The sequence below is a fragment of the Brevibacillus sp. DP1.3A genome (assembly GCF_013284245.2).
Classification (GTDB): domain Bacteria; phylum Bacillota; class Bacilli; order Brevibacillales; family Brevibacillaceae; genus Brevibacillus.
Genome location: NZ_CP085876.1, coordinates 3,133,416 through 3,364,101, shown reverse-complemented (window position 1 = coordinate 3,364,101; position 230,686 = coordinate 3,133,416). Strand labels below are relative to the sequence as shown.

At 46.3% G+C, this 230,686-nt stretch carries 197 protein-coding genes, 1 tRNA gene, 3 pseudogenes and 4 riboswitches (2 of these 205 only partly in view); of the genes and pseudogenes, 53 read left to right on the top strand and 148 right to left on the bottom strand.

Features of this window, described 5'->3' with window-relative positions; translation table 11 throughout:
- The 14 genes from HP399_RS15620 to HP399_RS15555 form a co-directional block, all read left to right on the top strand.
- Window positions 1-11,574: the 3' portion of a non-ribosomal peptide synthetase gene (locus HP399_RS15620; protein ID WP_173619321.1), read on the top strand. Its footprint begins 588 nt before the window's first position; the window shows 11,574 of its 12,162 coding nt (coding positions 589-12,162); its start codon lies beyond the left edge, outside the window; the stop codon is at window positions 11,572-11,574.
- On the top strand, window positions 11,571-16,058 hold the full coding sequence (locus HP399_RS15615) for a type I polyketide synthase (RefSeq protein ID WP_173619322.1): 4,488 nt from the start codon (window positions 11,571-11,573) through the stop codon (window positions 16,056-16,058). The genes HP399_RS15620 and HP399_RS15615 overlap by 4 nt, the downstream gene beginning before the upstream one ends.
- Window positions 16,051-21,951, top strand: a complete 5,901-nt coding sequence (locus HP399_RS15610; protein WP_173619323.1) for a type I polyketide synthase — start codon at window positions 16,051-16,053, stop codon at window positions 21,949-21,951. Before HP399_RS15615 ends, HP399_RS15610 begins: the two co-directional genes overlap by 8 nt.
- A gap of 14 nt (window positions 21,952-21,965) precedes the next feature.
- Window positions 21,966-25,625 (top strand): non-ribosomal peptide synthetase, encoded by a 3,660-nt coding sequence (locus tag HP399_RS15605; RefSeq protein ID WP_173619324.1) that lies wholly within the window; start codon window positions 21,966-21,968, stop codon window positions 25,623-25,625.
- Entirely contained in the window at window positions 25,618-31,536 is a 5,919-nt protein-coding gene (locus HP399_RS15600) for a type I polyketide synthase (RefSeq protein WP_173619325.1), read from the top strand. The genes HP399_RS15605 and HP399_RS15600 overlap by 8 nt, the downstream gene beginning before the upstream one ends.
- Before the next feature lie 30 nt (window positions 31,537-31,566).
- Entirely contained in the window at window positions 31,567-33,333 is a 1,767-nt protein-coding gene (locus HP399_RS15595; protein ID WP_173619326.1) for an ABC transporter ATP-binding protein, read from the top strand.
- A 1-nt stretch (window position 33,334) separates the two neighbouring features.
- Complete coding sequence (locus HP399_RS15590) at window positions 33,335-35,080, top strand: ABC transporter ATP-binding protein (RefSeq protein WP_173619327.1); 1,746 nt, start codon at window positions 33,335-33,337, stop codon at window positions 35,078-35,080.
- 27 nt (window positions 35,081-35,107) lie between these two features.
- Window positions 35,108-39,583 carry a non-ribosomal peptide synthetase gene (locus HP399_RS15585; protein WP_173619328.1) on the top strand — a complete coding sequence of 1,492 codons (4,476 nt, stop codon included), beginning with the start codon at window positions 35,108-35,110 and terminating at the stop codon, window positions 39,581-39,583.
- A 117-nt stretch (window positions 39,584-39,700) separates the two neighbouring features.
- Entirely contained in the window at window positions 39,701-39,955 is a 255-nt protein-coding gene (locus tag HP399_RS15580; protein WP_173619329.1) for a phosphopantetheine-binding protein, read from the top strand.
- 27 nt (window positions 39,956-39,982) lie between these two features.
- Window positions 39,983-40,948: a methyltransferase domain-containing protein gene (locus HP399_RS15575; protein WP_173619330.1), complete on the top strand. Its 966-nt coding sequence runs from the start codon at window positions 39,983-39,985 to the stop codon at window positions 40,946-40,948.
- A 60-nt stretch (window positions 40,949-41,008) separates the two neighbouring features.
- A complete protein-coding gene (gene abc-f, locus HP399_RS15570) occupies window positions 41,009-42,781 on the top strand; it encodes a ribosomal protection-like ABC-F family protein (RefSeq protein ID WP_228088265.1) in 1,773 nt (590 codons plus the stop codon).
- Entirely contained in the window at window positions 42,778-43,797 is a 1,020-nt protein-coding gene (locus tag HP399_RS15565) for a serine hydrolase domain-containing protein (protein ID WP_173619332.1), read from the top strand. The genes abc-f and HP399_RS15565 overlap by 4 nt, the downstream gene beginning before the upstream one ends.
- A gap of 37 nt (window positions 43,798-43,834) precedes the next feature.
- Window positions 43,835-44,557 carry a 4'-phosphopantetheinyl transferase family protein gene (locus tag HP399_RS15560; protein WP_173619333.1) on the top strand — a complete coding sequence of 241 codons (723 nt, stop codon included), beginning with the start codon at window positions 43,835-43,837 and terminating at the stop codon, window positions 44,555-44,557.
- 557 nt (window positions 44,558-45,114) lie between these two features.
- Window positions 45,115-45,366 carry a hypothetical protein gene (locus HP399_RS15555; protein ID WP_228088264.1) on the top strand — a complete coding sequence of 84 codons (252 nt, stop codon included), beginning with the start codon at window positions 45,115-45,117 and terminating at the stop codon, window positions 45,364-45,366.
- A gap of 125 nt (window positions 45,367-45,491) precedes the next feature.
- On the opposite strand, the gene HP399_RS15550 is transcribed toward HP399_RS15555, so the two are convergent.
- The 4 genes from HP399_RS15550 to HP399_RS15535 form a co-directional block, all read right to left on the bottom strand.
- Entirely contained in the window at window positions 45,492-46,466 is a 975-nt protein-coding gene (locus tag HP399_RS15550) for a tyrosine-type recombinase/integrase (protein ID WP_173619335.1), read from the bottom strand.
- A complete protein-coding gene (locus HP399_RS15545) occupies window positions 46,426-47,550 on the bottom strand; it encodes a tyrosine-type recombinase/integrase (RefSeq protein WP_173619336.1) in 1,125 nt (374 codons plus the stop codon). Before HP399_RS15545 ends, HP399_RS15550 begins: the two co-directional genes overlap by 41 nt.
- Window positions 47,550-48,878, bottom strand: coding sequence for a tyrosine-type recombinase/integrase (locus HP399_RS15540; protein WP_173619337.1), 1,329 nt, complete (start codon window positions 48,876-48,878; stop codon window positions 47,550-47,552). Before HP399_RS15540 ends, HP399_RS15545 begins: the two co-directional genes overlap by 1 nt.
- A 75-nt stretch (window positions 48,879-48,953) precedes the next feature.
- Window positions 48,954-49,232 carry a hypothetical protein gene (locus HP399_RS15535; protein ID WP_173619338.1) on the bottom strand — a complete coding sequence of 93 codons (279 nt, stop codon included), beginning with the start codon at window positions 49,230-49,232 and terminating at the stop codon, window positions 48,954-48,956.
- Window positions 49,233-49,415: 183 nt separating this feature from the next.
- On the opposite strand from HP399_RS15535, the gene HP399_RS15530 reads away from it, so the two are divergent.
- The gene (locus HP399_RS15530; RefSeq protein ID WP_173619339.1) at window positions 49,416-50,324 is read left to right on the top strand and encodes a hypothetical protein; all 909 of its coding nucleotides are present in this window, start codon (window positions 49,416-49,418) and stop codon (window positions 50,322-50,324) included.
- A 382-nt stretch (window positions 50,325-50,706) separates the two neighbouring features.
- Window positions 50,707-51,843 (top strand): tyrosine-type recombinase/integrase, encoded by a 1,137-nt coding sequence (locus HP399_RS15525; protein WP_173619340.1) that lies wholly within the window; start codon window positions 50,707-50,709, stop codon window positions 51,841-51,843.
- 420 nt (window positions 51,844-52,263) lie between these two features.
- On the opposite strand, the gene HP399_RS15520 is transcribed toward HP399_RS15525, so the two are convergent.
- From HP399_RS15520 to HP399_RS15475, 10 genes are all read right to left on the bottom strand, one after another.
- On the bottom strand, window positions 52,264-53,172 hold the full coding sequence (locus HP399_RS15520) for a tyrosine-type recombinase/integrase (RefSeq protein ID WP_304502546.1): 909 nt from the start codon (window positions 53,170-53,172) through the stop codon (window positions 52,264-52,266).
- Between the two features lie 827 nt (window positions 53,173-53,999).
- Entirely contained in the window at window positions 54,000-54,689 is a 690-nt protein-coding gene (locus HP399_RS15515; RefSeq protein ID WP_173619342.1) for a DUF4241 domain-containing protein, read from the bottom strand.
- Between the two features lie 80 nt (window positions 54,690-54,769).
- A complete protein-coding gene (gene deoD / locus HP399_RS15510) occupies window positions 54,770-55,477 on the bottom strand; it encodes a purine-nucleoside phosphorylase (RefSeq protein ID WP_173619343.1) in 708 nt (235 codons plus the stop codon).
- Between the two features lie 183 nt (window positions 55,478-55,660).
- Window positions 55,661-56,413: a glycosyltransferase family A protein gene (locus tag HP399_RS15505; RefSeq protein ID WP_173619594.1), complete on the bottom strand. Its 753-nt coding sequence runs from the start codon at window positions 56,411-56,413 to the stop codon at window positions 55,661-55,663.
- On the bottom strand, window positions 56,373-57,248 hold the full coding sequence (locus HP399_RS15500; protein ID WP_173619344.1) for a glycosyltransferase family A protein: 876 nt from the start codon (window positions 57,246-57,248) through the stop codon (window positions 56,373-56,375). The genes HP399_RS15505 and HP399_RS15500 overlap by 41 nt, the downstream gene beginning before the upstream one ends.
- Before the next feature lie 187 nt (window positions 57,249-57,435).
- Window positions 57,436-58,656: a D-alanyl-D-alanine carboxypeptidase family protein gene (locus tag HP399_RS15495; RefSeq protein WP_173619345.1), complete on the bottom strand. Its 1,221-nt coding sequence runs from the start codon at window positions 58,654-58,656 to the stop codon at window positions 57,436-57,438.
- Window positions 58,657-58,727: 71 nt separating this feature from the next.
- Entirely contained in the window at window positions 58,728-59,543 is an 816-nt protein-coding gene (locus tag HP399_RS15490; RefSeq protein ID WP_173619346.1) for a GTP pyrophosphokinase, read from the bottom strand.
- A gap of 14 nt (window positions 59,544-59,557) precedes the next feature.
- Complete coding sequence (locus HP399_RS15485; protein WP_173619347.1) at window positions 59,558-60,433, bottom strand: M23 family metallopeptidase; 876 nt, start codon at window positions 60,431-60,433, stop codon at window positions 59,558-59,560.
- Between the two features lie 104 nt (window positions 60,434-60,537).
- A complete protein-coding gene (locus HP399_RS15480; RefSeq protein ID WP_173619348.1) occupies window positions 60,538-60,795 on the bottom strand; it encodes a hypothetical protein in 258 nt (85 codons plus the stop codon).
- Between the two features lie 186 nt (window positions 60,796-60,981).
- Window positions 60,982-61,188 (bottom strand): alpha/beta-type small acid-soluble spore protein, encoded by a 207-nt coding sequence (locus HP399_RS15475; RefSeq protein ID WP_007729231.1) that lies wholly within the window; start codon window positions 61,186-61,188, stop codon window positions 60,982-60,984.
- Between the two features lie 248 nt (window positions 61,189-61,436).
- On the opposite strand from HP399_RS15475, the gene HP399_RS15470 reads away from it, so the two are divergent.
- Window positions 61,437-62,315, top strand: coding sequence for a 5'-3' exonuclease (locus tag HP399_RS15470; protein WP_173619349.1), 879 nt, complete (start codon window positions 61,437-61,439; stop codon window positions 62,313-62,315).
- 60 nt (window positions 62,316-62,375) lie between these two features.
- On the opposite strand, the gene HP399_RS15465 is transcribed toward HP399_RS15470, so the two are convergent.
- The 3 genes from HP399_RS15465 to HP399_RS15455 all read right to left on the bottom strand — a co-directional run bounded on the left by HP399_RS15465 (window position 62,376) and on the right by HP399_RS15455 (window position 65,865).
- Entirely contained in the window at window positions 62,376-62,675 is a 300-nt protein-coding gene (locus HP399_RS15465) for a MarR family transcriptional regulator (protein WP_173619350.1), read from the bottom strand.
- A gap of 157 nt (window positions 62,676-62,832) precedes the next feature.
- Window positions 62,833-64,551, bottom strand: coding sequence for a hypothetical protein (locus HP399_RS15460; protein ID WP_173619351.1), 1,719 nt, complete (start codon window positions 64,549-64,551; stop codon window positions 62,833-62,835).
- A gap of 12 nt (window positions 64,552-64,563) precedes the next feature.
- The gene (locus tag HP399_RS15455) at window positions 64,564-65,865 is read right to left on the bottom strand and encodes an AAA family ATPase (protein WP_173619352.1); all 1,302 of its coding nucleotides are present in this window, start codon (window positions 65,863-65,865) and stop codon (window positions 64,564-64,566) included.
- A gap of 235 nt (window positions 65,866-66,100) precedes the next feature.
- On the opposite strand from HP399_RS15455, the gene HP399_RS15450 reads away from it, so the two are divergent.
- The 3 genes from HP399_RS15450 (at window position 66,101) to HP399_RS15440 (ending at window position 70,397) form a co-directional block, all read left to right on the top strand.
- Entirely contained in the window at window positions 66,101-67,495 is a 1,395-nt protein-coding gene (locus tag HP399_RS15450; protein ID WP_173619353.1) for a hypothetical protein, read from the top strand.
- A 156-nt stretch (window positions 67,496-67,651) separates the two neighbouring features.
- Window positions 67,652-68,683, top strand: coding sequence for a YkvI family membrane protein (locus tag HP399_RS15445; protein WP_173619354.1), 1,032 nt, complete (start codon window positions 67,652-67,654; stop codon window positions 68,681-68,683).
- A 481-nt stretch (window positions 68,684-69,164) separates the two neighbouring features.
- Window positions 69,165-70,397 (top strand): hypothetical protein, encoded by a 1,233-nt coding sequence (locus HP399_RS15440; RefSeq protein WP_173619355.1) that lies wholly within the window; start codon window positions 69,165-69,167, stop codon window positions 70,395-70,397.
- Between the two features lie 134 nt (window positions 70,398-70,531).
- Here HP399_RS15440 and HP399_RS15435 read toward each other — a convergent pair whose 3' ends face one another.
- The 6 genes from HP399_RS15435 to HP399_RS15410 all read right to left on the bottom strand — a co-directional run bounded on the left by HP399_RS15435 (window position 70,532) and on the right by HP399_RS15410 (window position 76,563).
- Window positions 70,532-71,467, bottom strand: coding sequence for a DUF4261 domain-containing protein (locus HP399_RS15435; protein WP_173619356.1), 936 nt, complete (start codon window positions 71,465-71,467; stop codon window positions 70,532-70,534).
- A 44-nt stretch (window positions 71,468-71,511) separates the two neighbouring features.
- Window positions 71,512-72,153, bottom strand: a complete 642-nt coding sequence (locus HP399_RS15430) for a hypothetical protein (RefSeq protein WP_173619357.1) — start codon at window positions 72,151-72,153, stop codon at window positions 71,512-71,514.
- 511 nt (window positions 72,154-72,664) lie between these two features.
- Window positions 72,665-73,123, bottom strand: coding sequence for a DUF2628 domain-containing protein (locus HP399_RS15425; protein WP_173619358.1), 459 nt, complete (start codon window positions 73,121-73,123; stop codon window positions 72,665-72,667).
- A 355-nt stretch (window positions 73,124-73,478) separates the two neighbouring features.
- Entirely contained in the window at window positions 73,479-73,676 is a 198-nt protein-coding gene (locus tag HP399_RS15420; RefSeq protein ID WP_173619359.1) for a hypothetical protein, read from the bottom strand.
- A 28-nt stretch (window positions 73,677-73,704) separates the two neighbouring features.
- Window positions 73,705-76,020: a peptidase G2 autoproteolytic cleavage domain-containing protein gene (locus HP399_RS15415; RefSeq protein WP_173619360.1), complete on the bottom strand. Its 2,316-nt coding sequence runs from the start codon at window positions 76,018-76,020 to the stop codon at window positions 73,705-73,707.
- Between the two features lie 378 nt (window positions 76,021-76,398).
- Window positions 76,399-76,563 carry a hypothetical protein gene (locus HP399_RS15410; protein WP_173619361.1) on the bottom strand — a complete coding sequence of 55 codons (165 nt, stop codon included), beginning with the start codon at window positions 76,561-76,563 and terminating at the stop codon, window positions 76,399-76,401.
- A 259-nt stretch (window positions 76,564-76,822) separates the two neighbouring features.
- On the opposite strand from HP399_RS15410, the gene HP399_RS15405 reads away from it, so the two are divergent.
- Window positions 76,823-77,581, top strand: coding sequence for an SDR family oxidoreductase (locus HP399_RS15405; RefSeq protein WP_173619362.1), 759 nt, complete (start codon window positions 76,823-76,825; stop codon window positions 77,579-77,581).
- 47 nt (window positions 77,582-77,628) lie between these two features.
- Here HP399_RS15405 and HP399_RS15400 read toward each other — a convergent pair whose 3' ends face one another.
- From HP399_RS15400 to HP399_RS15360, 9 genes are all read right to left on the bottom strand, one after another.
- On the bottom strand, window positions 77,629-77,994 hold the full coding sequence (locus tag HP399_RS15400) for a MerR family transcriptional regulator (protein ID WP_173619363.1): 366 nt from the start codon (window positions 77,992-77,994) through the stop codon (window positions 77,629-77,631).
- 77 nt (window positions 77,995-78,071) lie between these two features.
- The gene (locus tag HP399_RS15395) at window positions 78,072-79,271 is read right to left on the bottom strand and encodes an MFS transporter (RefSeq protein WP_173619364.1); all 1,200 of its coding nucleotides are present in this window, start codon (window positions 79,269-79,271) and stop codon (window positions 78,072-78,074) included.
- Between the two features lie 172 nt (window positions 79,272-79,443).
- On the bottom strand, window positions 79,444-81,957 hold the full coding sequence (locus HP399_RS15390) for a hypothetical protein (RefSeq protein WP_173619365.1): 2,514 nt from the start codon (window positions 81,955-81,957) through the stop codon (window positions 79,444-79,446).
- 759 nt (window positions 81,958-82,716) lie between these two features.
- A complete protein-coding gene (locus tag HP399_RS15385; RefSeq protein ID WP_173619366.1) occupies window positions 82,717-83,478 on the bottom strand; it encodes a CsxC family protein in 762 nt (253 codons plus the stop codon).
- A 99-nt stretch (window positions 83,479-83,577) separates the two neighbouring features.
- A complete protein-coding gene (locus HP399_RS15380; protein WP_173619367.1) occupies window positions 83,578-84,453 on the bottom strand; it encodes a hypothetical protein in 876 nt (291 codons plus the stop codon).
- Between the two features lie 136 nt (window positions 84,454-84,589).
- Window positions 84,590-84,814, bottom strand: coding sequence for a Ger(x)C family spore germination C-terminal domain-containing protein (locus tag HP399_RS15375; protein WP_173619368.1), 225 nt, complete (start codon window positions 84,812-84,814; stop codon window positions 84,590-84,592).
- A gap of 72 nt (window positions 84,815-84,886) precedes the next feature.
- Window positions 84,887-85,180, bottom strand: coding sequence for a GerAB/ArcD/ProY family transporter (locus HP399_RS15370; protein WP_173619369.1), 294 nt, complete (start codon window positions 85,178-85,180; stop codon window positions 84,887-84,889).
- A complete protein-coding gene (locus HP399_RS15365; RefSeq protein WP_173619370.1) occupies window positions 85,180-85,839 on the bottom strand; it encodes a helix-turn-helix transcriptional regulator in 660 nt (219 codons plus the stop codon). Before HP399_RS15365 ends, HP399_RS15370 begins: the two co-directional genes overlap by 1 nt.
- A 13-nt stretch (window positions 85,840-85,852) precedes the next feature.
- On the bottom strand, window positions 85,853-86,467 hold the full coding sequence (locus tag HP399_RS15360) for a superoxide dismutase (protein ID WP_173619371.1): 615 nt from the start codon (window positions 86,465-86,467) through the stop codon (window positions 85,853-85,855).
- A 224-nt stretch (window positions 86,468-86,691) separates the two neighbouring features.
- Here HP399_RS15360 and HP399_RS15355 point away from each other — a divergent pair, with 224 nt between their 5' ends.
- Window positions 86,692-87,414, top strand: coding sequence for an EAL domain-containing protein (locus tag HP399_RS15355; protein WP_173619372.1), 723 nt, complete (start codon window positions 86,692-86,694; stop codon window positions 87,412-87,414).
- Between the two features lie 28 nt (window positions 87,415-87,442).
- On the opposite strand, the gene HP399_RS15350 is transcribed toward HP399_RS15355, so the two are convergent.
- The 5 genes from HP399_RS15350 to HP399_RS15330 all read right to left on the bottom strand — a co-directional run bounded on the left by HP399_RS15350 (window position 87,443) and on the right by HP399_RS15330 (window position 90,671).
- On the bottom strand, window positions 87,443-87,985 hold the full coding sequence (locus HP399_RS15350) for an NAD(P)H-dependent oxidoreductase (protein ID WP_173619373.1): 543 nt from the start codon (window positions 87,983-87,985) through the stop codon (window positions 87,443-87,445).
- A 90-nt stretch (window positions 87,986-88,075) separates the two neighbouring features.
- Window positions 88,076-88,513 carry a MarR family winged helix-turn-helix transcriptional regulator gene (locus tag HP399_RS15345; protein WP_173619374.1) on the bottom strand — a complete coding sequence of 146 codons (438 nt, stop codon included), beginning with the start codon at window positions 88,511-88,513 and terminating at the stop codon, window positions 88,076-88,078.
- A gap of 118 nt (window positions 88,514-88,631) precedes the next feature.
- The gene (locus HP399_RS15340; protein WP_007729278.1) at window positions 88,632-88,820 is read right to left on the bottom strand and encodes an alpha/beta-type small acid-soluble spore protein; all 189 of its coding nucleotides are present in this window, start codon (window positions 88,818-88,820) and stop codon (window positions 88,632-88,634) included.
- Between the two features lie 65 nt (window positions 88,821-88,885).
- The gene (locus HP399_RS15335; protein WP_173619375.1) at window positions 88,886-90,193 is read right to left on the bottom strand and encodes a DNA primase; all 1,308 of its coding nucleotides are present in this window, start codon (window positions 90,191-90,193) and stop codon (window positions 88,886-88,888) included.
- A 7-nt stretch (window positions 90,194-90,200) separates the two neighbouring features.
- Entirely contained in the window at window positions 90,201-90,671 is a 471-nt protein-coding gene (locus HP399_RS15330; RefSeq protein WP_173619376.1) for a MarR family transcriptional regulator, read from the bottom strand.
- A 170-nt stretch (window positions 90,672-90,841) separates the two neighbouring features.
- On the opposite strand from HP399_RS15330, the pseudogene HP399_RS15325 reads away from it, so the two are divergent.
- Window positions 90,842-90,955 (top strand): annotated as a pseudogene (locus tag HP399_RS15325) (VOC family protein); the annotation flags it as partial.
- On the opposite strand, the gene HP399_RS15320 reads toward HP399_RS15325, so the two are convergent.
- The 7 genes from HP399_RS15320 to HP399_RS15290 form a co-directional block, all read right to left on the bottom strand.
- On the bottom strand, window positions 90,939-91,163 hold the full coding sequence (locus tag HP399_RS15320; protein ID WP_173619377.1) for a hypothetical protein: 225 nt from the start codon (window positions 91,161-91,163) through the stop codon (window positions 90,939-90,941). The pseudogene HP399_RS15325 and the gene HP399_RS15320 overlap by 17 nt on opposite strands.
- A gap of 116 nt (window positions 91,164-91,279) precedes the next feature.
- Complete coding sequence (locus tag HP399_RS15315; protein ID WP_228088533.1) at window positions 91,280-91,738, bottom strand: GreA/GreB family elongation factor; 459 nt, start codon at window positions 91,736-91,738, stop codon at window positions 91,280-91,282.
- 330 nt (window positions 91,739-92,068) lie between these two features.
- Window positions 92,069-93,187 carry a diguanylate cyclase domain-containing protein gene (locus HP399_RS15310; RefSeq protein WP_228088532.1) on the bottom strand — a complete coding sequence of 373 codons (1,119 nt, stop codon included), beginning with the start codon at window positions 93,185-93,187 and terminating at the stop codon, window positions 92,069-92,071.
- A 493-nt stretch (window positions 93,188-93,680) separates the two neighbouring features.
- Window positions 93,681-95,798 (bottom strand): RCC1 domain-containing protein, encoded by a 2,118-nt coding sequence (locus HP399_RS15305; protein WP_228088531.1) that lies wholly within the window; start codon window positions 95,796-95,798, stop codon window positions 93,681-93,683.
- A 74-nt stretch (window positions 95,799-95,872) separates the two neighbouring features.
- Entirely contained in the window at window positions 95,873-96,256 is a 384-nt protein-coding gene (locus tag HP399_RS15300) for a hypothetical protein (protein ID WP_173619379.1), read from the bottom strand.
- Window positions 96,256-97,845 (bottom strand): catalase, encoded by a 1,590-nt coding sequence (locus HP399_RS15295; protein WP_173619380.1) that lies wholly within the window; start codon window positions 97,843-97,845, stop codon window positions 96,256-96,258. Before HP399_RS15295 ends, HP399_RS15300 begins: the two co-directional genes overlap by 1 nt.
- A gap of 80 nt (window positions 97,846-97,925) precedes the next feature.
- Complete coding sequence (locus HP399_RS15290) at window positions 97,926-98,666, bottom strand: 2-phosphosulfolactate phosphatase (protein WP_228088561.1); 741 nt, start codon at window positions 98,664-98,666, stop codon at window positions 97,926-97,928.
- Window positions 98,667-98,780: 114 nt separating this feature from the next.
- Between HP399_RS15290 and HP399_RS15285 the strand changes: the two genes are divergently transcribed.
- Entirely contained in the window at window positions 98,781-99,227 is a 447-nt protein-coding gene (locus tag HP399_RS15285; protein WP_173619382.1) for a hypothetical protein, read from the top strand.
- A 166-nt stretch (window positions 99,228-99,393) separates the two neighbouring features.
- On the opposite strand, the gene HP399_RS15280 is transcribed toward HP399_RS15285, so the two are convergent.
- Window positions 99,394-99,597: a cold-shock protein gene (locus HP399_RS15280; RefSeq protein WP_007729289.1), complete on the bottom strand. Its 204-nt coding sequence runs from the start codon at window positions 99,595-99,597 to the stop codon at window positions 99,394-99,396.
- Between the two features lie 425 nt (window positions 99,598-100,022).
- On the opposite strand from HP399_RS15280, the gene HP399_RS15275 reads away from it, so the two are divergent.
- Both HP399_RS15275 and HP399_RS15270 read left to right on the top strand, forming a co-directional pair.
- Window positions 100,023-100,367: a rhodanese-like domain-containing protein gene (locus HP399_RS15275; protein ID WP_228088530.1), complete on the top strand. Its 345-nt coding sequence runs from the start codon at window positions 100,023-100,025 to the stop codon at window positions 100,365-100,367.
- A gap of 84 nt (window positions 100,368-100,451) precedes the next feature.
- Window positions 100,452-100,608: riboswitch (cyclic di-AMP (ydaO/yuaA leader) on the top strand.
- Window positions 100,609-100,615: 7 nt separating this feature from the next.
- A complete protein-coding gene (locus HP399_RS15270) occupies window positions 100,616-101,332 on the top strand; it encodes a CAP domain-containing protein (RefSeq protein WP_173619384.1) in 717 nt (238 codons plus the stop codon).
- 64 nt (window positions 101,333-101,396) lie between these two features.
- Here the strand turns inward: HP399_RS15270 and HP399_RS15265 are convergent, their stop codons facing one another.
- The 3 genes from HP399_RS15265 to def form a co-directional block, all read right to left on the bottom strand.
- Window positions 101,397-101,552 (bottom strand): hypothetical protein, encoded by a 156-nt coding sequence (locus HP399_RS15265; RefSeq protein WP_017248920.1) that lies wholly within the window; start codon window positions 101,550-101,552, stop codon window positions 101,397-101,399.
- 101 nt (window positions 101,553-101,653) lie between these two features.
- A complete protein-coding gene (locus HP399_RS15260; protein ID WP_173619385.1) occupies window positions 101,654-102,664 on the bottom strand; it encodes a homoserine dehydrogenase in 1,011 nt (336 codons plus the stop codon).
- 30 nt (window positions 102,665-102,694) lie between these two features.
- Window positions 102,695-103,222, bottom strand: a complete 528-nt coding sequence (def, locus tag HP399_RS15255; RefSeq protein ID WP_173619386.1) for a peptide deformylase — start codon at window positions 103,220-103,222, stop codon at window positions 102,695-102,697.
- A 178-nt stretch (window positions 103,223-103,400) separates the two neighbouring features.
- Here def and HP399_RS15250 point away from each other — a divergent pair, with 178 nt between their 5' ends.
- Window positions 103,401-104,708, top strand: coding sequence for an aminotransferase class I/II-fold pyridoxal phosphate-dependent enzyme (locus HP399_RS15250; protein WP_173619387.1), 1,308 nt, complete (start codon window positions 103,401-103,403; stop codon window positions 104,706-104,708).
- 134 nt (window positions 104,709-104,842) lie between these two features.
- Here HP399_RS15250 and HP399_RS15245 read toward each other — a convergent pair whose 3' ends face one another.
- The 10 genes from HP399_RS15245 to dacB form a co-directional block, all read right to left on the bottom strand.
- Window positions 104,843-105,742 (bottom strand): DMT family transporter, encoded by a 900-nt coding sequence (locus HP399_RS15245; RefSeq protein WP_173619388.1) that lies wholly within the window; start codon window positions 105,740-105,742, stop codon window positions 104,843-104,845.
- A gap of 61 nt (window positions 105,743-105,803) precedes the next feature.
- Window positions 105,804-106,979, bottom strand: coding sequence for an acyltransferase (locus HP399_RS15240; RefSeq protein ID WP_173619596.1), 1,176 nt, complete (start codon window positions 106,977-106,979; stop codon window positions 105,804-105,806).
- Window positions 106,980-107,107: 128 nt separating this feature from the next.
- Window positions 107,108-107,818 (bottom strand): YqjF family protein, encoded by a 711-nt coding sequence (locus HP399_RS15235; protein ID WP_228088529.1) that lies wholly within the window; start codon window positions 107,816-107,818, stop codon window positions 107,108-107,110.
- 89 nt (window positions 107,819-107,907) lie between these two features.
- A complete protein-coding gene (locus tag HP399_RS15230; RefSeq protein WP_173619390.1) occupies window positions 107,908-109,320 on the bottom strand; it encodes an FMN-binding glutamate synthase family protein in 1,413 nt (470 codons plus the stop codon).
- A 227-nt stretch (window positions 109,321-109,547) separates the two neighbouring features.
- Window positions 109,548-110,753 carry a DUF418 domain-containing protein gene (locus tag HP399_RS15225; RefSeq protein ID WP_173619391.1) on the bottom strand — a complete coding sequence of 402 codons (1,206 nt, stop codon included), beginning with the start codon at window positions 110,751-110,753 and terminating at the stop codon, window positions 109,548-109,550.
- Window positions 110,754-110,884: 131 nt separating this feature from the next.
- Window positions 110,885-112,222 carry a branched-chain amino acid transport system II carrier protein gene (brnQ, locus tag HP399_RS15220; RefSeq protein ID WP_173619392.1) on the bottom strand — a complete coding sequence of 446 codons (1,338 nt, stop codon included), beginning with the start codon at window positions 112,220-112,222 and terminating at the stop codon, window positions 110,885-110,887.
- Window positions 112,223-112,410: 188 nt separating this feature from the next.
- Window positions 112,411-113,103 (bottom strand): YheC/YheD family protein, encoded by a 693-nt coding sequence (locus HP399_RS15215; RefSeq protein WP_173619393.1) that lies wholly within the window; start codon window positions 113,101-113,103, stop codon window positions 112,411-112,413.
- 38 nt (window positions 113,104-113,141) lie between these two features.
- Complete coding sequence (gene panD, locus HP399_RS15210; protein ID WP_173619394.1) at window positions 113,142-113,534, bottom strand: aspartate 1-decarboxylase; 393 nt, start codon at window positions 113,532-113,534, stop codon at window positions 113,142-113,144.
- 83 nt (window positions 113,535-113,617) lie between these two features.
- Window positions 113,618-114,682: an Ldh family oxidoreductase gene (locus tag HP399_RS15205; protein WP_173619395.1), complete on the bottom strand. Its 1,065-nt coding sequence runs from the start codon at window positions 114,680-114,682 to the stop codon at window positions 113,618-113,620.
- 168 nt (window positions 114,683-114,850) lie between these two features.
- Window positions 114,851-117,745, bottom strand: a complete 2,895-nt coding sequence (gene dacB, locus HP399_RS15200) for a D-alanyl-D-alanine carboxypeptidase/D-alanyl-D-alanine endopeptidase (RefSeq protein WP_173619396.1) — start codon at window positions 117,743-117,745, stop codon at window positions 114,851-114,853.
- Between the two features lie 179 nt (window positions 117,746-117,924).
- On the opposite strand from dacB, the gene HP399_RS15195 reads away from it, so the two are divergent.
- Window positions 117,925-118,467 carry a hypothetical protein gene (locus HP399_RS15195; protein WP_173619397.1) on the top strand — a complete coding sequence of 181 codons (543 nt, stop codon included), beginning with the start codon at window positions 117,925-117,927 and terminating at the stop codon, window positions 118,465-118,467.
- A gap of 262 nt (window positions 118,468-118,729) precedes the next feature.
- On the opposite strand, the gene HP399_RS15190 is transcribed toward HP399_RS15195, so the two are convergent.
- From HP399_RS15190 to HP399_RS15180, 3 genes are read right to left on the bottom strand one after another with little or no spacing between them, the layout of a single operon-like run.
- On the bottom strand, window positions 118,730-119,461 hold the full coding sequence (locus tag HP399_RS15190; protein ID WP_173619398.1) for an ABC transporter permease: 732 nt from the start codon (window positions 119,459-119,461) through the stop codon (window positions 118,730-118,732).
- 12 nt (window positions 119,462-119,473) lie between these two features.
- Window positions 119,474-120,223: an ABC transporter permease gene (locus HP399_RS15185; protein WP_173619399.1), complete on the bottom strand. Its 750-nt coding sequence runs from the start codon at window positions 120,221-120,223 to the stop codon at window positions 119,474-119,476.
- On the bottom strand, window positions 120,223-121,134 hold the full coding sequence (locus HP399_RS15180) for an ABC transporter ATP-binding protein (RefSeq protein WP_173619400.1): 912 nt from the start codon (window positions 121,132-121,134) through the stop codon (window positions 120,223-120,225). Before HP399_RS15180 ends, HP399_RS15185 begins: the two co-directional genes overlap by 1 nt.
- Window positions 121,135-121,286: 152 nt before the next feature.
- Here HP399_RS15180 and HP399_RS15175 point away from each other — a divergent pair, with 152 nt between their 5' ends.
- Window positions 121,287-122,000, top strand: coding sequence for a response regulator transcription factor (locus HP399_RS15175; RefSeq protein ID WP_173619401.1), 714 nt, complete (start codon window positions 121,287-121,289; stop codon window positions 121,998-122,000).
- Window positions 122,001-123,383, top strand: a complete 1,383-nt coding sequence (locus tag HP399_RS15170; RefSeq protein WP_173619402.1) for a sensor histidine kinase — start codon at window positions 122,001-122,003, stop codon at window positions 123,381-123,383.
- Window positions 123,384-123,472: 89 nt separating this feature from the next.
- Here HP399_RS15170 and HP399_RS15165 read toward each other — a convergent pair whose 3' ends face one another.
- The 14 genes from HP399_RS15165 to HP399_RS15100 form a co-directional block, all read right to left on the bottom strand.
- Window positions 123,473-124,504, bottom strand: coding sequence for an ABC transporter substrate-binding protein (locus HP399_RS15165; protein ID WP_173619403.1), 1,032 nt, complete (start codon window positions 124,502-124,504; stop codon window positions 123,473-123,475).
- Entirely contained in the window at window positions 124,501-125,259 is a 759-nt protein-coding gene (locus HP399_RS15160; protein WP_173619597.1) for an ABC transporter permease, read from the bottom strand. The genes HP399_RS15165 and HP399_RS15160 overlap by 4 nt, the downstream gene beginning before the upstream one ends.
- Window positions 125,259-126,041, bottom strand: a complete 783-nt coding sequence (locus tag HP399_RS15155; RefSeq protein ID WP_173619404.1) for an ABC transporter ATP-binding protein — start codon at window positions 126,039-126,041, stop codon at window positions 125,259-125,261. The genes HP399_RS15160 and HP399_RS15155 overlap by 1 nt, the downstream gene beginning before the upstream one ends.
- Complete coding sequence (tenA, locus tag HP399_RS15150; protein WP_173619405.1) at window positions 126,026-126,706, bottom strand: thiaminase II; 681 nt, start codon at window positions 126,704-126,706, stop codon at window positions 126,026-126,028. The genes HP399_RS15155 and tenA overlap by 16 nt, the downstream gene beginning before the upstream one ends.
- A 7-nt stretch (window positions 126,707-126,713) precedes the next feature.
- Window positions 126,714-128,009, bottom strand: a complete 1,296-nt coding sequence (locus tag HP399_RS15145) for an acetylornithine deacetylase (protein WP_173619406.1) — start codon at window positions 128,007-128,009, stop codon at window positions 126,714-126,716.
- On the bottom strand, window positions 128,002-128,775 hold the full coding sequence (locus tag HP399_RS15140; protein WP_173619598.1) for a thiazole synthase: 774 nt from the start codon (window positions 128,773-128,775) through the stop codon (window positions 128,002-128,004). The genes HP399_RS15145 and HP399_RS15140 overlap by 8 nt, the downstream gene beginning before the upstream one ends.
- 5 nt (window positions 128,776-128,780) lie before the next feature.
- On the bottom strand, window positions 128,781-128,984 hold the full coding sequence (thiS, locus tag HP399_RS15135; protein WP_007729348.1) for a sulfur carrier protein ThiS: 204 nt from the start codon (window positions 128,982-128,984) through the stop codon (window positions 128,781-128,783).
- 199 nt (window positions 128,985-129,183) lie between these two features.
- A riboswitch (TPP riboswitch) is annotated at window positions 129,184-129,294 on the bottom strand.
- Between the two features lie 41 nt (window positions 129,295-129,335).
- Window positions 129,336-129,719 (bottom strand): kinase-associated lipoprotein KapB, encoded by a 384-nt coding sequence (locus tag HP399_RS15130; protein WP_173619407.1) that lies wholly within the window; start codon window positions 129,717-129,719, stop codon window positions 129,336-129,338.
- 33 nt (window positions 129,720-129,752) lie between these two features.
- Window positions 129,753-130,964, bottom strand: a complete 1,212-nt coding sequence (locus tag HP399_RS15125; RefSeq protein WP_173619408.1) for an alanyl-tRNA editing protein — start codon at window positions 130,962-130,964, stop codon at window positions 129,753-129,755.
- An 81-nt stretch (window positions 130,965-131,045) separates the two neighbouring features.
- Complete coding sequence (locus HP399_RS15120; RefSeq protein WP_041749457.1) at window positions 131,046-131,273, bottom strand: hypothetical protein; 228 nt, start codon at window positions 131,271-131,273, stop codon at window positions 131,046-131,048.
- A gap of 96 nt (window positions 131,274-131,369) precedes the next feature.
- Window positions 131,370-132,653: a glycoside hydrolase family 18 protein gene (locus HP399_RS15115; protein ID WP_173619410.1), complete on the bottom strand. Its 1,284-nt coding sequence runs from the start codon at window positions 132,651-132,653 to the stop codon at window positions 131,370-131,372.
- A 64-nt stretch (window positions 132,654-132,717) separates the two neighbouring features.
- Entirely contained in the window at window positions 132,718-133,026 is a 309-nt protein-coding gene (locus HP399_RS15110; RefSeq protein WP_173619411.1) for a thioredoxin family protein, read from the bottom strand.
- 230 nt (window positions 133,027-133,256) lie between these two features.
- Window positions 133,257-134,147: an NAD(P)-dependent oxidoreductase gene (locus tag HP399_RS15105; protein ID WP_173619412.1), complete on the bottom strand. Its 891-nt coding sequence runs from the start codon at window positions 134,145-134,147 to the stop codon at window positions 133,257-133,259.
- 26 nt (window positions 134,148-134,173) lie between these two features.
- Complete coding sequence (locus HP399_RS15100; RefSeq protein WP_173619413.1) at window positions 134,174-135,646, bottom strand: aldehyde dehydrogenase family protein; 1,473 nt, start codon at window positions 135,644-135,646, stop codon at window positions 134,174-134,176.
- A gap of 102 nt (window positions 135,647-135,748) precedes the next feature.
- Between HP399_RS15100 and HP399_RS15095 the strand changes: the two genes are divergently transcribed.
- Window positions 135,749-137,872: a helix-turn-helix domain-containing protein gene (locus HP399_RS15095; protein WP_173619414.1), complete on the top strand. Its 2,124-nt coding sequence runs from the start codon at window positions 135,749-135,751 to the stop codon at window positions 137,870-137,872.
- 361 nt (window positions 137,873-138,233) lie between these two features.
- On the top strand, window positions 138,234-139,391 hold the full coding sequence (locus tag HP399_RS15090; RefSeq protein ID WP_173619415.1) for a GNAT family N-acetyltransferase: 1,158 nt from the start codon (window positions 138,234-138,236) through the stop codon (window positions 139,389-139,391).
- A 55-nt stretch (window positions 139,392-139,446) separates the two neighbouring features.
- On the opposite strand, the gene HP399_RS15085 is transcribed toward HP399_RS15090, so the two are convergent.
- Window positions 139,447-140,451, bottom strand: coding sequence for a phosphotransferase enzyme family protein (locus tag HP399_RS15085; RefSeq protein WP_173619416.1), 1,005 nt, complete (start codon window positions 140,449-140,451; stop codon window positions 139,447-139,449).
- Between the two features lie 133 nt (window positions 140,452-140,584).
- On the opposite strand from HP399_RS15085, the gene HP399_RS15080 reads away from it, so the two are divergent.
- Window positions 140,585-141,322 carry a MerR family transcriptional regulator gene (locus HP399_RS15080; protein WP_173619417.1) on the top strand — a complete coding sequence of 246 codons (738 nt, stop codon included), beginning with the start codon at window positions 140,585-140,587 and terminating at the stop codon, window positions 141,320-141,322.
- An 82-nt stretch (window positions 141,323-141,404) separates the two neighbouring features.
- Here the strand turns inward: HP399_RS15080 and HP399_RS15075 are convergent, their stop codons facing one another.
- Both HP399_RS15075 and HP399_RS15070 read right to left on the bottom strand, forming a co-directional pair.
- A complete protein-coding gene (locus HP399_RS15075; protein ID WP_173619418.1) occupies window positions 141,405-142,424 on the bottom strand; it encodes a serine hydrolase domain-containing protein in 1,020 nt (339 codons plus the stop codon).
- A gap of 27 nt (window positions 142,425-142,451) precedes the next feature.
- On the bottom strand, window positions 142,452-143,276 hold the full coding sequence (locus tag HP399_RS15070) for a MerR family transcriptional regulator (RefSeq protein WP_173619419.1): 825 nt from the start codon (window positions 143,274-143,276) through the stop codon (window positions 142,452-142,454).
- A gap of 305 nt (window positions 143,277-143,581) precedes the next feature.
- Here HP399_RS15070 and HP399_RS15065 point away from each other — a divergent pair, with 305 nt between their 5' ends.
- Window positions 143,582-143,947: a winged helix-turn-helix transcriptional regulator gene (locus HP399_RS15065; RefSeq protein WP_173619420.1), complete on the top strand. Its 366-nt coding sequence runs from the start codon at window positions 143,582-143,584 to the stop codon at window positions 143,945-143,947.
- Window positions 143,948-144,014: 67 nt separating this feature from the next.
- Here the strand turns inward: HP399_RS15065 and HP399_RS15060 are convergent, their stop codons facing one another.
- The 11 genes and pseudogenes from HP399_RS15060 to HP399_RS15010 form a co-directional block, all read right to left on the bottom strand.
- Window positions 144,015-144,578: an NAD(P)H-dependent oxidoreductase gene (locus HP399_RS15060; RefSeq protein ID WP_173619421.1), complete on the bottom strand. Its 564-nt coding sequence runs from the start codon at window positions 144,576-144,578 to the stop codon at window positions 144,015-144,017.
- A 265-nt stretch (window positions 144,579-144,843) separates the two neighbouring features.
- A pseudogene (locus HP399_RS15055) lies at window positions 144,844-145,254 on the bottom strand (substrate-binding domain-containing protein); the annotation flags it as partial.
- A gap of 236 nt (window positions 145,255-145,490) precedes the next feature.
- Window positions 145,491-146,138: a beta/gamma crystallin family protein gene (locus HP399_RS15050; protein WP_173619422.1), complete on the bottom strand. Its 648-nt coding sequence runs from the start codon at window positions 146,136-146,138 to the stop codon at window positions 145,491-145,493.
- Between the two features lie 229 nt (window positions 146,139-146,367).
- Window positions 146,368-146,868, bottom strand: coding sequence for a hypothetical protein (locus HP399_RS15045; protein WP_173619423.1), 501 nt, complete (start codon window positions 146,866-146,868; stop codon window positions 146,368-146,370).
- 144 nt (window positions 146,869-147,012) lie between these two features.
- Window positions 147,013-147,642 (bottom strand): LysE family translocator, encoded by a 630-nt coding sequence (locus HP399_RS15040; RefSeq protein ID WP_173619424.1) that lies wholly within the window; start codon window positions 147,640-147,642, stop codon window positions 147,013-147,015.
- Window positions 147,643-147,777: 135 nt separating this feature from the next.
- Window positions 147,778-149,109, bottom strand: a complete 1,332-nt coding sequence (locus HP399_RS15035) for a hypothetical protein (protein ID WP_173619425.1) — start codon at window positions 149,107-149,109, stop codon at window positions 147,778-147,780.
- A 658-nt stretch (window positions 149,110-149,767) separates the two neighbouring features.
- A complete protein-coding gene (locus HP399_RS15030) occupies window positions 149,768-150,490 on the bottom strand; it encodes an anti-sigma factor domain-containing protein (RefSeq protein WP_173619426.1) in 723 nt (240 codons plus the stop codon).
- Entirely contained in the window at window positions 150,487-151,032 is a 546-nt protein-coding gene (locus HP399_RS15025) for an RNA polymerase sigma factor (protein ID WP_007729405.1), read from the bottom strand. Before HP399_RS15025 ends, HP399_RS15030 begins: the two co-directional genes overlap by 4 nt.
- 96 nt (window positions 151,033-151,128) lie before the next feature.
- Entirely contained in the window at window positions 151,129-151,617 is a 489-nt protein-coding gene (locus tag HP399_RS15020; protein WP_173619427.1) for a hypothetical protein, read from the bottom strand.
- 38 nt (window positions 151,618-151,655) lie between these two features.
- The gene (locus HP399_RS15015) at window positions 151,656-152,459 is read right to left on the bottom strand and encodes a substrate-binding domain-containing protein (protein ID WP_173619428.1); all 804 of its coding nucleotides are present in this window, start codon (window positions 152,457-152,459) and stop codon (window positions 151,656-151,658) included.
- A gap of 601 nt (window positions 152,460-153,060) precedes the next feature.
- A complete protein-coding gene (locus tag HP399_RS15010; RefSeq protein ID WP_173619429.1) occupies window positions 153,061-153,927 on the bottom strand; it encodes a LysR family transcriptional regulator in 867 nt (288 codons plus the stop codon).
- Window positions 153,928-154,042: 115 nt separating this feature from the next.
- Here HP399_RS15010 and HP399_RS15005 point away from each other — a divergent pair, with 115 nt between their 5' ends.
- On the top strand, window positions 154,043-154,993 hold the full coding sequence (locus tag HP399_RS15005) for a DMT family transporter (protein ID WP_370642729.1): 951 nt from the start codon (window positions 154,043-154,045) through the stop codon (window positions 154,991-154,993).
- A 104-nt stretch (window positions 154,994-155,097) separates the two neighbouring features.
- Here the strand turns inward: HP399_RS15005 and HP399_RS31160 are convergent, their stop codons facing one another.
- The 17 genes from HP399_RS31160 to nrdI form a co-directional block, all read right to left on the bottom strand.
- Window positions 155,098-155,604, bottom strand: coding sequence for a tyrosine-type recombinase/integrase (locus HP399_RS31160; RefSeq protein WP_370642728.1), 507 nt, complete (start codon window positions 155,602-155,604; stop codon window positions 155,098-155,100).
- Window positions 155,605-155,811: 207 nt separating this feature from the next.
- Complete coding sequence (locus HP399_RS15000) at window positions 155,812-156,249, bottom strand: N-acetyltransferase (protein ID WP_173619432.1); 438 nt, start codon at window positions 156,247-156,249, stop codon at window positions 155,812-155,814.
- A gap of 625 nt (window positions 156,250-156,874) precedes the next feature.
- Complete coding sequence (locus HP399_RS14995; protein ID WP_173619433.1) at window positions 156,875-157,327, bottom strand: VOC family protein; 453 nt, start codon at window positions 157,325-157,327, stop codon at window positions 156,875-156,877.
- Between the two features lie 425 nt (window positions 157,328-157,752).
- Window positions 157,753-159,261 carry a fatty acid--CoA ligase family protein gene (locus HP399_RS14990; protein ID WP_173619599.1) on the bottom strand — a complete coding sequence of 503 codons (1,509 nt, stop codon included), beginning with the start codon at window positions 159,259-159,261 and terminating at the stop codon, window positions 157,753-157,755.
- A 63-nt stretch (window positions 159,262-159,324) separates the two neighbouring features.
- A complete protein-coding gene (locus HP399_RS14985; protein ID WP_173619434.1) occupies window positions 159,325-160,584 on the bottom strand; it encodes an MFS transporter in 1,260 nt (419 codons plus the stop codon).
- 46 nt (window positions 160,585-160,630) lie between these two features.
- Window positions 160,631-161,932, bottom strand: a complete 1,302-nt coding sequence (locus tag HP399_RS14980; protein WP_173619435.1) for a CapA family protein — start codon at window positions 161,930-161,932, stop codon at window positions 160,631-160,633.
- 40 nt (window positions 161,933-161,972) lie between these two features.
- On the bottom strand, window positions 161,973-162,860 hold the full coding sequence (locus tag HP399_RS14975) for a MurR/RpiR family transcriptional regulator (RefSeq protein WP_173619436.1): 888 nt from the start codon (window positions 162,858-162,860) through the stop codon (window positions 161,973-161,975).
- Window positions 162,861-163,213: 353 nt separating this feature from the next.
- Entirely contained in the window at window positions 163,214-163,768 is a 555-nt protein-coding gene (locus HP399_RS14970; protein WP_173619437.1) for a GNAT family N-acetyltransferase, read from the bottom strand.
- A gap of 189 nt (window positions 163,769-163,957) precedes the next feature.
- A complete protein-coding gene (locus HP399_RS14965; RefSeq protein WP_173619438.1) occupies window positions 163,958-164,428 on the bottom strand; it encodes a DinB family protein in 471 nt (156 codons plus the stop codon).
- 260 nt (window positions 164,429-164,688) lie between these two features.
- The gene (locus tag HP399_RS14960; RefSeq protein WP_173619439.1) at window positions 164,689-165,306 is read right to left on the bottom strand and encodes a nitroreductase family protein; all 618 of its coding nucleotides are present in this window, start codon (window positions 165,304-165,306) and stop codon (window positions 164,689-164,691) included.
- A gap of 46 nt (window positions 165,307-165,352) precedes the next feature.
- Complete coding sequence (locus tag HP399_RS14955; protein ID WP_228088526.1) at window positions 165,353-165,802, bottom strand: YybH family protein; 450 nt, start codon at window positions 165,800-165,802, stop codon at window positions 165,353-165,355.
- A gap of 102 nt (window positions 165,803-165,904) precedes the next feature.
- The gene (locus HP399_RS14950) at window positions 165,905-166,327 is read right to left on the bottom strand and encodes a MarR family winged helix-turn-helix transcriptional regulator (RefSeq protein ID WP_173619440.1); all 423 of its coding nucleotides are present in this window, start codon (window positions 166,325-166,327) and stop codon (window positions 165,905-165,907) included.
- 87 nt (window positions 166,328-166,414) lie between these two features.
- Window positions 166,415-166,912 (bottom strand): acyl-CoA thioesterase, encoded by a 498-nt coding sequence (locus tag HP399_RS14945; protein ID WP_173619441.1) that lies wholly within the window; start codon window positions 166,910-166,912, stop codon window positions 166,415-166,417.
- A 14-nt stretch (window positions 166,913-166,926) separates the two neighbouring features.
- A complete protein-coding gene (metE, locus tag HP399_RS14940) occupies window positions 166,927-169,209 on the bottom strand; it encodes a 5-methyltetrahydropteroyltriglutamate--homocysteine S-methyltransferase (protein WP_173619442.1) in 2,283 nt (760 codons plus the stop codon).
- Between the two features lie 144 nt (window positions 169,210-169,353).
- Window positions 169,354-169,553: riboswitch (cobalamin riboswitch) on the bottom strand.
- Between the two features lie 86 nt (window positions 169,554-169,639).
- Window positions 169,640-170,590, bottom strand: a complete 951-nt coding sequence (gene nrdF / locus HP399_RS14935) for a class 1b ribonucleoside-diphosphate reductase subunit beta (protein WP_173619443.1) — start codon at window positions 170,588-170,590, stop codon at window positions 169,640-169,642.
- A gap of 55 nt (window positions 170,591-170,645) precedes the next feature.
- Window positions 170,646-172,730, bottom strand: a complete 2,085-nt coding sequence (nrdE, locus tag HP399_RS14930; RefSeq protein ID WP_173619444.1) for a class 1b ribonucleoside-diphosphate reductase subunit alpha — start codon at window positions 172,728-172,730, stop codon at window positions 170,646-170,648.
- The gene (nrdI, locus tag HP399_RS14925; protein ID WP_173619445.1) at window positions 172,717-173,076 is read right to left on the bottom strand and encodes a class Ib ribonucleoside-diphosphate reductase assembly flavoprotein NrdI; all 360 of its coding nucleotides are present in this window, start codon (window positions 173,074-173,076) and stop codon (window positions 172,717-172,719) included. The genes nrdE and nrdI overlap by 14 nt, the downstream gene beginning before the upstream one ends.
- A 160-nt stretch (window positions 173,077-173,236) precedes the next feature.
- Window positions 173,237-173,437, bottom strand: a riboswitch (cobalamin riboswitch).
- Between the two features lie 170 nt (window positions 173,438-173,607).
- Between nrdI and HP399_RS14920 the strand changes: the two genes are divergently transcribed.
- Window positions 173,608-174,429, top strand: coding sequence for an alpha/beta hydrolase (locus tag HP399_RS14920; RefSeq protein WP_173619446.1), 822 nt, complete (start codon window positions 173,608-173,610; stop codon window positions 174,427-174,429).
- Between the two features lie 31 nt (window positions 174,430-174,460).
- Here the strand turns inward: HP399_RS14920 and HP399_RS14915 are convergent, their stop codons facing one another.
- The 4 genes from HP399_RS14915 to tlp all read right to left on the bottom strand — a co-directional run bounded on the left by HP399_RS14915 (window position 174,461) and on the right by tlp (window position 176,835).
- Window positions 174,461-174,973, bottom strand: a complete 513-nt coding sequence (locus HP399_RS14915; protein WP_173619447.1) for an ACT domain-containing protein — start codon at window positions 174,971-174,973, stop codon at window positions 174,461-174,463.
- 39 nt (window positions 174,974-175,012) lie between these two features.
- Window positions 175,013-175,342 carry a hypothetical protein gene (locus tag HP399_RS14910; RefSeq protein WP_173619448.1) on the bottom strand — a complete coding sequence of 110 codons (330 nt, stop codon included), beginning with the start codon at window positions 175,340-175,342 and terminating at the stop codon, window positions 175,013-175,015.
- A gap of 21 nt (window positions 175,343-175,363) precedes the next feature.
- Window positions 175,364-176,476 (bottom strand): tRNA 2-thiouridine(34) synthase MnmA, encoded by a 1,113-nt coding sequence (mnmA, locus tag HP399_RS14905; RefSeq protein ID WP_173619449.1) that lies wholly within the window; start codon window positions 176,474-176,476, stop codon window positions 175,364-175,366.
- Between the two features lie 140 nt (window positions 176,477-176,616).
- A complete protein-coding gene (tlp, locus tag HP399_RS14900; RefSeq protein WP_007727168.1) occupies window positions 176,617-176,835 on the bottom strand; it encodes a small acid-soluble spore protein Tlp in 219 nt (72 codons plus the stop codon).
- Between the two features lie 124 nt (window positions 176,836-176,959).
- Between tlp and HP399_RS14895 the strand changes: the two genes are divergently transcribed.
- Window positions 176,960-177,175 (top strand): hypothetical protein, encoded by a 216-nt coding sequence (locus HP399_RS14895; RefSeq protein WP_007727165.1) that lies wholly within the window; start codon window positions 176,960-176,962, stop codon window positions 177,173-177,175.
- A gap of 3 nt (window positions 177,176-177,178) precedes the next feature.
- Here the strand turns inward: HP399_RS14895 and HP399_RS14890 are convergent, their stop codons facing one another.
- Both HP399_RS14890 and HP399_RS14885 read right to left on the bottom strand, forming a co-directional pair.
- Window positions 177,179-177,529, bottom strand: coding sequence for a DUF952 domain-containing protein (locus tag HP399_RS14890; RefSeq protein WP_173619450.1), 351 nt, complete (start codon window positions 177,527-177,529; stop codon window positions 177,179-177,181).
- Between the two features lie 19 nt (window positions 177,530-177,548).
- Complete coding sequence (locus tag HP399_RS14885; RefSeq protein ID WP_173619451.1) at window positions 177,549-177,794, bottom strand: hypothetical protein; 246 nt, start codon at window positions 177,792-177,794, stop codon at window positions 177,549-177,551.
- Window positions 177,795-177,959: 165 nt separating this feature from the next.
- On the opposite strand from HP399_RS14885, the gene HP399_RS14880 reads away from it, so the two are divergent.
- Together HP399_RS14880 and HP399_RS14875 are read left to right on the top strand one after the other, a co-directional pair.
- Window positions 177,960-178,967, top strand: a complete 1,008-nt coding sequence (locus HP399_RS14880) for a glycerophosphodiester phosphodiesterase family protein (protein WP_173619452.1) — start codon at window positions 177,960-177,962, stop codon at window positions 178,965-178,967.
- 72 nt (window positions 178,968-179,039) lie between these two features.
- Entirely contained in the window at window positions 179,040-179,225 is a 186-nt protein-coding gene (locus HP399_RS14875) for a hypothetical protein (protein ID WP_015891438.1), read from the top strand.
- Between the two features lie 224 nt (window positions 179,226-179,449).
- Here HP399_RS14875 and HP399_RS14870 read toward each other — a convergent pair whose 3' ends face one another.
- On the bottom strand, window positions 179,450-180,004 hold the full coding sequence (locus HP399_RS14870; RefSeq protein WP_173619601.1) for a GNAT family N-acetyltransferase: 555 nt from the start codon (window positions 180,002-180,004) through the stop codon (window positions 179,450-179,452).
- A gap of 175 nt (window positions 180,005-180,179) precedes the next feature.
- Here HP399_RS14870 and HP399_RS14865 point away from each other — a divergent pair, with 175 nt between their 5' ends.
- Window positions 180,180-180,413 carry a hypothetical protein gene (locus HP399_RS14865; RefSeq protein ID WP_173619453.1) on the top strand — a complete coding sequence of 78 codons (234 nt, stop codon included), beginning with the start codon at window positions 180,180-180,182 and terminating at the stop codon, window positions 180,411-180,413.
- Between the two features lie 218 nt (window positions 180,414-180,631).
- Here HP399_RS14865 and HP399_RS14860 read toward each other — a convergent pair whose 3' ends face one another.
- Window positions 180,632-180,880 (bottom strand): YolD-like family protein, encoded by a 249-nt coding sequence (locus HP399_RS14860; protein WP_228088525.1) that lies wholly within the window; start codon window positions 180,878-180,880, stop codon window positions 180,632-180,634.
- Between the two features lie 311 nt (window positions 180,881-181,191).
- Entirely contained in the window at window positions 181,192-182,166 is a 975-nt protein-coding gene (locus HP399_RS14855) for a bile acid:sodium symporter family protein (protein ID WP_173619455.1), read from the bottom strand.
- 178 nt (window positions 182,167-182,344) lie between these two features.
- Here HP399_RS14855 and HP399_RS14850 point away from each other — a divergent pair, with 178 nt between their 5' ends.
- Window positions 182,345-182,581, top strand: coding sequence for a hypothetical protein (locus HP399_RS14850; protein ID WP_007725921.1), 237 nt, complete (start codon window positions 182,345-182,347; stop codon window positions 182,579-182,581).
- Window positions 182,582-182,717: 136 nt separating this feature from the next.
- Here HP399_RS14850 and HP399_RS14845 read toward each other — a convergent pair whose 3' ends face one another.
- A complete protein-coding gene (locus HP399_RS14845) occupies window positions 182,718-183,170 on the bottom strand; it encodes a YhcN/YlaJ family sporulation lipoprotein (protein WP_173619456.1) in 453 nt (150 codons plus the stop codon).
- Between the two features lie 613 nt (window positions 183,171-183,783).
- On the opposite strand from HP399_RS14845, the gene HP399_RS14840 reads away from it, so the two are divergent.
- The 4 genes from HP399_RS14840 to HP399_RS14825 all read left to right on the top strand — a co-directional run bounded on the left by HP399_RS14840 (window position 183,784) and on the right by HP399_RS14825 (window position 186,552).
- A complete protein-coding gene (locus tag HP399_RS14840; RefSeq protein ID WP_173619457.1) occupies window positions 183,784-184,458 on the top strand; it encodes an O-methyltransferase in 675 nt (224 codons plus the stop codon).
- A gap of 173 nt (window positions 184,459-184,631) precedes the next feature.
- Window positions 184,632-185,123, top strand: coding sequence for a GNAT family N-acetyltransferase (locus HP399_RS14835; protein ID WP_173619458.1), 492 nt, complete (start codon window positions 184,632-184,634; stop codon window positions 185,121-185,123).
- Between the two features lie 247 nt (window positions 185,124-185,370).
- Window positions 185,371-185,715 carry a YkgJ family cysteine cluster protein gene (locus HP399_RS14830; RefSeq protein WP_173619459.1) on the top strand — a complete coding sequence of 115 codons (345 nt, stop codon included), beginning with the start codon at window positions 185,371-185,373 and terminating at the stop codon, window positions 185,713-185,715.
- A 150-nt stretch (window positions 185,716-185,865) separates the two neighbouring features.
- The gene (locus tag HP399_RS14825) at window positions 185,866-186,552 is read left to right on the top strand and encodes a DUF4386 domain-containing protein (RefSeq protein WP_173619460.1); all 687 of its coding nucleotides are present in this window, start codon (window positions 185,866-185,868) and stop codon (window positions 186,550-186,552) included.
- A gap of 71 nt (window positions 186,553-186,623) precedes the next feature.
- Here the strand turns inward: HP399_RS14825 and HP399_RS14820 are convergent, their stop codons facing one another.
- The 14 genes from HP399_RS14820 to HP399_RS14755 form a co-directional block, all read right to left on the bottom strand.
- Entirely contained in the window at window positions 186,624-186,881 is a 258-nt protein-coding gene (locus tag HP399_RS14820) for an HPr family phosphocarrier protein (protein ID WP_173619461.1), read from the bottom strand.
- A gap of 33 nt (window positions 186,882-186,914) precedes the next feature.
- Complete coding sequence (locus HP399_RS14815; RefSeq protein WP_173619462.1) at window positions 186,915-187,637, bottom strand: KDGP aldolase; 723 nt, start codon at window positions 187,635-187,637, stop codon at window positions 186,915-186,917.
- Between the two features lie 5 nt (window positions 187,638-187,642).
- Complete coding sequence (locus HP399_RS14810) at window positions 187,643-188,758, bottom strand: DgaE family pyridoxal phosphate-dependent ammonia lyase (RefSeq protein WP_173619463.1); 1,116 nt, start codon at window positions 188,756-188,758, stop codon at window positions 187,643-187,645.
- 40 nt (window positions 188,759-188,798) lie between these two features.
- The gene (locus tag HP399_RS14805) at window positions 188,799-189,449 is read right to left on the bottom strand and encodes a DUF4310 family protein (protein WP_007727318.1); all 651 of its coding nucleotides are present in this window, start codon (window positions 189,447-189,449) and stop codon (window positions 188,799-188,801) included.
- Window positions 189,449-190,237 (bottom strand): DUF4311 domain-containing protein, encoded by a 789-nt coding sequence (locus HP399_RS14800; protein WP_106833219.1) that lies wholly within the window; start codon window positions 190,235-190,237, stop codon window positions 189,449-189,451. Before HP399_RS14800 ends, HP399_RS14805 begins: the two co-directional genes overlap by 1 nt.
- A gap of 21 nt (window positions 190,238-190,258) precedes the next feature.
- Complete coding sequence (locus HP399_RS14795; protein WP_173619464.1) at window positions 190,259-190,597, bottom strand: DUF4312 family protein; 339 nt, start codon at window positions 190,595-190,597, stop codon at window positions 190,259-190,261.
- A gap of 3 nt (window positions 190,598-190,600) precedes the next feature.
- Window positions 190,601-190,963, bottom strand: a complete 363-nt coding sequence (locus HP399_RS14790; RefSeq protein WP_137028672.1) for an SFCGS family glycine-rich protein — start codon at window positions 190,961-190,963, stop codon at window positions 190,601-190,603.
- Window positions 190,964-190,995: 32 nt separating this feature from the next.
- Complete coding sequence (locus HP399_RS14785; protein WP_173619465.1) at window positions 190,996-191,367, bottom strand: hypothetical protein; 372 nt, start codon at window positions 191,365-191,367, stop codon at window positions 190,996-190,998.
- Window positions 191,358-192,503: an amidohydrolase/deacetylase family metallohydrolase gene (locus HP399_RS14780; RefSeq protein WP_173619466.1), complete on the bottom strand. Its 1,146-nt coding sequence runs from the start codon at window positions 192,501-192,503 to the stop codon at window positions 191,358-191,360. The genes HP399_RS14785 and HP399_RS14780 overlap by 10 nt, the downstream gene beginning before the upstream one ends.
- On the bottom strand, window positions 192,463-194,433 hold the full coding sequence (locus HP399_RS14775; protein ID WP_173619467.1) for a BglG family transcription antiterminator: 1,971 nt from the start codon (window positions 194,431-194,433) through the stop codon (window positions 192,463-192,465). Before HP399_RS14775 ends, HP399_RS14780 begins: the two co-directional genes overlap by 41 nt.
- 242 nt (window positions 194,434-194,675) lie before the next feature.
- Entirely contained in the window at window positions 194,676-196,505 is a 1,830-nt protein-coding gene (locus HP399_RS14770) for a UbiD family decarboxylase (protein WP_173619468.1), read from the bottom strand.
- Window positions 196,506-196,578: 73 nt separating this feature from the next.
- Window positions 196,579-197,280: a YjjG family noncanonical pyrimidine nucleotidase gene (locus HP399_RS14765; RefSeq protein ID WP_173619469.1), complete on the bottom strand. Its 702-nt coding sequence runs from the start codon at window positions 197,278-197,280 to the stop codon at window positions 196,579-196,581.
- A 130-nt stretch (window positions 197,281-197,410) separates the two neighbouring features.
- Window positions 197,411-197,770, bottom strand: coding sequence for a YmaF family protein (locus HP399_RS14760; protein WP_173619470.1), 360 nt, complete (start codon window positions 197,768-197,770; stop codon window positions 197,411-197,413).
- A 104-nt stretch (window positions 197,771-197,874) separates the two neighbouring features.
- Window positions 197,875-198,519, bottom strand: a complete 645-nt coding sequence (locus HP399_RS14755; protein WP_173619471.1) for a hypothetical protein — start codon at window positions 198,517-198,519, stop codon at window positions 197,875-197,877.
- 117 nt (window positions 198,520-198,636) lie between these two features.
- On the opposite strand from HP399_RS14755, the gene HP399_RS14750 reads away from it, so the two are divergent.
- Complete coding sequence (locus HP399_RS14750) at window positions 198,637-199,164, top strand: isochorismatase family protein (protein WP_173619472.1); 528 nt, start codon at window positions 198,637-198,639, stop codon at window positions 199,162-199,164.
- A 102-nt stretch (window positions 199,165-199,266) separates the two neighbouring features.
- Here HP399_RS14750 and HP399_RS14745 read toward each other — a convergent pair.
- The 5 genes and pseudogenes from HP399_RS14745 to HP399_RS14725 form a co-directional block, all read right to left on the bottom strand.
- Window positions 199,267-199,578: pseudogene (locus HP399_RS14745) on the bottom strand (winged helix-turn-helix transcriptional regulator); the annotation flags it as partial.
- A gap of 109 nt (window positions 199,579-199,687) precedes the next feature.
- Window positions 199,688-202,279: an ABC transporter permease gene (locus HP399_RS14740; RefSeq protein WP_173619473.1), complete on the bottom strand. Its 2,592-nt coding sequence runs from the start codon at window positions 202,277-202,279 to the stop codon at window positions 199,688-199,690.
- The gene (locus HP399_RS14735; RefSeq protein WP_173619602.1) at window positions 202,276-202,959 is read right to left on the bottom strand and encodes an ABC transporter ATP-binding protein; all 684 of its coding nucleotides are present in this window, start codon (window positions 202,957-202,959) and stop codon (window positions 202,276-202,278) included. Before HP399_RS14735 ends, HP399_RS14740 begins: the two co-directional genes overlap by 4 nt.
- A gap of 85 nt (window positions 202,960-203,044) precedes the next feature.
- A complete protein-coding gene (locus HP399_RS14730) occupies window positions 203,045-204,046 on the bottom strand; it encodes a sensor histidine kinase (protein ID WP_173619474.1) in 1,002 nt (333 codons plus the stop codon).
- On the bottom strand, window positions 204,039-204,725 hold the full coding sequence (locus HP399_RS14725) for a response regulator transcription factor (protein WP_173619475.1): 687 nt from the start codon (window positions 204,723-204,725) through the stop codon (window positions 204,039-204,041). The genes HP399_RS14730 and HP399_RS14725 overlap by 8 nt, the downstream gene beginning before the upstream one ends.
- Before the next feature lie 170 nt (window positions 204,726-204,895).
- Between HP399_RS14725 and HP399_RS14720 the strand changes: the two genes are divergently transcribed.
- Complete coding sequence (locus tag HP399_RS14720; RefSeq protein WP_173619476.1) at window positions 204,896-205,270, top strand: DoxX family protein; 375 nt, start codon at window positions 204,896-204,898, stop codon at window positions 205,268-205,270.
- A gap of 89 nt (window positions 205,271-205,359) precedes the next feature.
- Here HP399_RS14720 and HP399_RS31155 read toward each other — a convergent pair whose 3' ends face one another.
- Entirely contained in the window at window positions 205,360-205,473 is a 114-nt protein-coding gene (locus HP399_RS31155; RefSeq protein WP_370642723.1) for a hypothetical protein, read from the bottom strand.
- Between the two features lie 190 nt (window positions 205,474-205,663).
- On the opposite strand from HP399_RS31155, the gene HP399_RS14715 reads away from it, so the two are divergent.
- The 6 genes from HP399_RS14715 (at window position 205,664) to HP399_RS14690 (ending at window position 209,093) form a co-directional block, all read left to right on the top strand.
- Entirely contained in the window at window positions 205,664-205,873 is a 210-nt protein-coding gene (locus HP399_RS14715) for a CDGSH iron-sulfur domain-containing protein (RefSeq protein WP_173619477.1), read from the top strand.
- Between the two features lie 307 nt (window positions 205,874-206,180).
- Window positions 206,181-206,426, top strand: coding sequence for a hypothetical protein (locus tag HP399_RS14710; protein ID WP_173619478.1), 246 nt, complete (start codon window positions 206,181-206,183; stop codon window positions 206,424-206,426).
- 79 nt (window positions 206,427-206,505) lie between these two features.
- On the top strand, window positions 206,506-207,489 hold the full coding sequence (locus HP399_RS14705; protein WP_173619479.1) for a zinc-dependent alcohol dehydrogenase family protein: 984 nt from the start codon (window positions 206,506-206,508) through the stop codon (window positions 207,487-207,489).
- 179 nt (window positions 207,490-207,668) lie between these two features.
- Window positions 207,669-207,971, top strand: coding sequence for a GNAT family N-acetyltransferase (locus HP399_RS14700; protein WP_217367719.1), 303 nt, complete (start codon window positions 207,669-207,671; stop codon window positions 207,969-207,971).
- A 63-nt stretch (window positions 207,972-208,034) separates the two neighbouring features.
- On the top strand, window positions 208,035-208,427 hold the full coding sequence (locus tag HP399_RS14695; protein WP_173619480.1) for a YkvA family protein: 393 nt from the start codon (window positions 208,035-208,037) through the stop codon (window positions 208,425-208,427).
- Window positions 208,428-208,451: 24 nt separating this feature from the next.
- On the top strand, window positions 208,452-209,093 hold the full coding sequence (locus HP399_RS14690; protein WP_173619481.1) for a DUF3885 domain-containing protein: 642 nt from the start codon (window positions 208,452-208,454) through the stop codon (window positions 209,091-209,093).
- Between the two features lie 10 nt (window positions 209,094-209,103).
- Here HP399_RS14690 and HP399_RS14685 read toward each other — a convergent pair whose 3' ends face one another.
- The 12 genes from HP399_RS14685 to edeI form a co-directional block, all read right to left on the bottom strand.
- Window positions 209,104-210,021: an aldo/keto reductase gene (locus HP399_RS14685; protein ID WP_173619482.1), complete on the bottom strand. Its 918-nt coding sequence runs from the start codon at window positions 210,019-210,021 to the stop codon at window positions 209,104-209,106.
- A 355-nt stretch (window positions 210,022-210,376) separates the two neighbouring features.
- Window positions 210,377-210,724, bottom strand: coding sequence for a VOC family protein (locus tag HP399_RS14680; RefSeq protein WP_173619483.1), 348 nt, complete (start codon window positions 210,722-210,724; stop codon window positions 210,377-210,379).
- A gap of 223 nt (window positions 210,725-210,947) precedes the next feature.
- Window positions 210,948-211,021, bottom strand: a tRNA-Gly gene (locus tag HP399_RS14675).
- 152 nt (window positions 211,022-211,173) lie between these two features.
- Complete coding sequence (gene edeA, locus HP399_RS14670) at window positions 211,174-214,227, bottom strand: cyclic peptide edeine export ABC transporter EdeA (RefSeq protein ID WP_173619484.1); 3,054 nt, start codon at window positions 214,225-214,227, stop codon at window positions 211,174-211,176.
- 160 nt (window positions 214,228-214,387) lie between these two features.
- Window positions 214,388-215,149: a ParB N-terminal domain-containing protein gene (locus HP399_RS14665; RefSeq protein WP_228088559.1), complete on the bottom strand. Its 762-nt coding sequence runs from the start codon at window positions 215,147-215,149 to the stop codon at window positions 214,388-214,390.
- 24 nt (window positions 215,150-215,173) lie between these two features.
- Window positions 215,174-216,142 (bottom strand): 2,3-diaminopropionate biosynthesis protein SbnB, encoded by a 969-nt coding sequence (gene sbnB / locus HP399_RS14660; protein WP_173619486.1) that lies wholly within the window; start codon window positions 216,140-216,142, stop codon window positions 215,174-215,176.
- Between the two features lie 46 nt (window positions 216,143-216,188).
- Window positions 216,189-217,157 carry a 2,3-diaminopropionate biosynthesis protein SbnA gene (gene sbnA, locus HP399_RS14655; RefSeq protein ID WP_173619487.1) on the bottom strand — a complete coding sequence of 323 codons (969 nt, stop codon included), beginning with the start codon at window positions 217,155-217,157 and terminating at the stop codon, window positions 216,189-216,191.
- A gap of 66 nt (window positions 217,158-217,223) precedes the next feature.
- Window positions 217,224-217,460, bottom strand: a complete 237-nt coding sequence (locus tag HP399_RS14650) for a phosphopantetheine-binding protein (RefSeq protein ID WP_173619488.1) — start codon at window positions 217,458-217,460, stop codon at window positions 217,224-217,226.
- A 25-nt stretch (window positions 217,461-217,485) separates the two neighbouring features.
- The gene (locus HP399_RS14645; RefSeq protein WP_173619489.1) at window positions 217,486-218,529 is read right to left on the bottom strand and encodes a BtrH N-terminal domain-containing protein; all 1,044 of its coding nucleotides are present in this window, start codon (window positions 218,527-218,529) and stop codon (window positions 217,486-217,488) included.
- Between the two features lie 43 nt (window positions 218,530-218,572).
- Complete coding sequence (edeG, locus tag HP399_RS14640) at window positions 218,573-221,947, bottom strand: edeine polyketide synthase EdeG (protein ID WP_173619490.1); 3,375 nt, start codon at window positions 221,945-221,947, stop codon at window positions 218,573-218,575.
- 41 nt (window positions 221,948-221,988) lie between these two features.
- A complete protein-coding gene (fabD, locus tag HP399_RS14635; protein WP_173619491.1) occupies window positions 221,989-223,257 on the bottom strand; it encodes an ACP S-malonyltransferase in 1,269 nt (422 codons plus the stop codon).
- Between the two features lie 16 nt (window positions 223,258-223,273).
- Window positions 223,274-230,686, bottom strand: the 3' portion of a protein-coding gene (edeI, locus tag HP399_RS14630; protein ID WP_173619492.1) for an edeine biosynthesis hybrid PKS-NRPS EdeI. The gene runs 1,239 nt beyond the window's last position; 7,413 of the gene's 8,652 nt are visible here — the last part of the coding sequence; its start codon lies off the right edge, out of view; its stop codon occupies window positions 223,274-223,276.

The following is a 230,686-nucleotide window of genomic DNA, read 5'->3' as shown; positions in this document are numbered from 1 at the left end:
CGCTATTTCGAAGAGTTTCATGCACCATCGATCCTTAAGGTTACGAACGGCATTACTGCGGATGCAGGTATCAAAACGGTGGAATTGACTATGCCCGCTGAGCAATTTGCCAAGATGGAAGCGTTCTGTTTCGAGCAAAACATCACTTTGGCTTCCCTGCTTTACACAGCGTGGGGCCTACTGCTGCAACGCTATACCAACAGCCATGATGTCGTGTTCGGCACCACAGTATCTGGGCGTGAAGCGCGAGTGGACGGTATTGAAGAGATGGTCGGGTTGTTCATCAACACATTGCCATTGCGTTTGAAATCCACGGGAGCCACTTCGGTTCGGACGGTGCTCGGCCGAGTTGCACACGACCTTCAAGAGCGTGGGGAATTCATGTCCTCGTCTCTTACCGATATCAAATTGTACAGTGGTGCTAAACATCATGAGAACTTGTTCAACTCGATTGTTGTTCTGGAGAACTACCCCCTCGACAAGTTGTTGACCGAAGGGAAAGAGGGCCTACACGTTGAGTCGTATTCCATGTTTGAGCAGACGAATTTCGACCTGACCCTGAATCTCGTGGCTGATGAGTGTCTGTCCGCAGTTTTGTCTTTTGCAAGCGAGCTGTATACGGAAGAATTCGCGGGTACAATGCTTCAGCATTTGGCAGAACTACTCACCCAGATCGTAGATTCGGCTGGACAGGTGAACATCAAGGAATTGGTATTGGTTGGGGATGAAGAGTTACAAAGGCTGGCTTCCTTTAACGATACGAACACACCATATGATGTGGAGAAGACCTTGCCACAGGTGTTTGAGGAGACCGTGGCTCGATACGGAGATCTGGAAGCAGTCGTATCCGAAACTGGATATCTCACATTTGCCCAGTTGAATGCAAAAGCAAACCAACTGGCCCGTGTTCTGCGTACCAAAGGCGTAACACGTAACAGCATCGTAGGTCTGATGACAGAGCGTTCTATAGAAATGATCGTCGGAATCTGGGCGATCGTGAAGGCAGGCGGCGCTTATTTGCCACTGGAGCACAAATTCCCTGATGATCGTCTTCGTTACATGTTGGAGGACAGCAAATGCTGGTTGCTTCTTACGCAAGCACACTTGCTCGAACGACTTGCTTTTGACGGTGAAATTTTGAATCTCAATGAGGATGGGTTATATACAGGGGACGATTCGGACCTGGAAGTGATCAGCCAACCGAACGATCTAGCCTATGTCATCTATACTTCCGGTTCCACTGGCTTGCCAAAGGGTACGCTGATCGAACAACACTCGTTGATCAACCGCCTGCAGTGGATGCAGAGTCATGCAGCGATCGGGACAGGGGATACCCTTTTACAAAAAACGGCCTACACGTTTGACGTCTCGGTCTGGGAGTTGTTCTGGTGGGCATTCCAAGGTGCGCGCGTTGCGATGCTAGCGCCAGGTGCCGAGAAAAATCCAGCGGCGTTGTTGCAAGCGATCGAGACCTATGGTGTGACGACGATGCACTTTGTGCCGTCGATGTTGCAAGGGTTCCTTGACTATATCAGCAGCACGCAGCAAGGAAGTAAATTATCGAAATTACGTCAAGTTTACGCTTCTGGTGAGGCGCTCGGAATACATCAAGTCAAGCGTTGGTACGAAATAATGGCAAAACATGCGCAGGGTACTTCGACTCGTCTGATCAACTTGTACGGACCAACAGAGGCGACCATTGACGTTTCGTACTTCGATTGCACACCGGATCTAGATGGGGATCGAACGCCAATTGGTAAACCAGTACACAATACACAGTTGTTGGTTTTGAGCCATGACGGTCAGATGCAACCGGTTGGCGTCCCAGGTGAATTGTACATTGCTGGCGTGCAGTTGGCTCGTGGTTATCTCAATCGTCCAGAACTGACAGCAGATCGCTTTGTCGCTCATCCGTTTGTAGAAGGAGAGCGTGTATATCGCACGGGAGATTTAGCGCGTTGGTTGCCAGATGGAAATCTCGACTACTTGGGTCGGATCGACCATCAAGTCAAAGTGCGAGGATACCGCATCGAATTGGGTGAGATCGAAGCCGCATTGTCCGCTCATGAAGAGATTCGCGAGGCGGTGGCGTTGACGAAGCTGGAGGAAGACGGGTCACATCGCATCTACGCATACTACGTGGCAGACCGTGAGTTTAATAGCGCCGAGCTTCGTGCGTACCTCTCGTTGTGCCTCCCTGATTATATGCTGCCTTCTGCGTTTACTCGTGTTGATAACATACCGCTCACATCGAGTGGCAAAACCGATCGCAAGGCTTTGCTCATGTTGGAGACGTTCGTGGAGGAAGAGTTCTACGTTGAACCGCGCACAGAAATGGAAACGAATGTTGCCGCACAGTTTGCCCGAATCTTGAGTGTGGAAAAGATCGGCATCCGTGCCAACTTTTTTAACCACGGTGGCGATTCCTTGCGAGCGATCCGTCTGATCAGTGCACTGAACGGAAAACTCGGCGTGAACGTATCACTTCCAGAACTCTACGAGCATGATACGGTGGAAAAAATGGCTGCCAAACTCATGGCTCCTGAGGCCAGAGAATGTCCAGAGTTGCGTGCACAAGTTGCAGAAGAGTTGGATGATTTAAAAGGCAGACTGCTCCCAGACTTTTCCCCACAAGGGGTAGTCGAGGATATCTATCCACTGTCAGCGATTGAAAATGGCATGGTCTTATATTATTTGAAGGACACAGAGAAATCGGTTTACTACGAACAGTTCGTGTTTCGCATATGCTACCAGTCCTTCGCTCTCGATCGCTTGAATCGTGCTTGGGCTTTGTTAGTCGACAAGCATGATATTTTGCGTACCGTCTTTCTAATGGAATATTTCGAGCGTCCGATGGCAGTTGTTTATCGGGAACTTGAAAACGATCTGGAACACTTCGATCTCTCCGATTTGAATTTCGAGCAGCAATCGGCTCATGTTCGTGAATACATTGCCGAAGATCGCCGTTATCCGTTCGATTTATCGAAGCATCGTCCATTGTGGAAGTTGCGCACGTTCCAATTAGATGAAGGAAATGTGACGTTCCTCTTCATTTGCCACCACGCGCTGCTTGATGGCTGGAGTATTAACCAAATGGTCATTGAGTTGCACAAGATCTACAAGGAACTTGAGAATAATGAAACGTTCGTACCGAAGAAACTCGGGATCTCATACAGAGACAGCGTCATCGACGAGTTGGTGGAGACTCGAAACGAAGAGAACATCCGCTACTGGCAGGAAGAACTCGCGGGTTACCAGCGGCTGGACTTCTCGGTGAAAACAGGACCAGACAAGCCTGATCGTGTGGAACGGGTAACAAAAGTGTATCACCTCGATCGTGAACTGCTGGTGCAGTTGAAAAAGGTGGCAAAGGCGTACAACACCAGTGTGAAAAACGTCTGCTTTGCCGGATATCTCTATTTGCTGAACTTGATTTCCTACGAGAATGAACTGGTTGTGGGGTATCTCACCAACAATCGTCCTGTACACGAAGATGGTGACCGCTTGCTTGGCTGTTTCCTCAACACGGTGCCAGTGCGAATGGAAGTGCCACGCGGCAGACGTTGGAGTGAGTTCTTGAAACAGGTAGATGCAAAACTGTTGCAAGTTAAGCGTCATGAACGCATGCCACTCTTTGAGATTGCCAACATCATCGGTGAAAAGAGCGGTGATAAGAATCCGATCTTTGATACGCTGTTCAATTTCATGGATTTCCACATCCTGAACGATTTTTCCGAGGAGATTGTCAATGAATCTCTAGAAGTCGAGGGCCACCAAGATACGAATACACTTTTTGACTTCATGTTTGACACCACCATGGGTCAGATGAAACTGACCTTGCGTTACACTTCCACGGTGTTTGGTGAAGGTGTGGATGACAAGCTCTGCGCATACTTCGTTCGCTTCCTACAATGCGTGATTAAGAATCCAGAATCGAAAATGGATCGCAATTCTATTTTGTTGCCAGAAGAGCGTCAGCAATTGTTGTTTGGCTTCAACGATACACAAGTTCCATACGCTTCGGAAACCTTGATCCACCAATTGTTCGAACAGCGTGTGACCGAAACACCAGATGCGCTGGCTATCGATGATGGAAGAATCAAGTTGACGTACGGAGAACTGAACGCGTGGGCGAATCAGATGGCCTACGTGTTACGCGAACAAGGCACCGAACCGAACCAGTTCGTCGGGATTTATTTGACCCGCTGTGTGGAAATGATCGTAAGCGTCCTTGCCGTATTGAAGGCAGGCTGTGCCTATGTGCCGTTACAAATGACGTTGCCACAGGAGCGTTTGCTGCACATCATGCGCATGTTACAGATCAAATCATTGATTACCGATCAGTCAGTGGATGGATTGCAAGCGAAATTGCTCGATTTGAAACACGTGCTGGTCCCACAGAAGATGCAGCGTACGATACCGTCCGGCAATCTCACGCTTGTGAACAACTCAGACGATATCGCCTATACGATTTTCACGTCTGGTTCGACGGGTCTGCCAAAGGGTGTCGTCGTGAAACATCAGCCGGTGATCAACTTGATCGAGTGGGTGAATGGCAAGTTCCAAGTCGGTCAGGGCGACAAACTGCTGTTTGTCACCTCGCTGAGCTTTGACCTTTCCGTGTATGACATCTTTGGGATTCTCGCTGCTGGCGCGACAGTGCGCTTGTCAACCGAGGATGAGATCAATGAGCCAGAGCGATTGCTCGACATCATCCGTACGGAAGGTATTACGTTTTGGGATTCGGCGCCACAAGCATTGATGCAACTCGTACCGTTCTTTGAGGGTGTGGCAGCTGATTCGAAATTGCGACTCGTCTTCCTGTCGGGTGACTGGATTCCTGTGAACCTGCCAAGCCAACTTCAGGCACACTTCCCTAGGGTACAGGTGGTCGGGCTCGGTGGGGCAACAGAAGCGACGGTCTGGTCTAACTATTTCCCAGTGCAGAAAGTCGGCCCTAGTTGGACTTCGATTCCATATGGTAAGCCAATCCAAAACGCGAAGTACTACGTTCTGGATGCAGACCTCAAGCCATGCCCAATCGGCGTGCCTGGTGATCTCTACATCGGTGGGGAAGTGCTGGCTGCACGATACACAGACCCAGAATTGACGAATTATAAATTCCTGCCATCTCCGTTTACCATAGGTGAGTTCATTTATAAGACGGGTGACAGCGCGCGCTGGTTCGCAGACGGCAACTTGGAGTTCCTTGGCCGTCATGATGATCAAGTGAAGATCCGTGGTTTCCGAATCGAAATCGGGGAGATTGAGAACCGCCTCGTGAAGCACGATCTGATTACAGAAGCAGTTGTGATTGCACATGGGGAGCGTGGGGAAAAATACCTAGTCGGCTATGTGGTCGCTGATGAACAGCTTGATATGCAGGAAGTGCGTGCGTTCCTCGCCCAAGCACTCCCTTCTTATATGATCCCAGCTTCCCTTGTCCAACTCGAATGCATCCCTGTCAGCCCGAACGGCAAAGTGGATAAAAAAGCGTTGCTTGAAGTTGATGATTTTCTTTTGGGCACGCAGGATATCGTGGCCCCACGTAACGAGATGGAGGAAAAGCTCGCTGCAATTTGGCAGGATGTGCTTGCAATCCATGAACCGTTTGGCGTGCATTCCAACTACTTCGAGGTCGGCGGCAACTCACTCAACGCTGCGACGCTAGTTTCTAAGATACGAAAGGAGTTCCAAACAGAACTCTCGCTTCAGGAATTTTTCCGTTCGCCAACTATTGCAGAACTAGCACAGTTGCTTGTGGAAAGTGTGTTAGGAACGACTGCAGCTGACATATCGGTGCTGCTGCCACTGGTGCCTATTGCTGAATCGAGTTACTATCCGTTGTCATCGGCACAGACCCGAATTTACATCTTGAATCAGTTAGATCCAAAGAGCACGTACTATAACGCTACCATCGTCATGCAAATGGATGGTAATCCAGTTGATCCATTGCGCTGTGAATTGGTATTTCGTCAGTTGGTGGAACGACACGAATCGCTGCGTACCCGCTTTTTGTTCGTAAATGGACAGCCTGTACAACAGGTGATCCGCGCGAGTGAAGTTCCGGTACAAGTAGAAGTGATCGAAGCGCTCGGGGCGGATGATGTCCGCTTGAACGCAGAGATTGAGCAGTTCGTGCGTCCTTTTGACCTGACCCGAGTGCCTCTGTTCCGCATCGGGTTAATCCGCCGAGCAACAGATAGATATTTGTTCATGATCGATATGCATCATATCATCTCGGATGGAGTTTCGATGGCTGTACTCGTCCGCGAATTCCTCGCGGTGTACGAAAGACGTACACTGTCTGATCTGCGAGTACAGTACAAAGACTATGCTGATTGGCAGAACCGCTTGCTCGAAACGGACGAACTGAAACGCCAAGAGCAATACTGGCTTCAAAAGTTTGAGATGGGCGCTCCTGTCTTGAAATTGCCAACAGACGAGCCTCGTCCAAGCTTGAAAACGGTAGAGGGACGACGTCTCTCTTTCAAGGCAGAGGAAGAACTGACATCAGAACTCCAAGGACTAGTGAAACAGACGAACACTTCGCTATTCATAGTGTTGCTAGCGGCATACAATGTGTTTCTGCACAAGCTAACGGGTCAGGAAGAGATCGTCGTCGGCACAGCGATTGCCAACCGCAACCATGACAATCTGCAAGATCAGATCGGAGTATTTGTCAACACACTTGCTCTATATAACCGTCCACGTAGAGAGATGTCGTTCCTCGACTTCCTCGCGGAGACTTCGAAACATACATTTGAAGCGTTTGAAAATCAAGACTATCCATTTGACCTGCTTGTAGAGCGTTTGGAACTGGAACGCGACCCATCACGCAGCCCGCTATTCGACACGTTGTTCATCTTGCAAAACGCTTATAACACGGATCTTCAAACGGATGCTTTCACGTTTGCGCCTTATGAGTATCAGACCAAGACGGCGAAGTTTGACCTCTTCTTGGAAGCATGGGAACGAAAAGGGGACATTGAGTTCAATCTGGAATATGCGACTCGTCTCTTCAAGCCTGAGTCAGTCGAGAAGATGACCCAGCAATTCCTCTACTTATTAAAAGAAATCAGTCTTGCTCCAGAAAAAAAGCTGGTGGAATTATCGCTGGAAGCTAAACCTCCACGTCAGATCGTCTCGTTTACAGAGCATGACATACTGGCCTTTGCGAAGCTCTCCCACGATGTCAACCCGCTTCATGTGGACGCTGAGTATGCACGCAAGACGCCATATGGTGGTTGCCTTGTTCACGGTGTGTTCGGTACGCTGACCGTATTGGAACAACACTTGAATCCGGGTATGCAAGAATCATTGTACTTGCACTCCTTAAAAGTTCGTTTTAACAGACCGTTGAAAGTCGGGAACGTGTACGAATCGGAGCTATGTTCGACGAATGGTTCGCAGGCGAAACTCCGAATTTTTGAACAAGGAGAGACCTTGTTTGAAATTGACGTGCGTTACGAACGGGTGCCTCGGCAACGGTATAGTCACAACTACACAACGGCATCGGTTTCATTAAATATTTCCGAACTGGAAAAGGATGAAATAGCAACACTCTCGAACGCTGGGCAATACAGTCTGAACGCCTCTGCTTTGGTCGAGACGTTTCTGTTGCAATCCCAACTTACTTCGATCATCTGGACAAGCTATTGTGTTGGAATGTTGGCACCAGGGCGCCAAGCGTTGTTCACAGGTTTCGAATTGGATTTCCTGCCAAATGTGCCTGAAAAAGCACAGCAAGCAACGACGATCTCTTACATGGTCAACACAGATCAGTTCGATGAACAACTCGGTTCGCTGTCGGTAACGGGCTCGATTTTTGCAAGTGGTACCATGCTTGGCAATTGTCGACTGGAGAGCTTTGTACGCCCTCGCCCACGACAATACGGGCTGGAAAAGTTCGCGGCACATGGTCGTATCCCATCTGGACGAGCTTTTGATGGACAGGTTGTGGTGGTAACTGGTGCTAGCCGTGGCTTGGGTGCAAATCTGGCTAAGCTATTTGCAGTTCAAGGGGCAAAGGTCGTACTCAATTACCGAAGCAGCGTCATCGAAGCCCAAACCATTCAAGATGAATTGGTCGCGGCAGGTTCAGAAGTGATTATCGTCCAAGGCAATATAACTCATCAAGAAGACTGCCAATATCTGCTTAAGGAAACACTCCAACGCTTCGGACGTGTTGATCTCGTTGTCAACAACGCATTCGATTTCATCGTCAACCGCGGTTGGGATACGATTTCATTCGATGAATTCCAAGTGTCTGTCTCCAGTGCACTCCGAATGGTCTTCCTAATGGCAAAGACATTCTTGCCGGAATTGGAGCGAACAGCAGGTACGATGTTGACGATCTCTTCCAAATACGTAGATATACCAGAGGAAGGCTTTGTAGAGTATGTGACTGCGAAATCAGCTATTGAGGGAATGATGAAATCATTGTCTTGTGAGTTCCGTAATGTGAAACAGGCTGTGATTCGTCCACAAAAGTTCCTCTCGGATCAGACGATCACCAACGTCAGTGCACAATATCTCCCATCGCCACTAGATGTGGTAGCTGATGTTTATGACTTTGTGACAGCTATTCGAAAGGCACGAGGTTCGTATTTCCTGTACGAAAGTAGACAACAATCGAGCGCACAAGTGGAAACAATGGAGGGAACAGCTATAACTGATTCTCCATCCACGATTCTCGTCATCGCAGCTACGTTTACCACAGATACGATCCACCCGTATGTGGCATGGTGGGGAACGCAGTTCGGGCTTGATCTCGACGTGCAATCTGCGCCTTACAGTCAAGTCTTCCAAGAACTGCTTGATGATAAGAGTCTGCTCTCAACGAACAAGGGAGTGAACGTTCTCCTAATACGTTTTGAGGATTGGATTCGCAATGATGTATCCTCCGATGACGCGCGTTGCCGCAGCCTGGAGGCAAACTATGAGCAACTTACGGGAATTTTGAAGCAAAAGACGTTCCATGCCCCATTGCTCGTTGCTCTGTTCCCGGTGTCGACACACCTTGGGCTTAGCACGGAGATCATAGCCAAGTTAAATCAGTTGAACATGCGTTGGAAAACGTTCATTCAAGAACTCGCGTACGCAACCCTCATCGATTGCACAACATTGGCTGATGAGTACCGGATTCAGGAAATGTTCGATGCGAAAACTGACAGTGAAGGCCATGTGCCATTCACAAACGAATTTTCCGCGACGGTAGCCACAGCGATCTCACGTAAGGTCATCGCTTTGAAACAGCAAATTTTCAAAGTAATCGCAGTTGATTGTGACAACACTCTCTGGCGCGGTGTCTGCGGAGAAGCCGGAGCATTGGGTGTGCAGGTGGATGCACCATACCAGTACCTACAACAATTCCTGCTCGAGAAGTACAACGAGGGTATGATCCTGACGTTGGTTTCGAAAAACAACGAAACCGACGTAATGGAAGTCTTCGAGAATAATCCACAGATGATCCTTAAGAAGGAACACATCGCAGCATGGCGGATCAATTGGCAAGCAAAGTCGGAAAACGTGCGTGAACTGGCTCGCGAGTTGAACGTTGGCGTCGACAGCTTCGTATTCGTTGATGACAATGCGGTCGAAACTCATGAGATGATGCAGAATTTACCGGAAGTCCTTGCCCTGCAATTACCAGGGGACGCAGACAACATTCCAGCATTCCTCCGCTACGTCTGGGCTTTCGATCGAGCAAAAGTAACAAAGGAAGACCGTAAGCGTAGCGCTATGTACGTAACAGAGCGTAAACGCAAAGAATTACAAGCGAACGTTTTGTCGCTCGACCACTACTTGGAGAGCCTGCAGTTGAAAGTGAGATTTCTACCTATCGAAGCAAACCACATCCCGCGTGCGTCGCAATTGACTTTCCGTACGAATCAGTTCAACTTGAGCACCATCCGTCGCACTGAAGAAGAGTTGACTGAATGGTTGCAAGCATCTGATGCCAACGGATGGATCGTCGAGGTAGAGGATCGTTTTGGCGATTACGGGCTGGTCGGGGTAATCCTCGCTAAGGAAGTGGATGAGTCGCTGGAAATTGACACATTTCTGCTTAGTTGCCGCGTGCTAGGGCGCAAAGTCGAACAGGCAATCTTGGTGTATCTTCGCAAGTTCTGTTTGGAAAAAGGATTGCAGTCACTGAAAGCCGATTTCTATCCAACTGCGAAGAATCAACCATTCCTCGAATTCTTGCAAAAAGAATCCTGGAAAGAAATACATCGATCAGAATTGTGCACCACCTACCTGACACTCGTGTCGGATGTGAGCGAAACGCTTCCAGCGATTGAAATTTACCATGGAAAATTGCTTCCAGCAGAGGAAAAGCAGGAAGAGAGGCATCAGATGAGGCTCGCGTTCGATCACATCGGCGTCGCTGTGGAAGACATTGACGAAGCTATCACCAAGTACCAAGCACTTGGTTACCAATGCGGTCCCATCTTCGAGGAAGAAACGCAACGCTCGAAACTGGTGATGTGTAAGAGAGCAGACGCTGTCAACATCGAGTTGGTCGCGCCGATGGATGAAACCTCGCCGACGCTTGGTATCCTTGCGAAAAACGGCGACAACTCACCTTATCACCTTTGCTACCGTGTGCAGGATGCCAAGGCATGTCTGTCCAGTTGGCAGGTGGAGTACCAAGTGGTCAGCGACCTGTTACCTGTCAAAATATTCGGCGGAAAATCAGTCATGTTCGTATATGTCAAGGGTGTCGGCTTGATCGAATTGCTTGAAGATGCTGAGTTCACAACGGCACTAGAAGTGGCCAAAGTCGCTGTAATCAAGACAGTTACCCGAATGGCAGTGGCCGACTTGCATTCAACACAGGCTTTCTTCCAAGCACTTGGCTATAGCCGAGTGAATGATCTGCAAGCCGCAGATCAGAGGGTGCGCCTGAGCAAAAATGGCTCTGGCGTATTAGAACTGTTTGTTCCGACGACGGTTCCAGCAGAGCGCGAACACTTTAAAGTAAACGGTCCACATCTCTACGAAGTGCTTCAAGAAGAGCAGGAGACTGTTCGTGAACCCGTAACACAATGCAACCATGAATGGCGTGTTACGTTACTGAACGAAGACCGCTTGTTGCACCGTTCATACTGGTTGCCACTCCAATATGCAACGGGTCAGAAGCTGGCCTCGTTGCCGGTGTATCTCACGGCAACTTCTGAGAATACGGAGAAACCTACAACTGTCGCTTACGAGTCGCCGAAAAACGAGATGGAGAAGCGCTTGTTGGAACTCTGGGATAACACCTTGTACTTAAGTCAGAAGGGCATCACTGTGGGTACGAAAGACAACTTTTTCAAACTTGGCGGCAGTTCTCTCGCTCTGATCCAAGTGAACGGCAAGTTACAAGAAGAATTTGGGCTGGATATTCCAGTTGTTAAGATGTTCCAGTATCCGACAATTCAAGCCTTGGCAGCATTTCTGACCGAGCAGATGGACGGAAGCGCTCAAGTCGCTACTGCACAAGTAGAGGCAGAGCGCACGGAGACGATGGATAAAGGCAAAAAGACCATAAAACAAACCCTGCAAAAGCTCCACAGGAGGCCAAAATGACGGATACCTTAAACCACGCTGACAATGAAACGGATCGTACTGGATTTGAGATCGCCGTCATTGGAATGGCAGCGCGCTTCCCTGGAGCAGACAACGTAGCGATTTACTGGGAGAATCTGAAAAACGGTGTGGAGAGCATTACACACTTCACAAACGAGGAACTGGAACAGGCCGGGGTAGACCCCGACTTGTGCCGCTCCCCGCGGTATGTCAAAGCAAAAGGGTTCTTAGATAAGACCGAATGGTTTGACGCTTCGTTTTTCGGTTACACACCACGCGAGGCTGAATTGATGGAGCCACAAATTCGCCTTTATCATGAGGTCGCATATGAAGCTTTGGAAAACGCGGGCTATGCGAGTGAATCGTACAGCGGTTTGATCGGGAACTACGCAGGTGCTGCTGTCAACCATTTTTGGCACCGACTGCCTGTGCTCTCCGATGACGCTCAAGCCAACCACACAGCTTGGCTCTTGAACGATAAGGACTTTCTGGCTACACGTGTCTCGTTCAATCTGAATTTGACGGGACCGAGTTATACCGTCGACACGGCTTGCTCCACATCGCTCGTGTTGATCGATCTCGCTTGCAAAGGCTTGTTAACAGGCGGCTGTGATATCGCGCTCGCAGGAGGCATCTCGCTTTCCCTACCCAATAAAAAAGGGTATCTCTACACAGAAGGCATGATTAACTCACCAGATGGTCACTGCCGCCCGTTTGATGCCGACGCCCAAGGGACGTTGGAAGGGGATGGTGTTGGTATCGTCGTGTTAAAGCGTCTCGAAGACGCCATTGCCGATGGTGACACGATTCATGCTGTGATCAAGGGATCGGCTGCCAACAACGACGGTGCACGCAAAGTGGATTACACAGCTCCGTCCGTAGAAGGGCAAGCCGAAGTGATCAAAGCCGCCCATTATATGGCGGAAGTGGAGCCGGAAAGCATCGGCTACATCGAAGCGCATGGCACAGGTACAGCGATGGGCGACCCGATTGAAATTGAAGGATTGAAAGTTGCTTTCGACACGAAAAAAATAGGATTTTGTCGCATTGGTTCAGTCAAATCGAACCTGGGACATTTGAACACTGCGGCTGGTGTTGCCGGCTTCATCAAGGCGGTGCTGACCGTCCGTGAAGGTCTGATTCCGCCAACGCTGAACTATAAAGCGCCAAATCCGAAAATCGATTTCACCAACTCGCCATTCGTGGTAAACACCACACTCACTCCGTGGACAGGGTCGACACCGCGTCGAGCCGGGATCAGTTCCTTTGGCATTGGCGGTACAAATGCTCACGTGGTTCTGGAAGAAGCATCACGAGACAATTCTTTCTCGCCAACGGGAGGGGCTCAACTGTTTCTGCTCAGTGCGAAAACTGCGACTGCACTCGAAGCGATGAGCGCCGACCTCGCCGCGTATCTCCACGAGAATCCGACACTAAACCTTGCCAATGCTGCCTTTACATTGCAAGTGGGTCGCCGTACGTTTGCACATAAGCGAGCAGTGGTTGCGTCAAATGCTTTGGACATGGCAGCCGCGTTGACAGACCCATCGAAAGGGCAAACGTTCCACACCAAGGAATCGGGCGAATCGCCAGTGGTGTTCCTGTTCTCTGGGCAAGGGTCGCAGTATGTTAACATGGCGCGTGGACTCTACGAACAAGAACCTGTATTCCGTGACGCGCTGGACTCTTGCTTCAAACTCGTACGTCCCAATGTGGATTTTGATTTAAAAGAACGTTTATATCCGTCTGTCCTTTCTGAGCAAGATGCTCTGCACCTCAACCAAACGAAAGTAGCACAGGTTGCCGTTTTCTCAGTGGGATATGCACTTGCTCAATACCTGCTGAGCTTAGGAATCCGCCCGCAAGTAATGATCGGTCACAGCATCGGCGAATTCACAGCAGCCTGCCTCTCGGGGGTCATGTCGCTTGAAGATGCGTTGAAACTGGTGGCATGGCGTGGAAAACTCATGCAACGCATGGCACCGGGTGCAATGATGGCTGTTCAGCTTCCAGAAGAGTATATTCGTCCGCTGCTTAGCGATAACCTCGCACTGGCAGCCGTAAACGGTCCAAGCATGTGCGTAGTATCTGGTACCTTCGACGAGGTGGATGCACTCGAGCGTACTTTGCAAGAAGCTGGACATTCCTGCACACGGTTGCACACGTCGCACGCATTCCACTCTCCGATGATGGAACCGATGTTGGCGGAGTTTGAGCAAAAAGTTCGGGAAGTCACCTTCCGTGCGCCACAGATTCCATATTTCTCAAACGTGACCGGGGTAGAGATTACGGAAGCGGATGTGAAGGATAGCCGCTACTGGGTGCGCCATCTGCGCGAAACTGTGCGTTTTGGTGATGGGATAGGCCGTTTACTGAAGATGGAAAAAGCTGAGTTTATTGAAGTCGGTGCGGGCCATGCCCTCGCAACTCTGTTACGTAAACATCCAGCAAATCGTTCCGAGCACACTATTTTGAACATGATCCGTCATCCGCAAGACGTCGCATCCGACCGCGAACACTTGCTCTCGAAAATTGGAGTTCTGTATGCCGCGGGTCTTCATCTGGAGTGGGCGAACCTCTACGGGGAACAAAACCGCCGTCGTATCCCACTTCCAACGTATCCTTTCGAGCGACAATATTTCTGGAAACACGCGCAAGAACTAATCGATATCCAATACAATGGTCAGGCGATTCTGCTTCCTGGCAGCACGTCGAAGCGTAAAAAGCTGGCCGATTGGTTCTATCTCCCAGCTTGGCTACAAAAGCCGTTAGTCGAGGAGACATCGGTAGAACCGAAAAAGTGGTTACTCCTGCTCGACCACGGTGGATTGGCAGCACGTCTGGCAAATGAATTGAAGTCGAATGGACACGAAGTGTTCACCGCGTTTTCGCACGATGAATTCATAACTCATTTACAAACCGTAAAGCCACAAAAAATCGTACATGCGTGGACGCTTGACTCGTTGCTAAACGTAAAAGAGGCTCAAGAGCGCGGTTTCTACAGTCTCCTGCTCCTCGTGAAAGCCCTCGACTCCTCACCACTCGACATCTATGTGCTCTCTTCAGGATTGCACGATGTAGCGGGTGAAACGATGGTAGAACCAGGGAAAGCGACGTTGCTCGGCTTGCTCAAAGTCATTAGGCAAGAGTATCCATTCCTGAAAGTTCGATCTGTTGACGTGACTGTACCAACGGCAGGTGGATGGCAAGAACGTCAATTGCTCGACCATTTAATCACGGAGTTCACAACCAAAGCCTTCGATCCGGTCGTTTCGTATCGTGGCGGGCAACGTCTTGTGCAATCGTTCACCCCACGGAGACTGGACAATCAGCAGAACTTGCCTTTGCGAACAGAGGGTGTCTACCTTCTGATTGGCGGTTTCAGCGGAGTAGGTCTGGCTCTGGCTGAATACATCGTGAAGAGTGCAGGCAAAGGCGTGAAGATCGTCTTGCTCGGTCGCTCAATGCCAAGTAAGGATCAACTGGTGCATATCAAACAGTTGCAAGAATGCGGGGCTGAGGTGCTCTGTCTGCAAGCAGATGTCACAAACCGAGCGGAGTTCGCTGCAGCGATCGGTCAGATTGAGTCGAACTTTGGGGCATTGCACGGCGTGATTCACGCTGCAGGTATCACGAAGGGAGCTTCGATTACCGCCATCGATTCCATCACGGAAACAAAAGTGGAGACCCAATTCGCTCCGAAAATCTACGGCACGCTCGTGTTGGAAGAAGCGCTCCGAGGTCGTGAGTTGGATTTCGTCGTGCTGACTTCATCCTTGTCTTCGATCTTGGGAGGTCTCGGGTACGCTGGATATGCCGCTGCCAATGCATTTCTCGATACGTTTGCCAAGCAACAGTCGCAACTCACACCAACCCGTTGGATCAGCGTGGCGTGGGATGGATGGCGAATCGCAACCAAACCACAACGCGAAGTATTCACGAGTGACGATCAGATGATGATCGCTCCCGACGAGGGCGGTGACGCTCTAGGACGTATCTTGGTTCAACAGGGACTGACACAGGTGCTGGTTTCCACCGAAGAGTTGCAACCGCGCCTCAATCGTTGGGTTATCTTCAGCGATAAGGAAAAGAAGCAAGAAGCGGGCGTCGTGTTTGCCCGGCCAGAATTGACCACATCGTATCTTGCACCAGCCAATCAAATCGAGCAGCAACTCTGTGAGATCTGGCAAAACTTTCTTGGTTTGGGGCAGGTGGGTGTGCATGACAACTTCTTTGAACTCGGGGCGTCCTCAATCGACTTGGTACAGATTACAAAGCAACTGCCAGCCGTCTTGGGGCAAGAAGTCACAGTGCTGACATTGTTTACGTATCCTACGATCCGTGCGCTGGTCAATCATCTGGTCACACAAAATGGCATAGTGACCATATCCGAAGAACAGAACGATTGGCTGGACGAACAGAAAAAAGGTCGCGAGAACCGAAAACGAAGAAGACAGGCACGCGAGGTGGAAATCAGTGAGTGATGAGAGAACCGGTTTAGAAATTGCCGTCATCGGTATGTCTGGACGTTTCCCCAAAGCGAAGAATATTCAGGAGTTCTGGGAAAATCTGCGGGGGGGCGTGGACGCTCTCTCGACGTTTACCAATGAGGAGTTGCTGGAGTTTGGGGTTGACCCCGAACTCCTGAGTCACCCGGACTATGTGAAGAAAAAGGGCAGCCTCGTCGCTATCGAAGACTTTGACGCTTCCTTTTTTGGCTACACCCCAAAGGAAGCAAGTTACATGGACCCGCAGTTCAGACTCTTCCATGAGGTTAGCTACGAAGCGCTTGAAGACGCAGGCTATGCCAACGAGACATACAAAGGCAGAATCGGTATCTACGCTGGCAATACTCAAAATCTGTTCTGGATGGGGCATCTGCTTCCTCATATGCAGTCTCCGAACGATCAATTTGAGATCGTCAGCCTTAATGACAGCAACACGTTCAGTACACGTGTGGCGTACAAGTTGAACTTGAGAGGTCCAGCTTTGACTGTTCAGACCGCTTGTTCGACCTCCCTGGTGGCGATACACCTGGCCAGCCAAGCGCTGATCGCAGGCGAGTGCAACATAGCGATCGCAGGTGGCGCTTCTGTCGTGGTTCCACGTAAAAATGGCTACTTGTACGAAGAGGGAATGCTGTTGTCAAAGAGTGGGGCTTGCCGCGCATTTGATGAAGAGGCAGACGGACTTGTGTTTGGTGATGGGGCAGGGTGTGTCGTATTGAAAATGCTCGACAACGCGATTCGAGACGGTGACCACATCTATGCGGTTATCAAAGGGACTTCGATAAACAACGACGGAAGCCTCAAGGCTGGCTACACCGCGCCATCGCCAAAAGGACAGATGATTGCCATTCGTTCCGCCCATCATGTTGCCGAAGTTGATCCTGAAACGATCACTTACGTCGAGACACACGGAGCGGGTTCGACGCTCGGTGACCCGATTGAGTTTGAAGGTCTGAAACTTGCTTTCAACTCCGACAAAAAGGGATTTTGCGCTTTGGGATCAGCTAAGACCAACACTGGACATCTCAACCAAGCTGCAGGCGTCACCGGATTCATCAAAACGGTGCTCTCCTTATATCACAAAGAACTGGTACCGGCTCTTCATTTTAAGAAGGCGAATCCAAAAATCGACTTCGAGAATAGCCCATTTTACGTGAACACCGAACTCAAACGGTGGGAAAGAAAGGGGAACACGCCATTACGTGCAGGTGTGAGTGCGTTTGGGATCGGCGGAACAAATGCGCACGTCGTACTTGAAGAAGCCCCACTACGTCAGGTATCCGGACAAGGTCGAGAAGCCCATCTCCTAACCCTTTCTGCTCAATCGGATGCATCGCTTCAGACCATGACATCCGAGTTGGCCGATTTCTTGGAATTAAAAGCGGACGTAAATCTAGCGGACGTGGCGTATACACTTCAAACGGGACGTAACTTGTTCAACTATCGTCGTCATTTAGTGGTCACGAACGTGCAAGCAGCGGTAGAGGCTCTACGTTTAGAGACTTCAGACACACGTAAGGTACATACCCATTTTTCCCGCGAAAAGAATCGTCCAGTCGTCTTCCTGTTCCCTGGTCAAGGGTCGCAGTACGTCAACATGGGACGGGACTTGTATAAGCAAGAGTCGGTATTCCGCACTGAACTCGACCGCTGTTTCGGGATTCTGGATCATTTGGGATGTTCACACCTGCGAAATGTGTTGTACCCAACTGGAGATGTAGCGGCAGTAGAGGAAGAAATGAACAAGACGCAGAATGCTCAACCGCTGATTTTTGCATTTGAATACGCACTCGCCAAACTGTTGCTGAATATAGGTATTCAACCTCACGCAATGATTGGGTATAGCTTCGGTGAGTACGTGGCAGCCTGCCTCGCAGACGTGTTTACATTAGAAGATGCGTTAATGTTGATCGTTGCTCGTGGTAACTTAATGCAACGTGTTCCAGAGGGAGCGATGCTTTCAATCCCGCTGTCCGAATCAAAAGTACTGCCTTATCTGACCCCTGATGTATCGCTTGCAATCGACAACGGAACGTCCTGTATTGTTGCAGGGACCATCGACGCGATTGACGCATTGGAACGTCGTATGAAGGAAGCTCGCGTGCTCTGCATGCGTGTGAGAACGGCGCTCGCAGGTCACTCCCTTTTGATGGACGAAATTTTGGAACCTTTTGAACAGTTGGTGCGAAGCGTTAAGCTCCGCAAACCACAACGCCTGTATATCTCCGACATTACCGGAAGCTGGATCACCGAACAGGAAGCGACGGATCCTATGTACTGGGTTCGCCATATACGCGAGACGGTACGCTTCGCAGCGGGAGTAGAAGAACTGGCTAAGTCTTCAAATCTTGTCTTCCTGGAAGTAGGACCAGGCCGGGACTTGTCTAGTTTGATTTGGCGTTTCATGGATGAAAAGAAGGGTCATAACATAGTCGATCTCATTCGTAATGCACAACATCAAGTATCCGACAGCGAACATTTGCTGGCGAAGCTCGGTTGGCTGTGGGCATATGGGGTGACGGTGGATTGGAATGCATTTTACAAAGGTACAGTCCGACATCGACTCAACCTGCCAACGTATGCGTTTGACCGCAAACGCTATTGGATCGATGGCTCTGTTGCCCAAGCGGCAAAGGCATTGCGATCCAAAACCGTCACCAGCATAGGGAAACAAAAAGACACGACGAACTGGGGTTACATCCCGACGTGGAAACGCACGGCTGCCCCCCAAGAGGAAGAGAGTCATGATCGAGTAGGCTGGGTGTTTCTCACGAGCCAGACAAGCATAGGTCAAGACCTTACCGAGCGTTTCACTAAGCGGGGAGAATCGGTTGTGACTGTTGGGCCTGGAACGCAGTTTGCTGTGCACAACGATCAGAGAATCGTGCTGAACCCAGCGAATGCGCAAGACTACGACGCACTTCTGAAGCATCTGAACCAGTCTGAAAAGAGATTCTACAAAATTATCCATGCGTGGAGCTTGACGGAAGATACTCGAACCTTGAGTCCAAAAGTCGTACAGGATGCACAGATCCTCGGTTTTTACAGCCTGTTGTATCTGGCTCAAGCGATGGACCGTGTCCGTACAGAGCATGACTATGAAATTACCGTCATCACCGACGGCATCCATGTGGTCAACGGAGATGAGGTCGTGCAGGCGGAAAAAGCGACACTGCTCGGCGGCGTCACGGTCATTCCGCAGGAGTATCCAGCCATTCGTTGCCGCAGCGTAGACATCGACCATGTCAAGCGCACAGCATGGCAACAGAAAAAGCTCATTGATCAACTGGTTAAAGAGTTGTCTGTACCTGTACGCGATCTGTTGGTTACGTATCGCAGAGGTGCACGCTTGGTGCAGACGTTGGAACCTGTAACACTCCATTTTCCGCAAGATAACGCCTTGCAACTGCGCGAAGGAGGTGTCTATTTGGTCACCGGCGGGCTTGGTACGATCGGTCTCTTGTTTGCGGAGTACTTGGTCACCCGCTGGAACGCAAAAGTCGTAATCACGGGTCGTGCCTCCTTCCCTTCCGCTCAGGAGTGGGATGGCTATCTGGCGACTCATCCAACAGAGGATGCGACCTCTCAAAAAATTTGCCGTTTGCAAGCGTTGTTAGAGAACGGCGGAAACGTACTCGTAATGGAAGCGGATGTCGCTGATGAAGAGCGGATGCGAATGGTGGTACAGAAGGCAGAGGAACGCTTTGGGAAATTGAATGGTGTGATCCATGCGGCTGGTATCGTCGGGAAAAAGTCGTTCATCTCGATCCAAGAAACAACACCATACCATGTTGAGGAGCAATTCCAAGCAAAGGTGTACGGGATTCTTACGCTGGAGAACGTATTGCATGGTAAAGAGCTCGACTTCTGTATGTTGATGTCCTCTTTGACTTCCGTATTAGGTGGTCTGGGGCACATCGTCTACTCCGCTGCCAACCTGTTCGTTGATCATTACGTTCACCGTCATAATGCAGAAGGAGACGTTCGCTGGATCGGCGTGAACTGGGATTTCTGGCTGTTTGAAGAGGATGAAGCGAAGCAAGGCTCGTACTTTGGCAAAAGTGCAACAGAGTTTGCGATGACACCAGAGGAGGGTCTGACGGTTCTGGAAGCCCTGCTCAATGGTTGTGAAGAGAGCCAAGTTCTGATCTCGACAGCCGATCTGCAAGCACGACTCGATCAATGGATTCGGGTGGAATCCCGCGATGCTGAGATTGCTCGCATGTCACATACGACAGGCCATTCTCGTCCAGCCCTTTCGAATCCATATGTCGTAGCGCGTGACGAACTTGAACAACAGATTGCGTCGATTTGGGAAAGTGTCCTCGGCTTCCAGAAGATCGGGATCGAAGATGATTTCCTCGAGCTGGGAGGCGACTCTGTCAAGGTTGTGTCTGTCGTCACTGCGATCCATAAAAAGCTCAACGCCGATATCCCACTGCATGAGTTTTTTGAACGTTCGACGATTGAAAAGCTGGCAGATTTCATACGCCAGAATCGCAAGGCTAAGCAATACGAAGAGATCCAACCGATCGCAAAACAGAAGGTCTACCCGCTGTCTTCTGCTCAGCGTCGCCTGTTTATCCTGAACCAATTCGACAGCACCAGCACGAATTACAACACACCGCTGTCGATGCGTCTGGAAGGGAATCTCGACTATGCACGCATGGAGGCGGCCCTTGCAAAATTGATCCAACGTCATGAAGCACTCCGCACCTCGTTTAAGATTTTGGAGGGACAACCTTTTCAGCGCGTGTATGACGAAGTTGATTTTGAGACCGTGACAACCACAGCTGATGAGACGGATATAGATGACGTCATTGCTGCTTTCATCCGTCCATTTGATCTCGGAGTGGCTCCGCTGCTGCGGGTTCAATTGGTACAGACGGGGGCAGATGTACACTTCTTGCTGATCGACCTGCATCATCTATGCTCAGACGGCGTGACCATCGAAATCATCAAGCGTGAGATCGCTGAACTGTATCAAGGTCTCGAGTTGCCGCCATTGCGATTGCAATACCGTGATTTTGCGGCATGGCAAACGGCACAACTGCAAAGTGACGAGGTCAAGAGTCAGGAGCAGTATTGGTTGAAACGTTTCGCGGGAGACGTGCCGATGCTGAACCTGCCAACCGATTTCCCACGCCCGCCGATTCAAACCTATACGGGGGAACGTTTGAAATTTGAACTGGATGCCTCAACTGTACTTCGCCTGAAAGAGGCGGCACAACGTCAAGGTGCAACGCTGTATATGGCTCTGCTTGGCATTTATAACATCCTGCTCGCAAAATACTCCATGCAGGACGATGTGATCATCGGCTCGCCAATCGCGGGACGAACGCGCCTTGACCTGCATGGGATTGCCGGAAATTTTGTGAACATGCTCGCGATGCGTAACCATCCGACAGCCGATAAGACGTTTGCCGAACTGCTCGGAGAAGTGAAGAAACATGCAATTGATGCTTATGAAAACCAAGAGTATCAATTCGAAGACCTCGTGGCACGTTTGCAACTCGAGCGTTTGCCAAACCGCAACCCACTTTTCGAGACTGTGTTGGTTATGCAGAATATGGAAGAGGGCAAGGTCGAGTTCGAAGGTCTGCGTCTTACACCTTATGACATCTCCATGAAGACCTCCATCTTCGATCTCTACCTACATGCAGTGGAGGTTGGAGAGACCGTTACGCTTTGGCTTGATTTCAAAACCACGCTGTTCAAGCGGCAGACCGTTGAAAAAATGACACAACGCTTCGTCGAAATCACAACTCAAGTCGCAGAAAATCCAAATCGACGAATCGGAGACATCTCGTTTGCCCACGGTCTTGTGGAAGCAAAGAGTGCCGTTCCGTCGATCGAGTTTGATTTTTAAAGGAGGAAAACCACATGTCCGGCCAGGTTTTATCCGGTGAACTCGTGTTGGCTGCCAACCAACGCACTCGTGAAGAAGTGTATTGGCTCGAAAAAATGTCAGGGGAAGTTGCAACTGTGGCTTTCCCAACAGACCATAGCGCTTTCCGGAAGGGAGAGCGTACTACAGAAGGTCTGCCTTTTGAGCTGACCGGCACGCTGTACGAAAAGATCTCGGTGCTTTCCAAAGGTTCTGACCACACGTTGCACATCATTTTGACCGCTACCCTGAATTTGTTGCTAGCAAAGTACACCGGCGAGCGGGACTTTGTTGTCGGCACACCGATATACCGCCCTAAGACGGACGGTCAGTTCCTGAACACGGTCTTGCCGCTGCGAACACAAATCCAGGCGGGGAACTCATTCCGCGATCTGCTCCTGCAGGTACGCTCGACGATGCTCGAAGCCGTCGAGCATCAGGAATATCCGATAGAAGTCCTGCTCACAAAATTGAATCGCCCGCATTTGTATGAGGTCTCCCTGGTGATGGAAAACATCCAGTCGCCACAACATCTCGACCGTTTGCCGGCCGCGCTGAATTTCGTGTTTACGCATCGCAACGGTGTCGTAGAGGCGACGGTGGAGTATAACAACAGCCGCTATCATGAGGAAAGTGTCAAACGTATCGTCAGTCACTTCATCACATTGCTGGAAAAAGTCCTCAGCAATATCAACGCAGACCTCACCACTCTTTCGTTGTTGAGTCAATCGGAAGTAGAGGCTCTGGTGGTTACTTACAACGCGACAACAACCGAATATCCAGCAGATAAGACGGTTGCTCAACTCTTCGAGCAACAAGTGGAAAACAACTTTGCAAATCTTGCAGTGGCAGCGGGTGATGTATCGCTGACCTACCAAGAATTAAATGCCAAAGCCAACCGTCTTGCCCGCGTGTTGCAAAGCCACGGTGTCTGTGCTGACTCGCTTGTCGCACTGATCGTTGAAAACTCCGCTGACACCATCGTAGGCATGCTAGCTGTGTTAAAAGCAGGAGGTGCTTATGTGCCGATCGATCCAGACAACCCAGTAGAGCGCAAAAAGTTTTTACTCGAAGATAGCCAAGCGGTCGTCATCTTAACACAGAAGCATTTGTTGGCAACACAAGCAGTACTGTTTGAGGCAGTCGAGTCGGAGCGTTTGTTGCTGATCGATGACCTCGATATGTATGCTGACCAAGACGAGACCAATCTTGCACCAGTCGCGGGACCATCGAACCTCGCATACGTCATTTATACATCTGGAACGACGGGCAAACCAAAAGGGGTGTTGATCGAGAATCAGAACGCGGTCAATTACTTAATGTTTGCGGCGAAACATTACGTACAAGGGGAAAAGGTTGATTTTCCAATGTTCACTTCCATCGCCTTTGACCTAACCATAACTTCGATCTTCACACCACTCTTGACCGGCAATACTGTTATTGTCTACCAAGATGAACACAAAGAACGACTCTTGGAGCGAGTCTTGGAAGAAAATCGTGTCGGTGTTGTGAAGGCAACACCTTCTCATTTGAAGTTAATTAAACACCGTGATTGGTCGAACTCCTCCGTTAAGAGACTGGTTGTTGGCGGGGAAGACCTGAAAACTGAACTCGCACGTGAAGTGATCGCGGCCTTTGGCGGAAACGTGGAAATTTACAACGAATACGGTCCGACCGAGACGGTCGTCGGTTGTATGATTCACCACTATGACGAGTCTTCGGATAAACGTGATTCGGTGCCGATCGGGCTTCCGGCTGACAATACGGATATTTTTGTACTCGATGCGGACCGGAATCCTGTGCCAGTGGGTGTAGTTGGCGAGATATTCATCGGTGGTGATGGCGTTGCACGTGGCTACCGCAACCGTCATGAATTGACGGCGGAACGTTTTATCACCCTGCCTCAAGGTCGTGTCTACAGGTCGGGCGACCTCGCCAAGTTCTTGCCGTCTGGGCAACTCGAATATATGGGGCGTGCAGACAACCAAGTCAAAATCAACGGCTACCGTATTGAACTCGGTGAAATTGAGACTCAACTTCTGCATCTGCATGAAAAGTACACACCTAAAGACGCGGTGTTTCACGATATTACGCAACAGGCATACCCAGAAGGGGTGACCTATTGCACGCGTTGCGTGTTGCCTTCTAACTATCCAAAGATCACGTTTGACGAGCATGGTGTCTGCTCCGTTTGCCGCGCTTATGAAACGTATCAGCCATATACGGAAAAGTATTTCAAGACGATGGACGACTTTCGTAAACTCGTTGATGCAAACAAAGGCACCGATTATGATGTTCTGTTGCTCTTCTCAGGCGGCAAGGACTCTACGTATGTCCTGTACCGCTTGGTGAACATGGGGTATAAGGTGCTCACTTTCACGTTCGACAACGGCTTTATTTCCGAAGAGGCCTTTACCAACATTAAAAACATCACGAAGAAACTAGATGTTGATCACCGCGTCCTAACGGCGGATCAAATTAAATCGGTGTTCGTGAAGTCGTTAAAGACGTATAGCAACGTTTGTAACGGCTGTTGGAATGCCCTCAACGGACTTGGAGCTCAACTCGCAGAAGAAACTGGATGTAAAGTGATCATCTCTGGCTTGTCGCGTGGTCAAATTTTTGACATGCGTCTGTGGGGACTGTTCCAACTCGGCATCTTTGACGAACAGGAGATCGAAGAGAAACTGCTACTGTTCCGCAAGGGCTTCCATAGCCGAGACAACATCTTCTCCAAGACGCTCGACGTGGATTTGGATTGTGGTTTTGTGGAAACGTTGCACTTCGTGGACTTCTTCCGCTATGACAACACACCGACTCACCAGATTCGTGAGTATCTGTATGAACAAGGCTGGGTGCCACCGAAGGACACTGGATTCTGCTCGTCCAACTGCCGGATCAACGATATCGGCATCTATGTCCATCTGATGAATGAGGGCTACCACAACTATGCAGCCCCATCGTCTTGGGATATTCGATTCGGTATCATTTCCCGCGAAGAAGGCATGCAGGAAATCACATACAAAGCTGACGCCAACCATGTTGAGCGTGTACTGAAGTATATCGGGTATTTCCAAGCACCGAAGATCGACGATGTCGTTGTCGCGACAATACGTGACTCCAGCGGGCAGGAAAAACTCTGTGCGTACGTTGTAGCCAAAGATGAACTCGAAGCGGACTGGCTCCGCGAGGCGTTGGCAGTAGAGTTGCCATGGTACATGGTGCCAACCTACTTCGTGCAACTGCCAAGCCTGCCACTGACACCCAACGGCAAAGTGGACACCAAGGCACTGCCACTCCCGTTCGTGACAGCTGCAGCAAATGTCGAGTATGTTACTCCTTCCAACGATGTGGAAGTCCATATCCGGAAGATCTGGGCCTCCGTACTGAGCATTGATGAGGGGAAAATCGGAGTGAACGATCGCTTCTTCGATTTGGGCGGCAATTCATACAACATGGTGCAAGTGAACATCCGAGTCAATGAGACGTTCTCCAAATCGATTCCAGTCGTCAAGATGTACAATTACCCGACGATCCATTCGCTTGCGGAGTATCTGTGCTCGGAAGAAGGCATCGAGGTACAGGAACTGTCGGATGAACAGTTGGAAATCATGGACGATTCCTTGGGTTTGTTTGGGGAGGTACTCCATGACTAAAAAGGACGAACCCGCTCGCACAGGTCTTGAGATCGCTGTTGTCGGCATGGCTTGCCGTTTTCCAGGCGCTTCTGACTTGGCAGGGTTTTGGAACAACTTGAAAGACGGAGTTGAATCGATCACATTTTTCTCAGAAGAAGAACTGCACGCGGCGGGCATAGACGAGGCGTTGGTCAAACACCCCGATTACGTCCCAGCCAAGGGGGTTCTCGAACGCGCAGATTGGTTCGATAATCAATTTTTCGAATACTCGCCACGCGAAGCTGCCCTTTTAGATCCACAGATTCGCATTTTTCATGAAGTCGCTTGGCAAGCGATTGAACATGCTGGATATAATCCAGACTTGCAGGGATCGATCGGTCTCTACGCGGGGGCTTCCCCGAACATCTTCTGGCAGGTAACGGCTTCGCTGAACAGCATGGAGTCGGGCACTGAGCAATTTGCGGTCGGACAGTTGGCCAACCGCGACTATCTGAATACGCGGGTCTCCTACAAACTCAATTTGCAGGGGCCTAGCGTTTCGGTGAACACGGCTTGTTCGACATCGCTTGCGGCCATTCACATGGCATCTCGGGCGCTGCTTACAGGGGAGTGTCGTATCGCTTTGGCGGGCGGGGTTTCCATTAGCACGCCGCAGAAGGATGGATATCTGTACACGGAAGGTATGATTTTGTCTCCAGATGGACATTGCCGTCCGTTTGACGCAGCGGCTCAAGGGTCGGTCCCTGGTGAGGGCGCGGGTGTTGTCATGCTGAAGCCATTGAAGACAGCATTGGCTGACGGAGATACCATCTACGCGGTGATCAAAGGTTCGGCTTCGAACAATGATGGTGTTCGCAAGGTCGGGTATACGGCCCCAAGTATAGAGGGGCAGGCAGAAGTCATCCGCGCGTCCCACCGCATTGCTCGCGTTGAGCCGGAGACGATCTCCTATATTGAAGCCCACGGTACGGGGACTGTGATGGGCGATCCGATCGAACTGGAAGCGTTAAAGGCTGCATTCGGACCGAAAGCACGTTCTGGTATCAAAATTGGTTCGGTTAAGTCTAACTTTGGACACCTAGATGCGGCTGCTGGGGTAGCAGGGTTTATTAAAACGGTGCTGTCGCTGCAACATGGTCAACTGCCGCCGAGTCTGCATTTTAAAAAGCCGAATCCACGTACGGACCTCGCGAAAGGCACGTTTGTTGTAAACGCGCAGTTGAACGAGTGGAAAGTGGAGAGTGCACCGCTGCGGGCTGGGGTCAGTTCGTTTGGCATCGGCGGGACGAACGTGCATGTAGTCTTGGAAGAAGCACCACAAGTTGAGAGCGCCCCTGCTCAACGTTCCCAGCAGATCCTGATGTTGTCCGCGATGACACGGAGTGCGTTGGAGAAGCAAACGGAGAACCTGCTGAACTTTTTTAAACAGAACCCGCAGGTCTCGCTTGCGGATGTCGCCTACACGCTGAAAGTTGGACGTCGGGAGATGAAGCACCGTCGTAGCTTGGTCGTAACGTCTGTAGAAGAAGCCGTGCTTGAGTTAGAATTGCTGGTCAATCCGAGCGAACAACGCGCCCGCGCTCATTTGGCGGTTGCCCAAGATCAGCGTCCACTGTACTTCTTGTTCCCAGGTCAAGGATCGCAGTACGTACAGATGGGACGCAAACTGTACGAACGCGAACCGTTTTTCCGAGATCAACTCAATGAGTGTTTGAACAAGATGCAGGCGCTAACGGGTGAAAACTTCGCCCGCATTCTCTATCCAGGGGATGCGGAAGCGGAAGTTTCGAAAAGCCGGCTCAGCCAAACGCAGTATGCGCAACCGTTGATTTTCTCCTTCGAATACAGCCTCGCCAAGTTACTGATGCACTGGGGATTGCAGCCATCAGCGATGGTCGGATATAGCTTAGGCGAATACGCGGCAGCCTGCCTCGCAGGCGTCTTCTCCCTGGACGACGCGCTCAAACTGATCGTCGCGCGCGGGAAACTGATGCAATCTGTGCCAGCGGGTTCGATGTTGAGCGTGCCAATGACTGAGCAGGAATTGCAACCGTTGTTAACTCCGGATGTGTCGCTGGCGGTGGACAACGGAAATTCCTGTATTGTCGCAGGTTCGACACAGGCAATTGAGGCGTTTGAAACGGAGATGAAAAACCGCCGCTTGCTGTGTATGCGCGTCAATTCTCCGCTAGCTGGACATTCCCTGTTGATGGACGGCATTTTGGGAGAGTTCGAAAAAGTCGCGCGCAGCGTAACCTTCCACAAGCCGCAATTGCCTTATGTCTCAGACATCAGCGGCGGATGGATTACGGTTGGGGAAGCGACATCGGTCGAGTATTGGGTACGTCATATGCGCGACACGGTACGGTTTGCCGATGGCGTGGAGGAATTGTTGAAACAGCCGAACGCGCTGTTTATCGAGGTAGGTCCAGGTCGTGATCTGTCCGTGCTGACTCGCCGCTTCCTCAAGCCAGAATCGACGCAACAGGTTTTCGATCTCGTACGGATTCCAGCGAGAGATGTGTCGGACCACTACTACTTCCTGCACAAACTTGCGGGACTTTGGGCGCACGGCGTCAAGGTGAATTGGACGGCGTTCTACAATGGTGAAAAACGGATTCGCATCGCACTCCCAACCTACCCATTTGAGCAACGTCACTTCCCGGCAAACGTTCCTCACCCGATTCAAGTGTTCCAAGCGACACGCATGGGTCTGAGCGGAGAGGTTGCAGCGCCGGTGGAGACAGGCAAAAAGCCAGTCCGCTATCACATCCCATCTTGGAAACGTTCCCTGCAGGGCGCAGTTGATACGACGTCGGCTACGTGGTGGTTCTTCGAAGATGGACTGGGGGTGGGGGATCGCTTGATCACAGCCCTGAGAGCGGAAGGCCATCAAGTCGTGCGCATTCGTGCAGGAGAAACGTTCCAACGTGAAACGGATACGTTCACTGTCAATCCAGAGCAAAGTGACCAGTATGAGCAGTTGGTCTCGGACTTGCAAGTAGAAAGTCTGCTCCCGAACCGCATTGTGCACCTCTGGAACTATGGTCGATCAGTTGAGGTCGAACCGAGTGTCAGCCGAGCGGAAGGTCTGCTGGCACGGGGCTTCTACAGTTTGCTCTACTTGACACAATCGCTAGGCAAGCATCGCGTGGAAACGCCGATCACACTGTCGGTGATCAGCAGCTTTATGCAAGACGTGCAAGGCGATGATCTCTGCGATCCGGAAAAAGCAGCTTTGCTGGGTCCCGTTAAGGTAATTCCACTTGAATACCCGAATATAACCTGTACATCCATCGATCTCCGTGTGCCTGAAAGCAAAGGACAGGAAGCGAAGCAGATTCGTCAACTTCTCGACGAAGTGAGGTCTGAAGGCACGGACCCAATCGTTGCCTATCGCGGGGGACACCGTCTAGTACAGACTTTTGAAGAGGTACACGTGGAAAAAGGCACAACGTCTTTGCCGCCTGTGCGTGAAAATGGTGTTTACCTGATCACCGGTGGATTGGGTGACATGGGCTTAGCTTTTGCAGAGGAACTGGCGAGCGCCGCTCCTGTCAAGCTTGTCTTGATTGGGCGTACGGCTCCAAGCGTTGAGAAACAAGAATCACTGCGACAATTGGAGGCGAAGGGGAGCGAGGTACTCGTTCTGCAAGCTGACCTAACGGACAGGGCACAACTCCAAACTGCGATCGAGCAAGTTCGATCCCGCTTCACGACCCTGCATGGTGTCATTCACGCCGCCGGTCTTGCTGATGGTGCAATGATCCAACGGCGGACCGTTGAAAATACCGACAACATTCTGGCTCCGAAAATCCGAGGTACCCTGTTGCTGGATGAAGTGTTGCGTGGAATGGAACTGGACTTTTTTTTGCTCTGCTCCTCAATGGCTTCTGTCCAAGGTGGATTCGGTCAAGTAGCTTACAGTGGTGCTAACGCTTTCCTTGATGCCTTTGCGCATTACAAGACCGCTCGTGAGAATAGCGTGACACTCTCCGTAAACTGGGATCGTTGGCGTAACGTCGGGATTGCACGATATGTCGAAGAGTTGCATTACCAATTGACGGGTGAAGAACTCGAGGGAGGCATTACCCGCGCAGATGGTCAGGATGCGTTCGCGAAGCTGCTTGAAACCACGGTCGCTCAGATCGCTGTCACCATTGAAACGCCACAGCTTCAAATGCCGAAGGGAGGACTCTCGGACGATATCTTGCAAGAAGATGTGACGATAGCAGCAGATGTGCACGTCCGCCCAGATTTGAGCACAGAGTACGTGCCACCAGCTGATGAAGTTGAGCAACGATTGTCTCACCTTTGGCAGCAATTCTTCGGCTTGGATCGGATCGGGCGACTGGATGATTTTCTGGAACTTGGCGGCGATTCGCTGAAGGCGATCATTGTAATCTCGAAAATTCAAAAAGAGTTCGGTGTGCGACTCCCGATTGCAGGCTTCTTTGAATCTCCTTCTCTTGCTGGTGTCTCAGAGCGCATTAAGGAATCGAGTGACTATCAGCAACAGAGTCTTGCGATTGAAACGACCATGGAAGTCGAGTACGCGGAAAACGCGCTCGATACATCGCTGCTTACATTTGAGGAAAGCACTATTGAACGTTTAGTTAGTGGAGATACCAACATTCGGGGAATTTATCCGCTGTCTCCAATGCAACAAGTGATCTTGACGCACAACCTGTTCTCTGCAGACACTGGTTTGGATACTGGCGTGTTCGCGTGCCGCATATACGGAGCACTGCGCATCGACCAGTTCCGTGAGGCATGGCAATGGGTAATGAACCGTCATTCCATTTTGCGTACCACGTTCCGTTGGCGTCGTCTTGAGTACCCTGTTCAGTTGGTGTATGGACACGCGGAACTGCCGTGGACAGAACATGATTGGACGGATCGCACGCCAGAAGAACAAGCCTCGGCCTATGAGGAATTTGTGAACTCGGAATGTAAGAGAGGATTTAAAATCAGTAGTTTCCCACTTATGCGAATACATCTGATAAAGGTCGATAACGGTACTTATCGCTTCGTCTGGAGTTTCCAAAACTCACTTTTTGACGGGTGGGCTATTTCTTTAGTCATTAAAGAAGTGCTGAACTATTACCAATCAAAGGTGAAGGTTGATAGTAGAGAGGAACATCTCTACTTACCTCCTGCACCGCCTTTCTCCTCATACATCTGTTGGCTTCATGAACAAGATTCGGAGCTCGCGAGCGACTACTGGAAACGATCTTTCAGTGGATACACACCGACACCCGAGGAACTTGCTGCTGCAGAGCAGCAGATGCAGCAAACCGTCATTCCGGCACAGCGTGAACTCTTGCTCACAGAAGAGGAGACGCGTCAGCTGAACCTTCGAGCGAAAGAACTTGGTTTGACACTTAGCACGATCGTTATCGGAGCTTGGGCGCTCTGCCAAGCCGAGCAGTCCGGCACTGACGATGTGCTGATCAGTCTGATTACCTCAGGACGTACGGCCAATCTCGAAGGACTCGATGCGATGGTCGGATTGTTTACGAATTCCTTACCTGTGCGTATCCAACTTGGTAGCGGAGGCGACCCGACACAACAGTTCAAACGCCTGCAAGAACAACTGGTAGAGATGATCAAATACGAGCATGTCAGTCCACACCAGATCGCCAAATGGACAGGAGTGCCTTACAACCTGCTGCAACAAGCTGTCTATGAGCGAACACTTGTCTACCTGAACTATCCAGTAGACATCTCGCAGGAGTTATCGGGCGGAGATCTCACCTTTACGGATCTGCTGTCCATTGGTCATTTGAACGTCCCATTGCGAATGTATGCTCAGCCAGGTGAGCGTTTTATTCTGACACTCACGTACGACGAAGCAAGATACGAAGATCAACAGATTCAAAACTTGCTTGAATGGATGCGGTACTACCTAGTCACCACGATCGTCTAACACCTATTTTGAAAGGAGTCAGTCCGATTCATGACTCAAAATAGTAAGAGTTCTACCTTGCGAAAAACGATCAGTGGCATATATCGGTTCATCCGCCCCTATAAGGGGTGGGTGATCACGGCCTTGACCGCCTCTGTTATCGCTGCAATATGCGACCTTGCTGGCGTCTACCTGATCCAGCAAATGATTGACAATGCTCTGGCAAGTGAAACACAACGACTGGCGATTATCGTCGTTCTCGTTGTGATCATGGTCTTGGCAGGTTTTGTCGCCAATTATTTTCTCACGTATGCGTCAGGTCGATTTGGGACAAAAGCAGTGGGGGATATGCGTAACGCCCTCGCCGCACGATTGAGCGAACTTCCGGTGTCTGATGTCGAAAGCGAACGCTCGGGTGACCTCGTCTCGCGCATAACAAATGACGCGAGCGCCATTCAAACGTTTATCTCCCAACGTTTTACCAGCTTGATTTATGCGCCGATCATCGTTGTGTCAGCCCTCATATACTTGGGATGCTTGAACTGGAAATTGACCTTAGTGAGTTTTGCGGCAACACCAATCATGATGTATATTGCCAACCTGATTTCGAAGCCGATTCATGAGCAGTCTTCGAACTACTACGGGGCACTTGCAGAAGCGAACTCTGTCGCGCAAGAAGCCATTGCGGGCAATACCATCACCAAGGCATTCAATTTGCAAAAACCGATGTATGCAAAAGTGGAAAGGTTCTATTACAAATCGATGCACAATGGCTTCAAAATTGCCAAGCAGGAATCGCTGATGCGTCCGTCGGTCGTCATGATGTATGAATTACCAGTTGTGCTTTGTACGATCTACGGCGGTTATCTGGCTGTTAGTGGCTTGTTAGGAGCCGGGGCATTGGTAGCCTTCTTGCAAATGTTGCGAATGCTTGTCATCCAAACTATTAAGATTCCTGACCTGGTAGCCAACGCTCGTTCGGTCGCAGGAGCTGTTGGACGGATCTCCGAATTGCTGGAAGCACCGACTGAGCGTACGAATGGTCGTGCCTTTACCCCAGTAGAAAAAGATCTGGTACTGGTTGAGGATGTTACTTTCGGATATGAAATGGATAAGAACATCATCTCTGGCGTCTCTTTCACATTGACCAAAGGTAAAACAGTTGCCCTCGTCGGTTCGTCTGGCAGTGGTAAATCCACCATCTTGAACTTGTTGCTCAGTTTCCATGAGCCACCAAAAGGGGCGATTCGCGTTCATGGCCACGACTTAAAAGATTGGAACCTGAAAGCCTTGCGTGATCAGTTTGCTGTCGTTTCACAAGACACGTTCTTGTTCCCAGGCACGATTGAGGACAACATCCGTTTGGGTAACCCAGATGCGGACTTTAATCAAATTGTGGAGGCAACGAAAATCGCAGGAGCCTACTCCTTTATTCAGGACCTCCCAGAAGGGTTTCAAACTCAAGTCGGGGAGCGCGGTACGGTTCTCTCGGGTGGTCAGAAACAGCGTATTTCCATAGCGCGGGCTGCTTTGAAAAAAGCAACAATTCTCCTGCTCGACGAAGCGACTTCCGCACTTGATACCGAGTCCGAATCCCAAGTACAGCAAGCGCTTGAGGTATTTTCGAAGAATCATGCCACACTGGTCATCGCCCACCGGCTCTCCACAATTAAGATGGCAGACGAGATTCTCATGCTTGATCAAGGGCGTATCGCTGAACGTGGTACACACCAAGAATTGATGGAGCAAGACGGGCTCTACCGCCAATACTACCTGAGACAATCCAACGAGAATCTGGCGAAAGAGGAGGAATTGTAGAATGTTTAAAAACTGGAACTTCCCAGAATTCTTCCGTATGATGTCGCTGATGAAACGTCAACTTTGGAACTATTTGATCACTCTGTTTCTGATTGCGGGCATCTACTCAGCACACATGATTCTCTTGGCCTTCATTAATGAACGATTATTAAATGGGGCAATTAGCGGTGACAAAGAATTGCTCACCTCGGCTATTGTACTCACCAGTGTCGTCTTGGTGCTTGCTTGTATTACCAGTCCGATCGCCATGTACCTGTTTGACTTGGCCGTTCATCGTGCCCTAACTCAACTGAGACTTCGTCTGTTTAAAAAAATTCAAGAACTACCCGTTTCGTACTTGGAGAAGCGCCACAGCGGTGACCTCATCTCCACCATAACCAACGACGTAAACAGTGTAGAACAAGCTTATCGTTATCATTTGTATCTGCTTGTTGAAGCGTTCTTCTATGGGACGGGCTCGACAATCGCGATGTTCGTACTCGACTGGAGACTCTCGATGCTGATGGTTGTACTGGGTGTTGCCTCGGCGTATGTCACCACGAAATACGCAGGACCACTTCGTGAAATCGGCGACAAAGTGCAAGCATCGATGTCTGATATGACTGTGCAATGGGTGGACATGGTAGGTGGATTCCGTCTGCTGAAAGTGTTCAAGATCTCTGGTTTTGTTCTGGAGCGCTTTGGGCAAAAGAATGAAGCAATCGTAGCCCATAATATTGAGAAGATTCGATTGGACAGTCAACTCAAGGGTATCAACTACCTGCTCAGTATCTTCAGCTTGATCGGTGTCTTCGTCGTCGGGTCGTTCATGGCTGCGAGTGGACAGATTGACTTTGGTACGGTTATGGGTATCGTCACGTTGCAAAACGGAGTTGCGTTCCTTTTCTTGAACTTCGGTAACTTCTTCACCAATTTACAAGGTTCGCTGGCTGGTTCGAAGCGCATCTACGACATCCTCGATGCAGAATCAGAACCAGAACGCTACAACGTTCCCGGCACAGGTGACGGAGAAGAAACGATTGCGTTGCAAGGACTCGATTTCTCGTACGACGGACGTAAAAAAGTATTGCAAGGGCTCACGTTCGACATCCGTCCAGGACAAATGGCAGCGCTCGTCGGTCCATCCGGTAGCGGGAAATCGACGGTAATCAAGTTGTTGCTCGGGTTCTATGAACCAACAGGCGGAAACCTGTCAATCAACGGACGCCCACTCTCTGCATATACGTTGGAAGAGTTGCGCGACCAGATCGCGTACGTACAGCAGGAGGGATTCCTGTTTGAAGGCACCATCGAAGAAAATATTTCCCACGGGCGTCCAGACGCCACCCATGACGACATTGTGCGTGCGGCTAAACTTGCGAATGCTCATGAATTTATCTCGGACATGTCTGAGGGTTACGCAACGCGCGTTGGGGAGCGCGGCATTCGTCTCTCAGGCGGACAACGTCAGCGTATCGCCATCGCCCGCGCCATTTTGCGCGACGCACCGATCTTGTTGCTTGACGAGGCGACCTCCGCGCTTGATACCGCTTCGGAACAACTTGTCCAAGAAGCACTTCAGACCCTAATGAAGGGACGCACCACCATCGCAATAGCTCACCGTCTGAAGACGATTGAACACGCCGATGTCATCTTTGTCGTCGAGAATGGCAAGATCGTGGAAAAAGGCACCCATCTAGAATTGCTGAAGCAAGCAGGTGTCTACAACCGTTTACACAACATGCAGTTCGCTGAATCTTTGATGTAACGTTAACGAAGGGAGAGACATGCCCTTATGGTATGTGCCACACAGACTTATTACCCGTTGACTCATGCCCAGAAGCGCATTTGGTACATCGAGAACCTGTACCCGAACACTTCCCTGAACAATATCGGCGGACTGATTCGTATCTACGGAAAAGTCAATCTTGAATTGCTGGAGGAGGCTATTCAACGCTTCATTGAGAACCATGAAGGAATGAGACTCCAGATCCGTCAAGAGGGGAACGAAGCACAGCAGTACGTGCAACCTTATGCAAGAAAATCGTTGCAACACTTCGATTTTTCTGATGCATCCGACCCACACATCGCAGCAGATGCTTGGGTGCAGGGGGAGTTTCAAAAGCCGTTCCCCCTCTATGAACACCCGTTGTTCGATTTCGCGATGGTAACCGTTCGCGATGGTGAACACGCTTATTATTTGAAGTTTCATCATCTGATTGCTGATGGTTGGTCGATACGTTTGCTTAGCGAACAGGTCGCGAACGTCTATAGACGCCTTTCTACTGGTGAAACAGTAGGTGTAGAAGAGCAGCCTAGTTATCTCGACTACGTCGCCAAAGAACAGCAGTATTTGCAATCCAATCGTTTCGAGAAAGACCGCCTGTTCTGGCGAGAAATATTTACAGACCTCTCGGAATCTTCTTTGCAAAAAAATTCGTCCTTTGCAGCGGGGCACCGAAAACGATTTCACATGAGTGGGGAGATGGCTGAACGGGTACGGAACTGGATAGTAGAGCACAAATTTTCGCTGAATACGTTTTTTGTCTCCCTGTTGTTCCTCCATCTGTACAAGTGCACACAACAGGAAGATCTGATCATTGGAACGCCAGTCATGAATCGATCCGGAGTCAGAGAAAAGAAAATCTTTGGCATGTTTACGAGTACCATGCCGATCCGAATACAAGTCGATCCAGAAGAGAGGCTTGAGGCTTTGATGAAGCGAGTGGGGGCTGAACTCACCCGTTCATATTATCACCAACGTTATCCTTATGATGTGCTTGTTCAAGACTTGGAGTTGTCGAAACAGGGCTCTGGAGGGCTGTTTCGACTTTCAGTTAACTACTACAACACGCTTATGGATCATGAGTTTTCGGAAGGGGAACTCATGCATGATGAGTACTACAGCGGAAACCAGTACTATCCGATGCAAGTCGTAATCAAGGAATGGCTTGGGGAATTGGAATTGCAGTTTGACTACAAAACGGACGAGTATGCCGATGAGGACATCGAGGTGCTCTATGATCGCCTTTGTCATCTGATTGAAGTGGTCACGGAGAATAGCGACGCTCGAATTGGCAGTTTGCCTCTTCTCACGGATGCGGAGTACTCATCGGAAATAAATGAACGCAATGCTACGGAAGCTGATTATCCGAAACGTCCTGTGCACCTACTCATCGAAGAGCAAGCAGCCCGAACGCCAAACAAAAAGGCGGTTTCCTTTGATGATCAATCATTGACCTACGCGGAACTCAATGCGAAGGCGAATCGTCTCGCGCATCATTTGCGTAGACAAGGCGTGACTCGCAACAACCTGATTGGCGTCCATCTCGCGCATTCTCCTGAGATGTTGGTTGCACTGCTTGGGGTCCTCAAAGCGGGCGGAACCTATGTGCCGATCGACCCCAGCTATCCAGCCGACCGTATCCAGCATATTTTGGATGACAGCGGAGTGCATGTAGTTCTTACGGATCGTTCTTTTGCATCGGGAGTTTCCTACACGGGACAACTTCTTGAACTAAGCGCACCTCTTGCGAAGGAGACGACCAATCCGGAGTTGGTTAACGAACTTTCCGATGCTGCCTATGTCATCTATACCTCTGGATCAACCGGACTCCCTAAGGGAGCAGTGATCGAGCATCGAGGTCTTGTGAACTACGTCTGGTGGGCGCAAGCAACGTATCTACCAGACGAAGATGATGCGATCGCCATGTACTCGTCCCTGTCGTTTGACTTGACCGTAACGTCGATTTTTCCACCGCTTGTTACAGGCCGTGAAGTGGTGATTTATGCCGAAAAAGGCGGGGGTTTTATTCTTGATCGTATTTTGCAAGAGCGGCGGGCAACCGTGGTCAAAGCCACACCTGCGCATCTCGCTTTGCTTCGAGGGCGGGACTCTCTCGAAGGTTCGGTTCGCCGATGGATTATTGGTGGGGAAGACCTGAAAACGGAAGTGGCTCGTGAAATCGTCGAGAACTCTGGCGGAAACGTTACGGTCTTCAACGAATACGGTCCGACAGAAACGGTTGTCGGTTGCATGATTCATCGATACGACCCAACTCTGGATACAGGGGCTTCGGTGCCAATCGGCCTACCTATCTCCAACACGCAGATCTATTTGCTAGACAGGGATGGACAACCGGTTCCGACGGGAACGGCGGGAGAACTGTACATTTCGGGTGACGGTGTAGCACGCGGTTATCTGAACCGACCAGAACTGACAACGGAACGCTTCCTGCCAAATCCCTTTTTACCAGGCCGTCGTTTCTATAAGACAGGAGACCTCGCGATTCGTACGAAGTCTGGTCAGATCACCTATCTGGGGCGACTGGACAATCAAATTAAAATTCGCGGCTACCGCATCGAACTGGGTGAGATCGAGCACCGTTTGCTGCAACACAGAGCTGTTTCGGATGCCGTAGTTTTGGATTACACCGATGCAAACGGGACGAAGCAACTAGTCGCCTATTTGGTTGCGGGTGAGGGGGTTGTGAGTGCATTTGAGTTACGCCAGCATCTAGTAGAGGCTATGCCTGGTTATATGGTGCCGTCGTACTTCGTATTTCTCGAACATCTGCCTCTGACTGCGAACGGCAAGGTCGACCGATCTGCATTGCCTGATCCAATCGAAACGGCCATCAACGATGAACTGTCCGAACTACTGAATGAGACAGTCGAAGTGGTCGTAGTCAAAGCGATACGCGACGTCTTAGGGATTGAATCGGTGAAGGCGACCGATAACTTTTATCAATTGGGAGGTGATTCTGTAAAGGCAATTCAAATCGTCAATAAACTCCGCCAAGCCAAAATCCAGATACAAACGAAGGATGTACTTGCTTATCCGGTGATCCGTGAACTGGCGATTGTCGCTACAAACAGTTCACATACACTGTACCCGCAGACTCCTGCAAGCGGCACTCTGACCCCGACGCCGATTATGTCTTGGTTCTTCTCACAAAAATTCGCAAACCCACATCACTGGAACCAATCGGTCCTGTTGGAGCTAAAGCGCCATCAGACGCCAAAAAAACTCCGTGAGTCGATCAAACAATTGATCCAACTTCACGATTCGCTGCGTTTGTTCTATGACCAAGAGAAACAAGCGTTAACATATCTGGAATCGGAAGTGCCGGAGGAATTGCTTCTGGAAACCCACGATCTGTCCACTCTTAGGGCTCAGGAGCTTTACGACAATCTCCGTGAAGTTGCACAGGCATGTAAAACTTCGATCCGCTTGACGAAAGGCCCACTTCTGCGTGCCGCCTTGTTCGACCTTGGCTCTCAAGGGCAGCGCCTGCTACTTACGGCGCATCATCTTGTTGTGGATGCCGTCTCTTGGCAGATCTTGTTTGAAGACCTTGCCACTTTGTTAGATGAACATAACCGCCTGCCAATGAAAACACACTCGATGCAGCAATGGGCTGAAGCGTTGATGACATACAGTCAAACGGCCGCGCGAGAAGAAGAAGAGATGTGGACTGCCAAAGATGGAACGGAAACAGATGAATTCGATTTCACCCCAGAAATGGACGGTGGAAATTCGTTGGCCGATTGCGAGACGATTACCCGGACCTTTACTCCAGAGGAGACAGAGTTTTTGCAGGTTCGAGCTCATGAAGGATTCCAAACACAGACACAGGATTTGCTGGTCGCCGCACTTGTGCGAGCGATACACATACACAGCAATCGAGATCTTGTTCGACTCGAACTTGAAGGGCATGGCCGTGACCCAGTCGTCGAGAGGCTTGATGTAACTCGAACAGTCGGTTGGTTCACGACCATGTTCCCTGTCGCCATTCCTGTGCACCCAAGGGATTGGGAACGACAGATCCGTACCGTCAAAACCGAGCTGCGTAACGTTCGGCTGAAGGGAGCGGGATACGGCGCACTCGTCTACATGGCGAAACGACTGCCGGCTCGTTTGCAGCGAGGAGTACGCTTCAATTATTTGGGGGAGATCGACAATCAGCTGCGTGGTCTGCCGTTCACACTCGCAAGCGAAGAGCATGGAGCGGACATATGCCCTACCAATCATACGACTGCGTTACTGGACGTGCTTGCGTTTGTTCAAGACAAGAGTCTAACCATTACAGTTACGTACAGTCGTCAACGCTTCCATCAAGCGACGATAGAATTGTTCTTGGATCGCTTCGCCGATCAGTTGCGCGAGGTCATCCGCTTCTGCTGTGGACAAGAGAGAGCCACTTTTGATGCGAGCGACTTTGCTACGATTTCATTAAGTGACGATGAGCTCGATCATTTGTTTCATTAAGAGGAAGTTTTAATTTTTGACTTTTTATCCTCAAGCGCTTCGTGAGTCAAAGATGAAAACATGCGTGAAAGTTAGATAAACGGAGAAAACTTTAATTCTTTGAGGGAGGTATTCATTTTGACAAACACAATAGGTATCGCAACTCAACTTAAAGAAATTTTGAAACGTGAACTGGAGTTAGGTGAGCAAGTTGATCAACTTCAGCTCAAAGATTCCCTAACCAGTATTGGTCTTAGCTCCTTGAGCTTCATCAAGTTGATCGTCGCGATCGAAAATCAATTCAATTTCGAATTCGAAGATGAGGACTTGAACTATAAAGTCTTCCAAACGCTGCAAGATGTAGTGAATTACGTAGAAAAACGCATTGCATAAACGCGACTAAGAAAAGAGGGATGAACATTGCTAAAAACGAATCACTTCCACCTGTTGGCTTGTCCAAAATGCCAAACAAAGCTTACTACAGAAGGCGACAACCTGACATGTGAGCCATGCGGTATCAAATACATCGTACGTACCGAGGTACCGATTATGTTGATGGAAGAGTCTATCGACATGAGTGGTGTGACTATTCTCGACAACGTTCGTCATGTCGATAAGGAGGACATCAAAAAGCACTTCACAACGGTTGCAGAGTCTCTTGAAGTCAGCAACATGACCCGATTTGTTACATTTCTGAACTGGGGTTACAAAGTGACAGAGAATGAGCAATATGCTCAATTCGAAGTAGACGATTCCATGCTGAACAAAAACCCGCTGAAGCTTTTGTTTGAGATCGTGGGACAAGTCAATCTGAAGGACAAGAAAGTTCTTGACGTTGGTTGTGGACGCGGTGGCAACTTGGCTGGTATTAACAAATATTACAAAGCTCATACCTGCGTGGGACTCGATCTCACCGAAGCATCTGTACAGTTCGACCATGTTCGTCATAAAGGCGACAACATGTTCTTCCTCGTAGGCGATGCGGAAAACCTACCGTTCGAAAGCGAAACATTCGATGCGGTGTTCAACTGCGAATCTTCGCACGGTTATCCCAACATTCATAAGTTTTATGATGGTGTGTACCGCGTGTTGAAAACAGGAGGTCACTTCCTGTACGGTGATATGTTGCCAACTGATAAGTGGCCAGAATTTGAGCTATACCTGATCTCGCTGGGCTTTGAGATCTTGCGCAACCAAGACATCACAGAGAACATCCTCACGTCTTGCGATGAAGTTGCCGAAAATCACTACTCGGCGTACGGGAAAATGGACCAGGATTTCATGGAAGGCATGAAAGATTCGCTCTCCTTGCCAGGGTCTGGAATTTACAATGATATGCAGACTGGGATACAGCAGTTCCGCGTCATCAATGCAATAAAAAAGTAAGACGGTCGATTGGGTGTACGGAACTTTTCCATACCACCCTTTGCCACTTATAAGGAGAGGGTGGTACCATTGACAATACTTAGAGTTTGTAACCTTCATAAAAGTTTCGGAGAGCGCACGATTCTATCAGATGTATCCTTGGAGATCGGGGTACAAGAGCGCATCGGATTAGTTGGAGTTAACGGCACAGGTAAGACTACACTTGCCAATATCCTGTTCGGCAATCTTCAGTCAGACGAAGGAAGCATCATTCAGATGAAACAGGATCTCAAGATTGGCTACCTGCTACAATCTTGCTCCTATACGGTAAATAGTTTTCAGTCGATATTGCTCGATGGCAATAATGCTGAACAGGTAGATAAGTTCCTTGAAGTGACAAGCTTTATCGGTCTCAACAAAGTACAGGAGTGGCGGGAAGATCGTTTTGACGGTTTGAGTGGCGGAGAGCGTACCAAACTGGCTCTCGCTAACATATGGATTAGTCAGCCAGATTTCCTGATTCTAGACGAGCCGACCAACCATCTTGATTTTCAAGGGGTCGAGTGGCTGACGGAAGAGATGGGAAAGTTCTCGGGCACAATCTTGGTGATCTCCCACGACCGTTACTTCCTCGACAAAACTGTTAATCGGATTATCGAACTCGATGACGGTAAACTCAAGTCGTATGCAGGCAACTACTCGTTCTATCGCGAGGAGAAGGAGCGTCAGTACCAATCTCAACTGCACCTCTATCAGACACAAAAGAAACAAAGTGAAAAAGTCCAAGCAGAAATAGCCCAACTTAAGACTTGGACGGCGGCTGGACACAGGCAAGCGGGTAAACAAGGCTCCTTATCTGAGAATCGCCAAATCGGTTTGCGCGAACATGATCGTGCAAAGGTCAAGAAACTTGACAAACAGGTGAAGAACAAGCTCAAACGTCTGGAACGCATGATAACGGAGGGCGTAGAAAAACCAAAGCAAGAACAAAAAGTTTCATTCGATTTTGGCAGTGCTTCCAAGCGAGGCAAGCGTCTCGCTGAAGCGAAGGGGCTTGGGAAAAAGTACGGAGAACGCTGGTTGTTCCGGAATACGGAGTTTGCCATCCAGCGCGGAAATCGCATCGGATTGATCGGTCCGAATGGTTGTGGAAAAACCACCCTGATCCGGATGTTGCTTGACCAAGAACGCTGGACGGAAGGGGATCTGTGGATTAGCCCGACGGCTGAAGTTGTCTATCTCTCGCAGGATGTAACTGACTTACCAGAAGAATCGACGGGCCTGAATCTGATCTCCCATTTCCGAGGCGAGATTCAATCCAAGGCACGCATCCTCATGCACAACATGGGACTTGACGAGGCAAAGCTCTCGCGCGAGATCAAGAAGTGGAGTTTAGGGGAACGCACCCGCTTTAAGATTGGCCGTATGATCCTAATGGAACACAACTTCTTGATCCTCGACGAGCCGACCAACCACCTTGACCTGCAAAGCCGCGAGCAATTGGAGGATACACTCGCAGATTACAACGGTACGATGTTGATCGTTTCCCATGATCGCTATATGTTAGAGAAGTTGTGCGACCAGCTGTTGGTGTTTGAAAACGGAAAGTTCAAACAGGTGCTGGGGACCTTTAGCGAATACATGAATCGCCAATTGAGTGAAGGAAATGGCTCGAATGAGAAGGTTCCTTCGAAAAAAAGTCGGGTAGAGGAGGAACAGTTGCTTGTCATCGAAACTCGCTTGAGCTTGGTGCTCGGAGATCTCACCAAGCACGAGATTGGCTCCCCTGCCTATAACGAGCTCGACAATGAATTCAAAGATTTGATACGCCAAAAAAGGGAGCTCCTAAAATGAACATGTTATCTCACGCATGCTTGAATGCCCTTGAGGACTCTGGTACGCCAGGTGTCGCCATGGCTGTTCTAGAAACAGAAACGGATGTCGAACGGTACACTTTCGGCTTACTTGGTAAAAATGGCGATACACCGGTGCGTTCCACAACGCTTTTTCAAGCAGCTTCCTTGTCCAAGCCAGTGACAGCGTGGGGTGTGATGAAGCTCGTGGAAACAGGGCGTCTTTATCTCGAAGATACCGTGTACGAGGGTCTCACTGTCCGGCATCTGCTCTCACACACGGGGGGGCTGGCATCTGTCCGTGATCTCGGGATTCGTCCTCATGAAGAAGGCGGTGGCCTATTGACCGATGTTCGATCCGCACATCCTGTGGGCGAATTCTGGTATACCAATGCTGGTTACAGTCTCTTGCAAATACTGATCGAGAAAGTTTCGGGAAAATGCTTTGCTGACTACATGTGTGAAGAGATCCTCGAACCGCTCGGGATGAAACACAGCTCGTTCAACTTGGGTTCCGATCAATTAGTGGACGACGCTGCACGAGGGCACGACTATCTGGAGCAACAAGTGCCACTCCTCTGGCATGTGCAACAGGCAGCAGCAGGTTTGTACACGACGCTTGACGACCTGATCCGTTTCGCTCAGGCGAATCTGAACGGTGGCGGCGGTGTTTTGCAGCCAGATATGGTCGCTCTGATGCACAACCGTGTAGAACGTCCAATTCCCTACGGACTTGGATACCACATTCTGACTTTGCCAAAAAGCTCACGCCTCGTTTGGCATAGTGGGCACAATCGAGGGTATCGGACATGGATCGGTTTACTACCGAAGCTCCAAAAAGCACTGGTGGTGTTGACGAACAGCGATCACGGACAATCGGTGATCGCAGAAGTCGTCTGTAAATGGCTCTTACAGATAATCGGCGATGTGCCCGACGGTGCCAAGAAAACACTAGACCTGTTGCCTAGGACACGTTATCAACGATATAAGCATGACATGTTCAGCTTGCAACGGTAATGCCGTTCAATGTGGATCGTCGGATGTTGTTAGGGAGATGGTTACAGTAGGACCGAAGATTCTTATCCATTGGGTGAAAATACCAGAAAATCTGTCGTCGACAGAGATTCAAGATCGCTTGGACCTGTTGGATGCAGAGGAGTGTGCCACCTATTCTCGTTACAAAGTCGACTTAAAAAAGATTGAATTTTTGGTTGGGAGATGTCTCGCCAAAATGGCTTTGGGTCAGTTCTTACATGTGCAATCTGGTAATATCTCTTTCAGCAAAAACGAGTACGGGAAATTATTTCTGAAAAATTCACCAAAACCGTTATATTTCAATCTCTCACATACAGATGAGATGGTTGTATGTGCATTCTCCGCCAATGACGAGATAGGGATCGACGTAGAGAAGACTCTTGCTGACCGCTTCGAAGTTATGAAGCACGTTTATGTTCCGGAGGAAATCGAATGGGTGAATGCTCAACGAGACAAGAAGGCAAAGTTGCATGCTTTCTACAAGCTTTGGACTCGTAAGGAAGCTGTTATGAAGGCAGTCGGGAAAGGTTTCTCCCTGTCGCCACTCTCGTTCACAGTGCCGTTCGACGAAGAACAGGCGTATGACGACGAATTTTATTACTATACGTTTGTCCCTACGACGGGTTATATGATTACAGTCGCAACCAAGCTGCTTTCAGAACAATCTCCGACGTATGAAATGCGTGAAGTACAACTTGCAGAACTCTTGGCTGGACGTGTAGAATTCACCAGTCTTTTTTAAGAGCGATTGAACAAAAGAAGAAACCTCGTAGCGGATCATATCACATCCTTAGAAGCTACGAGGTTTCTTTCTTTTAGTGCTACGACACCGAGGAGATTGGAAATCAACTATTTAACGAACACGGCTCCAATGATCAACTTCAAGCGAGTCTCTAGAATTTTGAGGGATAGGCATCTGCATGTTGATTTTGACACATCAGTTTTTGGTTCCTTAACTTGAGAATATCAGTAATTGCGTTCCATAATCATTGTTATGTGTCCTCTTGTTCAATAGGTGAGTGGGTGGAATAAACCTCGCTCCATTTGTATTATAAATTCGAAGATGAACGTTTCGTAATAATCTCAATGATACGTAGTAGAGTGGTGTATTTGGACGACCACTTGAGAGCACATCGACTCCAATATGGACGTCCACGATTTTTTTTACTCACTGATGTCCGTATCACGAATCCATGGCAGCTTGTTGCAGGGACAGTAATGATGGCCGGGACGTCGAAGGTACCAAAGTACCGCAAATAACCGCCAGCGGCGCTGCTCTACGACTTGACCTTGCCTGCGATGAGAACACTTGGTTATGATCATTTATTCTGTCCAATTCCTGGTCTCGGCCAATCCCAAGGCTTGAATGAACGAAGAATTATCACCAACCACCATTTAAACGACCTTGCGCTGGTAACTGGCTGGCGTTCGGACGTTCATCTGGACGAGGATTGGCGCGAGGTAAGAAATTCAATAGACGAGGATGGCACGCATGTCATCAAGGAAAGATACGAGGATGCTCATAAACAGCTGATTACATTCTCTTTGTAACCATTATGGTTGATGCTGACCCTTACTTCCAGTAATGTGCAAGGCAACGAACTGGGTAGAGCCTAGGACTTGTACGGGAGCTTTGGACCGAACTGTTGGTATGCACCTTTAAAATTCATTCATCTTCATTTATCCGACTCCATCAAGAGGTCTTTTGCAATTCTATACACCGTTTGGTTCTCTTTTATCTCCACGCCGTAATTCCTAATATAATTGGGATGGACATATGTTTTAGTCGAACCTAAGGCACTATGACCTAACAATTGCTGAATCACCAATAACTCGCTTCCGCTTTCAAACATAAGTGTGGCAAATGAATGTCTCAAGCCATGCAAATTAATCGGCTCAAGACCGCTCATCATTAGAAAATTGTTTAGAAGAGTTTGTACCTCAACCCGAGTAAATTGCCTATTGCCTTGAGTGCTAAAAAGGTAATCATTATCGGATAAACGATTCACCCTTACATATTCATTAATGGCTAAACCAAACGAATCTCTTAACATAACCATTCGCTGTACCTTGGTTTTTGTTTTAGTAAGAAAAACCGCATCATCCGTACAGTTAACGTGACTTACCTTTAAATTTAACGCTTCGGAAATTCTCATGCCCGTAGAGAGTAAAAGCGAGAAGAGAAGCACATCTCTTTTTAAATCTTTGCTGTGCTTGATCAGGCTTTGAAGAAAAAGAAGGATCTCACGTCTACTAAGAATTCGTTGAGGTCTTTTTACAGTTCGATAATCTTTTGGATTAAAAGTCATCTTTTTAACCAGATTGGGAAAATCGTACCTTCTGTGAAGATAATTAAATAGACTGCTCATTGCGCTTTTTGATAAACGCAGCCAATTGTATCCTTTCTCAATGTGAGTAGTAAGGTACTTATCAAGCAAATAAGCATCTATAGGTTTGTAACATAGAAATGCTCCTGACTGACTATGGATTCTATAAATTCTCTCATAATGAAGATCTTCAAGGTTTGTGTTAGTTAAATAGGAAAGGTACTTTGTAAACTCGTCAAGATATTTGCAGTATCTCTGCTTAGTCGTATGAGACAGTTTGGCACTAATGATAAATCGGTCTATCTCCATCTGAATGTTGTCCATGTTCATACACTCCTGTACCGTAGATTTGATGCACTAGCTTTTCAAGCGGAAACGGGAATTTGTTCATAATCTCAGACTTAAGATCAATAGGCAGAAGTTGAATGTACGTGTAGGTTGTAGCGGGATTATCGTGACCGAGGATTTGACTCAAATACTCAATTTTCATACCTGCACGTAGACAGTTAACGGCAAATGTGTGACGGAAAGAATGAACATTGAAGCGACGATCAAACCCAAGCTTGGTTATGATATCATGGACCTGATATTGGACACTTCTGACAGATAACTTCCTCTCACGTTTAACCCCGTGATCTCGGGCAAATAGATATCCGGTCAGACCTTTGTTCCATTCTTTAACACCAGTTAAATACAAGTATTCTAGTACGATTTCTTTAATATGAGGATAAATGGGGATATAGCGCTCTTTTCTTCCTTTCCCAACTGTATAAAGGAGGTTTGTTTCGATATCAAAATCCTTTACCCGCACATTAATCAGTTCACTTACTCTACAACCAGTTCCTAGCAAGAACCACAAGATTGTACTCCAAAGATAAGCATGAGTTTTTCTCTTAGTCATTTCCAGCATCGCTTTAAGATGGCTATCTTGATAGTACCTAGGGAGCAATTTCGTGCTATGCCTCTCAAAACGATATCGTAAATCTTTGTCGAGATATCCCTCATAATGGGCAAAGGATAACAGTCGTCTCAAAATACCTATATATGTATTAATAGTACCTGGCGAAAGAACAGTTTCTTGTCGAGGTTGACAGGTCAAAAGAAAATCATCAAAGAGTGACTCATTCAGTGAATAGATACTCATCTCCGGATTTACCTTGTAGACGAACTGTTCGAATCTGTTTATAAAGTTTATGTAGTATCGAACTGTTTGCAACGACTTCCTTCCGTTTACTTGCTGTTGTTTAATTAGTTTTTTGAATTTTTCAGTTACATGTACAATCGTATATTCTGCTCTTTCAATCTGCTTTGGGATAGTTTTTTTCTCTATCAGGCAGAGTAAATCTTCTATATTAATTCCTAAGTCAACACATATCTCTTCGTAGTTATATTTGGAGAAAATATCCATTATAAATCACCTCTATTGATAAAAGTAGTAGGGTCGTAAGCAAGAGTATTATTAAGTAATCTCTTGTGTGAACGATGGAGGTAGTACATCGTAGATACCCAATACTTATGTCCCATTGTTTTAGATGTTTGATCAAAATTGTTATGATTATCGAGCGCATTGGTTGCATAGGTATGACGAAGCGCTTTTGCGGAATAAAGGGCCTTGCCGAATGCATTCTTATTTGCCTTTGCAAATACTTGATTAACTATTTTTACCGTTAATGGCTCTCCCGTATCCTTGAGAAAAAAGGAATCGTGATCGACACATTCTTTTTCTCTCTGTAAGATGTATAGTTTGAGGGCCTTCATCACTACTGGATCGACTTTCAGCTTGCGTTGACCAGATTTTTTACTGAAGAGAGACACAGTCATTTCTGATATATTGACATCGCTCAACTTTAAATTGGCAATTTCGATCGGTCTGCATCCGGTATCCAGTATAAGTAAGAAGATAGCCATGTTCCTACCATAATGCCTAGGTATTTTTTGTATCGATTGTAACAAGCGAATAATATCCTCCTTAGGAACATATTCGTTAGCACGCTTGCCCTGAGCTACTAAATGTTGTGGAATTACGTAGGTAAACATGATTATTTGTTTATCTGATAGAAATCCAAGAAAGAGTTTTAAACTAAGCAAATATTGGTATGCAGAAGCAGGAGTAAGCTGTTCATTTACGATTCTATTTTTAAGAAACTGTTCATATTCACTAATATGATTACGATTAATTTTCGTTAATACGCCATTAGGGTGGGACTGGTTGACAAACGAGACAAACCTCATAACGGAGGTTCTATGTTGAGCTAGACTGCTATAGTTTTTTTGAGTTAAATATTCAATGAACTCATCGACAATCGGTGGAATTGGATTAGAACTTCTCCTCTTTGAATTCTGAAGTCGTCGAAATTGAAAACTCAAAACTTGCTTTTTAAAAAGATAGTCAATGAATTCTTCTGTAGCAAGAAGGGGGAAACTTCTTGATCTTAATGCAAGCTTTCCCTTTTGCACTAACTCGTTTATATGTTTTTCATATTCTCTTACATGGCTCAATGTTATTAAAGGAAAATTGTCTTCCATTTCACTTTCTGAAATACCCATTTGCTCTGCGAGAAATAAGTATAACTTTCGTACATAACGTTCTCTATTACGAATTGTTACATGACTGAATCCATCAGATTCAAGCTGAAACAGATACTGTTGAAAATGGTGGGGGACAGCTTTAGAAAATCTTGTTTTTTTCGGGGGAGGACAGTATTTGGTCATTGTCACAACATGTGCTTTAAGCATTGAAATCACCTCTACTAATTGATCATATGTGAATTACTTATTGAAGAATGAATCGAATTCATGCTAAAATCATATTTAGATTTGTTCACTATTGGCGACCTTAGAGGTCTGCGGTTGAGTTAACAGGAAGTCCGTTTGTCGGACAATTAATATTACAGGATAGGTCTGTCCATTTTTTTGGAGAATAAAATTCTGCAAAAAGGTGGGCTTTTTTGTTCCTCTTTTGATCATTATGCCCAAAATACACCCATTTTTTCCCATATACTTACGTTTTGTTTTCTCAATACGCAGATGCACTTTACCCAAATAAAGTTCATCACCAAGGAGGAGAGGCTTTTCATCCCCTATATTCAAGTTCATATTGCTCTTGGTTGTCATTTTGTCTTTTTATAGACATGGAAAACCCGTGGATTAAAAATAGACCACAACAAGAAAAAGAGATAAGCAAAGTGGGTGTAAATAAGGGGTTTTGGTTTTTTTGGGGACCACGTTGGAAATTAAAGTCTAGTTTCTTTTATCCTAGCCTTGGTGATAACGATGCCGAGCAATCGAAGAAAGAAACGACAGAGTAATTTTTTAAATAAATATCTAGATCAAGCCTTTAACCTCGTCAAGGGTGAAAGAAAGGTTATTAAGAATGGTAAAGAAAAAATTGAGGATTACCCTTATAGCAAATATAAAGAAGATAGATCTGTGCACAAAGAGCAATATGCATCTGAGGCATTTTTGTTATCGACTAAAATATTCTATCTTGATTTTCTTATGAAAAATCCAAAAAAGAGAGCACTGTGTTATATAAAAGACTCATTAGGACTGACGAAGCGGGATATCTTATATAATCTCAATAATGCTAGTGGTCCATTTTATGCTAACTACTTTAACTACAACCCGAGAGAAGATGATTGGCCAAGGCAAGTTAATTTATATAATGAAGCCGAGCTAGCTATTATTCTCGATGTACCGCTCTATCAAATTACGGGGAACGACTTCCACGGAGTACAATTTATGGAGTATTTAATCAGTTTAGAGCTTAACGTCATGTCTAGGAGCAATTTAAAAGAAGTTATTCAGCAGATACGAACGACTCAGCTCACAAGCAATCATCGCTACGTAAAGAGAATTATTAAAGGGTTTAAAATTACTCGAGATAATGATTGGTTTCCATTTGACCGGAGTTTTTTACCAGTGAGAGTCGATTATCGAATTAATCAATTTGTAACGATTGAAATATATGTACCCTCAGATTCTGAATTATCCTATGCCGATTTAATCAAAATTAAATCAGCTTTCCCCAAAGAACTTCGTTACATTTATTCCTACAGCACTCCATTTGTAAACTTTCGCAAACTCTGTTTTCTCATTGCGGACAGTAAAGACCAACCATCAATTGTTGCACACTTAGAAGACGTTGAACAACTTTCCATGTTAAGAATGTATACATTGTAATCTGGTTTTTTTTAGAACCAAAAGTAAATCTATTTCAATCATGGATATCCTTCTAGTTATAACAAGATGGGAGGTAGTCCATGTGCGAACGAACAAAGTAGAATCAAAGCAAAAAGAATGTAGTTACCAAAAGAAACAAAGAGAAATCGCATTGCAAATTATCACAGAATGGATTGAAAAACTAGAAAACAAAAGCTAGTCATGAAAAAGGCCAACGTTATTACGTTTGGCCTCTTTGCGATTGCTTAGAGTGAAAGAAGATACCTTTAATACATTAACTTTAGCCTTAACAATGACTTGAAAAGTTATCTTAACTTCAATGACGTCAGTTTGGAAACTCGAAGCTTATTTATGAAAAAATCTTGTATCAGGAAGGTTAGATATGATGGAAAATATTAAAACCTCAATTGAAGAAAGGATTTTTTTAGGTTCCACAATTACTGAGGCATTGGAAGGGATGCGAGATTATAAAAATTGGTCAGAAACAACATTTATTTGTTATCAGAATGATGTAATACAGTTTGAAGAATTCTTATCCGACTGTAACCTCGACCCCAATTTAGAAAATTGTAAACTCCACCATATACAACGATGGATAAAGAGCCTGCGTGATAATGGAGTAGCGAGTAGCACTATTAAACGTAGAATTGCGAGCTTATCATCAATCTTCTCCTTCTATCGGAACCTTGGTATTGTCAATCAAAATTGTTTTAAAGCGGTTGACATTCCACTTGGGAAGACAGAACATCACTCCAGGATATTAGAATGGGAGGAACTTAGGAAAGTATATAGGTACGCAGATGAATTAAGAAATACACAGAGCTCTGAATCTCATGTTAGTACCACTATTCGAATGTTAATGTTTACCGGATTACGTAACGAAACACTTACCGATTTACGAGTCGAACATGTTGACTTCGAAAAATCATTATTACGTGTTACTCATAGTTTTAAAAAAATTAATACCAAACATAAAGTGCAGATCATACCATTACCACCCAAACTCCTAAAAGAGATTGAACAGCATGTCAGTAATCATCAACTACACCCTCGTGACAAGCTCTTATTTGGCTTAGCTGGTCAGGCATTAGGAGACAAAGCACTCAATCGTCTGACGAATCGCATATGTCATGATTTGGGTTGGAAGAATGATCAACGTGTGACGCCCCATGGTTTCAGAGCTACTATAAGCACAATTCTAAGCGAGCGGGGGTTAGAACTGGCAGCAATAAAATTTCTGTTAGGGCACTCTGAACAAGACAATTTACAGTTCTATATTCGACGTTATGGACGACATATACGACTACTTCAAAAGGAATTAACACGTATCGAAGATGAATTGTCCCATCAACCTGAGGAAGCTAATCAAGTTCAGAATCTAGACCGTAGTTTTGAAGCTGAACTCGGAAATACAGTGGATACGACTCATTTTCTTTCAAGGGACATGTTACTGAATTTGCTTAATACCGATCCTGAACTCGCAGTTATTTTGATTCAAAAAGGATTAGTTCAAGGTTAATCAAAGGAGCGGGGGAATAAGTCCTAAGCGCTTTTACCATTTAGGTTAAGTAGAGTGTTCGGACTAGAAGTAGGTCACCATAACAAAGAAACACAATTTCAATGTGTATATATAAATTTATCAATGACTTGACCTAAAAGATACGAAGGAGGACAGAAGAGTGATTGAAATAATTCAAAGTGTTGTTCAAAAGATGTAACGTACAATGTGTAGTGTGACGGTTGTGGATGGAATGTAAGATACCATTTTTCAACAATGATACTTGTAAAAAAAATAGGGAAATAATAAAAGTATTAAATTGTAATGTAAGATTTTTATTATCATTGAATATCGGTACATAAAATAGCAATTTCATGAACTGAAATGACAATATAGAAACCTCACTTCTATGTTCTTTAAACTAGAGGTGAGGTTATTTGGTTAACTTTCAAACTTTAGCGTCTCGATTGCTTTTTTCTTTTGCTCCAAGTCAACATGGGTATAAACTGACGTAGTCGCTAAACTTTCATGGCCAAGAAGCTCTTGTAGAGTACGAATATCTACCTTTGAAGGCCCGTCATTGGAACGCAAGAGCAGAGTCGCGAAGGTATGTCGCAAATGGTGCAGTGTAAACCGGTGAGGGGGTAAGCCTGCATTTTGGAGAACTTCCTTAAAGATCCGATGTAAGCCGCGAGGATCTATCCGTTGACCCATGTAATTCGTAAAAACTGGCTCGGAAGTATGCAATTGAAACGTTTCCAAGTGTTCCTGGTATTGCTTGATCAATGGAATCACCATCGGATGCAGCGGGAGTATACGTTCTTTATTACCTTTCCCATGAATCCGTATGGAATTCCATTCCAAATCAATTTGCCCCCAAGACAAATCAACTAATTCTTGGCGACGCATCCCGGTTGTCGCCAATAGCTTAAACATCAAATGATTCCGTAACGATAACTTACGCTGATCATTCTCTAAAAAACGAAATAGCATCTGTAATTCGATTAACTTCATGTAAACCGGTACTTTTTTGTCTGTTTTCGGTGCATGAATGCCAACCATAAAATCGTTCGATATCCAGTTTTCCTTTGCACAAAAACGACTGAAGGATTTTAAGCAGGAAATACGCCTTTGCAGCGTGCGCGGATGTGTCTGATGCTCAATGACCTGGTCTTGAATGAACCTCCGAACCGTCGAATTACGAATTTGTTCCAGTTCCGATGTTCCATGGACCCTCGTTAGAAAAGCGTCAAAGACATGTAAATCGTACGCATAACTACGTATCGTATTCACAGATACATTGCGTTCAACCTCCATATAAAACAAGAATTCATCCATCGCTTGTTTCACCTGCAAACTTAATCGTCCTCCTAATAAATCGATTATAAGGACGCAACCGATTTTTATGGACCATCCACGAAACTTATTGGAACGGCTCCGAAACTTATCCGGACGCAACTGATGATTATCCGGAACCTTTGCCAACCAGATTCCTGATAATGTAGATCATCGGAACCAAGAACCTTTAGTTACTGTCCCACTTGCTCTTTTTATGAGTTTACATAATATATATTATCGGACTCAATACGAAATGCATAATTTCTGAAAGGGGTACTCACCTGTTTTTACAAGCTACTTGTCACAAACTCATTCGTACATGGATCTAATTGAAAGATGATGCAAAATAAATAGCTTTTTTCCATCCATCCGTGCCAAATGACATACATGTAATGTATTACCGAAACTTGCTCTCATAAAAACCTAACTAGTAATAAGGAGCTTTCCAGTATGTTTATCAGCTTCACAATAAGACATTAACAACAGCAATCAAACTGCTGATCATCTAATAAGACCACTCAGTCATTTATCATCTATAATAAAAAAGTTCATTTAAATTAAAAAACTATTTACATTTATTGTAAATTCATTTATATTATAATTAAGATCACTATAACTAAAAATGCCCGGAGGTCCCCAAATGACCAAAGTAATCCCAAAGTCGAAAACGATCACCACTTCACCGAAAAAAAGATCGTACGAAAATACCTTGAATAACCTGGCGCAATACCTCGAACGAAATAAGAAAAAATAACCAATAAAAAGAGTGCCACCGGAGGCACTCTACTTTGGCGTCTATAAGCTTTTCTTCTCTCTTCCTTCCCCGTTTCCCCCAACTTCTATTCTTCAGCCGTTCCCATCCAATCCAACAAGTAAAAATCTGTTACCAAACGTGCGATTTGTCCCTCGGCATCATAACCAATATAGCTCGCGTAGCTGCCGTCTCCCCATCCTGTTGAAAACATGGCAACATTACAGCCTTCCGCTAAATCTATTAGACCCCAACTCCGTGTGTGTTTATACGTTTGATCCATTTTCTTCGTCAACGTCTCATAGAACATCTCGTCTTTCTCCATTTCTCGTACCAAAAGCGCGCAAGCTTCTGCATCCATGAACGAGCCTGTACCCGCATCCACACCGTAGCCAAAAAATTCACCTTCGCCAAGCTGTGACACATCTGACTCCGCCCAAACAGCCATTTTCCAAGACACAACAGGTTTCTCTGAGAAGACAATCCGTGCCAATGCTACCCGTTCATCTGGTTCCAGAGCGTCATCCGTTTGCTCATCCTTTGACAGGGATTGAACTTGCGCGATAGCGAGCTGTACGGAGAAGCTCCCCTTTGGGAAAACCTCTACAAACGGTTCCGTCTCAAACATGACAAACGGATCGTTCGCCACGATTTTTCCAGTTTTCACCTGAAGCTTGCCCATATCTTGGCGGAACAACCGATATAAATAGCCGTCCAGCTCTTGCGTATACCCTTCGTCAAATGCCGTTTCAAAAAAGGCAGGGCAATTATGTTTCATGATTCCATCCCCTTTTTCTATCCTCTACATAAAATCCCACTGACGATAGTTTGCCAGTGGGATTTCGTCTGCATGCTAATTTACTTGATCAGAGCTGCTTCCAGCGCCACTTCAATCATTTCATTGAAGGTGGTTTGGCGCTCGTCAGCGGAAGTTTCTTCACCGGTCAGGATGTGATCACTTACCGTGAGGATTGACAATGCGTTGCGCTTGTATTTTGCAGCCAAAGTGTACAGCGCGGAAGATTCCATTTCAACAGCAAGCACTTGATAGGATGCCAATTTTTTGTACAAATCTAAGTTCTCGCGATAGAAGCTGTCGCTCGTAAAGATATTGCCCACTTTAACAGACAGATTGCGCTCTGTCGCTGCTTGATACGCTTTGTGCAGCAAATCAAAGTTAGCAGTAGGAGCAAAATCAACCTGATTGAGCAGGAGACGATTTGTTTGGGAATCGGATGATGCAGCCATACCAATAATCACGTCACGAACTTTGATGTCTTCCTGGATCGCGCCGCAAGTGCCTACGCGGATCAGGTTTTGAACGCCATAAGATTGCATGAGCTCATTTGCGTAGATCGCGATAGAAGGAACTCCCATGCCCGTTCCTTGTACAGAAACGCGCTTACCTTTGTATGTACCTGTGAAGCCGAGCATGCCACGCACGTTGTTGTAGCACTCTGCTCCTTCGAGGAAAGTTTCAGCAATGTATTTGGCCCGTAGCGGATCGCCCGGCAGTAGGATGGTTTCAGCAATTTGACCTTGCTGTGCTCCAATATGAATACTCATAATCTGTTTGCTCCTTTATCAAGAAAAAATGACCTACTTGCCTATCGTACTACAAAAACCGAACAATGCAAAGTCAAGAGATCAAATGATTCCAGCAGCTTATGATTACACGTTTGCGCGAGACTTTTGAAAATAAGGAATAAGCGATACCGACAGATGGCATCGCCTCGACAACGGTTTCATTCATTTGAGGGACATCACGTAATCCATTGCTTCCAGGTGATCTCCCAGGATCGTCTGGTTAACGCTCGGTTTATTCTTTCTTTGTGTCCCTCTTTTTCTCGTAAGCTTTGCTGACGAAATGTAATGAGATGGCACGACTCGCAAATGATTGTGTAGAGCAATGGCGTGCGCAACGGCAGGTACGACCAAATGTTGAACGCCGATAATTGAAGCGGCTTGTCGCGTAATGGCAAAAGGTAAATCGTACATCGAGGAAGTTCCTAGTTCATGGTGCGAAACCAAGGTATTGAGAAATGTCTTCGCAAACCAAACCGTATCCGGTTCCATTGATGGTTGTCGAAGTGGCGTCATACTCTTTCTCAAGGCGATGTCTGCTCCCCGGTAACACGTTCTGACAAAGGACTGCATGTCATTTGCAGCCACCACGTGATCCGCATCGAGAAACAACCACACATCTCCTGTGGCCTCCTTGGCACCTATTGCTCTCCATACATCTTCCCCTAAAGGAAACGGGTACACAAACGCTGTGAGTGGACACGAGGAATAGGTGAGTATCTTTTTCACCGATCGATCCGGGCAGCCATCCACAACGAGTACGATTTCCATGGGCCTGAGCTTCTCAATTTGTTTGAGTACTTTTTTGATCGTCCGCTGGTGGTGAACAGAGAGGATGACACTTAATCGATTTAAGTTCTGGTATTTTTCTTTACCATTAATGTGCTCTTCTCTGCGTTTTTTTGTGGGATCTCGCATATTTCGCTTTGCGTTTGCCACCCCATCCACCGCCCTCCTTTACGCGCGATTCCAGATGAAAGACCGAGCGCAAATGCAGAACACCTGATGAATGCACCAAGTCGCGGTGTCGTTGTCCATCCTGATCTGCGTGTCGCAGCTTCGTTCCACCCGTTAGTAACTGGATTGCCTTCGCATGCTCCCGATAAATCGTACGGATGTCTTTTCGCACGATAGCATGAGTGGCTGTTGGGTGTTTTTCCGAGGCAAACGGGGCAATTGTTGTTATTTTGAGCCCCAAGACTGACGCTTGAACCAAGGCAACTGCCGGATTGCATAAAGTCCCGGAACCAATTGCCTCTAGAGCATTTCGGCTCAAGGCAAATGGAATATTTTCAAAGGAAGCGGAGCCCATTTTTTTTTGACCAAGAAGATGGTTCAACAAGCAATAGGCACTTCTTGGTGAACGCTTTCCTCTTCTGGATACCGAGTTGTCTGAGCATGTCGTGATAATGACATCTGATCCCTTTTTGACCAGCGTGACATATTTCTTCAAGTATAAAAGAGGCATGACGAGTCGTTCGTCGATAAAAAGGACAACGTCTCCCCTCGCGTGAGCACACCCGATCGCTCTTGCCTCATGGCTGTCTACATCCAAACCGGTTGAAATGACTTGTGCCCCCCAAAGATTGGGCAGCATAGCTTCTTGAGAGCTCACTCCATTGCACACGACGATTACTTCCGTGTGTGGATCTATTCTTTTGACAACAGAGAGCAGTTTTTTCATATTCCTGGCGTTGTCACTTATTGGGATGATGACGGACACGGCAGGGTGATCATAGATTCGGTTGTCCATCTCACTCCCCCTCACCAGATGATCAATGATTACTCTAATGTACGCTCGGTTTCCACGATTGGACACGGCATCTATCCCTCACAACTCAACAAGAGATGACCTGCTTGGAACACTCGGTTTCACAGACATTTCGCAAAAAAACAGGACGTGCATATTGCTACGTCCTGTTTTGATTCTCATTTTTGTATTAGTAGAACCGCCGTTGAAGACTGCGTTCGCGAATTCGTTTATTCCTCTGTGCACGGGAAAACGTATACACGATTAAGAAAAGGTTCATTCCTAACCAGACGATTAATACGCTATAGCGAGCCAGTGGATGACTGTTGCCACTTTCTGAATCCCCAAATACAGTAGAAGGAGCTGGAGTAGGCGGATCATGACGAAGCAACGGATACGAGACGGCTAGCTTGCCAGCCTGGACAGACAGGTTTCCATCTGCTTTTAGCTCTACCAAAGGCTCCACACCTTTGGGAACCGTCGCATACAAGTCCTCCTTGGCTGTAAAAGTCACGACCGAGTTGTTGCCAGGAACAGCTACTTCTGAAAAAGAATCCCCTTTTTTGGCGATTGGTTTGGTCTCAAATCCTTGAAAACCAAAGTCCAGTAGCTTTTTCACATCTTTGTATGCATTTGCACTCGTAGAGGCCTTCATCGTGACAGCGATGAGCTCCATTTCTCCACGCTTGGCGGAGCCTACCAGCGTATGCATCGCCTGATCAGTAAAACCGTTCTTGATTCCCGTCGCACCTTCGTAGTCGCGCAGGAGCTTGTTGTGATTCACCAATACCGTTTCCCACGTTTGTCCATGCCAAGGCAGCCGCTTCGTACCGACAATTTCCCTGAAAACGGGGTTTTTCATCGCGTACTGCGAAATTTTGGCCATGTCCGCAACAGTCGTGTAATGATTCGGATCATGTAGTCCGTGTGGATTGGTAAAATTCGTTTCGGTGACACCTACTTTTTCTTTCAAAAAGGCGTTCAAATCCACTGCAAAACGCTCTGTCGTCTGGCTCATATGCTCAGCAATCGCTGTACCAGCGTCGTTACCTGAATTCATGAGCAGTCCGTACAGCAAATTGCGTAGGGAAATCTGTTCTCCCTCTTCCAAATAAACACGTGTTCCTTCTTCACGGCGTGCTTTTTTTGAGACAGTGACAGTGTCATCCAGATTCCCTTTTTCTATCGCGTAAATACCTGTTGCGATTTTTGTAATACTAGCAGGGTACAACTTCTCATGAGGGTTCTTTTCAAACAAGACTTGTCCCGTTGTAGCATCAATCAGAATGGCTGATTGTCCAGTGAGAGTGCTAGGCTCCAGGCTTGATGACTCCTCGGCAAAAGCGGAAGGCATGCCAAGATTGAACAAAACCATCACCACAACGAGTAGGTTCGTTAGCAAAAAGCGCATGTTAGTCAATATCCTTTCCTACTTTGTCGCGTTTTTTCAGGTTACATTTGGTCTGTAGACAACAAAAGACGTTATTTCAACCGGATCCCCAACAAATCGTGAATCATTTTAAACTTAGGATTGTCCGCAAAAGCCTCTTCGAAACCACTGACATGTTCTCTGTACAAGGCTGCAGCAGAATCCAAATCCTGCTTGACGTACAGGGAAAATATTTCTTCTAATTTTTCTTCCAGTGTCGTATCAACTTCTGCCGGTGTGAGAATTTCTTGACGCAAATTGTTCATCAACACGTCGAGCTGATGCGTGATCACGGAAGCTTCATGAAGCTGCTCCAACACATCTGTCGGAATGTTGCCCGAATACTTGTAGCGCAGTTCGTGTTCATTCGTCGCCCAGAAGTTCATTCCTAATGTACGGATTTGGATCTCACAAAAGAGTGTTTTCTTCTCGCTGCCGTGGTAGACCGTATAAGAAACAATCATGTGAATACTTCTGTAGCCGGAATCCTTTGGAGCTGCGATGTAGTCTTTGACATCGTGTATGACGATATCCTCCCGCTCCTGCAACAACTGCAGCACCTCGCGCACGTCGTCTACATAGCGGCATACGACTCGAAGTCCCGCGATATCCTGGACTTCCTTGGCGACGTCACTTTGCCAATGATCTCCCAAAAAGTCGATTCCTTTTTCGTTCGCCTTTTTTACTAAACTGTCGACCTTTTTCACTCGTCCGACAACAAATTCAATAGGAGAATAACGGCCGCTTTTTAGAAAGCCGTATTTAATTCCTTTTAGTTTTAACTTTAGCTCTTCAACTGCCTGTTCATACGGCGCCAAGAAATGAACCATGTTGTTGAGCACTTTGCTTGGCACATTTGTGACTCTCATGAAGACACCTCCAATTACTTCCAGAGGAAAGGTGATGCATCAAAAAACGGCTGAGGATTTACATACGTATTACCCACTAGCATGCCGTAATGAAGGTGAGGACCTGTAGAAAAACCGGTGCTACCCATTTGTCCAATCACCTGTCCCTGTTTCACTTCTTGCCCTGTCTTGACATCTAGTTTGGACAAGTGTGCATATATGGAAAAAATATTTAACCCGTGATCGATGATGATGGTATTGCCTGTTAAGTATAAAGAGTCGGCCAGAACCACTTTCCCATGGTTACTCGCCCAAATTGGCGTTCCTGTTTTGTTCGCGATGTCAATCGCCGAATGCCTGTTGGCTGGTACACCGTTTACTACGCGTTGATAGCCGAATGGAGTCGTTAATTTTCCGACTGCTGGCTGTTTAAACGGCTCTGAGAAATACGGAATCGCTCTCGAGTTGGACCTGGCTGCGTTGATCTTTTTTTGATCTGCATTGATTCGATTCGTATCCTGTCGCATTTTGTTGAGTTGTTTACTTACCGTGAGCTTGTCTACTTCAAATTTTTTCGGTGCGATTGTCACAGATACGGAAAGTTTTTTGTCAGCAGATGTAACTTTATAGGTGCCCGCTTTCGTGTTAAAAGGAATCGGGATAAACCGGGCATACTCATCCTGTGTCTTTTGCAAACGATAGTTCTGAGAGAATAGCGATACGGTTTGTGGCTCTTTACTGCGTACTAAAATAACGTCCCCAGGATATGTTTTGGCTGGTGTTACGCTGATCGCTGGTTGTTGTTTCGTTGTTTGGGCGTAAACCCCTTCTGCTGTCTGGCTGAATATGCTTGTCCCAGAGACGAGCGTCAATGCTGTGACCAACATGAGACTAACCATTGATTTGAACATAGACATGCTCCCTCCCATTTTCTAGTATAACAAAACACACCCTGAAATGAAAAAGAAAAAGAAGGCTAATGAGCTAGCCTTCTCCAATCATACCAAATGTAATCTTATTGTTTCTTCGAATAATCCGACATCATTTCCATGATGGATTGCACGCCTGTCAGCATTTCGCTTGCACGTTTGGTTTTTTGCGAGATGCCGTCAAAATCAAGCATCCCTTTTTTTCGATCGTTCCATCTTTTAAACAATTCTTCCGCCATCTCGGGGTTGCTTTTGACCGCTCTAATCCGCATGGAATCTTCGAGAACCCACGCTTCAAATTCGGGATGCTTTTTTAAAAGCTGCTTCACTTCTTTTTTCTTCATAGCCGGACGTCGCTCCTTTCCACTGGACAAACGAGGATAGATAACTGTTCGTTACACCATATGACTAGTCCGCGATTGTGCTTGTGTGTTTGCACCACACAGGAAAGAAAAGGGCTTTTCATGGTAAATATAGAAAGGCCCCTAAAAAGGGACCTCTCTTCATCCAGCTATTTACTTGTCAGTTCGTTAGACTTGACGGCCTGCCATTTGTTGCTCAGCAAAGCTCACCAGACGTTTGGTAATTTCGCCACCAACAGAACCGTTTTGGCGAGAAGTAGTGTCTGGTCCGAGATTTACACCGAATTCAGATGCAATCTCATACTTCAGTTGATCCAAAGCTTGGTTCGCTTGAGGAACTACCAGATTGTTGGTGCCACCTTGGTTGTTAGCCATGATTGATTCCTCCCGACGCGTTTTTTCTCCCGGGACGGGTTTGAACCGTCAGCGTTTGCTTCTCGCCTTGAGACCGGAAGTTGATTTCAAGAGGTGGTTGTTGACCTCTTGTGGTACTATCATCCCACCGTAACAAAAGTACATGCACGTTTTCTTTCGATATTTCAGTTGTAAAATCTGACAAGGTTGTCCCGCTCCTTTATGCTATAATGGTGCGTATAGTTTGGTAGTGAGAGGGGCAAGGATTTGTGAGTAATTCAGGAAAAGTACTGCTCATCGATGGCATGAGCTTTTTATTTCGCGCCTTTTATGGTTCTGCTTGGGGTGGAGCCTATCGCCAGACTTCAACAGGTGTGTACACAAATGCGGTTTATGGATTTACCAAAATGATGCTTGATTACGTAGAGTTGACACGTCCTACTCATCTCGTGGTAGGCTGGGATGTCGCTTCACGCGAGTCTTTGGTGCGTAGTCAATGGTATGACGGCTATAAATCAAATCGTCAAGCGGCACCGGATGAGCTCATTCCACAATTCGATTTGGTGAAAGAAGTAACGGATGCGTTCTCGGTTCCGAACATAGGTTGCCCAGGCTTTGAAGGCGATGATGTATTGGGTACGCTCTCCACACGTCTTTCCGAAGAAGGACACGAGGTTATCATTGCGACAGGTGATTACGATAGCTTGCAGCTCGTATCTGAGCGAGTAAGTGTAAAAATCTTGAAAAATGGTGGCAAACACGAACACTATAATCCAGCGAGCCTCTTGGCATTGCGTGGAATTTCAGCTGAACAAGTCGTTGACGTCAAAGCTTTAATGGGAGATGCATCTGACTGTATTCCAGGCTGCCCAGGAATTGGCGAGAAAACAGCGACAAAACTGATTACCGAGCATGGTGATCTGGACAACCTATATGTAAATCTGGCAAGCTGTACGCCTAAAATGCGCAGCAAGCTGGAAGAAAATCGCGATCAGGTGTACTTGAGCAGAAAGCTGGCTACGATTATCAGGGATGTTCCGGTGGAGTATGTGCTGGAGGATGCCGTGTGGGAATACGATCGTCAAGTCGTTCAGAGCAAATTCGATGAGCTTGAATTCGGTCGTACGATGGCAGCAAGAGTGGGCTAATTGGGTCATGATCATCGGCTGAGAAGAAGCGGTCTATCCACTTTTTTTCAGCCGATTACTTTATGCACTGCATAATCGCTCTGTCAGTGAAACCCACACGATTCGGCGATCCGATCGGTCTCGGAATCTTCGTACCAAATTTTCCTCCTCCAGCCTACTAATTAAGCCTGAAGTTGTGCTGTTTGACAAATCAACAGCTTTGCTAATGTCCCCCATTGTTTTTGGCCCGTTTCCAAGAAATTCGAGAATCAATACTTGCTGCCAATTGAGTTCATTTGTCTCTAGCTCTTTTTGTGCAATATTTGAAAACAAGACATTGGCTCCCCGTATAAGCTTGGCCAGCTTGATCAGTTCCTTCATGGTGTCCTCCTTTTACCATTTTCCTTTTGTTAGCTACGTTCAGAATAGGCGAAACTATTAAAGAAAAAAGTGGGTAAGAGTTAAATTTTTTCTTAAGCTTCATTAAAAAATCCCGTCCCACGAGAGGAGACGAGATTTGGAAGTGAAGTCGAATCACTTATTTGGCTGTTTGAAATACATCCAGGAGCAGTCCTGTGTTTTCTTCCCCATCCGCTTCCCAGCTCGTAGCAAATTTGACACGGTGAGAAACGCCCAGCAAATCATACGCTTGTACGAGATGCTGCCTCGCAGAACCCACAATCAAGCTGTGCAAACGAACTTGTTTGTGCTGGCCCAAAGAGATGAGCTTTTCTTGAACATAAGGAGAAATGCCCCCTATTCCATCCGTTACCATGACAAAATCTGCTCCACGCCACGCTTGTTCCTTTTCAACCAGCTCGATGGCTCGCTTCATCGGGGCGTCAAAGTGAGTCCCACCACCAAACGCCATTTGTGCCAGGCCGTAAAAGGCAGGCCAATCTGGCTTTTTGTGATAAAGCGGTTGCTCTCTGATCTCGCCTTTTGCCCCGAACAAAAGGAGGATAAAATCACGTTTTTCCAGCATTGAGAGGGCCGCAAGCGTCATGATGAAAATTTGTGCAAGCCGCAGCTTACTTCCGCGCATCGAATGGGATGTGTCCAGCATGCAGATCACCGGACCTTTTGGCGGTTCTTCTACCCATCCCGAGGTATCGTAGGTCATGAGCTTTTGCTCCAGCCATTTGAGCATAAAGTAGTTCTCGAAGTCCGGATCAGCGAGAAGCACAGCTTCACCAGGCAGCATGTGTGCAATATCGCCTGATTGCCGCAAATCATAGTATTCCTCAGGAAAATGTCTGGAGCGAATTTCTTTGCGCTTCACACGAAAGCGATGGACTTGCCTGCCTACTTCGTTCAGAAAAGCGACCAGGTCAGGATGGCGCTTCAATTTCTCAATCCATTTCAAATACTGCTCAAAGCTTTGCCTGCGCAGCTTGCCTAGCTCATGACCCCAGCTTCGGTTGGCGAAACGCTGGCTAGCCGTAAATACCTCTTCAACAAAAAGCGTATCAAGTTCTTCAGTGGATAGCGTCGCCTTTAATGATCGCTCCAGCCATTGTCCCAGCTCTTTTTCAAAAGCGGCGATCGCTTCCTTCTCTTGCTTTTGAAGTCGATCCAGCTGCTTTTCGCGTTGGGCGAGCTCATCCTCCAATTTTTTCACCTTTTGCAGAAGCTTGGTCCGTTTCGTGAACTGTACTTTCATTTCTTCTTGCAGCTCAGTAATGCGATTTTGCAAAGACAATACCTCTGCCCGCACTAACGGCTTGGTGTCCATGGCCTCTTGCTTGTCTTCCACAATCCGCTTCCCCTGTTGAAGCGTATAACCAACTAGCTCGAGTTTGGCCTTTTGTTTTTCAGTCAGTAGCTCGGAAAGCTGTGCTTGTTGACTTCCTTCCTGGCCTTGCTTGTCTTTTAAGCCAGTTAAGAGCGGAGAAAGCCGTTGATCCTTCTCCCGCTGCTTCACTTCCTCAGAAAATGTCTCTGTCAGCCACAGCAAGGCCTTGATTGCGGTTTTGAACGACGCGCTTTCCTGCCCGACTGTACGAGGATGAATCATGCGTGTAAAATATTGCTTCATGAGCGTACGAATCATCCAATGTTGAAAAGGAGTAGATTCTTGCGTCAGATCGATCTCCGGCTTTTCCAAATAAAAGACGAGGAAAAAATCCGCCAAGAGCTCCAAATCAAACCATGCTGCTCGTGCCCGCGCCTCATGAACCCATTCCTGAGCGGTGCGCGAAGAGGCGAGGTACGTTTCAAATACATAGCGATCAACACCGCTAGCGCGAATGATCATACGAACTACCCCCTACAACGTAAAATCATAATCCGCCCCGGGGATTTCCTTGTCAAAAATCGTCCGATACGTGCGCTGTAGCTGCTGCAAAATCCGTTCGCCTTCAATTCGCAGGTATGAATATTTGACCGCGTATTTTTCTGCATGCGGAATCAAGCGGTTTTTTTCTAGGACATAGGCATGCAAATCGTGCTCCCGCTTCTCCCACTGAATGAGACGATTACGCAAGTCTCGCGCCGTCTCTTCCACCTCATCCCGACTCTCCTCCAACAACCGGACATTGCGTTCCATCGCCTCCTTGCCCAGCTTTGCGCCCACTTCTTTTTTAAACTGGAAGGCATGCAGCTCCGATTCTTTTTCCTTCCATTTATCTGCAATTTGTCCGAAGCGCTGGAGTGGCAATTCATTCTCCATATCATTCTTCAGCATTTCCGTAAATTGCTGTTCAAACGCTTCTTGCATGACCATCAAGTCCTCAGGAACATTCCACAACATATGCGGAGTAAAAACCGTGTCCCAGATTGTCACCTGCTCACGTCCGTGCAAGGCAGCAGAAGTACGCCATACATGCGCGATTTTGCTCCAACGACGGTCGGAGAGCACATACTCTTTTGCTTCCAGGTCTTGTTTTAGACGATATAAGAAATAAATAATGGTTTCTGGAATGACCACTTGCTTCGCTGCCGCTTGAATATCCTTCACGTCATACAGAGAGAACACAACAGGAAGTGGCGTCGTTGGCAATGAAAACATGCGCTCATAGCTTGCAGCATGCTTCAAATAGTGAACCTCATAGCGGAACAAGAAGCGGTCATAAAGAGCGGTCAATTGATCATCGTCATCGGGAAGTTCATTCGATGCAGCGATTAAGAACTGCAACGGAACCTCCTCTTTTTCTCTGCCATTAAAATAAATTCGTTCGTTCAATATAGAAAGCAACGCATTCAGAATCGCGCTGTTCGCTTTGAAAATTTCATCCAAAAACGCAAACTGAGCGTTGGGTAAATAGCCTGTTGTTTTTCGTACGTATTGATCTAGCTTCAATTGTTGAAGAGAGACTGGACCGAATATCTCATCGGGAGTCGTAAAACGGGTAAGCAAATACTCGAACCAATGTTCCGATCCGAAAAGCTGAGAAACAGATCGTGCTAGCTGAGACTTGGCTGTTCCCGGCGGACCGATTAACAAAGCATTTTCCCCGCTCATGATGCCAAGCATTAAAAGGCGAATCAATTCACTTCTTTCCAGGAAACGACGTTCCAAAAGCTCAATTGCCTGGTCCATTTTACGTTGGATGGGTGTAGTCGAATTCATCGTAGTTGGCTGCACGACGGACTGGTTAAGAACGTCGATGTGCCGATCCCCCTCTCTTGCTTGGAACCCAAATATTCGTCATTCATTAATAGTGGCATATCATGGACAAAAATGCCAGTTTTCCAGTTGATCCCACTCGTCCTCTCTAGGGTGTGCGTTCACCCATGGCCTATTTTTCGCATATGTTGTGACATCAAGGTACTTACATCGGAGTAACGAAAAAGGAGGGTGCGACATGGGAATCGAGCTTTTGTGGATACATGGTGTGTACGTTTTGTTCGTGATCGGCATTATTCTCGTGATGGTTTTGCGAAAAGATACGAGTTTGATCAGTATCGTGGGTATAGCAATCCTTGGTTTCGTCGCGACAGGGTCTGTGACAACTGCCGTCGGCGGAATATTCGGCAGCTTCATCTACGCGATCACAGAGCTATTGCCGACGATTTTAGTTATCTGTATCATCGTGGCCATGAGTCACGTTTTGACGGATACGGGCGTAAATGAAACGATGATTCGGCCGATGACCCATTTGGTTCGAAATCCTACATTGGCTTATTGGGTGATCGGGATCGTCATGATGGGCATTTCCTGGTTTTTCTGGCCTTCTCCAGCTGTCGCATTGATCGGTGCTGTCATGTTACCCGTGGCATTGCGCGCTGGCCTGCCGGCGATGGGTGTCGCCGTTTCGATGAACTTGTTTGGACACGGAATTGCACTGTCCGGCGATTATATTATTCAAGGGGCTCCCACTTTAACGGCCAAAGCCGCAGGAATTCCTGTCTCAGACGTGATTTCGGCCAGTGTCCCTCTCGTTATCATTATGGGCGTCGTGACAACCGCAATCGCATTTTGGTATTTGAAAAAGGACATGAAGCTCGGCGTGCTTGCGTCTCCCAAAGAGACAGTCATACCCGATGATGTTTTTACTTCCGCACGAGTCCCATTGTCAGATGGCGTGCGTCGTACGTTAGCTGGACTCGTACCGATATTATTTATCCTCGATGTCGTGGCCATGTTTGCTTTTGATTTGCGCGGAGGCGATGCAACGGCGCTTGTAGGCGGAACCGCCTTGCTCATTCTTATCATTGCAACGATGCTCGCGCACAAGCAAAGTGGTCTCGAACAAGTAACCACACATCTCATCCAAGGCTTTCAGTTCGGCTTTAAAGTATTTGGTCCGGTCATCCCGATTGCTGCTTTCTTTTATATGGGGGACAGTGGGTTTATCAAGGTGTTTGGGGAGGTCCTGCCGCAGGGTTCACACGGAATCGTGAACGACCTCGGCGTGGCGCTTGCACAGACGATACCCATTAACAAGGAAGTAGCTGCTCTTACTGTATCCGCAGTAGGGGTCATTACAGGACTGGATGGCTCAGGGTTCTCGGGTATTACACTGGCTGGCTCTTTGGCTCAACTATTCGCAACTGCTTTGGGTGCTGGTGCGGCTACGTTAACAGCGCTAGGACAAATTGCCGCCATCTGGGTCGGCGGTGGAACGATCATTCCTTGGGCATTGATTCCTGCTGCGGCAATTTGCGGGGTAGACCCATTTGAGCTGGCGAGACGAAATCTGTATCCCGTGGCGATCGGACTTTTGGTGACGACAATCGTGGCGATGTTTCTTCTATAAAATGTCGGTATCTATACGAAAAAGCGAATGGTCACCGTGCCATTCGCTTTTTTTCTAGGTTAGGTTAAGAGATAGACGAGTTTTCTCATTCTGTTTTTCTCCGAGACTCATACACTTGTACTAGCATCTATTTGGATGGGAAAGGAAAAAACCAGTATGAAGTTGTGGGGAAAAAGTATCCAGGTCGCAGCAACGTACATTGGAACAGTCGTAGGTGCCGGGTTTGCGAGTGGTCAAGAAATTCTCGCGTTTTTCACTGCCTACGGTCATGCCGGAACAATCGGCATCCTGCTCGCCACATCTCTTTTTGTTTGGCTGGGCTACAAGATGATGCTAATTGCTCATCATTTGCGCACACCCTCCTATGAATCCTTTAATCAAAAACTTTTTGGACCGATGATCGGTCGTGCGATGAATATTTTGGTCTTTCTCACCCTTTTTGGCGTAACGACTGTCATGCTGGCAGGAGCGGGTTCGGTCTTGGAGGAGCAGTTTGACATTCCGTATTTGGTCGGGACCACAGCCACCGTTTTGTTCGCTCTGTTGCTTCTGCGAAAAGGGTTGGAGCAACTACTCGTCGTGAATGCGATTGTCGTTCCGTCCATGTTATTGTTCGCTTTGCTCATTTTGTTGGATGGCACCGCAGAATCCCCCATGCCTCTTTCACCCCCAGCTGATTATTCCTTCTTATGGAAAACAGTCTTATACGTGTCCTTTAATCTGGCCATGGCCCAGTCCGTTCTCATCCCGATCGGCTATGCGATCCGCGACAAGGTCGTTTTGTTTCGGGCAGCCGTCATTGGCGGGGTCGTGCTTGGATTCATGCTCCTCGTCGTCCATACTGCCATGTTGGCCAACTGGGACGATGTCCGTCTCATGAATATCCCGATTCTTTTTGTAACGGACCAATGGAACGAGTGGCTCCAGCTGTTCTTTGTTTTCGTACTCTATTCCGAGATTTTTACCACACTGATTTCGAACGTGTTCGGGATTGGTCAGCAGCTGCGTGAATTATTGGACGTTCCGGAATCGCGGCTTTACTTGTATTTATTCTCGACTTCTTTCGTATTGTGCCTGATTGGGTATAGTCAGTTGCTCATGTTTTTGTATCCGTTGTTTGGGTATTTGGGGTTGTCAACGCTTTGTCGGATTTCGGTTCCAGGGACTATTCCTCGACATAGATTTTAAAAACGGACGACCACTCTTCAAAGCAAGATCAAGATCACATATTGTTCGTGTTTAGGAGAGATGTTTACGATAACAAAAAGTATTACCCCCGAGAATTTTTTAACAAAGTGAGATAAGGGCTCAATATTTACGAACGATTTCAAAATATTTTTCTATATAGTTCGGAATAAATCCCGAACGCGTTTCTCAACAGTCATTCACATATGTACCTATACTTATAAGCCGACTCTCCTCCGTGAAGCAGTCGGCTTTTTACTATCAAATGATCAATTGTTCACTACTCTAGCACTTGAGCGGGCGTAATCTTGTATGTGTGAATGATGATGTCGAACCAATCAGCGAGAGCACCTTCCATAAACATAGTACCCAACAATAAACCGCGGATTTTACTTTATTTTCAAACGAATGGTAACATTTGTCATGATTAAACCGTCATATTGTCAGACTAACCTCATCAACGTACTAGAAAGGAATTCCTATCATGAAATTTTCTACCCTGTTAAAAACCTTGCTCGCACTGTTCCTCACCTTCGTCTCTACCTCGCCAATCAAGGCCGAAGAGCAGGAAGACCCATTAAATCCACCGCAATTACCAGTGGTGTATCAAAACCTGCAAATCCCGTCTCATTTGACAGAGCCATTCTTTCTTTTCACGAAGCAACCACTTTATAAGCACGATTCACCTCCAAAGACTTACACCATGTCATTGGTTTCACCGTCTGGAAAAGTAATAAAAAGCAATTACCTCGCTTATAAAAGTGAAGTGTACCCGCTCCGAAATGGGTACGGTTATTTTTATAATGGCAGCTTTTTTAAGCATAGGGAATATTTGGTCTACGATAAGCAGGGCAAAGTTTCACCGATGGGTACCTGTTGCGATGTTGCTTTCAAGCAGATACATGGGGAATGGTTTACGGGCACGGATTATCCGGGAAACCTGCCGTATCTGTACAATGCCAAAACAGGGAAAATTACCAAGAAGTTTCCGGACGCGGATCATCCATTCTACTTAGCCGAACCGACTACGAAAACGTTTGATCCGTATTACTTGCCCTATGGTGAAATGGTAAAAGACGCAAAAGGGGACGAATACTACAAGATGGGCATGAGAAATATTCATGGAAAAATACTCAGCAAGCCATTTTTTGATGAATATTTCGGGTATGGTGAAGGCTGGCATCGTGTGAAAATAAATGGTCAGACGCATTTTATAAGCAATGAAGGCAAAATTATGCTGAAACCTTCCCGTAACTATAAAGTCGAATCGAATATGCACAGTGGAGCATTCGTTGTCTCAGGCAAGCTGGGGAACGAAGAATTTTATGTGCTGATGAATAAAAAGGGACTCATTGTTTCCAAAAAGTATGCGTTTATCCGCCCAACATCTGATGGTCACTTTCTGGCTGTGACGAAAACCAACAAGCAATATACCTTTACCAAAATTAATGCGGCAGATAAAGTCGTCACACCGCAACAATATGTGCTAAATAAGCCAGAACAAATAAAAGAGCTCAAGCAGACGGGACAGTTGTTCCATACCGATACCCAGATCATTGCGAACACGGCTAACAATCAAAGCTTCAATTTTCCACATCAATTGCTGATCACTCCTACGAATGAGACAGTCGCCATCGAGTACACCATCTCAGGGACTAAAAAGATCGGCGTGTATACGCATGACGGCAAACTGATCTATGAGGAGATTATCAAATAAGTAGGTACCAGTGAGCCTGGCTTCTCTAAAATACTCAATCTAACGAATAAAAGCACGACAATGCCCTGTTAAACAAGGGGTATGGTCGTGCTTTTCCTATCAAAGTTCCCTTGGTCTCCCAAGTGATAACGCAATTATTCCAATCCCGCAGGCTTTTCCCTTCCATCCAATGGATACCAGCGAAGCACATCACGCGGAGGGCTTGCCAACCCTTCCTCCAACAAGACACACTTCCAAATTTCTTCACCCGGACCATCGGTTGTATCTCCGTCATTAATAACAGGACCATTCTCGTATACATAGTTCGATATATTACGCAGGAAACTCGCGACCTCATTCGGATCGTAGGCATCCCCATTAAATACCGCCTCATGATCGATCACATCCAACTGCTGCATGCCGACGGTATCCATCAAGAGCCATCCTTCTGGAAGATTGAACAACCGGACATTGGACCACAGCTCCAATGGAAGGAGCTGTATTTGCTCATAGCGTAGACTCAGCTCTTGCATCAGCTCGCCAGACGCGAGGCACTCCCCATTCGGATTAAAAAAGCAAAGAGCTTCTGGCATTTTCAACAGCGACTCAGCAATGGCAGTGACAGTCGTCAACTCCGGGAGCGCTTCATAATCCTCAGGCAGTACAGGAGCCTGATCGTTTGACTCTCCCAACACGAAAGAAGAGCGAATACGGATAAACGCTCCGTGCTCGGATGCGGCTTGCCGCCCTTCGGGATATCCCCACGACTGCTGAGCTGCCCGCTCCAGGCTATTCGAGAATGTAAACGGTCCGAAAAAGCCCATCGACCAAGCGCCGAACAGCATCGTATCTTCTGCCGGGTCTCCCATACTATCCGGCCAAGGCTTATCCACGACATCGACCTGAATATATCCGTTTACTTCTGGACGGTATGGAATAAGCAAGCTAGGGCCGCTGAACACCCATTGATCGAACGTTTCCATGATGTTGGCAATTTCGAATTGATCCTTGAGCATATCTGCTATTTTGTGAATCGGAACCGCCGTTGACAGCAGGACGGCAACTCCTTGAGAATACATACCTTTTGGCATCTCGTCATCTTCTTTCCATTGTTTTTTATGAGTCATGGCGTACTTTACGTAACTGTAAATCCGATCTCTTGAAGCTCCTTCATCGCCATTTCCAGATCAACTTCCGGATTGAGCTCCATCATCATTTCTTTGGTAATGGAAGTATTTTCAAACGCGTAACCAACTACATCAAGCGGGACATTCACCTCGTAGTAGTCCTCTGCCCACTCAACATAGTCTTCTGAACTGTTATATATCATTCCAAGCAAAAAATCTGATCCATCATCTAGCCCTTGCGGATTATGTATGTCTCCCGTTTTCCACACGTGATCAGTAGATTCTCGCCATAAGCAAAATGTAACGTCCTCCCTGGTCAACGCTTCGTCATCCAGTCGATGAAGCAAAGCGGGAGGGACTTGCTCATAGATGCCAGGCCAAACCTCGTATTCTTCCCTGGCATGAGGACTCATTTCCGATTCATGATCAAACCCTTTTACAATAACGCCCTCGGGGGTGAACAGGATGTAAAGATCGTCGCCTGCTCCGTTGTTAATGCTCGCGAATGCTGTGTTTTCATCCCATTGTGGCTCGAACTGATATCTGCGTAGCCATTCCTCTTGACACAATACGATATCCAGAGCGCTCAGGATATGCAGACGCTGTTTTAATGCTTCAGGTTGTAGGAAAGTCTTTGGCCACCTTTTCATTTGCATCCACCTTTACGATTTAAATATCTGGTTCATCGCAGCAAATTGCTGCCCCAAACAAATCAAATGATTCTCCCCCTAATCCCAATCCAAAAAACCTTCCACGGACAACTTTTCCTCCCCGCATTCAGGACAAGTCGGCGAATACCCGTGATCCAGCTCCTTGTCAATCGGTATAGATGGCATTTTCTCTGAACATCGTGGACAATCATAGCTTTGTATATACGAATCAGTGTCCGACTGCAAGTGCAAATAGTGGGCATTTAGCAGGTATTTGCATTTTTCGCAAGCATATAGACCATGGAAGCAGTTATACTTTGTATGATCGTCCTTCATAAATTCTCGGATTCGCTCCTTGCCAGCTTGATCTTCGAACCATTCTTCGATTTCGTTCAAATAACTATATCTGAACCCAACGCCCACGTATACAATTAGCTTGTATGAGCAACATTCACAATGCAACTTATATGCTACTCCCATGATTTCCCCTCCCCAAATGAGGAACTTCTCTTCACGATGTGAGTAGTAAATCTAGCAGACTAAAGCCAATATTGACCAACACAACCACTACTACGCCGCGAACACTAACGCCACCAAGCTTTCTTGTATCTTCTAAATCAAGCATGGCATTTTTACTGTGAGCTTTTTTTATTTTACGAACAGCCGAAACATAGTATAAAAAATTGCAAATCAGTCCAAACAGCACGCGTTGAAATAATGCAAAGAGTAGGTACACTTCATTAAAAGTAGCATCATCGAGTGCCATGGCACCCAAGGCAAAACCCACAAAGAGGTTCACCAAATAAATAACGGTCGCCCATCCATACATCTTCCGATAGGCAAACCATGCTACGCCAAAAAGTGCTGCTCCCCAATTCCATGAGAGTCCTTTTGTCCGCCAAGCCTCCAAATAGTATTTATGATGGTGGACATAGGCGGACAAGAAATTCAAGGTAAGATGTGTCTCCAAGCTTTCTCCCCCAAAACTATTTATCTGTAACTAGTATCTATTTTTCTATTAGTTCCTTACCCTTTTTCGAGCTTTGCTGGGCGCGTACCTTCTCGTTCTTACTTTTTCAAGTAGTCGAATCCCCAAGCCCTAACCCTCTCTAATTATACCAAAAGTAACCAAGCCATTCGATATCGAACCATTCGTATTAGAGGTCAGCCAGTTTTACTAGTTGACCTCTTTTCATTAAGGAGTCGCACCATTTATATCTCGCATCACTGGTAATGTTATGGAACTACAAGCAGTAATTAGAGGTTACCGGCAAAATCTTTGGAGAGGAAGAGATGTATGAATCCAGTCATCAATCTGCTATCGTTCAATTTTTGGAATACCAACGATATTCTGTGTTGCGAATGTCATTCTCGATTATTTCGATACTGCTCTTTATCAAATCGATCGTCTTCATCTGTTGCTCCCTCAAAGGTTCAGAAATCACTCCCAGCCTTGCTTCCATTTTGGAGATCTTCTCTTTTTTCTTCTCAATCCGTTCTAAGCGTCTCTCTTGAGAACTCATTTTTCTATCCCCCTTTCAGAATATACTTCTATACTCTGTTCCCATTAAACAATATCAAGATTTGATTCTTTCCTGTTCGTTTCATTACCCGATAACCTGTACTCGATGCCGTCGCCATTCCTTCGTCGTTCGGCTTGCAATATCCCCCCGCCCGGCACGTTCCATCGTCGCGAAGAAGCAGTTTTCCGATAAGACCGATAGCCACCCAGTTGGGCAGTTCTTTCCGTGTTTTACACTTCCGGTTCGGATCCCAATACGGATTGATTTTGGGTCTCTGCTCTGTTCGTTCGGGTATGATGATATTACCTTCCTGATCGGTTACTGCCGGAATCACAACCTCGTGGTATTGGATCCGACTCCATTCATCGAGTACGAACTTGCTGCACCCCGGATCTTCCACATCCGCCAAAATTGCCGGATTGGAGCTGGTCACTCCTAGAATATAATCGTCGTTGGAAGTGGCTTTCCGGATTGTCTCACTTTCTTCTTCAAAGCTTACAAAATAACCTACATCAATCGGCTGGCCATCCGCCGTCTCAAACATCTCGGCAAAATCGCAAGCGCCTACGTTGAATGCCGAAGCCGTAACGGTCGAGTCGAAACACGCACTGCCGTTATTTAATATTTTGGCTACGACTCCTGCAGGGTCACACGGAGCTGCTCCATTAACGAGGTACCAGGAAAATGGCAAATCTCCCGCTGCAGGGTTGGGAGCACCGTTTACCCCCATCACATGCACTCCCCCAAGTGTGCCAGCGCATGTGCCCAAACCTTCTGTATGGGAGAAGTTTCCATCCGCAAGGGTGTTAACACCCTCCGCATGGGACGCAAATGCACTGGCCAGTGTATGAAAACCCTCCGTATGCGACACCTCTCCACTTGCCACTGTACCAGAACCCTCCGCGTGGGACGCAACTCCAGTGGCATCTGTCCCATCACCCTCTGCATGGGAAAAATTCCCGATGGCATCTGCGAAATTCCCCTCCGCATGGGACGCAAATCCAATGGCATTTGAATGAAAACCCTCCGCATGCGACAAATTTCCACTGGCCACTGTGCCAGAACCCTCTGCATGGGACGCAACTCCAGTGGCATCTGTCCCATCACCCTCTGCATGAGAAAAACTGCCGATGGCATCTGCAAAATTCCCCTCTGCATGGGCCGAAAATCCTGTGGCATTTGTAAAATTACCCTCCGCATGGGACGCAAATCCAGTGGCATTTGTAGAAACACCCTCCGCATGCGATGCAATTCCACTGGCATTTGTATGAAAACCCTCCGTATGGGAAAAATTTCCGCTCGCCACTGTACCAGAACCCTCAGCATGGGACGCATTTCCAATAGCATCTGTCCCATCACCTTCCGCATGAGAAAAAAAACCTATGGCATCTGCGAAATTCCCCTCTGCATGCGACGCAAATCCGCTAGCATTTGTAGAAACACCCTCGGCATGCGACGCAAATCCACTCGCCTCAGTAGTCACGCCCTCCGCATGGGATGCTATTCCACTGGCCTCTGTCACAGAGCCCTCTGCATGGGATGCAAATCCACTCGCCTCTGTACCAGAACCCTCCGCATGGGATCCTAATCCAATGGCCTCTGTATTAGAACCCTCTGCGTGAGAAAAATTTCCGCTCGCCACTGTAAAAAGCCCCTCGGCATGGGATGCAAATCCACTAGCAATTGCCCGAGCACCCTCCGAATGGGATGCATCTCCGCTGGCTTCTGTCTCACGACCCTCCGCATGGGAAAAATCCCCTAACGCCTGTGGGCCTGGCCTCGATAAGATACTTAAAGTTCCTCCTTCGGCATGAGACGCAAACCCACTTGCGATTGTTCCAACCCCTTCTGCATGAGCACTTTGACCACTTGCTAGGTTAGGAGCAGGATTACCCAATTGATCTACACCACCGCCCTCTACGTGGGAAGCGCTTCCACTAGCGGTGTTTCCTTCACCTTCTGCATGTGAAGCGCGTCCACTCGCCGCGGTGGATATCCCTTCCGCATGGGCAGCCAGTTGAGTTGCTGTTGTTAGGAGCCCCTCTGTATGAGAAATCAGTCCGCTTGCGATCGTCCCTTTCCCTTCCGCATGCGACTCATCTCCACTTGCTGTCGTGTTGAATCCTTCCGCATGAGCCGCTAGTCCGCTTGCCGTTCCTCCGATCCCTTCTGCATGAGCTGCGAAATTGCTTGCCGTAGTTTTGAATCCTTCCGCATGCGATCCTTTACCGCTGGCTGTGGTGTTGACTCCCTCGGCGTGGGAGCCTTCACCACTCGCGACTGTGCTTATTCCTTCCGCTTCGGAACACAGCCCGCTTGCGATTTCGTTGCAACCATTTGGCATACGATACCCTCCCCTCTACTAAACAGTTATGGTATCGTATGCCATGAGAAGAAGGGTGGACTGGTCGGCTTAACGATGGATAAGGGTGGAATTTTTCCGTAAGACGAACGAAACAACCCCTCCCGCTAACTCGATGCTGATACCATTGAGTCGAAGTGTTTGCATCGTCCGCGGTGGCGTCGTGATGAAGTTAAATACGCACGCCAAATCTCACTTTCTTCGTTGGACATTCTCCTAATCATCGTAGGAAAGTCGATAGCTCCTCTAGTCTTCCAAAATTGGAGACAACCGCATAACTCTAAGCTGGTCCTGGGACATTACACAAAATGGACGCAACAGATTGTTCGTTTAACTGATATATTTCTCGTCCATCTACGATTATTTTGGCTTCACCCATAAAGTCTCCATTGTCGGGAATGCCGAAATAGAAATAAAGCAAGACTTCTTTTTCGTTCCCAAGTATGCATTCGAGTCATCAATGCCAACGACTTCTGCAATCCGGTGTTCCTGGACAAGATGGTTCTCAGATACAAACTTTTTCAAAATATCCTCTTCTATCGGCCCTGCATGCATTTGCACAAAATGAGGAGCCTTTGAAGTCGTTAGCAGATGATTCAAAGAGCCGGTCAATGCAAACAACCTTAATGACTGACGGTAGGTCAAATTTAATGAAAGAGCTACTCCAGATAATGTCAATTACAGCCGACGAGTGAAACGCTCTTTTTTTCCTTGACCTTCACATTAGCGTGAACGTTTAGACTACATGCAGAAAGATAACTCATTCACTCAAGGAGGAACAAAAATGAACAACTATACAGGGAAAAAAGCAGTCGTAACTGGAGGTACACATGGTATGGGCTTGGCAGTGGCAAAAGCATTGCTGGCAGGCGGCGCCGAGGTTATCGTCTCTGGTCGCAATCTGAAAAATGCAGAAGAAGCAAAGCGTGAGCTGGGCGAACGGGCACATGTTGTGGTGTCTGATGTATCGAGCATGAAGGATGTGCAAGCATTCGGAGATTATGTTGAAAAGCATTTTGGCAAGATCGATTTTCTCCATGTGAATGCAGGTACTTCCATTCTGGAACCGTTTTTGGAAGTTACTGAGGAGACCTACGATCGGATTTTTGAGATAAATACGAAAGGGGCATTTTTCACCGTTCAGCGATTGGCGCCGCTCATTCATGAAGGAGGTTCGATCGTATTTACATCTTCCGTAGCAGATGAAGGCGGATACCCCGGCATGAGCGTATACAGTGCATCCAAAGCGGCATTGCGTTCCTTGGCCTCCGTGTTTGCGGTCGAGCTGCTAGACAAGGGTGTTCGCGTCAATGTCGTAAGTCCCGGTTTCATTGATACGCCTTCCATGGGAGTTGCCGGTTTCACGGATGCAGAACGCGCTACTTTCCAAGAGCTTGGCGATAAGGTTACACCAATGAAACGTCATGGTTCATCAGAAGAAGTGGCGAAAGCGGTGCTTTTCCTCGCCTTTGAGGCTACCTTTACGACTGGTGCGCGGCTAACTGTGGATGGTGGTATCGGTCAGAACTTGCATTCCTTGTAAAAAGACGGCCCCGGAGCAACTGATCGCTTCGGGGCCGTGACTATGAACTAGCTCGTAACCTTTTTACCACGTGTCATTGATATTTGCCTCTCTAGCGTTTTCTTCCACTCCTGAAGTGCCTCAATCTGTTCGTTTGCTCTGCTGAGCTTTTGTTCGTAAGTCGCCAGCATTTCCTCGCAATATTCGTAATCGTCGGGAGATGCAACTTCCCCTCTGAACAAGGTTCTGATTTCATCCGCCGTTAACCCCAGCTTCAAGTACAGTTGAATCATCTTGACGCGCTTGACTGCCGATTCATTGAAATGGCGGTAATCATTTTCCAGTCGTTCTGCCTGTAGCAAGCCCTTTTCTTCATAATGGCGGATCGACCGGGTACTGACATTGGTTAATTGGGATAATTCGCTTATTTTCACGCAGCAAAGGACCTCCCTGTATGAGAATGCTATCCCAATTATATGCCAGAATGTCAGGGTATCCATATCGTTTTTGATTACGAATCCATGATTGTATTTTCGTTGATTTTTGACCTGCTTTTGACGAAAAGCAATGTCGCCCCCATCAGCATCACAATTAATGCGACTACGGCAAAAGGCAGATACTTATTCAGCTGGTAAAGACTTGTGCTGAGAATCGGTGCGATTACAGCGGAAATTCCTTGGACCGATGCCACAAGTCCCGCAACGCCTCCTTGCTGTTCACGCGCAACGGCAAGGGAAGCCCCTGCCATAAACCCTGGCATCATGAGCCCAGCTCCAACACCAAACAAGAAAAATGCCACGTAATAGACGATCACATTGATGAAGAAAAGAAAGAGAGACAAACTGATTATTAAAAGCACCGCCCCAAAAAGAATGAGCGATCTTGGTTGCCATTTTGGATTTTTCATTTGCAGTCCTTGTGTGACAATCATCGCTACGCCAGAAATCATAAGTCCTACTGATAACATTCTGGCGGTTTCCTTTGTTGTCAAAGACAGCTGATCCTGAAAATAAAATCCTCCAACGACTTGTAATGTGATAATGCTGAGCATGGTTGCCAAACCGGCAAACAAATATAAGGGGAGACCTTTTTGAAAAGGATTCACCTTGGGAGGTTTTTCGTGAATAATGGGTTTTTGAGCCGGAATCAAGAAGCACACGATGCCTAATGCGACTAGCGGCAACAGTGCACCAATGTATAACGGCCAAATCAGACCGATCAGCGCAAAGGCTGCAGCAATCGCTGGACCCAGAACGAGACCCATCCCATTGGCTGCACCGATTAAGGCCATTCCTGCCGCTCTACCATTTTCGCTCGTTACATCCGCTATATACGCCTGCGCGGCAGATGGAACTGCCGGGATAAACATACCGATCAATCCGCGTGCCACAATAAGCAATACAATAAGAAGCCCACCGCTTATTCCCTGCGATAATCCTGCATACATGGTCGCTGTGAACAAGACATAACTCACAAACATACCGAGGAAACCAATGACAATGACGGCTTTCCTTCCTTTCAGATCGCTTAACCGCCCCCAGACAGGTGCCATCACAGCCATTGCAATAGAACCGAGTGAAATAATGATGCCAGAGTGAATTTCACTGAGTCCTAATTCACGGATAAGCGGCGGCATTACGGGGGCAATAATCATCAACCCCACCATCGCGACAAATACACTCAAAAATATACTGAAACGGATTCGAAACATCGCACATCCTTCTCCTTCCAAGCGCACGCTTTTTATAAAAATCGTAAAAGAAATGCGTGAACGCTACTACCTAAGAACGGAGAGTTTATGCCCCGAAACGGATTTTGTTTGTCGCTCCCGCTGGATCAATAAGGTAATTGAATAATAAACCGAGTGCCTTGATGGGAGAGGATTATATGTGAACTCCAGAATTTTTTACATGATACATAATATTTGATCGTTCTATAGAATCAATATCAATGGGAGGTAGTAAAATACTATCACCTAGAAGGGTTAACGAAGGTGTCTTTGCGTTAGCTGAATTGGTAGCATTTACATTAAGCGTACTTCCCCCGACATAAGGTCCATCAACTATTTCATCCATTAATTGGCTAGCTGTAAGGATAACTTTATCAGAAGTGACATTTCCTGTTGATTCAATATTTACATTTCCAGTTGATATAGAAATAGACTCACTTACATCTAAAATTTCATCCATTAATTCACCATCTGTTATGAGAACCTCGCTAAGTTGAGACCCCTTTTTGTCAAAATTTCCTGTATCATTTATCGAAATATTAACGCTACTTCGTATACCATTAGCTGCATCTACTATCTCATCAACTAATTCGCCACCAATAATTTCAAGTTTATTTCCAGAAACCTTAGCTGATGAGGTCATGGTAAGATCCATAACTGTATGGGTAAAATCATCCTCAATATCCACCGTTTCATCAATAAGTTCCCCTTCGATAATTTTTAATTCTTCACAATCTATATTACTAGTATTGTTCAGATTTATTTTTATTGTAGAAGCATTAGAAATTTCACTATCGATTACCTCGTCAACTAGTTCACCTTCTTCAATAAACAACTGTTTTCCATAAAAATTTGAAGAATCATTAAAATCTATTAGAATATTTGAAGTATAATATCCCTCACCATCTAAGGTTTCATCAATTAACTCACCTTCATAAACAGATAATATGGGACTAGTAACATTTGAAGTCCTTAACAAATTCACATTTATAGTTGAAGTGTAAATATTCTCCATATCAAGTAGTTCATCAATAAGTTCACCATCTTTTACTTCTACCTTAGTCAGTGCATTAACGTTTCCAGTATCAACAAATTTCACTTCAATTGCACTAGAGTTAATGTCTTCAGAGTCAATTAATTCATCGATTAATTCACCATCAATAATGGTAATTGATTTTGATGATACGTTACTAGATTTTTCAATATTGAGATTTATTTTACTATTCGAAATCACTCTTCCATCGATAATTTCATTAATGAATTGCCCTTTATATATTCTAACTATTCCCATATCTGTACCTGATTTTGATTTGATGTTAGCGCTATTCGAAATATTCACATTAATCTCTTCAGAGTTAATAGTTGTGGAACCTGAATCAGAAAGTACGTTTATAACACTTTCAATCAAACTTCCACCCCCAATATGTAATGTAGAGTCATTATTAGCTAAAGTAACATTTGCTGAATTATTGATATTTACGTTTACACTACTTTTAGAAGCAATCGTCCCAATTATTAAATCTTTAATAAAAGCTGGCTCTATAGAAGATGTATCTTCAATAATATTATCATTTTCATCGTAGTTTTTTTCTCCTACAATAAGAGTATTTAAAAGTTCTACATTGGCGCTATTATCAATATTTATAGTAACTGAGGCGCCTTCCCCTATATTTCTAATTAAACTAGGGATAAGTGAACTTGAGTCTGTATCAAAATGAAAATTATCAAATGTTGAATTTTTATAGTTTGAAATAGAAATTACTACGTTTGAATTCGGTTCTATATCAATTGGTGATGGTGAATGAAATGGCGTTTTTTCACCACCATCTTTTTGTATATAAATGCCCTCATACCTATTACTCATTGAACTAAGTCTAAGGGAGGGGGAAGAGATAGGTAGTTCTTTATCATAGGTTATGTTTCCAGATCCAGTTTCTTTAAGAATTAAGTCCCCAACTCTTTCTACATTTATATCACCGGATCCATCATCAATAATGACTTTTTGTTTCACATTATTAACATCTATATTACCAGCATCATTTGTAATCTCAACATTACCATGGACTCTGTTAACAAGAACATCGCCGGATCTATCTACTATTTTTATGGAACTATTAATATTTCTTAAGTCAATACTACCAGAGCCATCCTCTATATCTACTATTTGATTTGAGCTTGGAGCATCCAAGAGGTTACTATTATTGACTTTTATATTCCCTGATTTGTCTTTTATTGATAAATTACTTGTATTTTCAATATAAATGTCTTCTTCATTATCAGTAATAGATATTTCTCCAGAAAGATCATATAATTCCAGGATGCTTTTTTTATCAATAATTTCGATATGTAAGCTAGGCGGCAAAGTAACTAATAAATCTATTATTTCTTTTTTATCAACTTTTCGATTTATTGATAAATATGCGATATCCTTATCCTGAGTTAAGTTAAAGTCTATATTATCAAGATTATTTATAGTTGTTAAATTAGCATCTATAGAGCTAGCATTAGGAGTGCCTCGAATCGTAAGTTTGTTGATTGAAGAATGAATAACCAATTTTGTAATATTGTTTTGAGCTATAGGCAATTGTTTGGCATAGGTAAGATCTGGAGTTATAAAGATAGATGTGAAAAATATGATAATAAGAAGAAAAAATGAGAATTTTTTCATAAAACCCCTCCTGGTAACATTTGGTTTTTATGTAATTATATAATTAAATGTATAAGATGAAAGCTCATAAAATTGTTAATTTTCCAAATTTAGGCGTTATATCTATTCCCCCCTCGTATTGTCATGTTCATTTCTCCTTTCAAATTTTGCTACTTCCAAGTGAGCGACATCAGCACGAAGTTCTGAAAAAAAGATAGCCTTCACCTAACTTGCTTTTGCAAGGTGTAGGGCTATCTTTTATATGTTTTGAGCCCCGCATTCACTCTTGCCATATCGACTACTTTTCCATCCATCATCACCGCTGGCAATGCTTCAATCCCATATGCCTTCGTTTTCTCTTCAAATTCGCCTTCGACGCTCTGTTCCAGCTTGTTATGTATGACGACCTCGCATTTGGAACAGCATAACGCTTTATGGTCAACCCATCCATATTTTCCTCCTCAATCGTTATGATAAAGGCTGTAGTTACGTACAGAGTCAATCAGAAAAAAGGATTGTCTGTTTGACAACCCTTGTCGGAAGCCGAAACCTCTATTTCGTTCTTGGTTCCAAGAACGAAATAGAGGTTGAATAAAGCGCTGCCTGTTTTCTGACACCCATTGTGCAAAGGTTACGGTAAAAGCAATTTGTTCCAAAGATGTATTTTCTATCAGTCCCAAGCTGTATTGTGTAATCGCTTTCTTCAATTTGAATAAAAAAAGAGACAATCCAGTGCAGTTTCGCTTCTGGACAGTCTCATAGATTTTGTGTTGTTGTGTACTACCATTTTTTCTTAGGAGGACAAGGTGGCGGAAATGTCGGTTTTGGTGGTGGTGTTGTTGGAATCGGAACTTGTTGATCTTGCAAAACCTTCAGACCAATGCGCAGGACGATTTTTTCACGGACGGTCGAGAATGTTTTGGTTGTGTCTTTGCAACGCTTACTTTCCAAACCGATGTCTAATTCGGTGAATTCCGCGAATAACAGCTCACAAAACGGTCTCTCGTTGTAAACTTTTCGGTTGCCGAACAAACCTACGTTAATCTTTGCCGCATGACCCGATTTATTCAAATATTCGCCGTGTGACTCGAAATCTGGGGCCAGTTGCAAAGTCGGTCCTGTAGCCGGAAAGGTCAGATCCGTACAGAAATCGAATGGTATCAGCGCCGTTGTATGTCGTACATCACCGCATACAGCAGTTCCCGTTACTTGATCGACTGTGGTGTACTCGATATGTTTCCGAATAAAACCACTGACAAACAACTTTGCAGACAACGGGCTGAATGTGGGAACTAGCTCACATTGCTCTAGAATGACACTCTTTAATACCCGAATGATCTCCAGTGCAGGCCTCTCCAAATGGACATTAGCCTCCACACATACGACAGCAGCCGTTTCTGCCAACGTTACAGGTACTTTAATCGTTCTAGGAAAAGTGGTTTCGGTTGAAGCCATTCCGAACATACGTGCGTTTTCTACCGTGCAGCTATTTTTCGTAACTTGAGTTTGGCCACATTTACAGCCATCGCCATGTATACCCATTTTTACTCTCTCCTTTATCAGCCACCTAACTCTCTTTACATTATATGGACTAGATTCAATAACGACTTGGCTGATGCCAAGCGTTATCTGCCCTTTTTTCTAGAAAAGACTGTTTACCTTTTTCGTTATGTATGGAGGCGGAACGGGAACCAGCTGCTTCCGATACCACCATACACGACCGCTAATGGTTGCTAAGCCGCTGAACTCCTTCCATCCTGATTGCGAATGAGTAAGTGGATCTGCCGTGATGTTGATTTGCCAGTCCCCTGTCTCTACCCATCTATTCATCGGACAAGCTGGTGCTGTGAGGAGAATTGCGTTTGTTCCTACATTTGCTATCGGTAAGGATGGTCGTAATACTGTCGAGTTAAATGGAATACGAATCGTTTCATGCTCTAATTTTTCCGAATGGACAATGACTCCCAAACCCTTGATTTCCAACTCACCTGACAGCCAAACAATTTTTTTGCTATCATCGTGGCGAACGTGCTGAACATCGATCTTACTTTGGTATTCCACCTCTTTCCAATCAAGCTTCCAAGGCACACATAAGGAATGGACCCACTCTACTTCCCAAATTTCTTCTAGGAAAGCAACTTGCATGAACGATTGACCCGTACGTTCCACGTAGACTACTTTTGCTTGAATCAGTTCTTCTTGAGCACTGTTGTTTTCTTGCGTAATATCCTTGGCATCCATGGAGGTGGGAGCAACGGACTGCGGAGAGAGTTGTTCGGTAGCTGTCTGATTCACCGGAGCCTGAGGTGCCTGGTTTCGTTTCCGCTTTGGTTTCTTGGAGCGATACACTTTCTGCTTATCCACGGCAGCTTCCTGAAGTTGCTTCTGTTCCTTCGGTGCGACAAAGAGGAGCGGAAGTGATGCTCTCGACTTTTGCAAAGCGCCGCGCTGGTTAAGAATTGGTCTTCTATTCTTAGGATTTTTTTTGTCGTTCGGCATGTCCTCACTCCATTCCATTTAAATACTCCTCCCTTTATCCATACGTGATCGCCCGTCTGGTTGTATAGACACTTGCCCTTTCGCTTAACAATTCGTCTTCCCATGACAAAAAAGAACAACCCTCTCCCGAAAAAACCGCGAAAGCCGTTGTCCTTTACTTTTTTAACACTCCAACTCTTATAATCTTGACCTCAGGATGAATCGTTACCTTTGCTTTGGAAAATACCCTGCCCCAGTCATCCTCCACTTTCTTCCATTCGGCATAGGCATAGGCACGAGCATATTTGCCCAACCCAATCGGATCGACTTGTTTTTTCTGGAGCTTGGCAATGACGCCTTCCATATTTTGTTTCATCACCACAGCTATCGCCTTCTCCATTGCGATTTTGTCCTAAACACCCTGATGTTACCAGCATGATCGAGAGAAGAATCGAAACAACCTTTTATCAGGTTAATAGCATGCAAAAGTGGGGAGGACAGATGGGTTTGGTGGCTGCTTATCTTTTTCCGGTCTGTTTCTGGCTTTATGCAATGACGATCGGAAGGCTTCAAATGAGGATGGACCGATGAACAGAAGGTAAAACAAGTAAAAGACGGCAAATACGACCTCAATCCTCTCCACAAATGGGAATTCAATCGTTTCAAACAAGTCAAGTGTTGGCCAAATATACGTACTCACCTGATACGGGTTAAATTCAACAAACAACAAAAAGACATCCGCCTTTGTAACGGATGTCTTACTCACTACGATTCTTCATGGCTGAGCTTTTCTTTTATCAGGTAACAGCATTTCACTTGTCCTTCCGTCATACACGACGTACGCTCTACATGCGCGTCTACTAGCGACTCAAACAAGGAAAGCTCGCATTGACATGCTTGGCGATAGCGAATGGCTACTTGTAGGAGAGGACAATTTGCTTCTTCAAGCGTATACAAACCATCTCTGATTTTTTCCAAGTGAGGCATGTATCCTTCTTCATTTTGTATGCTCGCCAACGTTTTCACCCGCTGATCAAAACCTTGCCCTCTCATTGCCTCCCGATAGTTTTGTAACATCCGTGCCATCCGCTTCTCAAATAATTGATCAACGAAAGCTTCCCCGTATAAATCCTGAATGCCCGCCACCAGCTCTGTAGCCAAATCGCTGTAGTGACGCGGAAATAACTGTTCAGCAGTATTCGTTAGATGATACGCATAGGCTGGTCTGCCTGTTCGTTGACGAACGATTCGAGATTCGATATACCGTTCCCTATGCAAGACATCTAAATGCTTACGCACCGCGACTTTGGTTATGCCGAGATACTTTGACAGTTCCTGGACATCGAGCGAACGACGCTTCTTAAGCAACACCAAAATTTCTCGACGTTTTTCCTGTTCTTGAAAATAGACCGCGTGTCTGTTCATTGATGGACCTGCCTTAGAGGATTGCTTCGTTATACAAACGGTTGACTTCCTCCCAGTTGACCACATTCCACCACGACGAGACAAAATCAGGGCGTTTATTTTGGTACTGCAAGTAATACGCATGCTCCCACACATCTACGACCAATATGGGCGTTTTCTTCTCCATAAAAGGAGTATCCTGATTGGACGTGCTCGTCACTTCCAGCTTGTCTCCATTGACTACAAGCCATCCCCATCCTGATCCGAAACGACTGACAGCTGCTTTTGTCAATTCATCCTTCATTTCCTCAAAACTTCCGAAATACTTGTCGATTCCTTTCGCAATATCCCCAGTTGGTTTCCCGCCGCCAGTCGGACTCATGATCGACCAATACAAGCTGTGTCCATAATGCCCGCCCCCATGATTTCGAACTGCCATGCGAATGTCTTCCGGGATATCCTCTAAGTTACTGATTAGTTCTTCGACCGAAGCATTCCTGAACTGCGAGTCGTTTTCTAGGGCCTTGTTTAAGTTGGCCACATACGTTGCATGATGCTTTCCGTGATGAATTTTCATCGTTCTCGCATCCAGGTAAGGTTCCAGCTCATCATAGCGATATGGCAGTTCCGGTAACGTAAAGGCTTCCATTTCCTATCTCCTCCAATCTTGATTGACGGTTACAAGCCTAGTTTACAAGATGAAAAATATTTTGTACACACCCAAATTTGTTTCTCTAACGCAAAATTAAATCACGTAGGAAGCTTGCATTGCAAACAACACTGCTATGTTGTAAAATATCCACAACTTATTTTTCCTAAAGGAAAAAATTTTGCTTCAAGTCAAATCTTTGGTGCAGGAAGGAATATGATTCCATGAACGTCGCATTGGCAAAGGAACCACCATATCCTGTTTTTCAGCCCCTGGTGCATTTGACTACAGGACAATTTTTCGGGTACGAAGCACTTCTTCGCTCCTCTACACATTACTCACCAGAATTTCTTTTTCGAGAGGCTCGTGCAGAAGGACACTTGTATGAATTGGATACGTTGTCGATGAAAAAAGCTATTGAATCATACTTTACAAGTGTGCCTTTTCACGATCATGTTCCGCTCTTGTTCATCAATGTGTTTCCTTCTACGTTGTTGAACCCTGCTTTCCTATCGTTTATTACCGAGGGCTTGTTTGGATCGTGGAACAGTCGAATTGTCTTGGAAATCAACGAGGCCAATGAAGAAGACAAGATGTGGGAGATAAGATTGTTGGGGCAAAAAATACGTGAGTTGCGTCAGCATGGATTCCTGATCGCATTAGATGATGTCGGCTCGGGTGCCGCGTCATTAAAAAAGATCGTGGAGTATGAACCAGATATCGTTAAGCTCGACAGGTACTTCGGTAAGCAATTGTCCTCCCTGCCGAATAAGCAAAAGCTCGTCTCACTTTTCGTCCAATACTGCCAGGATCAAACGCAGCTTGTACTGGAAGGAATCGAGGAGCCGGAGGACTTATCTGTCGCTTTGGCACTTGGGGTACCTGTTGGTCAAGGATTTTTGCTGGGGCACCCAGAACCACTTCAAGCAACACAAAAAAGACGATGAAAACTTTCTCATCGTCTCTCGTGTCTGACTATTTTCCTACGGGCTCCATGGAAGCGTTCAGTGCATGAGCCACATATTCTTCTGCACTCTGCTGAATTTGCTCATCTGAAACGCCCAATACCCCTTGGAACAAGAATGGTTTCAAGAATTTCAATCCCGTTAAATTCGCCATCGCATGCAGCGGTTTGATCAGTTCGCTGATGGAATAGTAGTTGTATCCTTCACGCTGATAAGCTTCCTCAGGTCCGCCCGTAGAAATCGCGAGGAGAAGCTCTTTTCCATGCAGCTTGTTTCCTTCAGATCCGTAAGCCCAACCATACGTCAACACAGCATCCTGCCACTGTTTCAAAAGGGCTGGTGTGCTGTACCAGTAAAGCGGAAATTGAAAGACGATACGATCGTGCTCTTGCATCAGCTTTTGCTCTTGTTCAACATCGATCTGGAAATCGGGATAGGCAGCGTATAAATCGTGAACCGTTACGCTTTCTTCTTTTTGCATCCTTTCCTTCCATGCTTTATTGATACGAGATTGAGACATAGTAGGGTGTACTGCGATGACGAGAGTTTTCATGAATTTCCTCCAAATGTTATTTGTTTGTACATACAAATTAACAAAATGACAGAGCACTGTCAACCATCCCGCTCCTTACAAATGCTGGAATTAAGACTCCGACTCGTTCTTTTCCAGCATTTCGACTGTCTCGTGAATCATCTGTGTGACTGATTTTGCCTGAGCTTCTCCAATCAATGCCACATAGTTTTTGTACATATCTGTAATGGCTTCTTCTATGTTCACCTGAGCTTCTCGCCCTTTTTTCGTAGGTAAAACGAAGATGTTTTTCCCCTCTACTTCTCGCTCCAGAAATCCTTTTCCAACCAGCTTATCGACAAAACGCGTAATCGTTGATGGTGTCATATGAAGAATTTGCGCTAATTGGGTCGGGGTCACCTTCTCCTTTTCGTTTACAGCCAACATGAGATACGCATGAGTAGGAGAAAATCCATAACGCTGGAAGGATTCTTCCGCCATTTTCGTGATCACACGGGATAATCGATTGGAAGTGAAAAACAAACAGTTATGCAAATTGTCGCTATTCAAGCCAAGAATCCCCCTATTGCTGTTCTTCGTTCCTTGCGACTGTCTCGTCGCTCTCCCCTAACTATACGCCATATCTCGGTCAAATGTAAGCGAAAGAAAAATCCCTCACAAGAAGGGATTACAGGCGAAACATTTGCTGTTCCGCGTATTGTACCAAACGCTTCGTCATCTCTCCACCAACTGAGCCATTTTGGCGTGCCGACGTATCTGCACCCAACTCGACTCCAAATTCAGCAGCGATCTCGTACTTTAATTGGTCAAGTGCTGCACGAGCTTGTCCATACACCAAGGAATTCGAACGTGCCATTGCTGTTCACCTCTGGTTGTGATTGTTTTCGTGATTGGTAGTATGTGCAGATTATGGGAGTGTATTCAAACATGCTCCGACCGTAGTCTTTGTTCTTTGGAAACCAGGCCACTCACCATGTAAACTGGCGCGCCTTCCTCCGAGTACACTTTTCTCGCAATGCTCGTTTGCTCCCATTTTTCTAATAACGTTGCTGCTTCATCCATGGTGATCCTGGCATTGTAAGCCAACTCGTAAACTGCTAAAGCACCGCCCTTCTTCGTCGCTACTTGCAGTGCGATTCGCTCCATTCTCTCTAGCTCCGATTTTTGTGAGAGGGCAAAATGACCGTAGATCCCTCCTATGATGGTACAAGCGAGAATGAAGATAAGGCTGTTCCAATGTACTAGGGCATATCCGCCTACATAGCTGAAGACAAATGCTAAACAGCAAAACAGCAGAAATCTCGACCTTTTATCGATCCATGCAGGGATCGAATCATAATCATCGTCGTATTTGTACACTTCCGACTCATCCTTATAATTCGGAAAGAGATAGATGATTCCACCATCTTCTTGATGCGTAATCGAGCAGTAGTTGCTTTTGTGCCATTTATCGATCGTGGGCTCCATCGATTGATAACTTTCATTCGTATAATAAGGAATCTCTTTCGGATTGAGTTCCCCTTCATTATCTATGACATACGTCAGAACATCGTGTTCCGAATGCCGTTGATCCTCTTTTCGATGGGAGGACAATAGGTAACGTCCGATCAAAACGAGAAAGATAAGTGCAACAATTGCAGCAGAGAGATACTCTCTCATGTTTACTACGATCTGTTCTTCGGAGATCACAACCAATGTGCCGATGACTGTAATGAATACAGCACGGACGATTCTTTTTTTGCGTATGCGCTGCGTTCGTTCCAACTTTTGTGTTTCCTCATCATCAGCCTCCTCGTTGTCTCCACTTTCATAAGGCATATGTCCGTATACGTGATCATCCAACTGATACACGGTCATCTTGCCAGGCATGGAGGACGTGCTCAGAACCTTTCGTTGTTCCATTTCTCTCAGAATTTGTTCACACCGCGATAGCGGTAACTGCGATTCCAGAGCAAATGATGCAACAGAGACGACTCCATGATTACGATTGGCGACAGTCATTGCAAGTGCTTGCTGTGTTCGTTGCATTTGCTTTTTGGCCAGCCTCTTGCCTTCCAAGTAGAAGACCGCGTAACCAATAGAAATGAGACTCATGAAGATTGCTAAAAAGATTGTGTTGTCTAAGATTTGATAGATGCCATCAATGACAAAATAACCAGTAAGCAAAGCAAGTATGAGAAAAACGCCAATAACAAAAAGAATCACCAAGCTACCTAAAAATTTATTCATTCGTCGCTCATTCCTCACCTTCAGTAAAGCCCGCGAAATAATAGAGAATGTCACCCTTCTCGGTTACACTTAGGTCAGCGAAACCATCTTTTTGAAGCTTATTTAAAATATCTTGCGCTCTTTGTATGGTAAGAGCAGATTGGGACGCGATATCCGCTGCCGTCACATAACCCTGCTGATCACGCGCAAGGGAAAGAATAAACAGGATATTCTCGGACTCGAGGCTTTCAAGAAACTTGAGCTTCTTGAGCCCTTTTGATTTTGCCCTTTTGTATTTGATTTCAAGTGGCAGGCCAAGGATGAAACCAAGTGTCATGGCATTCACCACATAATGTAAGGCTGTCATTTCATAAGGAATGTACGCTTCATATCTGTCCCCATAAAAAAAGAGCAGAAAAGCCTCCACATAAGGTTGTAGGATCGGCTGCAACCAAAGTGATAACAACCAAATGCAAATCATCATCCCAAAAACAATCATGAAATCCCTTCTTCTCACTCTATTTTTCAGAAATATCGTTCGACTAAATTTTACCTGAATAAATAGAAAAAGACACCAACAAATCGCTAGCGTCTTTGGACTCATTTTTCCGTGACTCTTGAATTATTTTTACTCATCTATTTTCGTGTTGAGGACATTCGCTCGTTCTATTAAAAGAGGGCGGGACGGTCAGAATGGAACTGCAAGAGGCGTTATGGAGCAAATGCTATGGAAGTGTCGTCGATCGATTTGGTATCGAATGGCAGTTTAATTACGAGGAATAGCAATCGGATAAGCATTGATGATATTTGGTACATACGCTTCCGTCAATCGCATGCCTTCAAGAATCATTTCCTTTTCTTCCTCTGACACGTTGAACAACTGGTCGCCGCATTTTTCGCAAGCTATCACCCACCGCTCCTCCAGCTTCTGCAGGCGATTCATATCCCATTGTACGTCTTGCTCACATGTTGGGCAGGCAATTATTTTCATCGTCTTTCCTCCTGTACGCACGGCTTACTTTTCTTGCATTTTACTAGAATGGACAAAAAAAAGACACTAACATCATGCTAGTGTCTTCTCATATGATCGATGCGATGGGTAGATTTCTAAGGTGACGAGAATCCCCCCATATATGTAAAGCTTATCTCCCGAACCTGCACCTGTTGCCTGCCAACCGGACTTTCCAGCACAACAGAATCGTCTGGAGACGCTAGCAGCAGTTGCCTGCCTATGGGCGATAAGAATGAAATTCTGTTGTTATCCGGGTCAATGTCTGTGGGATAAACTACAGTAAATGACTCCTCAAATTGATCTTCTTCAAATAGCACTTTTACACTGCTACCTAATAAACTAATTGCTTTAAGCGATTGAAAGAGTGCAGTATCTTCTTTTGCCAAAAGGCTTTCTAGTGTTTGCTTGTAACGCTCGACAATCTCATCGATGGCTTGCTTTTCTTTTCCGTAGTTCCGTACATATTGATCGTAAAAGAGTGAATACTGCTCGTCAAAAAAGACAAGCTGGTTGATCAGATGATTTCTGGTGCCATTCAAAATACTAGGGTTCATAGTAGATTTCACCCCCCAGTTGCTTTTCATAGACATGTTTGATGAACGTAATGTTCTTCATCGGAAAAACCCTCCTTAAAAAAATAGCCCCCGAAGGGACTCTCATCATTGTATCAATAATTTCAAAATGATTCCATCGACTGTTTAGAAATGCTTTACAGAGGATGATCAAAACGTTCACGCACCGGCATGAAGATTGCTTCCTTCAATGTCCACGTGCCAATCTCAAAGATCAAGCCCGTTTCCTCCGCGATGGGGATGAACACACCAGGTGACAGGATTCCTTTTATCGGGTCGCTTTTCTCAAATCCCTCTCCAATTCCATTCGCATCAACACTTGGTCATCGAGCTCATTGGTAAAAAACGAAATCCGTTTTTCCCGTTTTTCTTCACTTCGTACATGGCAGCATCAGCATTTTTGAGCAAGTGCTCCTCACAGCATCCGTGATCGGGATACACGGCTACACCAATACTCGCCGAGACGTAATAATCTTTTCCTTGCACGAAATAGGGGATCTCCATTTCCTTAACCACCCGATCAGCCAATGTCGAAAACTCATGAACACCTTCAACATTTTGGCAGATCATTGTGAACTCATCACCACCCATACGGGCAATCGTGACATCGAATCCTTCCGCGCTTTTTTTGATCCGATCACCCACTTCTTGCAAAAAACGATCCCCGTACGTATGGCCCAGAGAGTCATTGATCATTTTAAAACAATCGATGTCCAGTACAAGCACCGCAAATCGCGTACCCCGTTCGCTATTGCTAACAATTGCCTCTTGCAAGGCTTGATGAAGCTTCCTTCTGTTCGGCAAGCCGGTTAAATCATCGTGAAACGCCTGGTATTCAATCATTGACTTGGTGCGCTGCTCCAACATACGTGTCTGGTCTTCATATGCCTCCAGAACCAATTGCTGCTCAAAGCTGAGCAGCTTTGTAATGGCTTGTGCCAGTTTTTTTGAGTCAGGATAAACTTCTTTCCGATCATCGATAATTCGCATAAGCGTGCCTAACAGGTTTTGAAAAGAACCTATGTACCACTTGGGAGGAAGCCCGATTTTTTGATGAACCATCGCAATCCTCATGCGTTTTTCAATGAAAGCAGGATCGATCCGTCCGTCAAACAATTCGATTAAATGATTCTGTATGATTTGACGTAAACGTTCCACGGTTGTATGCTCCATCACAATTTGTTTCAAAGAGTCCACATGGAGAATCGAATCATAAAAAGAAGAAGTAATCTGCTCAATTTCAGTCTCAATGACAGGGCGAAACGCTGCGATTAGCTGCAAATCCTCTTCCGTCAAGTTAATCATGTTCATTTGTGCGATAACTTCGGTGTTTCCTTCTATTAAAATCCGTGCAGAATCGTCTGCCGGCGAAATCGACGGTTGGCGGCATGTAACGCTGTTTTCCTTGGACGGATTTGATGACTTCTGCATTTACATAGATTCTCCCTTTCCATAGAACCAACGTACGTATAGGCTCAAGCTTATTCATAAATATTCATTCGACATAATTCTACATTGTCCTCCATGTTTATCCATGACAATGATGAATACTGCCCCTCAGGTAAAAGGAAAGAGTCTGCACGATTTATGTGCAGACTCTAAATGTTCCCGCTATTTTTTCAGATCAATCGCCTTTTCCTTTACCAGAGCAGCTACCAATTGCTGTTGCACCTCCGCTTTTCATTCTTTAAACGTCACTTTATGTCACTTCTGGCTCGATAGAGGAAGAGAGCTGCGGGGTGACCGATATCCCGTTACTTGCCAAGGAAATCCAGGTAAAGAGGCTAAATGAACTCTCCGGTAGCACGGGAATCATGAGACGTGCTAAAACGATGAACGATAACAAATGATGCATGCGCAAAAAACGGCAAAAAAGACGCACAGTGGAAATGAATGCTCCCACTGTGCCGTTTCTTCCAGTCTTTTATTGTCTCACCATATCTGGTTGTCGCTCACCTTTTCCGTATGGATTATCCCCAATCAATACGATCTTATCATTTTCGGTGACCAGCACATGGTAGTGCGAGCCTGGTCCTTCGATCGCATAGTCGTACGAAGAAGAAATTAGTTTAACAGGTGCAGCCACTTTTTGCTTTTTAAGCGGTTCCCATTCATGTTCGAAGATTTGCCCATCCTTGGTAATCCGCAAACGTCCGCTCATCATGGCAATGCCTTCTTCCGTTTTGGATTCCAGCTTCACTTTGATAGCTCCTGCGTCATTTCCTTCGCTCTCAGGGTAAGCCTGAATTTCCTGAACCTTGCCTGCTCCGTTGATCGCCCAAACTGGTGCGATATCCTTTGTATAACGGACAAAATACTCAGGTGCAAGCTCCCGAATTCCTTCCAAACCAGCTATTGGTGCAAATGAAGTGAACGGCTCATCATTCTTCCGTTCTGCGTACAATACATGACCATTTTTCGTCACAGCAAAAAACGTATAAAGATTGGCATAAAGCTTGGTCACATCCGCTGCCAATTTTGAATCTATCTTAAGAGTTTCCACTTTTTTTGGGCGCAAGTTCGTGATGACATAGACCCCTCCGCGTTCGGCGGAATCATGGCTGAATTCTACAGTCAGGAATTTGTCATCTTCCGTACGCAACAAGAGATGCTCCTCCCCACCAACGAAATCCTTGATCCGAGAAGGCAACGCCAATGTTTCGCAGCTGCTAAATCCACTGCTCCACAACTGGATTTGTCCGTTCTCATTCAAGGTAACCGGAGAATCCAGGATGCTATCCAATGTGTTTACTTTCGTAGGTCCTTTCACTTCATATGGCATTCGATCCGCGCCAAAACTCCAGACAGAACCATCCTTACGAACGAAGTACGGTCGATCCAGCTCAGTTACTACCTGTTTTACATCACGTAATTCGCCCAATTCTGTCCATTTGTCAAAGGCAACAGGGATTCGTCCCAGCTGTCCTGTCATATTGCTGCCAAATGAATAGACGTTTCCTTTTTTATCGAGAGCAATCACATGGTCGGTGCCCGCTTGTACGTCTGTAATATCGGCAAGACCTGCTATTTTGACAGGCTCCTCTAGCTCATTTTCCAGATTCACTCCGAGCATTCCATGTGTATTATGTCCCCAGCCCCAAACAGTTCCGTCCGCTTTTACGACCAAGTACAATCCTTCTCCGCCAACTGCCATCCGCGTGGCACCATCTGCATGAGCGGCACGTACTACTTTTTCGTTTTCTTTTGTATTGTAGCTATACACTTCGCCCTTTTCTGTTTGGATCAAGGCGCGATCCGTGTAATCGACGGCTACCTGTTTTACTTTCCCTGGGATATCCATTACCTGCAGATTTTCTGTGTTCAGCTCTCCGGTTTTGCCATCGAGATAAAGAAGCTTCCCTTGGTCATCTACTAGAAATAAGGAAAAGGCTGAGCTATACATGTCACGGATTTTCGATAGCTTCGTCACCTTCTCTGCTGCTTTCGCTCCTTCTTCCCATTTCAGTACCGTACCATCTTCTTTTAGTAAAAAGAGTACGCCTTCATGAAGGTCGAGCTGCTGAATGTTCTTGATTTTATCCAGACCGGCCAGTTTTTCTGGTGCTTTCTTCTCATCGATCTGCCAGACTTCACCGGTGCCCGTGAGGACATAATCCGTCATGACTTGTTTGGCATCTTTGATCCCTGCTAGCTTGTGCGGATCATACTTTTTGTCTGATTGATAGCCCCATTTCCACACTTGCCCATCCCCTGTAAAGGCATACGAAATGCCTGGCCTCCACCCATAGCCTGCTTCATCAAAAATTACGCCTGTTGCAATGGCAGTAATCCCTTCCAGTACCGGCCTATTCTCCAATGGTTTCCAGGACTTCATCGTCGTGTCCGAAACATCCGCTATCGCATCATCTTGACTGCAAGCCTGTAGCTTCACCTCGGTATTGCCCGTCTTACCAGTCGATACTTCTACTTTTTGGGAAACTGCCTTCGCGGGGGATGCAGCAACGATCCCACTTGTCGTCAATAGGGAGAGTACCGCGGTATAGCTCAATAATGCTACCCATTTCTCTCTTCGTACCATCATGAATCTCCTCGCCATCGTCTAATGTAACCAATTGTAAGACGCTGGAAAATCGAATTGCGTCACTGTTTTTTCGATTACTTTAGTACGCTTCTCACTGTTTCAGTCCAGATATCCCTCTGGTCTAGCTCATTCCCTCGCTCCAATAAGGAGGTAAAGCCCTGCAAAAAATCTTCTTGCATCAGCCGCAGCTTGTCACGGTACTTCTCTTTTTGACTGACAGATAGCAGAAATTGATTGAAGACACGTAAAAAGGTATAATCCTCTTCCTCGCTCGGCAATAGCTTCAACCCAGTTTCGATAAGGAGTTCCGCGAAATTGTCAGCTGTAAAATCCGTAACGGTGAAAAAATGGGAGAATGTGATTGTTAAGTCAAATGGCACCCGGATACAAAAAAGAGCTTTACCATGAATTCGGCAAAGCTCGTCTGTTCTTTCTGTCTTGTTGTTGACTCGGGTCATCAGTAAGGCTTAGACGGACGGGACTTCTGTTCGGCTTCCTTGACTGCCGCTCCGGGATTCGTTGCGCCCATCGGCCCGCCCATCTCTTTGCTGTTTCCGCCATTGCCTTGAGCGATTCCAGCTTTCAAACGCTGGCCGTACTCTTCGTCACATTGCGAGAAGTAGCCAAGCATTTTCTCTTGAATGCGACGATCACAGGAGAGGAGTGCATCCGTCAGATTGACTATGAGGTCTTCTCTTTCCCAGTCTTCCAAGAGGCGATAACGTTCTCCCGCCTGTTTGAAATCGTTGGTGCGATCAATCTTTTGACGTACGACCTTCCCTACCACTTCTGGCTGATGATCAGGAGCTGCTTGCTTGGCTTCCTGCAATCCGCCAATCGTCGATGGCTCATAGTTAATATGCCTCTGCGTCCGATCTACACGGTACAGCATTTGACCGCCTTCCTGGTTGGTAGCGACATGGTTTTTGGGAGCGTTGACCGGAAGCTGCAAATAGTTGGAGCCAACCCGATAACGTTGCGTGTCAGAGTAGGAGAAGGTCCTTCCTTGCAGTAGCTTGTCATCAGAAAAATCAAGTCCATCCACTAAAACACCTGTCCCAAAAGCTGCTTGCTCGACCTCTGCAAAATAGTTATCCGGGTTTTTATTCAATACCATTTTACCTACAGGAAGAAACGGGAATTGATCTTCGGGCCATATTTTCGTTGGATCAAGCGGATCAAAATCGAGCTCTGGGTGATCGTCATCACTCATAATCTGGACGCACATTTCCCACTCCGGATATTCTCCTCGCTCAATCGCTCCATACAAGTCTTGTGTGGCATGATTAAAGTTTTTCCCTTGGATCTCTTCCGCCTGTTTTTGTGTCAAATTTTTAATCCCTTGCGTTAATGGCTGCCAATGGTATTTGACCAGGACCGCTTTTCCTTCGTGGTTTACCCACTTGTACGTGTTTACGCCAGAGCCTTGCATTTGCCGATAGTTCGCTGGTATTCCCCACGGGGAGAACAAAAACGTGATCATATGCATGGCCTCAGGCGTGTTCGAGATAAAGTCAAAGATCCGTTCCACGTCTTGAATGTTTGTGACAGGATCAGGCTTGAACGCATGTACAAGATCAGGAAACTTCATGGCATCCCGAATGAAAAAAACTTTGAGGTTATTGCCAACCAGATCCCAGTTCCCGTCCTCTGTATAAAACTTCACCGCAAACCCACGGGGATCGCGCAATGTCTCGGGTGAATGTGTGCCATGAATAACCGTAGAAAACCGTACAAACACAGGCGTTTTTTGCCCCCGCTCCGAAAACAGCTTCGCCCTCGTATACGTAGAAATCGGCTCATCTCCTACGGTTCCATACGCTTCAAAATAGCCATGTGCTCCTGCACCTCGGCTATGCACGACACGCTCAGGTGTTTTCTCCCGATCAAAATGTGTGATTTTTTCCAGAAAGTCGTAATTCTCCAGGACGGTTGGCCCGCGATTTCCAACGGTCCGCAGGTTCTGGTTGTCTGTAATCGGATGGCCTTGGCGATTCGTCAGGATATTTTCTTCTGACTGGTAAATGGACTTGCTGTTGTCATCCATATGAATCCTCCCTGTCCAGTTTTTCTCATGTGTGGTTCATAACCATGGTTACCGAATGAGGGATTCTTTATGCGAAAAGACTAAATAGCTTCGTAAGCAAAATCATCGTTAAGCACGGGAACCGTGTAACTCTGATTCCATTCCGCTGCAAGTGCGACATCTTCCGGGTACCCCATGTTGATCAGTTCTTGGCCGGAAGCACATTTCTGCAAGTAAGCGGGAAGATGATCTTTGGCCGATCGGAAGGCTGCCACCGCCATTTCGGCCTCTGGTGACAATCGATATCCCTCCAATCCGTAAAGCAGCGCACCTGCCGCAATCATATCCTCAATAGCCGGCCGCAATGCTCCATTTCCCCACCGTTCGCCGCAAGCGATGACCGTTACGGTTCCTTTCTGCTGCTGTATGTATCTGGCGACGGATGGTGCATTTCGCAAGCACGCAGCGATTACCTTCGCATCAGTTTTCTTTGCCAACACGGTACAGGTCGATCCGTTTGGCGAGGGTAACACCATTCTACTTCCCATCGGAACCGTTTTCAGACAGACGGGTGAAAGTGAGATTGGTTCTCCGCGTTTTCCAGCGAGCAGCGCTGTTTTTTGTTTAGCGAATGCTACGGCTGACTCATCCTTTACCTGATAAGGATAGACGATGCCTCCACGTCCCGTTACGATATCGACACACGTGCTGAAGGAGAGCACATCGATAATGACGATTGTATCCGATGCTGCACCGACCTGTTCCACTCCTTCGTATCCCCAATCAAATCGTGCCGTATAGTCTAGTTGTTTGCATACAGGCGTTTCTCCCAAAACCTCCACCATCCTCTATCAAAAATAGTTACTCGTCCCCTTACGTTCGCCGTTACAAATCAAGGCAAGAAACAATATCGTATTATTGTCCCACTAGTTTACACAAGAATGGAGTGAACATGGATGTCTGAAATCGAATACGACGACGATCAAGGTGTTACGGAAAAAAGAAGTCACAGACGCCCAAAAAGAAATACTGTGAGAACGACTGGTATTTTGCAAAACAACCTCGCTGTTGCTCTCACTGCTCACCTCGACCTGGTAAATCTGAACACAGAAGAAGTTGAAGTACGTGTGCAAGTATTGAACTGGGGTAACGCAGTTACGCAAACGAATCCAGTTAGCACCTTGCTTGACATCACGCAATTTATCCCTGCGAATACTCGCACTGCTTTCAATGCGCTGGTCCCCGCTTCTTTCCACTATGAAGTTCGCCTTACCGTAGCAGAAAACAACAGAAATGTCCTTCTCACCACTTATGGCCGTACTTCCATCGGCGGCGGTCAAGTGGTCGGTCTTTCAGTTCTTGACAGTCAATTCCAAACTGTCGAAATCGAAACTTGTATTTAACTATTTTGTAGGAAGAAAATGAGGAATTATGGTGGGACGCCATAGTTCCTTTTTTAAACCATTCGCATGCAGGAAAAGGCGCTGGGGACTATCCCAACGCCTTTTTACTTTTATGACCACGACAAAAAAACTGCCCTCGAAAGGACAGTTTCTTTTAAAAGGAGACTTACAGTTTTACTACGTTCTCAGCTTGTGGGCCACGGTTGCCTTGAACGATGTTGAATTGAACTTTTTGACCTTCGTCCAAAGTTTTGAAACCGTCACCTTGGATTGCGCTGAAGTGTACGAATACATCGTCTCCGCCTTCTACTTGAATGAAACCGAAACCTTTTTCTGCGTTAAACCATTTTACTGTTCCGTTCGTTTGCATTTAAAAAAACCTCCAAAAATTCAATTTGAATATGCTAGTCATATTTACCGAAGCAAATAAAGCTCACATATCATGAAGAAATACCAAATCATGTGCAATGATACGCCTTCATGATATGTGAATTTTACCTACTCAGCAAATATGCGAATGTCATAGGACGGAACTGCAAAATAAAAAACAAAACCTTTTGAAAACCTAAAACAATGAAAGCCCTTCCTCTCTTCCATCCTTGCGGCTCCGATGACCGCGCCAGTGTGAATCGGGGATTCAAAAATGTTATCCATCAGCATACACCTCGATGAATTTTAGGTATCAATTTTTCAAGTAGCAACCTCATTCTACCATGGTTGTCCAATAAAAGCAACCGTTCACCCTTATACTGGAGATGGCGGTACTCTGTTACAATAGCATTGGGAGGGATTTCATTGCAAAATCATACTTTGACAACCATTCAATTATCCGAATTGCTTCAAAAGAAAGTGCCCGTACTTTTATTGGACGTACGCGACGCCGAAAAATTTATTTCTGGCAGCCTCGTTCATGAAAACGCATCGACACGTAACGCCCCCTATCTTCTAATGAAGGAACAGGACAAGCCATTCGATGAAGAAACCGAGAAACTTGCGCAAAATATGCAAATTGTTACTGTATGTACAACAGGTAACAAAGCGCAAAAAGCTGCCGCTCTTCTTCGTGAGCATGGTTTTCAAGCAAATGCATTGGAAGGCGGTTTAACCGCATGGAAGGAACAATCAAACGAATCGAAATGAGCCTTATTTAACAACGCTTCTAGCTATTTGCCATATATTACTCCTTTATTTCGATTGGGATTGTCTGATATCGTTGTTCATGCCAAACGAAATAAGCCGAGACTTCCTCTTGAAAAGGAAGTGCGGGGGACTTTTTTGTGGATGAGATATGCCACATTGGGGTGAATCGCCGAACTGGCGTAGGGTTGTTTCCTCAATCCGAATCCGACAACTAACCTCGTAGGCAAAAAAAAGGAGAGATTTGTTTAATGAAACGTTTTGGTTCTGTTACAATCGCGATGACTCTTGGTCTGGGCTTGGCTTTGACAGGGTTTGCTACTTCTGCTTCGGCTGCTTCTAATTGCCCTGTTCCTGGCGGACAATTCCAATATTATATGCCACAATTCCAAAAAGCTCCAAATTCCCAGCAATTTTGGAACTTCTTTCAACAAAAACAAGGCTTTGCCCCTGGACAACAAATGCCAGTACAACAGCCAATGACACCGATGCAACCTGCAAAGCCGGTGCAACAAACACCAGTTCAAGCTGCCCCAGCGCAGCCTAGCAAAAACGTCGCTCAGCCTGCCGCTCCAGCAACTCAAGTGGAACAAGGAAAAACGGGTGATTTTGCGAAACAAGTCGCGGATTTGGTGAACCAAGAACGTGCAAAAGCAGGTCTCAAGCCTGTTCAAATGGATGCAGCACTGTCCAAAGTAGCGTTGGCAAAAGCACAAGATATGTCTTCTAACAACTATTTTGACCACAACAGCCCAACGTACGGTTCCCCATTTGAAATGATGAAGCAGTATGGCATTCAGTACTCGACTGCAGGTGAGAATATCGCCATGGGTCAACAGAGTCCACAAGAAGTTATGCAACAATGGATGAACAGTGAAGGCCACCGCCAAAACATTATGAACCCTGCGTTCACAAAAATTGGTGTAGGCTTCACAAATGGCTACTGGGTACAAGAATTTATCGGATAAAAAGCATTGCACGAAACGAAAAGCCGGTGTCTCTTAATCGAGACCCGGCTTTTTCGTGTAGGCATTATTCCTGTTGTGCTTCGGATGCCTGCTTTTTGGGGGTGCAACAGCAGCTATCCTGCTCATTTACCAAAGCGACATTCTTTTGATTCATTTTTTGCTTGGTTGGGTAAGCAGATACTTGCTGCAGCTCGGCATTGACATCAGACGATTGGTTCATCCGTATGGCCCCCTTGCCGTTTTTTTGTGGTGCACCCCTAGTATGCTCGCGGTTGTAAACGACTCATTCCTAAGGAACACTGGAAGCACATGCAAATGAGCCTATCTGCTAATGATATGTTCAAGGTCTTTTAAGGCAGCCGCTGCTGCCGCAACAGGATCTGATTTTCCTCCAACGACGAATAAATCCCCCATGACATCTGTTTCAACCCGTATGGCTTTTGTCGTACCTGATACAGATGCAAATGGATGAGTATGATCCACTGCACAAAGCTCCACTGCTACCGAAAGTGTACCATTTGCTTCCTTTTGGATACTTCCGATCAGCTTGGGGATCTTCGTATGCTTTTTCCACGTCTCGATTTGTAACGAGGTTATTTCGCGAATACTTGCGCGTGTGACATCGGTCAGATTTACTTGCGCGCCAAAAGCGGCGTTTGCCAAGATCGTGAGCTTCGAAGCTGTATCCCAACCATCGATATCGTAAGAAGGGTCCGGTTCGGCAATCCCCATTTTCTGCGCGAGCTCGACTGCTTCCGCACAGGTGAGCCCCTCTTCCATCATTTTTGTGAGCACGAAGTTAGTCGTTCCCGTAAAAATGCCTTCGACTCGCTTCACTTCACAGCCTGCCAAGTTATATTGCAATAGATCGATCGTCGGTAGAGCAGCTGCTGTTGCCCCACTGACTTTCAACGCGACGCCATGTTTTTTGGCTAGAGCGGCTAAGCCAGCATAATCGACAACAAGCGCGCCTTTTGAAATCGCGATTGCATGGATAGCATTTTCCAATGCATATCGAATAAAAGTAAGTCCTGGCCCTCCCTCTTTTTCAGATGGACCAGCCTCGATGAGCACATCCGCTTGAACCGATTTGATAAATGCCAGCGCGTTCCATGATGGGTGCCTTGCTTGTTTTGTATGAGCATAGTCTTCCAATTTTCCTGAATCGATTCCGTTCTCATCGTAGAGACCGGAAGCCGAACGAACGACTCCCACGAGTCTGACATCCGCTTGATAAAGCTCGCGGTATCGGTCCCGTCGCTGCTCCAGCAGTCTGGCTACGTGCTGTCCTACTGTTCCAAAGCCTGTCAACATAATATTCCAACGCTTCATGAGTTAATCTCCTTGCTGTTTATGCTCTGTTTATTTCCCACGCTTTTTTCTACGTTTAGCATGTATCCGGTGTAAATCCTCGTAATTCAATTTCTTTCCCGTTTTTGCCGAATAAATCTCTTCCGTATGATCAATAAACAAAATTCCTTCCAAATGGTCCATCTCGTGCTGAATACACCGAGCGAGGAAATCTTCGGCTTCGATTGTCTTTGTTTCTCCTTGGCGGTTCAACGTCTGAACTTTGACATAATTCGCCCGACGAACGATTCCAAATACACCCGGTATCGAAAGACAAGCTTCTTGCCCTACCTGCTCACCTGATTTTTCCATCAACACCGGATTGATCAGTTCAATCAAGCCGCTGCCGCAATCCATCACAACTAAACGCTTCGGGATGCCAATCTGGATCGCAGACAAGCCTGCTCGACCTTTCGCAGCGTAAATCGTTTGGGCCATATCATCCAAAATCTTTTCAACCTGTGGAGTAATGGATGGTACTCTTTTTGAAGTTTCACGCAAGATAGGGTCTCCCAGGCGAACGATCATGCGTTCAGCCATTTCCTTCTCCCTCCCGCATTACTCAGTTTTCGATTTCAAAGTAGCAAATCAGGTCGCCGCTGTCAAAAGGAACCTTGCAAAATCTGAAATATCCCACTGGGCAAGGGTGACAAATGCATGTAGATACGCTATCTTTATTGGTAAAGATAGATGTTTGTATATGAAAAGGGAGGCTACCATGCATTCATTAGCATCAACGCTGAACGAAACTATCCAACGCGAAAACCCACACGTATATGAAATGCTGTCCAATATCGCCAAGCTGATTTATTTCCCAAAAGAGGGGATTCTCAGCCAGTCGGCAGAAGCGAAAGCAAAAGCGAAAAAGTACAACGCAACCATCGGGATTGCACTGGAAAACGGTCAACCGATGCATCTTAAGGTCATCCAGGATAATCTGTCTGCTTACCAGCCAAAAGATATTTACGAATATGCTCCCCCAGCAGGAAAGCCTGAGCTGCGTGCAGCATGGCGTAAAAAAATGATCGAGGAACAGCCTTCATTGGCTAACCATACCTTTAGTAACCCAATCGTTACAAACGCATTGACGCATGGCCTGAGCATCGTATCTGACTTGTTCGCTGACAGCGGCGACAGTGTCATCATCCCGGACAAAAACTGGGAAAACTACGAGCTTACCTTTTCGATCCGCCGTGGTGCAGAAATGGTCTACTACCCATTGTATAACGACGAGATGAAATTTAATGCTTCTGCTTTGCGTGATGCCATTCTCGCACAAAAAGACAAAGGCAAAGCCATCGTCGTACTCAACTTCCCGAATAACCCAACTGGCTATACACCTGGTCCAGAGGAAGGAAAACAAATCGTCGCTGCACTCAAAGAAGGCGCTGAAGCTGGAATCAATATTGTCGCGGTGACGGATGACGCGTACTTCGGCTTGTTCTTCGAGGACTCAATGCACGAATCTCTCTTCGCTAGCCTGTGCGACGTTCACCCGCGCATTCTGCCTGTAAAAGTAGATGGCGCTACCAAAGAAGATTACGTATGGGGCTTCCGTGTTGGCTTCATTACGTATGCATCTCCATCCAGCGACTTGCTCAGCGCTTTGGAGCAAAAGACAATGGGAATCATCCGCGCGACTCTTTCCAGCGGATCGCATCCTTCCCAAACGTTCGTACTGCACGCAATCACTGCTCCGGAGTACAAAGCACAGAAGCAGGAGAAATTCGATATCATGAAAGGCCGTGCCAACCGTGTCAAGGAAGTGCTCGACACCGGAAAATACAATGACGTGTGGACTTACTATCCATTCAACTCCGGCTACTTCATGTGCCTCAAGCTAAAGACTGTCGAAGCGGAAACATTGCGCCAGCACTTGCTGGAACAGTATGGCGTCGGTACGATCGCTCTCGGTCAAACCGATCTGCGCATTGCCTTCTCTTGCATTGAAGAAGAAAACATTGCTGACTTGTTCGAATTGGTCTACAGCGGTGTAAAAGATTTGGAAAATGCATTAACCAAATAAATGTAACTACCACTATTGCAAAAGCGTCTTGGCCTCGTGTCAGGGCGCTTTTCGTTTTCTTTCAAAAAAAGCCCCGGATACTCACAAAGTGTAAATGCGAGGGTTTCCGAGACCTTTCTATCATGCTATTTCTATTAGCTTTCCATTGACGAACGCATACGCCGCGGCTGCTGTGTACCGATAAAAATGGAGGCGAGCACAAGAATCATTCCCGCTCCATGCATCCAAGTAAATGCTTCGTTCAAGAAAAAGACAGCCACGAGAGCAGCACTTATCGGCATCATTCCGGTGAACAAGCCAGCTTTCGAAGCCTCCACCTTCTCCACTCCTTTGTACCAGAGAAAGAAGGATAAGATGCTTGCCGTAAACGCATAGTACACAAGAAGCCACCATACATTTGCAGGTACGGCGCTCCAATCAAACCGCAAGCTTTCCCAAATCTCAAACGGGAGAAACAAGACAAAGCTGATGACATTTATCGCGGCCGTCATTTGGAAAGGCGTAATTTTCCCAGAAAGTCTTTTGGCGAAAATCGTGAAGAGCGCTTCGCTGACGACCGCAAAAAATACGAGCAGATTGCCCAGCATGCTTATCCAGTTTTGTTCCACGCCGCCTCCAGTGAACGTAATGAAGCCGATGCCGCCCACTGAAAGACCGATCGCCACTAAGCTGTTGGCGTGTAATTTTTCCTTGAGAATCCAGAACGAAAACAAAGCGATGCAAGCAGGCACCGTACTCGTAATGATACCGGCTGCAGTAGCAGTCGTCCACTGAACACCGTACAGCATGCAAATACTAAACAGAAACACGCCGAAAAACGACTGCCAGAATAACACCTTGCCTTCCTCACGGCTCCAAGAAGCTTTCCATTCCCCACGCATAGCCAGCAGCGGCAATAGGATGACGATCGCGAGCAAAAAGCGCAGCTCCGAAAACAAAAACACTGGAACATGGGAAACAATTTCTTTACCGATGGAGATGTTGCTTCCGACCAAGGCCATAGCCAAGGCTAACTGAATGTAAGCTAACAGCATGACGACTCGCTTCTCCCTTCAACCTCCTACAATTCTCTACATCTGGCCAAACTGCTTGCGATTAACCTGCGTTTTGCCATTTTTTTTGAGATGACGGGATTTTCTTTGTCTTTTTCTCTGCTGCGCCCACCAGCCAGGAACCAAACGGTAGTCTTCCCAGCCCATATGATATGGCAAAAGAAAGAATGGAGCACAAGACGAATGTTACCAAACTTCCCCACACGCCCGTGTGAAAAAGTTGAAGCTCGCGCAAAAGCTTCATCAAGTACGTCAAGATCAGCGCATGAATCAAATAAGCTCCGTACGAATATTTTCCAAGGAGTCCTAGCCAATGTGTCCATTTGGACTGCTTTTTGCTCATCCATAGGCAGAGAGCGTACACAGCCAGTAAGCAAGCCATCGTATAGAGGAACATGGACGGTTTCAAGGATGTCGCTACGTTTAAATTGATCTGGCCTTGCCCTGAATTACGCAAAAGTTCATAGCCAATGACTGCGTACAGGACACCGACCGAAACAATGATCCATTGCCAGTGTTTTTTCAGAATTGCACGAAATGCAGGCAGCGTGAAAGCGACCAAGCCACCGAACAAAAAGTAATAGAAATAATAGAACGCATTTCGATCGCGGTATTTGATGAAATACGTATCAAGCCAATTCAGATCGAAGCGGAAACCGTGCGCCGGGATGTACCTCGCCGAGAACCACATGAGGCCCCCATAAACCAATCCGGAGACACCAAGAGCGACAACGAGACGTAAGCGGCTGGTCACGAATCTGCGGAAAAGTTCAAATACTCTTTGCCAAAACGGATACAAAAGATAGAACTGAAAAATCATCACGACGAACCACAGATGATACGAGGACGTCCCTGTCAGGAAATTTTTGCTTACATTCCAGGCGAACGCAGCTCCCTCACCCAAAGGCTTCTCCATCAAGTAAAGATAGACCACCGACCATATTCCATACGGAACCAAAATCTCCGTTATCCGTTTACGCGTGAAGGAAATATAGTTCACTTTTTCGGAGTAGTTGTAAAACAAAACAAGACCCGTGATGAAAATGAATGCTGGTACAGCGAATTTTAGCAAATGAAACAACATTCCGTAGACGATCAACACGTGCTCTGTCAGTCCCGGCTCACGGATATACACACCAATGACATGCTGATAAACCACAGCCAAAAATGCAAAGGCCCGGATCAGTTCCAACTCACCAATTCGTTCTTTTCGAGCCATTACCAAATACCAGATCCTTCCTGTTTTTACGAAAAAAAGTGCTACCTCCCATCTTACCGACCAAAAGTCAGTCTGGCAAGCCTCAAATCAAAAAGACTGATACCCTTTTGTACTGGTATCAGTCACTACTATCCACCTTGATTCGAAGATAGATCCGCTAGACTTCGAATCGGCCAAACAAGACTTTGTACCCCACGTGAATACAGTGCTAGATGCGGAGAATCCGTGAGTGGGATTGACAGGTTTTCGGTCATCGCGTTTTCACGAATATGAAAGGCTGCCTCCTGTAGCTGCCACGGCTCGTGCACCACATCCGCATACATCATTTGCTTCGTTCTGTTACACCTGCAAAAGAGTGTGTATCGCTCCGTCAGCCAATGCATCAGCGTTCCCTCTTTGGCGAAAAATCTGTCAGCGAGAGGCTGGTAGCTGCCTTCGAACGAGGGAGACTGAGGTAGATCAGATAGACGTCGAGAGGTAAAATCGATCCGATCCCCTTGGTGATGAAAAGCCATTTGGGCCCGATAATAAGGCAGTCGGTACCAAAATTTCGCAATCTTGATCACTAGCGGATTCGACGTATCCAGCGAAAGAAAATACACGCCCGTCTTCCCTTTCGCCTTCACATACGTTCGGACATTGATTTCAGGGAAAGTCGTCGTGAATGGTACGGATGGCATCCGATGCAAACGCACGCCACTCAGCAAAAACGGGATAATACTGATCCATGCCTTGCCATCGTAAGTATCGAGCTCAAGTCCTGCTGGAATGAGCGCTTTGATAGACGCTGGGGAAATCGCCCAATGTAAAAAAAGAAGATGCTCCCACGTCTGCGTCATGGTCCATCCGTGATACTGTGCGGCTGACTTAATTTGGATAATCCTCTGTTCGATACGAATCCCTCCCATTCGTACGTCGATCAAGCAATTTAACTGGAAGAGGATGAATGATAGGCAAGGGGTACTTTCGTCACTTTACTCGTCATCTCATCGAGAGAGACGAGATCCGCAGCGGTAACTTCATGAAGAGACGTTTTCCCCAGAGCGAGGATGGCAATTTCCATCTCATCCACAAACGAAAGAAAAAAATTAGCCAAGTATTTCGTGGCTGAATCGGGGTCAAATTTGTTTTTCAAGCTCCCTGGATAGGTGGTCAGCTCTGTCGGTGGTTCCCACGGTATTGCTTTTGTCACCTGATCATGAGTCATCGCCCACAAAACAGCCGTCCCCATAAATATGCCATCTGCTCCCAAAGCAATAGCTTTCAAGCACTCACCCGGAGTATTATATCCGCCCCCTGACAGTAAGGTAATTCGTTCTTTTACACCTTTTTTCTTCAAATAGCGCACCGCCCGGGTCAGCGCATAAATCGTCGGCAAACCGAAATCATCCTCCAGGATTGGAGGTCCACCTTTTGTCCCCGCTTGTCCGCCATCGATACTGATAAAATCTACACCGGCTTGGATTACAATCTCTAGGTCTTTTTCAAGAATGGCACTGGCGCAGATTTTGACGCCAATCGGAACGCCTTCTGTTATTGTGCGCAACTTGTCTACGAGCTTCTTAAGATCTTCCGGCTTCGATACTTCCGGATGCCGCGAAGGAATGATAATCATCTCTTCATCCTGGACCCCCATGATTTCAGCAGCTCTTCCCTGGATGTATTCAGCGGGGATAAAGCTCGCGGCAGCTGCAGTCGCCCCCTGCCCAAAATGGATTTCGATGGCGTCCGCCTGTCGCAAAATTTCCGGCTCCTTTGCCCACTTTCCCGAGTTGTATTGGAGAATAAGATGTTTGGCGAATTTCCTTTCTTCCGGCAGTAACGGACCTTCACCCGTATTCGTCAAAGTCCCCACTGCGGCCGTTCCCTTTGCAATCGCGATTTTCACATCGGCACTTACACCGATACCGTATCCCATTGCCCCTACCATGAGCGGAATGTCCAAGGTTAACGGCTTTTTTGCCATGGGTCCAATCGTGATTTGCATATCCACTTCGGTATCCTCACTGGAAGGCATCTTGGCCAGCTGTGCAGGAGAAAATATCAAGCTATCAAAGTTCAAGAACTTGCGCGGACTTCCGAAAGGACGCTCGATGGCTTGTCCAGTAGCTGCTCGCAAGCTGTTCTCCAGGACGTAGCGCGGACTGACTTTGGTCATTGCGGAGACCATCTCAAAAATATTTTCCGGATAGCGGTCTGACATGAGGCGCTTCATGAACTTGGCGAGCAGCCACTGGGTAAGAGGTCGAAAAAGACAGATCAAAAGCAGTCCCACCACGATGAGTGCAGCTATCGATCCTACAAAGGAGCCGATCAAAAACGAAATCCAGTTGCCAGCCATCCTCTTTCTCCTTCCTACTGTCAGAGCGCTGCTGCTTGTTACTAGGTATGTGAGATAGGAAAATTTTGCCCCAATCATGCCACTTTTATCCTACGCCTACTCCTTCCCTTGGCCTTTAAAGACAGAAAAAACGCCCAGATTAACTGGACGTTTTCGAGCGAAGCCTTTTCCACAAATAAAAATAACAGGATGTCAGCACAAGCACGACAGCAATTGTCATGGTAGTGTCAAATCGCATGAGATCCTCCTTTTCGTTTCATTGGTACAAATTTGCCGTATGTCAAACAGCGCCAAAGCCATTCTGCAGGACCAAACTGATAGTTGGCGAGCCACCAGCGACTAACGAAGATTTGCGCAGTGAAAATCACCAAGCTGAACACCAATCCGAGAGCCAGCCCAGGCGTTCCGTACAAATGTCCAACACGCACGACCAATACAGCGATGATGGTTTGGCTCAAGTAGTTGCTCAACGCCATTCTGCCGACCGGTTCCAAATGCTTCAGCATGCGCTTGCCGCTCTCTGTCCGATAAAGAAGTAGCAGTGACGTGATATAAAAAGCGCACAGGCTAAGACCGCTCCAGGTAACAAATGTCTGAACGGCGATCGAGGTCGAGGCTGGAAATTTTACGATGCCAAATTGAACAAGCGGAATCATCGGTACAAGCACAGCACTTAAGCCCAGCGCAATCCACCATACACGGCGAATGGCCGGAATAAATTCTTCCGTCCTCTCAAATACTCCCCGCTTGGCTGCCAGAAATCCGAATAAAAAGAGCGGCAGAACAGATAGGATAACGATGAACTCAAGGGAGAAAACGACTGGAATTTCGTAAGCAACGCGGAATTGCAACCACTCGATAATCGACCCATTGGTATAAGTATCGATAGCTTTTTGTATGAGCGGTGATTGATCTGGAATAGGAACGAGGTCCTCAGGAACGGTCAGCATCAGAGCAGACAAGGCCTGCATACCAATCAAGAGCGTCCACGCCCATCTTTTGATCGTCTTTTCTTGCCTGTGGTAAAACAGCAACAGAAGAAAACCAGCTAGGGCGTACGTATGAAGAATGTCTCCATACCAGAGGAAAACAAAATGTGCCATCCCCACCATCAGCAGCACTAACAATCTGCGAGTAAACAGGCTCTGATAAGGCAATTGTTTGCTCTCGGCGCGATGCATAAACAGAAAAAAGCCTACCCCAAACAAAAACGAGAAGATGGTGTAAAACTTCGTCTGTACAAACATGTTAAACAAAAGCCGTATCCAACCATCGATTTCCGTATGGGTATTGACCATCCCTGCATCTGGTAAGAACATGATGGGATACAAAAATGATGGCATATTCACTAGCACGATCCCCAAGAGAGCAAAGCCTCTAATCCCATCTAGCTGCCGAATTCGCTCACCTTCCGCAACAGGTGCTACTTTCACGTAATGAACCTCCTCAACTACGCTTTAGGCATTAACACTTTTAATACGAATGAACCCCGAATAAAGTAACAAAATGCTTCTTCCACAACAAGAGAGCTTCGCAAAAACGAAGCCCTCTCTTATGTGCTGCCTTATTTTGATGGGGAAGTCGTTGTTCCTGTGCGGTTTGTCCTTTTCCGAAAATCGAGCAGAACACCGACAAAACCAGCAAATAACGCTGGCATGATCCAACCCGCCCCTTCCTTATAAAAAGGAAGAACACCCAAGATGTCGTTCCAGCTCTGATTAAAAAATGTAAGATTCATCAAATCCACGACACCAAAAACCGTCACAACTGCAACAGTCGTCATATACACAGCGGAATGCGCAGGTATCCAGCGCTCTAGCAACGCCAACAAAATGAGCACGATAGCAATTGGGTAAATAGCGCCCAGGATCGGGACTGATACACTCAAAATCTCCGATAGTCCCAAGTTTGCGACTCCCATGCTCAGGACACAGAGAATCACTGCCCATCCTCTATAGGACAAACCTTTGAATCGTCCATGAAAGTATTGGCTGCAAGAAGTTACGAGTCCAATCGATACACAGAGGCAAGCGACGGTAAAGATGACACCAAGAATCAGCGTACCGCTTGTCCCAAATAGCTGCCTCATGATAGCTGTCAGGAGCAGCCCGCCATTCTCCGGTCTTCCTAAAGAGGCACCGGATGAACCGAGCAATCCCAAAATGACATAGATGAATGTCAGCAACATACCTGCTCCGAGACCTGCTTTGATCATATTCGCAGACAGTTGCTTTTTGTCCTCGATTCCCTTGCTCCGCAGCGTATTGGCGATCACGATACCAAATACGAGTGCAGCCAAAGCATCCATGGTTAAATACCCGTCCAGAAATCCTTGCACAACTGGATTGGCGGCATATTTTCCTGCTGGTACCCCTGTTGGACCCAGTGGTGTAAATAAGCTCTTGATGTAGATTAATGCAATCATGGTCAGCAGTGCAGGAGTCAGTATTTTCCCAAAGCGATCAATCAATTTGGAAGGACTCAGACTAAACCAAAAGACAATGCCAAAAAATACGATCGTATAGAGGAACAGACTCCAGGTGGAATCAGCGGCTTGTGCCGGCAAAAACGGCGCCATTCCCATCTCGTACGCGAGACTGCCTGCACGAGGGATAGCAAGTGCGGGTCCAATCGACACATAAATCAAAATAGGAAAAATAAGAGCAAAGCTTGGATGAACACGACTCGCCAATTGGTAAAAGCTCCCTGCTTTTGCGATGGCAATCACCCCAAGGATGGGAAGACCGACAGCCGATAAGACAAAGCCTGCAATCGACAGCCAAACATAGGAACCAGCCTCTTGACCCAGATAGGGTGGAAAAATAAGGTTCCCTGCACCAAAAAACATCGAAAACAGCATAAAACTGACCAGTAACATTTCTTTCTTAGACAAGGTTATCATCGACGTATATATTACCTCCCACCTTATTGAGAGGCATTCTATCAACTTTTGCGTCCATTAGCTAGTAGCAACGCCATAGTTGTAATTGCAAGATCATTATCATTTTTCCCACTTTACTTAGAAGTAGAAAAACGGAGGAAACCACCTGCCATATCTTACCGTTTGCACATCGACAAGTGGTTTTCCTCTTATCGTTTTCGCATGGAGACAATTCGTTTGTAAAAGGACTGATCCTCCAGCTTTTGAAAGAGAGAAAGAGCAGGTCGGAAGTTGGCTTCAATAATCCACGGTTTGCCATCCACATCAATCCCTAAGTCCAAACCGATCTCCCGGAGTGTCGGATAGGCTCTTCCCAATCGATTAGCTACCGCCGCAGCTACCATGCGGATATCACTCAAGAGATGCGGGCCTGCTTCTATATTCGACAGCTTGATTGCCGTCTGGACGGGCAAAACTTTTCCACGACTTCGAGCCACATTTGTCACGACATAGCCCGGTCCTGCAAGCTTTGCACACCAACCCGTTATGACCCAAGGCTCCTTGTTGCTCCTTCGCTGGATCATGACACGTACATCAAAAGGCTTGCCGTTGATTCTACCGAGTGGGATACGTGGCTGGAGCAGGTATGTTTTTGGGCGAAACAACGATTCCACGTATCGGATCGTGGCCTCTTTCCCATCCACGAGACGCCGGCGACTCCCACTATGAACCAAATACTGCTCTTCTCCTCGCTTCGTTACTTGAATAATTCCTACCCCACCGCCGCCTCCCGAAGGCTTCAGCATCACGTGTGTAAACGCTTCTGCATACTCCCATAGCTCTTCAGGAGAGTACACGCGGGTTTTGGGCAAATACTCCAGCAAGAGTTCGTCTTTGACCATGTGCTTATGCTTGCCCCATTTTCCTACGTTTGGCGGTTTTATGGCAGTGTCTCTCCATTCTTTATCAGATGATGCTCCTCTACTTTCGTGATACGATTCTGTTCGTCCACAAACACGACCTTGGGAACGAGCTGTTCGATCTCGGATTCATCGTACATGCCCATACTCAAAATGATGACTAGATCTCCTGGCGAAAATAGGTGGGCAGGTGGACCATTCAGACAGATGACTCCGCTACCCGTTGCTCCGGGTAACGCGTATGTTTTCCAGCGCGTGGCATTACGCAAACTGGTTATTTGCACGATTTCATATGGCTTGATATCTGCCGCATCCATGAGAGCAACGTCAATTGTGATACTCCCCACGTAATCCAGTTCGGCCTGCGTAACTGTCGCCCTGTGAATTTTGCCTTTGCACATGTGTCGTTGCAAAGCGGTTCACTCCTTTCCAAACCGATGACATTAGTCTATGTGCGATGTATTGTCCATGAAACCTCCTGCGATAGGAAATCTGATTAGGGGGTATAATACGCAGCCTGCAAATCGACTCCATAGGTGCGGCATAATTGGCTCAGTTCTTTCGTCAGATTCGGATCGAATGGAATACCGTTTTCCATGTGTTCTCGCTTTTTTCGGCCCTCGATCTCGCCAGGTATGAAAATTTCGGATACTCCTTCTTTCGTAGGTACACTTTTCACCTCACGAATGTATGCATCCATATTGGTGCAAAAATCCCGCAGTGGCATAAATCGTTCAATATCCACCGTCAAGAATAGATGTCCAACGTTTTGTGGATCGTTCCAATTGTCATACAAGCTTTTTACATGTGGTCCCGTTGCTGCACCCGTTAGCAGCCCACACAAGATATCGATGAACATCGCCAATCCATAACCCTTTGCTCCCCCGATCGGCAAAAGTGAGCCTAGCAAGGCTTGTGTGGGATCAGTCGTTTCCTTCCCATTGGGATCGATGGCCCAATCGGAAGGAATCGTTTCCCCTTTTTTAACGGCTAAGGCGATTTTTCCTCTGGCAGCGACACTCGTCGCCATATCTAACAAAAAGGATGGTTCTTCCCCTGCTGGTATTCCCACCGCAATTGGATTCGTTCCGAAAAAAGGGCGAATCCCTCCTGTAGGTGCTATTGCTTCGGGAGCATTGGATAGGACAAGAAGAATCCTTCCTTCTGCGATCGCTCGTTCTGCATAGTACGAACAAGAGCCAAAGTGGTTGGAATGACGAACACCAACTACCCCGATTCCCATCTGCTGTGACAACTTGATCGCTTCCTCCAGTGCCGCAACCCCGACTACCGCACCCAGCTGGTTTTTGCCGTCTACCAGTGCTGTTGCTCCCTCCTGTTTCCATACCACTGGCTCATCGTTCAATTCGATCAAGCCTGCTTCGATTCGTTGGATATAAATCGGCAGCCTCGCCAACCCATGGGACTCTATGCCGCGCAAATCAGCATGGACGAGAGATTCTGCAACTAGCCTTGCATGCTCGCGTCTTGCACCTGCCTGTACAAACACTTCTGTTACGACTTGCTCCAAACGCTTCCAATGAAAGAGTGCAGGGTGCATCTTCTGTTTTTCCCCTCCTTCATCGCTGTTCTGTACTTCGCCTGCTTCCTAATCTGAATATAGATATGTCACGCGCTGATTGACCGCTACAGGCATTGACCCAGTTCAGTCGACGATACCAACAGAAAAAGGAGCTCCCGACATTGGGGCTCCTTTTTTGCGTGATTCCTATTCATAACTGGCCAGTATCGTGATGATCTGGTCCTGCATCTTGGTAAACAGCTCTTCATCCTCGACATAACCATTAAACATAATCGAAACGATGAGCTTCTCCCCGCCTTTGGTCGTGAGATAGCCCGACAGTGTGTTCACACCCGTCATCGAACCTGTTTTCGCATGAAGATTATTAGCGGCAGGCGTTTCCTTCAAGCGGTTTTTCAGTGTGCCATCGATTCCCGCTATGGGTAAAGATTCATCATAAGTGGCAAATGTCGATTCCTTGGTCATTCCCTCCAGTACGGATGCGATCTGCCGAGCAGAAATAAGATTGTAGCGCGTCAATCCTGATCCATCGATCATGTCGAAGGTGGTATTCCCGCCGAGCGAAGATACAGTTTCCGTGACCACCTCTGCCCCAGCGGCTGCGCTTCCTTTCCCTTTCTTTGCGGCTCCGAGTGTCTTGAGAAGCATTTCGGCGTAGTAATTGTCACTGCGCTTGTTGAGGTACTGAACGATTTCCTTGAGCGGCAGTGACTCAAATTGTGTCCATTTCACTGCTGTTGAAGGAACTGGCTGGATCAACACTTCGCTTTTCGGAGCAAACGCAATTCCTTCTTGCTCCAACGTTTCCTTCAGCACGGTCCCCACGTACTTGGCTGGCTCTTCCACGGGTACGCGCTCGTAATCCCCTTCGTGATCAAGAGGGAGGTTTCCTGACAGTCTGATTGTATTTGTGCCACGGTCACGCAGGATAGCAAACGTATTTTCTTCCCCTTTTTGTACGGTCTTCGCTTCATTGATCACTTGCACATAAGCTGTTTTGGGAAGCACGTTGATTTCCACTGGTTCGCCAGCGTCGTTAGCGGGCTTGAATTCGATCATGACCGTTCCACGATTTAATGCTAGGGCCCCTATGGTCGGGTTGTAATAGTAGCTCTCGTCATCCCATGCCCAGCCGAGGCCAAGCCGTTGTTGGTCAAAGTAGCTGTCATCCATCACGAGATTCCCGTTGATACGCGTGATTCCTTGTTGCTTGAGCCACCCTGCTATTTTTTCAATCGACACACCTTCCTGCACTTGTAGCGCATTCTCTGTGTGCAAAGTAGGGTCACCGTATCCTTTCACATACAGATTGCCTTGTTGTACGCCCGTAGAGGTGATCGATGAGTCTCCATACACTTCCGTTTTGAATACGTAATCTGAACCAAGCTGGTTCAATGCTGTGGCAGTCGTCAGCAGCTTCAGATTCGAGGCTGGGGTAAGCAGTGTGTCCGCATCCCGTTCGTATAAAACAGGGTCACCTGATGAATCCAACGATTTGACCATGATTCCAGCCGTTACACCTGCTGCTTCTGGCGTATCGAGGATGGGATCGATCAAAGCAGAGAGTGGGTACGTCTTTTTCTCTGGAGGGCTGAAACCTTCCGGAGCTGCGATATCCGGATAAGTTGTTAACAAAATTCCGATTCGATCCTGTAGCTCCCTCGCATACTTCGATTTATAGATGCCGTTGATCAAAATCGAAAAGGCCAGCTTATGACCATTTTTTGCCGTTACATAACCCGACATGGTATTGACACCGCTTAACGAACCTGTCTTCGCAAACAAATTCTTTTCCGCACTTGTTCCTTTCATGCGGTTTTTCAAGGTGCCGTCCACTCCTGCGATTGGGAGTGATTTTTCCAGTTCTGTTCGATATTCTTGCTCCTGCAAAAAGATGAGGGTTTCAATCATCTGTTCTGGCGTGATCATATTAAATCTCGATAACCCCGAGCCATCTACCTGGCGAAAACCTGACGCAATGCCAGCGCGCTTCATCACGTCAGCTACAGCCTCACTGCCTGCCTCAAAGCTGCCCTCGCTTTTCTCGGTAATGCCAAGCGTCTTTACAAGCATCTCGGCATAGAAGTTGTCACTATCCTTATTGAGCTCCATCGTGATCTCAGCCAACGGTTTGGACAAGTGGGTATAGAGCGGTACTCCGCTTTGCAGCACTGTTTTTTTCACGTCTGTCTTTGGATGTAAGGCAATCCCTTGTTTCACCAACTGATCCTTCCATAGATCGCCCACATAAAAAGCTGGCTCTTCCATCGTGACATCTTCATCATAAGGAGCTGCTTGCATCCCGATCGTACCGGATACGATGATTTCATTTTTTCCGCGCAGGCGCTCGACGAGCACGTTGCTCTCCTTGCCCGCTGTCGTTTTCAACTGATTTGTGACTGTTATGTATGTGGTAGCCGGATTCATGGTCAGGACGGGGGCATCGTTCACCGTTTTTCCAGGGGTTGCGGTTAGCGTCGTAAAGTTTTTATTTACGGCTAATCCACTGACCTGAGCGCTGTACCCATACGGTTCGTCATCCCACATCCAGCTCATGCCCAATCTGGTCTCATCGAAATAGCTGTCATCGAGAAGCAGGTTTCCATTGATTCGTTGGATCCCCAAATCTTTGATGGCTTTTGCCATTTGCTGCAAATCCTCTGGCTTCAGGCTAGGGTCCCCATAGCCTTTTAAAATCAAATCTCCTTGCAAAATGCCACCGTTATTTACCTTTCCTGAAACAAACACCTCGGTCTTCCACTGATAATCCGGCCCCAGCTTATCCAGACCCGCAATTGTCGTGAACAGCTTCATGTTGGAAGCCGGGATAAAATTACGTTCGGCATTATGCTTATATACGTACTTTTTGTCGGTTAGATCGTAGACCGCGATTCCAGCGTACATCCCCTTGCTATTCTCATCGTTTTTCAAATCGGCGAGGAATTTTTCTATGCTGAGTGAAAGAGGACTAGAAGAAGTGACCTCTTCCTTGGCTAGCGCAGGCGAAGCTGCTACCTGCAACAAGAGAGCCAACACAAAAAACCACGTACCGACACGTCGAAAAGCAAACAAATGATTCATGATAACCTCCTTGTCATAGTCTGGGCGATTTCAACCAACAAATCACAGTACGCCATCATGATAGCGCGTATTCTATTTATTCTGAATATTACCATTATACTAAAACCCTACAGGCATGAACGATCCCCATTCCGTTCATACTACCTTCAAGACTTCTTTTGTTTGGAGGAAATGGTTTCATGTTCTATCGATTGCTGCTCAGTTTGTCACTTCTCTGCGCCTTTTCATTCCCCGTCCATGCCCAAACCGACATCGGGCGTGTACAAGTAGATCCCTCCCCCTATTCTTCCCTTGCGGAGCTCGTCAAAAAGTGTGACTTGATCGTCATCGCGTGGGTTGACAGTGCCCATCGGGCGTATCCAACGGGACGCACCATTCCCCAAGGCAAGATCGTGAACTATACACAAAGACTACAGGTAAAAAAGACCATAAAAGGCACAGCATCCAGACTATTAACAGTGATTAGCACTGGCGTAGAACCGCTTCCCGACGCCTCCAGTCCGCTCAACCTACAATATCCTGGGCCGCTGGCGGAAGGGAATTATTTGTTGTTTTTACGTAAAGTCAGCGGATCACAGCTATACAGTACAGCAGGCCTCTGGCAAGGCGTTTATCCCATCTATCAAGGAAAAACGATTGCGCTTTCCAACCTTGGCTTTACCGAACTGAACCAGCTGTCCCAAGAAGAAGCCATCCGAAAAATAACAGTGATATCCCGCTAACGCCACAGCAAAAAACCGCTCTCATAAACGAGCGGTTTTTTGACATTGCCATCATGTGCTGTCAGTTGCGCATCACGTAGATGAAAATCACCATAGACACAGCACAAGCGAGTACGCTGAGAATAAACCCCCAGATCACCCATTTGCTATTCGTCTTGTTTATGTGTTTGTCGCTCATGGAAACTTCTCCTCATTCAAGCATTCACCTTCTATTATAAGGTTGTTTGACAAGAAAGGGAAACCGTTTATGTGGCGAAAACTGTTAAATGCCCGCTCTCGTAAGACGGCGAATCCCAAGTACACAGCCACTCGTCACGAACAATACACACATGACCACAAACGTCCCCGACTCTCCTAGCGACAAACTCTCTTGACTGAGCACGCCCATGCCAATCGTTAAAAGCGACAGAGGAAAAAACATCCCCAGCCCAGACACATACAAGCCCAACCCTACAAAAACAGTGCAAATACTAATGCCGACTGGTACAGCAAAGCTCTGTATCCGCGTGGAAAGCCACAGTTGGAAGGCGATGATGGTGTGCGAAGCCAGCCAGCCTCGCATGATCCATCCGAACACTTCAGGAGGAAACGAAAACTGTGCGTGCAGTCCAGCGATGAAGCCCGCGCAAATATACAGCACGAAGAAGAAAAGCTGCACAACAAAAAGGAGAACGCCAACCACCACCAGCTTCGCGATAAAAATCGTTGGAGTCGATACAGGCGCTGTCAGTATCACGTTCCAGCTACGATTTGCATGCTCCAGTCTGCACACGAACGAACAGCAGATCGCGATGAGAATGGGTAAGAAAAATTCTCCGTAGAACAAGCTCACCTGCGTCCACAGGCTGTACCAGCCATTTTGCAGGATCGCTTGGTTCATCCAGTAGTTGGCGAAACCGATCAGCGTACTGAAAACAGGAAGGATTAGCAAAACGAGCCAAATACGAGAACGACGCAGTTTTACCCATTCTGCTCCCAAACATTTGATTAGCATACAAGGTCCTCCCTATAGGTCTTGCCGGGATACGTGAATGCTCCCAGCAAGGTAGAATGCGATGCCCATGAGTACGACGATGATCGGCAAATGAACGCCGACTTCGCGTGTAGTAAACAGCATGGTTTCGTTCACGTACTGATACGTAACGGGAGAAAAGTCTACATAGTATGACCAGATGAAAAGGCGTCCGACTTGTGGCGGAAACAAGGCCGCTGTCATGCCAATGAATCCCCCGATCATCCCGAGGCATAGGCTAAATGCCTGATTTTTGATAGCGAGAGAGAGCCATTGTTGCAGAGCAATCACCACGAGATTCGTCAGCGTAGTCCCTGCTACAAAGCGTAGTAATATGCCAATCGGGACTGGCTCCGCTAAACCATAACCAATGCCAAATGCAACGATCGCCAAAGCCTGTAGAATGACGGCCCCCCCCATCAAAACAGCAGCAGAAACGAATTTTGCCGCATACACCGCTTTTCGGCTGACAGAAGCAGCTATCAGAAGCTTCCATGTACGCCCTTTGTGTTCCATATCACAAATCCGTGAAACAATGACAGCCGAACCGATCGGCAAAAACAATCCGTTCATGGCTGTAATCGTGACCAGAATAGCGCTCCACTTTGCGGCATCCGGATTTTTTGTCATGGAGATGCTGACAGCCATAAACCCCCATGCTAGTTCGATGCTCAAAAGAATGACAAGCATGAGAAACAAACGCTTATGTCGAATTTTATAAAACTCTAGCCAGAGTGTCCTCATTACAAGCTCCCCTCCTTTCCTGTTAGGGAGAGGAAAATACTCTCCAAGCTTTTTTTGTGCTCTTCAATGCGATAAACATCAAGGCCCGCCATAATCAGCGCCCGGTTTGTCTGCGCTACCTCTCTATCCCCCATGCCTTCCATGACCAGGTAGCCATCTTGGAGACTGGTAGAAAGTTCCATCTCTTGAAGAACTCTTCTCGCTTTTTCATTGTCCTGCGTTTTCATCCAAACATGAGGCTGACTATTCCGTTGCAGTTGCTCCATACTCCCTTGGAACAGCAGTTTCCCCCCGTGAATAATACCGATAGACGTAGCCACTTGCTCGATTTCCGAGAGTAGATGACTGGAGAGCAAAACGGTCATTCCATACTGATGTGGCAACGATTGAATCAATTCCCGAATCTCACCGATTCCCGCTGGGTCCAGACCGTTTGTCGGTTCATCGAGGATGACGAGCTTTGGAAAATGCAGCAAAGCCATAGCAATTCCCAGTCGCTGCTTCATCCCGAGAGAATACTGATCTACCTTTTTGTTCTGTTGCTTTTCCAAACGGACGATTTGCAAGGCCTTCTCTACATGTTTGTCCGGGACATCTCGCAGCCACTGCATGACACGCATATTTTCCAGGCCGGTAAGATGACCGTAATAGGAAGGAGCCTCGATCAAGGAACCCGTCTGACTCAAAATCTCAAGTCGGTTCCTACTAAAATCCTTCCCGAATACGGACACACTCCCTTCAGTCGGCTTGACTAATCCTAGCAGCATTTTAAGAGTCGTCGATTTTCCTGCACCATTTGGACCGAGGAAGCCATAAACCTCGCCTTCTCCTACCGCAAGATTCACCCGCTGGACGGAATAGGCTCCTCCATAGCGTTTTGAAAGGTTTTCCGTTCGAATCACCGTATTCATCTTTTCTCGCTCCTATCTGTTGGTCTCTCCTACGAAATCATAGAGTTCCAACCCGTCGATAAGCTGACAAGAATCTTACAACAACCTTAAATCGACTCCGAGTGGGTAGAACACACAAATCGAGCGAGTATAATAAATACAGGTGATTCAATATGGAAGAGTGGAAACAGAAAAAAGTGCTCCTCGTGGAAGATGAGCTTGAAATCAGAAATATGATCGATGGATTTTTGCGTAAGGAAGGATTCTCTCGTATTTTTCATGCGGGTAGTTGTAAAGAGGCGTTAGTGATATGCACTTCGGACAAGCCAGATGTGGCGATTCTGGATGTCATGCTGCCTGATGGAGATGGATTTGGACTTTTGACTTCGATCCGTCGTTTCTCGCAAATCCCTGTCATTTTTCTGTCAGCGAGAGGCGAAGATGAGGATCGATTGCTCGGACTTGGCCTAGGCGCTGACGACTATATCGTGAAGCCATTTTTGCCGCGCGAACTCGTTCTTCGTCTCCTGGTCATTTTACGACGCGTTTACGCTCCTCCCCAAATTGATCGTCTGCCGGTTTTCCAGCTTGGTGACAGTACGATCGATTTGGAGGCGGCAATCGTGACGAGAGATCACTACGAATACGCTTTGACCGCCAAGGAACACGCGCTCTTGCGAAAACTCTATGAAAATCGGGGACGAATCGTCACGAGTGATGCCCTGTGCCAATCTGTATGGGGTGACGATTACTACGGGTATGAAAACACGCTGATGGTTCATATGCGTCGCATTCGCGAAAAGATCGAGCCATGTCCGTCCGCTCCTGAATATTTGCTGACGGTAAGAGGACTCGGATACAAATTACTTGTAAAGGAAGAGCTGTAGATGGATGGAGCCGCACGAATTTTACGTCGTTATACAGGTGCTTCTATCCTGATCGCCGTCTTTTTGCTCATCGTCAATTACATCATTCTCGGCACATTTGTTTTCAAAGGCATGAACGAAGGATCTCCTCCCATTCACGTCACACAAGCTGTGGCAGAAGGTCTCCACAAGAACAGTTCCCACTATACGTTGGAACCAAATGCACAAGAATGGTTGCAAAAAAGCCAGGCTTGGGCCATGCTGATTGCGAACGATGGGAAGGTGATCTGGGACTACGCCATACCGGACCAATTGCCCCGCACCTATTCTCTGGCAGAAGTCGCGCAGTTCTCGCGAAATTACTTACAGGACTATCCTGTTTTTGTTTGGGAGCATGAGTTGGGGCTAGTCGTCGTGGGCTACCCGAAGGACAGTCTCGCCAAGTACCAGTTTCATTTCCCGATCAGTTGGATAAGCGATTTGCCGTATCGATTACTGGCTTTGCTTTTCGGAAATATCCTACTCGCCGCTCTTCTCTCGCTATTCATCGGCTCTCGACTCATTCGGGCAATCCGCCCACTGATTAGCGGGATTCACGCCCTGTCAGAAGATCAGCATACACATCTCGAGGCAAAGGGAATGTTCAGCGGGATTGCTAGAAGCATTAATCATGCATCGTCGCTTCTGCAAGAGAAGAACGCTTTACTAAAAGCCAGAGACGAAGCACGCTCGAACTGGATCGCGGGAATCTCCCACGATATACGCACGCCATTATCGATGGTGCTCGGGTATGCCAGTGAATTAGAAGAGAGCGACGCGGTGCCTTTTGAACAGCAGCAAAAAGCAAGCATTATTCGAAAGCAAGGAGAAAAGCTCCGGTCTCTGGTCAGCGACTTGAATCTCGTTTCCATGCTGGAATACGAAATGCAGCCCATTCATACCAAACCGCTTCGGCTATCGACACTTGCGCGGCAAATTGTCACTGACTTTTTGAACAATGATTTGGCAGAGACGTTTACCATCGAGCTGGATGTCACGACTGAGCAGTGCCTCGTGATGGGCGATGAAAAACTTCTTGTCCGCGCCATCACGAATCTAGTCCAAAACAGCATCGCGCATAACCCATTAGGCTGTCACATCCACGTGCAAACGACCGTGTCACCCAACCAGCGCAATGCCCTCTTGATTATCACTGACAACGGAAAAGGCATTGAGCAAAGCATGCTGCCTGACTTGATGGAATTGCCTTATTCGTCAAAAAGAAAATCTCCTTTACACAATGGTCATGGTCTCGGGTTGCCCATGGTTGCACGGATTGCTTCCGCTCATCATGGACACCTGCTGTTAACAAGCGATTCAGGAAAAGGGATGACAGCAGAACTTTGTTTTCCCCTCTCCTCCTAAAAGGAAGACATCATAGAGAAAGCACCTCCTCTGTCTCGCCAATGGAGAGTAAACTCTCAAGAGCGTGCAAAGGGGGTGCTTTTTACTGATTACTTCACGAGATCGCGCATAATCTCTTCTGCTTTGACGTCAGTTGTTATCAGCTTCTCTTTTTTCATCCAATCAATCAGTGTTTGCCAAGATTCGGCCGTCTGGTATCCAAAAGGCTTTTCTCCCGCATCCATCAACGGAATGAGGATATCCAAGCTCTTGGTCTCAATGTCTTTTTCCAGCGGGAAATCCGTAGCCTGTTTGGTAAACAACAAATCGAGTGCCTTTTCCTTATTATTTTTCACATAGTCCTGTCCTTTGCCAATCGCACGCAGGAAACCTTCCACAGCTTTCTGCTTTTTACCCAAAGTCTCGTCACTTGTCGCCAATACGAGCTCATAGTAGTCTGGAACACCAAACTCAAAAGGCTTGAACACATTGACTGGAACGCCGTGCTTCTCCAATATTGGTTGCTCATGGTTGATATAGCCACCTACTACTGCATCGACTTTTTTGGCTGTCAACGCTGGGACGATGTCAAAGCCGATATCCGTGAAGGTCAGTCCGGAATCATCGCCACCACCATGCTTCACAACTTGACGTACGATAGATTCATCAAGTGGAAGTGATGGATAACCGATATTTTTTCCAGCCAACTTTTGCGGAGTATCGATTCCACTGTCTTGGCGCGTCATGATCACGTTTAACGGATGACGAACAAGTGCACCTACGGATACGACAGGAACTCCTTCTGCACGAGCTTGGATGAGCTGTGGTTGATAGCTGATTGCCAAATCTACTTTACCCGCAGCCGCCATCTTCAACGGATCATTGCTGTCTGAAGGCATTTGCATGGTCACCTTGAGGTTCTCGTCTTTGAAATAGCCCTGCTCCTCTGCGACATACAAGAAGGAATGTACAGCATTCGGATACCAATCGAGCGCAATCGTAAGCTCTGTCGGCTCCGCTCCTTTATCAGCAGGGGCTTGCGTCTGACCAGTATCGGTGCTCGCCTGATTGCCGCAAGCAGCAAGACCTGTTGCCAATGTAAGTGCCATGAATGTTTTCGTCCATTTGTTGAAAGGTTTCATTGTTGTTCTCCTTTAGTTTTCATATGCGGGGAAAAATGACGTTCGACTCGTCCAACCAGCCAAAACAGCAGCATGCCGAGAATCGAGAGCAACAGGACCGAGGCAAACAACGCAGGAGCCTGAAAATTGCCAGATGCCCGTCTGCCAAAGTACCCGAGACCCTCGCTCGCTCCCAACCATTCCCCAATCGTCGCCCCAGCCACGCTGTAAGTAGCTGCCACTTTGAGACCACTGAAGAAATGGGGTAAGCTCGACGGGAGTTGCAGCTTGGTGAAAATTTGTCCGTTCGTTGCCCCCATTGTTTTTAACAGCTGGAGCATTTCCTTGTCCGTTGAGCGAAGTCCATCATACGTGTTGACGACGATCGGAAAGAAAGTAAACAGAATCGTTACAGCAATTTTTCCAGATAAATCATACCCGAACCACAAAATAAATACGGGTGATAATGCTATAAGGGGGATCGTTTGGGAGATGACGATATACGGATAGACCAAGCGCTCCACAATCCGACTGCGAATCATCGCAAATGCAAGGGAGATTCCAAACACAATCGAGATCGATAGCCCCAGTAACACTTCCTTTAACGTCGCCCAAAGATGTATGCCTACTAAAGAGGTGCGTAAATCCCACAACGATACGACCACAGCGCTAGGCGGCGGTAAAATGAATGGCGGCACTCCGAGGAAGCGACAACCAGCTTCCCATGCCAGGAGAAAAATGGCGATGGAGATGCCAAACCAAATGCCTCTCCCCATCATGCTTCTCTCCTCAACGGCTTCATTGCTGCTTGGCGCTCCTGTCGAAGCAGTTCCCAAATTTGTTCACGCAATGCCAAAAATCCAGCTTGGTTGCGGCTGCTCGCCGTTCGCGGTCTGCTCACCGGAACGGTTAATTCGATCGGCTTGGTGATCGGACTACCTGAAAGCACGATAATACGATCTGCAAGTAAAATGGCTTCGTCGATGTCATGTGTAATCATCAGCATCGTACTGCCTGTTTCCTGCCACTTTTCCATCAGCCACTCTTGCATGTCCATTCTCGTAATTCCATCCAATGCACTAAACGGCTCATCCAATAGCATCATCTCTGCACCAGAAAACAACGCGCGCAAAAAGGAAACTCGCTGACGCATTCCACCAGAAAGCTGGGCTGGATAGCTGTCAGCCCAATCCTGAAGCCCGTACCTAGGCAATTGCTGTCTGACACGCTCATGCGCTTCTTTTTTCGTCATACCTTTGATTTCTAGCGGCAAAGCTGCATTTTCGACAATCGTACGCCATGGCATGAGCAGATCGCGTTGGGGCATATAGCCGACCTGCCCCAAACGATTTGCTACTGGTACACTTCCGAGCCTGATTTCGCCTTGTCCCGGCTCAAGAAGACCTGCGATGAGTTGAAACAAGGTGCTTTTCCCAATCCCGCTCGGACCGATCAAGCTAACGAACTCCCCTTTTTCCACACGCAGATCAAAATGATCTAGAATCTGCTTGTCGCCATACGAAAAGCTGACGTCGGCGAAAGCTAGTTGTTCTCCCACGGCCACATTTCCTCTCTGTAGGACATGTCCCAGAACATGTACTCCATTTTGGAGGTATTGACAAAATACTCTTCCAGTTTGGCCAGCTCTTGCTCGCTCTTTCCTTCCGACAATTGGTTCATGATATCAATCAGCCAGATCGCCAGCTGCCCAAACTCATCGGAGCTGTACATGCGTACCCATTCACCGTACAGTTCGTGATCCAGCGCCCCTTCTACTTGAGCCAAACGCTTGCCGATCTCCCAATAGCTCCACGTGCATGGGAGCAGGGCACTCACCAATTCTGCCAACGACCCTTGATGAGCGACACGCAGCATGTAGCTGGTGTACCCGAGCATCACAAACGAAGGCTCTGTCGCTTCCAGCTCCGCGCGAGAGATACCAAAGCGCTCGGCATACTGACGATGCAGCTCCATCTCGGTGTTCAGCGTCGATTCTTGCAAAGCAGCGAAGCGAGAGCTTGTTTCCAGATCGTACGCCTTCACGCTCGCAATCGCGAACATTTTCGCGTAATCAATCAGATAGATGTAGTCTTGTTTCATGTAATATTTGAATGCACCAACGGGCAGGCTGCCATCGCCGAGTCCGGTGACGAAAGGATGTTGATGAACACGCTCCCAGATTGGGGCTACACTTTTTCTCAAACGCTCTGTAAAGGTTGTCATGCGATACTCACTCCTTCGCTTCCTTTGGGGTATTGCACCAGGTGGCAATAAATCGGGCCATGATCTGGGCAAAATGAACGAGCTGGTCAGGATCAATCGATTCATCAACGGCATGTGCATGCGTTAACTCACCAGGTCCGAATAGTACAGCCGGAATGCCTCCATGCGCAAACCAGCCTGCATCGGTCACCGTAGGCGACATATTAACGATAGGCGCTTGATGCATGTGACTTTCATATGCGGTTTGCAGCGTTGCTAACCCCGGATGTTTCGTATCCAACTCCAGTGAAGGGAAGATTTCACCGCGCTCCTCAATCATCGAACGTCCACCCCACCGGAATGTTGGAGGATTGTCTCTCAGCCAAAGATCAGCTGCAGCTGCACGCCCGACGTGATCCTCGATTTCTCGAATAATCTCTTCGTGGGATTCGTTCGGATAAAAATGAACGGTAATCCATAGAGCGCAACGGTCTGCGATGAACGCAGCGTGACGACCTCCCTCGATGACTGCGGGATTGATCGTATTACTTCCTGCCGGGAAGCCGGGGTAGGACTTCATGACAGCCCAGTCCCGCTCCAGCTCCTGTAGAGCGGTGATGACCTTCGTCATTTTTTCAATGGCAGAAGCTCCCCGAACGCGTCCGCCTGCATGAATCGTCTGTGCGCGCATTCCGTCATGCAGCGTCGTCGGACTCTCAATCGTGATCCAGCCTGTAATGACCCCGCCCTGCCCTTGCATTTGGAGATTGCTCGTATCCACTACAACGGCGTAGTCAGCCTGATAGCCACGCTCAATAGCTACCAATGTACCCGCTTCACCTGCTTCTTCTCCGATGACGGATTGAAAGAGCAGATCACCTTGGAGCTCGATTCCGTGTTCGCGCAGTATTTGAATCGCAAACAAGCTCGCTGCGAGTCCACCTTTCATATCAGCAACACCACGGCCGTACAGGCGCCCATCCTTGCCATGTGTCAGAGCAAAAGGTGGATAGATCCACCCCGTGTCATCTCCGACTTCAGCCACATCGATATGCCCGTTGACAATCAAGCTGTTTGCCTGTGAAGAGGCACTCCCTGATAACCGACCGACGATATTGTCGTCTCCTGGATATACCGTCCAGCGATCGACCTCGAATCCCATCGCTTGCAGTCTGTTGGTAATTACTCCTTGTGCGGCATCGCTGTTTCGCGCGGGAGGACTCACAGTCGGATGAGAAACGAGCTCTGCCAATAAAGTGAATAGCTCTTCTTTGCGGCTGGCAATCGATTCTACCGCTTCTGTCAGTCGATCCACGCTACTCAATCATCCCTTCAGTCGGGCTGCTTGCAGACGCGTAACGTTTTTTCGCGATACGGCCTGCCAGGAAGCCTTTGCGACCTGCTTCTACCCCGAGCTTCATCGCTTCTGCCATCAGGACAGGATTGTCAGCGAGTGCGACTGCTGTATTCAACAAGACACCGTCAGCACCCAGCTCCATCGCTTTCGCGCAGTCCGCTGGCGAGCCAATTCCTGCATCCACGATTATCGGTACTTTGGCATCCTCGATAATAAAGCGGAGGTTGTTTTCGTTGACAATCCCTTGTCCGGAACCAATTGGTGACGCCCCTGGCATAACCGCATGTACGCCAACTTCTTGCAGACGTCGAGCAAGGATCGGGTCGTCATTGGTGTAGGTCAGTACGATAAAGCCTTCTTCTACCAAGATTTTCGAAGCCTCGAGCGTGCCAATCGGGTCAGGGAGAAGTGTTTTCGGGTCTCCAATGACTTCGACCTTGATCATGTCACACAGGCCGGATGCTTTAGCCAAACGGGCAATGCGCACTGCTTCTTCTGCTGTATAGGCACCTGCTGTATTTGGTAACAGGGTGAATTTTTTCAAATCGAGTTTTTCCAAAAAGTTCGGTTCTTGCGGATTTTCCAAATTCAAGCGACGAATCGCAAATGTCAAAATTTCTGCTTCCGACACCTCTACTGCTTTCCCTTGTGTATCCAAGTCAGCGAATTTACCTGTCCCGAGAAGCAAACGGGAGCGAAACTCGTAAGGTCCAATTTTTAATGTATCCATCATCATGATCATCCTCCTCCGACAAAATGAACGATTTCTATGCGATCTCCGTCTGCAATCGGTGTTTGTTCGTACGCTGAGCGGTCAATAATTTCACCATTTCGCTCTACGACGACAATCTTCTCTTGCAGGGAATAAGAAGCGAGCAAGGCCCGCACTGTCGTGATCTCTTCCGCCAACTCTACTTTTTTCCCATTCAGCTGAACAATCATTGATTACCTCCTTCTTCTGGAAAAAAAACGGCTTCTCCCGCCTGCCTGAGTCGATTCAGACAAACAGAAGAAGCCGTATACCCATCCCATCTCACGGGACGAATGGCATAAAAAAACCATCCGCCTCGGATGGTTGAGTGTGGTCTTATCATGCATGCACGCGAACAAGCATAGTTCCGCTCGGATGCGACACGTGATACTGATTCCAAATACCTCTTCCTCCGCTGGCATGACCCAGGTCAGGTTCAACGGTCAGTAACACACTCGTTACAATCTCAGCCAACGTTGCTTGGCTCCCGTTTGGTAGTAAAGCTATGCAATTGTCGTACATTCGAGTACTACAGTACCACTCTATTTCGTGTTTGTAAAGGCTTCCTTGTGCATCTTTTCCAGCTCAACGAGACAACGCTCTGCCCAAGCTGCCATTTTCGCAAGCTTTTCCATTTCTCTCTCCATCGCCTGGCGCACAGATTCCTTGTAGTCTGGAATCGCGCCATTATAGCGAATGACACCTTGGACAGGCGTCATGAATTTTTCCATGTAAGAGAGTGCTGGACGCTGGTGAAACAGCGGCACCTCTACTTCGTAGGAAGAATGCAAATCGCCTTGGGTCGGGTATTTGGTAACTGCCAACACTTTTACCAGCAGCTTCGAATCGTGGATTTCCAATACTTCTGTAATATATTCACCCGTTCGCTGCGTAACGCGAACGATATCTCCCGGATTCCAGTTCATCGCGGATTCCTCCTTTTATTAAATCGAGTTCATCTACATTAGTAAGGCTTCCAGCAGTTTGCGAGCATGCAGCAATACTTCTTCCGCATCCACTACTGACTGACCGCCACCCTGTGCCATGGCAGGATTTCCCCCACCTTTTCCGTTTATGACCGGCAAAGTTTCTTTCAACACTTGATTGATGGCTACGTTGACTTCTTGCCCACGAGCAAACACGACTTGCATTTTGTCCTCGGTAGTAGCAGCCAATAGGCAAATCGCATCTGGCGCCAGAGCAGTAGCCAGCTGTGCGAACTGTTGAAGCTGTTGAATGGTTTTGTCTGTGAAGGTACGCATAATGAGGCGAGAATGACCGAGTTGGCTAGCAGCAGATAGTTGTTGATTGACTTCCACTTCTACGAGCTGCTTATCCACTTCTGCCAATTTTGCCTTCAAGGCGTCGCGTTCTGCAAGGAGGCGTTCCGTCTGTGCGATCAGTTCCCCTTCATTGGTAGCGAGCAGTTTCGCCGTATCCCGAACGACAGCTTGCTTTTGGTTGTAGTCCCGCAAAGCTCGCCAGCCACAGATGAATTCCAGACGAATGTTTCCGCGATGTCGCTCCCAGCCCAAGATCTTGATCATCCCGACTTCGCCCGTACGCGCTGGATGAGTTCCTCCGCATGGGTTGTAATCAAAATCAGGTATCATCACGACGCGAATATTTTCAGTAACGGTCGGTTGTTTTTTCAAGGGCAGCGTTGCCAACTCCTCGTCATCAACGAACCGCGCAATGATGGGATGGTTTTCCAGAACAATCTGATTCGCTCGCTTTTCTACCTTCTCCCATACATCTGCTGTCAACTCATCCAGTCGTACATCAATGGTGACACGCTCTTTGCCCAAGTGAAAGGCAACGGTCTCCGCCTGCACGACTTCCAGGAAGGACGCAGATAAAATGTGTTGGCCAGCATGCTGCTGCATGTGATCGAAGCGGCGGTCCCAATCGATGTGACCCGTTACTTCCGCTATGCTTTCGGACAAGGGAGCTTCCAGTCGGTGACGAATTTCGCCATCTACCTCTTCCACATCTACCACACGAATTTCTTCCAATACGCCCAGATCGGAAGGCTGTCCGCCTCCAGTCGGGTAAAAGGCCGTATGGTTCAGTACCACGTAAGGTGTTCCATCTTGCTCGGCACCAGTCCTCGTCACCTGGGCCGAAAACGTTCTCGTATAAGCATCCTGATAATAGAGTCTGTCTTCCATCGTTACTCCTCGCTGCATGGAACCATGGTTCCAGCCTGATTCTCCCACTTGGGGGCAACACGAAAAATGTATGTATAAAGCTTAGCCAAACAAGTGATCCATTTGTTTTTCGCGCTCTTGGCGCTCCTCAGGGCTTGCCAGGTCATACTTTTTCAATAAGTGAAACAGCTCGTTTAGACGCTCTTGGCTGAGTTCGCCATTCAATTGATTTTTGAATTGACTCACACGCAACTCCGACAGATGTGGAGCTTGTTCTGCCAGTTTTTTGAGTACATCCTCATGGCTGTGATCCAATTTGCATTCTCCCATGATTTCTCCCCTTTTCCTTACTGTCTTCTTCATCATACCATGATTTTTCATTCGAAAAAAAGGCGTACAACCCGCGATGGAGTGTACGCCAGATGACTATGCACGCTTACGGACACGAAAGTTCTCCTCGATCAACAGCCAATTTTGCGGAAATGGCAAACCGAGTTTCCAGTAGCTGACGCCTCTCAAACCAAGCTGTTTAACCAGATTGAACTTGGCTTGGATAGACCGCGCATCCTCAAACCACACCTGATGTTGCTTGCCTTGATCATCGGTGTACGTAAAAAACGGAGCCTGCGCGCGATAGTCATACCGGATCACTGCATTATGCTGTGCAGCCAAAGCAATTGCCGCTTGTGGACTCAGAGCTTTCGCTGTCGTTCCTCGCTCGTACGGTAAGGTCCAGTCGTATCCGTACAGATTTTGGCCCATCAAAATTTTCTCGGCTGGTATTTCGGTAATGGCGTACTGCAAGACACGCCGCACCGGTCCGATCGGAGAAACCGCCATGGGAGGTCCACCACTATAGCCCCATTCATACGTCATGATCACGACAAAATCGGCAAGGGCTCCTATCGCCTTGTAATCATGGGCGGAATACCATTTGCCTGCTTGCTCGGCACTCGTCTTCGGTGCGAGCGCAACAGACATCATCAACCCTGCTGCATGTATACGGTCCCTTGCTTTTCGCAAAAAGTTCGCATACGCTTCTGCCCCTGTTGTGGGCAATGCTTCCAGATCAAAATGGATATCCCCCATACCCAGCTCACGGGCGGTCGCGAGAATATTATCCAACAACTTGTTCTGGAACTCTTGGTCATTCAGGATGAGTGCGCCCAATTCCGTACTGAACTGACCTTTTTCCAAATTCGTCACGACCATCAAAAGTAGGACTTGGTTTTCTTTTGCGATCGCCGGAAAATGGTTCAGGGTTGGTGGTTCGAGGGTTCCATCCCGTTTGATGCGAAAGCTGAACGGTGCCAAATACGTAAGATGAGGGGCAGCCGTTCGAACATCCGCTTCCATCGCTGGCGGGACAGTGCGGCGCGGTTCCACATACGCATTGAAATCAGCCGCTCGTCTAGGGCGAGGCGGGATATATAGCTTTTGCCCGACTTGTAGCGGTTTATAGGGAGAAATCCCATTGACGCGAGCAAGCTCTGCTGCGCTGATCTGATTTCGTTGACCGATGGTATACAACGTATCCCCTTGTTTGACCCAATAGTAGCTTCCTACAATCGGGATCACCATCGCCTGACCAGTTGCCAGCTTATTGGGATCTGGCAATTCGTTCGCCTTGTTGATCGCTTCCGGCGTCGTACCGTACGTCTCGGCGATGCTTGCTAAGGTTTGTCCTTCTTCCACCACGTGGATTTGCATACGCCTCCTCCTTCGCATTTCATCTCTCTTTGTCATATTCATGGCGAAGGAAATAGGTGTATGTCTAGGCAAGAGGTTTCAGTACATCGTATAAAAATCCAACGGACTGGATCGCATAATGGCGTTCTAACAATTCATTTCTGTGAAAAATGAGCAGGGCGGGTACGCTGGTCACTTGCCACTGTTCTGCCAATGCAGGCGCCGTATTAATGTTGATCTGATACAGAGGAACGGTTGGCAATGTTTCTTGCATGACGCCGAGCATACGTGCAGCGAGCTTGCAGGTCCCACACATCGGTGTATAGACAAAAAGAGCGACCGACTCTTTTTCGTGTAGGTATTGGTTCAATTGTGTTGCGGATAGTTCTTGCACGTCGTTCACTCCTTTCTCTCACATCGGATATGATGATTAATGCTAGACTCCCTGTCTGAGGCTGTCAACAGCACTACTGTATGCCAAGAACAATTAGAGTTGACTCTCGAAAAAGGAACCTTATAATAAGCTCGAGCTAATTGATAATGATAATCAGTACCCCTTTTCCACAGAAAAAAGTCGACAGAATTCCTTTATGAAAAGGAACTGTCGACTTTTTCATCAAACCTTTATCGCGCAATCGTTGTATGAGCTAGCTCCTCCGTCACGGTACAGACCGCACTCGAATCCCAGCTACCCTTGCCTTGTGCTTTCGCTGCCTCATACATTTGTGCAACCGTTCCTCCAACGAGAACAGGCACTTGCTGTTCACGTGCGGTTTGCGCATAGAGCTGCAAATCTTTGTGCATATGATCCAAAGAAAAGACCGTATTTTCATACGTACCGTATAAGATGTTAGGTCCAAAAACGGAGAGAACACGATTGTGGGCCGAGCCTTTGTCCATGACGGCTGCCAGCTTGTGTGGATCGACACCTGCTTTTGCCCCGACACTGAATGCCTCGCCCAACGCTGCTGTGATGACTGCAACGACAGAGTTGTGACAAAGCTTCGCCACCTGTGCGGAGCCGGATTCCCCCAGATAGAAAATTTCCTTTCCAATTGCCCTTAGATAGTCCATGATATCTGGAAGCTTGGCCTCATCACCGCCGACCATAATGGTCAACGTTCCTGCCGCAGAACCCGCAGGTCCTCCACTCACTGGACAATCGTAGTAGTAGATCCCTTTTTCTACGCCGTGCTGATTCAGACGTTTTGCTGTAGCAGGATCGATCGTACTTGTATCAAATACGAAACTGCCCGCCCCTAATGATAAGAAAAGTCCGTCCGCACCCAGCATGACTTCCTCAACAATCGCAGGACCTGGAAGCGAAGTGAAAACGACACGTGCTACGCTACCCACTGCCTGTGGAGACTCGACGACTATCGCTCCTTTTTCCTTCGCCCAGGCTTTTGCTGCCGGACTTGGATCATAGGCATACACATGGTAGCCTTTTTGCAATAGATTGCAGACCATCCCTTTACCCATTGCACCAATGCCGATAACACCAATCGCTTCCATCTTCGCTCCTCCTGCTTTCCCTATACTTATGGCCGAATATAAACCGTTTTTGTCTCCACGTAGAAATCGAGCGCTGACTCCCCTTGCTCTCTCGGACCCAATCCAGATATCTTTTTGCCACCAAACGGAAACTGTGATTCAAAATGAGTCGACGGCATATTGACATGTGTGACGCCAGACTGAATACCTTTGACAAATTGGAAGGCTTTTTGCAAATCGTTTGTAAAAATCGTGGAGGACAAGCCGAATTCCACCTGGTTAGCCACTTGCATAGCATGTTCGAAAGAATCCACATCGACCACGGCGATCACAGGGCCAAAAATTTCTTCGTTGGCAATCGTCATCTCCTGCGTAATCCCGGTAAACACCGTCGGTGCGACGAAGTAGCCCTGGGCGAGATCACCTTCTACCAGGCGCTTACCCCCGCATTCCAATACGCCACCTTCTTCGATCCCCTTTTGTACATAGTGAAGATACAAATTGAGCTGATGCTCGTCCACTACCGGACCGTTATGATTGTCTGGATCGAATCCATTCCCAATTTTCAAGCTCTTCGCTCGCTCGATCAGTTTTGCTTTTACTTGTTCGGCTACTTCGGGAACAACCAATACGCGACTGGTCCCCGTACAACGTTGGCCATTATCGAAGAATCCACTCAGTACGATGGAATCGATAGCGAGGTCAATATCGGTATCCGCGAGAATGATCGCTGGATTTTTCCCGCCCATCTCCGCCTGAATCTTGCCTCCTCTGGCTCCAACTGCTCTCCCCAAGGCGAGTCCCACTTCAGAAGAACCTGTAAATGAAATGCCCTTGACCAGTGGATGATTCGCCAATTCGTCACCGATTACCGCACCTGGTCCTGTTACCAAGTTCACTACGCCACTCGGAACGCCGCTCTCAATCAAGAGCTCTACCAGCTTTACGCTAATCAAGGAGGTGTTGCTCGCTGGCTTGAACACAACCGTATTGCCTGCGAGGATAGCCGGAACGATCTTCCACAAGCCAATCCCCAGCGGGAAATTCCATGGCGCAATAATCGCGAAAACCCCGATTGGCTCTCGCACCGTGTAACCAATTACCCGTTCATCAAAGGAAGGCACCGTTTGACCTGTCAAGCGAGTGGCTTCCCCAGTCAACTGCTTCATCGAGGTGATTGTCTTGGCAACCTCGCCTCTCGCTTCCCGCAATGTTTTTCCGACTTCACGGGTGATCGTTTCTGCGAGGTCTTCTTTGTTTTTTTCCAATAAGTGAATGAGGGAGAACAAGAATTCTCCACGTGTGGGAGCCGATTTTTGCGACCATGCACCAAAAGCATTGGCAGCAGCTTCAATGGCAGAACGCGCATCCAGCCCGTCCGATTTTTGAAAATAACCGAGAACCTCATTCGTATTGGCAGGGTTCGTACTTGGGAAAACCTGTCCAGTATGGCTCGTCACCCAAGCTCCAGCGATGTAGTTATTGTAGGTTGCTGTCAAATCGTCTCCCACCTTCCGCATCTTATAGGAGTATTGTATATAGTAAAAATTATGAATACAATGTATATACAGACACTTATTTCCAACTAGTAATGTGTATTTCTCTACATGGAGGACACGTGGATGAATTCATTTTCGCTCCTGCTTGAAAAGCTGCACGAATGGTTTGGCGAACAGCCTTTTTCGATCTGGTACCAATTTTCGCGAGATCGACATTTTCGGCTTATTTTCTCTTCTTTTCATGAAAACGCTACCACGGATATTCCCCCTATGACAGTACCTCGCTGTGACAACGATGCTAGCCACATGCGCTATACATATGCCCAACAGATGTACCGTTTTTTCTACGAAAAGGAAGGACAAGCTGTTATTTGCCTTGCACATAAAGCAAACCAACCGATCATCCTTACCACTGACCAATGGGAACTACTGTGGTTCGGGATTCGCCTGTTGTTGGCTGAAGAAAAAATGACTGCCAAAGCGGAGGAAAGCAAGAAGCTCTTTGAAGGGATTCGCTCGATATCTGCTACCCTCGACGTTCACCAAATCATCCGTGGCATCATTGGTAACGCTCTGGCTGTTATCCCGGCTGCAGACGCAGGTCTCTTGCACTTGTATGATCCCACTATCGACCGATTGATTCCGAAAGCGACCGTCGGTTTTCATGATACGGTGTTCAAGGATCTCAAAATGCGAATTGGCGAATCCATCGCGGGCAAAGTGTTTGAAGACGGAATCCCACGCATGTACAAAACCACCCAAGAAACTTCCCACGCGATGAAGGACATCTCCGCTGACAACTTTCATTCCCTGAACCACGCAAAAACATTGCGAGACTTGAATGGGTTGCTGTGCGTACCAATATCACGTGAAGAAAAGCGTATCGGCGTGCTAATCCTGCATCAGTTTCATCAAGAAAATGTGTTTACCGAGTATGACCTCGACCTCCTCCAAGGCTTCGCAGACCAAACTTCTATCGCCCTGCAAAATGCCGAGCTTTATGCTGAAGTCAAACAAGCATATGAACATATGGCTGCCATTAGCGCCCAACTGCAAGCCAAGCACGATGATTTGATACAACGCAACCATCTCCATGAATCCATCAAGCAGTTGTCCCTGCAAAATAAAGGGGCGGAAACTATCGTAAAAACCCTCAGCAAAATGACAGGTCATTCCATCTTTTTTGCCGATTGGCTTGAGCAGAAAATGTATCCTGAAAAGAGTGTTTTATTTTTTAGCTGGGATGAACTGTATACATTGCTGAACAAAAGAAGACAGCCTGTTTCCGTTAACCTGTTCTCTCCCGCTGCTGATGACGATCAATTGTTCTGTTTGTATCCACTAATCAATGGAAGCATCTTTCTCGGATGTCTCATGCTTCCCTTAGACGAACGCGGGCTATCTGATCTCGCACGTATGACGGTCGAGCAAGGGAGTGCTGTGCTCATACTCGATTTGGTGAAAAAACAATCGATCAGCTCCGTGCTGTACAAGCGAGCACACGATCTTTTTCAAGAGCTAATCGCAAGCAAAGGCAATGAATTGTTTGACCGCGCCCGTTCGATGGGGTTACAGCCGCAAGCAAAATACTACGTAGTATATGCCCATCTAACGCAATGCCACGATCTGGCTTTGCTAGAAGCAAACATTCACCGGCTCATTACCCGTTGGAAATGGGAGTTCAGTAAAACACAGATGTTTGTCTACGGATTCCATAACCATGTCACGCTTCTCATCCGGTCTCTCGGCTCCCGAGATGGCAAGGACATCCGGGAGAGGCTGCAACAAGCGTCTTATGAGTGGGAACTTGGCAAGGAAGCATCTTTATCCATTGGCGTGGGAAGTATGGCAAGCGGGATTGAGCAAATCAGCAAAAGCTATGAAGAAGCTAAGAAGGCCGCACACTATTTGACCAACCGCAACCGTTATGGTGTGGTGCACTATAAAGACCTGGGTGTCAATCGCCTCATGCTGAACCAGAGTCAGGCCGATATTGATGCATTCATTCAAGATGTCTTTGCCCCTTTCTGGCAAGACCCGGAAAAATATCAAGAATGGGAACAGACGATCATGACCTATATGAAATGCAGTCAATCCCCTCAACTCACGGCCAAAGAGCTGCACATTCACGTCAATACGTTGTATCAGCGATTGCGCAAAGTCGAGGAGCTTCTTCATATCGATTTGCGAAATCCGGAAGACTTGTTGAAATTACAGCTGGCTTGTCATTTGCGCCAGGAAGGATAATTCGAAAAAGGCAGGAGTAGCTTTGGACGTGAAAAAGTCCTAGACTACTGCTGCCTTTTTTGTATGCAAAGTCTTTGTACGAGTGTTTGATATTTTGTTTACCATAATTAAGTTATGTAAATCACTTCTTCATGTAAATCATGAAAAAAACAGATGTGTATTTTCAACTTGTAATATTTGGATAAACATCCATAATGAACATGGGGGCATCAGGCACCAAACACCCGAGAGATTCGCGCCCTACTACAGGTAAAGGAGTGATGATGTTTTGGATTCGCAAAAACAAATCGAAAAGCATATGAGAGGTTCCAAACAATAATTTCATCCCTTCTCTCATATGCTATGGGAGGAAATGAACGAAATGTTTGCTCAAAAGATGGTTCAAGGTACGGAACTCACAACCGATTGCTTCCATAACGCGACCAATCTGTTCGAAGCGTTGAAACATCATGTATCCATCAAAGGGGTCATTGCAGGTGTTATTCCTGGTAGAGTATTCCTGTCAAATGATGCAAGATCAGTCTTATTGACAGGCCCCCAAGGTTTTTTTCTAGGTGGCAGTGTTGATAATCCCCTCTTCTTTGAAGAAGTGAACGCATTGATCAAAGAGGAGCTATTACCGCAGCTTGCTGCTGATGAACAGCTTGACTACGTCCTGTTTTATCCTACGAATGAGAAGTGGAATGACATTCTCGATATCGTGATGAAAGATATATTACCTATGAGAAGCGGGCGAATGATCTTTACTCACCATTTACAAGATCTGTCCCCTCCTGCTGACGATCATATTGTCCCGATAGACAGCACCTTTTTGAAGCGTAAAGAATTAGTAGGTCTTGAGGATGTTATCGATGAAATAGCAGAGAACTGGCCATCCTTTGAAGCCTATGAAAACAAAGGCTTCGGTTGTGCGGCGATTCAAGATACCGATAAGGGGCCTACCATTATTAGTTGGTGCATGACGGATTGGGTAGTAGAGGACGAATGTGAATTGGGAATAGAAACCGATGAAGACTATCGGGGTAACGGATGGGCTCAGAAGACAGCATTGGGTACTCTCTCACTCGCCAAGCAGCGCGGAATCAAAAGAGTGGGATGGCAGTGCTGGTCAAATAATATAGGTTCGCAGCGAACAGCCTTATCTGTCGGTTTCGAGCTGCTCGCGGATTTCCCGGTTCTGTTCGGATGGAACCTTCCTTTAAACAATTTCCTTGTCAACGGCAACCACTATATGCGTGGCGATCTGGAATATGGCGTGGAAAAAGACTACGCCCGCGCAGCATGGAGTTATGCCCAAGCACTTGATAAAGGCTGGGATTGGAATGGCGATCCGGCCTTGTATTGGAATGCTGCTTGCTTGTTCTATCTGAGTGGTGAAGAGGACCGTGCAAAGCATTACTACAAAAAGGCTATCGAACATGGCTGGGTAAGCATTCACCACCCGCATTATCATGATTATGTGTACAGAGAACAGGACAGCGAGCAGATCGCTCGTATTCTTGCTGAATCAGTACGATAATGGAAACGGCCGCCGTTTTATCGGCGGCTTTTTGCTGAGCTCAACCATTTTTCCTCTACTTCTCTGCCTTTGAATGAAAAAGAAATGGCTTGCCGTTCAAGTAGTTTTTGATCATAGGTATTGCATAGGGCTGTTCTTCTTTTAGCCCCTCGGTTTCCCTGGGGTCAGGAGCATGATGACTATAATTTTCAATCATGACCATGACTGCGAAGCTCTCTAGTGTGGGGAGCCAATCCCCTTCTAGTTTCCGCAAACTCTCGTAGCCTTTTAAAACTAGCTCTCTTTGTGCAGGATATAAACCCAAAATGGTATGGGCGATATCATAAAGATAGTAACCAAACCCACATCTTCCAAAATCAATCGGACGAGGATCTCCGTTATGAAAAACGATGTTTCCTTGGTGCAGATCGCCGTGAATGATTCCATATTTGCTGCTATTCTTGTCCAATTTGGCAAGACAGGTGAGTATTTTATCCGCCGCCAATTCATATAGCCCGAACTCTTCGTCTGTCAGAAACCGTTGGTAATGCTCCGTCAAACGAGCCATGGACTCCTTGAAGCTATCCTCTCCCCAGATCGGACGCACAAATTCAGGGGTCAATTGGAAATCCTGCGATACTGTATGAAGCTTTGCTAACAAGACGCCCTCTTTGTAAACTTGGTCTTCCGTAAGTTCTTCATCTGCATGCTCCCCTTCGACCCAACGCATGACGGATACGAAGACACAGTCACCATTCGCAAGATCGATGCTCACTGTCTTGGAACCATTGCGGCACTCTATTCCCGTTGGAATCGCTACCTCTATTTTTTCATGCAAAGAGCTGAGCCAAGCAAGCTCGGAATCAATTTCGTTTCTGTTCTTGTTTCCGTGAATGCGGAGTAAATAGGTACCATCCTTCTCTGTTTCAATCACAAACGTGCCAGTGTCGGACAGTTGGTTGAAACGAATCTGCTCGCCATCCAAGTCGTATTCGTGCATCGCCTTTCGTGCGATTTGCTGCAACTGGTCCACTACCTTATCGATGTCATCTTCAGAATCCAACTGAAATAACTTCGTCATGCGAATCCCCCATCCAATATATGGTTCATATGCTTACATTCGTTTGATTTCCGCCTTACTCCTCTTTTCTTTTTTTTCGCTTGACTCCAACCCAAGGTCAGACTGCACACTCAATTTCAGGAGGTGAATCGCCATGTTGTACACCGTTAACGAGGTAGCCAAACTGTCTGGTACCACAATCAAGACACTGTACCATTATCAAAAGATTGGTTTGCTGATGCCCGAAATCGTTACAGAAAATGGATACAGATATTATGGTGAGAATGAACTCAAGCGGTTACAACAAATCTTGTTTTATCGTGAGCTTGATTTTTCGTTGGACAGCATTAAAGCTGCCCTTGATCACGAACCAGACAGACTTCGTTGTTTAAGTGAGCAGCAAGCAATGTTAAAGACACGCCAGCTTCGATTGGAGCGCATCTTACTTACTTTGGAAGAAACGATTCGACACGAAAGGAAGAGAGGAAATATGTCCACGGAGAAAATGTTTGATGGATTAAACGAAGAAGAATGGAAGCAGGCATTCACTCAACAAAATGAGCATTTGCAGGAAGCGTACGATTTTCAATTGGATACAGAGAATCTGGACGTGGCTTCCATGAATGAAAAAGCTGCCGAAGCGTCTGCTTTCATGACAACAATGGCAGAGGCGTTGAAAAACAACAAAAGTATCGACGATGAGACAGTTGTTTCTGCGATCAAAAACCACCTTGCTTTTTTACAAAAAGACCATCCGATTGATGCGAGAGCTTTTGCCGAGCAGTCAAGGTTTTTTCTATCAGATGAGTTTCACCGCGCTATGTTGGAAGAACAGCAAACGGGATTAAGCTACTACATTTGCATTGCTGCCGAAAATTACGCTTCCAAGTAAAGTGTAGTTAAACGAGCGTTTAACAGTTAAACCGGGTGAGCCGCAACTCCCCGGTTCCTTGTTTCCATTCGTGCTCGATACCTTAGATTACCGCCCCGATTATATACTCCTTGATTAGCGTCCATCGATCACGAGGATTCGGCATGAATTCCGATGCAATGGCTACGATGAGGTTTTTTTCTGGGATGCAACAGATAACATGACCGCCATCGCCCAGAGCAGCGTATGTAAAAACACCGTCCTCTTCACGCAACCACCATAGGTACCCGTATTGATTGGGATTCATCGCGGTTGATTCATCTATCCAAACCTCTGGAATGATCTGATGATTGTCCCAACAGCCACGATTCAGATAGAGCAAACCAATTCGTGCCATGTCACGGGGAGTTAACGTGAGACCCCACCCTCCTGTGGAGTTATTGTTTGGATCCTTCACCCATCCTCTCACCTCTTTCCCGAATAAATCTTCAAACGCAAACGCCTTCATTTCATAATCAGGGATTTCTTCCATGCCGATGGGTGTAAACAAGCGTTCGTTGGCGAATTCTCGGGCACTTTTGCCTGTGCTGCGTGTGAGGATGGATGAAAGCAGATGCGCCCCAGCGGTTGAATACTTAAACGCTCCAATCTCTCCCTTTTGACCAAGCATATCAAGGGTATATGTTACCCAATCGGACTGCTTACACATTTGGTCCAGTGGTTCGTGCCAGTCCTCAAAAGGATAGGGTGCTGTCATCGTGAGGAGATGGCGTATGGTGATTTCTTGTTTTTGTGTATCAGTATGGTCGGGTGCATAGTCTGGGAAAAATTCCAGCACCTTTTGGTCGACATTTTTGATAAACCGTTCCTCTATGGCAATACCAATGAGAGCGGATAAAATACTTTTCGTTACAGACGCTACATGGTGCCTATCATTCAGTCCATAGCCATGATAGTAGCTTTCATGGGCGATATAACCATTTCTCACAATAATGATCCCGTTTATGTTGCTGTACGCGGATTTTATGATAGGGTCTAGCTCTGCTAGTTTTTCAGCGTCTATGTTCAAGAGTGCCGGGTCTACTGCTTGCCATTCCGTCGTGGGCCAATCGCTTCTTTGCATGATAATTCCCCCCTCTACACGAGAATGTCATTTTTTTCTGACTGGAAAGTACACCTCTGTAACAAGCTCCTCAGGAACGCTGGCATGATTGGGTGCAGTTACATAGACTTCGTAAGGTGATCTCACCAATTCATAGCTTTCATTTTCTACCCACTCCCTCTGCCTGGCATATACCGCTGTCAATTCCGAGTAAGGACCCTTACATACAGACTTTGCACAAAGTCCCCCAGGTAGATCTCTTGTTCCCTGTACAGCCTCTGCGATGGGGAGGGCAAACTCGGTATCGTTTCCGGCAGGATTGAATTCAGGGCTATGATAAATCGTCATCGGCGTACCGAGCAAGGTGAGCTTTTCAGTCGCAATCCTTTCATACAGCATACTAAAATACTTTCCATATCCGGTTGCATAATCATCACTCGTCATCATCTGGCGTAAAGAAAGAATATGGATTGGCTGTGTCTCCACAAGCTGTACTTCTATGTTGTCAAGGTATGACATCATGGGGATACCCTGCTCCATTCTGGATAGATCATCGTTCAGTTGTTTTATGGTATAGTCCAAAGCGTTTCGTTTTTCATACATCTCCCTTTGCTTGCGAAGAAGCGCAGAAACAAGCTTCTCCTCCGCCTGATCTTCTTCCCATTCCAAAATGGCTTTTATTTCGTCCAGCGAAAAATGATACGATTTCAAACGGTTGATGAAGAGCATCTTTTTCAGTTGCTTGATAGAATAATACCGATAGCCATTTTCAGGATTAATCTCGTCTGGGTTCATCAGTCCTATTTCGGCATAATAACGAAGCGTTTTGGTAGACACTCCGCATATCTTTGAGAATTCTCCGATTGATAACATAGGCTCACCTCCACTATTCCGTATCGATATTCTACTTATACCCCTTCCCCTAAGGGCAAAGTCAACTGCAAGTATAAAAGCTAATAAAGAAGTACCAAAGCATATACATCGTGCGCATCGTTTTCCTGCCTTTTCGTTTTTTACGTTTCAAATTAAGGGAAGCAGCACACGTTACGCGTTCATAGGTGTCAACTCAGAAAGGCTCACTGTTTTCTTCCTTTACATCACATTCAAAAAAGTTGCATAATGTTGTATGGTGAAGTATGTGCATTCATTCCCTATACTTCCCAAAGGAGAGTGTACTTGTGCGTGAAACCTGTGTTCCGACTGGCGTGGAGCTGAAAGATACTGGCTTTGGTTATACGTTGTCTTTAATAGGCGGGAAATATAAAATGATCATTTTGTATTGGCTAGCTGAAAAAAAGGTGATGCGGCATAATGAGCTGAAGCGAAGTATCGGTACCATTTCCTTTAAAACACTGAGCTTGATGTTAAAGGAGCTGGAGGCAGATGACTTGATCATCCGCAAGGAATTCCCCCAAGTCCCTCCCAAAGTGGAATATTCCCTTTCAGAGCGTGGTCTATCTCTCATACCGTTGTTAAATATGATGTGCGACTGGGGAGAGACAAACAGCTTACCCCCTCAGAAGGCTGTAAAGCAGCAGGCATAATGATTGTTACTAACAGGAAAAGAAGTATCTCCTAAACGAGGAAATACTTCTTTTTTCATGGGGCTTCTTACAGACTATCAACGAATTTCACATAATCTTGCGCGTTCTTTTCCAACACGCTACCAATCGGCTCAAATTCTTGACCAGGTACATTTTCCCCTGACTCAGTCTCTGCACCATAATACGCAAAGAATGAACGATAATCCGCGTGGCAGTAGCGGAAGGTTGTTTCAAAAGGGGTCAATATTTGCTCAAGTGTATACCGATATCTTCCCTCTTCCTGATAATCTTCTTTCCTAATTCCGGCAGACACGGCTAATGCAGCTTTTCGATTCTTTAGTTTATCGCCTCCTTTTGAACCGTACGCCCACCCATATGCGAAAACATCGTCAAGCCATTTTTTCAGGAGAGGTGGACAATTAAACCAGTAAACCGGGAACTGTAAAACAAGATTCCCATGCGATTCAATCAATTGCTGTTCTTTTTCCACATCAATGTTTCCATCTGGATAAACCTTATGCAATTCGTGTACGGTATACTTTTCTGGATATTTTTTGAGTTCTTCTACCCATCGCTTATTGATGATGGATGTTTCGATGCTTGGATGTGTAACGATTACAAGAGTTTTCAATGTAGGGTCCTCCTTGAAGTTTGTTGTTTTATGAGTATAAAATGCTTGCTACAATTTTGTAAGTATGCACATTTTGTTCAGTTACTTACATAAAGGTGAGTGTAAAGAACAGAAAAAAGCCCCCCCTCGACCTAATGTTGTTAGGTTCGTATTGTTGGGAGGCCCCTTTGCAAATGTTTTTATGAGCGTTTTCTCCATATACAGCGTGCCTTCAAACGGATTGAAACGATAGGGCTCAATTGGATAAAGGCTTCACGTACAAAGGCTAAACAGATATATTCTCCTCCTCTATAGCTATAACCTCCCTTGCTGCTTCTATGAAAGATAATATGATTGGTGAAAGCCACTTGTCTTTATGCCATAACATCTGTGTATACACGTGCAAGTCCGGAAATTGCCATGGAAGAGCAACAAGTTCACCCCGTTCAACTTCCGCTTTCGTTGTCATTTCAGGAAGAAAGGCAATACCGATTCCCGTAATTGCACATTGTTTAATGGCTTCGGCATTTTGAAATTCTAAATACGTAATACTATCAATGCCCTTTTTCTCCAATTGCCGGTCAAACATGGTTCGATAGGGACAACCCTTTTCATTCGTCAGGAACACTTGTCCGTGAAAATCTTCCAGCTGCAGTACAGTTAGTTTCGTGAGTGGATGGTCTGGAGCGGCGAAAATCGAATTCATCAGCGAACTTTAGATAACCTAGATAGGATACTCGAACAACAAAACCTAAAGGTTGTAACATAAAAAGTGACCAAATGAATGGTCACTTTTTTCTATTAAATGGTTTTATTTATTTTCTCGTAGGCTAACGATGGATGAAAAGCCAATAGCTGATTATTGGTGTACCTGTTGTTTTATTAGTTGACAATGAAAAAAATGGAGTGCAAAGACATGAAGAACTGAATTTATTAGCGCCTTGTGATTAATATGCTTGATGTAGTGTCGTTAAATCCGTGAGGAACCAAATCGGGAATCGTGGTGCCCTCTGGATAAGCATTACCACTAAAACTCAAACTTCTTCCAGTAAAGTTTGCATGTTCGAATATCGTTATATCATATGGTCCGACGATACGAATGGATGAAATCTTGTCATTAAGTGGGATAGTGCTCGCGCTTGATGTTACCTTGATCCAATCACCGCTCATTCCGTAGTGATCGTACAAGTAAACTCCATTAAGGTCTTCTTGCTGTTCAGAAACATAAAGAGAAGAAGCTTCATCGTTCCCAATCTTTTCGTCACTCATGTCACGATCACTGAACAAATAAGTAGTGCTACGTCCAGTCCAATTTAAGTGTTCGAAAACAGTCACGTTGTATCGATGATCTAAAATCTTGATCGAGGAAGCTTTGTCATTGAAGAATCTATCATCAAGTTTATTAATTCTACTGCCCGCGTATAGACCTAAGCAGTAACCTTGATAGTCTGCATCTTCGCACAAATATGCTACTGGTGAACCTGGGCTTGTCCCATTCGCGGATACTGGACCTGTCCCTAATGCAATGAATGCCAACACGAACGTTGTTAAAGCGCTTATTAACTTGACTACACCTTTCATTTTAAATCCCTCCTATTAGCTAATGTTTCATACAACTATATGCTATTACAATTTACAAAATTTGACAATTCGGTGTTTGTAAATATTTTGTTTGTTTGTAAAATTTCCTTTTTATTGTAAAAGTCCCCTTTTTTAATAAAAGGGGACCTTCTCGTCAATATTTTGAAAACCAAATCAATTGGTTATAAGAAACTTTTCCTTACGAATAACGATGGAGCTTGAAAAAAAGTTATTTAGGGATCTTAATTGCAAGCCCATGGGAGTTAGCAAGATTGTTTAAATCGGTTAGGATTTCCTCCATTTGCTGTTTACCAGTCGAAATTTGTTCATTAGCTTTTGCGAGCTCGGATAAATTTTGTTTCTCGATCGATGATGCAAGTAACAATAAACCATCACGTTGTATTTCTGCTGCTTTTATATACTGTTCGTGAATGATTTGAACCTCTTTAGTTGCAGGTTTTATTTTTTTGATCTCTGATAGAAACTGTGCATAGACAGGAATGACATTGTTCGTTAGCTTCTTGAAAATAACGGCATCATCTTTTATCTTTGCACCTAATATTGAGTTATACTCATCAACTGCTCGATTTTCAAGAAAGGCCACTTTTGACATTTCACTATTTATGTATCTTGCTAAGTCATCTTTGACCGGATCACTATTCATTTCCTGAAACACAAAAAATGAAGAAAGAAAAGCTATGGCATAGATTAGTTTTTTTGATTTCAGCATTGGTACCACCTTTTAATTTGACTATCCTGGAAGTCCCCCATGACTGTAATAGGCATATCCCCCTAATTAGCCCATTTAGAGGGGGATATCTCTTTACACGGATTGAGATAACATTAGTTCTCGGCCGACAAAGTACATGTATGACTATCTGCGATCAAAAGCAAGACTCGCAGCAAGACCTGTCAAGACACTTGCCATTAGCCAACGCTGCACCCGTAGCCACGTTGGGCGTGTACCAAACCACTCAGCAACTCTGCTCGCTAAAAGAACAATAAGCAGGTTAATGGTAAAGCTGACAGCAATTTGTGTTAGACCCAAAATAGCACCTTGCAGGAGTATCGATCCCCGCGCAGGATCTACAAATTGAGGTAAGAGTGAAACATACAAAATAGCAATTTTGGGGTTCAGTAGATTTGTTATCAATCCCATCAAAAATAACTTTTTCGGCGGTTCAATAGAGAGAGTATCAGGCTTTAGAATGGAAGCAGCACCTGGTTTGATCGCGTTCCAAGCTAGCCAGAGCAGGTAGATAGCCCCGGCCCACTTGACTGATTCATAAACGAACGGAACCGTTATGAAAAGAGCCGAGAGCCCGAACATGGTTGCGATCATGTAAATCACGAATCCAAGAATAACACCAAGAAGCGAGATGACTCCAGCTGTGCGGCCTTGCGAAATCGTACGCGAAATAAGGTAAATCATGTTAGGGCCAGGAGAACAAACCATACCAAGCGAAACAAATACAAAGGCAATAAATGTACCAAAGCTCACCAATTTACATTACTCCTTTCCGTGGTTCATCAAAGTTAGAAACCATTATATATCCCAAATCCATTTTTAATAGCATTATTTTCAATGAGTATGCAAATTTATCTGTAGTTGATGCCCCCCGTTCCGCACCTTCTATTGCTACTTGAGCAACTTGTTCTTCAGCTCCTCCGCCGTATCCGGCTTCCAATAACTTATTTTTAATTTCTTCTCCTGAACCAATTGTCCAACCTGTTCAAAAAGAACTGCTCTCTTCTGGGCTGGCCAATGGGTAAAGGACTGCAAATCACTGGACACATTCCAAATAGAGGTTGCATTTTCCTTTTGGGACCATTTTTTCATAAGAATCGATTCAACGTCCTCATAACCTATCCGATACAAAATACCAACATATGTCGCGCCAATTCCATCATCCAGAATTGCTCTTTTCAGAAAATACGATTGCACCTTTTGGCAGCAAATTTCATTATTTAGCGGAAGCAGATCACCCAGCACGTCATCAAATTCTCCAGTTACTTTTCCTACATAATAGCTCGTTTTAATAAGACCGCTTAGCTTTTTCTCCTCCGGATCAGTTGCCAAAAGTTCTATCCAGCGCACATCCAAATCCTCAAACAGCAGCGGTGTAAGTGAAAAATATGTATCATCCCTAAGCATATGACCCCAGCCAAACATAAACGTATGCCGATTTTGCTTAGTATCAAACTTCACCGTACCTAGCACGTTCAAAATAAAACGCTGCGCTACCGGATCTTTGTAATAAGGTGAAAACTCCTCGAAAACATCGCCAGCAGGCTTGGTTAGAAGCGCAGAAGCGAAAACAGGAGACAGCCAGGCTCCCCCATATTGTTCATATAGCTTGCAAGCCAGCGCTTGCAGCCTACTATCTCCATCCATTAAAACAGAGCCAACCAAAATCATAGGAAAGGCTTGCTCTAAAGTCACCCCTTCCAAGGTATCACTTATATGAAAGATAGAAGTATCTCTGTAGGTTAACTTTAGCACCTCGCTGTCGCGCTTAAATGATGAAATCTTCTGGATATGCTCTGCTGCAAACTCATACACTTCGCACATCTTCTCACTTGCTTTGCCCGGCATCATGCCAAGTAAGGCAAGCAGTGTATCATGCTCTTCCCAGCTGATCTTGCTGCCAGGCTTCTTCTCCAGAAACGTCTGCAAAAAAGCTAGTAATCGATCAGCAAGCTGATCCGACACGGTATTCGAGAATGTTTGGTTTACTATTTTTTCGCATTTTTGAGGCGACTTTAATAGCTTTTTCCAATAAGCTGCAGCCGGTTCATAATCAATCTTAGCCAGTGCCCTCTGGGCAGCAAGCTTACTCTTCCCGCGCTCTGTACTTGCCAGATGCAATAGCTCAAGTGACTCGTTAGCTCCGAGCTCCGAGATAGCCTTCTCTCTGCTACTCCCTTTGGGCGGCAATGCATCGAAAACACGCTGATTATATTCTGTCATTACTGGTTTCCCCCTCATCCTGACTATTTCTATCTATAGTAGCACGCCAAATTTTGCGGATATATAGTTATGACTTCCTTTATAACAAACCCTACAGGCCCCGCCTTCCATTACGGAGAAAACTCATTGTTTTCAGTCTCACTAATAATGAATCCAGTACTACCGACCACCTACAGGAAAAAATGGAGCATCGAATCATAGATGACTATCGCGCCAAGCTCGCTTAATTATCTTTCTTCACTCGTTGGGGCAGGACTCACTCGTGCAAACAGCCTTTTCATGCAAAACCGCAACGAGAACGCCACTAAACGCCAATGTCTATGCGTTTAATTTGACGGACGAAAAGGCCTTGCCTGGGAGCTCTTCTCTCTCAGGTGAGGCCTTTTCTCTTAAAAAAGAATAGGAAGATGTCCTCCTTATTTTTTTCTGAGGAGTCTGCCTCATCGTTCCTACTACTTCCGTTCATTCTATATTGAGGTACTTAAAGGGTGTTTCCTTTTCGATCAACCACGAATCATGGCGGAATCCAGCCGAAGCCCTCTCATTGAGGCAACTTCAAAGAATCCATTTTGAAAAAAGATCGATCAAAATCGATTCTACCGTTTCGAATACAGATAGGAATTTTCACGAAAATGTACCTGTCCTTTTCTGTTACCATCTATGAACCGACTATTTTTTGTCCCCTTGGTTGTCTGCTGTTGGCGTCTGGTTCGACAGTGATGCCGATTTGATCAAAAGTCTGCCCTTCGGAAAGCTGGTAGGTCAGTATTCCGGATCCGTTTTCGTCCGGCTTGAATATGCCACCATTTTCTCTCGTGCTGTTTTTCAGCAGCCAAACCTGGTAAACCTGTGAACCTTCGACGCCGGGCAATTCGTGAACCTGAACCACCAAATTTTTCTTTGATCCCTGCTGGACAATATAGGCGATGCCGTTTGTTCCCGGGTGGCTTTGATTGGCTGCTTTTAAGGGAATCGCCGTTAAAATTTCAATGGGTATATTTTCGGCATGGCGATTTTCCACCTGTACATTCGCTATTCCAAGACCAATAAATGCGAGCAACAAGACGCACACGATACCGGTTGAAACTGGAGTGAACTGGCTTTTGAGCATCATAGTGAGCTTGCTCATCTTAGTCATGAATGTTTCCGTACCGCTTTTCCTTTTGTGCTCAAAAACAAACCCCAGCACCTCGCCTTTTAGCGATTCAGGCACCTCGATTTCGGTATAATCGAACGGCAAAGCATGCCAGGCCTGGGATAATTCCTGATATTCTTTCTTACACTCCGTACAATTCTTTAAATGTTCAGCAAAGGCCATGTGTTCGCTCTCCTTGAGCTCATTTGCTATATATGGAATTAAATGATCACAAACCCTTCTCATTTTAAATCCTCCAGTTCCAGATGCTTCCTCAATCCTTTAAGAGCCTGGTGAAGCCTGCTTTTAATCGTGCCGAGCGGCTCTTGTTCCAGCTTGGCGATCTCTGAAAGAGAATATCCTTTCCAATAAAGTAAATCGATTAATTTTCTTTGCGCCGTTGGCAATTTGTTTTTCGCCATCGCAATATCATTCGTATTTACTCGTTGCTCGACTGTATTAGCAGGGTCGGCGATCTCTTCAAGTTCCTCTTGATGGTGTTGCGTATGCCTCTTCTCTTTGCGGAGGTAGTCAATACAAATATTGCGGGTAATCGTGAGGAGCCAATTTACGAAGCTGCCTTGAGCAGGATCGTAATAGCTGTTTGTTGTCCATAGTCTTAAAAAGACCAATTGAATAATCTCTTTTGTCTTATCCTCATTCCCATTGCAAAACTTCATAACAAAGCCGTAAACAAGCTTTATATATCGATCATAGAGTTCCTCTAATGCGTGACCGTTTTTTTCGTTTACCAATCGCATTAATTCCGCATCGTAATTTTCTTTCATGTGGCACTCCCTGCTCTTGGATAAAAATATATTGCCATAACACTATTTTAAAAGTAAAGATGGGAACGACCGAGACTGATCGTTCCCTGGACAGGCTTATTCAAATGCTGTTTCGCTGTTTACGACAAACCATACATCTTTTACTCCTTGTCCGTTTACATCCCCTGCTTGTTGGTCTTTTGCAAAATAATAGAGAGGAAAGCCTTTGTACGTAACCTGCTTCTTCCCGTTGTCTTCTCTCGTGATCGTATCGAAATCCTTTTTGTCAAAACCTTCCGGGACAGCGAAATCCTCCTGGGTAAAGGCCGGCCAGTTCTCCAGGCAATCTCCGCTACAATTGCTTTTTCCTGCTTCGTCCTTTTTAAAGTAGTACAGGGCCCTTCCCTGTGGATCCGCCAAGTACTTTCCAGCTTTCTCATTCTCCAAAAGCTGGAGGCTGTCAGCCGGGGCTTGTTCCGATTTAGTTACTTCCGTTTGGGCTTGATCGGGTTGAACCGTCTCTGTTTTTACCTCCGTGCTTTTTCCGCAGGCAGCCAAAACAAAAACAATCGAAAGTATCGCAAGGGTAAAAACTGCTTTTTTCATGTATGTTCCTCCCAGTTTTTTAGATGTAAGACTCGTCCTTACTTCCAGCCCCATTTTTGAAAGATTTGGTGAGATTCTTCCGTTCTTAAATAATCAATAAATTGCTGTGCCTCTTTTTTCTGATCAGTGATTTTCGTCAGGGCGATCGGCGTTCCACGATAGAGCTTTTCTTCTTCGGGCAGTTCGACCAAGTCAGTCACATTCTGGAGCCGATAATGCCACGATTCATAGGTAATCCAGGCGTCCAGGCTGGAATTCGATTTCCAACGTTCAATGGCTTCGGCACTCGACTTTACAGAAAGGTTACTATTTTGAGAAATGCCTTCGATCAGCCCTTTTCTGCCTGCCAAGTCTTCCCACAGGCCAAGCTGGCCAGCCCCATTCACATCGATTATTTTTACTCCCTTTTTCGTTAAATCCTCCAGGCTTTCAATCTTCTTAGGATTTCCTTTCCTCACCAATATTCCTGCAGCACGCGGGTAAAGCTCCGTACGTGATTTAGTGTCGATCATTTCGGGGTGGTTAAAGATGAAGTCTTGCAGCATATACTCGGAGCCACCGAAAATAATATCTGCATCTTGCTTTGCTTGGCCGATCCAATTGCCCTCTGGTCCGGCTGTTACTTCCACCTTCATTCCCGTTTTAGCTGAAAAATGTTCAGCAGCTTCCTTGATCGGTCCAAGTGGTCCACCTGGTCCGTACACCCGGATGACTTGATCACTTTGGCTGGAATTTGGTGTCGCCTGGGACGCAGGCTTACCGTCCATTTGTGCATAGGCTGACATTCCGGTAGCCGTAAAGACAAAGAGCAGTAGAACTGCTAGGAACACGGTCTTCTTCATGATTCTTCCTCCATTTCACACATGTTTTTTAACGGTACTATCAAAGGAAACGAAGAGAGGCTGTAAACGGTTTGATTGTAATTGTGAAATAGTTAGAAAGTTTCATAAATCTATGGAAAACTAGTCTGGTGAAGAATAAATAAAGATCTCCGCACAACCTACGCCAGCCTGGCCAGGTGTGTGGCGATCTTTTTCATGTTCAGACACGCAGCGGATTCTTGGTCTCTCGCATCTCATCCAACTTATTTTCATTTGATCGTATAACTTAGCTATAAGACTGCCCGTTAGTTTAACGTGGCCCCAGTTTTTTAGTGATAATAAAGTATTAGACCGGCACTCCTTATCTATCAAGGAATCCCCGTCATTTTAATCGCTAATATATTTATAAATAGTTTTAGACTCGATGTCGTATTGTATTGTTGCATAAGTTACATTCGAATAATAAAGTTGTAGACTGCCCAATTGAACTTACGAAACCCGTTAGGTCGCAATCACTCGCTCTTCTAGGTATTTTTCAAACATTGTACGATCCTGCAGTGCCCTATATTTTTCTGATTTTTCCCATGTACATTTTTTATATCGTTTCTTGACAAACTCCATATTACCAAAATTGCGCGTTTTTTCTAACGATATGAATAAACTCTGTTACTGCCGGCGATAGCCACTTGTTTTTGGGATACAACATAAATGTAAAAAGCGTTTCTTCATACGTTTCGCCTATTAACTTATGATCACGTAACTCTTTCTCCACAGTTATCCGTGGCAATATAGAGACTCCTAGGCCACTAATAATTGATTGTTTTACTGACTCGATACTCCAGAACTCAATGCTGCTTTGAATTCCTATGGTGGATTTTTCTACAAACTGTTCCAGAAGAGTACGATAACTGCAACCTTTATTTGTAACAAGCAAACTGCTCTTTTTCAAATCCAATTGATTGTTGATATTGAAATCGTTGGGATATAAAAACATCATTTGCTCTTCTACTATCGTTTCACAATAAATGTTCGAATTATTCACTTGTTTACCTAACATAAAGACAAGATCTGTACTTCCATTTGAAAGTTCTTCCCGAAATGTTAAAGGATCGACGTGGTGCCATTTTATACTTACTTGAGGGTATTTTCGTTTAAATTCTTCAAAAATTGGTGGAAAACGATAGAGTAATAGGTATTCTGCAATCGTAATGGTGATATGACCTGAAATTTCACCTTCCATTGAAGTTACCTCTTTAATTCCGTCATAAATTTCCAACATCTTTTTGGCATGAGGCATCAGTTTTTTTCCAACTTCCGTTAAAATTACCTGTTTTCCTATTCGATCAAATAAAGGGCGGCCTAGTTCCGTTTCCAAAGCCTTTATATGAGAAGTAATGGTTGATTGAGCATATCCAAGATGAATTGCCGCTTTGGTGAACCCGCCTAACTCAACGATCGCAATAAAGGTTACCAAATGCCGAATTTCCACAAAGATTCGCTCCCCCTCACATCCATCTAAAAAGATGATGATTTTTATTCAAAATATCAATTTTATTAATTGATTTCAAGCTCATATACTCTGTGTAAGACTTATTCTAAAGGTTGTGATTACATTGAGAACAACTACCGGAATCCTTTATGCGTTTATTTGGGCTACTGCGGCAATTGCTACAAAAATAGGTTTAGTCTCTTCAAGTCCACTACTTTTCGCTTCAACAAGATTGTTTTTCGCAGGGATTATTCTATTTGCTATCGTGTATATCGCTAACAAAAAGTATCCTTTTCCAAAAGGGAAAGAATGGGGAAATCTAATTATTCTAGGACTACTTAATTCGACTATTTATGTGGGATGCTGTTTCTTATCCCTTGACCATGTAGATTCAAGCATTTTTAATTTATTACTCACTTTCAATCCGTTTATTGTTGCTTTTCTTTCCTCCATATTTTTAAACAGAACCATCAAAAGAAATGAGTTAGTGGGAATGTGTCTCTCTGCGTTAGGCCTAGGAATTGCCCTATATCCCTATATAAACGATATTAATGGAACGTTATTCGGTTTCATTACATTGGGAATTGGTGTTTTTTCAATGGGGATCGGAAGCATTTACTTTAGTAAAATACAAATGAGATTGCCCGGAATTGTAGTAAACACCTGGCAGATTATTTTAGGTAGTGCAATGGCTATGCCGCTTTCGTTTTTATTAGAACCTGACTACTACTTTCATCTCGATTTCTACTTTGGGTTTGGGCTTTTCTGGCAGGTGATTGTTGTTTCAATTATTGCGATGTTGCTTTGGTTCTCCTTATTGAAAGAAGACCCTGTCAGAGCAAATAATTTTTTATTTCTAACACCTATTTTCGGATATATGTTATCTGCCATTTTTCTTGGTGAAACAATAACCAACTTTCATTATATCGGCGCACTCTTTGTTATTATTGGTACAGTTTACAGTCAGACGAATATGTTTGGCTTAAAACAGAAAGAGACTAAAATACCTGTCACCGCACAGATTCGTACGGAAGCAGCCGATCAACGTGCAACCGGAGAATCCTAGAAAAAGAGATTTTTCACAAACTAGTGTGTGTGAGTAATCGGGAAAGGTCGAACAAATGTCGTTATTGAACTATCCTGCCCTTTCGTTCAGCAGAAGACTTTACCCTAAAAGTACCGCCTATACAACTCCCGTCGACGTTCCCCGCGTAACTGAGAGTAGATCTGTGTTGTTGATGCCTTCTCGTGACCCAGCATTCCTTGAATAAAATCTAACGGGGCACCATTATCAAGTAAGTGACAAGCATACGTATGACGAAAGCGATGAGGATAAACGTTAACTGTAACCTCTCCACGGGCTGCAAGCTTCTTAACAGCATAACGTATTGTAGGTATGGCCATTCGCCGCACAGGAAGTGATTCCGTCACAAAAAGGGCTTTGCAAGAATCCTCTCGACGATCGAGGTATCTCTTTAACCAGACCTTACATTCGGTTGTAAAATACACTTCTCGTTGCTTAGAGCCTTTACCATGCACAATCGCGGAGTAGCTCTCCCAGTATATATTTCGATATCTAACCTGTGCACTTCCCCTACGCGACAACCAGTACAATATAAAAAACTCCAAGAATGCACGCTCGCGTGGGGCATCACAGGTTATCTTAAGATTAATCACATCTTCTTCAATTAAAAACTTCGAGTTTCAAAGTGTACGGACTAAAACCCAGAATACGTTTATCGGCCTCATACAACGTCCAGATATCAGTCATTTTCATAAAACAAAACCCCTCCCGAGGCTAATTTCTTTTAGCTTCACTATGTTGGGGAGGGATTAATCCGTATTTTGAATTTGTTGAACTAGTGATACCCGTTACTTCAACGATCAATTTGGAAAGGTCGACTCAGAAAGTAAGTCTGGTTCAAGCTTCCAAATATTCATTCCCTTTTTCGTCTCAACAAACGACCATTTCGAGTCCATATAATAGTTATTGAACTCAAGATTTGACGGGCATGCGGAGAATATTGGGTAGCCAATTTGTGATAGTAGATATCTCATGAGATTCTTATGACGATACTGTTCCTCTACAGCAAACTGATAAAGAGAGATTGTGCCGTTTTTCTTTAGGTAGATTCTTGCTGCTGCGATAATGATGTCTTCTATATTCATAACAACAACAGATCGTCTTTTTACGGCCGCTCGAAGTCCTAATGGGCAAAGAAACTCCTCATTGTACACTGCCTTATTCTCGCGAGTGATATGTTTTGAAAAAAATGACTCAAGTTGTTTAATATCCTCAACCACGGCAAATCTTACGTTCAATTTTTAACCACTTCCCCGAACAGCTTACTTTCCAATCCATACGAAAACATCTCCATGAGGAATTTCCATTACAGCAACATGCCCGAATTTTCCAATCGTCTCCAAAAGCATGGATGAGAGTTTGCGTAGCAGTACGCACCATTTCCGATGTAAGATAACATGTATTTTTCCCTCTTTCTAAAAATAATAGTTTTCATACCATAGACTTCGGCGAACCTCTTTTTCTGACAGCTCCTATTTGATCTGTTGTTGAAATCTAAAAAAAGAGGTGATTATCAAATGAAATATAATTTTAGATATGAACAAACTGGATCTATACCGCTAACGTCTTCCATCCTACTAATCTGCCCGTTAGCGCAGATCGGCTGCCGATCTATACCGGCAGCCGCGTTTTAGTTATTTATTAAGCTATCGAAACCCGTTAGTTGAGTCCCTTTAATTTGAGTCCCACCGAGTTAAGGCAGCTTGCTGCCGGCCGCGATGCGGTTAGTCGGTGCGGATGTGTCCCGGCACCTTGTTTCCGGGACCGAGGGTCGCCCAGACCCGGAGCGTGAATGCGGTGTTTATATGTTTCTATTTTACTCTTGTAATGTATATTTCAGTTAAGTCTTCTTTTAAACGTCACTTATTTATTACGGAGTTGTTCCGCCAAACCGATTAGAAGTCCTTCAGTTCCACGAATGTAGCAGAGCCGATACGAGTCCTCGTACTGAACCACTTCGCCAACGAGCTGAGCACCATACTTAGTGAGTCTGGATACCATTTCGTCAATGTCTTCAACGGTGAACATGACGCGTAGATAACCGAGGGCATTTACAGGAGCAGTTCGGTGATCTGATATAGTAAGTGGGGTGAGAAATCGCGAAAGTTCAAGTCGGCTGTGGCCATCTGGGGTAACCATCATAGCAATCTCTACACACTGTGAACCCAGCCCTGTTACGCGACCAGCCCATTCACCTTCGACAGTAGCTCGCCCTTCGAGCTTCAAGCCAATCTCCTCGAAGAAAGAGATTGCGTCATCAAGGGATTCTACAACGATGCCAACATTGTCCATTCTTAGTAATTTGTTTTTTGCCATAGTTTTATCTCCTTATGTGTACAAATTTATTACCTGATTCTATCAAGGATTACTAATTACTTCCAAATGATTAACATCTTGTCACAGTATAGTAAAATGTGAAATTTGGTTTTCGGATATGTCATGTTAACTTTTATTCTACGAAATTCAATTCGGAGTTACGATATTATCTCCTACTTATTATTTTTGATCATGAAACTAAACTGCCCGTTAGCGTAATGACGCATCGTCAATCAAGAAAAGTTCACGTGCTTGATCGTATTCATAATCCTCTGTTGCATGAATTAAACGTAGCAATCCTACACCTCCACATCCCGTAATGCACATAGCAAGCTGAAAATTGTACAGCTTCCTTACACGAAAAAACCAGCTTACAACAAAAGGATCATTGTGAGCTGGCACTTTTCATTTAATCATGCGATTGTTTAAGAGGTGCGCAACGATCGTCGTAAGATTTTCCCCGTACTGTTTTTGGGAAGCTCTGCTACGAATTCTACCTGACGAGGAACTTTGTATTTCGCCAGCTTGTCACGACAAAATGCCATGATATCCTCTTGGGAAACCGCAACTTCCTTCAATGCCACAAATGCCTTGACTGCTTCGCCATGCACCTCGTCAGGAATCCCGATCACAGCCGCCTCGATAATCGCAGGATGCTGGTAAAGAACTTCTTCTACCTCACGCGGGTACACATTATAGCCGTCAACGAGAATCATGTCTTTTTTGCGGTCAACAATGTACACATATCCTTCTTCATCCATACGAGCCATGTCTCCTGTATACAGCCAACCATCTCGGAGCGCCGCGGCCGTATCATCTGGCAACCCGAGGTACCCTATCATAACGTTGGGCCCATGTACCACCAGCTCTCCCACTTCTCCACGTGCGACTTCGTTTCCCTCGGGATCGACGACCTTGTTTTTCACAAGCGGGATATCGACCCCAACCGATCCTGGCTTTCTGCTCCCGTGCAATGGATTAAAGGTTGTAGCTGGAGCTGCCTCTGACAAACCGTAGCCCTCCAGTACCTTGGCATCATATTTCGCTTCGAACTTGTGCAGGAGCTCAACAGGCATGGATGCACCTCCCGAGCAGTAGATCCGGATGGAGGAGAAGTCTTCTTTTGTCGCAGTCGGCAGCTGTAGCAGATAGTTGTACATGGTCGGAACACCTGCGAAACATGTGGCTTTTTGCTCCCGAATCGTTTGGAGGGCGTCTACCGGATGAAATTTCGGCACGATAATAATGGCCGCTCCCGTGCGAATCGGGCCATTCATGCACACCGTCATGCAAAAGACATGGAACATCGGAAGTACGGCGACCATGCGATCTTCTGGCACCAGCTCGAACAATATTCCCATCGCTTCCGCATTCGAAGCCATATTGCGGTGGGAGAGCATCGCTCCTTTCGGCTGGCCAGTCGTACCTGATGTGTACAGGATTACAGCGAGGTCATCTTCGTTTCGTTCCGGCTCTACGTACCCTGCCTCTGACTCTTGCCCTTCCTGTACAAGCTGATCGATCGTTATTTCATTTTCAATGGATTCCGTGTAGATGAGGAGCTGCAAATTTTCTATTTGGTCCTTCATCGGGGTTAGTACCGGCTGCAACGCGGATAAGGCAATGGCTGCCTTTGCTTTACTATTCGATAGAATGAAGCTAATTTCGCGCGCCGTATAGATGGGATTCATGGGAACAACGACTGCTCCTACGCGCAGTATCGCATAGTAAGCGCTAACAAAATGCGGCCGATTATCCATGAGTAGGGCGACAGCATCCCCTTTTCCAATTCCGTGTTGGGCAAGTCCTGCTGCGAGATGTTCGACCTGCTGATTGAATTCCGCATACGTAGTCGTTTCTCCCATAAAGACGTAGGCTGGGCGATCCGGAAACTGTTTCGCGCTCTGTATGAGGCTTTCATTCAAATGATACATCACACATCTACCCCCTTTTCAGAAAATTTTAACATTTAGAACCAAGCCTATAAAGTATTACTTTTAGGAAACATGGGAGATTGGCGGTGCTGATTGACTGACTTGTTCATTGCGCTTCACAAAGAGCAGGAAAAGCACGCCGCAAATGATAAAGAGCAACCCGTTGACGATCATGGCGTTGCCAAAACCAGTGCCAATATCTCCGGCTGATTGAACGATAGAGCCCGTTACCAGCGGCGAGATGATCCCTGCCAATGTAACCAGGCTGGACAACACGCCTACCAAAAGCCCCGTGCGTTCCGGCAACAAGCTGCTGACAATAACAGAGGCAGCTGTTCCTACAGAAAAAGCAAACCCTTTTCCTAGGCACAGGAAGATCAGGACAAATACTGTAGATTGAACAAGGGTAACACCGTAAAAACACAGTCCCCCTAAAATAATCGAGACACCGCCAACCAAAACATATGATTTGCGATAGCTGCGATGTTTTTTAAAGAAGCGATCACCTATCGATGAAATCAGTATGGTCATCAGTCCGGCTAAAAGTCCCGTGCCAGCAATCGCATAGGCCATTTCCTGATTCGTAAAATGGAAAACCTTGACGAGATAGACAGGCTCCCATACGGATGCGAAAGTCGTCCCCCATATTTGGGCGAAATAGATTAAAAAGCAGAAAAGAAACGTGGATGAGAGCAAGACACCGGATATATCTGACCATTTCGCTTTTGGCAAGGTAGGAGCCTCGACTTTTGCAGGAGTGACGCTGACAAGTGGTTTTTCTTTTCCAATCCATAGCCAGACCAAGAGCCATATCAAACTGAGTGCGCCCATAAACGCCCAGGAAAATCGCCATCCATAGCTATCAATTAGCACGACAATCATCGGTGCGGAAGCAACCGCACCGACGAATGCACCGAAGTTCACCGTTGAATAAACCAGTCCACGCTTTTCTTCGGGAAACCATTTGTTCAAATGGCTGACAACCGTAGCCCAAAATGGCCCTTCGCCTATACCAAGCAACACCCGCGCAACGACAAGCATCGGCAAACCCGCGATCGCATAAGCGCCAAATTGAATGACTGTCCAGGACAGCGCCATGATCGCCAGCATTTTTTTCGTCCCGATGCGGTCCGACAATGCCGCGCCTACAATCCCTGCAATGGAGAAAAGCCAGAAGAAACTGCTTCCAACAAGTCCCCATTCCTTCTCGTTCAACGAAAATTCAGCCATAATCGGCACGGCAGAATATCCCGCAATCGTTTTATCCGCATAATTGATCATGTAGAGCACAAACAACATAACCATTGTGATTCTGGCCATCATGTGAATCACTCCATTTGTCTAGGAAATAGACTGCCATTGTTCCCCGCTATTTTGAAAGCCTCACGCGCCCAATTCCATCCATGATCTCAATCACTGTGCCATATGGTTCACTCAAAGTCTTGAGCCCCTCCAGTATCGAGGTATCCCCGCTTAATTTTGGCCACCCCATACGATGTACAGGCAGATCAAAGCCTAATTCAATCGGATGCAGCTCCAATTCGAGCAGCTCACCATCTTGCATTTTCCACAAGGGAATAACCGACTCCCACACCTCTTTGTGCGCACAGAGTCCGCGTGTGTAGTTGGCACTCATCGCTTCCAACGCATCTGCCACATTATGGGTGTGGTCTAAACCATAGTGCTCATAGAAATCAGCGGGCTGACTCGTAACAGCTTCTGTCTGAAAAATAAAATCTCCCAAGCTGTAAAAGATCGGCCGATTGTTGTAGATTTCAATGCCTCGCAATAAATGTGGTCCGTGTCCCACCACTGCGTGAGCACCTGCATCGATGCAAGCTTTTGCAAAAACAGGCAAGAAATCAGCTGCAACCTCCTTCGCTTCCCCCTTCATCTCATGTGCGTGAATACTCACGATGACGTAATCAGCCCGCCTGTTTGCCTCCTCAATCGTCTTGACGATTCTGTTCAGATCGCGAGGATGCGGTTGGGTAGTCGTCCCCTCTTCGTCGCTTACCATGAAACGTGCATTTCCGAAGAGAAAGGTCTCCTTGCCCGGATCGTTCATGAAGCCTTCCTCGATTAGAAGCTTGTTGAAGGCGTTAATGTCCGTCGACTCCGCAATGGCTTGCAAATCAGCGAGCTTTTCTTCCGTAATGTGGTGTGTCATGACATAGCGCATCGGATTGATCCCTGGTCTGCCAATGCTATCCGAACGCTGATCTCCGGCCGCCCACCATGGATGAAAAGTCGACGTCGCAGCGATCAAGGCCACTCTGGCCCCTTCGCATTCGAGATAACGCGGAGCGCCTGCTTCTGCGAGATTTTTGCCTGCGCCAGCATGGACGAAGCCATACTCATTGAGATATCGTTCGGTTGCTTCTAGTCCCCCATACAAATAATCGAGCGTATGGTTATTTGCCCAGCCAATCATGTTAAAGCCATAATCTTTCATGACTTGCAAAACGGACGGTGGTGACATCGCCCACGTGCCTCCGCTTTGCGCGCTGGGATTGCCCTCATTATCGTGTACGGTCGTCTCCAGATTCGCAAGGCGTACGTCCGCACGGTGCAGCAAGCTGGATATCTCTTCAAAAGCTTGGTCCCTGTATGGCAGATTCCGTGTAATGAAGCTGTCGCCAGTCGCTGTGAACCAAATCGGCTTAGTCATTGGCATGATTCCCCTTTCCCTTTTCTCATTTTTTCTGCTTTCAAAAGATCGAGAAGTCTTCCTCATCCTCTCCGACAAACGAGTATAGCTTTGAGCTGATTTCATCATAATGCTGCAATCGTTTCTGGACATTTTCCGCGTCGTGGAGCATGACGCCTTTAATCAAGACATTTAGCATGGAAAATAATGTGGGCATACCGCTAGTGGCAACGGGTTGGGGTGTGGTGATTTTCAGAAGATGATCCGCGACTTGGCTGATGGGGGAAAACTCGCCTTCCGTAATCGCCAAAATCTTCGCTCCCAGCTCTTTTGCTGAGTGGACCATTGCAACCGTCTCGCTCGGATGACGAGGAAATGATATCGCAATGACCAGCCATTCTTGATCTCGTTCGGTGAGAAAATAATCGGCGTTATCAACTGCTCCCGTATATAGATGTGTGTTTCCTTTGATAGCATTCAACGCCGAAAACAGCCATTTTGCAGGAATATGGCACCAACGAAATCCTACCACTACGATTCGGTTTGCCTGCACGATGCTTTTGACCACCTCTTGGAGCAACATGTAGTCAATTTGCTGTAAGCCTTGTTGGAGATACGCAATATCACTCTCCATCACTTGATGTGCATAATTGCTCAGATCGAGCGTAACCTCGGTGTCTCGATATTTCTCGATCGGCCCCTTCCTTTGGTCTCCTATCAAAAGAGACTTTTTGATTTCTTCCTGAAGCTCTGTGTATCCGGAGTAACCCAATGCGTAACAAAAGCGAATGACGGTCGCTTCACTGGTATTCGTAAACTCCGCGATTTTTTTAGCGGTATGGATCGCAAGTAAGCTTGGCTTTTCAATCGCGATCTTACAGATGATTTTTTGGCTTGCTGTCAGCTTTCCATACTGCTTCCGAATCCGTTCTTTTACGAGTTGTGCCATACCTGAAGCTCCTTTATCATTCGGATTTGTTTTAATTTTGAGAATAGTATATCTCTTGAAAGGAATCACTTCAACACTTCTTAGAAAATGTAGTTAACGCTTCATTTTGGTGTATGGCAGTCTGTAAAAAGGGCCCTCCACAGTTGGAAGGCCCCTTCTCTTTATTGTTCTGTATGGAGACATTCATTTGGAATCCAGCCGCATTCCCCGCTGCTTCATTGAACAATCGTTCCGATAATTGAAAAGTGCTGTTGATCATGACGATCTACATGTATTCCTAAACGTGGGGAATGTCTTAAAGAAGCTGCCATTATTTCGGCTTCTTAAGACATATGCTGAGGATCAATCACTGATTAATCAAGCATGAGATACCAATAAATTGCTATCTCATCACTATCTTTATCTAGACCTCTGTAGACGTAGGAATCGAAACCTCCGATGACAAAGCCGCAACTTTCGTAGAATTTACATGCGCGGACATTATTACTTTGTGTCTCTAGCATGATTCCTGTCATACCGCCATCCTTCGTCCAGCGTTTAGCCTGTTCGATTAGTTTTTTACCGAGACCGTATCCTCTATATTGCTTATCAACTTTGATATCTTCCACATAGGCAAATTTGTTCCAATTTCTTTTCAAAACAATTTGACCGACAACTTGATTATTTACGAGCGCTAAATAAATGATTTGATGCGGATTACCGATATAGTTCGAATAATCCTCAACAGTATCTTCTTCAAGCTGTTCATCATCGTAGCTTTTATTCCTAACAGGTCTCTCCTTCACCGTATATCCGATTCGCTGTCCCATTAGTTGCAAGACAAGGGTAGAGTCTACGATAAAGCTCCCATCAATGTTTGAACCACACTCATCGTCCTCAGCCCTCAGTTCTCTAATGAAAATATCCATATTCGTCCTCCTCTATTTTTACAAGGTGAGAATAGAGATATTAAGGGGGACCACGGACTTAACGGAATACATATTGCTCCGTCATTTTCAGAACCTCCTCGTATTATTTAGCATGTAAGATTCTCTTGATAATTGTACAATCATTGCTTAGCAGGTGCTACAGCTTTTCATCGTTAAACCCGTATAGGGTTATACCCTATCCTCCGAAAATGCCTGCTTTACCCGCTCAATCTGGGCGAGGTGGTTACGGACATGCTGGACGCGCAATTCCAGCAGCTCTTTGAACGTGTACCTCGCTCCATCGGGATATTGCCCGACCCGTACAAGTTGCTCGGGAGTCAGATTTTTCAGAAGTGGCAGCATGCTGACCCGTAGCATTTGGAACAGGAGCATATGCTGCTCGCGGTCCAACCGTTCGTATTCTAGGTTATCCGGCCAGGCTTCCTGATCAAAAGATAGTAGCAGCGGTTCTTCCTCCGCCAAGACTTTTCTCAGCCGATGTGTCGCTAAGATCTCGGAATCTGTTACATGAATAAGAATCTGGTGGATGCTCCATTTGTCCGGTGCAGGTTGGAAACGCAGCTCCTCCTCAGACAATCCTTCAACGGCTTCTCGCAGCAGCTCATAGTCTTGGCTGTACTCCTCGATCAACTTTTCCATCCGATCCTCTCCTTCATCATAGTTCGTGTGGTTGGTAGCCATTGATACTATTATTCTTTGATAGAAAACAAGTACCTTCTGATTTTTAGCAGAATTCATTAGATCCACAAAAGTGCGGAATTCTACCTTTACTGTTACGAGAGCTACTGATCTTGTTGGATTCTTTAGCTTTCATGAAACGGCTCCGGATTCAAGGTGTACAGAAAAATGCCTCCGGTGACCTGTTGCAAGCAAGCTCACCAGAGGCATCTTTCGTATTTTTAAAAACCGTTATAAGTAGTGACTTCTTCAACGGCGAAACGGATTTTACGCGGCATCTCGGGGTCCAGATCCGTACCAATCGTAATCATCATGACAGGAATCAAGTGCTCGGGAATGTTGAATTCTTGTCGAACGAGATCTGGGTCAAATCCAATCATCGGGCAAGATCCATAGCCTTTCTCTTTTGCTGCAAGCATGAGTGCCATAGCAGCTAAAGAGCTGCCACGAATCGCTTCATCTCTTTGCATGGATTCGTTGCTATAAAGCCCTTCGATTTGATTGATCACATTCTCTTTATATTGCGCTGGGAGATAACCTTTTTCGGTCAAATCATCAGCAATTCGCTCAGCATCTTTATGCGCTTGTAGATTCCCTAATATCACAATGGCAGCTGAAGCGTCTTCTACTTTTTGTTGATGATATGCCGCTTTTTTAAGCTTCAGCTTCTGCTCTTTGTCGTCGATAACGAGAAAACGCCAATGTTGTAGGTTATAAGAAGACGGCGCGAGTGTTGCGCTCTCAATCATACTTTCCAAATCATCACGGCTAATAGTAGCGTTTGGATCGAATTGATTCACAGAACGACGAGCTTGCAATAATTGTTGAAAATTCATCATGCTTCCTCCTAATGGTTTAGTGATGATCTGCCTAACATTTTCATGTTTATGCTTGAAGTGGACGATTAGTCGAAAACAAGTAGCGATGGATCTTCCACTCATCGTTTTCACGACGGAATACGAACAACTCGTTATTTCCTTCCTCAACCTCGACATCTGCTGAGAGAATGTGTGTGCGGCCAGCAGAACTCGTGCGTGCCCAAGCCCACTCTCCTGTCACTTCGATTTCATAAATTTCGAAGCGGACGTTGAGCTTGATGGTGTTAAATACATGCTTATACCCAGCGCGCACTGCGTCGCGCCCGATCAGCGCCGGAGCGTGTTGTGGCATGAATACTGGTTCACTACTGTAAAGAGCAAGAATGGAATCTATATCGTTGGCATTAAGTGCAGATTCGTAAGTTTTGATAACCGCTTCGATTGACATTTGATGATCCTCCTCGTATTCGTTGTCTGTGCGTACCTGGTTGAAACTAGTTAATGAGTTCGCTTGCATCACTCCTTTCAAAGTGATTAGATATCTAACTATCAGTGATTTTTTTTATTAGATATCTAACTATATGTGCAAGGAGAACTTCTCTATTTCATTAGAGAAGTTCTAAAAACGTTGTAACACCTTCTCCAGAAGGTTTTCAAGCAACTCACCTTCTGCCTCGGATAATCCACCGTACATCATTTCCCGGATACGATTGGATACCGCTTTAAAAATCGGTTGCAGTTCCATTCCTCTTTGTGTGAGCTTAATATAAGTGATTCTGTTGTCGTTGACGTCCTTCTCTCGAATTACATAACCACACGCAACCAGTTTGTTGACGAGGACAGTTACCGTTGGTTTCGTTCGATGAATGTACTCTGCCAATTCCTTCATGGTCACATTGTCATGTTTATACAAACAAAGCAGAATGTCACCGTGCGAAGGTACAATTCCTTCTACACCATGCTTCTCAAGCTCAGAAATGATGAGCTTATTGACTGCATCTCTAATATGGCTAATGAGTGAAGCTGCATTTCCTTTTATCATGAGATCAGTATAGTTCGATATCTAAGTATTGTCAAGCGAGTAGGACAAAAACCCCCCGATCCCATTTAGGACGAGGGGTTTTGCTCCTTACAACTCTGCTTTCCGCCTTTTTCGTAATGCATGTCGTTCCTTTGCTTTTTCATACTGATTGCGTTCTTCCTCTGTGGCAGGAATGACATTCGGGACAAGCGTCGGCTTTCCTTGATCGTCGAGGGCAATCATCGTCAGATACGCGCGTGCTGTCATGCGCTTTTCCCCTGTCAACAAGTTCTCCGCTTCCACTCTCACAAATACTTCCATCGATGTCTTATGAGTCCAGGTGACATAAGCCTCCAGGTTGATCGCTTCTCCAGTCTTGATTGGCGCGAGAAAATCGAAGGAATCGCTGGACGCAGTGACAACAGGTTTGCGGCAATGGCGCATGGCTGCGATGCAGGCGATCTTGTCTACATATGCCATGACTTTCCCACCGAAAATGGTATGGTGGTGATTCGTATCCGGTGGAAAGACAAGATCAGTCAAAAAGGTTCTCGATTGTTGGATCGGTCGTGCTTCTGTCATCATTTGTGGTGTGACTCCTCTCATCGTGTGCACCTTCCCTACTGGGCTGTCAAACGACTCCGAATCGCCTTCGTTGCCGTAACCATGTTTCGTAATGACTGAACGGTTTCTTCTCTCCCTCTTGTCTTCAGCCCGCAATCCGGGTTAATCCAAAATTGATCTGGTGGAAGTACTTGTACACCTCGTGCTACCATATCTTCCATTTCTGAGACAGCTGGAATTCGGGGACTATGGATATCGTATACGCCGAGCCCGATGCCTTTGTCATACGTACCTGTTTCGAATACAGACACGAGCTCTCCATGGCTGCGTGAAGTTTCAATCGAAATCACATCGGCATCGAGTTCGCTGATGACATCCATGAAATCATGGAATTCGCAATAGCACATATGTGTATGAATCTGTGTGCTCGGCGCAACGGTAGAGGTCGCTAGACGAAACGCTCTGACAGCCCATTCGAGATAAGCTGCCTGCTCTTCGTTTTTGAGCGGCAATCCTTCGCGCAGCGCTGGTTCATCGACTTGAATCATGAGAATCCCTGCTTCTTCCAAGGCTTCTACTTCTTTTCGCAATGCCAACGCGATTTGCTCGCACACTTCTTGTCTGGAGACATCGACTCGAGCAAACGACCAATTCAGAATGGTTGCTGGGCCAGTTAACATGCCCTTCATTGGTTTGGGGGTCAATGATTTTGCATACACACTTTCTTTGACCGTCATCGGTGCTACAAACTCCACATCTCCGTAAATAATAGGTGGCTTGACGCAGCGCGAGCCATATGACTGAACCCAGCCGTTTTTCGTGAACAAAAAGCCATCGAGCTTTTCGCCAAAATACTCAACCATATCGGTTCGTTCGAACTCACCATGGACGAGGACATCTAGACCGAGCTCTTCTTGTATCTCAATCCATTCCTTGATTTGCGCCTGAATGAAAGCATCGTATTGTTCCACTGTCCAATTCCCTTTTTTAAACTGCTGTCGGGCTTGGCGAACCTCCGCCGTCTGAGGGAAGCTTCCGATTGTAGTAGTTGGCAACAGTGGCAACTTCCACGTATTTTGTTGAATCTCTCGACGTTCGAGATAAGGAACACTTCTTTCAAGTTTTGCTGCAGCTATTTGACGTAAAGCATTCTGCACTCCTCGACGATTCCTCGCTGGAGATAATGCCAGCTTCAGCAAGTCCGCTTCATTTTGGGCGATCTCTTTCGAAATGACATACTTACCATATCGGAATCCTTGGACTAAGAGCTGTACTTCCCCCAGTTTTTCGTCGGCAAACGCCAATGCAGGCATGACTTCCTCTGGCAAGTCGCTCTCTGCTTCAACCGTTACAGGTACATGCAACAAACTACTGGACGGCTGCAGCCACAGCTTTTCGAGTGGTACGATCTCGGAAATTTCTTTGATCAGCTCCCACTTCTCCTCAATGGACGCACGCCATATGTTTCGACCGTCGATGATTCCCGCTCCGAGAATCTTGTCTGCTGGAAACCCCTGTGTTTTCAGATTGGTCAGATTGCGCTTCGCTCCGTGTACAAAATCAAGAGCAATTCCTTTTACTGGTAAGGAAATCAGCTCCTCGTACCAATCCACCGCTTCAAAATAGGTTTGCAGCATGCACTGTAGATGTGGTAGTGCTTGACCGATTTGCGCATAGATACGTTTGATGATGGCGCGATCAAGCTCCGATACATCCAGTGCAAATGCAGGCTCATCGATTTGCACCCATTCCACGCCGTGCAGCTCCAACTCGCGGAGAACGTCTATGTAAAGCGGAACGAGTTGATCCACGACGATCTCAAATTCGTTTTTCTCATATCCTTTGGACAATTTGACAAACGTATACGGGCCTACAATGACGGGCTTTCCGATGATGCCAAACTTTTCCTTGGCCTCCAAATATGCTTGGAGAGGCTTATTCTCGGTTATGGCTGGTTGTCGTTCACCGAACTCCGGGACGATATAATGGTAGTTCGTGTTAAACCATTTCGTCATTTCGCTGGCGACAGCTTCCTTCGAACCGCGAGCCATGGCGAAGTATGTGGCTAAAGAAACCGGGCCTCCTTTGTATTCATAACGCTTGGGGACCATTCCAAACATCACAGCCATATCCAGCATGTGATCGTAGTACGTAAAGTCACCCACAGGGATCAGCTCGACCCCTTTTTCCTGCTGACGCAACAGGTTTTGGTGACGGATTTGCTCCATTTGCTGTACCAGGCTTTCCTCATCGATAGTGCCTGCCCAAAATGCTTCCAATGCCTTTTTCCACTCCCGGTTCTTCCCGATCCGTGGATATCCCAAATTGCTGCTTTTCATGAGCTTCCTCTCCATTCTTTATTCGATCTTGACTTGAATCCGCCCAATAAAAAAGGCATCTCCAACGATCAAAAAGAACGTTAGAAATGCCAAATAAGCACTGAGATCACAGCATCCTAACACCTCCCTATCTCCCGTAGGTTAAGCAGTGTCGTCGAAACAGGCAGGTCTCCTGACTTTGGGATCATCATCTGCACATGCCTTCCCAATCCGTTTGGATCAGTGGCTGATAAATGTGCCGACTCCCCTCATACAGTGGCGGGACCGTGTCGGATTCTAACCGACTTCCCTTTTCATCCTTGGTCGATCTTGATAACCAAAGAACCTGTTCCCACTCTTATGAAGTTATCGTGGTTCTGTGAAGTGCCCCAGTAAACTAGCAGGGCAGCATACTGTTCATACAGTAACACAGAATCCATTTTTTGTCATACTAGAATTTAAAATCATCATCGGTCAACGGCTCTACGTTTAGCGTGCGGACATAACCATTTCCTTTTTTCGAGAAGAAGTCATGCTGCTTCGTCTGCGTGCGAATACCGTTCAGTACGATCGGGTTCACTTCTTCCTCCGGGAATAGCGGGTCCAGCCCCAGATTCATCAAAGCCTTGTTCGCATTATAGCGCACGTACACATGAACCTCTTCAGCCAATCCGATTTCCGTATACAACGAAGTCGTATAGGCCTCTTCATTTTCTTGCAGCTCGTGCAAAAGGGCATACAGTTCCTCTTTTGCTGCGGCCTGCTCGACCACACTCAGACCTTGATAGACTTCTTGCGCGAGAACGCCGACATAGAGTCCGTGGATGCTCTCGTCGCGAACAATCAGATCGATAATTTCCCCGCTGCTTGTCATCTTGCCTTGCCCCGCCAAATAGAGCGGATAGAAGAAGCCGCTATAAAACAGATAGCTTTCCAGGAAGACGGACGCTACCATCGCCATGTATAAGTCTTTCGGTTTCTCAATTTCTTGATAGCGTTTCGAGATGAGGGCCGCTTTCTTTTGCAGATGTGGATTGTTTTCTACCCACGAAAAAATACCGTCAATCTCTTCTGTCGATGCCAGCGTTGTAAAAATACTACTGTACGATTTGGCATGGATTTGCTCCATCATGCCCATGAAGGCGAGAACCGCTTTTCTTTGTAGTCCATCGACATGCTCCATGATCTTCGGCATCCCTACTCCACCCTGAACCGTATCTAGCAAGGTGAGACCGCCCAATACTTTTTTATATGTGTCGCGTTCAGTCGCACTGAGCTCCATCCAGGACATCTTGTCATCTGACAGCGGAATCTCATCATCCGTCCAGAACTGCATGATGTTTTGATTCCAAAACGTCATCGTAAAATCGTCGTCCGGCCTGTTCCAATTGACTGCTTTCATATGGCGTTCCTCTTCTCTATTTGCTTGATGCTTTTCCATTTATAAATCGAGTTCACTAAATAGCGCAGCTAATGCACTCTTCTACAGTCAAATGCTTCGTACGGGTATAGTAGAGTGACTTCAGACCTTTTTTCGCTGCGTAAATGTAATAGCGAGCCAGTTCTCTGGTTGAAATATTGCTGTTCACGTGCAGCACAGTCGAAATTCCTTGGTCGATGTGCTCTTGAATTTCGGCAATCAGATCAATCACTTTGAATTGATCGATTACATACGCCGATTTGTAGTAAAAATAGTTTTCCTGCGACAAGTACGGCATCGGGTAATACGTCGTCGAGTTGGCATACGTTCTCGTTTCGATATGCTCAACGATTGGCATCACACTAGAAGTCGCATTCTGAATGTAGGAAATGCTCTGAGTCGGTGCAATTGCCAAACGGTACGCATGGTAAACGCCATGCTTTTGCACCTTTTGTTGTAGTTCCGCCCAATCCTCTGGCGTCGGAATGTGCATTCCTTCAAAGAGAAGCTTTGCTTTTTCCGTCCGCGGGCTGTAATCGTTCGTCAAGTACTTGTTAAAATAAGTGCCTTTTGCATATTCCGATTGTTCAAAGCCCAAGAAGGTATTGCCTGTTTCCTTGGCGATTTCCATGCTTTTTTCCAAGGAGTAGAAGTTCATCATCATGAAAAACGTACGAGCGAAATCCTTGGCTTCTTCACTTTCGTAAGCGATTCTATTCTTTGCCAGATAACCGTTCAGGTTCATCGCACCAAGCCCTACGGAGTGCAGCTCACGGTTTGCCTTTTGAACGCCTGGAGCGTTTTCTACACGCGTCATGTCACTCACGGATGTAATGGCTTCGATTCCTTCGTGGACGGATTCACGGATCATTTTGCGTTCCATCACGTTGACGATATTGAGCGATGCCAGATTGCAGCTAATATCGCGACGAATAATATCCATCTCGCCGTAATTGGTAATCGTCGAAGTTTCCTGCAACTGGAAGATTTCCGTGCACAGGTTGGACATTTTCACCGAACCGAGATCTTTCAGTGCATGGTTGTCGTTCGCATTCGTTTTGTTCATGATGTACGGATAGCCCGATTCCATTTGAATCATCGCGATTTTGGTCAACATCTCGCGTGCGCTCATGACGGTCTTTTTCTTGATGCGATCGTTTGCCAAGAGCTCCTCGTACATATCATCGAGGTCCATATCATCCAGATGCACGCCGTATTCTTTGTACACGGAGTACGGAGCAAACACATTCAATGGCTTGTTTTCCTCAGCCAGCTTGTAGAACACGTTTGGTACGATCAGGCCGATGGACAACGTTTTGATGCGTGCTTTTTCATCGGCATTGATCTTTTTGCAATCGAGAAACTCGTTGATATCCCAGCCGAAGATGTTGTAGTACGCTGCGCCTGAGCCTTTGCGTTGCCCCATTTGATCCGCGTAGGAAAACGCATCCTCCAACAGCTTGAGAACGGGCATAACACCTTTTGCTGCCCCCTCGACGCCTTTGATCGGCTCTCCTCGTCCGCGAAGCTTGGACAGGTTCACAGCTACACCGCCGCCAATTTTGGATAGCTGCATACAAGTTCCCAAAATAAAGTTGATGGAGTTCAGTGAATCATCCATTTCGAGCAAGAAGCAGGAGACCATTTCGCCACGGCGGCTTTTGCCTGCGTTCAGGAAGGTTGGTGTCGCCGGCTGCAAGCGTTGATCCATCATGGAGACCGTTAAACGCTTGGCGAGCTCAAAGTCACCTTGTCCAAGGGACAGTGCCACTACGGCCACCCGGTCTGGATACTGCTCCAAGTACATCGATTTATCGTTCGTTTTCAAGGCGTAATCTTTATAAAATTTGGAGATAGCCATGTACGAAGCAAATTGAAAATCAGCGTCATAGGCCAAACGGAAAACTTCATCGACCTGCTCAACAGTGTATGTTTCATAGACGTTTTCATAGAAGTCATTCTCGATCAAATAGTCCATGCGTTCTTTGACACTGCCAAAAGTCATCGTGTTGGACTGCACTTCTTCCATGAAGACCGCAACCGCTTCCCGATCCTTTTCCAGTTGATAAAATCCGTCGTTGCCACGCTGCATCAGTTCGTTGTTCAATTCAATATGCCGCAATTGCTGCCACCCCACTCGTAAATTGTTCCACGTCACGGCCGGTACCGGACAGTTCAAATTTAGAAATCACCGGAACGCCATATAGGCTCGCGATCGTATCCGCGCTTTTGGCAAAGCTGGTTCCCCAGTTGCGGTTGCCGCTGGCAGATACTCCGCGCAGATTGACATGATTTCGCTTCAGGAACGTCGCCACCTTCTCCGGCACTTGTCCGAATCCCGTCGTGTATGTTATCAAAATGAACGGCTCGTCCAGCACCATTTCTTGATTAATTTCCACATGTGGCAAATTAATTTTGTTGACGAATCTTCGGACGTTTCCTGTTTTTGAATCATAAGCGATTAACATGTCCCTCATCCTATCCTGCTATTTTTACTCTGTATGTATGTTATTTAGCCAAAGTAAAAGCGCATCCGACGTTTACATGCCGAATGCGCGTGATGACTTCCATCTAGCAATTCGCCAAGGCGAATTGAGCGCTCGAACACTTCCCTATCTCCCGTAGGTTAAACAGTGCAAGCGGTTAGGCAGGTCTCCTGGCTCTGGATCATCGCTCCATTTTCACCTTCCCGATCGGTCACGATCAGTGGCATTCTTTCGCAAATGGAACTCTCTCATTACAGTGGCGGGACCGCGTCGGATTCTCACCGACTTCCCTATTAAGTCTACCAAATCTGGGTTGGTAAACACCTTACCGCATCAATATGTAGTTGGTAAAACTTACTTTACCTCAATATATCGTAGGAGTCAAGCTCAGTATGCGCTCTTTTCGAAAACTAACTATTCTCCTTTTTCGGCTATTGCCAATCTCTGGTTCTCGTTCATATAATAGATTTTGTGCGTGTTGGTTAGCCATGGAAAGATTGGAGAGTAGCCCTCATGAAAAGCACCGACTATCAACCTGTCGTCATTCCTCGTTCTTGCAGTAAAATCATGACTTATCAAGAGCGTGACTATCACATTTTCGTAAGTATACCTGCCGATCCCCCTCCGGAATCAGGCTTTCCCGTCATATATTTGCTAGATGGTAACTCTGTTTTTGCAACTATGACCGAAGCGATACGGATACAATCACGTGGCCCTGAACGAACTGGCGTGTATCCTGCTATCGTCGTCGGGATTGGGTATCCAACGGACGGTCCGTACCATCCTGCTCGTTTCTTTGATTACACGTATGAAGTTCCCGCCTCAGAGCTTCCTGGCAACCCAAAAGGAGCCGACTGGCCTCAGATGGGGGGAGCGGAGCAGTTCCTCACCTTTTTGGAGGAGGAACTCAAGCCTAGTATCGAAAACGACTTCCCTATCGATCGGACGCAGCAAGCGATTTTTGGACATTCGCTAGGTGGCTTGTTTGTCTTGCATGTACTTTTGTCGAGACCACACGCTTTTCAGCGGTATATAGCTGGCAGTCCCTCGATCCACTGGAATGAGAGCGTGCTGCTTGCGAAGGAGAGTCAATTGCCTGGCCTGCTGACAGATGAGCTCGACGTCTATGCGCTCCTCACCATCGGAGAGTTGGAAAACGATGGGCGATTCTTGGTCAAAGAAAAATCTCTGGCGATGATCGAACGATTGTCATCCATGGGCAAAGGTCAGATCAAGGCTTCCTTTAAAGAATTTGCTGACGAAAATCATTCGTCTGTCTTACCAGTCTTAATTAACCAGGGACTCAAATTCGCTACGAAAAAAACTGCCCGCTAAAAATGGGCAGTTTTTGTTTATCATGACTCGTTTACTGTAGAGATAACACTTTGGTGATTTGGGGTAGCTCTTCGATGGCAGATACAATCGTCGGTGTAATCTCTTCATCGGTTACAGAGATAAGCAGGGCATTCTTCCCTTTTTGCTCGCGCGATACATTTAACTTGGAAACATTGATTTGATGTTCAGCCAGTTTTCGTGAGACATCATAAATCACGCCTGGATAATCGATATGGCGAACTAACAATCCATGGGCCCCTGGAGGTATGCGACACGCGCAGTAATTGATTTCACTGATGTACACTTCTCTCCAATCTTGCGCGAAGGTGTACTTGTTCGCTCCTACACGCAAAACCGCCAAATGATTCGCATATTCGCCGGAGCTGTTTTGGACAGGAACCTTCGTCCCGAGTCCTTCCACTAACAGCGTTGCGATTCCCTCTTTATTTTCATGAGCAAGAATACTTAATTGTGCACCCGCTAACTCTGGCTCGAGTCTTCGAATCAGTTCAGCTAGCTCACGCAGTCCAGCATATTGGGTCATGTGATGCCTTCACTCTCCCAGTCAGGTTTATCCTTGTTTTTACGGCAGAATCCATGCTTCCGGCTCTTTCTTGATGGAGGATTCGTTATCAGCGCGATACCAAGCCGTCAACGTTTGCCCATCTTTCGAATAGTAGATTCGGTAGATGGTATTTCCTTTTCCGCTGTTAGTAAAAGGACTTTCCTCCAGCGGAACCGCTGTCACTCCACCTGCGGTAACAACCCCACCGTTCTCCTTGATGACGTTTTGAATCGTCGCCATATGCTCCTTACCCAAGGAGGCCATCCCGAAATAAGAGATGATCGCCAAGAGAACCGCTCCCGCCAAAAACGAAACGATAATCACTTTTGATTTTTTCGTAGCATCCACCGAGTGCTTCCCCCGTCTATCTTAGTTCTCTTTATCGACTAAGCGTACCTTGTCAATCGTACCGCCACCCAAGCATACTTCCCCATCATAGAAGACGACAGCCTGACCAGGTGTCACTGCTTTTTGCGGCTGATCAAATACAACTTCTACGGTGCCATCCTCCAGCAGGTGAATGGTTACTCCCTGATCTGGCTGGCGATAACGGAATTTCGCTGTACAAGTAAACGTTTCAGAAGGTTTCTTAGCACTCACCCAGCTAACGTTGGTCGCCAAGAGACTCTTCGAGTACAGACGGATATGATCAGAGCCTTCACCAACGATCAGGACATTCCGCTCCAGATCTTTGTCTACAACAAACCAAGGCTGTCCGCTCGTGCCATGACCTCCGCCTATTCCTAAGCCTTGTCGTTGACCCAATGTATAGTACATCAGTCCGTCGTGCGTACCGATGACTGCTCCATCTACGGTCTCGATATTTCCTGGTTTGGCAGGCAAATAATTTTGCAGGAAGTCGCGGAAGTTGCGCTCCCCAATAAAGCAGATCCCTGTACTGTCCTTCTTTTTCGCTGTATAGAGTCCTGCTTTCTCTGCGATCTCCCTTACTTGAGGTTTCGGGAGATGCCCAATCGGGAACAACGTTTTGGATAGCTGTTCTTGGCCCAATACATTCAAGAAGTAAGTCTGGTCCTTGTTGTTGTCAGCGCCACGAATCAGCTTATACTCGCCATCGATGTACTTGACCTGCGCGTAATGGCCGGTAGCAATATAATCCGCCCCTAGATCCATGACCTTGGCGAGAAGCTCACCGAACTTGATTTCACGGTTGCACATGACATCCGGATTCGGTGTACGTCCCCCTTTATATTCATCCAAAAAATACTGGAATACCTTGTCCATGTATTCTTTTTCAAAGTTTACCGTGTAATATGGAATGCCGATCTGTTCACAGACGCGCCGGACATCCTGGAAGTCTTCTTCCGCCGTGCAGTGGCCGAATTCATCGGTATCATCCCAGTTTTTCATGAAGATGCCGATGACGTCATATCCCTGTTGCTTAAGCAGGTAAGCCGTCACGGAGGAGTCGACTCCGCCGGACATGCCGACAACGACGCGTGTATCTTCTGGTCGCTTCATAAGTCTTTCTCCTCTTTTTCAATTTGTACCATTACAGATTACCATGTTTCGCAAAACAAATCATGTTTTGTTGCACTTTTGCCCGATAGAATGAAAAAAACGCCTGACGCGTAGTTGGCGCCAGACGTTCGGTAGCAAGGTTAAGCCTGCGAAGATTCATCCTTGATTTCCGCGCGATATCCCTCGATGCTTTCTTCACGACGCTGATTCTTTGCTTCGAGGGTTGCTTTTTCCTCAGCAGAAATCTCCCCAGCATGAGCCGTCAGGTAATCCTCGGACTCACGAATGTTCTCTTCCGTATTGGAAATCATCTGTTGAAGCTTTTCTGCGTTGTCAGAACGGTCATCCGGCTTCGCCATAATCGATACGCCTCCTACAAAGGGTTATATTCAACACCTTTACCATTGTGCGCCAATCATGGTTTCTTTATGTACCCGTGTTATAATAGAAGAAACGGATTAAACGAAAAAGAGGGTTTCAACTATGGCTTCCTTAGATTTGTTGGAAAGAAAGCTGCTTCGGATCATATCTGATATAGATCCCGTCCGCCTGAAACGACAATGGGTGAAGGGGCAAAAGGTACCTGAATCCGAAGTGGAACAGCGCATGCGAATCGATCTTCTCTTGCGCAGACTCGACAAGCTACCTGAGGCCAAGCGTCAAGAAGTGCTTGCGCTACTCAAATGGTTTAACTGGTAGAGATTAGCGGATAGACGTTCCCAGACGCCACTGGCCGTCTATCCGATTCATTTGCTTCCTATCCACAATCGCATCTTGATTCAACGGTCCATAGATGTGCGGATACAACAATCCATCCTTCGCAGCCTCGTATTTGACTTCCGAAGTCGCCTTCGTTTCATCGATAACGAGTACATACAACTCCTCGTCAAACTGTGCGTAGACGCGGTTTGCTACCTTTTCAAGCAGCTCGTCCCCTTTCGTCGCGTGAATGAAGCCTTCCTGCTCGTAATCGCGCGGTAAGTAGTGATCCTTGTCCATCCACTTTTCCCAGTATGTTTTTGGTACCATGCAGTAAATGATAGAGTCTCGCATGTTTCTCCTCCGAATTCGATTATTTTTTTGGCATTGCTTTGTTCAGGTGACGCATAGCTTTATCATAGAACATCTGGTCCATTCGCCCCTGATCATATCGCCATTGAATGAAGTTACGCAGAGAGTGCAAATCCACCCAGGCATCCTTCGCTTGCGGATTGTGTTCAGGTACCTCTCCCGTTATTTCACCCTCGTAGACAAGCTTCGCCATCTCGGTTGGGTGCATACCGATCTGATAAGCGATTTGGTGTAAAGCTATTTTCATGGAACCTCCCCTTGCTATTCATGGGATACATCTTATCTTCCGTCTATTGTGCCAGTCTTTTCGAATGATGCCAAGCCCCAAGCACTACTCCCAAAGGATGTACCTTCCTCTCTTGCGTTTTGCTACAATGAACAGAGTATTTGAAGGAAGGGGCGGTATCCCATCATGTCAAAACAACGAGATCAACCACGAAAGAAATGGTTCCAGCGAAAACGCATCTGGATTCCCCTTCTTTTCATCGCTTTCCTGTTTTTGGGTAACAGCTCTTATCTTGCAAAAGAGCCAGAAGGCGAGCCTTTTTTACTTGCTCATCGCGGGATGGCACAAACCTTTCATATGGAGAACATCACCAATGAAACGTGTACGGCGGAACGGATTTATCCACCGGAGCATCCGTACCTGGAAAATACGATTCCGTCCATGCAGGCGGCTTTTGATGCAGGCGCGGACGTTGTCGAGCTCGATGTGCAATGGACGAAAGACAATCGATTCGCCGTGTTTCATGACTGGACGCTCGACTGTCGGACAAATGGTACCGGAGTCACGAGAGATTATACCTTGGCCGAATTACAACAGCTCGACATTGGCTACCATTATACAGCGGACGAAGGGAAAACCTTCCCCTTCCGTGGAAAAGGGATTGGCATGATGCCCTCTCTCGATGATGTGCTACAAACATTCCCTGATCGCTCGCTGCTTATCCATATCAAAAGCAATGACCCACTCGAGGGGAAAGCGCTGGCGGATGTTTTGGCAAAATTACCTGCAAAACGACTGGCACAGCTCTCTGTTTATGGCGGTGACAAGCCAATCGAGACATTGAAAGAGCAAGTGCCCCATCTGCGTGTGATGTCTATGGCGACTATGAAAAGCTGCCTGATCCCGTACATCGCAACAGGTTGGTCCGGATATGTACCGGAAGCCTGTGCGCAAACCCAATTGCATATTCCTGATCAGATTGCCCCATGGCTCTGGGGTTGGCCGAATCGGTTCATGGCAAGAATGAAAGCAGAAGACACCCGCGTGATCCTGGTTGCAGGCAGTGGCGATGTGTCGCAAGGCTTTGATGTTCCGACTGATTTAAAACGAGTCCCAGCAAGCTTTGCAGGGGGAATATGGACGAACCGGATTGATCTGATCGGACCAGCCTTTCACGAAAACGTAGAAAAATAATGAAACGATTCTCTAACATATTCGTATATACTTATACGGAATAGACTTCCAACCTAACTAGGAGTGATTGATATGCTCAAAAAGCTTTTAAAAAATTTACTCGGTAATCACTCATCTTCGCATAAGCACCGGAAATACAGCAGCAGCGATTACAAGCATCGGAGAAAATACAGCTCTAGCAATCGGTACGGGCATTCCCATTACGGCAGCTCTCATTATAAAAGAAAGCGCTCCAGCCGTAGCTTCTTCAGCAGTTAAACAACTGTTTAACAGATGATCAGACAACAAAACTCCGCTGACGCTAGCGGAGTTTTTTCATTTATCGAGACATGATTTCTACGAAACGATCTAGTGGCAATGCATGTACGGTTCTGTTTTTCTGGCAGACCCACACTCATTTTACATCCGTAATCGCATTTTACGTACTCGGGATACCTCTCCCGATAAGCACGCCACATTCTCTCGCTCGTTTTCTCGTCATGCTACTCTCCTGTCATTTTGAATCTTCCCATAATAATGGTGTTGTAGTAATTGCCATCAGAAAGAACTTTGTCGTTTTTGAGTACCCCTTCGATTTCAAAGCCAAACCGTTTGTACAGCTCAATTGCCTTCTCATTCGTTTCCATTACATTCAACGTCATTTTGGTGATGTGGTTGGCGTCTGCCCAAGCAACCGATTCTTGCAAGAGATTCTTCCCAATACCATAACCCCAGAACTCTTGCAAGACGCATACTCCAAACTCTACTTTGTGCGCAAATCTGTTTAAGTAAACACCTGCACATCTGGAAAACCCGACAATCCGATCCTGTACAACAGCAACTAAAAACAAGTTTCTTGGACTTTCTGCATCCGTATGGATGATGTGTTCGAATCCTTGCACATCGATGAAAGCCTCTCCTCTTTCTCTGTCCAAATTTTCAGTCTCTCCATCGATTTGCAGTCGCAGTTCCGACAACTGTTGTGCATCTGTTTCCATTGCAGAGCGAATCGAGTAGGATAACCCGTTCACAGAAAGTAGTTGTTGGCTGATTATCATCATTTTTCTCCTATTGGTAAAATTTTGGTCTTTTATTCTATCATAGGTAGAAGTTTTTGTGAATCTTCTCTCTTCATATGGAGAGAGGGCACAAATTTGTTTACATAATATTTATTATGTTCATTTATACGGCAGACTATGGATATGCTACAATATGGGAAAGGAGCGTGCTCGCATGAATTTTTCCAAATCATTTTATTATACGGTCGACCATTCCAAGGTAGAAGAATATAAGAAGATGCTCGATCTAATGAAAATCCCCTACATCGTGGAAGCTCCGATCGTCTTGCTGAATCAAGGAGCGAATGAATACTCCTTCGTTTTTCCTAACATGTCAGGTCGTCTTTATGGAATGGTGAGCAAGTTATTTCAAACGGATGGGAAGCCATATCCGAAGAATGGAAAATAGGCAAAAAAAAGGACCCAACAATTGGGTCAAAATAGGAAGTGGAGAGAATGCATGCTATGTAATATATCCTAACACAACAAAACCAAACGTCAATCAAACTTTCGAATTTTCTGCATTTTCACGTTAGGTTTTATGACATATAAACTTCCTGCTTTGTGCAAAAAAGTAAAGAAGCCTTACGACGAGTCGAATTTCGCGTAAGGTTTATTTACACACTCCTATGCATGTACATTGATAATTTTCTCCATCTCGATCCATTGACTACCCGTTTGGTTTGCTAATTGAACACGTCTCGCCTTTGGGTCTACCCATTTGACCACACCCCACATGCTACACGTATTCCCCCGCTCCCCCTCAAAGGACACACACCAGCTCACATTCAAGGGATAATTCTCTCTTGCGGAATCTCGCAGCATGTACATAAATGCCTCTCTTTCTTGGTTTGTTACTTCAAAATTGCCGTTCACCACGCTTTTCCACCCGCCTAATTACGAACATTTGATATCCAGATACTCATCCATGTGTGGGAAATTGTAATTACATTATAGTGATTACGAACATAAGTTCGCAACTCTTTTTTTCAATTTCTTCATTTGAACCGTATGAAAAGTCTCCCCATTTGTTCTGCCAAGTCTTGATGCGGAATCGGGCGTTCGCATTGTCAAATGGACCAAAGGAATTGTTTTGCGTGGAGAGCGCCAAATTAACAGCATTCTTCAGTAAGAATCTGAAAGAAAAAAGCCGTCTTCCCATTGGTTTTGGAAAACGGCTCTTGCTTTTATCTTGATAGTTCCTGTGGTTGATGCTGCGGTCTTTTCTCGACCAGCTCCAAAAACTTTCCGAAGGTAGAAGCGAGTATTTGCTGAAACAGCATACCGAGAACAACAGGAAGTGCAACAGGCGCAGGGAAGTACGTGATCGCCATAACTGCCCCTGCACTAATGTTTCGCATCCCACTGTTGAAGGTTAACGTGACAATAATATCACGCTCCCATCCGAATAGCCGCGCTATCCCCCACCCCATCAAATAACCCAAAATGGCTACAACCAGTACGAGGACCGCCATTCCCACCAGTTTAGCGTCCATCATATGAAAATAAGACGAGACCATCGAGCTGTTGATCGCGACGACAACCCCCATTCCCATCTTAGAAAATGGCGCTAATTTTGGTGCCAGCGTTTTTTTGACGTTCCCTTTTGATAAATGATTGAGCAGCATACCGCCAAGAGACGGCAACACAATCATATAAAACAAACCCTTCATCAGTTCAGCTAAATCCATCTCGACTGTTGCCCCTAAAAACAAGGACATCCCCAACGGAACAATCAATGGGGAGAGCATCGTATCCAACAAAATAATGGATAGTGTCAGTGCGATGTTCCCGAAATAAATCGATGACCACAAAAAGCTCGTGATCCCTGTGGGAATTAAGGCCGCCAACAAAAAGCCCGTGATGACATGGATATCATCTGGATAAAATAACCGTGCCATTGACCAAGCAACAAGCGGCATAAGTGCATGAAGAATCAACAAGTTGACGATTAAAGGAAGCGGTCTAGTCAGTACCTTTGCAAATTCTTTAAATCCTGAACCCAGACTGCCGGCAAATGTCATGAAGGCAAACACCCAAGGAGTCAAAAAAGCAAACGGTTGTAAATGTGTCCCGGCTATAACACCAATGGCAACACTACTCGGCGTTAGTATGGGCATGATTTTCTCAAGCGATCGATTCAGTTTGGCTAACCCGTTCATCTGATACACCTCAAGTCTCGTCCTTTGATGCTATTGATGTGAGGTATGTTATCATGAACAGATTATTGTTACAAGACCAAAGTTCATTAGTAGATTACATACAAGTCATTTATTCGCAATTTCACCTTGCATACTTTCGCGTATGGGAGTAAAGCCTATGACGGAAAGGAGGTATTTTATGAACGGAATGGATTGGGTAGAATTTATCCGAAAAACCGAAGATAAGATGTATCACCTCCATCGAGCGATAGATGGAATCTGTAATGATCCCGACTATAAAGAATCCGTTACGACCTTGACGGAAGTGGTAAGAGATTATCAAGTTCTTGTGGAAAAAGCAAAAGGTGAATTACGCGGCATCGACCTCCATCGGGATCGAGAGCGTGCGCATTATTACGATCATGATCACCACTAGCCTATATAGACTCCCAGTCAGGGAGTTCTTCTCTGTCATGAAATCACAGAATAATCACTTCATTTTGATCGTTCTACCAAAATAGACAGCAAAAACCTCACTCTACCCATGTAGTATGTGAGGTTTGGGAAACTGGCTATCCCTTCATTTTCTTTTCCAGTTCTTTTAAGGATTTCTTCTTCTGGCATGCCGCTTTTACATCAGTTGGCCACTGTTCGTCACTTAGCCTTTGCAAATCTTTTATCAATCGCTTGTCAGCTGTCACATGAATATCGGCATCTGGGAAGGCCTCTTTTAATTTCTTTCCGACTTCTTTTTGAATCGATTCCAGCTTGAACCGATTAAAATTCGTCACTTGAATAGCCACATCGAGCTCTTTATCGATTTGCATAACCACTATTTTGTCTATGCCCTTCACGCTAGCTGTAATCGATCTCGCTCGCTCTTCCCATTGATAATGTCTGACGGGAACAGGCATGCACAACGGCTCCGATTCCGTTTTTTGCTTGGTCTCTGTACCAGACTGTTTCGTACACCCCGTTACGGTCAAAGCAAAAGCTAGTGTCAACACCACGAAAGTTGCCCGCACACAAAACACCTCCTGACCAAAATCACCTGCTACTAGCTTGACCTGGTTCGGAGGAAGTATGTAAAGAAAAAAGCGGTGACTCCTCTGCATAATTTGAGTCACCGCGGACCCCAAGAACGTTTCGAGTCCTATATACAAGGATATAAAAAATCGCATCGAAACGCGATAGGAGATAACTGGATATAAAATAGAACAAAAAAAATCCCAACCAACAAAAAGTGGTTGGGGCGTACGGGGTAGTACGCATATGTCATACGTGAATGATATTATCTTATAGGACTTCGTTTCTGTTGACAACGAACAAAAATAGGTATATTTACCTATAGATGGAACAAAAAAATTGCGCCGACTTTGACTGCATCATTTAGTCGAACGCGTAGAATAGAATCCCCAAGGTTGGATTATACTAGCTAGCTTGGATTACTTTTCTATTATCTTGAAAACTCATCGTTCACGCTATGCGAAAATAATGGTAATAGGTGAAAATATTACCTATAAAGCTTGATCGACCATAGAAGCCCTCCGCTGAAATGTGTTACATGCTACAAAAAAGCCAGCCAGAAGTTGCTAATCGTGTTATGATATCCCTGTAAAATCTTGAGGAGTTGAGATCATGAATAGAGAGCAATGGACAGCGGTTGATCACTATTTTACGGATAAATTACTGGAAGCCGATTCCGTTCTAGACACAGTTCTTCAAGAGAACGCAGCTGCTGGGCTTCCAGCTATTGATGTAGCACCCAATCAAGGTAAATTCCTTCATCTGTTAGCACGAATCCAAGGCGCTCGTTCGATTTTGGAAATTGGCACTCTCGGTGGATACAGTACCATCTGGCTAGCCCGCGCACTTCCTGCAGACGGTCGTCTCATTACTCTCGAATATGATCCGAAACATGCAGAAGTTGCACAATCGAACATTGCCCGCGCAGGACTGGATCAGATCGTGGAGGTGAAAGTCGGGCTTGCCCTTGATTCTCTCATCCAACTTCACAAAGAAAATCAGGGTCCTTTTGATTTTATTTTTATAGATGCAGATAAAAAAGGGAACCCCGACTATTTCCAATGGGCGTTGAAGCTCTCTCGCAAAGGTACTGTGATTATCACGGATAATGTTGTACGAAGTGGTCAAGTCGTGGATGAAACAAGCACGGATCCCAATATTGTCGGTGTACGTCAATTCACCGATATGGTAGCGCAAGAGCAACGTGTCAGTGGAACCGTTGTACAGACAGTTGGCAGCAAGGGCTATGATGGCTTTGCGATCATGCTTGTCACCGGGGAGAACTAGTCTCTTTCACTTTCAAAGGTTGTAACGAGTAGGAGTGTGTACATCTTGTTTAGGCTTGGTTTACCTAGCTTCATGCTCATCGCCAATGTCATTTTGGTTCTCGCGGTACTGTCGTTGATTATCAAAGTGTTGGTGAAGAGAGAATAGCTTGTGTTTTTTGGAGGTGCTCTTCCTTGGAGCCATTGCGTGATCGGTCCCTCGATTTACGAGAAGTAACAGAGACAGATCTCCCTATATTTTTCACTCAGCAATTGGACAAATCTGCTCAAGAGATGGCGGCCTTTACTGTCAAGGACCCTGAAGATAGAGACGGATTCACCGCTCATTGGACAAGAATTTTGAACAATGATTCGATTGTGAAAAGAGCCATTGTCATGAATGGGCAGATTGTCGGTAATGTTTTGTGCTTTGAGCTGTTTGGCTTGCCTACGATTGGATACTGGATTGACAAAAGCTTTTGGGGCAAAGGAATCGCGACAAATGCACTTACTCTCTTTTTAGAGGAAATCCGAACACGTCCTGTATATGCGCGTGTCGCCCATGACAACATCGCATCCATTCGTGTGTTAGAAAAAAACGGTTTTCAGTCTTTCGGTGTCGATCGGGCATTTTCGGAAGCACGAGGTGAAGACGTAGAAGAACTCATTCTGATCAAACACACATGAGGGCAGAAGCGCTTACCGTGAGCGCTTCTCCTTTTTTTATGCAACGATCAACACGCCATTCTTTCGAAAGCATTCGTCAAAATCTTCCTACATGTGTTATAATAAAAGGACAGTATTCTCTTCTTACCGAATTTTTGAATAACCAACACAATTGAATGTGGTAGTTCTTAAGATGATCTCCTGTCAACGAGGATCATCTTTTTTGTTCTTTCTAGCAAACATCCCCTGACGAAAGGTTGTAGATTATATGGAAGCATTGCCTTGCCAAGGCTGTAAAGGATTATGCTGTGGTCCTGTTCCCATAACAGAGAAGGAATATAAAATGATAAACAAGAAATTGAAAGCGCTTCCAATTAAGCTCCGAGAGGATCTGAAAAATCAACCGAGACTGTTTGGGACTTGTATCTTCTACGACATGCAAAAAGATCAGTGTGGCATTCATAACGTTCGACCGGAAGTCTGTCGCGCTTTTGGATATCACAAAGACCTTGTCTGTTTTCGCAAACCAGAATTGGCGACGAAGGAAACGCTGACCTTCAAGGAGAAACGGATTGGGTATTTGAGTATTGATTTTACCTGGAAGCATTTTTAAAGAAATGGAGCAAATCATGGATCTCAACTGAATATTCATGTTATAGACTGCCTCATTGAACTATACTCATCTTCACCCCCTACACTTGATACGCGATAAAAAATGCCGAAGAAGGTCCGCCAACGGTAGTGTATGAGAAGGAGGCTATTTATGTTGAGGAAGAGCACAAATACAGGTAGAGGGGCAGCAGTAATGACTGGGGTGTTATTAATAGCCGGGTTGGTAACAGGTATATTAAGTGTTGTTCCTGTTATCGATGGAGCAGACTACCTTGTCAAGGCTTCTACAAATGAAAACCAGGTACTACTAGGGGCGTTTTTCCAGTTGTTCATGATTGTTGCCTATGTTGGTATTCCTATTTTGTTGTATCCGATTTTAAGTAAGCATCATAAAGGTTTCGCTCTTGGATCTGTTGCTTTTGGCATCATTGCGGGTGTGTTCATTATTCTTGGTGTAATCACTCTTCTGTTGCTATTGACAGTAAGCCATGAATTTGCAAAAGTTGGAACTTTGCATGTATCGTATTTTCAGACCCTGGGTGGATTGTTACGGGAAGGACGTGATTTGGTCAACCATGTGGCAACGACACTGGCATTTGTTTTGGCTATGTTCTTGTTTACCTACATATTTTACCAAAAAAAATTAGTTCCACGTTGGTTGTCAGTCTGGGGGCTTATTGGGTCTACATTGTCCATATTGGCAAGCTTATTCTTTATGGTTCGCTTCATCGGTCTGGATGCAAGCTACATGTTGTTGAACATTCCAATAGCCTTTCAACAATTGGTTTTGGCTATATGGTTAATCATGAAAGGATTCAACTCAACGGAACAGGATTGAGAAAGGGATGTCTCCTGACTTTTCACTGGAGACATCCCTTTTTTTATTTTTACACGCATTCACGCATCCCTTTACTCCACACCTACCAAAACACGCTCCAACGCATCCAACGCCTGTTCCGCGTCCGCACCATCCGCTGTTAAGACGACCGATTGTCCTTTTGAAACAGCAAGGGACATGACGCCGATAATACTCTTAGCATTGACCTTCTTCTCATCCTTGTTCAATCCGATTTCACTGGAAAAAGAAGCCGCCACTTTCACAAACAAAGTAGCCGGACGCGCGTGTAATCCCTGTGCCAACCCGACGATGACCTGTCTCTCTCTCACCTGATTCACTCCTATCCTTTTCTGGTAATATCGCTACAGGCCTTCTATAGCAGTCAGCAGTTCTTCTACTTGATCCAAACGAGTCAATCCCGTTTCCTTGTCGACGATCGATGTATAAATGTGCGGAATGACCTGCTTTGCACCTGCGGCGAGGCATACCTCCACAATCGGACGAATCGAAGCTGCATCTATCCCGCCAGTCGGCTCAAAAACGGGAATCCCGTAACGTACGGCTGCTTCTGCCATGGCCTTGATTTCATTTAGCCTTTCTAGCCCGTCGACTGGATAAAATTTGACTGAGTGTACGCCAATCTCCGCTAACATCGCGGCGGCTGCATCGCAAGAGAGCAATTCTGACACTTTATTGCTCATTGGTCCCGTGGTGACTTGAACCTTTCCTGATTGTCCACCGGGAGCAATCAATGCATTCACGATAGTATGTGTGTTGCCGACTGCCTGAAGCCCCCCGAGCGTATAGCCTGCTGCTGGAAATACCTGATTGACGTGATCCGGTTGTGTCTGCACCGCGACCTCAGCGACTTTTTTCCATTGAGTAGGATCACCTGTGCCCAGCCCTACAGACACTGGTACACCTGCTTGCTGATATTGTTCAACTGCGGTAATTGCTGCTTCTACGGACGCAAATCCTTTGACCAAGATCCCGATCAGAGCGCGGCCATCCGCTATGGAACATATTTGTTTTGCGTTTTCTACATCCCTTGCCAAAACGTTTAAACGAATTTTCGGTGTGCCCACTTTTGTTATTCTCCTTCTCCTTGTTTTTGCAGCAGTTCCTTCATTCGCGCTGCGATGATCTGCTCTTGCCCTTCGTGAAACGGTCGTGGATCAAAGGCAATCATACCCGTATTCACATAATGGTTGCGGGTAAAAATAGCTGGATTTCCTTGCTCCAGCTGGCGTGTAAGCTCCCGCGCCGTCATTCCCGTCACTCGTTCGTCAAGATGAGCTTGCACCCGATAGATCGCCCTGCCTGCCTCATCCTGTGCGATCACTGCTTTCACACCGGGCAAGCTGTTCAGTTCCCCTGCCAGCCACTCTACTCGCCTACGCTGCTCGGGAACATTTTGCTTTTCGGGGTCGTACTGTCCAAGCGCTGCAAGTAAACCCGCAATGGCTTCCTTTCCTACCTTCATGGCACGACCGACGCCTTTATATTGCGCGCGACATGCGGCTACTAGTTCGGCACGACCTGTGATAAACCCAGACGTTGGTCCGCCGATTGCTTTTCCGCCACTGTAGATGACCAGATCGGCACCCATCGCTACATAACGCCGCAGATCCTCCTCCGCAGCTGCGTCCACAATTACAGGAATACCAAACTCCCTACCGAGTTGAAGCATCGTGTCTAGAGACTGCATCCCTTTTTGAATCGCATGGTGAGATTTGACATAGAGCAGCGCTGCGGTCTGATCATCAATGGCTTCTCGCAAATGGTCTGCTTCTACGTGATTGGCATGACCAACCTCAACGACTTTCCCACCGCCCAGTGCAATCATCTGTTGAACGGAAGCACCGAAATGCACCGCGTGTCCTTTTTGGATGATGATCTTGTTATTCAACCCTTCGGAAAGAGGAAGCCGCTCGATCAAACTCAGATGGCAACCAGCTATGACTGCCGCTACACTAATGGCAATGCCTGCAGCTGCTCCTGAGGTAGGACAACCGTCTTCTGCTCCGGTCGCCTCTGCGATATGACGACCTGCTACAATCATCAGCTCGCTGATTTCTACATAATCCATGGCGGCTTCTCCCATGGCCTGTGCGATAGAAGAATGGACGGCACTTGCACCTAGTGCCGTCATCTTACCGCTTGCATTAATGACTTGCTTCAACCCTAGCTGCTGATAGATTCCCATGGTTTGCCCATCCTTCCTGTGAATACTCTTTTCTCTATCCTCATTGTGTCGGGATCGGGAAAATGGCTCCGAGGATCATAGCTCCAATAATCGCACCACCCGCAATCGGTTTGTTGTAATAGTAGAAAATCGCTGCTCCTGCTGTTGCGCCGAGTCCAACTGGAATCGAGGCCATAATCGCAGAAATGACAATCAATGGACCTAAGTAACGACCTGCTGCATTTCCGGCTCCCATCATGACATCCGCACCAAAGGTGGAGTTCGATGCGTTGATTGTGTACTTCCGAATCATAATAATCACGGTACCAATGATGAAGCCCAAGAGTGCACCTGTCGCCAGCGCCAAAGGAAAGGAAGTCAATGGAGCAGTAAAGCCTGCTCCCAGCATCAACGCTGGAACGCCAATCCCGATACCTGTTTGCAACGAGCCGCCAATATCGAGAATCCCAACCAGCGGTCCCTCCAAAATGCGGGCGAACAAAAAGCTCGCACCAAACGCAGCAGCCGCACCGTATCCGCCACCCTTGATCCCCGCCTCCAGCATCGCAACGATGGCGATATCGTTAAAGGCACCGACATGATACACATAGTAAAGATGAGTACCCGCAAAAATTCCTGAAGACAAGCACGCAACAAAAAGGGGAAATGCCCATTCTGAATACCAAAATCCTTTTGCCTGCAATTCACCCATTACTTTTTCACCACCGATCCGAATGTTTCGTGAAGCTCTATCAACCACTGTGGAATTTCTACGTACATACTCTTCAAGAGCGCGACATCAAAGCCGCGGAAGAAGCCACTGAATACAAACAAAAGAATGACTGCAATAAACATGGATTTCGTTATTTTGTTCCAACCACTGTCATCCAGGCCTTTACCGATCAAAATACCCAAGACGATTCCAGGTACCGCATTTCCCATGACCAAGTGCGACAAACCGCCCAAGACCGTTCCCCAAATCCCTGTCCGTTTGCCTGCATCCATCGCCGCCATCCAGAACACAATTGGCATGATCGGGTTGATCAACCAGTTCGCAGCTGGAACCAGTACCTTCGTCGCTACGAGTTGCATCGATTCGGGAATCACCGTTGCTGTGGAATTCAACAAGGTGACCACAACTACACCAACTGCTGCTCCGGCAATCGCCATTTGCTTCGGATTGTGCAACGTCTCTGCAACATTCTTGTTGCGCCAGAGCAACACAGCCGCCGCCCAGTTCGGTATGACGCGATGATCCACATCTTGCGTCAACGCACCTGCACCGACAACAGACGCCCATGAGTTAAACAAAAAGCCAAGCCCAAATGAAAAGTGGGAAATGGGATCGCCCGCACATGCGTTCAGCTCTCCAAAAGTCCGGAATGCTCCCATCCCTTGGACATTGGGTGCATGGAACATCCTCGCCGCCCCTGCACCAACACCGAAGCCGACCAATGCCCCGATGACGATCGACTTCAACACAATCATCAAAGTAACCATGAACCTACCCCCTGTCTGCTTCTATCGCTGACGAACCAACTGCCCCATACCCGCAGTCTGCTCGGTCTGCTGCTGAAACGTTATGTTTTCTACCTGGACGAGGCCCAGCCTCACATGAATATCTACGGTGATGTCATACCGCGTCCGTTTGCGTGGGAAGAACAATCCAAAAAATCGCTCATGCTTCACTGATTCTGTCGCAGACACAATGGAAACGCCTACCGGTTCGATTCGCACGACCAAATCACTCGTCTGTCTCGCCACTACATGCTTGATTTGGGAAAAAATCTTGTTGAAGGCTGCTTCTTTCGTATCGCCACTGCCGGATAATCGCAAGGTCTGCGTCGTCTCCGTGTACATGGATTACTTCCCTCCCAGCTTGATGTATTCTTCCGCCATGCGTCTGCCCAGCTCTTCTGTATCCATGAAGCCAAAGCCAATCACTTTTTTGCCGCTACGCAAGGCAGTAATACCAGCATCTACTGAGCGCAAGCCGTACTCGACCGGAAAACCATACTTAGTCTTAGCAGTCAGTGCCCCAGCCCCACCACTTCCGCAAAAAGACAGCCCGAGGTCTGCACTCTCACTGACCATGACATCTCCTACCTTCATATCCGCACCAACACCTGGAATGACGATCGCGGTCCCGCCAGCAGCTTCGATTCCTTTTGCGATGTTTTGTCCTTTTCCAAGACGATCACCAATCACGATTTTTACCTTAGACATATACATGCCCTCCTTTTTTTCATAGCGATGTTTTACGATGGCCCCATCTGCATGGCACGGATCGCTTCAAAATGAACCGCTAACAGAAACACTTCTGTATCATCTGCCTGCCACGCACTCTTTTCTTCCCAGAGGACTTTGTGCGAGAGCGTAACCATATCAGGATGAATTTCGGCGAATAACTCCGCTTCAATCACGGGAAGCCTTTCACCGTTTGTCATCCGTCGTACAAATGCCAGCACATGAGCTCCGATGGCTAGCCAGCGATCTCGCGGTATATGAATCTCCATGAGGCGGAACTCCTCCTCAATTTTTCGGAGAATCTGTTTTGATTCAGAAATTTCAGTTAAATAATCCAATTTTGTCTCAGTCAGTTCCTTGAGGATGTCATCAATCATTTGCATGTCAGTACCTTTCCCGAAGTAATCGCTTGATAAGCCACTACTCTTTCCTTTGTCTCCACCGTTTCTTGTTCACTATCCAACAAAATTGTCGGCTCTTTTTTCATCTGCAAAATGGATACGTCCGCGCATGCCCCTACTTTCAACGTCCCGATCTCGTTTTCTAGACCGAGAATTCGTGCGGGCGCAAGCGTACTCGCCGCAATCACATCGTCGAGCGAGTAGCCCATAGCGAGAAACTTCGTAAGTGTGTGTGTCAAGCTGTGCACAGGACCGTCGATGTTGCGCTGGTGAACATCCGTGCTAATGACATGTGGCATAATACCTTGGGCCTGTGCATGACGCAGTGTTTGAAAACTAAAGCTCGCTTCGCCGTGACCGATATCGAGTAAGACTCCCCGTTCCAACGCGTCTTGCGCCTCTGGAATCAACTCGCCTCGTTCGTCGAACATCCCTCCTTTTTTCCCGTGAAACGCATGTGTCACTACGTCTCCCCGGTCTAGTAGAGGCAATATTTCCGTGAGTTTTGGCGGAGCGTTTCCGATGTGCACCATCATGGGAACGCCCGCTTCCCTCGCCGCTTCCTTGGCTATGAGCAAGGGATGGATCCCGTTTTGCTTGACGACAGAACCGCTCATGCGGGCTTTTATCCCTCGTAATATCGGTTGTTTTCTTATGAGGGCTGCCGCTTCTCTCGGGGTTAACCGCGACATGTCTGCGAGCTCCCCGCCGCCTGTGCACAAGCCATCCCCTGAAATGTTCAGAAATGCCAGAACACGAGTAACAGAAGGATTCACTGCTTCTTCAAGAAAAGCATCAAACGACCATAGCCCGACACTGCCAGCATCTACTACGGTTGTTACTCCTTGCTCGACCCCGACCCGATCCGCGGCTACGCCTAAACTCGTCTTTGTCGGAAAAACGTGAGCGTGCAGATCGATCAGACCGGGTGTCACCACATATCCCTCTGCATCGATCGTCTCCTTACTTTCCAGATTCATCCCTTGATCATCGGTTGTCTTCCCTTTCTCATACAACCCAACGATCCGCCCTTCCCGAATGGCAAGATCATAGTACCCGTTCAGGTTCTGGGAAGGATCAATGACCCGTCCGTTGCATATGAGTAGATCCACTTTCACTCTCTACCGTCCCCTTTCCTGAAAAATAGCGCATAATGGCCGTCACTTCACTAGGCGGAACTTGGAGGTTTGCCTCAGCCATCAATTGGTTCAGCTTTTCACGCCATGCCTTCCATTCTTTCGATTCTGCCTCCGCCGACGATTCCCATTCCTCCTGATAGGGTGAGCCAAAAGCCAGTCGATTCACCATCAGCAGCAGGTGCAACGCAAGTCCGCTTGCCGTTTGTTCCGTTACGTACTCCCGAAAAGCAGTTACGATTTTTTGACTGATCTCATACCCTTTGCAGATAACATCCTGGGACAATCTCTCCACCACGGGCAAATCTGAAGGATTGAGATCAGCAGTCATCGTGGGAAACCATGCTTCCTTGCGTGCATTCACAGCCTGCTGTCGATTTCCTCCCTCCAGTTGCAAAGCTTCCAGACAGTTCTGAATCTGGTTGATATCTTGGCGTGTTGGAAGAGGACTGACCATCACAACAGGCACATCAGCTCTGATCGGCAATACACTGATGATGACATCTACGCGCCGACTCGCCAAATACTTCTCTACCTCTGTGCTGGAACACAGGCCTACGACCCGAAGTGAACGCAATTCGCTTTCCAGATACGTTTTCAAAAACCGTGAAGTCCCTCTGCCTGTTCCACAAACGACGAGCGCATCTGCCTTTTTCTGCTCCAACCATCGATCATAACCTGCTTGGAAATGCAGTACAAAGTAAGCAATGTCTGCATCGAGCCAAAAGACCCCGTGATGCCAAAATACTGCTTCGCAAGAGCGTTTAACTGCATCAAACATCCGTGCGTATGAACGGCGAATCTCCTCCGTCAGTGGATTCGCAAAAAGAACGCCGTGACGATAACGGTTCAAACTGTCATCCAGATGAGCAAAAAGCAGTCTGAGCAACTCCTGATCCTCATACAACGGTGCCTGCATCCGGCTACTAACCGCTTCCGTCAGCTCCTTGGTTGCCTGGAAAACATCCAAAACAATCCTACCTGCACGCGCCTCTCTTGGCACCTGTTCGGTCCCTAGCAGCGGAAGGCACGCATACGCAATCTCGTGTTCGGGAATATCGACGTTCAATCGTTGACATAATGCTCGAACTTCGTGTGAAAACATCTCGTACCCGCTCCAATGCCTCGCTTCTCCCATCTCAGCATCATCCGCAGTGACCAATTGGCCCCGCTGTACACGATGGATGACAATGCATAAGCGAATCAGTAAACTAATCAATGCTCGGTCTGCCAGCGTTTCGGCAGCAGCATTCATCCAGGCTTTGATGCTATGAATGATCGCCCCTAACTCTGTCCGGCTGATCAGCCATTTCTCCAATAACGGACCGGTTCTCGCTTCTTGTCCATTTTCTAAAAACATCCCTTGTACCATCCGATACATGTCGATTCCATCCAACAGATCGTGAATCAAGTTTTCGAGAGCATACCGCTTGTGCCGCTCACTTCCGTCCACCCGTACACCGTACCTTTGCTTCGTGACGAGCTCGAGACGCCAGCCATCGAGCAGCTTTTCCGCGTCCTTGACATCGGCCACGACGGTATTGCGACTGACTCCCATATGGTCGGCCAAATCGTTCATCCGCTGATACCCTTCTGACAGCAGAAGGATGAACAAAAAATGCTTGACCCGATCCTTTTGCGGCAAAATGAGTGTCTTGCTGTCATCACTTTGCAAATTTTCCTTCAAAGCATTTCGATGCTCTTGTTCTTCCGTGATCCACAGCCCTTTATTCGGTTGAGAATGGAGGATGACATTTCGTTCCTTTAGCCATTGCCTGACGTTATCCAGATCGTACTTGACGGTCCGTTCGCTTACCTGGAAATCGCGCGCGACATCCTTAATTTTCAGCGGATAGTAGCTGTCGAGTATCACTTTCAGTAATGCATGGGAACGTGTGGTTAAAAAGACCATTCCTTTCTCCTTTCCATAAAAAGCTGTGTCCTTGCTTGAGATTCATTATAGAAAACGCTTTCTCAGTGGTAAAGAACGATTCCTTTCCCTATCAATCGTGCAATTTTTGCAATTATCAGTTCGATTCGACAGCAATGCTCCAGCCATTTTTTGGTGAAAACCTCCATCCAAATAGTACCATTACATAAAAAAGGTCCGCAACGGAAGGGTTACGGACCTCTACCTCTACTTGTAAGAGGTGCTTACAGGATTCCTCCCAAGCTCGCACCTTTGACAAACAGTCGTTCGATATTTTTCTCGACAGTTGGATCTGGTACCAATGGCGGTGCCTGATGGGGCTTTGTACGAGCATCAATGATCAAATTATCGCAACCCCAATGCTTGTTCTCGTAGTAGCTGTTCACGCCGTAAATGTCGTGGGATGGATTACTGCGTGTGAAGGTTGCCCACAGGAAGTTTTGAAGTGACTCGCTCATGAAGGTACTGTCATCACAAAGGATGATCATCGGGCAAGATGGGATCGGCCCTCTCGCTTGAATCGCGTCACACAGATTCTGTAATTGCTGCTGGGCGTTTGCGTAATCGGTAAATGCAGGACCTTGGATCGACACCACACCTGGCATAATCATGCGGGCATTCTCAAACTCTCGCAAATCCTTCAGCTCATCCGGCACCTCTTTGCACAGCTCTCGTTTTTGATCGCCGTAAGCAGCGAGGACAACCTTACTTCCGCTGTTTAAGCCCGTTCCCGAATAATCCAACGTATCAATGGTCGTGTTCGTATAAAAATGAACATCGCGATGCAGGTCGATTCTCTCCAAAATATAGGTCATAAAATCAACTTCATCATGCGTCGTCAATGGTCGATTTTCTTCTGCGGTAATGAATAAATACTTGGCCAAGCTCAATTGGCCAGTCCCTAAAATGCGGTTGGCAATGGTGAGCATTTCCGTCGGCTGTTTGACTTGCTGATAAGGCGTATATCGCTCGCTTCCGATGGCAAACAGCAGCGGATGCACACCGGCAGCATCTACAGCATGGACTTCTTTTACACCTGGGATTTCTTGCTTGATCGCATCGCCCGTTAAATCGTGAATCAGTTGACCGAATGACGTATCTTCTTGTGGCGGACGGCCCACAACTGTGAATGGCCAGATGGCATTCGGCTTAGCGTACACTTTTTTTACCTTCATCACAGGGAATGGATGGATCAGACTGTAATAGCCGAGATGGTCACCGAATGGTCCTTCTGGTTTCGTATCTCCAGGATAAATATCTCCTGTGATTACAAAATCCGCATCATTGCTTATGCAGTAACCATCGATATAGCTGTAGTGAAAACGACGCCCTGAAAGCAAGCCTGCAAAAGTAATTTCACTCAAGCCTTCTGGCAACGGCATTACAGCCGATAAGGTATGTGCAGGAGGTCCGCCAACGAAACAGCTTACTTTCAGCGGCATCCCCATTTTGGTCGCTTTGGCTTGATGGACACCGATTCCACGATGGATTTGATAGTGCAAGCCAATTTCTTTGTTTACTTCATACTCATTACCAGTCAACTGCACACGGTACATACCCAAATTGGAATTCATGATTCCAGGCTTGTCCGGATCTTCCGAATAGATTTGGGGCAGCGTGACAAAAGCTCCTCCATCCATCGGCCAGCTTTGGATAAGTGGAAGGTCTGTTATACTGATTTCCTGTGCAGTTACCGGCATGCTAGTGGATTTTTTTGCAGGCAAAGCCTTCAGAGCAGCAAAGCCGTTCTCGATATTTTTAAATGGCTGCTTTAGCGCTTTCATCGGATCATTGCGCATCGCGATTATATTTTCAGCGGATTGCCATGTGCTTCTGAAAATAAACTTACTGCGCTCGATTGTGCCAAAAAGATTGGATACCGCACGAAATTTTGAGCCTTTTACATTTTCAAACAGCAATGCTGGTCCCCCAGCTTCGTACACCTTCAAGTGAATCGCTGCCATTTCCAGATACGGATCTACTTCTTCGAGAATACGGACCAAATGTCCGTGCCTTTCCAAGTCCAGGATGCACTCTTCTAAATTCTGATACATATCTATAGGGCTCCAATCACTAGATTCTAGATTTACCTGTAGATCAATACCTTCTAATCATACAGGAAAGATCCTACAAATTCACGTTACCCTTCCGCACAATTTCTTGAAGCTCGCTCAGTTCTCTGATTTCGTACGTTGGCTGAATGCTCGTCTGATTTTCCTTGCCCATAGGATTGAACCAGCACGTATCGATCCCGTAATGGGCTCCCCCTTGTATATCGGAGGTCAAAGAATCTCCCACCATCAATACGTTTGCCTTCTCCGTCCATTGCAGTTTGGAAAACGCGTATTCAAAAATTTCCCGATCCGGCTTTTTGTAGCCGACTTCTTCAGAAATAATCAAGTGCTCAAAAGAGTTACAAAGCGGTGAAGCGGCAATTCTTGCCGTTTGCACAGAGGCGAATCCATTCGTAATGATCCCCAAGCGGCAATCCTCCAAACTGTTGCACAACTCAACCGCTCCCGGTATCAAATGCACTTCTTTGCCCAAGGATTCGAGATAGGCGCTGCCGAACGCCTCAGCATCGACGTCTAGCTGAAAAGCTTTGAAAAGTCTTCGAAATCTCTCTACGCCCAGCTCTGCTAGAGTGATGCTTCCCTTTTCTAAATCCTCCCACAATCCTTTACTGATCTCTTTGTAAGTCTCTCCATAATCAGACGATCCCGTAGCGAGGCCAAACTGGGAAAACGTCTTTTGAAGCGCATTTTCTTCTGTCGTTTTGAAGTCGAGAAGTGTATCATCTACATCGAATAATATGACTTGATAGCGCATGGCAACCTCCATAAATCTTTACTGATCAAGTATTCGTACAAACTAACACCTTTCTATCATATCAAAAACAGAAGGCCAACCTGCATACAAAAAGCCTCGAACTGTATCATTCGAGGCCGTGAAAGATTTTTTAGAGGAGCGGCTTCTGAATCAACGTCGCGAATTTGAACCGATGGACGTGACCATCGTTAAACGTGGTAGTTCCTCTCACAAAATGAACATGCTTTCCATTTCCAACCGGAATTGCGGGTCCAGTTACAATTCGCACGCGATGGAGATGATTGAAGAAGTCTGTATTGGACCGAATGACATGAACGTGGCTTTTTCCTCTTGGGATTGCTTGACCAGTGACGCCAGCAAAACGGTGATTGTGTCGATCTGCTCCTTCTTCTGCAAGCTGCGTGCTACCTAAAAACTCATGAACATGTCTCTGAATTCTTGTTGCACTTTTACTTTTTAACTTCCATTTTAATCTTTTTTTCTTAGCCATTGTTATCATCCTTCCATCCCTGGCTTGCTATCACTGTATTCAGTGTGACAAGGATGCGGACTGGTCAACAGCTTGTTTTCTACGAAAATCCATACTATCCTAGCTTAATTCGCGCTTTTTCCTACATAGCTCCCTACTATGATGATCGAATTCGTGTATCCACCACTTACATTATCGAAGCCAGAGAGCAAGGTTGGGACCCCCACAAATTCAACCGTATCATCTTCATAGACATCTAATCTACCTAGGTAAACAATTTGGTAGCTATCCTCCTCGTCATTGACGACATGCAAGACGGAAATCGTTCCGATTTCCGGTATTTCCTCCTCTTCGATGCTCAACACCGTTCCTCTATCTTGAATCATCGCGGCACGATACTTGGAAATGTTTTTATTGATATGTTTCGGTTGCACATTTTGATCGACTAATTGCTGGGCTTCCTTCACTTTATCCCCGGTTGCCGGAAACAGATGAGCATGCTTTGCCAAAAACGCTTTGGATTCCGGTGGAAATTCTTCTCCAGCTTCAAAGCCATTCACTTCATGTAAGGCGATTACAGCCATCGAAAGGTATGTAGCGACATTATTATTTTCTGATTCCGCAACTACCTCTGTACCTTCATTCGTGGAAGAAGAGCTTTGTGTGGCTAAATTGGAAAACACGGACGAAGTACTTGAATTGTTTGAACCACATCCTGTAACGAGAATAAATGCAACAAGTATGAATGCATAAGAAAATGAAACTCTCATCTAACTCAACCTTTCCTATTATTTCCTTCCCATCATTATCTCATGGTAGTTATCTTGCAGGAAGTACACTCTTTCCTTCCGAATTATCTCTCTACATGGTAGAAGGAAGGTGAAGCAATGAACGCACTCTTAGTGATTGATGTGCAAAACGGAATTGTGAGTTGTGGGGATTACAAAGAGGAACTTTTTTTGATGGAACAGGTGATCAAAGATTTTAAAGAGAGCAATCGTCCTGTCATTTTTATCAGACATATCGATGATGCAGAAGAAAGTCCACTGAATAGGAGCTCTATCGGTTCTGAAATACACCCTTCATTAAAAGACTATTCCGATTACTTGATCGAGAAGCAAACCCCTAGTTCCTTCTTCCAAACTGAGCTCACACAGACTCTAGAAAAGTTAGGGGTCAATCATCTTTTTATCATTGGTTTTGAGACGGAATTTTGTTGTATGTTTACGGCGATCGCTGCCTATGATCGCGGATATAAAGTAACGTTCATTAAGGACGCGACTGGTACAACCAATACTGCCGAATCATACAGCATGCAAGGATTAGACATTAAACAGTTTGTAGGAACCGTTCTCTGTTGGTCTAGTGTCATTGAAGTCGTAAACTACGCCGAGTACGCTGAAAAATACAAATGATGTGAGCAGGTTGTACCTTTTATCCGAGGACTCGCCGTCGATTTCCCAATGGGGATGAGATGGCGAGTTTTTCATATGTGTCATTTTATTTATGGATACGCGCTCCCCCCACTCACACATCAGATTCAAGATCGTCCGCAAGCTCTCTCCTTCCTCACTAAGTGAATACTCGACTTTTAAAGGAACCTGTTGAGAGACAACTCGGTTGACTAATCCATCTTCTTCGAGCTCACGCAACTGCTGGGTCAGCATCTTTTTCGATGCGTTTGGCATATAGCGATGCAGCTCGCCGAATCTTTTGGTCCCCTCTTTTAACAAACAGAGAATCACGACCTTCCACTTCCCACCGATTACTTCCAATGTCGCTTCAACGGGTACGTTATATTGTTTCGTTTGAATATTGCATTCCTCCATGTTTTTTCCCGATTGGTTTGGTACCTTTTTGCATATCCGGTTCCCGGATTTAGTCTAAAAACAGCCGGTTACACCATATGGTGTAAACCAGCTGTTTTTGTGCTCTACATTAGATATTTTCGTTCTTCAGCGATTCAACGATATTCTGTTCTTTATGTTTTCTAGTCGCATAGAGGATTGATGTACCCACAATGAAAAACACACCTATTCCTGCAATTATAATATCCGCCCAAGGCACCGTAAAAGCAAATGCAAAATTCCGGCTAAGGCTCATGTAGATGAAAAACATCACGCATAAACTAATCGGCAATCCGTAAATAAGCGACTTCATTCCATAAAAGAATCCTTCGAAGCGTAGCATTTTCTTCATACCCTTTGGCGTCATGCCAACGGAAGCCAACATCGCAAACTCACGTTTTCTCAAGGCCATCCCTGTCGAAATTGTGTTGATAATATTTGCCATACAAATGAGTCCGATGAGAACCACAAACCCATAAAGGAATACGGATATGACTGTGGCGCGATTCATTGCATCCTGACGCTCCTCAATCAGATTGGTCGTATAGACATGGACATCTGGATATTTGTTAATAATCGGGTTTATTTCATTTTCCAATGCCGCAGACTGCTCTGTTGTAAATTGAACCTCGCTGAAAATTTGTTCAGACAGCATATCGTTACCTAGTTCTCGTAGCTTGTCAAAGTCTTGTTCAGAAACGACAAATGTCACGCTAGAAACATCTTCCTCGTAGCGTAGCATAAAAGGTGGACGTTTATCCGTGATAGAAGCAATTCGGACTTTAGCTCCTTCAATCAAAGTGAGAGGTATTTCTGATCCCTCTTGTGCTGTTAGTTGAGTGATATCTGTAAAATTATGTTTTTCCTTCAAGGTGATCTGATTGACAAGTATGGCGGAAATCTCGTCACCTTCCAATTTCTTTGCATCAATCCCCGCGGATTGCAGGTACGCTGCAAAAGAAGCCTCATCAAGAGAAACAATCTTTGCAGACATGTTGTATTTCCCATCTGGATTAAGAGTATGGCGACTGGAGATGTCTGTGGTAACCTCGTTTTCGCTGAGGTATAGATCATTATAAAGAAGTTGTGTCTTCACTTTTGTTATTGCGTTTTGGACAGACATCAATTCATTTGTTAATGACCTTACCCTTTCCAAATCGGCTCCCCTTGCGTATACGGACAGATCATATGGTAGCGGTGCTTGTGCCATATTATAGGACTTATCCATATACAACGAAAAGGAAGAAGCTGCAAGGTACAAGATTACACTGATCGCAAGAGAAAAGACAGTTGAGCGATAGTGATGTTTATTCCTTTTCAGATTTTTTAATCCTAGTTCCGCTTCAAATCCAAACAACTTACGGGTCATTTTAGATGTACGAACATCTTTTCCTTTTATTTCGATATCCTTTGTCTGGCGGATCGCAGTTATCGGCGTAATTCTCGATGCCCTCACTGCAGGTAACCATGCAGAAATGAGTAGTGTCAAAATGGAAAACAAAATGACAGCAATTATACTGTACGGCTCTATCACCAATCGCATCGGTTCACTAACGACAAACATTTTTTGAATGAATGGACTAAGCAAATGGAGAGTAACCCCAATACCAATAGACCCGAAAAACAACCCAGCTGGAATAGCTATGACCCCGATCACAGCAGCTTCAAAAAATACAGAAGCCCTTTTTTGCTGTTTGGTCGCCCCTACGCTAGATAACATCCCCAAAGTGCGACTACGCTCTGAAAGCGAGATCGAAAACGCGTTGTAAATGAGTGAGAAAGATCCAATCAGAATGATGCTTCCAACGGTAAAGACTGCCAGATACATGGTGTTAAGAAAGCGGGAATCATTCGAAATCCCAAAATAAAGCAAAAGATCCCGATTGTACTTGATTTTATCTTCATTCACTTGATTTTTTACTCCGCTCACTTTACTAGCGATCGTGTCACTCGTTTCATAAATATTATTCCCTAAACCTTTAAAATCCTTATATTCAACACTTACCGTGTAGGGAACACCCTCCTCCAAAGCACCCTCAGAAAGACCACTAAATGCACGGTATGCAGCCAGTGCATCCTGCTCTCTAGCTGGTGCTTGAACGATCCCGGTAATGGTGTATGTTTTCGTCTTTGTAGGCGTAAAGACTTCCTTTGATTCATAGGCTTCATCGTTGCCCAACATCTCTCTCTTACCATCTATATCCAAGCTACGTTTACCAAAATCTAATGTGACGACATCTCCAACCTTCCAGCTAACACCGGCGGTTTGAAGAAACTGGGATGAAAGTGCAAGTTCATTTTCATTCTTAGGCAAACGCCCTTCAATTGGGCTCACCCCTATTACATCATGATCACTGTGTCCAGTAATGTACAAATAAGGCTTAACCCTGTTTGCAGAGTTAGAAAGTCGTGCAAATCCGAGTTCCTGGTCAATGTCGTATCTTTCAATTGCTTCTGTATTTGTAATAAGCGCAACATCTTCTCCTGCAACATCCAGAAAAGCTGCCTGCCATTTACCAGAGTAGGCAATCGCGTTTCTCTGCATCATATCCATGAAAGAACTACTAATCGAAAATACTGCTGTAAGCATTGCGACAGAAATGATAACCCCAATGATTGTAACAAGGGTACGACTCTTATTCTGCTTCATATAACGTAATGTGAGCTGATTCACGATATTCATCGCCGGATCACCTCATCTCTAGAAATCCTGCCATCCTGAATGCCAATAATACGGTCCGCTTGCAAGGCAATGTTTTCGTCATGTGTAATCACAATCAGGGTTTGATGCCGTTCTTTGTGTAATTGTTTCAAGAGCTTCACAATCTCAGCACTGTTTTTGCTGTCTAGATTCCCCGTAGGCTCGTCAGCCAATACAATGGCGGGATTGCTAATCAAGGCCCGGCCAATGGACGCACGCTGCTGCTGACCTCCAGATAGCTGGTTTGGCAGATGCTTTAATCGCTGTTGAAGACCTAGAGTCTCTACGATACCGGAAAAGATTTCTTGATTTACTTCTCTACCGTCCAATAGTAATGGTAACGTAATATTTTCCTCTACAGTAAGGACAGGGATTAGATTGTAGAATTGATAGATAAGTCCAATCTGTCTGCGTCTGAAGATGGCCAGTGCCGTTTCATCCATCGCGTATATATCAGTCTGATCAACAATCACCTTACCGGATGTGGGCGTATCAACGCCCCCCAGAATATGCAGAAGGGTAGACTTACCTGAACCAGATGGTCCAATGATCGCCACAAACTCCCCTTTTTGTACGGAAAACGAGATATCGTTCAGTGCAGTAACAGCTGTTTCGCCATCACCGTACGTCTTTGACAGGTTTTCTACTCGTAAAATCTCCATCATGATCCTCCTAGATTCGTTATTACGTATAGAATAGCTGCCAAAGATGTCTCGTCGGTGACATTCAATCTTACAATTTTGTCATCTAAATCATTTGCTTGTAGAATTTGATTTTGAATGTAGTTCCTACACCAATCTGGCTTTCCATAAACACATCGGCGTTTTGACTTTGCAAGATTGTTTTAGACATGGCTAGCCCTATTCCAATACTATCCGCTCCAGCATTCTTCCCTTTATAAAATCGTTCAAAAATGTGTGGAGCATCTTCCGGGCTAATCCCCTTGCCACTATCGGCAATGACAATTTGTGTATACAATGCTGTTTCCTCACACGAAATAATAATACGTCCCCCGACCGGCGTATGCTCAATCCCGTTTTTTACTACATTCAAAATGGCTTCTACCGTCCAGTTTTCATCTCCATACACGAAAAGGTCTTCTTTACAGGAAAAAGAAAGCTCCTGATTTTTTAATTCCATGGGGACAAGGAGTGGTTCTAATGCCTTGTTTATTATTTTTTTGACAGATACGAATTCCTTCTTGAAAATAACGCTCTGCACTTCGATTTTGGACAGTTTGAGCAATGAAGTCACGAGCCATTCAATACGCTTCAACTGATTGATAATCTTGCCCAAGAACTCATCCCTTTTATCAGGAGGTAGACTAGGGTTGTTTAATAAATCAGCCATGACAAACATGGAGGCAAGTGGCGTTTTTAGTTGATGGGAGATGTTCGAAAGAGTATCTGCCAAGTATTGTTTGTCCTTTTTCAGAAGAGCAGACTGCTCGGACAACGTTAATGTAACTTTATAAATATCATTTTTCAGAATGCTCAATTCACCCTCAACGTTATCCCTAATATCCATCGTGGGTTGGCCTGAATATACAGAAGCCAAATAATAAGCGAGCTTACTGATATCCTGATAACGTTTGCGGGTAAACAGGAAAAAACATGAAAGGAGCAGAAATACCATGGCAATCGCCACAATCCCCGCTTTCCAATCGATTATCCAAAGAATAGTGATCCCAATGATGGAAATAACCACGCTATACATACATAACTTCTGTATTTCTTTGTTTTTAAGCATGATTTCCACTCATTCGATAGCCAAGTCCGCGTACGGTTTCTATCACTTTGGGATTCTGGCTATCATCTTCCAACTTTTCGCGAAGCCGCTTAATGTAGACAGAAAGGGTATTGTCATTGATAAAGTTACCATCTAGATCCCAAATGCCCTCTAACAACTGATTTCTGGACAGAACTTGCCCTCTACTATTTATGAATGCCAACAGCAAACGGTATTCTAAAGCAGTCAGCATCACTTCCTCGGTTCCTTTGTACACTTTAGCCAGTTTTGTATTTACGACAACATTTCCAATCTTCACTTTGTCAGTCGGGTTGGGTTCTTTTTGGTAGTGCCTAAGGGATGACTTCATTCGGCTAATCAGCTCCCGGATACGAAACGGCTTAGTGATATAGTCGTCTGCTCCCATATCTAATCCCCGAACCACATTGATTTCATCATCACATGCCGTCAAGAAGATGACAGGTGCATCCTGATTTTCTTTTACATATTCGCAAATCTCATAGCCATTACCATCCGGCAAAGTTAGATCCAATAAATAAATATCAAAACGTTGTTGCTTGATTGTTTCAATTGCAGTTTGTTTCCCTTCACAAAGAACTACTTCATAACCCTCACTGGAAAGCGAATAGTGCAAACCATCTGCAATGGTCTTGTCATCTTCAACTACTAAAACCTTCAAGGTTAATCCCCCCACTCTCATCATAATTTTAGTTTAAAATAATCAATTACTTCTTCTTTTGCAATATCTTGTACCCTTTACAGATCGTTCAGTCATTGCTATATGACAAAAGATGTCATAATGGGCGCTTTATACTGAATCCATCAACAAAGCGATTGGAGGATTTCGGTATGATAGGTCTGCGTATTTTCGCAAAATGGGTATTGATCGTAGGGTTGTGCTTGATGTTTCTTTCATCTGGTATTTATAAGCTGATTGGACATCCAGAGACAACACTCGCTTTCCAAGCATTCGGGTTTCCCCATTGGTTCCAAGTTGTGATCGGTTTAGGCGAAGTGCTCGGCGGATTGGGCTTACTAATGAAAAAGTATACGCGTTACGCCGCTTATACGCTCGCAGTGATTATGCTTGGTGCTACAATCACTCTTCTTTTACACGGTGATACGACTACTGTAGCGATTCCGTTTGTCTTACTCCTTGTTTTCTTGCTGATCGGTCGCCAGAGTGGAAGCAAAAAACAGCCGAATCATGCTACGTCGGTTTAATCCGACTGCTCGCTAAAAAGGCCGACAGTTCCCACCCGTAACCAGGTGAGGATCTGACGGCCTCCCTCTTTTTCTTCAAGCTCGTTCGTTTACAAGTGCTTTTTTATAAAGTGTAGGAGGGTCTGACCTTGTGCGATAAGAATCGCTCCCTTGCCTTCGCATTCCCAGCAGGATTGCTCTAAGTCATCCATTGAAATCGTCATGAGACAAAACCCTTTCCCTGCTAAAAATAACCGTACCTTGTCCTGATTTTAACACGATTTCGTCATGTTCTGCCAGCAAGTTCACTATCGCGACGGCAGGCTCTTCCCTTGTAGTGCAACAATTATTTCCTACATACCCTTCTGCTTGAAATCATAGTAGGTAAAGATAGTAAAAAAGGAGGGATGACATGTGGATCAAGAAAAAGTAACCATCAAGATTAACGACAATGGATCAATTCGTGTTACAGGAGCAGTTGAATTGCTGGATGGAGCAGGTGACCAGTATGAAATCGGTTCATCTTTTTCACTCTGTCGATGCGGTCAATCCGAGAAGAAACCGTTCTGTGATGGCACGCATAAAAAAGTAGGCTTTGAAAGTGCACCACGAGCAAAAGCATGATTCGAAAGAGCGCAGATGCGCTCTTTTTTCATTTATCAATCGCTTTTTATGTCAAATTGTTTCTCCATTGAAATATTGGTATAATTTTGAAGAATATTAATTGGAAAGGTTTTGATTACATGCTGTACGTAGTAAGTTTCGTGGTCGCTTTGTTTCTCGTCAGCTTTTTTAATACACTTCGACAAGTCATCCATAACCCGAATCAATATCTTATGTCCGCAGCCATCACGGCAATTTTAGGAGCGGTCTTATTTTTCTTGATTGTCCTGAATAGCTAACATTCCGCAAGGGAAAGTGAGCCTATCTCATGAAAAATACCCCCATCTGGTTTACTGTTGTTTCCATGATGGTTATCGTTTTGGCAATCGCTACTCTGATAACGAGTTCGCGACTTTTGCGAATAGCAACCATGCTGGGCTTAGCCATTATCATGACAGCGTTAGGTAGCTTTGAGTGGAAGAAACAACATAAGATCGCGTATCTGTTCTTTTTTGTAGCTGCATGCCAAGTTCTCGTTTTGATTGACGGCGTATATTTTTTATACCTAAGATAAAGACATTCCGATCCCATACGCAATGACGAAGAACTATCTTTCATTCGGTTATGGCTGACAAAGTTAGGAGTGCACAACCATGTATGCACAAACAGTACGTTACGCTCAATTTGGCGAACCCCATGAAGTATTGAAGATTGAACAGCGGTTGATTGAGCCACTGAAGCAAGGTGAAATTTTGGTGAAAATGAGCGCACGTCCTATTAATCCTTCTGACGTCATCCCGATTCGTGGTGCGTACAAGCATCGTATCAACCTGCCCGCCATTCCTGGGTATGAGGGGGTTGGTACCGTTATTGATACAGGTCCTTTTGTTCCCCGCTCTCTTATCGGTAAACGTGTTCTGCCTTTGCGCGGTGAGGGTACGTGGCAAGAATACGTAAAAACGACAGCTGAGCTAGCCATTGCGGTTCCCGATTCAATCCAGGATGATATCGCCAGTCGGTTGTACATCAACCCTATCACTGCGTGGGTCATCTGCAATGAGACTCTTCAACTGTCTTCTCATCAGGTTTTGCTAGTCAATGCAGCCAACTCAGCCATTGGCCGCTTATTTATTCAGCTATCCGCTCTTTTCGGTTTTAGGGTGATCGCCATCGTCCGAAACACAAGATATACCGAGGAGTTGATGCAACTCGGGGCGTGGCATGTCATCGACAGCTCATGTGTGTCTACTTATGATGCCATCATGAGTGTAACGAACGGACAAGGTGCTCATGCGTCTATTGATTCCATTGGTGGCCCAGATGGTTTAGAGCTGGCGAAGTCTACACGTGCTGGTGGCATTTTCTTGTCGTTAGGCCTATTATCGGGAGTTCAAGTGGATTGGTCGATCATCTCGAAAGAGCTTGGCGTTCTCCCTCAACTGTTTTTATTGCGGCACTGGAATCAACGCGTATCCGTGTCTACCTGGCACGAAACGTTTGAGAAAGTCATCGAGCTCGTTCAGAATGGGAAGCTCCTTTTAGAAGAGCCAGGAGAGAAATTTGCTTTGCATGATGTTAGAGAAGCAGTGAAATTTGCGGAGAGCCGTCATCGTACGGGGAAAATCCTCTTGGTGTAATCGCTTGGAAGCAATCGTTCATCCTATACGCTACTTTTCTACAAGCAAAATAAATGATAAGCTCTCGCTGTAGCGAAAATTTAGATGTAAAAGGAGTACATCATGAGTACCCCTCTTTTTGAAAACTATACGGTTTACGAAAATGCTCCTAGCGTCGAAGAGAAGCAGCAGAGATCGGATTGAAGAATACAGTGTTTGCGGTCACCCTTTTTCATGAAGGAACCGCGATTGGAATGGGAAGAATCATCGGTGACGGTGGCTGTTTTTATCAAATTGTGGACATTGCCGTGGTTCCGGAACACCAGAAAAAGGGACTCGGAAAGGTCATCATGCAGCACCTCATGGACTATTTAGATAAAAACGCTCCCAAGACCGCCTATGTAAGCCTGATCGCTGATGTTCCTGCGGATCAACTATACGAACAGTTCGGGTTTGCCTATACGGCTCCTCGTTCTGTAAGGATGTACAAGTGGTTTAAATAACACCGAAGCCAAAAATGAGCGTTTTCTCGCCCTTTATGGCTTCGACGAAACATAGGGGGTCCTATGGCTAAACATGAAAAGAGGTTTCTTAAAAATTACGAATCAAAAGCCTCTGAATATCTAAACGATAAAGAAAAAGCATCTAGTCTCCTTAAAAAAGCAATGAAAAAAGCAGATAAAAGAGCGATCGGAGATGTTTGGGAGAATTTACAGCTACTCTTTAGTATTTTCGGTGATTGGACGAGTGGAAAATACCGAACAATCCCTGTTAAATCCATCTTGATGATTATTGGTGGGATTTTGTACTTTGTTTCACCTGTAGACGCCATCACAGATTTTATTCCTGTTGTTGGTTTACTAGATGACGCGACCATCATTGGATTGGTGTTTCGACAAGTGAGCAGCGACCTTACTCTATACAAAGAATGGAAACAAAAAGGATTTTTACAGGAATAGGTAAAACCCATACGAGGTGCTTTGATGGCGTTACACAAGTATTTACATCATACATTTCCAGCGTTAATGCTTAGACCACCTTTGTTTTATAGCTGGGATATTGGAATCCGTTTTGAGCTAGGTGTGAACTACGATTACCATAACGTTTATGAAAATTGCCCCTATTTACAGGGGGTTTATACGCGAGCGATTACTTTATATAAGACTTTACATGCACCTAACGATGACATCTATATCGTAGTGGATGTAAACGATTTTGGAGACGGTGGAGCTTTCAAGCGTAAATTGAACATCTTTTCCAAGTATGTGAAGAACAAATCATTTTTGTATAAGCTGCAACAACACACGATCCCTTATGTTTTTCCAGAAGACGATGAGAATGAAGCCTATCGAACGCATCGATTCGCCTTGAAGTGTAAGACATCGGACTTTGCATATGTTCCAATGATAAAAGCAATCTGCCGTCAAGATATGGGATTAATGCCACGTATTTTTCATCGGGTATATTTTATCAATACGAGTAAACATACCGTCTTTCACATTTATGACGATCGAGGCTGTGATTTAGTAGCAACTTCTCCTGAAACAATCAGAGAGATATATGAGAGCTATTCGCATTGGATATTAGACTATGACAGAGCCAAGATCGATCAGGTATTTTCGTAAATGGAATCAGCTATGGCAACACATTTCCGGCAGAGCGATAGATGTCATACCACGCTTCTCGCGTCAACCGAATATGAGCTGCTTTCACACAATCTTTCATACGGTCGATATTCGTCGTGCCAATGACAGGTTGCATGTTCGCCGGGTGCCGTAGTAGCCAAGCGATGGCGATTGTCGTGTTGGACACTTCATATCTAGCTGCCATTTCATCGATTTTTTTGTTCAACTCAGGAAATTTCTCGTTCCCAAGGAAAGATCCTTCGAAAAATCCATACTGGAACGGCGACCAAGGCTGAATCGTAATATCATGCAGCCTACAGAAGTCGAGTACACTGCCATCGCGGCTCACAGCCGAATTGTTCTCCATATTGACGTTGAAGCCTTGCGAGATCATCGTCGCGTTCATAATGCTGAGCTGCAACTGGTTAGCGACGATTGGTTGCTTCAAATATTTGTTTAACAGCTGGATCTGCATCGGATTTTGATTGGAGACGCCAAAGTGGCGTACTTTACCCGTGCTTTCCAAAAGATCGAACGCTTCCGCTACTTCTTCCGGCTCGACAAGCGTGTCTGGGCGATGCAGCAGCAATACATCCAAATATTCAGTTTTTAGTCGTTTTAGAATGCCATCCACTGCATTCAAAATATGCTCTTTGGAAAAGTCGAACATGCCGGGACGAATGCCACATTTCGATTGCAAAAGGATACGCTCGCGAACGCTAGGGCTCATCTGAATCGCTTCTGCAAATACTTGCTCACATCTGCCTTTTCCATAAATATCTGCATGATCGAAGAAGTTCGCCCCTTCTTCAAGCGCTGTTTGTACGAAGTGCTCCGCTTGCAGCTTGTCTAGTGACCCAATCCTCATGCACCCAATTGCGATGACTGGTACTTCTAATTTGCTCGTGCCGAGTGGTATGGTTCTCATGTCAATCCTCCGATTCCATTTTTTCATTGTGTCAGTTCGAAACAATCGTTTCAAAAAGAAGGCGATCCATGTTGAAATGGATGGACAGCCAAAGAAAGCCGGGCTTGTTAAAACGGATTATCATGAGAACTCATTGGTTTATTCAACTCACAAGATTGAGAATCCTGCGGGAATGGTGCAAATAAAGAGTCCTTCCCCAATTACCATGGAAGGACTCTTTGTTGGTGTAACTTCCCTGTACACCCGTGATTCTTCTATTTTCGGTAGTAATATTTCGCCCATTCGTTGATGATTTGTTTTTTCGTCAGATTGATAATCGAACCCGTTAGTTCAATAGCAAATGAATTACAACTCGTTATTTCTCCCAAAGCTCGACAAGTCGACCATCAGGATCTTCAATCCAAATAAACTTTCCAAATTCACTACTCTCTTTTTTCTTTGCAAGAGGTACACCAATATGTTCAAGATGCTTAATAGTCTCGTCTAGATTATGTACTTGGAAATTTAACATGACTTGTTGTTCTGTTGGAAAATAACTGTCATTCTCGGTAAAGAAAGAAAAGATAGTCTCATTTCCTAATTCGGGTTTTATCACAGTCCCGTTCCAATTTTCTATATCAATCTTCAGCACTTCACTGTACCATTTTTTTATAACTTCAAGATTCTTAGTTCTCCAAAATATTCCTCCGAAACCTTTTATCATCTTTTTTAACTCCTGTCTGTCACCAAATTTTTAGCTATCCGATTACATGAGATATTCAAGATGTAAATTTATGTTCCTTTTTAGCTTGGCCCACTCTTATCCTTTACAATTTGGAACTTCTTATAACTTCTACTCATCACTAACCTCCTTTTGGGGAAGTGAATGACCGTGCCGCACAAACAAGAAAAGCCTTTGTAATCAAAGGCTTTTCTACCAATTCGTATGGAGCGGGTGATGGGAATCGAACCCACGCCGCAGGCTTGGGAAGCCGGAGTTCTACCATTGAACTACACCCGCAAGATTTTACCGCACTCTATTCCAACTGCTTCCAATTATATAGCTGTCTGAATTATTTGTCTAGTATCACCGATCAAAGGGAGCCGTGCCACTCATGCCAAAAAAGACCGACGGGAATCATCCCCGTTCGGTCTTCTCTGCGTGCTTTTCCATCAGGCATGTGCAAACGTTTGCTGCGAAATAATTCGCCCACTCTCCATTTTCACTACCTGATCAGCAAGATGGAAGTAGCGATCGTCGTGTGTGATCGCAATTACACATTTGCCCTGTCTTTTCATTTCAGGTAGCAAGGATTCGTAAAAGAATTGACGATACTCTGGATCTTGGTCTGCTGCCCACTCGTCAAAGAGGAAAATGGGCCGGTTTCTTACCAGACTGAGCATTAAGGCAAGACGCTTACGTTGACCCGTAGACAGCTTCGTCGTGCTAAACGTTCCCGTTTCATCCACTTCTACTTTGTCAGCGATGCGAAGCACCTCTAAATATTTGCTCACTTCCTCTTGCTTCGCCTGGTAATCGACTCCATACATCTTCTCAAACAGGTAGAAATCACTGAAAATCGCGGAGAAGAATTCGCAGCGTTGATCAGCATTCACTTTTTGGCCGTTCATGAAAAACTCGCCCTCATCCTGCTCATACAAACCGGTAATCAGCTTGGCAAACGTTGACTTCCCGCTACCGTTACCACCAACAATGAAGACGATTTCCCCTTTTTGGCAGGAGAAGTCCAGCGGCCCTACGGAAAACTCTTCGCCCTCCTTGTTTTTGTATCGGAAACGCACCTGTTCAGTTGAAAATGACTCAAAGTCTTGCGAACTCCGCTCAGCTAAGCTTTCCTCTTCTCTTCTCGTTTCCACTGATAACGAATCCAGCAAAGCATTCAGTCGCTGCCAGCTGATCTTGATCCGAATCAGCTCCGGTACTGCATTCAAAATACCGTGAACAGGCCCAGTCATATACAGAAAGACAAACACATAACTAATCAGCATCTCTTTTTGAAGCGAAGGGAAAAGAACCGGGAATAAAAAGGCAACCGTGCCGATTACCACAACGAAAAGCAATTCCCCAATCAAATACACGTTCACAAATTTAAATTGGCCCGCTGATTTCTTATGTCGATAGTCAGAGCAGCTTCTTTCCATGTCTTCTTCAAATTCTTTTCGTTGTGCCTGCGTCAGATACAGCTCCTTGAAGCCTCCGATCATATCGGTGATATAGGAGAAAAACACATTTTGGATGTCTCTGGTTTCCTCCCATACTTTGTTTGCAAAGCGACCTGCCAGCGTATACAAGCCTACAGCCACAAAAATGACAGCCAGACAAAACAAAAATCCGTATAGATCCAGCGAGCCCAGATAAATGAAGCAAAACACGAGTGTAACCCCACTCGTCAGTGCCACAACGACACTATTGGCAAACGTACTGATCGTTTCCGTATCGTTATTTAACCCCGCATATATTTCACCGTTATCAAGTGTCTCGTACTTTTGATAAGGGGTCCGAAAAATTTTGCGGATCAGTTCCATTCTTTTTTCGTATACGATTTCATTTGTGATCACAATCAGTCGGCTACGCATCATTTTCTCCCCGACGATATATAACAAGATACCCAGGAGAAAATACAGGAAAATCGCTGCATGAAATTTGTTCGTAGAAGTGAGCGCCAGATTGATCATAAAAATAATCAGCGCATTCCCAAATCCGCTAATAAGTCCCTGTATGACAATAGAAGTCATGGATGTTTCTTGCGATTTCGGGAACAAGCGGATGAGTGTGATGTAGACATTAAACAGAGCGAGTCCTGCCACCAATGCGTACATGGCGTAAAAAATGGTGATCGGAAGCCAAACCTCGATGAACGCCCATGGTAAGCCCATAAAAAAAACATCTGGCAAATAGTATAAGGCGGCTGTCAAAACACTTCCCATGACAACAAATGCAACAAAGGATGCAAAACAGATTCGCCCCGCATTCGCGGAGAGTTTTCGTTCGCCTCGATAAACTTGCACGAAAATCTGCACGATCCCCCCACCAAGTACCAACAAAAGGATACCAAGGATCACGAGAGAAATGCTTGCCATACGATCCGCTTGAAGATTGGTGTCAGACACGACTACAGGAGCTTCTTTCCCTAGTGCGAGATTGACGGCCCCTTCTGCGATAACAAATGCGTTCAACGAGTTGATATTGGTCAAAACGACGGCTCCCAGCTTTTCCTCTGGACGAAATACCATGTACGAAGAAAATGCAGGGTTATTGCCGCCGTGCGAAATTTGCCCTCCACCATCCTGATAAATCATCCAGCCTGACGCATACGAGAAACCGTCTGTCGCAGGAGCTACCGAACGATCAGGAAGATGGGAAGCTCGTACCAGCTCGGGACGAAACGCAGATGCCTCCAACCCCATCTGAATCTGCAACCATCGTTCCATATCATTTAAATTGGAAACGACATAACCCGCTGGCGTATTTCCACGATATTCCGGCGCATCATACACGCGTGGGGAAAAGAACTCGATTTTGTGTCCTCTTGCCATCTCCTCCACGGGTGCCTGTGCCTTCAAAAAGGTATCGGTTAGCCCCAATTTGGCAATGACTTGTTGCTGCACATACTGTTCATAGGACTGTCCGGTAACTTTCTCGACCACATAGCCCAGGATATCGTAGTTAATGGTGGCGTATTCATACTCGGTCCCCGGCTTGCGTACCAGTTCAGCATGATTGATCGCTCGCACAGTTTCTTCGATCGCATTCTCACTGGAAGAAATAGGGATGGAGCCAATACTTTCAAAAGGAATCCCGCTGGTATGGTACAGTAAATGCTTAATCAGGATCGTTTCCTGTTGTCCTTTATATGTAACGGTAAACCACGGCATAAAGCTCTGAACAGGATCATCCAGCGAAAGTCGTTTTTGCTCGACAAGCTGGTGAACGGCTAGCGCCGTAAAGGCTTTGGAGTTCGATCCGATTTCAAACAATGTGTCAGCAGTAACCGGCTCTTGCTTTTGGGTGTCAGAGAAACCAAACGATTGCTTGTAAAGGGTTTTCCCCTCTTTGACGACCACAACGGCTGCACCCGGGATTTTTTCGGACTCCATGGTTTTATTGACCAGCTGTTCGATTGCTGTTGCGATTTCCGTATCCTGTCGAACGCTCGTTTCAGCGTACACGGGTATACTGCCGGAAAGTACGAGAACCAGACACATTAGCCAGAACGCTAGTTTTCGTCTCGACTCATCTATGATCTTTTGCAGAATGATCCACTCCTTTTTAGGCACTGCGTCTGTGGGAAAGACCGCAACCAGTACGTGATGTAATTGGGATTGGATAGAAACCGTGGCGAATCAAACTCGCCACGGTTCCTTATTACGCATCGCACATATACACGGGTTTCGAGTAGAGGCGCAAGGTTTCTCTCCATTTTTTAACCAATCGCTCCCACTGTTCTAGCTCGATTTGCTCCTGTTTCAATAGGCTAATCGGAATACACAAGTTTAATAGACGCCCGTCTATTTCAAAACGGGTAACACCCGCAGGCAAAACATGCCCTTCCGATACGATACGCTCCAATTCCGCCAGACTGATCGGCGGGAACCGTATCAAGGCGGCTCCTGTTTCTGGCCATTCGAGCATCCCTGTGGGCAGACGATGTACCGGGTGGCTATAGTTATAACTGTCCACTAATTGACGCCATAGCGTCATTCGCCACTCATCATCCTGCCGATTCTCCTTTGGGTACAGATAGAAGCGTTCCTTGTTCCCTATCTTCATTTCTGCCACAGGCGTTTCTCGTAAACGCTCTGTTTCCCATCGAAACACCGAATCCTGCTCCACTGACTGCAACCATGTAGCGACTGGCACAATATGATCCCACATATCCAAGTGAAAATCCTCATGCTCCACTACCTGTACGGGGATATGTTTGCACCCAAGCGCTTGAAGAGCAAAGGTCCGATGTGCCCCATCAATGATCAAATACTGGCCGTTTTGCATGAGAATCGCCAGCGGAGGATGGCGCAAAATCCCTTCCTCCTCAATGATCTGTCTGGTCTTGTGAAGTCGCTTGTTTTCATGTGACTCGTGCAAACAAATACGAGATGACTCTACCAGTTTTAGATTTGCCAGCACATCGTACAAAATGGTAACCTCCAGTTAGTCTTGCAAGTGAGTTCCGATCCCCTGCGAGAGTGCTTGTTTGTAATAGTAGGCAGCAATGGCGATATCAAAAATCGCCATCCCCATCGGATTAAACATGATGGGCTCATCTTGTGGAAACTCTTTCATCTGGTCAAGGCAAACGATATCTGTGATGGACTTGGTATCTTCTTTTTGCAAGCCTCTCTCCAGATGCATGATTTCGATGTCTGTGTTCTCACGGCAAACTTCGATCCAGTCATCTACGATAATGGAGCGGGTATAGTCGAGAATTTTTGGTGTAAAATCGCGTAACGACACATTTAACAACAAAGAATGACGTTTTGGTTGCTTGTCAATAAAACCATGCGGTGATACCGTGCACGTAATGAACACATCTGCCTCGCAGTATGCTTCTTCCCACGTTTGCGCGATAACCGTTTTCTCTTTTATCTCAGCCGGAATATGCTCCTGCTGGATACCCGCAATGTCATAGAGAACCACCTTGTCGATCTTCTCTCCTAACATGGCCGTAACCATTTGTAGATGAAGTCTGCCAATCGGACCAAATCCGATAATTCCGACCGTTACATTTTGCAGGGGACGTACTTGTTCGTAATGCTTGAGGAGAAGACCGGAAACAGAAGCAGTTCGAATGCCGCTAACCAGGGCTGTATTTATCGTTGCCACAGGCTTACCCGTTCTGGCTTCGTTCAGGATGGTAATCGAATGCGCGCGTTGGATACCCTCTTGGAGGTTTTTCGGGAAACTGGCAATCCACTTGATTCCCGCCATGTAAGTATCTCCGCCTACAAATGCTGGCATGGCAATAATGCGGTTTGACATGTCATGGTAGCGCAAGTAAGGTTTAACCGGCTGTGCATAATCTTCCTTTTGTAAGGAATGCACAGCATGTTCAATGACATCAATGGTTTCCTTCCAATTCTTGCCGACCTTTTCAATATCACTCGTGTTTAGATATAACATCGTACATCCCACCCTGCTTATCGTAGTAAATTTGATTGGACACTATTTAATTGCCAACGAAAGAATGCTTTTGCTGATGCAACCACTGAACCCATTCCTGGTTGTAAACGGTATTGACATATGGCATACCACCGTCTGGACATAAAAAGACAACATTTGGCTTGACTACGTGCTTTTGATCTTTGAAATAGTTTTTAATCGCCCAGTAGGAAGTCCCAGAAGATCCTCCAGCAAAAATGCCATGCTCAGTGTACAGCTGATAGCAAGCCTCGACTGTGTCCTCCTCCGAAACATGAACGACCTCATCAATAATTGCGCCCTTGAGTATGTCAGGCCGCATGCTCGATCCAATTCCAGGGATGTATCGTTTTTGTGGCTCTTGCCCAAAAATCACCGAGCCTACCGTATCGACAGCAATGATTTTTATGTCAGGAAAACGTTCCTTCAATCGCTGCGAGATTCCCGTAATCGTGCCACCAGAGCTAACGCCGATAAACGCATAGTCCAATGTCTCGAAGCTGTCTGCGATCTCAGTTCCCAGTCCGAAGTAATGGGCACGAGCGCTATCCGGATTTCCGTACTGATTGGTCCAAAACGAGTTATTCGTCTCATTCAGCAGGCGATTGACCGTTTGGATGCGCGTTAGGAGAAATCCTCCTGTCTCGTCACGGTCCGTTACTTTTACGACCTCATGGGAAATTACCCTGAGCAAGTTCTCATAGACGGGATTGATATTTGGATCAATCACTGGAATAAATTTAATTCCCAGTCTCTTGCACAAAGTCGCCAAAGCGATAGCAAAATTTCCCGAAGAAGACTCGATTACAGTAGTTTCCTGCGTGATCTCTCCTCTTTTGATCGCCTCTTGTAATATGTAAAAGGCCGGCCTCACTTTTACACTTCCCATGAGGTTGTTGTATTCCAGCTTGCAAAACAGATTGATGTGCTCATGCTCAAGTTTGTTTAAAGGCGTATTGCCAATCATCTGACTTATGGCCATCATTTTCGTTAGCATATTGAGCCCTCACTCCCGATTTTTCCCGTCTTCGTCCGAACGACCGTATACATCTTGGCCCTTCGATTAGGCAGATTTTGCATCCATTTTTTTCTGAATGTAACCTGCCAACGTTTTCATATCTTGAAAGTTTTCCAAATGGAGCATGTCATCATCGAATTCAATGCCAAACTCTTTTTCAACCTTTACGACCGACTTGATAAAGGTCAATGAATCAATGTACTCCGTAAGTTCTCCGCTTTCGTTCACGTACTCAGAAAACAACCGGAGGAGCGTCTCGTATACTTCGTTTTCTCTTTCCATAGGAGTCCCTCCAAGTGGTAGATGCTTACACAACAACGCCAACCCGTTCCAGTACTTCTCTTGTTTTGACGACCGCCTCAAATTCCTGCGTTTTTACGCTGCTGATTTTTTGCAGAACGCGATGAACCATGTCACTGCGATTACTGTCAAACGCCTTAAGAATCATATTGGTCGTAATTTTCCATTGATGTCCGATACTGCGATACTGCTCGGCAAGATCTGCAAAGTTTTCGTACTTCTCACTGATCGCCTGCAGGACATTGGCATACATCGCTCGTGTCTGTGCCATGCTGATCAAGCTGTGGTTAAGGATATCGAGATGATCGTCAGTAATCTCCACTTCGCTAGCGAGAAAAGCCTCTACGTCTTCGAGAAAAGGATCAAGGGATTTCAGCCCAACCTCGACGTTAACATCATCAGGTACATCCAACTCCCGCTTGATTTGACTTATGTCGCAACGACCCTCTAGTACGCTGAGATTGCTCCTGACCGCTTCCAGCAACTGATCGGGCGTCGGATGCAGGGACTCTGAAAGTACCAATTCAAATGATCGATTGTGGAGTGGATACCATTCTCCTGTGCCTGCATCCCGATAGGAAGAGTTACTTGCCTGTAAAAATTGCTCGATGGGCAACAGACCTTTGTAGCGGTAGTAATCATCTACAATCAGAAGCTGATTATCTTCTCTTCCTGTGACAATGATGCTATGCATTTCAGGCAGGTCCTGATAATAAGGGTTGTACGGGAGTTCTGCCATATTGCAGAGGACGATTGTCGGTATCTCCCGTTCCAAACGTTCTTGAATATTTGCCAAAAACAGGTCGTCTTCCGGTTCAGCCCGTCCTTCTACGCGGATATTATGAATCCACTCCAGCTCTGCGACTGTTCTCATGTATTGACCGTTTACATCTCCATAAGGAGAATCCTGCGTTTTAAGATAGATGGCACCGCACTGCTTCCAAGCTGTTTCCAAGGCGGAAAAGTTCAGGTATTTCAGAACCGTGTAGATAGAAGCGCCGATGCAATCCAGGTTCGGATGCTTGCTAGGTTGAATCTCGGTGAGAGACATGAGCACTCTCCTTCCTGTCTATCGTAATGGTAACCACATGCGACTATCGGATATCTGAATCACGTTCTCGCAAGGCAAATACTTGTTGCAGAAATTGACGAGTGAGAGACCTCAGCTTATCGACAGCAGCTTCCATATCGGGTCGCTTCAACATTTTTTCTTTGTATAAGCTAAGGGCATAGCGATTCACCACGTTATTGGATGTCTGCAAAATGTCCTCCGCCAGTTCGCGTACAGACTGATCTGCCTGTGGAATGTAACAGTCCAATAATGTTTCCACCCACAGTTCTTTCCCGCCTAATTGAACGTAGAGCTCGTTTAAATTGGCTTCATGAAAATAGGTGTCTGGCTGCTCCGTAAGTGACAGCAACAGCGTTAGTTCACGACCAACTTGCTGTTTACTTTCGACCACTTTTAGTAAACGCAGCAACTCCTGTTCCGCGCTGGCACGCAAGATTGCTTCTTCATCTGTAACGCGATCAAGCACCATGATCAGCCGAGAATGCGGCTCTACATTTGCATAAATCTCCTCAAGCGTTTGATACGTTGTGGAAAATTTATCGTACTGGATTCGTTGAGCTTGCCCGCGAGTCAAATGATTGTGATTGATGATCGTATAAACCTGCTTGTCATGGTCATAGCCAGTGATGACGGTGAGATGATCGGTATGTTCCTTCTGGTATTGGGGCGTGTAAAAGGTGTAGTACTCGTCAAACGCAACCATTACTGGCTTTCCTTGATCCAATTGGTGAATGATCGACTCATGCAATTCATCCAGACGAGCGACCGACACGAGTTTGACTCGATATCCAAATTTGTAAAGCATCTCCTCATCCGACAAATATCCCATAACCTCAGCATGCTCCCGATACGAATAGGGGTACCCCTCTGCATCGAGTTGATAGCCGCGCTTCAATCCGAGAAAAAGCTTAAAATACGGAATCAGATGGGCATCCTGCTCCTCCATTAATAAAGCGAGGCCGCGATCATAACAATTCCATTGACGCCAAGATAATTGACTGACATCGGCATACGAGCTGCGCTTGATTTGCGTGCCATGCAATGATTTTGTGTTTCGTTGTTGACCAGTTTGGACTGAAGTAGCAGCTGCCTCTGCTTTCGCAACCTGTTCAACTTCATGCCCAGCCGCATCAAGATAGGCAGCAAAATCGGAAATCGTCAAATGGGTAAGCAGGTCTTGTACTTCTACTTCTCGGTTCATCCGCTTGTAGATTTCGCTGATCATTCGAATCGCGATGATCGAGTCCCCGCCCAGCTCGTAAAAATTGTCATGGACATCTACTTCTTCAAGCCCCAGAACATATCCCCAAATGTGAGCCAGCTCTTGCTCTAAAACGGTGTAGGTATCATTTTTTCTCCCACGTACTACTACGTTTGGCAGCTTCGCTTCTCCAGATATTTGCGGTGCAACATTGTCTTTTTCTCTCCCGGCATCCTTGCCAAGGGCAAGAGAATGAAGAGAAGAGATGTCCAGCCAACAACGTTTACGCTCAAACGGATAAACAGGGAGGTGCACGCGGCGCGGCTTTTTAAACGTATACATGGCACTCCAGCGTACATCTGCCCCGCTCACATACAATTCGCCGAGCTCTTTCAGATCAGATAACTCTTTGCTTTGTGCCAATAAAAGCTTTTGCAAAAAAGCATGGGCCGCCTTATTCATCGCTTGCTGTTCTGCCTCAGTCAGTATCCCAGGTTCTCTATCAGCTACTTCCTGAGAGATAACCTTGTGCCAGCCAAAGAAAATATCTGGTTCAGAAAGTGTTGTCCAGTCGCTCGCGCACAACTTGGAGATTTTTACGGCAAAATCGTCCATGTCCCTGCAAATCAGCAGCAAGCGGTAGCCGTAGTGACTGCGGCCCGTATTTGCCGTAAAGCTGAGACTTTCCAATGTCGGCAGTTCCTCCACGGGCTTGCTTATCCACTTCTGAAAACGGAGTAACAGATTGAGCAAGCTCTCCTTGCTTTTAGCGGATAAAGCAATAGCCTGAATCCCTTCGTCTTGCTTGGGGGGCTGTATGAATCCTGGTGCTTCCTCTACTACGAGGTGCACATTGGTTCCACTCATCCCAAAGGAACTGATTCCAGCCCGTCGCACGCTTTGCTCTGGTTCCCACTCTGTCAATGTGTCGTGGATGTAAATGGGAGATTGTTCAAAAGGAATCATCCGATTCGCGCGCTGAAAGTGCAAATGCGGAGGTATCTGCTTTTGTTTAAGAGACAGAATCACCTTGAAAAGACCAGCCATCCCCGCTACGTGGTCGGTGTGACCGATGTTCGTCTTTACCGAGCCGATCCCGCAAAATTGGCGCCGGTTTGTGTATGGGCGAAACGCTCTCTCCAGCCCATCCATCTCCATAGGATCACCCAGCTTGGTACCTATGCTGTGCACCTCGATATAGGAAAGGGTTTCGGGATCAATCTGCGCGTCTTTCCATGCCTGCTGAATCACTTCGGCTTGTGCCAATGAATTTGGCGCCGTAAGCCCGAAAGAATGGCCGTCTTGATTGGCGGCGCTTCCCTTGATCACGGCATAAATCGAATCCCCGTCTGCAAGAGCCTTTGTCAACGGTTTCAGCAAAACGGCGCCAACGCCTTCACCGACACCTGTACCGTCTGAATCATTGTCAAAAGGTCGAGTACGACCAGATTGCGATAAAATTCCCAAATCATTGCTTCCATCTTGTAAAGACAGCAAGATGAGCTTGACACCGCCAGCCAGCGCCATTTCACATTCTCCTCGACGAATTGCTTGGCATGCCAGATGAACAGCCATCAGCGAAGAGGAGCAGGACGTATCCACAAGCATGCTCGGACCTTTGAGATCCAACAGGTAGGATACGCGAGAAGCGATCACCGATTTCATATTGCCAATGATCGAGGTGGACAGCGCATCTGGTTCCAGCTCTCGAATCATTCGTCTATACTCTTCACCAAAATCACTGCTAAATCCCAGATATACACCCGTACGACTACCCGCGAGCATCGTTCCACCATATCCAGCGTCCTCAATCGCCTCCCAGCATGTCAGCAGAAATAAGCGCTGGTTTGGGTCCATCTGGCTGGCTTCCTTAGGAGAAAGACCGAAGAGCTGCGGATCGAACTTATCAATTTCGTTCAGATAGGCAGCTTCTCGAAATTGAATTTGCTCCATCGTCAACCCTTTGGCGAGTAACAATGGAATCAAATCGTTCTGGCGCTCTTTGGGAAGCTCTCGCACACAATCTTGACCAGCTTGCAACAGACGCCAAAAGTCTGCTGGGTTTTCTGCGCTTCCGAATCGGCAAGCAGCACCAATCACCGCAATATCATGTTGATTGGGTTTGCTGTCTGTTGAATGAGCATCCGTCGGCTGTTTATTCAGTTTGACTCGGTTAAGTCCTAATGGCTTGCTCACTGCATTCTTCCTCCTTGGGTCCTCTGCTCACCTGGTTCGGCTTAGCTTGCTTGCCATTCGTTGCCGATCTCAGGAAATCGCTGTTGCAAGTCCGGTTTGCTGGTCAGCTGTTCAAAGCGCATGGCTTGCTCCGCGTCAGGTGCTTTTTTTGTTTGCAAGATCATACGAAGCAGCGAAAAAGCTTCGCTTACATCTCCATAGCCCCCCTCTTTTTCTCCTTGTTCCAGTTGTTGCCTCAGTTGTTGAAGAGCTTGATAAGGAGCGATCACCCCTTGCTGGTACGCCTCTTCATCGAGACCGCGGTTTTTCGTGCAAACAGCAATCGCAATGCAAGAATCGACCAATTGGGCAATTGCTGCTTGATTATGCGTTTTAGCATCCTGAATCTCTTGCTGATAACGATTGATCTCCCCCTGCTTGTCAAAGGCAAAGGCACGAAGGGGATATCCTTTGGCCAAATTTGTCAGCACATTTTTTGGACCGAGCTCAATTACGGTATTCGCTCCCTGTGTTACCAAGTAATCCATCGTGGATTGCCAGCGAACAGGGCTAGTTGTCTGGGCTGTGAGCAAATCGACAAGTTGATCTGCATGGATATATGGTTGTGCTGTCACATTGGAAATCACAGGCCATTTGGGATCGCTATACGTGTATCGCTTCAATTCTTCATTTAATTGTTCGGCTGCTTGCACCATGAGTGGCGAATGGAAAGGCGCACTCACCTTGAGGCTGACTACGGAAGTCGAGCCATGCTGCTTGCACGCTTCTTCTACTTGCCGCACCGCATGTGCATGTCCGGAGATGACGATCTGATCAGCGGAGTTATGGTTCGCGACCACGACGATCGCATCGTCACGAGAATGTTCCCGACAAATCTCCTCGACAAGTTGAGCATTCAACCCGAAGATTGCTGACATGGCTCCGACACCCTGCGGCGTAGCCGCCTGCATGAACTGACCTCGGCGATAGACAAGGCGGACGGCATCTGCAAACTGGATAGCACCGGCACAAGTCAGGGCCGTAAACTCGCCCAGACTGTGACCAGCCACCCACTTTGGTTCGATGTTCATTTCTTGTGAATAAACGCGGAAGGCTGCGACACTTGCCGTCAGGATTGCTGGCTGTGCGTGCTCTGTTTTGGTCAGTTCTTGTACATCCCCTGCAAAACAAAGTGTTTGCAGGTTAAATCCAAGCGCATCACTGGCTTCTTCAAAGGTACGAGCAGCAATGGGATGGGCCTCACATAATGCTTGGCCCATTCCAACATATTGCGAACCTTGTCCCGGGAATAAGAGTGCGATTTTGTCCATTTTTGATCACCCTTTTCTACGTCATGTATTCATTCACTAGCATCCTGAGCAATTGCTGGTAATCCTGAGTCATCTCCGTGACTTTTTCTGCCCGGAGGCAATCAGGGTCGAATGCACACACGATATCAATCACGTCTTTTCCTTCCTTGATCCAGAAGGTTAGCTCATGTTCATGGTGTGTGAACGATGCATCTGTAAACTCATCGACACTGCCGAAGAATGGAATAATGGTTCCATCGTTGCGATCCGTCCGTAATTTTTTTAGCCACACCGAGGCTTCCCCCGTCATTTTCTCAATGAACTGTCGTTTCTGCTGCACCTGCTTGAATAGATCGAAGAAGGTGTTGACCTCTAACATGTTCACCCGGAATGGATAGGCATTCATCTGCAGCCCCTTGGCGACAGCCACTTCCATATAAAGATCCTGCTGTTCTGTCAATTCCGCCATGAGGTATAGATACATCGAAAGCAGAACGTCTCTTACCTCAACATCTTCCATTTGACTTACCTGCTGCACATTTTCAAACAGTTCATCAGTAAGTGAGAATTGAACCCAATTTGTGTCCGCATTCGCTTCTCCATTTGTCCAATACTGAGGTGGCAACTCTATAAGCGAGACACGATCCAGCTCCTTCAACCAATAAGTGGTTGTATCAGTTTCCTCTTGTTCATCTGCTATATCTAAAGCGGCATTCTTCAAAAAGTTGGTAAGACTGAACAGTGTAGGATGAGCAAACAAATCGGCAATTCGAACCCGTCCAGGGTAAAGCTGTTCAAGCTTGGCATGTACTTGCACAAGTAAAAGCGAAGTACCGCCTATTTGGAAGAAGGTATCCTGCATACCGACCGTTTCACGCTTAAGCACTTCTCGCCAGATGCCCGCCACCTGTTCTTCCAGTCTGGTAGCCGGGGCTTGATATTCGGTGTGCTTGTCTTGGAGTGAATCAGGCTCTGGCAATGATTTTCGATCCAGTTTTCCGTTTGGTGTTAGAGGCCACATACTCATATGCGTATAGAAATGTGGAATCATGTAATCGGGTAAGCTTTTGCTCAGCATGGCTCGCAATTCATCACTGTCCAACGTTCGCTCTGCCATATAGTACGCAGACAGGTAAGGATTGCTGGCAGTATCTCGCACACTGACCACCGCTTCCGTAATATCCGGGTGCTGACAAAGAGCACTTTCAATCTCACCCAATTCGATCCGATAACCGCGTACTTTGCACTGAAAGTCGGATCGTCCCACATATTCAACACGTCCGTCCGGCAGCCATCTCGCGAGATCACCTGTTTTGTACATACGTTGACCAGGTTTAAACGGATTAGGGATATAGCGCTCATCCGTCAGAGTTGGCTGACCGAAGTAGCCTCTCGTTACCCCATCCCCTGCAATGTAAAGATCACCAGTGATCTTCATCGGCTGCACTTGTAGATGCTCATCAAGGATGTAGACTTGTGTATTGGGCAACGGCGCGCCAATCGTTACTTCTTCTGCCTCGGTCAAGTCCTGAACCGTAGACCAGATCGTTGTTTCAGTTGGACCGTACAGATTGTAAAGTCTTGCCTTGGTCTGTGTGCGAAGCCGTTGGAACAAAGATGATGAAAGGGCTTCTCCTCCAAGCAGGATCGCTTTCAGGCAGTCAAGTGCGTGCAAGTTGCTCTTCTCTTCCAGCATGAGCTGTAGACGAGATGGAGTCAGTTGAAGGAAAGTGATTTCTTCCTGCAAAATCAACTCCTTGAGCACCTGCGGGTCGGCTTGCTGCTGCTCGGTTGCAATGACCACTGTCATCCCTTTCGTCAGCGGTACAATCGTTTCAAGCAGAAAAATATCAAACGAAATCGTCGTCACAGCCAACATTTTGTCTGCGCTGGCAAAATCGATATGTTTCCCGATCCCTGAGCAGAAGCTCATCAAATTGCCGTGCTCAACCATAACACCTTTAGGCTTGCCTGTAGAACCCGATGTGTAAATGACATAGGCGAGATCGCCAGGTGTAGCCTGTGGCGGAAGGTTGGAGTGATCTTGCATCTCCACCCGAGAATCATTTACATCCACTCGGACAACACTTCCCCACTGCTTCTCTGCCAGAGAATCGTGGGTTAAGACGAGGCGAGTCATGCTGTTTTCCAAAACATAGGAAATGCGTTCTTCTGGATAGTGCGGATCAATCGGAACAAATGCAGCACCTGCTTTCAAGATCGCCAAGAGTCCGACCATCATTTCCACAGAGCGATTCGTCAAAAGACCCACGCAAGTATCAGCAGTGACGTCATGTTGCTTGATCAAACGGGCTACTTGGTTTGCTCGCTTATTTAATTCCGCATAAGTGACTTTCTCATCTCCGCATGTTACAGCTAACGCGTTCGGCTGTTTTGCCGCTACTTCTTCAAAGAGCTGGACGACTGTTTTTTCACGAGAGTATTCCAAGCTCGTGTCATTCCATTGCTCAATCAGCAGCAAGCGTTCTTCTGCTGCCAGCATGGACATCTTGCCGATCAACTGTTCATGATCTTCCACCATCTGCTCCAGAATCTTCTGGAAATGTGTAGACATCGACGCAATCGTCTCTTTGCTGAACAGCTTGTTGCTGTATTCGATATCGACAATCAGGCGCTGTTCTCGCTCAATGATGTCAAAGGTCAGATCAAACTGGGCAGAGCGCTGTTCAAATGGATAAGGAGAGAGCATCAGGCCATTTGCACTCATGCTTCCCTTCGCATCTCCGGTATTTTGCAGAATGAACATCACATCAAACAGTGGGTTGCGCGCCGTATCTTTTGGCAGCGTCAGACGATCCACCAGCATTTCGAACGGATAGTCGGCATGAGAGAGCGCCGTCAGTGCCCGTTCTTTTACTTCCTGAAGGAAATCCGCCACAGTTCGATCACTTCGCGGGAAGTTTCTCATCGCCAGTGTGTTCAAAAAGACACCCACGATGTTTTCCAGGTCTGCATGATGACGGCCAGCCACTGGCGATCCAATGATAATGTCTTCTTCGCCAGCGTATTTCGACAGCATAATGGTGAGCGCTCCCAGTAGCGTCATGTACAAGGTTGAACCATTGTTTTTTGCCAGTGCCAGTATCTTCTGTGTCCTCTCTTGAGGAATCTCAAAGGTCAGGACATCTCCTTCAAAGCTCTGGACGGACGGTCGAGGGTGGTCCGTAGGCAGATTAAGCACAGGAAGTTCTCCATCCAGCTCTTTTAGCCAGAATTTCTCCTGAGCGGCCAATACCCCATTACCCAGCTGCTCTGATTGCCACACACTGTAGTCTTTATATTGAATCCGCAGCTCGGGCAACTCGAGTCCCTGATACAATTGGAAGAACTCGCGGATCAAAATGTTGATGGACACACCATCGGAAATAATGTGATGCATGTCAAACAGCAACAAGTGTTTGTTGACATCCATGCGAATGAGCATACCGCGTACAAGCGGCGCTTTTGATAAGTCGAATGGTTGAATAAATTGTTCGACCGTTCTCTTGGCCTCGTTCTCGTCGACTTCACTATACGCCAACGTAAAATCTACGCTCGGCTGAACCGTTTGCATCAAAACTCCATCCACGATGGAAAATGAGGTGCGCAACGACTCATGTCGCTGCACCAGCGAGACAAATGCACGTTCGAAAGCCTCTCTATCCAGCTCACCTTCAAGCATCATGATTGTTGGGATGTTGTAGGCAACTGCCCCTTCCTGCATTTGTTCCAGCACATAAATTCTCTGCTGAGACGAGGTGGCGGGGTACGCTTCCCGATGCTCTGCTACAGGGATCGCTGACACAGCTGTTTCTTCATTCGGAGCCATCAATACAGCTAATTGACGGATCGTCGGTGTTTGAAATAGGTCGGTGATCGTAATCTCTTTTTGCATCTGCTTGGAGACACGGGAAACGATACCGATTGCCAAAAGAGAATCGCCACCCAGCCTGAAAAAGTCGTCGTCGATGCTCAATTCGGTGTAACCTAACACATCGGACCAAATCTGTCCTAAGGCTTGCTCCAACAAAGTGTAGCGATCGCCTTCCTCCCTGCCAGACAAAGCAACTCGGTTTTGCATGGTCACTGTGGATGGTGCTTCGCGTTCTTTATGAGACTTTCCGTTTGCGAAGATCGTATCTCCGAGCTTTACTTTCAGAGACGGTGCCCATTCCTTCAGCACTTGCAAATCAAATTGTCCAATGATCAGGTGTTCAGTTTGGCAAGACAGCGATGCATCAAAGGCTTGAATTGCTCCATCCATCGGCATGTATCCGATAAAACCAGGACCTGTTATGCCTTCAAACGCATACCAGTTCAAAGCTATCGTTGGTTTTCCCGTTCGATTCCGAGCTGCACTATAGGCATCCAGGAAGCAGTTGGACGAGACATAGTCACTTCCAGTCGCTCCACCCCAAATCGAAGCAAGCGATGAAAAGATTACAAAGAAATCCAAGTGCTCCGGTTCAGCTATCTGATCCAGAATGACTGTGCCCGCCATCTTCGCTTTCAAGCCATTTTGAAAATGGGAAAACTTCTTCGTCTGAATCGTCTCGAAGGTGATATGCGCCGCGGATTGGATAATGCCGTTGATCGGTCCGTAACGAGCACGGACTTGCGCGGAAATATCCTCCATCTGCTGACGGTCAGACACATCGGCGGCGTAGCAGACTACCTGCGCTCCCATTTCCTCTAGCTCAAGCAGTGCTTTCAGCTTTCGTGCCTCAGCACCATTGCAGTCTGGATGCTGTAAACGCTCTTGCCACTCGTGGTTAGGTGGAAGTGGAGAACGATTAATCAGCACGAGCGTCACATTTTTTTGAGCAGCCAGATGCTTACTAAATGCCAGGCCCAGTTTTCCTGTACCTCCGGCGATCAAGTAAACGCCATTTTCACGTATCTCTACGGGCCGTTTCGGAATTTTATCGATATCGCTGCGATTCATTTCTGGTACGATGCGATTTCCTCTATAGGCAACCAAAGTGTCATCTCTATTGCAGCGAATTTCCGCTAGAAGCTGACCAGCTAACTGCGATGTTGAACGCCCCTCTGTTGCGAGATCTAGGCTAAAACACTGCAGTTTTGGATTTTCTTGCGAGATAACCTTGGCTAGACCGAACAAAGGAGCTTTTTCTGGATGAACAGGTCCGTTGTCATCTACTGCTTGTGCGTAGTTTGAGACGATCCGTAAATCAAGCACCTGCTTCAGATCCAGCTCAAGCAACGCTTGTGTCAAATGAAACAGACTGTACACTCCCAGATGTTGCGCTGACTCAAGGTCTTCTAGCTGTCCGAGGTCATTTGGCTTTTGGGCGCCTGAGGTCAAGCTCCATAAGTGGATAATCCCAGTCAGCTTTTCCTTTTTGTCCCCGAGTCTCTCGAACACACGCCGCAGATCTGCCGGCTGGTTGGGATCTAGGATAAACTCGTGGGAAGAGACGGAGGCAAAAGCCTCACCACTGCGAAGTCTGAACACTTCATGTCCGTCCGATGTCATCGCGTCAGCAAGCGTTTCTCCTACACCGCCTTCATCTTGAAACACCAGCCAGATCCCTGGACGCTGGGTCTGATGATTGCTTGTCAGCTCTTTCGTTTGCCAATTGATCTGGTAGAGCCACTCTCGATACTCTTGTTGCGTATACGCTGAGTGTCCGATCAATAAAGCTGAATCAGAAAGATCAAGCAGCGCTGTTGACGACGGATAAATGGCAACCGATTGATAGTTCGTATCCCGAAGCGCCTTTTCCCAGCGTGAGGCATCCATCAGTCTGGCTTGCTGTCGCAGATCGGTGTCTTCGTGCTGCCACCAGTCTGCGGCAAGCCCCCCGATCACATTTGCCGTTGAACGATTTTTCACGAGCTCGATCGCAAACAGCACGCCCTGCTCTGCAAGCAACTGATGCAAAATCGATAAGGATGCCCGAACATCCTTCGACCTGTGTATAGCGTTATTAGCAATGATCACATCGTATGCATGTAGATCGAATCCTTGCTCGGCTGGGGCCTGCTCCATGTTGAACAGGCGGAATTGTACAAACGGGTACGTTTCTTTGCACTCTTTTTCTGCCTCATCGAGAGTCCCTTGGACACAATCCGTAAACAGATAGGTGACATCTTGTTTCTCAATCTTCGGCAGCAATAAGCGAGTAAGACTGCTTGAACCGCCTCCGAGCTCCAGAATTCGAACAGGACGGTCAAACGAATGGATGTATTGAGCAATTGTTTCCACTGCCATAAGTCCAGAAGGGTTTCCAAGAGTAATCCGATCCGCATACGACTTGAAAAAGTCAGAGGTACCGTTCGACACAAGTACGGTCTGCCCTGTCATGATAGTTGAGTAATGGGCAAAGCACGCTTTTAATTGGGTGAACGTATCTCGCTCATTCGGATAGCGATCCAGACAATCCTGATAAAACGTTTCCGCATCAAGACCCTCTGCTTGAGCAGCAAGTTGATAGGTTCCTGCAACTTGTTCAACAAGGGCCGCTTGAACGACGAGTCCGAGCATGAGATGGAAAAGATGCTCATTTCTCTCATCAAGCCCTACAGCTTCACGCAATTCTTCCAACGAATACGTTTGAACCTGCTTATGGAAAACGCCCAGTTGATTGAAGCATTCAAGCGATGACAAGCCGGAATAAAAAGTCTCATCCTCTTCCAAGCCCGTTTGCTTTTGGACATTCACCTGATTCAGTAACGTTTCCCCAAAAGTAAAGAAGGTGGAAGCAATTTTATGAACATCAGCTGTTTCCTTCTCATGTGCCACCTCAGATGCTACAGTAGCGGACCGCGCAACCGTGTCGTTTGCAGGTTGATCCGATTGCACCCAGTGACGGTTTTTGGCAAAGGAATAAGTTGGCAAAGGTACCTTTTTCCATTTGACTGGACGGTAGTATTCAAGCCAATTGATAGGCACCCCTCGCACGTACTGTTTTGCCATTTCTACTGGGTTAGAGCTGTCTATTTGCATGCTGATCGGCAATGAACCTTCCCCACGGGAATTCAATACCCCGTAGAACACCTGGTTCCCATCAATAAGCGGAGCACCGTCCTCCATCCGTTCTCCCGCGCACAAGCGATGGATCTTCTGCAAAAAATCCTCTTTGCTGTTGATAATGAAGGCAAGCCGATATCGATAGTGTCCGCGACCCGTATTGGCAGTTGCGCACATATCAAGAATGGATTGCTCAGAAGACGCTGATAAAAATGCTTGGTATTTCTCGAGCAAATCCCATAGTGACTCACTTGTTTTGGCAGATAACGTAATGAGGTAATCGCCAGATTCTGAAACGGGTGTCGCCTCACGCTTAGGCTCTTCCAATATGACGTGGGCGTTTGTCCCGCTCAAGCCGAATGCACTTACCCCAGCTCTCCTCACAGGTTGGTCCGCCTCTACATCCCAAGCCTTTAGTACATCATTTATATAAACAGGTGAATCGATAAAAGGAAT

Excerpts from the sequence above, each read along its gene's own strand:
- HP399_RS14790 (WP_137028672.1), bottom strand. The coding sequence starts at position 190,963 with ATGTCTAAGGTAAAAATCGTGATTGGTGATCGTCTTGGAAAAGGACAA.
- HP399_RS15405 (WP_173619362.1), top strand. The coding sequence starts at position 76,823 with ATGAACAACTATACAGGGAAAAAAGCAGTCGTAACTGGAGGTACACAT.
- HP399_RS15340 (WP_007729278.1), bottom strand. The coding sequence starts at position 88,820 with ATGGCACGTTCGAATTCCTTGGTGTATGGACAAGCTCGTGCAGCACTT.
- HP399_RS15270 (WP_173619384.1), top strand. The coding sequence starts at position 100,616 with ATGAAACGTTTTGGTTCTGTTACAATCGCGATGACTCTTGGTCTGGGC.
- HP399_RS15375 (WP_173619368.1), bottom strand. The coding sequence starts at position 84,814 with ATGGAGAAGGCGATAGCTGTGGTGATGAAACAAAATATGGAAGGCGTC.
- fabD (WP_173619491.1), bottom strand. The coding sequence starts at position 223,257 with ATGGACAAAATCGCACTCTTATTCCCGGGACAAGGTTCGCAATATGTT.
- HP399_RS15395 (WP_173619364.1), bottom strand. The coding sequence starts at position 79,271 with ATGTTTCGAATCCGTTTCAGTATATTTTTGAGTGTATTTGTCGCGATG.
- HP399_RS15025 (WP_007729405.1), bottom strand. The coding sequence starts at position 151,032 with ATGAAAGAAAATTACGATGCGGAATTAATGCGATTGGTAAACGAAAAA.
- HP399_RS14750 (WP_173619472.1), top strand. The coding sequence starts at position 198,637 with ATGAACGCACTCTTAGTGATTGATGTGCAAAACGGAATTGTGAGTTGT.
- HP399_RS14975 (WP_173619436.1), bottom strand. The coding sequence starts at position 162,860 with ATGGCACAACTCGTAAAAGAACGGATTCGGAAGCAGTATGGAAAGCTG.
- HP399_RS15435 (WP_173619356.1), bottom strand. The coding sequence starts at position 71,467 with ATGCCAAAAGGTATGTATTCTCAAGGAGTTGCCGTCCTGCTGTCAACG.
- HP399_RS14870 (WP_173619601.1), bottom strand. The coding sequence starts at position 180,004 with ATGATAATCAGCCAACAACTACTTTCTGTGAACGGGTTATCCTACTCG.
- HP399_RS15475 (WP_007729231.1), bottom strand. The coding sequence starts at position 61,188 with ATGGCTAACAACCAAGGTGGCACCAACAATCTGGTAGTTCCTCAAGCG.
- HP399_RS14810 (WP_173619463.1), bottom strand. The coding sequence starts at position 188,758 with ATGGGAATCTATCAGCAGCTAGGGTTGAAGCAAGTCATTAATGCAAGC.
- nrdI (WP_173619445.1), bottom strand. The coding sequence starts at position 173,076 with ATGTTAATCGCTTATGATTCAAAAACAGGAAACGTCCGAAGATTCGTC.
- HP399_RS15460 (WP_173619351.1), bottom strand. The coding sequence starts at position 64,551 with ATGATCATTCGCGCTAGCGGTGTTGATCGCTATGTATTTGAAACGTAC.
- HP399_RS15015 (WP_173619428.1), bottom strand. The coding sequence starts at position 152,459 with ATGAAGAAGACCGTGTTCCTAGCAGTTCTACTGCTCTTTGTCTTTACG.
- brnQ (WP_173619392.1), bottom strand. The coding sequence starts at position 112,222 with ATGATAACCTTGTCTAAGAAAGAAATGTTACTGGTCAGTTTTATGCTG.
- HP399_RS14690 (WP_173619481.1), top strand. The coding sequence starts at position 208,452 with ATGGCGTTACACAAGTATTTACATCATACATTTCCAGCGTTAATGCTT.
- HP399_RS15430 (WP_173619357.1), bottom strand. The coding sequence starts at position 72,153 with ATGAAAAGGTGGCCAAAGACTTTCCTACAACCTGAAGCATTAAAACAG.
- HP399_RS15350 (WP_173619373.1), bottom strand. The coding sequence starts at position 87,985 with ATGAAAACTCTCGTCATCGCAGTACACCCTACTATGTCTCAATCTCGT.
- HP399_RS15120 (WP_041749457.1), bottom strand. The coding sequence starts at position 131,273 with ATGGGAGAATGCAAATTGGATCACAGCCATGAGGATGTACTCAAAAAA.
- HP399_RS15085 (WP_173619416.1), bottom strand. The coding sequence starts at position 140,451 with ATGACGAAGTTATTTCAGTTGGATTCTGAAGATGACATCGATAAGGTA.
- HP399_RS15490 (WP_173619346.1), bottom strand. The coding sequence starts at position 59,543 with ATGAGAGTCACAAATGTGCCAAGCAAAGTGCTCAACAACATGGTTCAT.
- HP399_RS15125 (WP_173619408.1), bottom strand. The coding sequence starts at position 130,964 with ATGGAAGACAGACTCTATTATCAGGATGCTTATACGAGAACGTTTTCG.
- HP399_RS15165 (WP_173619403.1), bottom strand. The coding sequence starts at position 124,504 with ATGAAACCTTTCAACAAATGGACGAAAACATTCATGGCACTTACATTG.
- HP399_RS15050 (WP_173619422.1), bottom strand. The coding sequence starts at position 146,138 with ATGAAAGGTGTAGTCAAGTTAATAAGCGCTTTAACAACGTTCGTGTTG.
- HP399_RS14785 (WP_173619465.1), bottom strand. The coding sequence starts at position 191,367 with ATGCAAATGATTGATGACATCCTCAAGGAACTGACTGAGACAAAATTG.
- HP399_RS14890 (WP_173619450.1), bottom strand. The coding sequence starts at position 177,529 with ATGCGAGACTCTATCATTTACTGCATGGTACCAAAAACATACTGGGAA.
- HP399_RS15605 (WP_173619324.1), top strand. The coding sequence starts at position 21,966 with ATGTCCGGCCAGGTTTTATCCGGTGAACTCGTGTTGGCTGCCAACCAA.
- HP399_RS15105 (WP_173619412.1), bottom strand. The coding sequence starts at position 134,147 with ATGGAAGCGATTGGTGTTATCGGCATTGGTGCAATGGGTAAAGGGATG.
- HP399_RS15250 (WP_173619387.1), top strand. The coding sequence starts at position 103,401 with ATGCATTCATTAGCATCAACGCTGAACGAAACTATCCAACGCGAAAAC.
- HP399_RS15075 (WP_173619418.1), bottom strand. The coding sequence starts at position 142,424 with ATGCAAAGAAGCGATTGGCCCACGACGGAATGGCAAGCAGTAGACCCG.
- HP399_RS15215 (WP_173619393.1), bottom strand. The coding sequence starts at position 113,103 with ATGGTCAAAGACGAACTCTTGCTGGAGTATTTGCCCAAAACCCGCGTG.
- HP399_RS15360 (WP_173619371.1), bottom strand. The coding sequence starts at position 86,467 with ATGGAAGCCTTTACGTTACCGGAACTGCCATATCGCTATGATGAGCTG.
- HP399_RS14730 (WP_173619474.1), bottom strand. The coding sequence starts at position 204,046 with ATGCTTAAAAACAAAGAAATACAGAAGTTATGTATGTATAGCGTGGTT.
- HP399_RS14645 (WP_173619489.1), bottom strand. The coding sequence starts at position 218,529 with ATGTCTCTCACCGAGATTCAACCTAGCAAGCATCCGAACCTGGATTGC.
- HP399_RS15295 (WP_173619380.1), bottom strand. The coding sequence starts at position 97,845 with ATGGATGACAACAGCAAGTCCATTTACCAGTCAGAAGAAAATATCCTG.
- HP399_RS15485 (WP_173619347.1), bottom strand. The coding sequence starts at position 60,433 with ATGTTCAAATCAATGGTTAGTCTCATGTTGGTCACAGCATTGACGCTC.
- HP399_RS15170 (WP_173619402.1), top strand. The coding sequence starts at position 122,001 with ATGGATGGAGCCGCACGAATTTTACGTCGTTATACAGGTGCTTCTATC.
- metE (WP_173619442.1), bottom strand. The coding sequence starts at position 169,209 with ATGAAAAGCAGCAATTTGGGATATCCACGGATCGGGAAGAACCGGGAG.
- HP399_RS14985 (WP_173619434.1), bottom strand. The coding sequence starts at position 160,584 with ATGATGGCCAGAATCACAATGGTTATGTTGTTTGTGCTCTACATGATC.
- HP399_RS15140 (WP_173619598.1), bottom strand. The coding sequence starts at position 128,775 with ATGATGGATACATTAAAAATTGGACCTTACGAGTTTCGCTCCCGTTTG.
- HP399_RS14880 (WP_173619452.1), top strand. The coding sequence starts at position 177,960 with ATGTCAAAACAACGAGATCAACCACGAAAGAAATGGTTCCAGCGAAAA.
- HP399_RS15280 (WP_007729289.1), bottom strand. The coding sequence starts at position 99,597 with ATGCAAACGAACGGAACAGTAAAATGGTTTAACGCAGAAAAAGGTTTC.
- HP399_RS15195 (WP_173619397.1), top strand. The coding sequence starts at position 117,925 with ATGTTCTATCGATTGCTGCTCAGTTTGTCACTTCTCTGCGCCTTTTCA.
- HP399_RS14965 (WP_173619438.1), bottom strand. The coding sequence starts at position 164,428 with ATGGAAAAGTTGATCGAGGAGTACAGCCAAGACTATGAGCTGCTGCGA.
- HP399_RS15415 (WP_173619360.1), bottom strand. The coding sequence starts at position 76,020 with ATGCCAAATGGTTGCAACGAAATCGCAAGCGGGCTGTGTTCCGAAGCG.
- HP399_RS14960 (WP_173619439.1), bottom strand. The coding sequence starts at position 165,306 with ATGATGAATTTTCAACAATTATTGCAAGCTCGTCGTTCTGTGAATCAA.
- HP399_RS15420 (WP_173619359.1), bottom strand. The coding sequence starts at position 73,676 with ATGAGTTCTCAAGAGAGACGCTTAGAACGGATTGAGAAGAAAAAAGAG.
- HP399_RS15465 (WP_173619350.1), bottom strand. The coding sequence starts at position 62,675 with ATGAAGGAACTGATCAAGCTGGCCAAGCTTATACGGGGAGCCAATGTC.
- HP399_RS15550 (WP_173619335.1), bottom strand. The coding sequence starts at position 46,466 with ATGGACAACATTCAGATGGAGATAGACCGATTTATCATTAGTGCCAAA.
- HP399_RS15545 (WP_173619336.1), bottom strand. The coding sequence starts at position 47,550 with ATGGATATTTTCTCCAAATATAACTACGAAGAGATATGTGTTGACTTA.
- HP399_RS15185 (WP_173619399.1), bottom strand. The coding sequence starts at position 120,223 with ATGAGGACACTCTGGCTAGAGTTTTATAAAATTCGACATAAGCGTTTG.
- HP399_RS15600 (WP_173619325.1), top strand. The coding sequence starts at position 25,618 with ATGACTAAAAAGGACGAACCCGCTCGCACAGGTCTTGAGATCGCTGTT.
- tlp (WP_007727168.1), bottom strand. The coding sequence starts at position 176,835 with ATGGCGAAGCCGGATGACCGTTCTGACAACGCAGAAAAGCTTCAACAG.
- HP399_RS15035 (WP_173619425.1), bottom strand. The coding sequence starts at position 149,109 with ATGACAGAATATAATCAGCGTGTTTTCGATGCATTGCCGCCCAAAGGG.
- HP399_RS15310 (WP_228088532.1), bottom strand. The coding sequence starts at position 93,187 with ATGCAGAAGTCATCAAATCCGTCCAAGGAAAACAGCGTTACATGCCGC.
- HP399_RS15095 (WP_173619414.1), top strand. The coding sequence starts at position 135,749 with ATGAATTCATTTTCGCTCCTGCTTGAAAAGCTGCACGAATGGTTTGGC.
- HP399_RS14650 (WP_173619488.1), bottom strand. The coding sequence starts at position 217,460 with ATGGAAAGAGAAAACGAAGTATACGAGACGCTCCTCCGGTTGTTTTCT.
- HP399_RS15365 (WP_173619370.1), bottom strand. The coding sequence starts at position 85,839 with ATGAACAGACACGCGGTCTATTTTCAAGAACAGGAAAAACGTCGAGAA.
- HP399_RS15595 (WP_173619326.1), top strand. The coding sequence starts at position 31,567 with ATGACTCAAAATAGTAAGAGTTCTACCTTGCGAAAAACGATCAGTGGC.
- HP399_RS14695 (WP_173619480.1), top strand. The coding sequence starts at position 208,035 with ATGGCTAAACATGAAAAGAGGTTTCTTAAAAATTACGAATCAAAAGCC.
- dacB (WP_173619396.1), bottom strand. The coding sequence starts at position 117,745 with ATGAATCATTTGTTTGCTTTTCGACGTGTCGGTACGTGGTTTTTTGTG.
- HP399_RS15390 (WP_173619365.1), bottom strand. The coding sequence starts at position 81,957 with ATGAAAAAATTCTCATTTTTTCTTCTTATTATCATATTTTTCACATCT.
- HP399_RS14850 (WP_007725921.1), top strand. The coding sequence starts at position 182,345 with ATGAACGGAATGGATTGGGTAGAATTTATCCGAAAAACCGAAGATAAG.
- HP399_RS14895 (WP_007727165.1), top strand. The coding sequence starts at position 176,960 with ATGGCTTCCTTAGATTTGTTGGAAAGAAAGCTGCTTCGGATCATATCT.
- HP399_RS15130 (WP_173619407.1), bottom strand. The coding sequence starts at position 129,719 with ATGAACTGGAATCCGGGAGATATCGTTCGCGTTACGCAGCGAACGGGT.
- HP399_RS15190 (WP_173619398.1), bottom strand. The coding sequence starts at position 119,461 with ATGCTAATCAAATGTTTGGGAGCAGAATGGGTAAAACTGCGTCGTTCT.
- HP399_RS15515 (WP_173619342.1), bottom strand. The coding sequence starts at position 54,689 with ATGAAACATAATTGCCCTGCCTTTTTTGAAACGGCATTTGACGAAGGG.
- HP399_RS15300 (WP_173619379.1), bottom strand. The coding sequence starts at position 96,256 with ATGACCCGAGTCAACAACAAGACAGAAAGAACAGACGAGCTTTGCCGA.
- HP399_RS14760 (WP_173619470.1), bottom strand. The coding sequence starts at position 197,770 with ATGGCTAAGAAAAAAAGATTAAAATGGAAGTTAAAAAGTAAAAGTGCA.
- HP399_RS15385 (WP_173619366.1), bottom strand. The coding sequence starts at position 83,478 with ATGGGTATACATGGCGATGGCTGTAAATGTGGCCAAACTCAAGTTACG.
- HP399_RS14805 (WP_007727318.1), bottom strand. The coding sequence starts at position 189,449 with ATGGGTGAATTGCAGGCAAAAGGATTTTGGTATTCAGAATGGGCATTT.
- deoD (WP_173619343.1), bottom strand. The coding sequence starts at position 55,477 with ATGAGTATTCATATTGGAGCACAGCAAGGTCAAATTGCTGAAACCATC.
- HP399_RS14970 (WP_173619437.1), bottom strand. The coding sequence starts at position 163,768 with ATGGATATTTTCATTAGAGAACTGAGGGCTGAGGACGATGAGTGTGGT.
- HP399_RS14755 (WP_173619471.1), bottom strand. The coding sequence starts at position 198,519 with ATGAGAGTTTCATTTTCTTATGCATTCATACTTGTTGCATTTATTCTC.
- HP399_RS15090 (WP_173619415.1), top strand. The coding sequence starts at position 138,234 with ATGTTTGCTCAAAAGATGGTTCAAGGTACGGAACTCACAACCGATTGC.
- HP399_RS14840 (WP_173619457.1), top strand. The coding sequence starts at position 183,784 with ATGAATAGAGAGCAATGGACAGCGGTTGATCACTATTTTACGGATAAA.
- HP399_RS15480 (WP_173619348.1), bottom strand. The coding sequence starts at position 60,795 with ATGAAGAAAAAAGAAGTGAAGCAGCTTTTAAAAAAGCATCCCGAATTT.
- HP399_RS15525 (WP_173619340.1), top strand. The coding sequence starts at position 50,707 with ATGATGGAAAATATTAAAACCTCAATTGAAGAAAGGATTTTTTTAGGT.
- HP399_RS14990 (WP_173619599.1), bottom strand. The coding sequence starts at position 159,261 with ATGTATCATTTGAATGAAAGCCTCATACAGAGCGCGAAACAGTTTCCG.
- HP399_RS15030 (WP_173619426.1), bottom strand. The coding sequence starts at position 150,490 with ATGAGAAGGGTTTGTGATCATTTAATTCCATATATAGCAAATGAGCTC.
- HP399_RS15260 (WP_173619385.1), bottom strand. The coding sequence starts at position 102,664 with ATGAAGCGTTGGAATATTATGTTGACAGGCTTTGGAACAGTAGGACAG.
- HP399_RS15505 (WP_173619594.1), bottom strand. The coding sequence starts at position 56,413 with ATGCGAGATCCCACAAAAAAACGCAGAGAAGAGCACATTAATGGTAAA.
- HP399_RS15205 (WP_173619395.1), bottom strand. The coding sequence starts at position 114,682 with ATGCACCCTGCACTCTTTCATTGGAAGCGTTTGGAGCAAGTCGTAACA.
- HP399_RS14795 (WP_173619464.1), bottom strand. The coding sequence starts at position 190,597 with ATGTACACGGAGACGACGCAGACCTTGCGATTATCCGGCAGTGGCGAT.
- HP399_RS31155 (WP_370642723.1), bottom strand. The coding sequence starts at position 205,473 with ATGACGATTTCAATGGATGACTTAGAGCAATCCTGCTGGGAATGCGAA.
- HP399_RS14765 (WP_173619469.1), bottom strand. The coding sequence starts at position 197,280 with ATGCGCTATCAAGTCATATTATTCGATGTAGATGATACACTTCTCGAC.
- HP399_RS15315 (WP_228088533.1), bottom strand. The coding sequence starts at position 91,738 with ATGAACCCTAGTATTTTGAATGGCACCAGAAATCATCTGATCAACCAG.
- mnmA (WP_173619449.1), bottom strand. The coding sequence starts at position 176,476 with ATGAAGCGACCAGAAGATACACGCGTCGTTGTCGGCATGTCCGGCGGA.
- HP399_RS15590 (WP_173619327.1), top strand. The coding sequence starts at position 33,335 with ATGTTTAAAAACTGGAACTTCCCAGAATTCTTCCGTATGATGTCGCTG.
- HP399_RS15070 (WP_173619419.1), bottom strand. The coding sequence starts at position 143,276 with ATGTTATCAATCGGAGAATTCTCAAAGATATGCGGAGTGTCTACCAAA.
- HP399_RS14855 (WP_173619455.1), bottom strand. The coding sequence starts at position 182,166 with ATGAACGGGTTAGCCAAACTGAATCGATCGCTTGAGAAAATCATGCCC.
- HP399_RS14950 (WP_173619440.1), bottom strand. The coding sequence starts at position 166,327 with ATGATAAAAGGAAATGCAGCTTCACTCATTAGCCATATTAGAGATGCA.
- HP399_RS15455 (WP_173619352.1), bottom strand. The coding sequence starts at position 65,865 with ATGAATTCGACTACACCCATCCAACGTAAAATGGACCAGGCAATTGAG.
- thiS (WP_007729348.1), bottom strand. The coding sequence starts at position 128,984 with ATGATTGTTCAGCTGAATGGGAAAAAAGTAGAGTTGGCGGAAGAGATC.
- HP399_RS15265 (WP_017248920.1), bottom strand. The coding sequence starts at position 101,552 with ATGAACCAATCGTCTGATGTCAATGCCGAGCTGCAGCAAGTATCTGCT.
- HP399_RS15445 (WP_173619354.1), top strand. The coding sequence starts at position 67,652 with ATGAAGTTGTGGGGAAAAAGTATCCAGGTCGCAGCAACGTACATTGGA.
- HP399_RS15115 (WP_173619410.1), bottom strand. The coding sequence starts at position 132,653 with ATGCAAATCCACGTGGTGGAAGAAGGACAAACCTTAGCAAGCATCGCC.
- HP399_RS15320 (WP_173619377.1), bottom strand. The coding sequence starts at position 91,163 with ATGAAAATAATTGCCTGCCCAACATGTGAGCAAGACGTACAATGGGAT.
- HP399_RS14770 (WP_173619468.1), bottom strand. The coding sequence starts at position 196,505 with ATGTATCAGAATTTAGAAGAGTGCATCCTGGACTTGGAAAGGCACGGA.
- HP399_RS14955 (WP_228088526.1), bottom strand. The coding sequence starts at position 165,802 with ATGCAAGCGAACTCATTAACTAGTTTCAACCAGGTACGCACAGACAAC.
- HP399_RS15285 (WP_173619382.1), top strand. The coding sequence starts at position 98,781 with ATGTCTGAAATCGAATACGACGACGATCAAGGTGTTACGGAAAAAAGA.
- HP399_RS15235 (WP_228088529.1), bottom strand. The coding sequence starts at position 107,818 with ATGACGCAGACGTGGGAGCATCTTCTTTTTTTACATTGGGCGATTTCC.
- HP399_RS14710 (WP_173619478.1), top strand. The coding sequence starts at position 206,181 with ATGAAAAATACCCCCATCTGGTTTACTGTTGTTTCCATGATGGTTATC.
- HP399_RS15495 (WP_173619345.1), bottom strand. The coding sequence starts at position 58,656 with ATGCGCTTTTTGCTAACGAACCTACTCGTTGTGGTGATGGTTTTGTTC.
- HP399_RS15305 (WP_228088531.1), bottom strand. The coding sequence starts at position 95,798 with ATGATGGTACGAAGAGAGAAATGGGTAGCATTATTGAGCTATACCGCG.
- HP399_RS15020 (WP_173619427.1), bottom strand. The coding sequence starts at position 151,617 with ATGAAAAAAGCAGTTTTTACCCTTGCGATACTTTCGATTGTTTTTGTT.
- HP399_RS14980 (WP_173619435.1), bottom strand. The coding sequence starts at position 161,932 with ATGACTAAGCCGATTTGGTTCACAGCGACTGGCGACAGCTTCATTACA.
- sbnB (WP_173619486.1), bottom strand. The coding sequence starts at position 216,142 with ATGTTATATCTAAACACGAGTGATATTGAAAAGGTCGGCAAGAATTGG.
- def (WP_173619386.1), bottom strand. The coding sequence starts at position 103,222 with ATGGCTGAACGCATGATCGTTCGCCTGGGAGACCCTATCTTGCGTGAA.
- HP399_RS14945 (WP_173619441.1), bottom strand. The coding sequence starts at position 166,912 with ATGAGAGGAGTCACACCACAAATGATGACAGAAGCACGACCGATCCAA.
- HP399_RS15100 (WP_173619413.1), bottom strand. The coding sequence starts at position 135,646 with ATGCGGAAGGTGGGAGACGATTTGACAGCAACCTACAATAACTACATC.
- HP399_RS15585 (WP_173619328.1), top strand. The coding sequence starts at position 35,108 with ATGGTATGTGCCACACAGACTTATTACCCGTTGACTCATGCCCAGAAG.
- HP399_RS14885 (WP_173619451.1), bottom strand. The coding sequence starts at position 177,794 with ATGAAAATAGCTTTACACCAAATCGCTTATCAGATCGGTATGCACCCA.
- HP399_RS15080 (WP_173619417.1), top strand. The coding sequence starts at position 140,585 with ATGTTGTACACCGTTAACGAGGTAGCCAAACTGTCTGGTACCACAATC.
- HP399_RS15245 (WP_173619388.1), bottom strand. The coding sequence starts at position 105,742 with ATGCTGTTAGCTTACATTCAGTTAGCCTTGGCTATGGCCTTGGTCGGA.
- HP399_RS14775 (WP_173619467.1), bottom strand. The coding sequence starts at position 194,433 with ATGGTCTTTTTAACCACACGTTCCCATGCATTACTGAAAGTGATACTC.
- HP399_RS15615 (WP_173619322.1), top strand. The coding sequence starts at position 11,571 with ATGACGGATACCTTAAACCACGCTGACAATGAAACGGATCGTACTGGA.
- HP399_RS14825 (WP_173619460.1), top strand. The coding sequence starts at position 185,866 with ATGTTGAGGAAGAGCACAAATACAGGTAGAGGGGCAGCAGTAATGACT.
- tenA (WP_173619405.1), bottom strand. The coding sequence starts at position 126,706 with ATGACAACCTTTACAGAGCGTTTGAGAAAAAGTGTAGCCCCAATCTGG.
- HP399_RS14995 (WP_173619433.1), bottom strand. The coding sequence starts at position 157,327 with ATGGCAAAAAACAAATTACTAAGAATGGACAATGTTGGCATCGTTGTA.
- nrdF (WP_173619443.1), bottom strand. The coding sequence starts at position 170,590 with ATGAAAGCAGTCAATTGGAACAGGCCGGACGACGATTTTACGATGACG.
- HP399_RS15500 (WP_173619344.1), bottom strand. The coding sequence starts at position 57,248 with ATGGACAACCGAATCTATGATCACCCTGCCGTGTCCGTCATCATCCCA.
- HP399_RS15355 (WP_173619372.1), top strand. The coding sequence starts at position 86,692 with ATGAACGTCGCATTGGCAAAGGAACCACCATATCCTGTTTTTCAGCCC.
- HP399_RS15530 (WP_173619339.1), top strand. The coding sequence starts at position 49,416 with ATGCCGAGCAATCGAAGAAAGAAACGACAGAGTAATTTTTTAAATAAA.
- HP399_RS15240 (WP_173619596.1), bottom strand. The coding sequence starts at position 106,979 with ATGGCTCGAAAAGAACGAATTGGTGAGTTGGAACTGATCCGGGCCTTT.
- HP399_RS15175 (WP_173619401.1), top strand. The coding sequence starts at position 121,287 with ATGGAAGAGTGGAAACAGAAAAAAGTGCTCCTCGTGGAAGATGAGCTT.
- HP399_RS15540 (WP_173619337.1), bottom strand. The coding sequence starts at position 48,878 with ATGCTTAAAGCACATGTTGTGACAATGACCAAATACTGTCCTCCCCCG.
- HP399_RS15230 (WP_173619390.1), bottom strand. The coding sequence starts at position 109,320 with ATGGCTGGCAACTGGATTTCGTTTTTGATCGGCTCCTTTGTAGGATCG.
- HP399_RS15160 (WP_173619597.1), bottom strand. The coding sequence starts at position 125,259 with ATGGGGAGAGGCATTTGGTTTGGCATCTCCATCGCCATTTTTCTCCTG.
- HP399_RS14865 (WP_173619453.1), top strand. The coding sequence starts at position 180,180 with ATGAATTTTTCCAAATCATTTTATTATACGGTCGACCATTCCAAGGTA.
- HP399_RS14920 (WP_173619446.1), top strand. The coding sequence starts at position 173,608 with ATGAAAAGCACCGACTATCAACCTGTCGTCATTCCTCGTTCTTGCAGT.
- sbnA (WP_173619487.1), bottom strand. The coding sequence starts at position 217,157 with ATGCTAACGAAAATGATGGCCATAAGTCAGATGATTGGCAATACGCCT.
- HP399_RS14875 (WP_015891438.1), top strand. The coding sequence starts at position 179,040 with ATGCTCAAAAAGCTTTTAAAAAATTTACTCGGTAATCACTCATCTTCG.
- HP399_RS14800 (WP_106833219.1), bottom strand. The coding sequence starts at position 190,237 with ATGGTTACTTTGATGATTGTGTTGAAGTCGATCGTCATCGGGGCATTG.
- HP399_RS14720 (WP_173619476.1), top strand. The coding sequence starts at position 204,896 with ATGATAGGTCTGCGTATTTTCGCAAAATGGGTATTGATCGTAGGGTTG.
- HP399_RS14915 (WP_173619447.1), bottom strand. The coding sequence starts at position 174,973 with ATGACCCAATATGCTGGACTGCGTGAGCTAGCTGAACTGATTCGAAGA.
- HP399_RS15440 (WP_173619355.1), top strand. The coding sequence starts at position 69,165 with ATGAAATTTTCTACCCTGTTAAAAACCTTGCTCGCACTGTTCCTCACC.
- HP399_RS15335 (WP_173619375.1), bottom strand. The coding sequence starts at position 90,193 with ATGAATAAATTTTTAGGTAGCTTGGTGATTCTTTTTGTTATTGGCGTT.
- HP399_RS14740 (WP_173619473.1), bottom strand. The coding sequence starts at position 202,279 with ATGAATATCGTGAATCAGCTCACATTACGTTATATGAAGCAGAATAAG.
- HP399_RS14735 (WP_173619602.1), bottom strand. The coding sequence starts at position 202,959 with ATGGAGATTTTACGAGTAGAAAACCTGTCAAAGACGTACGGTGATGGC.
- HP399_RS15380 (WP_173619367.1), bottom strand. The coding sequence starts at position 84,453 with ATGGAATGGAGTGAGGACATGCCGAACGACAAAAAAAATCCTAAGAAT.
- HP399_RS15045 (WP_173619423.1), bottom strand. The coding sequence starts at position 146,868 with ATGCTGAAATCAAAAAAACTAATCTATGCCATAGCTTTTCTTTCTTCA.
- HP399_RS15330 (WP_173619376.1), bottom strand. The coding sequence starts at position 90,671 with ATGATTGTTTTTGGGATGATGATTTGCATTTGGTTGTTATCACTTTGG.
- HP399_RS14705 (WP_173619479.1), top strand. The coding sequence starts at position 206,506 with ATGTATGCACAAACAGTACGTTACGCTCAATTTGGCGAACCCCATGAA.
- HP399_RS14830 (WP_173619459.1), top strand. The coding sequence starts at position 185,371 with ATGGAAGCATTGCCTTGCCAAGGCTGTAAAGGATTATGCTGTGGTCCT.
- HP399_RS15555 (WP_228088264.1), top strand. The coding sequence starts at position 45,115 with ATGAGAACACTTGGTTATGATCATTTATTCTGTCCAATTCCTGGTCTC.
- HP399_RS15180 (WP_173619400.1), bottom strand. The coding sequence starts at position 121,134 with ATGAATACGGTGATTCGAACGGAAAACCTTTCAAAACGCTATGGAGGA.
- HP399_RS14685 (WP_173619482.1), bottom strand. The coding sequence starts at position 210,021 with ATGAGAACCATACCACTCGGCACGAGCAAATTAGAAGTACCAGTCATC.
- HP399_RS15560 (WP_173619333.1), top strand. The coding sequence starts at position 43,835 with ATGGTTACAGTAGGACCGAAGATTCTTATCCATTGGGTGAAAATACCA.
- HP399_RS15565 (WP_173619332.1), top strand. The coding sequence starts at position 42,778 with ATGAACATGTTATCTCACGCATGCTTGAATGCCCTTGAGGACTCTGGT.
- edeA (WP_173619484.1), bottom strand. The coding sequence starts at position 214,227 with ATGTGTCTGGTTCTCGTACTTTCCGGCAGTATACCCGTGTACGCTGAA.
- HP399_RS14680 (WP_173619483.1), bottom strand. The coding sequence starts at position 210,724 with ATGATAAAAGGTTTCGGAGGAATATTTTGGAGAACTAAGAATCTTGAA.
- HP399_RS15450 (WP_173619353.1), top strand. The coding sequence starts at position 66,101 with ATGGGAATCGAGCTTTTGTGGATACATGGTGTGTACGTTTTGTTCGTG.